Annotated in this window: 139 protein-coding genes, 4 tRNA genes and 1 other RNA gene (1 of these 144 only partly in view); 66 read left to right on the forward strand and 78 right to left on the reverse strand. The window is 70.2% G+C overall.

The features are described 5' to 3' along the window. The 3 genes from lptG to P1K89_RS28685 form a co-directional block, all read left to right on the forward strand. On the forward strand, positions 1-930 hold the 3' portion of the coding sequence (lptG, locus tag P1K89_RS28675) for an LPS export ABC transporter permease LptG (protein WP_284619967.1). 180 nt of this gene lie to the left of the window's left edge; the window shows 930 of its 1,110 coding nt (coding positions 181-1,110); its start codon lies beyond the left edge, outside the window; the stop codon is at positions 928-930. A 124-nt stretch (positions 931-1,054) separates the two neighbouring features. Beyond that, the gene (locus tag P1K89_RS28680) at positions 1,055-1,441 is read left to right on the forward strand and encodes a sirohydrochlorin chelatase (RefSeq protein ID WP_284619968.1); all 387 of its coding nucleotides are present in this window, start codon (positions 1,055-1,057) and stop codon (positions 1,439-1,441) included. Continuing rightward, positions 1,438-2,382 carry a CysB family HTH-type transcriptional regulator gene (locus tag P1K89_RS28685; RefSeq protein WP_284619969.1) on the forward strand — a complete coding sequence of 315 codons (945 nt, stop codon included), beginning with the start codon at positions 1,438-1,440 and terminating at the stop codon, positions 2,380-2,382. The genes P1K89_RS28680 and P1K89_RS28685 overlap by 4 nt, the downstream gene beginning before the upstream one ends. Positions 2,383-2,389: 7 nt before the next feature. On the opposite strand, the gene P1K89_RS28690 is transcribed toward P1K89_RS28685, so the two are convergent. Both P1K89_RS28690 and P1K89_RS28695 read right to left on the reverse strand, forming a co-directional pair. Further along, a complete protein-coding gene (locus P1K89_RS28690) occupies positions 2,390-3,430 on the reverse strand; it encodes a class I fructose-bisphosphate aldolase (protein ID WP_284619970.1) in 1,041 nt (346 codons plus the stop codon). 37 nt (positions 3,431-3,467) lie between these two features. Beyond that, entirely contained in the window at positions 3,468-4,067 is a 600-nt protein-coding gene (locus P1K89_RS28695; protein WP_284619971.1) for a hypothetical protein, read from the reverse strand. Positions 4,068-4,395: 328 nt separating this feature from the next. Here P1K89_RS28695 and P1K89_RS28700 point away from each other — a divergent pair, with 328 nt between their 5' ends. After that, positions 4,396-5,547 (forward strand): pyridoxal phosphate-dependent aminotransferase, encoded by a 1,152-nt coding sequence (locus tag P1K89_RS28700; RefSeq protein WP_439898047.1) that lies wholly within the window; start codon positions 4,396-4,398, stop codon positions 5,545-5,547. 35 nt (positions 5,548-5,582) lie between these two features. Here P1K89_RS28700 and P1K89_RS28705 read toward each other — a convergent pair whose 3' ends face one another. Then, on the reverse strand, positions 5,583-7,511 hold the full coding sequence (locus P1K89_RS28705; protein ID WP_284619973.1) for a type IV pilus assembly protein FimV: 1,929 nt from the start codon (positions 7,509-7,511) through the stop codon (positions 5,583-5,585). A gap of 142 nt (positions 7,512-7,653) precedes the next feature. Further along, the gene (locus P1K89_RS28710; RefSeq protein ID WP_284619974.1) at positions 7,654-8,430 is read right to left on the reverse strand and encodes a class II aldolase/adducin family protein; all 777 of its coding nucleotides are present in this window, start codon (positions 8,428-8,430) and stop codon (positions 7,654-7,656) included. A 90-nt stretch (positions 8,431-8,520) separates the two neighbouring features. Here P1K89_RS28710 and P1K89_RS28715 point away from each other — a divergent pair, with 90 nt between their 5' ends. Genes P1K89_RS28715 through P1K89_RS28725 form a run of 3 tightly spaced genes read left to right on the forward strand, consistent with a single transcriptional unit; the run spans position 8,521 to position 11,617 of the window. Then, positions 8,521-9,228 carry a Crp/Fnr family transcriptional regulator gene (locus tag P1K89_RS28715; protein WP_284620102.1) on the forward strand — a complete coding sequence of 236 codons (708 nt, stop codon included), beginning with the start codon at positions 8,521-8,523 and terminating at the stop codon, positions 9,226-9,228. Positions 9,229-9,273: 45 nt separating this feature from the next. Beyond that, the gene (locus P1K89_RS28720) at positions 9,274-10,350 is read left to right on the forward strand and encodes a phosphotransferase family protein (RefSeq protein ID WP_284619975.1); all 1,077 of its coding nucleotides are present in this window, start codon (positions 9,274-9,276) and stop codon (positions 10,348-10,350) included. A gap of 52 nt (positions 10,351-10,402) precedes the next feature. Next, entirely contained in the window at positions 10,403-11,617 is a 1,215-nt protein-coding gene (locus P1K89_RS28725) for an acyl-CoA dehydrogenase family protein (protein ID WP_284619976.1), read from the forward strand. Between the two features lie 25 nt (positions 11,618-11,642). Here the strand turns inward: P1K89_RS28725 and P1K89_RS28730 are convergent, their stop codons facing one another. After that, a complete protein-coding gene (locus P1K89_RS28730; RefSeq protein ID WP_284619977.1) occupies positions 11,643-12,383 on the reverse strand; it encodes a hypothetical protein in 741 nt (246 codons plus the stop codon). 42 nt (positions 12,384-12,425) lie between these two features. On the opposite strand from P1K89_RS28730, the gene P1K89_RS28735 reads away from it, so the two are divergent. Next, entirely contained in the window at positions 12,426-13,118 is a 693-nt protein-coding gene (locus P1K89_RS28735; RefSeq protein ID WP_284619978.1) for a glutathione S-transferase N-terminal domain-containing protein, read from the forward strand. 40 nt (positions 13,119-13,158) lie between these two features. Further along, complete coding sequence (locus P1K89_RS33315) at positions 13,159-13,407, forward strand: hypothetical protein (protein ID WP_350082345.1); 249 nt, start codon at positions 13,159-13,161, stop codon at positions 13,405-13,407. A gap of 94 nt (positions 13,408-13,501) precedes the next feature. Here P1K89_RS33315 and P1K89_RS28745 read toward each other — a convergent pair whose 3' ends face one another. Next, the gene (locus P1K89_RS28745) at positions 13,502-14,032 is read right to left on the reverse strand and encodes a hypothetical protein (RefSeq protein ID WP_284619979.1); all 531 of its coding nucleotides are present in this window, start codon (positions 14,030-14,032) and stop codon (positions 13,502-13,504) included. Between the two features lie 70 nt (positions 14,033-14,102). Here P1K89_RS28745 and P1K89_RS28750 point away from each other — a divergent pair. Further along, positions 14,103-14,179: transfer RNA gene (locus tag P1K89_RS28750), tRNA-Arg, on the forward strand. A 201-nt stretch (positions 14,180-14,380) separates the two neighbouring features. On the opposite strand, the gene P1K89_RS28755 is transcribed toward P1K89_RS28750, so the two are convergent. The 4 genes from P1K89_RS28755 to P1K89_RS28770 form a co-directional block, all read right to left on the reverse strand. After that, a complete protein-coding gene (locus P1K89_RS28755; protein WP_284619980.1) occupies positions 14,381-15,274 on the reverse strand; it encodes an NAD(P)/FAD-dependent oxidoreductase in 894 nt (297 codons plus the stop codon). Positions 15,275-15,409: 135 nt separating this feature from the next. Then, a tRNA-Pro gene (locus P1K89_RS28760) sits at positions 15,410-15,486 on the reverse strand. A 63-nt stretch (positions 15,487-15,549) separates the two neighbouring features. Continuing rightward, the gene (rraA, locus tag P1K89_RS28765) at positions 15,550-16,041 is read right to left on the reverse strand and encodes a ribonuclease E activity regulator RraA (protein WP_284619981.1); all 492 of its coding nucleotides are present in this window, start codon (positions 16,039-16,041) and stop codon (positions 15,550-15,552) included. A 73-nt stretch (positions 16,042-16,114) separates the two neighbouring features. After that, positions 16,115-16,606: an Lrp/AsnC family transcriptional regulator gene (locus P1K89_RS28770; RefSeq protein ID WP_284619982.1), complete on the reverse strand. Its 492-nt coding sequence runs from the start codon at positions 16,604-16,606 to the stop codon at positions 16,115-16,117. 107 nt (positions 16,607-16,713) lie between these two features. Between P1K89_RS28770 and yedA the strand changes: the two genes are divergently transcribed. Next, entirely contained in the window at positions 16,714-17,610 is an 897-nt protein-coding gene (yedA, locus tag P1K89_RS28775) for a drug/metabolite exporter YedA (RefSeq protein WP_284619983.1), read from the forward strand. 67 nt (positions 17,611-17,677) lie between these two features. Here yedA and P1K89_RS28780 read toward each other — a convergent pair whose 3' ends face one another. Genes P1K89_RS28780 through P1K89_RS28790 form a run of 3 tightly spaced genes read right to left on the reverse strand, consistent with a single transcriptional unit; the run spans position 17,678 to position 21,362 of the window. Next, positions 17,678-18,586, reverse strand: a complete 909-nt coding sequence (locus P1K89_RS28780) for an MBL fold metallo-hydrolase (protein WP_284619984.1) — start codon at positions 18,584-18,586, stop codon at positions 17,678-17,680. Between the two features lie 35 nt (positions 18,587-18,621). Beyond that, positions 18,622-20,334, reverse strand: coding sequence for a thiamine pyrophosphate-binding protein (locus P1K89_RS28785; protein WP_284619985.1), 1,713 nt, complete (start codon positions 20,332-20,334; stop codon positions 18,622-18,624). A 59-nt stretch (positions 20,335-20,393) separates the two neighbouring features. After that, a complete protein-coding gene (locus P1K89_RS28790; protein WP_284619986.1) occupies positions 20,394-21,362 on the reverse strand; it encodes a threo-3-hydroxy-L-aspartate ammonia-lyase in 969 nt (322 codons plus the stop codon). A 125-nt stretch (positions 21,363-21,487) separates the two neighbouring features. On the opposite strand from P1K89_RS28790, the gene P1K89_RS28795 reads away from it, so the two are divergent. From P1K89_RS28795 to P1K89_RS28845, 11 genes are read left to right on the forward strand one after another with little or no spacing between them, the layout of a single operon-like run. After that, positions 21,488-22,072: a LysE family translocator gene (locus tag P1K89_RS28795; protein ID WP_284619987.1), complete on the forward strand. Its 585-nt coding sequence runs from the start codon at positions 21,488-21,490 to the stop codon at positions 22,070-22,072. An 8-nt stretch (positions 22,073-22,080) separates the two neighbouring features. Next, entirely contained in the window at positions 22,081-23,532 is a 1,452-nt protein-coding gene (locus tag P1K89_RS28800; protein WP_284619988.1) for an aminotransferase-like domain-containing protein, read from the forward strand. A 39-nt stretch (positions 23,533-23,571) separates the two neighbouring features. After that, positions 23,572-24,240 carry a TetR/AcrR family transcriptional regulator gene (locus P1K89_RS28805; RefSeq protein ID WP_439898048.1) on the forward strand — a complete coding sequence of 223 codons (669 nt, stop codon included), beginning with the start codon at positions 23,572-23,574 and terminating at the stop codon, positions 24,238-24,240. A gap of 52 nt (positions 24,241-24,292) precedes the next feature. Beyond that, entirely contained in the window at positions 24,293-25,288 is a 996-nt protein-coding gene (locus P1K89_RS28810) for a Bug family tripartite tricarboxylate transporter substrate binding protein (RefSeq protein ID WP_284619990.1), read from the forward strand. 7 nt (positions 25,289-25,295) lie between these two features. Next, positions 25,296-25,787, forward strand: a complete 492-nt coding sequence (locus P1K89_RS28815; RefSeq protein ID WP_284619991.1) for a tripartite tricarboxylate transporter TctB family protein — start codon at positions 25,296-25,298, stop codon at positions 25,785-25,787. Continuing rightward, positions 25,788-27,305 carry a tripartite tricarboxylate transporter permease gene (locus tag P1K89_RS28820; RefSeq protein WP_284619992.1) on the forward strand — a complete coding sequence of 506 codons (1,518 nt, stop codon included), beginning with the start codon at positions 25,788-25,790 and terminating at the stop codon, positions 27,303-27,305. Next, complete coding sequence (locus P1K89_RS28825) at positions 27,302-28,141, forward strand: sugar phosphate isomerase/epimerase family protein (RefSeq protein WP_284619993.1); 840 nt, start codon at positions 27,302-27,304, stop codon at positions 28,139-28,141. Before P1K89_RS28820 ends, P1K89_RS28825 begins: the two co-directional genes overlap by 4 nt. A gap of 58 nt (positions 28,142-28,199) precedes the next feature. After that, the gene (locus P1K89_RS28830) at positions 28,200-29,564 is read left to right on the forward strand and encodes a hypothetical protein (RefSeq protein WP_284619994.1); all 1,365 of its coding nucleotides are present in this window, start codon (positions 28,200-28,202) and stop codon (positions 29,562-29,564) included. Between the two features lie 34 nt (positions 29,565-29,598). Beyond that, on the forward strand, positions 29,599-30,762 hold the full coding sequence (locus P1K89_RS28835; RefSeq protein WP_284619995.1) for a Gfo/Idh/MocA family protein: 1,164 nt from the start codon (positions 29,599-29,601) through the stop codon (positions 30,760-30,762). A 10-nt stretch (positions 30,763-30,772) separates the two neighbouring features. Beyond that, entirely contained in the window at positions 30,773-31,942 is a 1,170-nt protein-coding gene (locus P1K89_RS28840) for a dihydrodipicolinate synthase family protein (protein ID WP_284619996.1), read from the forward strand. Between the two features lie 4 nt (positions 31,943-31,946). Continuing rightward, a complete protein-coding gene (locus tag P1K89_RS28845; protein WP_284619997.1) occupies positions 31,947-32,831 on the forward strand; it encodes a sugar phosphate isomerase/epimerase family protein in 885 nt (294 codons plus the stop codon). 4 nt (positions 32,832-32,835) lie between these two features. Here P1K89_RS28845 and P1K89_RS28850 read toward each other — a convergent pair whose 3' ends face one another. Continuing rightward, a complete protein-coding gene (locus tag P1K89_RS28850) occupies positions 32,836-34,065 on the reverse strand; it encodes an MFS transporter (RefSeq protein ID WP_284619998.1) in 1,230 nt (409 codons plus the stop codon). A 112-nt stretch (positions 34,066-34,177) separates the two neighbouring features. Between P1K89_RS28850 and P1K89_RS28855 the strand changes: the two genes are divergently transcribed. The 7 genes from P1K89_RS28855 (at position 34,178) to P1K89_RS28885 (ending at position 41,201) form a co-directional block, all read left to right on the forward strand. Beyond that, positions 34,178-35,044, forward strand: coding sequence for an AraC family transcriptional regulator (locus tag P1K89_RS28855; protein ID WP_284619999.1), 867 nt, complete (start codon positions 34,178-34,180; stop codon positions 35,042-35,044). Positions 35,045-35,147: 103 nt separating this feature from the next. After that, complete coding sequence (locus P1K89_RS28860; protein ID WP_284620000.1) at positions 35,148-36,308, forward strand: hypothetical protein; 1,161 nt, start codon at positions 35,148-35,150, stop codon at positions 36,306-36,308. Positions 36,309-36,429: 121 nt separating this feature from the next. Next, a complete protein-coding gene (locus P1K89_RS28865; protein ID WP_284620001.1) occupies positions 36,430-36,714 on the forward strand; it encodes a late competence development ComFB family protein in 285 nt (94 codons plus the stop codon). 35 nt (positions 36,715-36,749) lie between these two features. After that, positions 36,750-37,991: a hypothetical protein gene (locus tag P1K89_RS28870; RefSeq protein WP_284620002.1), complete on the forward strand. Its 1,242-nt coding sequence runs from the start codon at positions 36,750-36,752 to the stop codon at positions 37,989-37,991. An 87-nt stretch (positions 37,992-38,078) separates the two neighbouring features. Then, positions 38,079-39,182, forward strand: coding sequence for a quinolinate synthase NadA (gene nadA, locus P1K89_RS28875; RefSeq protein ID WP_284620003.1), 1,104 nt, complete (start codon positions 38,079-38,081; stop codon positions 39,180-39,182). 94 nt (positions 39,183-39,276) lie between these two features. Beyond that, positions 39,277-40,161, forward strand: a complete 885-nt coding sequence (gene nadC / locus P1K89_RS28880) for a carboxylating nicotinate-nucleotide diphosphorylase (protein ID WP_284620004.1) — start codon at positions 39,277-39,279, stop codon at positions 40,159-40,161. 17 nt (positions 40,162-40,178) lie between these two features. After that, positions 40,179-41,201: a methionine synthase gene (locus P1K89_RS28885; RefSeq protein ID WP_284620005.1), complete on the forward strand. Its 1,023-nt coding sequence runs from the start codon at positions 40,179-40,181 to the stop codon at positions 41,199-41,201. Here the strand turns inward: P1K89_RS28885 and nadB are convergent. Next, positions 41,189-42,838 (reverse strand): L-aspartate oxidase, encoded by a 1,650-nt coding sequence (gene nadB / locus P1K89_RS28890; RefSeq protein WP_284620006.1) that lies wholly within the window; start codon positions 42,836-42,838, stop codon positions 41,189-41,191. The genes P1K89_RS28885 and nadB overlap by 13 nt on opposite strands. A gap of 122 nt (positions 42,839-42,960) precedes the next feature. Between nadB and P1K89_RS28895 the strand changes: the two genes are divergently transcribed. After that, on the forward strand, positions 42,961-45,048 hold the full coding sequence (locus P1K89_RS28895; protein WP_284620007.1) for a TonB-dependent receptor plug domain-containing protein: 2,088 nt from the start codon (positions 42,961-42,963) through the stop codon (positions 45,046-45,048). 102 nt (positions 45,049-45,150) lie between these two features. Here the strand turns inward: P1K89_RS28895 and clpB are convergent, their stop codons facing one another. The 10 genes from clpB to P1K89_RS28945 all read right to left on the reverse strand — a co-directional run bounded on the left by clpB (position 45,151) and on the right by P1K89_RS28945 (position 60,372). Beyond that, positions 45,151-47,739, reverse strand: a complete 2,589-nt coding sequence (gene clpB, locus P1K89_RS28900) for an ATP-dependent chaperone ClpB (RefSeq protein ID WP_284620008.1) — start codon at positions 47,737-47,739, stop codon at positions 45,151-45,153. Positions 47,740-47,854: 115 nt separating this feature from the next. Further along, the gene (locus tag P1K89_RS28905; protein WP_284620009.1) at positions 47,855-49,057 is read right to left on the reverse strand and encodes an acyltransferase family protein; all 1,203 of its coding nucleotides are present in this window, start codon (positions 49,055-49,057) and stop codon (positions 47,855-47,857) included. A gap of 19 nt (positions 49,058-49,076) precedes the next feature. Beyond that, entirely contained in the window at positions 49,077-50,396 is a 1,320-nt protein-coding gene (locus P1K89_RS28910) for an MFS transporter (protein ID WP_284620010.1), read from the reverse strand. A gap of 23 nt (positions 50,397-50,419) precedes the next feature. After that, a complete protein-coding gene (locus P1K89_RS28915) occupies positions 50,420-51,460 on the reverse strand; it encodes a MerR family transcriptional regulator (protein WP_284620011.1) in 1,041 nt (346 codons plus the stop codon). A 64-nt stretch (positions 51,461-51,524) separates the two neighbouring features. Continuing rightward, positions 51,525-53,489, reverse strand: coding sequence for a hypothetical protein (locus P1K89_RS28920; RefSeq protein WP_284620012.1), 1,965 nt, complete (start codon positions 53,487-53,489; stop codon positions 51,525-51,527). Continuing rightward, positions 53,486-54,673 (reverse strand): hypothetical protein, encoded by a 1,188-nt coding sequence (locus P1K89_RS28925; RefSeq protein WP_284620013.1) that lies wholly within the window; start codon positions 54,671-54,673, stop codon positions 53,486-53,488. Before P1K89_RS28925 ends, P1K89_RS28920 begins: the two co-directional genes overlap by 4 nt. 73 nt (positions 54,674-54,746) lie before the next feature. Next, positions 54,747-58,073 (reverse strand): ATP-binding protein, encoded by a 3,327-nt coding sequence (locus tag P1K89_RS28930; protein WP_284620014.1) that lies wholly within the window; start codon positions 58,071-58,073, stop codon positions 54,747-54,749. A gap of 10 nt (positions 58,074-58,083) precedes the next feature. Further along, positions 58,084-59,355 (reverse strand): acyl-CoA dehydrogenase family protein, encoded by a 1,272-nt coding sequence (locus tag P1K89_RS28935; RefSeq protein ID WP_284620015.1) that lies wholly within the window; start codon positions 59,353-59,355, stop codon positions 58,084-58,086. A gap of 2 nt (positions 59,356-59,357) precedes the next feature. Then, positions 59,358-59,879 carry a flavin reductase family protein gene (locus tag P1K89_RS28940; RefSeq protein WP_284620016.1) on the reverse strand — a complete coding sequence of 174 codons (522 nt, stop codon included), beginning with the start codon at positions 59,877-59,879 and terminating at the stop codon, positions 59,358-59,360. A gap of 7 nt (positions 59,880-59,886) precedes the next feature. Further along, positions 59,887-60,372: a molybdenum cofactor biosynthesis protein MoaE gene (locus P1K89_RS28945; RefSeq protein ID WP_439898049.1), complete on the reverse strand. Its 486-nt coding sequence runs from the start codon at positions 60,370-60,372 to the stop codon at positions 59,887-59,889. Positions 60,373-60,650: 278 nt separating this feature from the next. On the opposite strand from P1K89_RS28945, the gene P1K89_RS28950 reads away from it, so the two are divergent. Together P1K89_RS28950 and P1K89_RS28955 are read left to right on the forward strand one after the other, a co-directional pair. Further along, positions 60,651-61,532, forward strand: coding sequence for a 4-hydroxy-tetrahydrodipicolinate synthase family protein (locus P1K89_RS28950; RefSeq protein WP_284620018.1), 882 nt, complete (start codon positions 60,651-60,653; stop codon positions 61,530-61,532). 86 nt (positions 61,533-61,618) lie between these two features. Next, positions 61,619-62,692 carry a S41 family peptidase gene (locus P1K89_RS28955; RefSeq protein ID WP_284620019.1) on the forward strand — a complete coding sequence of 358 codons (1,074 nt, stop codon included), beginning with the start codon at positions 61,619-61,621 and terminating at the stop codon, positions 62,690-62,692. Between the two features lie 13 nt (positions 62,693-62,705). Here P1K89_RS28955 and P1K89_RS28960 read toward each other — a convergent pair whose 3' ends face one another. The 6 genes from P1K89_RS28960 to P1K89_RS28985 are packed head-to-tail and all read right to left on the reverse strand — an operon-like array spanning position 62,706 to position 68,773. Continuing rightward, positions 62,706-62,960, reverse strand: a complete 255-nt coding sequence (locus tag P1K89_RS28960) for a MoaD/ThiS family protein (RefSeq protein WP_284620020.1) — start codon at positions 62,958-62,960, stop codon at positions 62,706-62,708. Positions 62,961-62,962: 2 nt separating this feature from the next. Next, a complete protein-coding gene (locus tag P1K89_RS28965; RefSeq protein ID WP_284620021.1) occupies positions 62,963-64,228 on the reverse strand; it encodes a molybdopterin molybdotransferase MoeA in 1,266 nt (421 codons plus the stop codon). Continuing rightward, positions 64,221-64,751, reverse strand: a complete 531-nt coding sequence (mobB, locus tag P1K89_RS28970) for a molybdopterin-guanine dinucleotide biosynthesis protein B (protein ID WP_284620022.1) — start codon at positions 64,749-64,751, stop codon at positions 64,221-64,223. The genes P1K89_RS28965 and mobB overlap by 8 nt, the downstream gene beginning before the upstream one ends. Next, on the reverse strand, positions 64,748-66,169 hold the full coding sequence (gene thrC / locus P1K89_RS28975; protein WP_284620023.1) for a threonine synthase: 1,422 nt from the start codon (positions 66,167-66,169) through the stop codon (positions 64,748-64,750). Before thrC ends, mobB begins: the two co-directional genes overlap by 4 nt. Before the next feature lie 10 nt (positions 66,170-66,179). Continuing rightward, positions 66,180-67,496 carry a homoserine dehydrogenase gene (locus tag P1K89_RS28980; RefSeq protein WP_284620024.1) on the reverse strand — a complete coding sequence of 439 codons (1,317 nt, stop codon included), beginning with the start codon at positions 67,494-67,496 and terminating at the stop codon, positions 66,180-66,182. A 50-nt stretch (positions 67,497-67,546) separates the two neighbouring features. Next, positions 67,547-68,773: a pyridoxal phosphate-dependent aminotransferase gene (locus tag P1K89_RS28985; RefSeq protein WP_284620025.1), complete on the reverse strand. Its 1,227-nt coding sequence runs from the start codon at positions 68,771-68,773 to the stop codon at positions 67,547-67,549. Between the two features lie 95 nt (positions 68,774-68,868). Between P1K89_RS28985 and P1K89_RS28990 the strand changes: the two genes are divergently transcribed. The 3 genes from P1K89_RS28990 to P1K89_RS29000 all read left to right on the forward strand — a co-directional run bounded on the left by P1K89_RS28990 (position 68,869) and on the right by P1K89_RS29000 (position 71,737). Next, positions 68,869-69,267 (forward strand): Mth938-like domain-containing protein, encoded by a 399-nt coding sequence (locus P1K89_RS28990; protein WP_284620026.1) that lies wholly within the window; start codon positions 68,869-68,871, stop codon positions 69,265-69,267. Between the two features lie 147 nt (positions 69,268-69,414). Continuing rightward, entirely contained in the window at positions 69,415-69,891 is a 477-nt protein-coding gene (locus P1K89_RS28995) for a peroxiredoxin (protein ID WP_284620027.1), read from the forward strand. A gap of 175 nt (positions 69,892-70,066) precedes the next feature. After that, the gene (locus P1K89_RS29000; RefSeq protein ID WP_284620028.1) at positions 70,067-71,737 is read left to right on the forward strand and encodes a PhoH family protein; all 1,671 of its coding nucleotides are present in this window, start codon (positions 70,067-70,069) and stop codon (positions 71,735-71,737) included. A gap of 57 nt (positions 71,738-71,794) precedes the next feature. Here P1K89_RS29000 and P1K89_RS29005 read toward each other — a convergent pair whose 3' ends face one another. The 3 genes from P1K89_RS29005 to P1K89_RS29015 all read right to left on the reverse strand — a co-directional run bounded on the left by P1K89_RS29005 (position 71,795) and on the right by P1K89_RS29015 (position 77,668). Continuing rightward, positions 71,795-73,795 (reverse strand): M3 family metallopeptidase, encoded by a 2,001-nt coding sequence (locus P1K89_RS29005; protein WP_284620029.1) that lies wholly within the window; start codon positions 73,793-73,795, stop codon positions 71,795-71,797. A 31-nt stretch (positions 73,796-73,826) separates the two neighbouring features. Then, positions 73,827-75,680 carry a S8 family serine peptidase gene (locus P1K89_RS29010; RefSeq protein WP_284620030.1) on the reverse strand — a complete coding sequence of 618 codons (1,854 nt, stop codon included), beginning with the start codon at positions 75,678-75,680 and terminating at the stop codon, positions 73,827-73,829. An 89-nt stretch (positions 75,681-75,769) separates the two neighbouring features. Continuing rightward, positions 75,770-77,668, reverse strand: coding sequence for a propionate--CoA ligase (locus P1K89_RS29015; RefSeq protein WP_284620031.1), 1,899 nt, complete (start codon positions 77,666-77,668; stop codon positions 75,770-75,772). Between the two features lie 173 nt (positions 77,669-77,841). Between P1K89_RS29015 and P1K89_RS29020 the strand changes: the two genes are divergently transcribed. The 3 genes from P1K89_RS29020 to moeA all read left to right on the forward strand — a co-directional run bounded on the left by P1K89_RS29020 (position 77,842) and on the right by moeA (position 81,043). Beyond that, positions 77,842-78,429 carry a C40 family peptidase gene (locus tag P1K89_RS29020; RefSeq protein ID WP_350082365.1) on the forward strand — a complete coding sequence of 196 codons (588 nt, stop codon included), beginning with the start codon at positions 77,842-77,844 and terminating at the stop codon, positions 78,427-78,429. A gap of 113 nt (positions 78,430-78,542) precedes the next feature. After that, positions 78,543-79,652 (forward strand): GTP 3',8-cyclase MoaA, encoded by a 1,110-nt coding sequence (gene moaA / locus P1K89_RS29025; protein ID WP_284620032.1) that lies wholly within the window; start codon positions 78,543-78,545, stop codon positions 79,650-79,652. Positions 79,653-79,750: 98 nt separating this feature from the next. Next, positions 79,751-81,043: a molybdopterin molybdotransferase MoeA gene (gene moeA / locus P1K89_RS29030; protein ID WP_284620033.1), complete on the forward strand. Its 1,293-nt coding sequence runs from the start codon at positions 79,751-79,753 to the stop codon at positions 81,041-81,043. 40 nt (positions 81,044-81,083) lie between these two features. Here moeA and P1K89_RS29035 read toward each other — a convergent pair whose 3' ends face one another. From P1K89_RS29035 to P1K89_RS29060, 6 genes are all read right to left on the reverse strand, one after another. Then, positions 81,084-83,144: an ATP-binding protein gene (locus tag P1K89_RS29035; RefSeq protein WP_284620034.1), complete on the reverse strand. Its 2,061-nt coding sequence runs from the start codon at positions 83,142-83,144 to the stop codon at positions 81,084-81,086. Position 83,145: 1 nt separating this feature from the next. After that, positions 83,146-84,099, reverse strand: a complete 954-nt coding sequence (locus P1K89_RS29040; RefSeq protein WP_284620035.1) for an ABC transporter substrate binding protein — start codon at positions 84,097-84,099, stop codon at positions 83,146-83,148. Positions 84,100-84,109: 10 nt separating this feature from the next. Then, positions 84,110-87,199, reverse strand: coding sequence for an efflux RND transporter permease subunit (locus P1K89_RS29045; RefSeq protein WP_284620036.1), 3,090 nt, complete (start codon positions 87,197-87,199; stop codon positions 84,110-84,112). 15 nt (positions 87,200-87,214) lie between these two features. After that, positions 87,215-88,441, reverse strand: a complete 1,227-nt coding sequence (locus P1K89_RS29050) for an efflux RND transporter periplasmic adaptor subunit (RefSeq protein WP_284620037.1) — start codon at positions 88,439-88,441, stop codon at positions 87,215-87,217. 124 nt (positions 88,442-88,565) lie between these two features. Next, positions 88,566-89,009: a ribonuclease HI gene (gene rnhA, locus P1K89_RS29055; RefSeq protein ID WP_284620038.1), complete on the reverse strand. Its 444-nt coding sequence runs from the start codon at positions 89,007-89,009 to the stop codon at positions 88,566-88,568. 37 nt (positions 89,010-89,046) lie between these two features. After that, positions 89,047-89,859: a class I SAM-dependent methyltransferase gene (locus tag P1K89_RS29060; protein WP_439898050.1), complete on the reverse strand. Its 813-nt coding sequence runs from the start codon at positions 89,857-89,859 to the stop codon at positions 89,047-89,049. A 25-nt stretch (positions 89,860-89,884) separates the two neighbouring features. Between P1K89_RS29060 and gloB the strand changes: the two genes are divergently transcribed. Genes gloB through P1K89_RS29075 form a run of 3 tightly spaced genes read left to right on the forward strand, consistent with a single transcriptional unit; the run spans position 89,885 to position 93,686 of the window. After that, positions 89,885-90,676: a hydroxyacylglutathione hydrolase gene (gene gloB / locus P1K89_RS29065; protein WP_284620040.1), complete on the forward strand. Its 792-nt coding sequence runs from the start codon at positions 89,885-89,887 to the stop codon at positions 90,674-90,676. Beyond that, positions 90,673-92,292: a transglycosylase SLT domain-containing protein gene (locus tag P1K89_RS29070; protein ID WP_284620041.1), complete on the forward strand. Its 1,620-nt coding sequence runs from the start codon at positions 90,673-90,675 to the stop codon at positions 92,290-92,292. Before gloB ends, P1K89_RS29070 begins: the two co-directional genes overlap by 4 nt. Positions 92,293-92,351: 59 nt before the next feature. Continuing rightward, on the forward strand, positions 92,352-93,686 hold the full coding sequence (locus P1K89_RS29075; protein ID WP_284620042.1) for a phenylacetate--CoA ligase family protein: 1,335 nt from the start codon (positions 92,352-92,354) through the stop codon (positions 93,684-93,686). Here the strand turns inward: P1K89_RS29075 and P1K89_RS29080 are convergent. After that, a complete protein-coding gene (locus P1K89_RS29080; RefSeq protein ID WP_284620043.1) occupies positions 93,646-94,344 on the reverse strand; it encodes a cupin domain-containing protein in 699 nt (232 codons plus the stop codon). The two genes, P1K89_RS29075 and P1K89_RS29080, sit on opposite strands and share 41 nt — an antisense overlap. Before the next feature lie 101 nt (positions 94,345-94,445). On the opposite strand from P1K89_RS29080, the gene P1K89_RS29085 reads away from it, so the two are divergent. Further along, the gene (locus tag P1K89_RS29085; RefSeq protein WP_284620044.1) at positions 94,446-95,201 is read left to right on the forward strand and encodes a hypothetical protein; all 756 of its coding nucleotides are present in this window, start codon (positions 94,446-94,448) and stop codon (positions 95,199-95,201) included. On the opposite strand, the gene recR is transcribed toward P1K89_RS29085, so the two are convergent. The 3 genes from recR to dnaX form a co-directional block, all read right to left on the reverse strand. Then, on the reverse strand, positions 95,198-95,794 hold the full coding sequence (gene recR, locus P1K89_RS29090; protein WP_284620045.1) for a recombination mediator RecR: 597 nt from the start codon (positions 95,792-95,794) through the stop codon (positions 95,198-95,200). The two genes, P1K89_RS29085 and recR, sit on opposite strands and share 4 nt — an antisense overlap. Before the next feature lie 232 nt (positions 95,795-96,026). Then, a complete protein-coding gene (locus P1K89_RS29095) occupies positions 96,027-96,353 on the reverse strand; it encodes a YbaB/EbfC family nucleoid-associated protein (RefSeq protein WP_284620046.1) in 327 nt (108 codons plus the stop codon). 53 nt (positions 96,354-96,406) lie between these two features. Further along, positions 96,407-98,251, reverse strand: a complete 1,845-nt coding sequence (dnaX, locus tag P1K89_RS29100; RefSeq protein WP_284620047.1) for a DNA polymerase III subunit gamma/tau — start codon at positions 98,249-98,251, stop codon at positions 96,407-96,409. 70 nt (positions 98,252-98,321) lie between these two features. Between dnaX and P1K89_RS29105 the strand changes: the two genes are divergently transcribed. From P1K89_RS29105 to P1K89_RS29115, 3 genes are all read left to right on the forward strand, one after another. Then, positions 98,322-99,449 (forward strand): AIR synthase-related protein, encoded by a 1,128-nt coding sequence (locus P1K89_RS29105; protein WP_284620048.1) that lies wholly within the window; start codon positions 98,322-98,324, stop codon positions 99,447-99,449. 67 nt (positions 99,450-99,516) lie between these two features. Then, positions 99,517-99,614, forward strand: an RNA gene (gene ffs / locus P1K89_RS29110) — signal recognition particle sRNA small type. Between the two features lie 204 nt (positions 99,615-99,818). After that, positions 99,819-100,214, forward strand: coding sequence for a DUF4148 domain-containing protein (locus P1K89_RS29115; RefSeq protein ID WP_284620049.1), 396 nt, complete (start codon positions 99,819-99,821; stop codon positions 100,212-100,214). Positions 100,215-100,290: 76 nt separating this feature from the next. On the opposite strand, the gene P1K89_RS29120 is transcribed toward P1K89_RS29115, so the two are convergent. After that, positions 100,291-102,729: a serine/threonine protein kinase gene (locus P1K89_RS29120; protein ID WP_284620050.1), complete on the reverse strand. Its 2,439-nt coding sequence runs from the start codon at positions 102,727-102,729 to the stop codon at positions 100,291-100,293. Further along, complete coding sequence (locus tag P1K89_RS29125; protein WP_284620051.1) at positions 102,726-104,483, reverse strand: serine/threonine protein kinase; 1,758 nt, start codon at positions 104,481-104,483, stop codon at positions 102,726-102,728. The genes P1K89_RS29120 and P1K89_RS29125 overlap by 4 nt, the downstream gene beginning before the upstream one ends. Before the next feature lie 277 nt (positions 104,484-104,760). Between P1K89_RS29125 and trxA the strand changes: the two genes are divergently transcribed. The 4 genes from trxA to P1K89_RS29145 all read left to right on the forward strand — a co-directional run bounded on the left by trxA (position 104,761) and on the right by P1K89_RS29145 (position 108,721). Next, positions 104,761-105,090: a thioredoxin TrxA gene (gene trxA, locus P1K89_RS29130; protein ID WP_284620052.1), complete on the forward strand. Its 330-nt coding sequence runs from the start codon at positions 104,761-104,763 to the stop codon at positions 105,088-105,090. A gap of 239 nt (positions 105,091-105,329) precedes the next feature. Continuing rightward, on the forward strand, positions 105,330-106,592 hold the full coding sequence (gene rho, locus P1K89_RS29135) for a transcription termination factor Rho (protein ID WP_284620053.1): 1,263 nt from the start codon (positions 105,330-105,332) through the stop codon (positions 106,590-106,592). 124 nt (positions 106,593-106,716) lie between these two features. After that, a complete protein-coding gene (locus P1K89_RS29140) occupies positions 106,717-106,986 on the forward strand; it encodes a type B 50S ribosomal protein L31 (RefSeq protein ID WP_284620054.1) in 270 nt (89 codons plus the stop codon). Positions 106,987-107,062: 76 nt separating this feature from the next. Further along, the gene (locus tag P1K89_RS29145) at positions 107,063-108,721 is read left to right on the forward strand and encodes a hypothetical protein (protein WP_284620055.1); all 1,659 of its coding nucleotides are present in this window, start codon (positions 107,063-107,065) and stop codon (positions 108,719-108,721) included. A 16-nt stretch (positions 108,722-108,737) separates the two neighbouring features. Here the strand turns inward: P1K89_RS29145 and glmM are convergent, their stop codons facing one another. From glmM to P1K89_RS29165, 4 genes are all read right to left on the reverse strand, one after another. Next, positions 108,738-110,072 (reverse strand): phosphoglucosamine mutase, encoded by a 1,335-nt coding sequence (gene glmM, locus P1K89_RS29150; protein ID WP_284620056.1) that lies wholly within the window; start codon positions 110,070-110,072, stop codon positions 108,738-108,740. Positions 110,073-110,091: 19 nt separating this feature from the next. Then, positions 110,092-110,925, reverse strand: a complete 834-nt coding sequence (folP, locus tag P1K89_RS29155; RefSeq protein ID WP_284620057.1) for a dihydropteroate synthase — start codon at positions 110,923-110,925, stop codon at positions 110,092-110,094. Between the two features lie 58 nt (positions 110,926-110,983). Beyond that, positions 110,984-112,888, reverse strand: a complete 1,905-nt coding sequence (ftsH, locus tag P1K89_RS29160; protein WP_284620058.1) for an ATP-dependent zinc metalloprotease FtsH — start codon at positions 112,886-112,888, stop codon at positions 110,984-110,986. Positions 112,889-113,043: 155 nt separating this feature from the next. Continuing rightward, positions 113,044-113,766 carry an RlmE family RNA methyltransferase gene (locus tag P1K89_RS29165; RefSeq protein ID WP_284620059.1) on the reverse strand — a complete coding sequence of 241 codons (723 nt, stop codon included), beginning with the start codon at positions 113,764-113,766 and terminating at the stop codon, positions 113,044-113,046. A gap of 21 nt (positions 113,767-113,787) precedes the next feature. On the opposite strand from P1K89_RS29165, the gene P1K89_RS29170 reads away from it, so the two are divergent. Next, positions 113,788-114,264 (forward strand): YhbY family RNA-binding protein, encoded by a 477-nt coding sequence (locus P1K89_RS29170; protein WP_284620060.1) that lies wholly within the window; start codon positions 113,788-113,790, stop codon positions 114,262-114,264. Here the strand turns inward: P1K89_RS29170 and P1K89_RS29175 are convergent. From P1K89_RS29175 to P1K89_RS29195, 5 genes are all read right to left on the reverse strand, one after another. Beyond that, positions 114,239-114,688 carry a DUF4149 domain-containing protein gene (locus tag P1K89_RS29175; protein WP_284620061.1) on the reverse strand — a complete coding sequence of 150 codons (450 nt, stop codon included), beginning with the start codon at positions 114,686-114,688 and terminating at the stop codon, positions 114,239-114,241. The genes P1K89_RS29170 and P1K89_RS29175 overlap by 26 nt on opposite strands. Beyond that, positions 114,688-115,164, reverse strand: a complete 477-nt coding sequence (greA, locus tag P1K89_RS29180) for a transcription elongation factor GreA (RefSeq protein ID WP_284620062.1) — start codon at positions 115,162-115,164, stop codon at positions 114,688-114,690. The genes P1K89_RS29175 and greA overlap by 1 nt, the downstream gene beginning before the upstream one ends. An 83-nt stretch (positions 115,165-115,247) precedes the next feature. After that, positions 115,248-118,544, reverse strand: coding sequence for a carbamoyl-phosphate synthase large subunit (gene carB, locus P1K89_RS29185; protein ID WP_284620063.1), 3,297 nt, complete (start codon positions 118,542-118,544; stop codon positions 115,248-115,250). Further along, positions 118,537-119,694, reverse strand: coding sequence for a glutamine-hydrolyzing carbamoyl-phosphate synthase small subunit (carA, locus tag P1K89_RS29190; RefSeq protein ID WP_284620064.1), 1,158 nt, complete (start codon positions 119,692-119,694; stop codon positions 118,537-118,539). The genes carB and carA overlap by 8 nt, the downstream gene beginning before the upstream one ends. 179 nt (positions 119,695-119,873) lie before the next feature. Then, positions 119,874-120,281 carry a GlcG/HbpS family heme-binding protein gene (locus P1K89_RS29195; protein WP_284620065.1) on the reverse strand — a complete coding sequence of 136 codons (408 nt, stop codon included), beginning with the start codon at positions 120,279-120,281 and terminating at the stop codon, positions 119,874-119,876. A 163-nt stretch (positions 120,282-120,444) separates the two neighbouring features. On the opposite strand from P1K89_RS29195, the gene P1K89_RS29200 reads away from it, so the two are divergent. Next, positions 120,445-121,140: a Bax inhibitor-1/YccA family protein gene (locus P1K89_RS29200; RefSeq protein ID WP_284620066.1), complete on the forward strand. Its 696-nt coding sequence runs from the start codon at positions 120,445-120,447 to the stop codon at positions 121,138-121,140. Positions 121,141-121,189: 49 nt separating this feature from the next. Here the strand turns inward: P1K89_RS29200 and rlmD are convergent, their stop codons facing one another. The 6 genes from rlmD to surE form a co-directional block, all read right to left on the reverse strand. Beyond that, positions 121,190-122,551 carry a 23S rRNA (uracil(1939)-C(5))-methyltransferase RlmD gene (gene rlmD / locus P1K89_RS29205; protein ID WP_284620067.1) on the reverse strand — a complete coding sequence of 454 codons (1,362 nt, stop codon included), beginning with the start codon at positions 122,549-122,551 and terminating at the stop codon, positions 121,190-121,192. 34 nt (positions 122,552-122,585) lie between these two features. Then, positions 122,586-123,749 (reverse strand): ABC transporter substrate-binding protein, encoded by a 1,164-nt coding sequence (locus P1K89_RS29210; protein WP_284620068.1) that lies wholly within the window; start codon positions 123,747-123,749, stop codon positions 122,586-122,588. Between the two features lie 111 nt (positions 123,750-123,860). Further along, positions 123,861-124,850 (reverse strand): RNA polymerase sigma factor RpoS, encoded by a 990-nt coding sequence (gene rpoS / locus P1K89_RS29215; protein WP_284620069.1) that lies wholly within the window; start codon positions 124,848-124,850, stop codon positions 123,861-123,863. Positions 124,851-124,879: 29 nt separating this feature from the next. Beyond that, positions 124,880-125,779 (reverse strand): peptidoglycan DD-metalloendopeptidase family protein, encoded by a 900-nt coding sequence (locus tag P1K89_RS29220; protein WP_284620070.1) that lies wholly within the window; start codon positions 125,777-125,779, stop codon positions 124,880-124,882. 35 nt (positions 125,780-125,814) lie between these two features. After that, positions 125,815-126,630: a protein-L-isoaspartate(D-aspartate) O-methyltransferase gene (locus tag P1K89_RS29225; protein WP_284620071.1), complete on the reverse strand. Its 816-nt coding sequence runs from the start codon at positions 126,628-126,630 to the stop codon at positions 125,815-125,817. Positions 126,631-126,703: 73 nt separating this feature from the next. Then, on the reverse strand, positions 126,704-127,465 hold the full coding sequence (gene surE / locus P1K89_RS29230; protein ID WP_284620072.1) for a 5'/3'-nucleotidase SurE: 762 nt from the start codon (positions 127,463-127,465) through the stop codon (positions 126,704-126,706). A gap of 183 nt (positions 127,466-127,648) precedes the next feature. On the opposite strand from surE, the gene P1K89_RS29235 reads away from it, so the two are divergent. From P1K89_RS29235 to P1K89_RS29245, 3 genes are all read left to right on the forward strand, one after another. Beyond that, positions 127,649-128,626: an NADPH:quinone oxidoreductase family protein gene (locus P1K89_RS29235; RefSeq protein ID WP_284620104.1), complete on the forward strand. Its 978-nt coding sequence runs from the start codon at positions 127,649-127,651 to the stop codon at positions 128,624-128,626. Positions 128,627-128,717: 91 nt separating this feature from the next. Then, the gene (locus tag P1K89_RS29240) at positions 128,718-129,461 is read left to right on the forward strand and encodes a LuxR C-terminal-related transcriptional regulator (protein WP_284620073.1); all 744 of its coding nucleotides are present in this window, start codon (positions 128,718-128,720) and stop codon (positions 129,459-129,461) included. A 40-nt stretch (positions 129,462-129,501) separates the two neighbouring features. After that, positions 129,502-131,814 (forward strand): sensor histidine kinase, encoded by a 2,313-nt coding sequence (locus P1K89_RS29245; RefSeq protein WP_284620074.1) that lies wholly within the window; start codon positions 129,502-129,504, stop codon positions 131,812-131,814. Positions 131,815-131,868: 54 nt separating this feature from the next. Here P1K89_RS29245 and P1K89_RS29250 read toward each other — a convergent pair. The 7 genes from P1K89_RS29250 to uvrC form a co-directional block, all read right to left on the reverse strand. Further along, positions 131,869-131,944: transfer RNA gene (locus P1K89_RS29250), tRNA-His, on the reverse strand. Positions 131,945-132,011: 67 nt separating this feature from the next. Beyond that, positions 132,012-133,943: a SurA N-terminal domain-containing protein gene (locus P1K89_RS29255; protein WP_284620075.1), complete on the reverse strand. Its 1,932-nt coding sequence runs from the start codon at positions 133,941-133,943 to the stop codon at positions 132,012-132,014. A 122-nt stretch (positions 133,944-134,065) separates the two neighbouring features. Next, positions 134,066-134,141: transfer RNA gene (locus P1K89_RS29260), tRNA-Val, on the reverse strand. Positions 134,142-134,161: 20 nt separating this feature from the next. Further along, the gene (locus P1K89_RS29265) at positions 134,162-134,434 is read right to left on the reverse strand and encodes an HU family DNA-binding protein (RefSeq protein ID WP_173127931.1); all 273 of its coding nucleotides are present in this window, start codon (positions 134,432-134,434) and stop codon (positions 134,162-134,164) included. 251 nt (positions 134,435-134,685) lie between these two features. Further along, a complete protein-coding gene (gene pgsA, locus P1K89_RS29270; RefSeq protein ID WP_284620076.1) occupies positions 134,686-135,252 on the reverse strand; it encodes a CDP-diacylglycerol--glycerol-3-phosphate 3-phosphatidyltransferase in 567 nt (188 codons plus the stop codon). Positions 135,253-135,280: 28 nt separating this feature from the next. Then, on the reverse strand, positions 135,281-135,622 hold the full coding sequence (locus P1K89_RS29275) for a hypothetical protein (protein ID WP_284620077.1): 342 nt from the start codon (positions 135,620-135,622) through the stop codon (positions 135,281-135,283). 166 nt (positions 135,623-135,788) lie between these two features. Then, a complete protein-coding gene (uvrC, locus tag P1K89_RS29280) occupies positions 135,789-137,780 on the reverse strand; it encodes an excinuclease ABC subunit UvrC (RefSeq protein ID WP_284620078.1) in 1,992 nt (663 codons plus the stop codon). Positions 137,781-137,823: 43 nt separating this feature from the next. Here uvrC and earP point away from each other — a divergent pair, with 43 nt between their 5' ends. The 3 genes from earP to mnmC all read left to right on the forward strand — a co-directional run bounded on the left by earP (position 137,824) and on the right by mnmC (position 141,473). Beyond that, positions 137,824-138,885: an elongation factor P maturation arginine rhamnosyltransferase EarP gene (earP, locus tag P1K89_RS29285; RefSeq protein WP_284620079.1), complete on the forward strand. Its 1,062-nt coding sequence runs from the start codon at positions 137,824-137,826 to the stop codon at positions 138,883-138,885. Between the two features lie 44 nt (positions 138,886-138,929). After that, positions 138,930-139,484, forward strand: a complete 555-nt coding sequence (efp, locus tag P1K89_RS29290; RefSeq protein WP_284620080.1) for an elongation factor P — start codon at positions 138,930-138,932, stop codon at positions 139,482-139,484. Positions 139,485-139,589: 105 nt separating this feature from the next. Further along, on the forward strand, positions 139,590-141,473 hold the full coding sequence (gene mnmC, locus P1K89_RS29295; protein ID WP_284620081.1) for a bifunctional tRNA (5-methylaminomethyl-2-thiouridine)(34)-methyltransferase MnmC2/FAD-dependent 5-carboxymethylaminomethyl-2-thiouridine(34) oxidoreductase MnmC1: 1,884 nt from the start codon (positions 139,590-139,592) through the stop codon (positions 141,471-141,473). On the opposite strand, the gene rpiA is transcribed toward mnmC, so the two are convergent. Next, the gene (gene rpiA / locus P1K89_RS29300) at positions 141,451-142,116 is read right to left on the reverse strand and encodes a ribose-5-phosphate isomerase RpiA (RefSeq protein ID WP_284620082.1); all 666 of its coding nucleotides are present in this window, start codon (positions 142,114-142,116) and stop codon (positions 141,451-141,453) included. The two genes, mnmC and rpiA, sit on opposite strands and share 23 nt — an antisense overlap. A 60-nt stretch (positions 142,117-142,176) precedes the next feature. On the opposite strand from rpiA, the gene P1K89_RS29305 reads away from it, so the two are divergent. Both P1K89_RS29305 and P1K89_RS29310 read left to right on the forward strand, forming a co-directional pair. Next, complete coding sequence (locus P1K89_RS29305) at positions 142,177-143,235, forward strand: quinone-dependent dihydroorotate dehydrogenase (protein WP_284620083.1); 1,059 nt, start codon at positions 142,177-142,179, stop codon at positions 143,233-143,235. A 145-nt stretch (positions 143,236-143,380) separates the two neighbouring features. Then, entirely contained in the window at positions 143,381-144,652 is a 1,272-nt protein-coding gene (locus tag P1K89_RS29310; protein WP_284620084.1) for an HD-GYP domain-containing protein, read from the forward strand. Between the two features lie 22 nt (positions 144,653-144,674). Here the strand turns inward: P1K89_RS29310 and P1K89_RS29315 are convergent, their stop codons facing one another. From P1K89_RS29315 to P1K89_RS29325, 3 genes are read right to left on the reverse strand one after another with little or no spacing between them, the layout of a single operon-like run. Further along, the gene (locus P1K89_RS29315; protein ID WP_284620085.1) at positions 144,675-145,835 is read right to left on the reverse strand and encodes a VanZ family protein; all 1,161 of its coding nucleotides are present in this window, start codon (positions 145,833-145,835) and stop codon (positions 144,675-144,677) included. Between the two features lie 38 nt (positions 145,836-145,873). Next, the gene (locus P1K89_RS29320) at positions 145,874-146,515 is read right to left on the reverse strand and encodes a 3-oxoacid CoA-transferase subunit B (RefSeq protein ID WP_284620086.1); all 642 of its coding nucleotides are present in this window, start codon (positions 146,513-146,515) and stop codon (positions 145,874-145,876) included. A gap of 1 nt (position 146,516) precedes the next feature. Next, positions 146,517-147,227: a CoA transferase subunit A gene (locus P1K89_RS29325; protein WP_284620087.1), complete on the reverse strand. Its 711-nt coding sequence runs from the start codon at positions 147,225-147,227 to the stop codon at positions 146,517-146,519. A 118-nt stretch (positions 147,228-147,345) separates the two neighbouring features. Here P1K89_RS29325 and P1K89_RS29330 point away from each other — a divergent pair, with 118 nt between their 5' ends. Together P1K89_RS29330 and P1K89_RS29335 are read left to right on the forward strand one after the other, a co-directional pair. Next, a complete protein-coding gene (locus P1K89_RS29330) occupies positions 147,346-147,906 on the forward strand; it encodes a PAS and helix-turn-helix domain-containing protein (protein WP_284620105.1) in 561 nt (186 codons plus the stop codon). A gap of 50 nt (positions 147,907-147,956) precedes the next feature. Further along, on the forward strand, positions 147,957-148,784 hold the full coding sequence (locus P1K89_RS29335; RefSeq protein WP_284620088.1) for a DUF3667 domain-containing protein: 828 nt from the start codon (positions 147,957-147,959) through the stop codon (positions 148,782-148,784). A 10-nt stretch (positions 148,785-148,794) separates the two neighbouring features. On the opposite strand, the gene P1K89_RS29340 is transcribed toward P1K89_RS29335, so the two are convergent. The 3 genes from P1K89_RS29340 to P1K89_RS29350 form a co-directional block, all read right to left on the reverse strand. Continuing rightward, entirely contained in the window at positions 148,795-149,214 is a 420-nt protein-coding gene (locus P1K89_RS29340) for an acyl-CoA thioesterase (protein WP_284620089.1), read from the reverse strand. Positions 149,215-149,236: 22 nt separating this feature from the next. Continuing rightward, a complete protein-coding gene (locus P1K89_RS29345) occupies positions 149,237-149,896 on the reverse strand; it encodes a YceH family protein (RefSeq protein ID WP_284620090.1) in 660 nt (219 codons plus the stop codon). A gap of 84 nt (positions 149,897-149,980) precedes the next feature. Next, positions 149,981-150,763, reverse strand: coding sequence for an SDR family oxidoreductase (locus tag P1K89_RS29350; protein WP_284620091.1), 783 nt, complete (start codon positions 150,761-150,763; stop codon positions 149,981-149,983). 240 nt (positions 150,764-151,003) lie between these two features. On the opposite strand from P1K89_RS29350, the gene P1K89_RS29355 reads away from it, so the two are divergent. From P1K89_RS29355 to murQ, 4 genes are all read left to right on the forward strand, one after another. After that, positions 151,004-152,692: an electron transfer flavoprotein-ubiquinone oxidoreductase gene (locus tag P1K89_RS29355; RefSeq protein ID WP_284620092.1), complete on the forward strand. Its 1,689-nt coding sequence runs from the start codon at positions 151,004-151,006 to the stop codon at positions 152,690-152,692. Between the two features lie 170 nt (positions 152,693-152,862). Beyond that, positions 152,863-154,800 (forward strand): DUF1800 domain-containing protein, encoded by a 1,938-nt coding sequence (locus P1K89_RS29360; RefSeq protein WP_284620093.1) that lies wholly within the window; start codon positions 152,863-152,865, stop codon positions 154,798-154,800. Positions 154,801-154,812: 12 nt separating this feature from the next. Next, a complete protein-coding gene (locus P1K89_RS29365) occupies positions 154,813-156,195 on the forward strand; it encodes a DUF1501 domain-containing protein (RefSeq protein ID WP_284620094.1) in 1,383 nt (460 codons plus the stop codon). Between the two features lie 53 nt (positions 156,196-156,248). Continuing rightward, positions 156,249-157,133, forward strand: a complete 885-nt coding sequence (gene murQ, locus P1K89_RS29370; protein ID WP_284620095.1) for an N-acetylmuramic acid 6-phosphate etherase — start codon at positions 156,249-156,251, stop codon at positions 157,131-157,133. A gap of 264 nt (positions 157,134-157,397) precedes the next feature. On the opposite strand, the gene P1K89_RS29375 is transcribed toward murQ, so the two are convergent. Beyond that, entirely contained in the window at positions 157,398-157,877 is a 480-nt protein-coding gene (locus P1K89_RS29375) for a hypothetical protein (protein ID WP_284620096.1), read from the reverse strand. A 456-nt stretch (positions 157,878-158,333) separates the two neighbouring features. On the opposite strand from P1K89_RS29375, the gene P1K89_RS29380 reads away from it, so the two are divergent. Then, entirely contained in the window at positions 158,334-160,349 is a 2,016-nt protein-coding gene (locus tag P1K89_RS29380; RefSeq protein ID WP_284620097.1) for a hypothetical protein, read from the forward strand. 145 nt (positions 160,350-160,494) lie between these two features. On the opposite strand, the gene P1K89_RS29385 is transcribed toward P1K89_RS29380, so the two are convergent. Both P1K89_RS29385 and P1K89_RS29390 read right to left on the reverse strand, forming a co-directional pair. Then, entirely contained in the window at positions 160,495-161,493 is a 999-nt protein-coding gene (locus tag P1K89_RS29385; protein ID WP_284620098.1) for a hypothetical protein, read from the reverse strand. A 15-nt stretch (positions 161,494-161,508) separates the two neighbouring features. Then, positions 161,509-162,405 carry a hypothetical protein gene (locus P1K89_RS29390; RefSeq protein WP_284620099.1) on the reverse strand — a complete coding sequence of 299 codons (897 nt, stop codon included), beginning with the start codon at positions 162,403-162,405 and terminating at the stop codon, positions 161,509-161,511. Positions 162,406-162,809: the final 404 nt, after the last annotated feature.

Raw genomic sequence — 162,809 nt, forward strand, 5'->3', positions numbered from 1 at the left:
TTCTACGAGCTGTTCCCGATCGCGGTGCTGATCGGCACGATCTACGCGATGGCGCGGCTCGCGCAGTCGTCGGAGTTCACGATCCTGCGCACCGGCGGCCTGGGGCCGGGCCGGGCGCTCGCGCTGCTGGCAGTGCCCGGCATCGTGTTCGCTGCGCTGACCTTTCTGATCGGGGACTACGCCGCGCCATACACCGAACGCGAGGCCGTGCTGCTGAAGCACCGCGGCGGCGTCGCGCCCGGCCGCGGCGGCGCCTGGCTGAAGGAGCGCCGCACCGACGCGCAGGGCCAGCGCAACGTGTCGGTGAATGTCGCCAGCATCGACGCCGCCGGCGAGCTGCACGGCATCCGCATCTTCGAGTTCGATCCCGAGGGCCGGCTGCGCACGCAGATCGGCGCACGCGTGGGTTCGGTCGCGAAGGACGGCACCTGGCGGCTGCGCGAGGTGCAGCGCACCGACTGGCCGGTGCCCGACGAAGCCGGCGACAACGCGCGCATGGCGATGCAGTCGCTGGCCGAGCTGGCCTGGCGCTCGACGCTCGATGCCAACGTCGTCGCCGCCGCGCTGCTGCCGGTGCAGACCATGTCCACCGTCGAGCTCTGGCGCTACAGCGCGCACCTGACCGACCAGGACCAGGCGACGCAGCGCCACGAGATCCAGTTCTGGAAGAAGGCCTTCTATCCGCTGGCCTGCATCGTGATGGTGGCGCTGGCGCTGCCTTTCGCCTACCTGCATGCGCGCTCGGGCGCGGTCAGCTACAAGGTCTTCGGCGGCATCATGCTGGGCATCGCCTTCGTGCTGCTGAACAACGTGTCCGGCCACCTCGGCGTGCTGAAGGGCTGGACGCCGTGGCTGGTGGCGGCGACACCGAGCCTGCTGTTCCTGCTGATGTCGATGGCCGCGTTCGCGTGGCTGGTGAGGTATAGATGACTCCCCCCCGAAGCGCCTTCGGCGCCTCCCCCCCAGGGGGGCGACCCCAGCGGCCCGGCAGAGCCGGTTCCGCGGCGTCCGCTTGGAAATGCCCGGCCAACGCCCTGTCGATATGGAGAGCGACTTGAATGGCTTGCTGCTGTTCGCGCACGGCGCGCGGGACCCCGCGTGGGCGCGACCGTTCGAGGCCGTCGCGCGCCGCTGCCGAGATGAGCGGCCCGCCGCATCCGTCGAGCTCGCCTTCCTCGAGTTCATGAGCCCGGGCCTCGTCGAGGCCGGCCGGCGCCTGGCCGCGGCCGGCTGCACCGAGGTCGACGTGCTGCCGCTGTTCCTCGGCGCCGGCGGCCATGTGCGCAAGGACGTGCCGGTGCTGCTGGCCCAGCTCGAAGCCGAGCAGCCGCAGGTGCGCTGGGTGCTGCATCCGGCGATCGGCGAAGCCGCCGCGCTGGTCGACGCGATGGCCACGATCGCCCTCGACGCCGCCGCCCTGCCCGTGCTGCCCACCCGATGAACCTGCACCAGTTCCGCTTCGTCCAGGAGGCCGTGCGCCGCAACCTGAACCTCACCGAGACGGCGAAGGCGCTGCACACCTCGCAGCCGGGCATCAGCAAGGCCATCCTCGAGCTCGAGGAAGAGCTCGGTGTCGACATCTTCGCGCGCCACGGCAAGCGCATCCGCCGCGTCACCGAGCCGGGGCAGCTGGTGCTGAAGTCGATCGAGGTCATCATGCGCGAGGTGGCCAACTTGAAGCGAATCGGCGACGAATTCTCGAAGCAGGATGCCGGCACGCTGTCGATCGCCACGACGCACTCGCAAGCCCGCTACTACATGCCCGAGCCGGTGGCGCAGCTGCGGCGCCGGCTGCCGAAGGTGCAGGTGGTGCTGCACCAGGGCACGCCGGCCGACGTCGCGCGCATGCTGATCGACGACGTCGCCGAGATCGGCCTGGCGACCGAGTCGCTGGTGGATGTCGACGGCCTCGTGACCCTGCCCTGCTACCAGTGGCAGCACGTGCTCGTCGTGCCGTCGGGCCATCCGCTGGCGCAGGTCGAGCGGCCGACGCTGGAACAACTGGCGGCCGAGCCGCTGGTCACCTACCACCCGACCTTCAGCGGCCGCTCGCGCATCGACGCGGCCTTCGCGCGCGCACGGCTCAAGCCGAACATCGCGCTCGAGGCGATCGATGCCGACGTCATCAAGACCTACGTGCGCCTGGGCATGGGCGTGGGCATCGTCTCGGAGATGGCGGTGCGCGACGACCCGCCCGGCGGCGACCTCGCCTGGCGCCCGACCGGCCACCTGTTCGGCGACAACACCTCGCGCGTCGCGTTCAAGCGCGGCGCCTACCTGCGCCACTTCGTCTTCGCCTTCGCCGAGCTGCTGTCCAACCGCCTGACGCGGCCGCTGATCGAGCGCGCCATGGGCGGCGATGCCGACACCTACGACCTTTAGCGCACCTTTAACGCGAGGCGCCGGTGGGGCCAGCCTTCTCCATCCCCGCGTCGTATCGCCCATCCCGCGCCGCGCCGTTCAGCCGCGCGCGATGAAGCAGCGCCGCCTGCGCCGCGCGCAGGTTCCCGGCCGAGCCCTTCCACGCCTGCAGCACCGGCTCCTGGAGCGCGCGGCCATACGAGAAACTCAGGCCCCAGGGCTGGGGCCCCTGGCGGTTGATGGCGTCCAGGTGCACCGTGGCCTCGGCCGGCGTCTGTCCGCCCGACAGGAAGAAGACGCCCGGCAGCGCTGCCGGCAGGGTTCGCCGCAGCACCTGCACGGTCTGGGCGGCCACTTCGGCCGGCGGCGCCTGGCGGGCCTGCTCCTGGCCGGCGACGACCATGCTCGGTTTCAGCAGCGTGTGCTCCAGCACCACGCGGTGCCGATGCAGGGCGTGGAAGAGCTCGTGCAGCACGTCCTGCGTCACCTCGGCACAGCGCTCGATGCTGTGGTCGCCGTCGATGAGCACCTCGGGTTCGACGATGGGCACCACGCCGGCTTCCTGGCAGATGGCCGCGTAGCAGGCCAGCGCATCGGCATTGGCTTCGATGGCCAGCCGGCTGGGCAGCGTGTCGGAGACGTTGTAGACGGCGCGCCATTTCGCGAAACGCGCCCCCTGTTCCTTGTAGCCGGCCAGGCGCTTGGCCAGGCCGTCGAGTCCCTGCGTGATCTCGTCGCCCGGCGCATGGGCGAGCGGGATCTTGCCGGCATCGACCTTGATGCCCGGCACGATGCCCTGGCGCGCAGCCAGCGCAGGCAGCGGCGTGCCGTCGTCGGCGCGCTGGCCCAGCGTCTCCTCGTAGAGGATGACGCCGCTGATGTGCGCACCGAGCCCCGGTGTCGCCAGCAGCAGGCTGCGGTAGGCACGGCGGTTCTCCTCGGTCGATTCGACGCCCACGGCCTTGAAGCGTTTGGCGATCGTCGGCCCGCTCTCGTCGGCCGCCAGGATGCCCTTGCCCGGTTGGACCAGCGCGTCTACCGTGGCCTGCAATTCATCGCGAATGTCCATGCGCAACCTTCGATCAAGTGTGGGGGAGCGCGCGAGTTCAGCCGGCGCGCGCGGCCCTGACCCGCACTGGCGCGGCGGGCCGCTTGCCTGCGACGGGTCTGGCCGCCGGGGTTGCTTTCGTGGCTCTGGCCGTGCCGGCCTGGCGCACCTTGGCGATCTCGTCCAGGCCCTCGGCGGCGCCTGCCAGGATTTGCTTGACGGCATGCATGGCGAGCTTGCCGATGTCGCTGGCCGTGAGCAGCGCCACCTGCACCGTGGCCTTGGCGATCTCGGCGACGTTGCCGCCGCTTTCCCTCACGCCGGCGGCGATGCCTTCGATCGCGCGCCGCGCCACCAGCGCGACGTCGGCGCCCACCTTGTGTGCCTGCTTCATCGCTGTCTTGACGATCTCGGCACCGGCCTTGCCGATGTCTCCCTGCGCGTCGTGCACGCCCACCACGGCCCCGCGCGACACGCCCTTGATGCTGACGGCCAGTTCGGTGCCGGCCTGGCCCGTGGCCTGGATGGCGCCGGTGACCACGTCGCGCACGACGGAGCCGAGGTTGTGGCCCACCGCGCCGCCCGCGTGCAGCGCATCTGCCACCGTGCGGCGCACCAGCCGTGCGATCTCGCGTTCGATCTTCTCCAGGCCCTTCATGCTGGTGGAGATGCCCTGCTTGACGGCACTGCCGGCCGCGCCCAGCGGCGGGACCGCGCGCTGGCGTGGCCGGGCCGTGCGCTTGGGCGCCGCGCTGCGCTCGGCGGCAGCGCGGCGATTGCCTGGGGCTTGTCTGGTCGCCATCTTGGCTTCTCCTGTAGATGAAGCGGCTCGGAGTGAGCCATGCACGGTAGCGACCGGCGCAGGGCGAACGATTGATGAAGCGCAATCGGACTTGCGCTCAGGCGTGGTCCATAGTTCGGTCTGGCGGCGAAATCGCCGACCGCCCCGGACCTTCCGCGTGACCCCGATGACCTCCCCGACCGCTATGAAAACGCCCCACCCACCGAGCCGCCTGCCGAACGTCGGCACGACGATCTTCACCGTGATGTCCGCGCTGGCCGCCGAACATGGCGCGGTCAACCTGGGCCAGGGCTTCCCGGACTTCGACTGCGATCCCCGCCTGGTGGAGGCGGTGTCGCAGGCGATGCGCGAAGGCCTCAATCAGTACCCGCCGATGACCGGCGTGCCGGCGCTGCGCGAGGGCATCGCCGCGAAGATCGCCGCGCTCTACCACCACCGCTACGACGCAGGCACCGAGATCACGGTCACCGCCGGCGCGACGCAGGCCATCCTGACCACGGTGCTGGCGATCGTCGGCCCGGGCGACGAGGTCATCGTGCTCGACCCGTGCTACGACAGCTACGTGCCGAGCATCGAGCTGGCCGGTGGCGTGGCGGTGCGCGTGCCGCTGACCTCGGGCAGCTTCCGCCCCGACTTCACGGCCATCGGCGCGGCGATCACGCCGCGCACGCGTGCGCTGATCGTCAATACGCCGCACAACCCGAGCGGCACCGTGTGGCACGCATCCGACCTGCGCGCGCTGGCCGAGCTGCTGGCGCCGACCGAGATCGTGCTCATCGCCGACGAGGTCTACGAGCACATGGTCTATGACGGCGTCGCGCATGCGAGCATGTCGACGGTGCCCGAGCTCGCGGCGCGCAGCTTCGTGATCTCGAGCTTCGGCAAGACCTACCACGTGACCGGCTGGAAGGTGGGCTACGTCGCCGCGCCGGCGCCGCTGATGGCCGAGTTCCGCAAGGTGCACCAGTTCAACGTGTTCACCGTCAACACGCCGATGCAGCACGGCCTCGCGCGCTACCTCGCCGACCCCGCACCCTACCGGGAGCTGCCGGCCTTCTACCAGGCCAAGCGCGACCTGTTCCGCGCCGGCCTGGCCGGCACGCGCTTCAAGCTGCTGCCCAGCGAAGGCAGCTACTTCCAGGTCGTCGACTACAGCGCGATCAGCGCGCTGTCCGAAGCCGACTTCTGCCGCTGGCTGACCACCGAGATCGGCGTCGCGGCGATCCCGCTGTCGGCCTTCTACGGCGATGGCCGCGACCAGGGCCTGGTGCGCTTCTGCTACGCCAAGCGCGACGAGACGCTGCGCAGCGCGCTCGATCGGCTGTCGCGGCTGTAGAGGCCGGATTCAGCGGCTGCGCCGCGGGGGCCGCGTCAGCGGCTGCGCCGCAGGTGCCCCGACGCCGGCGGCGCCGCGTCGCCGTCGTCGGCCGCGCTGATGTCCAGGTCGAGGGCCGAGTGCGTCGTCGGCCGCTCGGGCACCGAGCCCGACGCCAGCACCATCGTCTTCTCGCCGATCAGCGACAGCCGCGGCAGCACCTCGGTGCGGTCGAACAGCGTGCCGACATCGTCGGGGCGCTGCAGCGCGGCCTCCAGCGGCAGCAGCAGGTCGACGTCGATGCGCGAGGGCTGCGCATCGTCGGCCAAGTCGCGTGCGATGCCGTAGACGAGCAGCAGTTCGCGGTAAGCGGACAGGTCGAAAAGCTCGCCGTCGTCCTTGCGGAACAGCAGCGCCTCGAGCTCGGCCATCGCGTCGATCGGCCGACCCCACGCGCGCTGCAACCGGGCGATCACCTGCGGATAGTCCTCCAGCAGGCGGCCCTGCAGCAGGTCGCTGTCCCAGGCCGGGGCATAGGCGTTGAAGCGTTGGTTGAAGCGCGAGCGGGTGCGTTCGTAGGCCTCGCGCTCGCCACGCCGGCGCTGGATCTCCAGCAGCTTCAGGTACGGCAGCGGGCTGATGCCGCCGCTGTCGCGCAGGTGCGCCATCAGGAGGTCGATCGCCGCTTCGTCCTGGCCCAGCACGATGAAGAACTCGGCCTGCTGCTCGAGGTCGATCAGTTCCTCGGCCGACATCGGGCGCGGCGGCGGGCTGGTCTGGCTCCAGGTCGCGGGCTCCGCGGCCACCGGCGCCTGCAGCGTCGGCGCGACGCTCGGCGGCGTGTCGTCGAAGAGCCGCAGCGACGGCTCGGAATCGTGCTCCAGCGCGAGGTCGAGGTCCAGCGGCGCCGAGGCGTGGCTCAGCGGCGAACCGCCGGCCTGGCCGGTCGGCTTCCCGGCCGCTGCATCGTCGGGATCCGGCTGGGCGTCGGCGAGCACCGCCGCGGCATCGGCGTACCACTTGTCCTCGGCTTCGCGACGCACCCGGCGCACCCGCAGCGCGAGCCAGGCGGCGAGCAGCGCCAACGCGACGACGGCGATCACCAGGGGCGCGGTCCAGCGGGTCGCCGCCTCGCGCATCGACGCGCGGGCCTGCAGCTTCTGCACCTCGTCGCGCTGCTGGCGACTGTCGGCCAGCAGGCGCTCGACCTGGTCCTCCAGGCCCTTGATGCGCGCGGCCGCCGCCGACGCCGCCTGGGCGGTCGCAGCGGCCGATTCGGCCGCGCTGGCGCGCTGCTCGGCCACCGCCGCGGCGACGGCCTTGGCCAGCAGGTCGGGATCGGGGGCCTCCAGCGACAGGCGCGGAACCGGCGCGGCGGCCGTCAGGCGCGAGGCCGCCGGCGCCGTCGACCCCTTCCGCGCCGCACGGGCCGCCGCCTTGCGCGACGGCGAGGCCACGGGGGCGGTGCGCGGCGCAGTGTTGTCGCTGGCCCGCGACGTGGCCCGCGGCACGGTCGGCTGGGCGGACCGTGGCAGCGGCGCGCGCAGCACCGGCGCAGGCCGGGCGGTCGCCACGTCGGCCATCGGCGGCTCGGCCGCGAGATTCGGCGGGTCGGCGAAGGCGGTGAAGCGGCGCGTCAGGCGGGTGCCGCAGGTGTTGGTCACCTGCACCGTCACGACCGGTTCGTCGACCGCCACCAGCGAGATCACGCGCAGCACGCGCTCATGCGCATCGGCACCGGGCTCGACGCGCCAGCGCAGGCGGTCGGCGCCGATGCGCTGCTCGCCGAAATGCGCTTCGGCCTGCACGCAGGACGGATCGAAGGACTCGTCGGGCTCGACGCGCAGCGGCAGCGCGAAATTCAGCGGGCTGCCGAGCGCGACCTGCGCCGGCGGGCGCCCGAAGCCGATGGCCTGCGCTGTCGTGGCGGCCACCAGCAGTGAGAGGGCGGACAGCACGAGCCCCAGCGGGGGAAGCGGATGCATGCGCAGGGGGGTCGCGGGGCGGGCGGGCGGTGCCGGGAGGATCGTTTCGACTCTAGCACGAAGAGTTACAAATCACGGTCCGGCGCCCCGCTCGCACCAGCGTCGGCGCGGCGTTGTTCACGCCGCGCCGCGCGACGACGGGTCAGCGGTCGTAGCCCGGCGACTGGCGGTCGAGCCGCCGCAGCAGCCCGGGCCACGACAGCGCGCCGGCACCCTGCCCGCGTGTCACCGTCGCGGCCTGCTGCATCGCGGTCGAGATGATCTCCGGATGCACCTTGACCAGCGGCCCGCCGCCGGCCTGTGCGCGGACCTGGATCATGCAGACGGTCTCGAAGAAGTACATCGCCAGGAACGCGTCGGCGACCGTCGGGCCCACCGTCAGCAGCCCGTGGTTGCGCAGCATCAGGTAGTGCTTGTCGCCGAGATCCTGCACCAGCCGCGGCTTCTCGTCGTCGCGCAACGCCACGCCTTCGTAGTCGTGGTACGCGAGGCTCGCGAGCACGAAGATCGAGTGCTGCGACAGCGGCAGCACGCCGTCCTTCTGCGCCGACACGGCGATGCCGTTGATCGAGTGCGTGTGCAGCACGCAGTGCGCGTCATGGCGCGCCGAATGCACCGCGCTGTGGATCGTGAAGCCCGCGGGGTTCACCGGGAACGGCGAGTCCTCGAGCTTGTTGCCCTGCTGGTCGACCTTGATCAGGCTCGACGCGGTGATCTCCTCGAACATCAGTCCGTACGGATTGATGAGGAACTGGTCCTCGGTGCCCGGCACGCGCACGCTGATGTGGGTGAAGACGAGGTCGTCCCACTTGAACAGCGCGACCAGCCGGTACGCGGCGGCGAGGTCGACGCGCGTGCGCCATTCGGCCTCGGTGTACTGGTCGCGGCGGGAGGGCAGATCGAGCGGGGCTGCGGGCATGGTGTTGTCTCCTGGATGAACGACGATCAGAGGTCGCTCATGGACAATAGGCAGTCGATGTTCGCGCTGCTGTCGCGCCTGGGACAAGCCATGAATACCCCGGTACTTACACTTGAAGAGCGTCACAACATCGAGTCCGCCTCGTGGTTCTCCAAGCTCTCCCAACCGCTGCGCAATGCGATCCTGTCGCGGGCGTACGTGCGGAGATTGTCGGACGGCGCACCGATGGCCTCGCGCGGCACGCCGGCCGAGGAATGGTGCGGTGTCGCGAAGGGCGCGGTGCGCGTGTCGCTGGTGTCGCTGTCGGGCAAGCAGGTCACGCTGACCTACGTCGAGCCGGGCACCTGGTTCGGCGACATCGCGCTGTTCGACGGCCTGCCGCGCACGCACGATGCCGATGCGCATGGCGAGACCACGCTGCTGTGCGTGCGCAAGCCCGACTTCAAGGAACTGCTCGCGCAGCACACCGAGCTGTACGAGGCGCTGCTGCGCCTGAACTGCCGCCGCCTGCGGCTGCTGTTCAACCAGTTCGAGGACCTCAATACCAAGCCGCTCGCCGCGCGCCTGGCCAAGCAGATCCTGCTATTGGCCAAAAGCTACGGCATCGAGCAGGGCCAGGAGATCCGCATCGGCCTGCAGCTGGCGCAGGAAGACCTGGCGCAGCTGCTGGGCGCGTCGCGCCAGCGCGTGAACCAGGAGCTCAAGGGCTTCGAGCGCGACGGTGCGGTGCGCGTCGAGCCGACGCGCCTGGTCGTGCTGTCGCGCGAGAAGCTGCTGGCGATCTCGGAAGACCGCTAGCCACCACAACAGAGGTCGATCACGACCTCCACGGAGACTGAAGCGATGGAACAGTTCACCGGCACGCGCACGGTGTCGTCGCAGCATGCCTTCGACGTCGAGCGCCTGGAGACCTGGCTGCGCGCGCAGCTGCCCGGCTTCGAGGGCCCGCTGTCCGTCGAGCAGTTCAAGGGCGGCCAGTCGAATCCCACCTACAAGCTGATCACGCCGGCCAAGAGCTACGTGATGCGCAGCAAACCCGGGCCGGTGGCCAAGCTGCTGCCGTCGGCGCATGCGATCGAGCGCGAGTTCCGGGTGATGAGCGCGCTGGCGCTCACCGGCGTGCCGGTGGCGCGCATGCACGTGCTGTGCGAGGACGAGGCCATCATCGGCCGCGCCTTTTACGTGATGGAGTTCGTCTCCGGCCGCGTGCTGTGGGACCAGTCGCTGCCGGGCATGAGCAACGAGCAGCGCGGCGCGATCTACGACGAGATGAACCGCGTCATCTCGACGCTGCACTCGGTCGACGTCAAGGCGGTGGGCCTGGCCGACTACGGCAAGCCCGGCAACTACTTCGCGCGCCAGATCGGCCGCTGGAGCAAGCAGTACCAGGCCTCGGTGACGCAGGACATCCCGGAGATGACCCGCCTGATCGACTGGCTGCCCGCGAACATGCCGGCCAGCGCGATGGACGAGACCCAGGTGGCGATCGTGCACGGCGACTACCGCCTCGACAACCTGATCTTCGACCCCGAGCAGCCGCGCATCACCGCCGTGCTCGACTGGGAGCTGTCGACGCTGGGCCACCCGCTGGCCGACTTCAGCTACCACTGCATGGCCTGGCACATCCCGCCGGGCACCTTCCGCGGCATCGGCGGGCTGGACTACGCGTCGCTCGGCATCCCGTCCGAACGCGAGTACATCCGGCGTTATTGCGAGCGCACGCGCCGCGGCACGCCGGAGGAGCTGCTGGCCGACTGGAACTTCTACCTGGCCTACAACCTGTTCCGCCTCGCGGCGATCACCCAGGGCATCGCCAAGCGCGTCGTCGACGGCATCGCCGCCAGCGCGCAGGCCCGCGCCACCGGCGACGCGACGCCCAAGCTCGCGCAGATGGCCTGGACCTTCGCGCAGCAGGCCTGAGCCCCCTGACACATTCACGTCCGATCCACCGACCGACATCGAAAGGTTGTCCATGGACTTCAGCTACACCCCCAAGACGCAGGCCTTGCGTGAACGCGTCATGGCGTTCATGGACGAGCATGTCTTCCCCAACGAGCAGCGCTACCACGACGAGCAGGCCGCCAACACCGCCGCCGGCACGCGCTGGAAGCCGCTGCCGGTGATCGAGGAGCTCAAGCCCAAGGCCCGTGCCGCCGGCCTGTGGAACCTGTTCCTGCCGGAAAGTGAATACGGCGCCGGCCTGTCGAACCAGGAGTACGCGCCGCTGGCCGAGCTGATGGGCCGCGTGCTGTGGTCGCCCGAGGTCTTCAACTGCTCGGCACCCGACACCGGCAACATGGAAGTGCTGGTGCGCTATGGCACCCCGGAGCAGAAGAAGCGCTGGCTCGAGCCGCTGCTGGCCGGCGAGATCCGTTCCGGCTTCGCGATGACCGAGCCGGCGGTGGCGTCGTCCGACGCGACGAACATCGAGTCGTCGATCCGCCGCGACGGCGACTCGTACGTCATCAACGGCCGCAAGTGGTGGACGTCCGGCGCCGGCGACCCGCGCTGCAAGATCCTGATCTTCATGGGCAAGACCGATCCGGAGGCGCCCCGGCATTCGCAGCAGTCGATGATCCTGGTGCCGATGGACACCCCGGGCGTGAAGATCGTGCGCCACCTGCCGGTCTTCGGCTGGGACGACGCGCCGCACGGCCACATGGAGATCGACTTCAAGGACGTGCGCGTGCCGGCGAGCAACATGCTGCTCGGCGAAGGGCGCGGCTTCGAGATCGCGCAGGGCCGCCTCGGCCCCGGCCGCATCCACCACTGCATGCGCACCATCGGCGTCGCCGAGCGCGCGCTGGCGTACATGTGCAAGCGTGCGACCCAGCGCGTGGCCTTCGGCAAGACGATCGCGCAGCAGACGGTGACGCAGGAACGCATCGCCGAAGCCCGCTGCATGATCGAGCAGGCGCGCCTGCTGACGCTGAAGGCGGCGTGGATGATGGACGTGGCCGGCAACAAGGCGGCGAAGGCCGAGATCGCGATGATCAAGGTCGTGGCGCCCAACATGGCGCTGCAGGTCATCGACTGGGCGATGCAGGTGCATGGCGCCGCGGGTGTCTGCGAGGACTTCCCGCTGGCCCACAACTACGCGCAGGTGCGCACGCTGCGCTTCGCCGACGGCCCGGACGAAGTGCACCGCAACGCGATCGCGAAGATGGAGCTCGGCAAGTTCTCCTGATCGGCCCGGCCCGCCGCCGGGCGGGTCACTCGTCGTCGGTCGGTCGCGACGGTGGCCAGACCGACGGCCGCAGCGTGCCGGTCGCGCCGCCGGCCGACGCATCGGTCCAGTCGCGCGCCAGTTGCCGCGCCACGGGCACGATGCGCTGGAACACCTCGTGCCAGCGCGTCAGCGCCTCCGGGTCCGGCGCCGCCATCGCGGTGCGCATCGTCAGCCGCCCGCGCATGATGGCCGCCACCACCGGCTGGTGCGAGGGCACGCCCTCCATCGTGCCGGCCAGGGCGTCCTCGAGCCCGCTGCTGAGCCACAGCTGCAGCCACGGCTTCACGCTGGCGACGGCCGCGTAGCGGTCCTTCAGCTTGCCGAGCTCGCTGCCGGTGAGCTTGGGGAACATCACCAGCCAGCGCATCTCGGGCGGCGTCTCGGTGTCGATGCGGGTCTGCACGTCCTCGACGTACTGGTCGAAGACGGCCTTCTCCATCACCTCCATCAGCTCGCGGTTCAGCACCAGCACGAGCATCTCGCGCGGCGTGCCGATATCGGCCGACAGCCGCAGCTCGCGGCCCTCGATGTAGCTGCGCTGGGAATCGCCCCATTCCATGCGCCACGTGGTCTCGGGCGTCGCGTTCGTCGGCTCGATGGTGCAGCCATCGGCATCGCGCACGCGCTTGAGCTGCAGTCCGCGCTTGTCTGCCCACTCCTGGAAGGACGACACATCGGTCGACTTGGGGCCTTTGCTCCACAGACGCCGCAGCGATTCCAGCATGGTTTAGAGTCAGCCTCGCATGCGGCCGATGAGGGGACAAGAATGATCGAAGTGTATTCCTGGGCCACGCCCAACGGTCACAAGGTTCACGTCATGCTCGAGGAATGCGGCCTGTCCTACCGCGTTCATGCGGTCGACATCGGCGCCGGCGAGCAGTTCGATCCGGCCTTCCTCGCGATCAGTCCCAACAACAAGATCCCGGCGATCGTCGATCCCGACGGCCCCGACGGCAAGCCGATCCACCTGTTCGAATCCGGCGCGATCCTGCTGTACCTGGCCGCCAAGACCGGCAAGTTCCTGCCCGACAGCGTCGCCGGCAAGTACGAGGTGCTGCAGTGGCTGATGTTCCAGATGGGCAGCATCGGGCCGATGCTGGGCCAGGCGCATCACTTCCGCATCTACGCGCCCGAAAAGCTGCCCTATGCCGTCGAGCGCTATACCAACGAAGCGAAGCGGCTCTACGGCGTGATGGACAAGCGGCTGGCGAAGTCGAAGTACCTCGGCTGCGCCGAGTACTCGATCGCCGACATCGCGGTCTTCCCGTGGCTGCGTTCGTGGAAGAACCAGGGCATCGACTGGAAGGACTTCCCGTACCTCAAGGGCTGGTTCGACGAGATCGGCAACCGCCCGGCGGTCAAGCGCGGCGTCGAGGTGCTGGCCGAGCGCCGCCGCCCGCTGACCGACGACCGTTCACGCAGCATCCTGTTCGGCGACGAGCAGTACAAGCGCCACTGAGCGGCGCTCCCGCGCGCGGGCGTGCGCACGCCGCGCAACAATGCACCAGCGCCGACTGCACCGCGGGCACCGCGAACTCGCGGCCGATCAGCGCACGGGCGAACAGGTAGTTGTTGCGCGCGCGCTCGCTCAGCGCGTTGAGGTCCACCGCACCGCCCGCATCGCACGGGAAGGCCAGCCCGCGGCCGACGTGGAACAGCGACTCGAAGCGCAGTTCGTAGCGCGGAGCCTGATCGATGCGATGCGCAGCCATGCGGACCTCCTGTCGACCTCGACCGCTCCTGATTGACCGGTCGATGGCCACAGCATCGGCCGCCCGCGTTTCGACCGGATGTCGTCTGCGAACTGCTTCGCTACGTTTGTAGCGCGCTTCGTTTCAAGGACTACGGGCAGCTCAGCAACGAGCCCTGCACGCTGCAGATGCCGCGCGGCCCGACCAGGCTGCCACCGAGGCGGTTCAGCCGCGAGCCGTCGCTGGCCCAGCAGCCGCTGGTGTCGCAGCTGGTGATGACCACCGGCGCGGCAGGGCGCGGGATCGTCACGGCCGGCACCGGCACCACCAGCGGCCGGGCCGGGCGCGTGGCATCGTCCGGCCGTGGCGGGGCGAGCGCCGCCGGCGGCTGCATCGAGGCCGTCGGTGGCGGCGGATCGCCACTGCCGCCCAGACAGGCCGTCGCGGCATCGCGCCGCAGCGCCCTCACCTGCTCCAGCGTGCGCTGGGCGATCGCCGCGCCACCCGCGGAAGCCGCCTCGCGGGCCGCGATCGCCTCCGCCTCGATGCGTTGCAGGGCCTCGAGCGCGGTACGGCAGGCTGCGGTGCCGGGACCGGCGTCGCGCGGCGCGGCCAGCGCGACGCCGCCGGCCAGGGCCAGCCAAGAGGCGGCCACCCGGGCCCAGGCGCTGCACGAAATCATCCCGCTTCGAGCCGTGCGCCCCGGCTTCGTTCCGGCCGATCGCCTGCGCGCTCCTAGAATCCGCGTCCGGCTGCCCGTAGCTCAACTGGATAGAGCAGCTGCCTTCTAAGCAGCAGGTCGGGGGTTCGAGTCCCTCCGGGCAGGCCAGCGACGCGCGACCGCTGCGCCGCATCGTTCGTCAGCAACGCTCGTTGGTGCAGGGTGCGGCGGCGAATTCGCAGGCCACGGCCGGCGCCTCCGCGCCCTAGACTGCCCGCCGCCGGCCCGTCCTGTTCCTCCCTCCCTTTGGGGTCGGCCTTCCAGCCGCCAGGCGCCCCGTGCGCCTGGCGGCATTTTTCCGCCCGCGGCTCAGGACGGCAGCGTGTTGTGCATGCTGGTCGCGGCGATCGCCCCGTGCCCCACCGCCACGGCCAACTGGTCGAGCGCGCTGACGACGTCGCCGGCGGCCCACAGCCCCGGCACGCTGCTGCGGCACTGCGCATCGGCGACCACGTTGCCCATCGCATCGAGCGTCGCGCCCAGCTGCTGCGCCAGCCGCGCGCGGGGCCGGGTGCCCAGCGCCGCGTAGACCACGTCGGCCTCGACCGGTTCATGGCCTTCGCGATGCAGGCGCACGCCCCCGCCGGCGGCGCACTCGATGCGCTGCAACGTCGCTTCTTCGCTGGCCACGCCGGCCTCCTGCAGCGCGACGCGCAGCCGCGCGTCCGCCGCCCCTTCCCCGGGACCGGACATCAGCCGCAGGTGCTCGCTGAACCGGTGCAGGAAACGCGCAACACGGGCGCCGTGATCGCCGCGGCCGATCACCACCATGCGCCGGCCGCGGAACTCGTGCGCATCGCAGACCGGGCACTGGCGCAGCAGACCGCGCTGCCGCAGGTCATCGACACCGTCGACCGCCGGCTCGCCATCGACCACGCCGGTGGCCAACAGCACCGTGCGCGCCCGGATCTCGCCGCCGCGACTGCACTGCGCGGAGAAGTGGCCATCGTCGTGGCGGGCGAGCAGCGTCACCTCGTCGGCGGTCAGCTCGCCGTCGGCCTCGCCCAGCTGCTCGCGCATGCGCTCGAGCAGCCGCTCGCCCGACACGCCGTGCGGGAAGCCAGGGTAGTTGTACGTTCGCGGAATGCGCATCGCCCGGCTGGCGCCGGCATCGATCAGCGCGATGTCGCGGTGCAGGCGCTTGAGGTAGATCGCCGCCGTCAGGCCCGCCGGTCCAGCGCCGATCACCAGGCAGTCGAGCATGCGACCGTCCTAACGTGCTGTCGACGTGGAAGCTGCCGGGGTGGCATTGAGCGCTGAAGGGCGCGTCTGGTGGCATCCATGGACCGCGCTCGGCAAACGAAGTGCCCGCGGACGGTGGCGGCACGGTCGTGAAGATGGTCGGGGTGACATGATTCGAACATGCGACCCACTGCTCCCAAAGCAGTTGCGCTACCAGGCTGCGCTACACCCCGAAGCTGCGGATTCTAGGCCCTGGCCCGGGTGGCGGTCCGCCCGGTGGCGGGAAACGCGCGCCGTCAGGCCGGTTCGGCCATCACGACGATGCCGTCGGCGTCGGCGTAGAGCCAGTCGCCGGGGCGCACCCACTGGCCCTGGATCTGCACCGGCACGTCGGCCTGGCCGGGCGCCTTGCGCTCGGTGGGCAGCGGCATCAGCGCGAGCGCGCGGATGCCGAGCTCGGTCTGGCGCAGCTCGGCGACGTCGCGCACGCAGCCGTCGACGACGATGCCGGCCCAGCCGTTGCGGGCGGCGGTAGCCGCGAGGTTGCCGCCGACCAGCGCCCGGCGCAGCGAGCCGCCACCGTCGACCACCAGCACGCGCCCGTTGCCGGGACTTTCCACCGCCGCCTTGACCGAGGTGTTGTCCTCGAAGCACTTGACGGTGGCCACCGCACCGCTGAAAACGGCGCGGCCGCCGTAGTCGTTGAACACCGGCGGCAGCACGCGGAAGCTGCCGTCGCTGTCGTTCTTGTGCAGGTCGCACAGGTCGCAGGTGGCGAGCAGAGGCATGTGATTCTCTCTCCGAGGCGAAGGGTCAGCGCCGGATCATAGGGTGGCGCCGGGGCGCCGCCGGCGGCTGCGCTCAGGCGTTGGTGATCTTGCGGATCGGCGGCTTCACGTCCTCGGCCCGCGGCGGCAGCATCACCTGGTGCTCGCGCGGGGCGTTGAGGATGATCGAGGTCGAGGTCTCGGCCAGCAGGCAGAAGCGGGTGACCACCGCGTCCAGGTGCGGCACGTCGATCACCGCGATCTCCAGGATCCAGCTGTCCTCGCCGGTGACGTTGAAGGCATTGATGACCTCCGGCGTCTCCTTGATCAGCTTGACGATGCGCGCGTACTCGGCGCGGGCGACGCGCACGATGGCGCGGATGCCGTAGCCGAGCGCCGTGAGGTTCACCGTCGCGCGGTAGCCGCCGATCACGCCGGCGGCTTCGAGCTTGCGCACGCGCTCGGTGGCCGCCGGCTGCGACAGGTGCACGCGGCGCCCGAGCTCGGCCATCGAGATGCGGGCATCGGCCTGCAGCTCGGCGAGGATGCGGGTGTCGTAGGCGTCGAGGGCGATGGCTTCTGGCATGTTCAAAGCGTAGCCAATCTTCCGGCTTGAAATCAACGGTGAAAGCGCCAGCAAATCTGCAGAATCCGCTGGAGCGGCGGCAGGACCGCTTTTACGATTCAAGGCCTATGATCTCCGCCCTCGCCGCCTCCGCCCGCTCCGGCCTGTCCCCGCTGATCCTCGCCTGCCTCGCCGCCACCTGGCTGGTCTGGGGTTCGACCTACCTGGCCATCAAGGTCGCGCTGGTCAGCCTGCCGCCCTTCCTCCAGATGGGCTCGCGCTTCGTCGTCGCCGGCGCGCTGCTGTTCGGCTGGATGGTGTTCCGCGGCGCGCCGCTGCCGAGCGCGAAGCAATGGCGCAACGCGCTGATCGTCGGCAGCCTGATGCTCGGCGGCGGCATGGGCGGCACCGCGCTGGCCGAGGTCAGCGTCGGCTCGGGGCTGGTGGTGGCCTTCATCGCGGTGGTGCCGCTGATGATCGCGCTGGCGAACCGCGTCTACGGGGTGAAGCCGGCGCGCGGGGAGCTGGCGGGCATCGTCGTCGGTCTCGCCGGCGTGCTGCTGCTGACGCAGGGCGCGGGCTTCCAGGCCTCGCCCGCCGGGCTGGCGGCGATCTGCATCGCCTGCCTGACGTGGTCGATCGGCAGCGTGCTCAGCCAGCAGAGCCTGCCGCTGGCGCCCGGCGCGATGGGCTTCGCCAGCGAGATGCTGTGCGGCGGGCTCGTGCTGCTGGGGCTGGCCTTCGCCACCGGCGAGTCGCTGCCGGCACAGATCGAGCCGCGTGCGATCGCCGCCTGGGTCTACCTGGTGGTGGCCGGCTCGCTGATCGCCTTCAACGCCTACATGTACTTGCTCGCCAACACCTCGCCGGGCCTGGCGTCGAGCTACACCTTCGTGAACCCGGTGATCGCGATGCTGCTCGGCGTCGCGCTGGCCGGCGAGCGCATCACGCCGGCCGAATGGCTGGCGGCCGGCGTGATCCTGGCGGGCGTGGTGCTGCTGCTGCGGGCGAAGCAGCGGGCCTGAGGGCACGGGTGCGGCGGTCGGTGACTGCGGACGCTGGCCGCGTCCTTCGGTCGTCAGGCGGCGCGGCTCAGCGCTTGGGCATCATGCCCCACAGCATCGTGACGAAGCGATCCGGCGGCAGGAAGCCGCCGCCCCAGACCGCATCGAACTCGGCGGTCGGCTTCGACGCGATGACCTCCTCCAGCTTGCGGCCGGCCTGCGCCTTCAGGCGGTCGCCGATCGTCGCCAGCATGTCGCGATAGGCCTTCAGGTCGGCCTTGCTCGCGAGCGGACCGTGGCCGGGGATGATCTTCGTCTCGTCGTCGACCAGCGCCAGCACGCGGTCGCAGGCGGCGATCACGCCGTCCAGCGTGCCGCCGCTGCTGGCGTCGATGAACGGATAGAGCCGGTTGAAGTAGACGTCGCCCATGTGCACGACCTTGCTCTGCCGGAAGTGCACGATCGCGTCGCCGTCGGTGTGCGCGGCCGGCACGTGGAACACCTGCACGTCCTCGCCGTTGACGTGGAAGGCGACGTCGCTGGTGAAGGTGACGACCGGCAGCGCGGCTTTCGGCGAGGCCTTCACCGCGGTGGAGCTGCCGACGAACTGGATCACCTGGTCGGCGGACATGCGCCGGCGCACGTTGGCATGCGCGACGATCGCCGCGCCGCCCTTGCCCAGCGCCTCGTTGCCGCCGGTGTGGTCGTAGTGCCAGTGGGTGTTCAGCACGAAGCGCACCGGCTGCTTCGACAGCGTGGCGATGGCGGCCTGGATCCTCGGCGCCAGCGGTGCGAACTGGTCGTCGACGATCAGCACCGCATCGTCGCCCACCGACACGCCGAGGTTGCCGCCGGCGCCGGTCAGCATGTAGGTCGAGCCGGCGAGCTTCTCGATCTTGATCTCGACCTTCGCCCAGTCCTGCTGCGCGAGCGCCGGCGCCGGCATCAGCGTCGCGAAGGCGATGGCGGCCGCGGCGGCCCAGGTGCGTGCGTTCATCGGCGTCTCCCCGTGGGTCGTTGTGCGGAAGGCGTTCAGTGGCCCGTGCGCTGGCGCGCGGCGTCGCGGATGGCGCTCAGCGTCGTGCGCGAGGTGCTGACGTCGGCATCGAGCTTCAGGTGAATCAGCATCGGCGCGCCGGGCCGCAGCGCCTCGGCGAACGCGGCTTCGAAGTCCTCGGTGCGGTTCACGCGCGCCGAACGCCAGCCGTAGGCGGTGGCGAGCGCCGCGAAGTCCGGGTTGAACAGATCGCTGCCGCTGACGCGGCCCGGGTACTCGCGCTCCTGGTGCATGCGGATCGTGCCGTAGGTGCCGTTGTCGACCACCAGACTGACCAGCCGGCCCGCGCCGCGGTTCGCACCGTAGCCGGTGGCGGTGGCGAGCTCCTGGCCGGTCATCAGGAAGTCGCCGTCGCCGGCGACGTTGACCACCGTGCGCTCGGGATGCAGCAGCGCCGCGGCCACCGCGGCCGGCACGCCGTAGCCCATCGCGCCCGAGGTCGGCGCCAGCTGCGTGCGGCCATGGTGCTGCAGGCCGTGGTAGCGCACGTAGCGGTGCAGCCAGCCGCTGTAGTTGCCGGCGCCGTTGGTGTAGACGGTGTCGGCCGGCGCCAGGCGCTGCACGGTCTTCATCACCACCGCCATGTCCAGCGGCTCGACGGGCTGCGCCGCGTGGTTGGCCTCGTAGTCGGCATGCGCGGCCTCGGTCCACGCGGTCCACGGCAGCGACGGGGGCGCGGTCAGCGATTCCAGCGCCTTCGCGGCGGCCGGCATCGCGGCCTGCAGCAGCAGGTCGGCGGCGTAGACGCGGCCGAGCTCCTCGGGGCCAGCGTGGATGTGCACCAGCTTTTGCTTGGGCCTCGGCGGTGTCAGCAGCGTGTAGCCGCTGGTCGTCATCTCGCCCAGGCGCACGCCGAGCGCGATGACCAGGTCCGCGTCCTTCACGCGTTGGGCCAGCTTCGGATTGATGCCGATGCCGACGTCGCCGGCGTAGAGCGGATGGCGGTTGTCGAACGTGTCCTGGAAACGGAAGCCGCAGCCGACGGGCAGCTGCCAGTTCTCGGCGAAGCGCTCGAGCGCCTTCGCGCCCTCGGCATCCCAGCCGCTGCCGCCGGCGATGACGAAGGGCCGCTGAGCCTGCAGCAGCATCTCGCGCAGGGTGCGCAGGCCGCCGGGCGCGGGCCAGGCCTGCGCGGCCTCGGCGCGCGGCAGCACCGCGGCGGCGGTCGGCTGCGTCAGCATGTCCTCGGGCAGCACCAGCACCACCGGGCCGGGGCGGCCCTGCAGCGCGGTGTGGAAGGCGCGGGCCACGTACTCGGGCAGGCGGTGCGGGTCGTGCACCTCGCCGACCCACTTGGCCATGCCCAGGGTGCCCGGGCCGAACATCTGGCGGTAGTCGACCTCCTGGAAGGCCTCGCGATCGCGCTGGTCGCTGGCGACCTGGCCGATGAACAGGACCATCGGCGTCGAGTCCTGGAACGCAGTGTGCAGGCCGATGCTGGCATTGGTCGCGCCCGGGCCGCGGGTGACGAAGCAGATGCCGGGGCGGCCGCTGAGCTTGCCCTGCGCCTCGGCCATGAAGGCCGCGCCGCCCTCCTGGCGGCAGGCGATGAAGCGGATGCGGTCGCGGTGCTGGTGGAAACCGTCCAGCACGGCCAGGTAACTTTCACCGGGGACGCCGAACGCGGTGTCGATGCCTTGTTCGATCAGGCATTCCACCAGCGCGTGGCCGGCGAGGCGCGAGGTCATGGGGCTGTTCTCTCGTGAAGAAGAGGCGCGATTATCGGCGCGCCCCGCCCCTCGAAAGTTCAACCGCCGACCAGCGACGCGTAGCGCGCGAGATCGACGTTGCCGCCCGACAGCACGATGCCCACGCGCAGCCCGCGGATGTCGCCCAGCGCACCGCTGAACGCCGCCGCGGCGCCGAGGCATCCCGTCGGCTCGAGCACCAGTTTCATGCGCGATCCGAAGAACTTCATCGCGTCGATCAGCTGCGGGTCGGTGGCCGTGACGATGCGCGTGCCCAGGTGCTGCAGCACCGGGAACACATGCCGGCCGAGGTTGCGGCTCTGCGCCGCATCGGCGATGGTCTTCGGCGTCTCGATGCGCACGATCTCGCCGCGTTCGAGACTCTGCTGCCCGTCGTTGCCGGCCTCCGGCTCCACGCCGATCGCCTTCGCCAGCGGCGCGGCACCGCTCAGCGCGGTGGCACAGCCCGACAACAGGCCGCCGCCGCCCACCGGTGTCACCAGCAGGTCGAGCCCGCCGCTCTGCTCGATCAGCTCGAGCGCGGCGGTGCCCTGCCCCGCCATCACGTGCGGGTGGTCGAAGGGCGGCACCGGCGTCGCGCCGGTCTGCTCGACCACGCGCTGCAGCACCTGCTCCGGGTCCTCGGCATAGCGGTCGTAGCCCAGCACCTCGGCGCCGTAGCCCTGCGTCGCGGCGCGCTTCATCGCCGCGGCGTCGTGCGGCATCACGACGGTGGACTTCACGCCCAGCAGCTGCGCCGCCAGCGCGATGGCCTGGCCGTGGTTGCCCGACGAAAAGGTCACGACGCCGCGCCGGCGCTGCTCGGGCGTGAACTGCGCGATCGCGTTGTAGGCGCCGCGCAGCTTGAACGCGCCGATGCGCTGCAGGTTCTCGGGCTTGAAGAAGAGCTGCGCGCCGGTTTTCGCGTCGGCCGTGCGCGAGGTCATCACCGGCGTGCGGTGCACGATACCGGCCAGGCGCCGCTGGGCCGCGGCGACGTCGTCGAAGGAGATGGCAAGGGTGGTCATGGGACGTGACCCTAGCCGCGCTCGGCGCGCTTGAAACTGTGTGGTCCGCGTGGACCACACAGTGCGTCGCGGCAGCGGGCCGCTTGTACCTTCACGTGAAGCGCTGCTGCACGCACGATGCACCCATGACCGAACTGCTGCCCCTCGTGACCTACTCGATCGTGATGTCGAGCACCCCTGGCCCGAACAACCTGATGTTGACGACCTCGGGCGCCAACTTCGGCTTCCGCCGCTCGCTGCCGCACATCCTGGGCATCAGCACCGGCATGCTGGTGCAGACCATGGTGACCTGCCTCGGCCTCGGCTCGCTGTTCACCGCGTTCCCGGTGCTGCACACGGTGCTGCGGATCGCCGGCGCCGCCTACCTGCTGGTGCTGGCCTGGAAGCTCGCCGGCAGCGCGATCGGCGACGTCGCGCTCGCCAGGCCGCTGACCTTCTGGCAGGCCGCGGCCTTCCAGGCGGTGAACCCGAAGAGCTGGGTCAAGTCGGTGACCATCGCGTCGGTCTTCATGCCGGCCACGCTCGGCGTGCTGCCGGGCGCGCTGCTGGTGACGGCGATCACCGTGGCGATCGGCATGCCCTGCGTCTCGGTGTGGACGCTGTTCGGCGTCGCGATCCGCCGCGTGCTGACCGACGTGCGCCGGCGCCGGGTGTTCAATGTCATCATGGCCGGCAGCCTGATCGTGCTCGCCTTCAGCTTCCTCCGCTAGACGCCTCGATGTTCCCCCTCGATCGTGACTCGCCCGTGCCGCTCGCCGACCAGGTCGAGCAGCAGCTGCGCGGCCTGATCGAGGCCGGGCGCTGGCCCGCGGGTTCACGCCTGCCGTCGATCCGGCAGCTGGCCTCGCAGCTGGGCGTCAGCCCGAACACGGTGGTCACGGCGTATGACCGGCTGGTTGCCACGGCGCTGATCGACTCGCGGGCGACCGCCGGCTTCTTCGTCGCCGAGGGCGCCCGCACATCGAGCGACGATGCGCTGCTCGATGCCGGCGACGAGCAGGAGCCGGTGTGGCTGGCCCAGCAGGCCAACGACCAGCGCGCCGGCGTGCTGCTGGCGAGCTCCGGTGCGCTGCCCGGGCCGTGGCTGGAGGATGCGATCCCCGCGTCGCTGGTCGCGCGCGCGCTCGGCCGCGCCTCGGCCGGAATGGCCACCCGCTGCCCGCCGCAAGGCCTGCCCGAGCTGCGCGAGCGCATCGCGACGATGCTGCGGGCGCAGGGTCTCGCCGTCGATGCCGGCCGCGTGATGACCACCGCCGGCGCCACGCACGCGATCGACCTGATCTGCCGCGCCTTCATCCAGCCTGGCGACACCGTGCTGGTGGAAGACCCCGGCTACTTCCTGCTGCTGGGCCGGCTGCGCGACACCGGCGCGCGCATCGTGCCGATCACGCGGCGCCACGACGGCATCGACCTCGGCCAGCTCGAAGCGGCCTGCCGCACGCACCGGCCGCGCCTGCTGTTCATCCAGAGCGTGTTGCACAACCCCACCGGCTGGGGCAGCACGCCGGCCAACCTGCATCGCGTGCTGATGCTCGCGCAGGCGCACGACCTCCTGATCGCCGAGGACGACGTGCACGGCCATTTCCACCCCGGCAATCCGATGCGGCTGGCGCAGCTGTCGGGGCTGGAGCGGGTGATCTACTTCTCCACCTTCTGCAAGGCGCTGAGCCCGGCGCTGCGTCTGGGCTACCTGGCGGCCGACCCCGCGCTGCTGAAGCCGCTGCTGCGGCAGAAGATCTATTCGCTGCTGACGACGCCTTCGCTGAACGAGTTCGTGCTGCTGGAGCTGCTGGCCTCGGGCCGCTGGCGCAAGCACCTCGACCGGCTGCAGCGCAAGCTGGCGGCGGCGCGCACAGCCGCCTCGCGCCAGCTGCGCGCGGCCGGCGTGCTGCTGGAACATCCCGGCGAAGGCGGCCTGTTCCTGTGGGGCAGCCTGCCGCACGGCATCGACATCGACGGCCTCGTGAAGGATGCCTGGCACAACCGCATCCTGCTCGCGCGCGGTGCGACCTTCCGGGCCGACGGGACCCACGGCGGCCCCGACCCGCACCTGCGCTTCAACGCCGTCTTCGCGCAGCAGCCGCGCCTGGCCGACTACCTGTGCGAACGCCTCGCCGCGCTGGCCGGCGCCCGCGCCACCCTGGCGCGCGCCGCGAAGTCGCCGTCCTGAGCTTGCCTCTCAATTCACCAGCCGGTTAACATGCCGGCCGTGAGCAAGGCCCCGCCGAAGACCCTCCTGCTGCCGCCGCCCGCGGCTCCCCGCGCGCGCAACGCGGACCTCTCGCAGATCGCGATCCTGGAAGCCGCTCGCGACGAGTTCGCGCAGCACGGGCTCGGCGGCGCCCGGGTCGACCGCATCGCCGAACGGGCGGCGGTCAACAAGCGGCTGATCTACTACTACTTCGGCAACAAGGACGCGCTCTTCCTCGCGGTGCTGGAAGACACCTACCTGCACATCCGCGAGGCGGAACGGGCGCTGCACCTGACCGACCTGCCGCCGGTCGACGCGATCCGCCGGCTCGCCGAGTTCACCTGGAACTACTACCTCGAGCATCCCGAATTCATCACGCTGCTCAACAGCGAGAACCTGCACGGCGCCGCGCACCTCGCGCAGTCGCAGCGGATCCGCGAGATGAATTCGCCACTGATCGAGACGCTGGCGCAGATCCTCGAGCGCGGCCGCGCCGACGGGCATTTCCGCGGCGGCGTCGACCCGGTGCAGCTGTACATCTCCATCGCCGCGCTGGCCTATTTCTACCTGTCGAACCGTCACACGCTGTCGGCCATCTTCGGCCGCGACCTGACGGCGCCGAAGGCGCGTGCCGAGCGGCTGTCGCACATCACCGAGGTGGTCCTCGGGTATGTCCTGAGGTCCTGAGCCCCGATCTGCTCGATATTCACCAATTGGTGAATTAATCAGGAGACGGACAATGACCCGACTTCCGACCGTGCTCGCCGGCGCCACGCTGGCCCTGCTCGCCACCTCGGCCGCGGCGCAATGGCAGCCGAGCAAGCCGATCACCATCATCGTGCCCTGGGCCGCGGGCGGTTCGACCGACCAGGTCACCCGCGTCACCGCCGCCGAGATCGAGAAGGCGCTGAACCAGAAGGTCGTGATCCTCAACCAGCCGGGCGCCTCCGGGTCGGTCGGCACGAAGAACGCGCTGGAAGCCCCGAAGGACGGCTACACCTGGACCGCCGGCGCCGCCAAGGACCTCGGCACCTACAAGGTGCTGGGCATGCTGGACACGGCCGCCAAGGACTGGCACCTGTACCTGAACGTCGCGCACATCGCGGTCGTCGGCGTCAATACCGATGCGCCGTACAAGACGATGAAGGATCTGCTGGATGCGATGAAGGCCAAGCCGGGTTCGGTGGCCGTCGCAACCGCCGGCGTGAATTCCAGCGGCCACTCGGCGATCGAGGCCATCGCGCGCGCCACTGGCGTCAGCTACAAGCACGTCACCTACGACGGCGGCAACCCGGCCGTGGTGGCCACCGTCGCCGGCGAAACCCCGGTGACGACGCAGCTCGCCGCCGAGCAGACGGACATGATCCGCGCGAAGAAGATCCGCCCGCTGGCGGTCGTCGGCGACAAGCCGCTGGAGATCGAGGGCTTCGGCACCGTGCCGCCGCTGTCGCAGTTCATCCCCGGCTTCAAGGACCCGATCAACTACTTCGGCATCTTCGTGCCGAAAGGGGTGCCGGCCGAGGTGACCGCGACGCTCGACAAGCTGTGGGCCGGCCTGGCGAACAACGAGCCGCTGCGCAAGTACGCGCAGGGCCGCGGCGCGATGTTCGCGCCGATGGCCGGCGATGCCGCGCAGGCCGCCGTCTTCCCGGCGATCCAGTCGTACGCGTGGACGCAGGCCGCCGCGGGCAAGGCCAAGGTGTCGCCGGATACCGTCGGCATCCCCAAGCCCTGAGCGCACGATGAAGCTGCACGGCAGGCCGCGCGCCGACATGCTGGGCGGCGCGGGCTGGATCGCGGCCGGCGCGGCCATCGTGATCGCCAGCTGGCGCATGGACCGCTTCGAGCAGATGGGCGCCACCGTCTACACGATGCCCGGGCTGGTGCCCGGCATCGTCGGCGTGGTGCTGGCGCTGCTCGGCACGGCGCTGATGCTGCGCGCCTGGCGTTCGGCAGCGCGCGAGGCGGATGCCGGCGCCGCGCCGCCGGAGCCGCTGTGGAATGCCCGCGTGCTGCAGATGCTGGTGCTGTGCATGGCGTATGCCGGCGGCCTGGTCGGCCGGGTGCCGTTCACGCTGGCGACCGCGCTGTTCACGGGCGCGGCCGTCGCCTGGTTTGCCCCGCGCGATGCCGCGCCCATCCGGCGTTATGGCATGGCGCTGGCCGCCGGCCTCGGCACCGCGCTGGTCATCGTGCTCGTCTTCGAGCGCCTCTTCCTCGTGCGGCTGCCCTGAATGTTCGACGGCCTGCTCGCCTTCGCCCACTCGCTCGCGCACTTCGCGACGCCGACGGTCATCGCCTACGCGCTGGCGTCGTCGCTGGTCGGCGTGATCATCGGCGCGCTGCCGGGGCTGACCGCGACGATGGGCCTGGCGCTGATGACGACGCTGACGCTGAAGCTGCCGCCGGACCAGGCGCTGCTGATCCTGATCTGCACCTACGTCGGCGCGATCTACGGCGGCTCGCGCTCGGCGATCCTGCTGAACATCCCGGGCACGCCGGCCTCGGCCGCCTCCTGCCTCGACGGGCATGCGCTCGCGCGCCAGGGGCTGGCTGGCCGGGCGATGGGCATCGCGACCACCGGCTCGGTGCTGGGCACGCTGATCGGCATGGTGGCGCTGGCCGGTTTCACGCCGATCCTGGGTGGGCTGGCGCTGAAGTTCGGCGCCTACGAGTTCTTCTGGCTCGCGCTCTTCGGCGTGATCATCGCCGGCACGCTGACCGGCGACGATCCGCTCAAGGGCTGGATCGCCGGCATCGCCGGCCTCTTCATCCCGATGATCGGCCAGGAAAGCCAGTACGCCTACGAGCGCTTCTCGTTCGGCGTGCGCGACCTCGCCGGCGGCATCCAGCTGGTGCCGGCGCTGGTCGGCGCCTTCGGCTTCGCCGAGCTGCTGACGGCGATGCGCACGCCCCAGGCGCCGGTGCGCATCAACCCCTTCGACACGGTGATCCCCAGGCTGCGCGACATCACGCAGTACTGGCGCACCATCCTGCGCTCGGGCCTCATCGGCACCGGCGTCGGCATCGTGCCGGGGGTCGGCGAGGACGTGGCCGCGTGGTCCTCGTATGCCGCAGCCAAGCGCGCCAGCAAGGAGCGCCACCTCTTCGGCAAGGGCTCGATCGAAGGCCTGATGGCGGCGGAGACCGGCGACAACGCCTGCGTGCCCGGCGCGGTGATCCCGGTGCTGACGCTGGCCATCCCCGGCTCGGCGCCGGCCGCGGTGCTGATGGCCGCGATGATCATCCACGGCGTCAAGCCCGGGCCGATGATCATGATCGAGAGCCCGCAGTTCGTGTACGACGTCGTCGCGATGATGCTCTTCGCGACCCTCGGCATCCTGCTCTACGGCATCGTGCTGACCAAGCTGCTGGTGCAGGTGCTGCGCGTGCCGCAGCACCTGATCGTGCCGATCGTCTTCGTGCTGTGCACCATCGGCAGCTTCGCGATCGCCGGGCGGCTCTTCGACGTCTGGGTGATGCTGTCCTTCGGCATCGCCGGCTACGTGCTGCGGCACCACGGCTATCCGATGGCGCCGCTCGTGCTGGGCATCGTGCTCGGCGACCTGCTGGAGAAGAACCTGCGCCGCGCGCTGCTGCTGTCCGACGGGGACCTGGCGCCCTTCTTCACGCGGCCGATCTCCGGCGCGCTGGCGCTGCTGATCGCCGCCAGCATCGGCTGGCGCCTGCTCAGCCTGCGCCGGCGGCCGCCCGCCGGACCCGAAGGCGCCACCGCAGGCAGCCCGCCATGAAGCTCGCGCTGTGCAACGAGGTGCTGCGGCACCTGGCCTTCGAGCAGCAATGCGCGCGCGCCGCCGCGCTGGGCTGCGACGGGCTGGAGATCGCGCCGTTCACGCTGGCCGACGACCCGCGCACGCTGAACCGCGAGGCCGCGCGCCGCGTGCGCGACACCGCGGCCGCGCACGGCCTGGCGATCGCCAGCCTGCACTGGCTGCTGGTGAAGCCGGCGGGCCTGTCGCTGTCGACACCGGACACCGCGCTGCAGTCGCGCACCGTCGACTTCCTGCGCCGGCTGATCGACTTCGCCGCCGCCTGCGGCGCGCAGGTGCTGGTGCACGGCTCGCCGCTGCAACGCTCGCCGGTCGCGGGCCAGAGCGTGGCCGATGCGCTGTCGCGCTGCGAAGCCGGCTGGGCGGCGCTGGCACCGCATGCGGAAGGCGCCGGCATCACCTACTGCATCGAGGCGCTGTCGCCCGCCGAGACACCGGTGCTCAATACGATCGGCGAGGTGCTCCGGCTGCTCGGCCGCATCGGCTCGCCGGCGCTGAAGACGATGCTGGACCTGAGCGCGGCCGCGCAGTCCGAGCCCGACGACGCGGTGACGCTGCTCGAGCGCCACCTGGGCGCCGGCGACATCGCGCACGTGCAGCTCAACGACCGCAACCGCCGCGGGCCCGGCCAGGGCGACACGCCGGTCGCACCGGTGATCGCCGCGCTGCGCCGGCTGGGTTACGCCGGCTGGCTGGCGATCGAGCCCTTCGACTACCAGCCCGATGCCGAGTCGTGCGCAGCGTACAGCTGCGGTTATGTGCGCGCCCTGCTCGACGCCGGGGAACAGCCGGCATGAACCCACACGGCCGTTCCGAAGGGCGCATGCCGGAGCAGGCAGGGCGGAGGCTGCTCCGGTGAGGGCGCTGCCGCTGCGCATCGCGCGCATCGACCTGTTCGAGCGGCCGGTCGTGCTGCGCCTGCCGTTCCGCTTCGGCGCCGCGACGCTGGAGCGCTGCGAGCAGGCCTTCGTGCGCGTCGCGCTCGACGCCGGCGGGCGCCGCGCGGTCGGCGCCGCGGCCGAGCTGATGGTGCCGAAGTGGTTCGACAAGTCGCCCGCGCGCAGCAATGAGCAGAACATCGCCGACCTGCGCACGGCCCTGGTCCTGACCCGCGATGCCTACCGCGCTGCCGGCGCCGTCGCGTCGGCGTGGCAGCTGCACCGCGGCGCCGGCGCGGCGGCGATCGACGAGGGCGTGGCGCGCGGCCTGCCACGCCTGGTCGCGCAGTTCGGCGTCGCGCAGATCGACAAGGCGGTGGCCGACGCCGTGCTGAAGGCGGCCGAGCTGGACTTCGGCAGCGGCCTGGCCCGTGGCGTGCTCGGCGATCCGTGGTCCGGCGGCCTCGCGCTGCAACGGCCCGGGCGGCTGACGCTGCGCCACACCGTCGGCCTGCTCGACCGCCTGCGCGCGGACGACCCCGGCCCCGATCCGGCCGATGGCCTGCCGGCGACGCTGCAGGACGCGATCCGCGCCTTCGGCCTGACGCACTTCAAGCTCAAGCTCAGCGGCCAGCGCGAGGCCGACGTCGACCGGCTGGTCCGCATCGCCGCGGTCCTGGATTCCGAAGTACGCGGCCATTGGCGGGTCACGCTCGACGGCAACGAGAACTTCGCCTCGACCGACGCGCTCGCCGAGACCTGGGCCGCGCTGCAGGCAACACCGGCGCTGCAGCGCCTGCTCGAACGCACGCTGCTGCTGGAGCAGCCGCTGCCGCGCGCGGTCGCGCTGCAGCAGCGGGTGGACGGGCTCGCCATCGCCGTGCCGCTGATCCTCGACGAGTCCGACGATGCCGACGACGTGTTCGAGCGCGGCCTCGCGCTCGGCTACCGCGGCATCTCGAGCAAGGCCTGCAAGGGCCCGTACCGCTCGCTGCACAGCGCCGCGCTGGTGGCTGCCGATCCGGCACGGCGCCTGCTGTCGGGCGAGGACCTGACCTGCCAGGCCGGCCTCGCGGTGCAGCAGGACACGCTGCTCGCCGCGACCCTGGGCGTCACGCACATCGAGCGCAACGGCCACCACTACGTCGACGGTTTCGGCAACGCGCCGGCGCACGAAGCCGACGCCTTTGCCGACGCCCACCCCGACCTCTACCGACGCGACGCCCACGGCCGCCCCCACCTGCGCATCGACGACGGCGCGATCGGGATCGGCTCCCTGCACGGCCCGGGCTTCGGCACGGCAGCGCAACCCGACTGGTCCTCGCTCACGGCCCTCGCCTGAACGCCCTGCCCGAACCACCCGACGAAAGGCCACCATGCCCACCCGACGCCTCGGCCTGATCATGCACGGCATCACCGGCCGCATGGGCCTGAACCAGCACCTCGTGCGCTCGATCGTCGCCATTCGCGAACAGGGCGGCGTGGTCCTTGCCAACGGCGACCGCGCCCTGCCCGACCCGATCCTGATCGGCCGCGATGGCGAGAAGGTCGCGGCGATCGCGCGCGCCCATGGCATCGCCCGCCACGGCACCGACCTGGCGGCGGCGCTCGCGAACCCCGACGACATCCTCTTCTTCGACGCCGGCACCACGCAGATGCGGCCGCAGTTGCTTGCGCAGGCCATCGCCGCGGGCAAGCATGTCTATTGCGAGAAGCCGATCGCCACCTCGCTCGGCGAGGCGCTGGAGATCTGCCGCATCGCGCGCGCCGCCGGCGTCAAGCACGGGGCGGTGCAGGACAAGCTCTTCCTGCCCGGCCTGCGCAAGCTCGACCTGCTGCGCCGCGCCGGCTTCTTCGGCCGCATGCTCGCCGTGCGCATCGAGTTCGGCTACTGGGTCTTCGAGGGCGACCTGCAGCCGATCCAGCGCCCGAGCTGGAACTACCGCGCGGAAGACGGCGGCGGCATCGTGCTCGACATGCTGTGCCACTGGCGCTACGTGCTTGACAACCTGTTCGGCGACGTGCAGTCGGTATCTTGCCTCGGCGCCACGCACATCCCCGAGCGCTGGGACGAGGCCGGCAAGCCCTACGCCGCCACCGCCGACGATGCGTGTTATGCCACCTTCCAGCTCAAGGGCCACGGCGGCGAGCCGGTGATCGCTCAGGTCAACAGCTCGTGGGCCACGCGGGTGCGGCGCGACGACCTCGTCACCTTCCATGTCGACGGCACGCACGGCTCGGCGGTGGCCGGCCTCACCGACTGCCACGTGCAGCCGCGCGTCGCGACGCCGCGCCCGGTGTGGAACCCCGACGTGCGCCAGGCGATGGCTTTCCGCGACCAGTGGCAGCCGGTGCCGGAGAGCCAGCCCTACGACAACGGCTTCAAGCTGCAGTGGGAAGCCTTCATCCGCCACGTGCTCGACGACGCGCCCTACCGCTGGGACCTGGTCGAGGGTGCGAAGGGCGTGCAGCTGGTCGAATCCGCGCTGCAGAGCTGGCGCGAGCGGCGCTGGGTCGACGTGCCGGCGTTGAACGTCTAGGAGCCCTTCCATGGTCTTGCGTCTCACGCTGCCGGCGGCCGACGGGTCGCTGCAGTCCTATGCGATGAAAGACGCGTCCACGGTGATGGTGCCGCCGCCGCGCGCGTTCAACCGCATCGCCTACTCGGCCGCGCACGTCGTCGCCGATCCGCGCGCCGCGGTCGACCCCTGGCTGGGCTGCGCGCTCGACTGGGACGCGACGATCGCCTACCGCCGCCACCTGTGGTCGCTGGGCCTGGGCGTGGCGGAAGCCATGGACACCGCGCAGCGCGGCATGGGCCTGGACTGGCCGACCTCGCTCGAGCTGATCCGGCGCTCGGTGGCAGCCGCGCGCGAGTGGCCCGGCGCGCTGCTGGCCTGCGGCTGCGGCACCGACCAGCTCGCGCCGCAGGACGCGCGTTCGCTCGACGACGTGGTGCGCGCCTACGAGGAGCAGATGGCGGCGATCGAGGCCGCCGGCGGGCGGCTGATCCTGATGTGCAGCCGCGCGCTCGCACGCATCGCGCGCGGCCCGGACGACTACGTGGCGGTCTACGACCGGCTGCTGCGCCAGGCGCGCGAGCCGGTCATCCTGCACTGGCTGGGCGAGATGTTCGACCCGGCGCTGGCCGGCTACTGGGGTTCGCGCGAGGTCGCACCGGCGATGGACACCGCGCTGGCGGTGATCCGCGACCACGCGGCCAAGGTGGACGGGATCAAGATCTCGCTGCTCGATGCCGGCCACGAGATCACGATGCGCCGCCGGCTGCCGTCAGGCGTTCGCATGTACACCGGCGACGACTTCAACTACCCCTCGCTGATCGCCGGCGATGAACACGGCCACAGCGATGCGCTGCTCGGCATCTTCGACGCGATCGCGCCGGCCGCGAGCGCCGCATTGGGCGCACTGGCGGCCGGCGACCGCGCGCGGTTCGACGCGATCCTGGCGCCGACGCTGCCGCTGTCGCGCCACATCTTCCAGGCGCCCACCCGCTTCTACAAGACCGGCGTCGTCTTCATGGCCTGGCTCAACGGTCACCAGGCGCACTTCACGATGGTCGGCGGGCAGCAGAGCGCCCGCTCGCTGCTGCACTTCGCCGAGCTGTTCCGGCTGGCCGATGCCGCCGCGCTGCTGGACGACCCCGACCTGGCGTGGCGCCGCATGCGCACGCTGCTGGCGCTGCACGGCGTCGACGGCTGAAGCGATGCGCGACTTCTCGACCGATCACCGCTGGCTGTCGATCAACACCGCGACGGTGCGGCGCCAGCGCGGCGCGGACTGGCCGCTGCTGGACATCCTCGATGCGTGCGCGGCGCGCGGCATCCGCGCGGTCTCGCCGTGGCGCGACCAGGTGGCCGCCGCCGGGCTCGATGCGACCGCGCACGCGCTGAAATCGCACGGCATCGAGCTCTCGGGTTACTGCCGCGGCGGCATGTTCACCTACACCGATGCCGCGTCGAGACAGGCGGTGCGCGACGACAACCGGCGTGCGCTCGACGAAGCCTGCACCTTGCAGGCGCCGTGCCTCGTGCTCGTCGTCGGCGGGCTGCCCGGCGCGCTGGCCGGCCAGCCGGCGCATCGGGACATCGCTTCGGCGCGCGAGCAGGTCGCCGAAGGCATCGCCGCGCTGCTGGACGATGCGCGCGAGCGCCGCATGCCGCTCGCGATCGAGCCCTTGCATCCGATGTACGCGGCCGACCGCGCCTGCGTCAATACGCTGCGGCAGGCGCTGGACCTGTGCGAGCGGCTCGATCCACCGATGGCGGGGCCGCCATGCCTCGGCGTCGCGATCGACGCCTACCACGTCTGGTGGGACCCCGAGCTCGACAGCCAGATCGCGCGCGCCGGCGCACAGCGCCGCGTGCTCGCCTTGCACGTCTGCGACTGGCTGGTGCCGACAATCGACCTGCTGACCGACCGCGGCATGATGGGCGACGGCATCATCGACCTGCCGCGGCTGCGCGGACAGGTCGAGGCCGCCGGCTTTGCAGGTTATGCGGAGGTCGAGATCTTCTCGACCCGCTGGTGGGCGCACGACGGTGGCGAGGTGCTCGACACCTGCATCGCGCGCCACCGCAGCGTAGTGTGATCGCTCAGGCGGATGCAGGCCGCACGGCCGGCCGCGCGACGCGCCGCACGTTGAACGCGCTGGCGATCAGCACGAGCTGCAGTGCCGCCAGGCCGACCAGCACGCCCTGGTAGACATGGCCGTCCATCATCGCGCCGAACACCAGCGGCGTGATCGCCTGGCCGATGTCCAGGCCCGAATAGACGACGCCGTAGACCCGGCCGGTCGCGCCGTCGGGCGTCGAGCGCTTGACCAGCAGGTCGCGCGAGGGCCCGGCGATGCCGGCCGCACCGCCCATCACGCCGAACAGCACCGGCACCGCGAAGGCCGGCACCCGGCTGAAGGCCAGCAGCAGCGCGACGCAGGCGGCGATGCCGAAGCCGATGCCGACGATGCGCTCGCAGCGCGCCGGGTCGGTCGCCAGGAAGCCGCCGGCCACCATGCCGGCGGCGCTGCAGACCATGTAGACCGACAGGCACATCGCCGCCAGGTGCACCGGCACGCCGTGCAGCTGTCGCGCGGCTTCCGGCGCGTAGGTCTGCACCACGCTGAGCGCGCCGGCGTAGAAGAAGAAGAAGCCGAAACACATCCAGACCGCCGGCAGCTTCAGGAAGTCGAAGCTGCCCGCGGCCTCGTGGTGCGCCGCCGGCGCAGCCGGCACGTGCAGCAGTCGCTCGCGCTGCCACCACAGCACCGCCAGCACGACGAAGGCCACCGCGGCGCCGCAGAACAAGGCCGTGCGCCAGCCCGCGGTCATCGCCACCGGCACCATCAGCGCCGGTGCCAGCGCCCAGCCCAGGCTGCCGGTGATGCCGTGCACTGAATAGGCATGGCCGAGGCGCGACTTGTGCACCTTGGCGTTCAGCAGCGTGTAGTCCACCGGGTGGAACACGCCGTTGCCGATGCCGGCGATCACCGCGCACAGCGCCAGCACCGCATAGCTCGGCGCCAGCGCGTAGCCGGTCGCGGCCAGCCCGATCAGCGCCAGGCCGGCCATCAGCACCGGCCGCGGGCCGAAGCGGTCGACGATGAAGCCCGACAGCGTCTGCACCGCGCAGGACACGACGAAGAAGATCGTCAGCAGCAGGCCGAGCTGCGTGTAGCTGGCGCCGAACGCCTCCTTCAACCACGGGAACAGCGGCGGCAGCAGCAGCTGGCTGAAATGGCTCACGCCGTGCGCGAGGCCGACGAGGCCGATGACGGCGGCATCCTGGCGCAGCGGAGGAATGGACGAAGGAGCGGCGAGCGTGCTCATGCGGTGGCGTGAAGGGGGCGGTGTGCGACGGATCCGGAGAAACCCGATCGTAGGCAAGCCCGCCGCGGCGTGATTACGATATGCGGTCAACTTCTGTCGAGATCCGGCCAACATGGACACCGCCCCGAACGCTGCCGCCGGCACCATGGCGATCGGTCCGCTGACGCCGCACCTGTACGTGCCCTCGCCGCAGCGCCCGGTGCGCACGAAGGTCCACCGGCTGACGACCGACCAGCGGGTCGTGCCGCACCGGCACCCGTGGGCGCAGCTCGGCTTCTCGACCACCGGCGTCATCCGGCTGACGGTGGACCACGGCACCTACCTGGTGCCGCCTTCGCGCGCGCTGTGGGTGCCGGCCGGCGTCGAGCACGCCATCACCGTCGTCGAGGACGCGACCTTGATGACCCTGTACCTGCACCAGCCGCGTGGCCGCAGCGGCCCGGCCGGCGTGCCGCGCGCCGAGCAGCCCGCCTGGCAGGCGTGCCGGGTGCTGGAGGTGTCGGACCTGCTGCGGTCGCTCGCGCTGGCGATGGACACCACGCCCGACGGCAGCGCACCCGGCCCCGACGCCGACGGGCTGCGCCGCGAGCGCCTGCTGGCGACGCTGGTGCAGGACGAACTGCGGCGCGCGCGGGCCGTGAAGCTGGGCATCGCGCTGCCGCAGGACAAGCGCCTGCGGGCGCTGTGCGAGGCGGTGCTCGACGACCCCGCACGCCATCGCACGCTCGACGACTGGGCGCGCGACAGCGGCGCCAGCGCGCGCACGGTGGCGCGGCTCTTCCGCGAGCAGTTGGGCGTCAGCTTCGGCCAATGGCGTCAGCAAGTGTTTCTGGCCCGCGCGATGAGCCTGGCCACGCAGGGCACGCCCATGGCGCAGATCGCCGGCACGCTGGGCTACGCCAGCCCGAGCGCCTTCACCGCAATGGTCCGCCGCACCGTGGGCGAGCCACCCCGGCGCTTCTTCGCTGCGGCCGGCTGACCCTGTCATAGGGGGGCCGTCGGGCCCGGCGCTTGCTCTACATTGAGAAACCAGCGCTTTCCGGGGGCCGCCTACAGTCGGCGGACCCTCCGGAGAACTCCCGATGTTGCGCACGCTGTTCGGCGAACTGGCCCCTCGCCGCATGCACACCTCTTCGATCGGCGCGCTGCGCCAGCCCGACGACCACGAGGCCGGGGTCGACCCGCGCCATCCCGCGACCCGGCTCGACCGCGCGGTCAGCGATGTCGTCGTCGATGCGTCGCCGGCGACGGCGATGCGCGCGCACTTCGCGTCCAGCCGCGCCAATCTCGACCAGGCGGGCGCGATGATCACGCTGCTCGACCCCTCCGGGCTGTGGGCCTCGCAGGTGATCCGTGCGCTGTCCGATGCCGCCGCCCAGCATGTCGAACGCCTGGCACTGCGCGAGCGCGGCACGCTGCGCACGCTGGCGGTGATCGAGCGCACCGTGGTGCCGCGCCATGGACAGACGCCGCTGAAGGTCTACCACGCCGACATCCGCGCGACCGGGCTGGAGCAGGAGGAGATCTCCAACGCGCTCGCCGAAGGCAGCCACCTCACCGCGGTGATCATCGGCGCGATGCAGCCGCATGCCGTCGAGACGCTGCTGCGATCGCTGCTGAGCGCGACGCGCCAGGCCGAATGGCGCTGCCCGTGGCTGGTGTTCCTGCTGCCGCCGGGCTCCAGCGCGCTGCGCCAGCGCATCCTCGACCAGGACTGGCCGGCGCATGTGCGCACCGCGGCGATGGCCGAGTCGCTGACCAGCGCCGCCGGCGTCTGGAACACCGTGCTGACCGCCTGGGAAGCCGCCGCCGCGGGTCCGCAGCCGGGCGAGGAGCACACCACGGCCGCCGCCCCGCTGACCGATGCCGATCCCAGCTTGCAGGCGCAGGCGGTGGAACGGGCGCTCAGCCTCGTCGCGCGCACCGACGGCGTGCTGGCCTGCGGCCTGGTGAACCTGGGCTGCGGTGATCTGCTGGCCAACGACAGCCGCGCCGACACGCAGCAGGTGCTCGCCCGCACGGCCGCCGCGCTGAGCGCCGCGCGCGAGGCCCACATCGCCGCGGTCGGCAGCGCCGAGGCCGCGCCCGAGGAACTGATGGTCACGACCGGCGCCCACCAGGCGCTGCTGCGCGCGATGCCGCAAAGCGCCGCGCTCGGCATCGTCGTGCTGGTGGACCGGCAGCGCGCCAATCTGGCGCTGCTGCGCTTCCGGCTGGCCGAGGCGGAAAAGCACCTGACCTGATCCCGGGCGTCACGCCTCGTCCGAATTGGCGATTGCGGCACGGTCTGCCGCCCCGACACTCAAGCCGACCACCGGGTCGGCCGATAGCATCGGAATCCGCAGACCGTCGCGAGGATCGCCCATGGACTTTTCGTCCGTCCACAACATCCACGAATCCGCCGTCTTCGAGGCCGTCGCCAACGCGGCGCCGCGCTACCCCGGCCTCGCCGAGAGCGCCGACCTGCTTGCCGATGTGGCGTGCGTGGCACTCAACCGTGTCGCGCCGCGTTATATCCGGCATGATGTGGACCTCGCATTCTTTCTGACCGAGCGCGAGCGCGCCGACAACGAGCGGGCGATCCGTGATGCGGTCGAACATGCGTTCGGCTTCGTTCAGGCCCGGCACGCGATGGCGGCGAGGCGCTGAAACGACAGCCTTCGAAGGGAGGCAGGATGGGTTCGATGTCGAATGACCGGCCCGATGACGAACACTGGGCCAAGACCCGTGTGACCGGCGCAGCCACGCGCCTCGTCGGCGACGAAGAAGCGTACCTCGGCGACAAGCAGCACTCGATCGGCCGCCGCATCGATGCGGAACAGCACGAGCTGTTCGTCGTCTGCGCGCCGTCCGAGGCGTTGTTGCAGCAGTTCGAGCACCATCCGTCCGACTTCATCGTGCTGCACGACGTCGGCCTGGACGGATCGCTGCGCCTGCTGCAGGGCGTGGCCGCGGCCATCCAGCGGCCGGTGCAGCAGCTGGTCGTGCGCCGCCAGGGCTTCGGCAACGCGCTGGCGACGCTGCGCTTCGTCGAACTGCCCGGGCCGGCGGGCACACCGCAGGTGCGCATCTACAGCACGCGCGTCGAACACGCGGCCAATGGCGAGGCCGATGCGCTGGCGCGCACGCTGCTCGGCCACAGCCGCCTCGGCGTGCTGCTGGTCGGCCGCCAGACGCCCACCGACGCCGCAGTGCGCCTGGCGCCCATCGGCGACTCGATCGGCCAGACCGCCTGGCGCAACCACCAGCTGCTGTGGCTGCCGATCGGCGCCGATGCCGATACCCGTCCCCCCGCGGTCCTGCTGCATCGCCACGGCAGCATGCAGCTGCACACGGCGCCGCCGCAAGCCGACCTCGCCCAGGCCTGGCCGGTGATCGGCGCGTTGTGGGACCAGCTGCGCGGCAGCGCGGGCGCCACGCACGCACCGGCCCCGGCGCCGGCCGCGGTGCGCGCGCCGGCCCCAGCACAGCCGTCCTACGAGCAGACCACCCAGGCCATGCCCTGGCAGAGCCCCGAAGCGCCCGTCGCCGAGCCGGTCGCCGCTCCGGCGCCAGCCTCGGCCCCGGTCGACTGGCAGCAATACGTGCGCGAGTGCGCGACGCTGCCCGGCATGATCAGCTGCTGCGTCTTCGACCGCGTCAGCCAGCGGCCGCTGGCCCATGCGGGCGGCAAGCCCGGCCCCGCGGTGCTGGCGGCGCAGGGCGCCGCGCTGTACGACACGCTGTGCCAGCGCGCGCTCAAGCTGGGCCTGCCGGCTGGGGACCCCGACCTCGCGCTGACGCTCGCCGAGCACCATCTGATCCTGCATCCGCTGGGTCCGCATCCCGGGCCGCTGCTGCATGCGGTGCTCGACGCCAGCGTCGCGAACCTGACGCTGGTGCGCATGAAGCTGCACCGGATGGATCCGCAGCACGCCGCACGCTGACAGCCCGCCCCGCCCGAAACCCCCGCGCGCGGGCGCCCCGCCCCGCTGGGCTACGATGACGCCCCCTCGAGTCCTGGGCGGCCTGACGTGACCCGCGTTTCCTTCGACTACCTCCGCCAGCGCGCCGAAGGCGCCAGCTGCGTCGCACAGGCCTGGGCCGAGCTGCCCGAGCCGCTGGCACCGGCGCGCCGCGCCGCGCTGCTCGATCAGCTGACCCGCCGCCTGCGCTCCGGCGAAGCGGTGCTGATCGCCCACTACTACACCGACGGCGACCTGCAGGACCTGGCGCTCGCCACCGGCGGCTGCGTGTCCGATTCGCTGGAGATGGCGCGCTTCGGCCGCGACCATGCGGCACAGACGCTGATCGTCGCCGGCGTGCGCTTCATGGGCGAGACGGCGAAGATCCTGTCGCCGCACAAACGCGTGCTGATGCCCGAGCTCGAGGCCACCTGCTCGCTCGACCTCGGCTGCCCCGCCGACGAGTTCGCGCGCTTCTGCGACGAGCATCCGGACCGCCAGGTCGTCGTCTACGCCAATACCAGCGCCGCGGTGAAGGCCCGAGCCGACTGGATGGTGACGAGCTCCTGCGCGCTGCCGATCGTGCGCCACCTGAAAGAGGCCGGCCACAAGATCCTGTGGGCACCGGACAAGCACCTGGGCCGCTACATCGCCGACCAGACCGGCGCCGACATGCTGCTGTGGCAAGGCGCCTGCATCGTGCACGACGAGTTCAAGGGCCTCGAGCTGGAGCTGCTCAAGCGCGAGCATCCCGAAGCGAAGGTGCTGGTGCATCCCGAATCGCCGGCGTCGGTGGTCGCGCTGGCCGACGTGGTCGGCTCGACCAGCCAGCTGCTGAAGGCGGCGGTCGACGGCACGGCGCCCGCCTACATCGTCGCCACCGACAACGGCCTGATGCACCGCATGCGCCAGCTGGCGCCGGGCAAGCTGTTGATCGAGGCGCCGACCGCCGGTTCGAGCGCCACGTGCAAGAGCTGCGCGCACTGCCCGTGGATGGCGATGAACAGCCTGCAGGGCGTGCAGCGCTGCCTGGACGAGGGCCGCGGCGAGATCCTGCTCGACGAGACGGTGCGCGCGAAGGCGCTAGGCTGCATCGAGCGCATGCTCGACTTCACCGCCCGCAGCGGGGTGGCGACCAGCAGCGGCTTCGTGCCGAAGATCGGGGCCGCATGAACCCGCACGGCCGCCCGAGCGGCGAATTCCCCAGGGTCGCGAAGCGGCCCCTTACGGGTCCTGGGGGGACGGCGCGCAGCGCCAAGGGGGCAACATGAAATCCTTCGCCGACACCAACGAAGACCTCGCGTCGGCGCGCGCGCGCAACATCCGCGACGCGCTCGCCGAGGACATCGGCACCGGCGACTGGACGGCCGAGCTGGTGCCCGCCGGCCGCCGGGTGCGGGCCCGCGTGATCTGCCGCGACGCGGCGGTGCTGTGCGGCCGCGACTGGTTCGACGGCTGCGTGAAGGCGCTCGATGCCAACGCGCAAATGACGTGGCAATTCGACGAAGGCGCCGAGATGACGCCGGGCGCGGCGGTGGTCGAGATGATCGGCGACGCGCGCGCGCTGCTGTCGGCCGAACGCTGCGCGCTGAACTTCCTGCAGCTGCTGTCGGCCACCGCGACGCGCACCCGCGCGCACGCGAGGGCCATCGAAGGTGCATCGCCGAACCCGCGCGGCTGCGTGGTGCTGGACACGCGCAAGACGCTGCCCGGCCTGCGCCAGGCCCAGAAGTACGCGGTGCGCATCGGCGGCGGCGCGAACCAGCGGCTCGCGCTGTGGCACGGCATGCTGATCAAGGAGAACCACATCGCCGCGGCCGGCGGCATCGGCGCGGCGCTGTCGGCCGCGATCCACATGAATGCCGGCGTCGAGATCCAGATCGAGGTCGAATCGCTCGCGCAGCTGGCCGAGGCCCTCGCCGGCGGCGCGACCAGCGTGCTGCTCGACAACTTCACCTTGCCGCAGATGCGCGAGGCGGTGGCGCTGGCGGGCGATCGTGCGCTGCTGGAAGTCTCGGGCGGCGTCGCGCTGGAACAGCTGCGCGACATCGCCGCCACCGGCGTCGACCGCATCTCGGTCGGTGCGCTGACCAAGGACGTCAAGGCCGTCGACTACTCGATGCGCATCCTCGCCGAAGCGCCCGCCCCCTGATTCCCGGAGAAGTCACGATGTTCGACAGCACCATCGCCGGCAGCCTGCCCAAGCCCGCGTGGCTCGCGGAGACCGACAAGCTCTGGCCGCGCTGGCGTGCCACCGGCGACGACCTGCAGCAGGCCAAGCTCGACGCGACGCTGCTGTGCATCAAGGCCCAGGAGGACGCCGGGCTGACGGTGATCGGCGACGGCGAGATGTCGCGCCAGCACTTCGTGCACGGCTTCCTCGAGCAGGTCGAGGGCATCGACTTCGAGCACAAGGTCGAGATGGGCATCCGCGCCGACCGCTACAAGGCGATGGTGCCGCAGGTGGTCGGCCCGCTGGCGCTGCGCGGCCGCGTGCACGAGGCCGAGGCGCGGCTGCTGCGCGCGCACACCACGCGCCGCACCAAGTTCACGCTGCCCGGTCCGATGACCATCGTCGACACCGTGGCCGACCGCCATTACGGCGACCGCATCGCGCTGGCGATGGCCTTCGCCGAGCTGCTGAACCAGGAAGCGCTGGCGCTGCAGGCCGACGGCATCGACGTGATCCAGTTCGACGAGCCGGCCTTCAACGTCTACATGGACGACGCCGCGCGCTGGGGCGTGCAGGCGCTCGAACGCGCGGCGCAGGGCTTGACCTGCACGACCGCGGTGCACATCTGCTACGGCTACGGCATCCAGGCCAACATCGACTGGAAGAAGACGCTCGGCGAGCAGTGGCGCCAGTACGAGCAGGTCTTCCCGGCGCTGGCCGCGAGCCGCATCGACCAGGTCAGCCTGGAGTGCATCCACTCGCACGTGCCGCCCGAGCTGATGGCGCTGCTGAAGGGCAAGGACGTGATGGTCGGCGTGATCGACGTCGCCAGCGACGTGGTCGAGACGCCCGAGGAAGTGGCCGAGACCATCGGTCGCGCGCTGCAGTTCGTGCCGAAGCAGCGCCTGATCGCCTGCACCAACTGCGGCCTGGCGCCGATGCGCCGCGACATCGCCGCGGCGAAGCTGGCGGCCCTGGGTGCCGGCGCGAACCTCGCGCGGCAGCGCTACGGCGCCTGACGCGCCTCGGGCGCAGCCGTGCGGCCGGCCAGCACCGTCGGGAAGGTGGCCGGCAGCGGGCCGGGGAAGTCCAGGCTGAAGTGCAGCCCGCGGCTCTCCGGCCGCGCCAGCGCCGAGCGCACGATCAGCTCAGCGCAGTCGGCCAGGTTGCGCAGCTCCAGCAGGTCGGGCGTGATGCGGAAGCTCGCGTAGTAGTCGTGGATCTCGCCCTGCAGCAGCTGGATGCGGCGCAGCGCGCGCTCCAGGCGCTTCTTGCTGCGCACGATGCCGACGTAGTTCCACATCAAGAGGCGCAGCTCGTCCCAGTTGTGCGAGATCACCACCTGCTCGTCGGCATCCTCGACGCGGCTCTCGTCCCAGGCCGGCACGGTGGGCAGCGCATCGGCCGGCCGCGACAGGATGTCGCGCGCGCAGGCCTGGCCGAGCACGATGCATTCGAGCAGCGAGTTCGATGCCAGCCGGTTCGCGCCGTGCAGGCCCGTGTAGGCCGCCTCGCCGACCACGTACAGGCCCGGCAGGTCGCTGCGGCCGTGCAGGTCGCTGACGGCGCCGCCGCAGCTGTAGTGCGCCGCCGGCACCACCGGGATCGGCTGGCGCGCGATGTCGATGCCAAGCGCGAGGCAGCGCGCGTGGATGGTCGGGAAGTGCTCGCGCAGCGCGAGCTCGCCCAGGGCCGTCGCGTCGAGCCACACATGGTCGACGCCATGCTTCTTCATCTCGAAGTCGATCGCGCGGGCGACGATGTCGCGCGGCGCCAGCTCGGCGCGCTCGTCGTGCGCCGGCATGAAGCGCGGGCCCCAGGGCTCGTCGGCCGACGGCAGCGGCAGCCGCAGCACCGCGCCCTCGCCGCGCAGCGCCTCGGTCAGCAGGAAGCTGCGGTCCTGCGGGTGGTACAGGCAGGTCGGGTGGAACTGGATGAACTCCATGTTCGCAACCCGGCAGCCCGCTCGCCAGGCCATCGCGACACCGTCGCCGGTGGCGGTGTCGGGGTTCGAGGTGTAGCGGTAGACGCGGCCCAGCCCGCCGGTGGCCAGCACCACCGCATCGGCCGGCAGCGCCAGCACGCGCCGCGCGGCGACGTCGAGCGCATAGACGCCGTGGCAGGCGATGCGCGAACCCGCGCCGGCGCCGACGTGGCGCGAGGTGATCAGGTCGACCGCGAAGCAGTGCTCGCGCAGCGTGATGTTGGGATGGGCGCGGGCGCGCGCCAGCAGCGCCTCGTGGATCGCGGCGCCGGTGGCATCGGCCGCATGCGCGATGCGGCGCACGCCGTGCCCGCCCTCGCGCGTCAGGTGCAGGCCGAGCGGGCCGTGCGCATCGGGCGTCAGCGTGACGCCCTGCTCGATCAGCCAGGCGATGGCGTCGGCGCTGTGCTCGGAGACGAAGCGCGCAGCGGCCTCGTCGACCAGCCCCGCTCCCGCCTGCTGGGTGTCGCGCACGTGGGCTTCGATGCTGTCGTCGTGGCCCAGCACGCCGACGATGCCGCCCTGCGCCCACGGCGTCGCCGCATCCCGCGTGCCGCGCTTGGCGATCAGCAGCACCGACCGCTGATCAGCAAGCTTCAGCGCGGCACTGAGGCCGGCCAGGCCCATGCCGACGATGACGACAGAAGCGACGGAGGCGTGATCGGCTTTCATCGAGGCGGCGGATTCTACGGGCCACCCCTCGGTACCGCGGCCGGGTGCATCCGCCTTGTCCGGCCCGAGGCAGCGGCCTATGCTGGCCCCTTCCGTGCATCGGGCGCTGCGCGCCGCCGTTCATGAAGTTGCCGCCAACGCTGATCGTTCACGCCGCGCTCGTGGCGATGACGCTGCCCGCGGCCCATGCAATCACCGAGGACGACGAGCTCGCGCAGGCCTATGGCGACCAGGCGACGATCAGCCTGGCCACCGGGGCGCGCCAGCCTTTGCGACGCGCGCCGGCCGTGGCCACCGTGATCACCGCCGAGGACCTGCGGGCGATGGGCGTGACCGAGCTCGACCAGGTGCTCGAGGCCGTGCCCGGGCTGCACGTCAATGTCGCGCCGAGCATGGGCAACCGGCTCTACGTCATCCGGGGCGTCTTCAGCCTGCAGACGCCGCAGGTGCTGGTGCTGCAGAACGGCATCCCGATCACCGTGCTGCTGACCAGCAGCCGCGGCAACCTGTCGGGGCTGGCGGCCGTCGAGAACGTGGCACGCATCGAGATCATCCGCGGCCCGGGCTCGGCGCTGTACGGCGCGGACGCTTTCTCGGGCGTCATCAACATCATCACGCACGGCGCGGGCGACGACCCGGGCACGCGCCTGGCCGCGCGCATCGGCTCGTTCGACAGTGCCGACGCGTGGCTGCGGCACGCCGGACGGTCCGGCGGTCTCGAATGGGCGCTGTTCGCGAAGGTCGCGCGCACGGATGGCTTCGACGCGACCATCGAATCGGATGCGCAGAGCCGCAACGACCGGCTCTTCGGCACCCGAGCGAGCCTGGCACCGGGCCCGGTCAACGCGCAAGGAGATACGGTGGACGCCGGGATCGAGCTCGCGCACGGCGCGTGGCGGTGGCGTACGCTGTACAAGCGTCGTGACGACCTCGGGACCTATGCCGGTCTCGGCTCCGCGCTCGACCCGGTCGGTCGCGGCCGCAGCGACCGGCTGATCAGCGACCTCGCCTGGAGCGCCCCGGCCGATGCCGGCGGCTGGGGCTTCAGTGCCGGCCTCTCGCACATGCTGTACGCGCAGCGCTACCCGGTGCCGGCGCGCATCTTCCCGCCGGGCGCGCGCCTGCCGACCGGCGTGTTCCCGAACGGCATGATCGGCTCGCCGGAGTTCGACGACCGCAGCACGCGGCTGTGGGTGCATGCGGCCTACGGCGGGATCGCCGGCCATGCGCTGCGCCTGGGTGCGGGCCATGACGACCTGCACATGGCGATGGCGCGCGACACCAACAACTTCCGCTACACCGCCACCGGCATCCCGATCCCCAGCGACCCGGTGCGGCTGTCCGACCTGCCGTTCATCTATCCGCACCGTCGCCGCGTCGACCATGTCTTCGTGCAGGACGAATGGCGGCTGCACCCGGACTGGACGCTGACCGCCGGCCTGCGCCACGACCGCTACTCCGACGCCGGCGGCACGACGAACCCGCGGCTGGCGCTGGTGTGGGACGCGGCGGTCGACTGGACGGTGAAGCTGCTCTACGGCCGGGCCTTCCGCGCACCGTCGTTCTCGGAGCAGTACGCCACCAACAACCCGATCGCGAGCGGCAATCCGTCGGTGCAGCCGGAGACCACGCGCACCATCGAGGCGGTATCGACCTGGGCGGCGACGCCCGCGCTGCAGCTGAACCTGAGCCTGTACAGCTACCGCTTGCGCGACATCCTCCGCGCGGTACCGAATCCGCCGCCGGTGCCGGGCACGACCTACGCCAACGTCGGCCGCCAGCAGGGCAAGGGCCTGGAGGCCGAGCTCGTGTGGGACGCAACGCGGCTGCTGCGCGTGACCGGCCACCTGTCGCTGGTGCGGGCGACCGATGCGGCCACCGGCCTGGATGTCGGCAACGTGCCGCGCCGCGATGCCTTCGTGCGCATCGACTGGCGCCTGGCCTCGGGCTGGCGGATGGATGCGATGCTGAACCACGTCGCCGATCGCCGCCGGGCGCCCGGCGATTCGCGGCCGCCGGTGCGCGACTACACGACCCTCGACCTCGCGCTGACGACCGAGCGCAGCGGGCGCGGCTGGTTCGCCGGCGCCACGCTGCGCAACGTCTTCGACGAGGACGTTCGCGAGCCCAACCTCGCGCCCGGGCTGATCCCGAACGACCTGCCGCAGGCCGGCCGCTCGTTCACGCTGCAGGCAGGCTACACGTTCTAACGCCGGACCGGTGCGGCTGCACCGGTCCGGGCGTCATGAGACCCCCACGTCGCTTCGCTCCTGCCCCGGGGCCGAGCCGCCTTGGGGCGGCCCCGCGGCGGCTCAGTGCACCGTGCGCCCGAAACTGAACGCGCCGTCCTTGACGTCGACCGGGATCACGTCCTTCGGGCCGAAGCGGCCTTCGAGGATCAGCTTGGCCACCGGGTTCTCGATGCGCTGCTGGATCGCGCGCTTCAGCGGCCGCGCGCCGAACACCGGATCGAAGCCGACCTTGGCGATCTCGGCCAGCGCCTCGGGCGCCACCACCAGCTTCATGTCCATCTTCTCGAGGCGCTGCTCCAGTGTGCGCAGCTGGATCCGGGCGATCGACTCGATGTGCTTCTGGTCGAGCGCATGGAACACCACGGTCTCGTCGATGCGATTCAGGAACTCGGGCCGGAAATGCTGCTTGACCTCGGCCCAGACCGCATCGCGGATCACCTCCGACGGCTGGCCGGTGAGCTGCATGATCTGGTGCGAACCCAGGTTGCTGGTCATCACGATCACCGTGTTCTTGAAGTCCACGGTGCGGCCCTGGCCGTCGGTGAGGCGGCCGTCGTCGAGCACCTGCAGCAGCACGTTGAACACGTCCGGATGCGCCTTCTCGACCTCGTCGAGCAGCAGCACGCTGTAGGGCTTGCGGCGCACCGCCTCGGTCAGGTAGCCGCCTTCGTCGTAGCCGACGTAGCCCGGGGGCGCGCCGATCAGCCGGCTCACTGAGTGCTTCTCCATGAACTCGCTCATGTCGATGCGCACCATGTGGTCCTCGGCATCGAACAGGAACGCGGCCAGCGCCTTGCACAGCTCGGTCTTGCCGACGCCCGTCGGGCCGAGGAACAGGAAGGAGCCCAGCGGCCGGTTCGGGTCGGACAGGCCCGCGCGCGAGCGGCGGATCGCATCGGCGACCGCGACGATCGCCTCGTCCTGGCCGACCACGCGCTCGTGCAGCTTCTTCTCCATCTGCAGCAGCTTGTCGCGCTCGCCCTGCATCAGCTTGCTCACCGGGATGCCGGTGGCGCGCGAGACGACCTCGGCGATCTCCTCGGCGCCGACCAGCGTGCGCAGCAGCTGCGCGCGGCCCTCGCCCTTCTTGCCGGCTTCCTTGGCCTGCGCTTCCTTCAGCGTCTTCTCCAGCTCCGGCAGCTTGCCGTACTGCAGCTCGGCCACCTTGTTGAAGTCGCCCTTGCGCTTGAGCTCCTCGATCTGGAACTTGATGCGGTCGATCTCTTCCTTGACGTGGGCCGAGCCCTGCGCGGTGGCCTTCTCGGCCTTCCAGATCTCTTCCAGGTCCGCGTACTCGCGCTCGAGCTTGCCGATCTCGACCTCGATCAGGCCGAGGCGCTTCTGCGAGGCCTCGTCCTTCTCCTTCTTGACCGCCTCGCGCTCGATCTTCAGCTGGATCAGCCGGCGGTCGAGCTTGTCCATCGCCTCGGGCTTGGAGTCGATCTCGATCTTGATCTTCGCGGCCGCCTCGTCGATCAGGTCGATCGCCTTGTCCGGCAGGAAGCGGTCGGTGATGTAGCGGTTCGACAGCTCGGCCGCGGCGACGATCGCCGGGTCGGTGATCTCGACGCCGTGGTGGACCTCGTACTTCTCCTGCAGGCCACGCAGGATCGCGATGGTGGCCTCGACGCTGGGCTCGTCGACCAGCACCTTCTGGAAGCGGCGCTCCAGCGCCGCGTCCTTCTCGACATACTTGCGGTACTCGTTCAGCGTGGTCGCGCCGATGCAATGCAGCTCGCCACGCGCCAGCGCGGGCTTGAGCATGTTGCCGGCGTCGATCGCGCCTTCGGCCTTGCCGGCGCCGACCATCGTGTGCAGCTCGTCGATGAACAGGATGATGCGGCCCTCGTCGGCGGCGACTTCCTTGAGCACCGCCTTCAGGCGTTCCTCGAACTCGCCGCGGTACTTGGCGCCCGCGAGCAGGCCGGCCATGTCGAGCGACAGGACCTTCTTGTCCTTCAGCGAATCGGGCACCTCGCCGGTGACGATGCGCTGCGCCAGGCCCTCGACGATCGCCGTCTTGCCGACGCCCGGCTCGCCGATCAGCACCGGGTTGTTCTTCGAACGGCGCTGCAGCACCTGGATCGAGCGGCGGATCTCGTCGTCGCGGCCGATCACCGGGTCGAGCTTGCCCTGGCGGGCGCGCTCGGTGAGGTCCAGCGTGTACTTCTTCAGCGCCTCGCGCTGGCCTTCGGCCTCGGCCGAATCGACCTTCGCGCCGCCGCGCACCGCCTCGATCGCGGCTTCCAGCGCCTTGCGCGTCAGCCCGTGGCCGCGCACCACGCCGCCGACGTCGCCTTTGGAGTCGGCCAGCGCCAGCAGGAACATCTCGCTGGCGATGAAGTTGTCGCCGCGCTTGGTGGCTTCCTTGTCGGCCGCCTGCAGCAGCTGCACGAGGTCGCGGCCGGCCTGCACCGGGCCCCCGCCCTGCACGCTGGGCAGGCCGTTGATGGCCGTGTCCATCGCCTTGGCCAGCGCCGCGGTGTTGGCGCCGGCGCGGTCGAGCAGCGCCTTCGGCCCGTCGGGCTGGGTCAGCATCGCGGCCAGCAGGTGGCTGGGCTCAATGTAGGGGTTGTCGCGGGCGACGGCCAGGCTCTGGGCTTCGGCCAGGGCCTGCTGGAACGCGGTGGTCAGTTTGTCGAGGCGCATCGGTGAATCCTTCTGTCGACGTTGTTGTGTCGTCGAATGGCTGAGGATTTTGGGGACTCGCCGGTGAAATCAAGAGACCCCGGTGTCGCCGAGGTCGCCCGATGTTTGCGCAGGCTCAAGCGCGCTGCGTCAGCGCCGGGTGCGCCCCGGCCGCCGCGGCGGCCACCGGTCTCGGCGCGCCGTTGAGCAGCCGGCCGATCCAGCGCCCGCGCACCAGCGCCTGGTAGGCCAGCAGGCAGGTGGTGGTGGTCAGCGCGATGTTCAGGCCGATCTTGGCCAGCGCCGGCAGCGGCGCGTGCCACAGCAGCGCGCCGAAGGCCACCGTCAGCGGGAAGTGCACGAGGTAGACCCAGTAGGCGCTGTCGGCCAGGTAGGCCAGCAGCGGCCGGCGCCGCGGCAGGTAGCGCAGGAAAAGGCCGATCGCCGCACCCGACCAGCACCAGGTCGCGAGGTTGTAGGCCGCGGCAGTCCAGGCCGTGGCGTTGGCCGGCGCGCGACCCTGCTGCACCGCTTCGACCAGCCCGCCCGCCGCCAGGAAGAACGGCACGCCGGCCAGCGCCAGCGGCCAGGCATGGCGCGCGTACAGCGGCAGCAGCGTGTCGCGGGCGCCGTACAGCGCGAGGCCGGCGGCGAAGAACAGGCCGTTATGCAGCCATTCGCTCCAGTGCGGCAGCAGCGAGCCGTGCGGCGCGACGATGCCGTGCGGATGGCCGAGGCCGGCGAGCACCAGCGGCACGGTCAGCACCAGCGGCCCCCACCAGCGCGAGATCAGCAGGCGCAGCCCCTGCGGCAGCACGCGTGCCCAGGCGGCCGGCAGTCGCCGCCCGAGCGCGAACGCACCGGCAGCCAGCAGCGCCAGCCACCACAGCAGGTAGAGGAACCACAGGTGCATCGTATTGACCACCGGCCGGCCCGGCGGCGGCGTGAACAGCGTCGCATCGATGCCGAAGCGGCCATGCCGGGCATTGAACACGTACAGCAGCACCGCCAGGATCGTCGCCACCACCACCGGCACCCAGAACACCAGGAAGGGCAGCGCGATGCGCCGGAAGCGGTGCCGCACCATGCCGCCGATGCCACGCTGCTGCACCAGCATCGCGACGAAGAAGCCGGCGACGATGAAGAACACCGGCATGCGGAAGGCATGGATGAAGGCCATGCCCAGGTCGGCGAAGCGGGTGCTGGCACTGTCGTGCCATGGCAGCGGCGAGCGGCCGACGGTGAACATCGCGATCACGTGGATCACGATGCCCAGCCACATCATCACGGCGCGCAGGTTGTCCAGCGCGTGCAGTCGGGCGGTTGGGGTCGGGTTCATGGAAGTCATCGAGTGTGTCTCAGGCCGCCGGCGCCAGTTCGCTGACGTGCCGCAGGCGCGTGCCGGCTAGCGCGATCACCACCACCGCCAGCAGCGCGACGCCGCAGCCGAGGAACAGCATGTCCAGACGCAGCCCGCGCATCAGCCAGCCGGTCAGGGCCGACGACAGCGGCGCCAGGCCGACGAAGATGAACATGAACAGGCTCATCGCGCGGCCCAGCATCGCCGGGGCGACGCGCTGCTGGATCCACGTGAAGATTGCTACCTGCATGAAGCCGCCGAGCACGCCGATCGCCAGCAGCAGCGCCCCGCCCTGCCAGGTGGCGCCGATGCGGCCCATCGGCATGAACAGCAGCGCGACCAGCGCATCGACCGCCAGCATCGTCAGCCCCAGGCTGCCGAGCCGCCAGTGCGGCCGCGCGCCGGCGATGGCCATGCCCACCAACGTGCCGGCGCCATGCGCGGCCAGCAGCACGCCGAAACCGGCGCCGCCGATCGCCGGCACCGCATCGGCCAGCAGCGGCAGCGCGATGTGGATCGGCCCGGTGATCAGCAGCGCCACCGCGGCCCAGTAGAGCAGGCAGCTGCGCAGCGGCACGTCGCGCCAGACAGTGCGCAGGCCTTCGGCGACGGCGGCCAGCACCGCCTGCGGGACGGCGGGCGTGGCGTGGCGCATGCGCACCTTCGGCAGCGTCCAGGCGGACACTGCGAAGGTCAGCGCGTCGAAGGCGAATGCGAGGGTGAGACCACGGGCATCGGCGATGCGCCCGGGGCCGGTGGCCGCCGCGGGCTCGGCCGACAACCAGATCAGCAGCGCCGCGAGCACCGGCCCGAGGAACATCGTCAGCTGGCGCAGCCCGAGCATCAGCCCGTTCGCGGCCGCCAGCTGCGTGCGTTCGACGACCTGCGGCAGCATCGCGGTGCCGGCCGGGATGCTGAACGCGGTGGCCAGCCCGATGCCCAGGGCCAGCACGTAGAGCAGCGGCAGGGTCAGCGTGCCGGTCCACACCAGCACCGCCAGCGCGGCCAGCAGCACCGTGTTGACGTGCTTGGTGACCATCATCACGCGCTTGGGGGAATGCCGGTCGACCAGCGCACCGCCGATCAGCAGGAAGGCCGCGCGCGGCACGCCCATCATCGCGATCACGGTGCCCAGCACCAGCGGATCGCGGCTGAGCTGCAGCACCAGCCACGGCAGCGCGACCAGCGTGAACTGGTCGCCCAGCATCGACAGCAGGCCGCCGCCGACCAGCCAGGCGACGTTGCGGTCGCGCAGCAGAGCGCCGCGCGGCGGTGGCGTGCGGGAGGAAGCTTGGGGAGAAGGGGTCGCTCGTGTCATGGCCGCCACTGTGCGGCCTGACGTCACGTGAGGGTCAAGTCCGTCGAGCCGGTGATCGCGGCGCTGGCCTGCACCAGGAACTGCCGCACCTCGAAGGGCATCACCGCGCCGGCGCGCAGCAGCGGCTCGGCGTCGTAGGCCCGCTGCAGCTTCTGGCGCAGCCCCTCGTCGCCGCCGGTCAGGCGATGCACCAGCTGGCGCCACTGCGCCACCAGCGGCCGCGCCGCAGGGTCGTCGGGTGCGATGCCGGCGTCGAGCAGCGCCTGCACCGGCGCCACCAGCGCCTGCCAGTCCGCCGCCGGCACCACGCCGATGCGGCGCAGCTCGTCGACGCTGATGTAGCGGAAATAGATCGACAGCCGCAGCTTCGCCGCCGCGTCGATGTAGTCGGCCAGCGCCGGGTCGATGCGCTGCGGGCTGTGCATGCTGGTCTCGGCGCGGAACATCTCGCCCCAGCGGTCCATCAGGCCGAAGTCGCCCTGCATCCAGCAGTGCATCAGGTTCATCCAGCGCTGCGCCAGCGCCTGCACCGCCGGATGATCGGCCGGCAGGTCGCGCGCCATGGCGGCGCGGATCTCGACCGCCGCGTCCTGGAGCTGGGCATCGACCTCGCGCCAGTTGGCGAAGATGCGGCGGATCTCGTCGGTGTCGAACCAGCGGCTGCAAGTGGTCATCAGCTGCAGCGTCTCGAGCCAGTCGTCGAGCTCGGGCTGCTCGCCGTGGTCGAACTTGTCCTGCACCAGCAGCAGCCGATCGCGCAGCGCGGTGGCCTCGGCGATCTGCTGCTCCAGCACGCCGAGCTGGCGGCCGAGGATGCGCATCAGGTGGTTGGCGCCGCCGTTGCCCGACCCCTCGTTCAGCAGGCGGCCGATGTCCTCCAGCGGCAGCCCCAGCGCGCGCAGCGCCTGGATGCCGTGCAGCCGCGCGACGTCGTCGCGGTTGTAGAGCCGGTAGCCGCCGTCGGAGCGGCCCGACGGCCGCAGCAGGCCGATCGCGTCGTAGTGGTGCAGTGTGCGCACGGTGAGCCCGGTGCGCCGGGCGAGCTCGCCGACCTTCAGGTGCATCGTCGATCCTTGGGTTCGATGCACCGGATTGTCGACCGGCCGGCGGCCGCCGGGGTCGGCGCCGTCAGTACTGCGCCGGCTCCTTGAAGGTGGCGCGCCGCAACCAGCCGCCGCTGTCGACGACGAACAGGTCGCCGGCCTCGCGTTGCAGCAGGCCGAACCCGTCGGCCTGGTAGGCGGCGATGTTGCGTCCGCCCAGGCCGAAGTCCCACTCGGGCCGCACGCTGAACGGCTCCGGCCCGCCGGCCGGCCGGGCCAGTTCGTTGGCCAGCTTGGGCAGCCGGCCGAGGACCCGCCGCACGCGGCCGGGGTCGAAGCGCACGATGTCGACGCCGGACATCGATCCGCCGTAGCCCCCTTCGATCACCAGCACCGCGCCGGTGGTCTCGCCGCCCTGCACCGCGCGCCCCTCGCGGTGGTCGACCGTGCCGGCCGCCGCATCGAGCGGCCATTCCGACGGCCGCAGCTGCGCCGCGATGTAGCCGGTGGCCAGGCGCTGGTGGGCCGCGCCGTCGCTGCGCACGACATGCAGGCCGCCGTAGTAGGTGTCGATGCCGTCCTGCACGTAGACGTCCTCGCCGATCGTCGCGAGCGTGAGGTCCAGGCCGCGGCCCGACAGCGTGGCCAGCACGTCCGGGTCACCCCCGGCCTTGGGCACCGAGATCAGCGCGGTCGATCGGAGGTTGCCGGCGACCATCACCACCCGCGTCGGCGTCAGGAAGAGGCGGCCGTCGGTCAGCGGCACGGCCGCGCTGACGATGCGCGTGCTCAGGTCGTAGCCCACGTGCAGCAGCGCGCGCCCGTCCTGGCCCAGCAGGTACAGGCCGCTCGCATCGGACGCTATCACCGTGCCCTGGATCTGGATGCCCGCCCCCTTGAACAGCGTCACCGGCGCGCCGCCGGACAGGCGCTGCGCGCGCAGTTCCTGCTCGGCCGGATGGAAGCCGCTGCCCTGCGTGTAGAGCAGGAAGCGGCCGGCGCCCTGGCCGTGCACGCCGTGCGCACGCACCTCGGCATCGGCGTTGCCGGCATCGACCAGCGTGCGCTGCACCGCCAGCGTGGCATCGGTCAGCAGGATGCGCTGGTCCGCCTGCAGCAGCAGGCCCTCGATCGCGCCCTGCGGATCGCGCACCGCATCCACCGGCTCGGCGTCCAGCGTCACCGGCGCATCGTCGGGCCCCATGCCGGCGCGCACCGCGCGCCACGACCACGTGCTGTAGCAGTTGGCCACGCCCACCGCCGGCGCCCGGAATATGAGCCAGGCGTTCTGCGGCGCCGGCAGGTTCTGGAAGACACGCGGCCCGGTCTCGCAAGCCCCAAGCGTCGAGAGCGTGGACAGCCGCGACGACGCCGGCAGCGCGCCCGGCGCCGGATGCAGGTCGAGCCGGTAGAGCCGACCGTTGCGGAAGTAGGTGCGCCAACGTTCGCGCAGCCCGGTCGACATGCGCCGCGGGGCATCGATGTCGGCCGCGAAGAGGCGCGCATGCGGCATCCACTCGCCGGCCTTCTCCAGCGTCTGCACGCGGCCGGGGTCGCTCGCATCCACCGCCACGAGGTCGCCGACCGGCCGCGACTTGGCGAAGTCGAAGAACTGCACCTGAGCGTCGCGCGGGCGGCCCGACAGGGGCGCCTCGCCGGCCAGCCAGAGCGGCGCCACCGGCTGCGCGACGAAGACCGACAGCGGCCCGGCATACACCGGCGCGCTGCCGAACGGCCCGCCCATCACGTAGACGCCCAGGAATTCGTAGCCCAGCCCGGCGCTCACGACGACGCCGACGTAGGTGCCGGTGGCCGGATAGTGGCGGTAGAGGAACGGCGGCAGCGCCTGCGTCGGCTGGCGCGACGGGAAGTACGCGGGGTAGGCCTGCTCGACGAAGTCGAGCAGCCGGCGCGCGGCCTGGTCGGGCGTCAGGTGTGCCTGGGCCGTGGCGGTCGCCGGCAGCACCAGGGCCTGCACGACCAGGCCGAGCACGATGCTGGCGGCGGCGCGCTGCAGCCGTCGGAGCAGGCCGTGCAGCAGCGGCGTCACGGCGTCACCGCCTGGCCATTCAGCCGGATCGACAGCGTCTGCATCGTGGTCGTCACGCCGCCCGCGACGATGACCTGCTTCAGATCGAAGCCCTTGCCATCGGCCACCCAGGTCGTGCTCACCACGCCCGGCTCCTCCACGGTGGTCGACTCGAACACGCAGGCATCGAAGCGGCCTGCAGGCACGGTCACCTTCTCCCGCCGCAGGAAGCGCAGCGTCTCGGTGACCGCGTACTGCGAGCTGGTCTCGCGTGTCACCGGCGCCTGATTGCCGATCGTGGTCGTGCTGACCGACTGTTCGTGGTACGTGGTGGCCATCGTCGCGCTGCCACCGAGCGGGATCGCGTACTCCCTTCGAACCAGCGGCGGCACGGTGACGCTGCGGCCGCTGCCGGTGCCGGTCACCGTGATGCCGCCGACGCTCTGGGTCGTCGTGAACGGCAGCGCCACGGTGCCGTAGAAGGTGACCTCGGCCGGTCCGGTCTTGCGCGAGTAGACGAGGATGTCCGACGCACCCGGGGTGCCGTCCGGAATGCCGCCGGCGAATCCGCTGTCGACCATGCGCTGCAGCGCCTCGACCGCGTCGTGGCCTTCGTAGGCCTTGGGCCCACGCACCGTGAGGTCGATGGTCTGCGTCACGCCGTGCATGCCCATGCCGTTGCTGCTCTCGAAGCGGCGCACCATCACCAGGCGCGTGCCGGCGACGCCCTCGGTGGACAGCAGCAGGTCGTGGCAGCCGTTGCTGCTGCCGCTGGGGCCGGGGCCTCCGCCCGGGTCCACCGGCGTGATGAAGGCCGAGAGCGGCCCGACCAGCGTGGGCGCATCACCGAAAGGCCCGCCCATCACGTAGACGCCCAGGTGCTCGAAGCCCATGCCGGCGGTGATCACGACGCCGAGGTAGACGCCGGTCTGCGGGTAGTGGCGGTAGACGAACGGCGCCAGCGACTGCGTCGGCTGCGCGCTCGGGAAGTACTGCGGGTACTGCGCCTGCGCGAAATCCATCAGCTGCCGCGCGGCCTCGGCCGGCGCCACCGAAGCGGCGCTCAGTGCCCGCGCACGCAGGCGCAGCTGCTCGGCGGCCCGTTGGGCGCCGGTCGCCTGCGAAGGCGGGTCGCCACCGCCGCAGGCGGCCAGAAGGACCGCCAGCAGCCAGGGGGCGCAGCGTCGAGGCCAGGGTCGCGTCATCGGTGGGCTCCACGTTCGGCAATCGAACGCAGCTTGCGCACGGCGCGTTACCCACGGGTTACCCGGGGACCGGTCAACGCTCCGTCAGCAGGGCCCGGTTCACCGGCTGGCGATGGTCGTGGCTGTCGTGGAAGGCCGGTGGCAGGCTGGCCCGCAGGCGCATCAGATCGGCACGCGCGCGTTCGCCGAAGCGCGCCGCCTCGTCGGCGCGGCCGCCCGCGCGCAGCGCGCGCAGCAGGGCCAGCCACAGCGTGGGCCGATAGAACCCGGACGGCACCAGCGGCGACGCGGCAGCGGCCAGCGCGCTCGTCCGTTCCGCGGCCTCCGCGGTGCGGCCCGCCCGGCGCAGCGCATCGACGGTCAGCACCTCGGCGCCGTGCGCATGGCCCATCAGTTCGGCCTGCCGCGCCTCGCAGGCGACCTGCTCGGACAGCACCAGCGCTTCGGCCGGCGGCAGCAGGCGCAGGCGCTCCAGCTGGATGCCGAGCCGGACGTCGACCCGGTCGGCTGCGGCCAGCCGGGCCAGCGCGCGGTCCAGGCCCGGCAGTGCGCTGCGGCCCTGGCCCTCGTCCAGCAGCGCACGCGCCGCTTCGAGGCGCGCGGCGATGAAGGCCGGCAGGCCCTCGCCATGGCCCTGCAGCACCCGGGCGGCGCGCGCCCACTGGCCGAGCTGCAACCACAGCAGCGCGAGGTGCGACGCGGTGTTGGCGGTCCACAGCGCATTGCCATCGGCGACGAACGCGGCATGCGAACGCTCCAGCCGCTCGATCGCCTCGCCGAGCCGTCCGGCATCACGGCACATCGCGCCCAGCGTCATGTCCATGCCGCTGGCCAGGCCGGCCAGCCCGTCGTGCTGCTGCCGCAGCGCCAGCCCCTGCTCCGTCGCGGCGATGGCCGCGGTGGGATCGCCCCAGTACACCCGGTTGACGCCGAGGTTCGCGTACATCGTGGCCGCGGTGCCGACATCGCGCGCGTCGATGGCCAGCGCGATGCCGCGCTGCAGGTGCTCGAAGCCCTCGCGCCGGCGGTTGCAGCGTTCGAGCACGGTGCCGAACTCGCCCAGGAATTCGTAGCGCGCCCGTGGGTCGTCCAGCGCCTGCAGCCGCGACAGGCACGATTCCAGCGCCCGGGCGGCATCGGCCGCGCGGCCCAGGTTCAGCAGCGCCACCGCGAGCCGCCGGGTGCCGAGCACGGCGGCCTCCGGATCGGCGGCCAGCTGCACGATGGCCGCCGGCATCGCCGCGACCACCGGCTCGAACTCGCCGAAGACGATCTGCGCCTCGGCCGCGGCCAGCGCGCAGCGGGCCCGCCCCGGCTCGTCGACGGGCCGGGCTTGCAGCGCCTGCAGCGCAGCGCGCAGCTCATCGCCACCGGCGCACTGCACCAGCGCGCCGATGCGGTCGCACTCGGCCGCGAACGCCGCCTCGTCGAGCCCGGCAGCGCGGAAATCCTGCGCGGCGGCCTGCAGCAGTTCGGCTTCCTCGCGCCGGCGGCCGGCCGCCAGTGCACCGGCCGCGGCGCGCCGCCATTGCGCGGCCGCGTCGGCGGGCCGGCCGGCACGGCGCAGGTGCTCGGCCACCCGGGCCGGGGCGTCGGTGGCCGCGATGTACGCCGCGATCTGCCCGTGCAGCGGGCGGGCGATGGCCTCGGGCACGCTGCGCAGCGCCGCCTCGCGCACGAGGTCGTGCGCGAAGCCGTCGCCGGACAGCAGGCCGGCGGCCTCGAGCTCGCGCCACGGCGCGGCCAGGTCCAGCGCATGCACCTGCAGCACGTGGGCGGCCAGCGGCACCGAGAAGTCGACGTCGGCCAGCGCCGCCAGCTGCAGCAGCCGGCGCGCGCCGGGCTCCAGCGGCTGCAGGCGCTGCTCGATCAGCCTGGCCAGGCTGTGCGGCTGCGGCAGCGGGCCCGGCCGGGGTGGCAGCGCGGCGTCCGCCGACCACGCCGCGCGCAGCGTCTCCAGCAGCAGCATCGGATGACCGCCGGTGCGGGCCTGCAGCGCCTGCGCCCAGGCGTCGGTCTCCAGGCCCGGCAGCGCCAGCGAGCAAAGCAGCTCGTGCACGGCCTCTGCGGACAAGGGCTCGAGCGCCAGCACGATCGGCCCGCTGCCCGGATCCGATTCGTCCTGCCAGCGCTGCAGCAGCGCGGGTCGTTCGGCGCTGCGCACCGCCAGCAGCCAGCGCGGACCGCTGACGTCCAAGGTGAGCGGCAGCAGGATCTCGAGCGACGCGTCGTCGGCGTAGTGCAGGTCGTCGAGCCCGAAAAGGCGCAGGCCGCCCGCGGCCGCGCGCACCAGCTCGCGCGCCAGCGCCGCCTGCAGGCGGGCCGGCGACGGCGCGCTTGCGGAGCGCCCCACCCCGCCCGGCTGCAGCGCGGCCAGCTCGCCGCGCACGCCCTCGTCCGGCGGCGGGCCCTGGTGATCGGCCAGCGCCTGCAGCAGCCGCACCAGCACGGCATGCGGCACGCGCCGGTCACCCGGCCTCGCGTCCACCAGCAGGCCGGGACCGGCCGCCTGCAGGCGATCGACGAGCAGGCGCGTCTTGCCGATGCCGGGCTCGCCGCTGAGCAAGGCCGGCCGCCCGAGCGCGGCGGCGTCGTCGAGGCGCCGCCAGGTCGCATCGCGGCCGACCAGCCGCGGCGGGCGCAGCAGGGCCAGCGGCGGCGCCGCCGGCGACGCGGGACCGGGCAGGCCGCTGCCGACGATGCGCTCGGCCAGCGCGCGGGTTTCCGCGCCGGGCGGTTCGCCCATCTGCTGCTGCAGCGCACGGCGGCAGGCCTCGTAGGCCACCAGCGCGGCGGTGCGGTCGCCACGCAGGTAGTGCAGGCGCATCAGCCGGCGATGGGCATGTTCGCTGTGCGGTTCATGCTCCAGCAGCCGTTCGGCGTACTGCAGCGCCAGCGCCAGCCGTCCAGCTGCTTCCAGGCGCTCGGCCTGGCCGCTCAGCGCCTCGCGGCGGGCGCCGCGCCAGCGCTCGCGCGCCGCGGCCACCCAGTCGGCGAGCTCACCGCTGTCCGTGTAGTCCAGCCCACCGAGCAGCTCGCCGCGCGGCGGCCCGGCATCGTCCGTGCCGGCGGCGGTGATCAGCAGACCGAGGTCGTGGGCGATCGCCGCCGCCAGCACTAGCCGGCGCGCACCGGTGACCACCTCGGTGCCGGCGCCGCGGTTCAGCCGGAAGATGCGCTGGCGCAGGCTGAGGCCCGCGCGCCGGGCGTCGGCATCCGGCCACAGCAGCGCCGCTGCACGCGTGCGGTCGACGCCGCCCTCGAACACCAGCAGCGCCAGCAGCGCGGCGTCGAGCCGGTTCAGTTCGATCGCCGGCAAGCCTGCCGGGACCAGCCGCGGCGGTCCCAGCAGGTCCAGGCGCACGGCAACCTGGGCGGCGGCGGACGCGCGGTCGTTCATCGTCCGCCGTTCAGGACTCGATCGCCTCGTCGCCTTCGCCGTCGTCGTACAGGCAGTCGCGACCGAGGCGGTCGATGCACAGCTCGGCGGTCCACGGCAGCATCAGCGAGCCACAGCGCGAGTCGCGGTACAGGCGCTCCAGCGGCCAGCTCTTCAGCACCGACTGCCCGCCGCAGGTGCGGATCGCGAGCCGGCAGAGCTCGTTCGAGCCTTCCATCACCGTGTAGTGCGCCGCAAAGAGGCGCTGGCGGGCGTCGCGGTCGGGATCGAAGCGCGCCTCGCGCGCGGTCTGCAGGAACAGCGCACGCATGGTCTCCAGGCGGATGCGCATCTCGGCGACGTCGGCCTGCTTGGTCGGGTACATGCGGCGCTTGACCGGCGGCATGCCGGGCAGCTCGGCGCGCAGGTAGCGGGTGGTGAAGTCGTAGGCCGCCTGCGCGATGCCGAGGTAGGTGGCGGTCAGCGTCGCCACCATGTACGGGAAGCGGGCGACGGCGTCGAAGTACAGGCCTTCGGGCAGCAGGCGCGCGTCGTCCGGCACGAAGACGTCGTCGAAGCAGAGGTCGCGGCTGACGGTGGCGCGCATGCCCAGCGCATCCCAGTCGCCGACCACGCGCACGCCGGGCGCATCGGCCGGCACCGCGATGTACAGCGCATCGCGCCGCGTGCCGCCGGTCGCGGCGCCGGGCGGCTCCAGCGTGCACAGCATCGCGTAGCGGTCGGCCGCGCCCGCCAGCGACGCGAAGATCTTCTTGCCATGGATGCGATAGCCGCCGTCGACACGCCGCGCGACCGTGCCCCAGGGCGCGCTGCCCGCCGAGGCCGGGCCGCCTTCGGAGAACGGCTGGGCATAGAGCAGCCCGTCGTCGACGATGCGCCGCTGGTGCAGCGCCCGGATGCGCTGGTGCTCGGCGCGCTGCGCATCGTCCATCGACAGCTGGTCGGCCGCCAGGCCGGCCCACAGCATCGGGCAGCAGTGCATGTTGAAGGCCAGCGCGGTCGAGCCGCACCAGCGGCCGAGCTCGGCGGCGACCAGCATGTAGGTCGGGAAGTCGGCCCCGAGTCCGCCGGCGGCTTCGGGCACGCACAGAGCGAGCAGGCCGGCGGCGCGCAGCTCGGCGAAGTTCTCGGCCGGGAAGCTGGCGTCGCGGTCGTGGCCGGCCGCGCGCGCGGCGAAACGCGGGCCGAGCGCGGCGATGCGCGCGATCAGCTCGCGCTGGCGCGGCGTCAGCGCCTGCGCATCGCCGGCGATGCACGACAGCCGGTCGGGATCGCACGCCATCGTCACAGCACCTCCCCCAGCATGCGGTAGTGCCCGCCCTGGAACACCAGCGGCGCCACGCCGCCATCTGCCGCGCCGGACACCCGCAGCACCCGGCCGATGAACAGCACGTGGTCGCCGGCGTCCTGCTGCTGCGCCGCCTGGCATTCGAAGACCGCGGCGCAGCCGGCCAGCACCGGCGCCCCGCCCAGGCCGGGCGACCAGTGGCCGGCGCCGAACTTGTCGCCCACCTGGGATGCGAAGCGGCGCGACAGCTCGACCTGGCCCTCGGCCAGCACATTGACCGCAAAGTGAGCGGCCGCGCGAAAGGCCGGCACGCTGGGGCTGGCCAGGCGCAGCGACCACAGCACCAGCGGCGGATCGAGCGACAGCGCGTTGAACGAGTTGGCGGTCAGGCCGACCGGCTGGCCCGATGCCGGATCGATGCAGCTCACGATGGTCACGCCGGTGGCGAAGCGGCCCAGCGCGCTGCGCAGCACGCGCGGCTCGATCAGTCCGTGCGGTTCGCCGCCGGGCGCGTTCATGCGGCACTCATCCGGCGTTGCCCGAGCGCAGGCCCCAGCGCGCGAGGGCCTCGTCGTCGGCCACGCGCGCGTCGACCCAGCGCGCGCCGTCGGGCGTGGTTTCCTTCTTCCAGAACGGCGCCTGCGTCTTCAGGTAGTCCATCAGGAACTCGCAGCCCTGGAAGGCGGCGCCGCGGTGCGCCGACGTGGTGACCACCAGCACGATCTGGTCGCCCGGCCGCAGCAGGCCGACACGATGGATCACGCGCACGCCACGCAGCGGGAAGCGGCGCATCGCCTCGTCGATCATCGCCTCGATCGCCGCCTCGGTCATGCCGGGGTAGTGCTCGAGCTCCATCGCGCTGACGCCGGCCTGCTCGCCGTGGCGGTCGCGCACGGTGCCGACGAAGCTGGCCACCGCGCCGACACCGGCGTCGTCCGCCCGCAGCGCGGCGACCTCGGTCGACAGGTCGAAGTCGGCGGTCTGGATGCTCACGCGCGGCGAATGCGGCATGCCCGTCATTGTGCCCCGCGGCGCATGGCTAGAATCCGCACCCATGTGCTCGACCCTGCTGCCCCCCGTCCCGGCGTTCGCCGCGGCCGCGTGCATGGTCGAGAAACAGAAACAACGGCCGCTCGCCTGACCGGAGCCTGGCTGTTCCGGCGCGGTCGAGCGACGGAACGACAAGCAGGCAGCCCGACCCGGTTCATTCGCAGTACCCCCCGCGGCCCGCACCCCCTCCATCGCTGGATCGACCGGTTCCTCCTCGGTCGCTTGATGGAGTCTTTCCGATGATTCAGTTCTCCGGTGTCTGGGTGCCGCTGGTCACCCCCTTGCGCCACGGCGCGCTCGACTTGCCCGCGCTGTCGGGCCTCGTCGAACACCTCTCGGCCCACGGCGTGCACGGCTTCGTCGCCTGCGGCAGCACCGGCGAGGCCGCGCTGCTGGACGACGACGAACAGCAGGCGGTGCTGCGCACCATCGTCGAAGCCGCCGGCGACCGGCCGGTGCTGATGGGCCTGTCCGGCCCGCGGCCGGCGCAGGTGGCCGAGCGCGCGAAGCGCCTCGCCGAACACCATCGCATCGCCGGCTACCTGGTGACCGCACCGGCCTACCTGAAGCCCGCGCAGGCCGGCATCCTCGACTTCTTCACCGCGGTGGCCGATGCCTCGCCGCTGCCGATCGTCGCCTACGACATCCCGGCCCGCACCGGCGTGCGCATCGAGCCGTCGACGCTGCTCGCGCTGGCCGCGCACCCGCGCATCCGCGCGGTGAAGGACTGCAGCGCCGACGTCGGCGCCGCGACCGCGCTGCTGGACGATGGCCGGCTCGCGCTGCTGGCCGGCAACGACGACGAGCTGTTCGCGCAACTCGCGCTCGGCGCCAGCGGCTCGATCACCGCGTCGGCACACCTGCGGCCGGACCTCTTCGTGCGCCTGCACCGGCTGTTCGCGGAGCAGCGCCTGGCCGAGGCCCGCACGCTCTGGTACCGGCTGCGGCCGCTGATCACGGCGCTGTTCGCCGAGCCCAACCCGGCGCCGCTGAAGGCGATGCTGGCGAGCGAGGGCCGCCTCGCCGACGAGCTGCGCGCGCCGATGACGGCGGCCTCGGCCGGCTGCGTCGAACGGGCGCGGCAGGCGCTGGCGGCGCTGGACGCGCAGTTCCCGCGCTGATCCGCGCCGCTCCGGCGTGACGTGGCGGCGGGGGCGGCGGGCGGACGCACAATGCGCGTCCTCTTCGACGCCCCTGTTGCCCCCGCATGTCGCTCCGCCTACGCTCCCTGGCCCTGCTGGCCACGATGCTGATCACCGCCGCCCACGCGCAGACGGCCCCCAACGACCCGGTCGATGCCGGGCTGCGCCGCGCGGTGGTCGAATCGACGATCCGCGAGATGAACGCGCTGTATGTCTTCCCGGATGCCGCGAAGCAGGTCGAGGCCGCGCTGCGTGCGCAGCTGAATGCCGGCGCCTTCGATGGCGCCGCGACCGCCGACGCCTTCGCCGAGCGGCTGACCGAGGCGCTGCAGGCCGTCACGCGCGACAAGCACATCCGCGTGCGCCACAGCCCGACCCCGCTGGAAGACCGCCAGGCCGACCGCGCGCCCACCGCCAGCGAGCGCGAGGAGTACCTGAAGAGCGAGCAGGCGCGCAACTTCGGCGTCGAGAGGGTCGAGCGCCTGCCGGGCAACATCGGCTACATCGACCTGCGCGGCTTCGCGCCGGCCGAGTGGGCCGGCGACGCGATCGCCGCGGCGATGAACCTCGTCGCACACAGCCGCGCACTGATCGTCGACCTGCGGCGCAACGGCGGCGGCGACCCGGCGACGGTCGCGCTGATGACGAGTTATGTCTTCGCCGAGCGCACGCACCTGAACGACATGTTCTGGCGCGAGAACAACCGCATCGAGCAGTTCTGGACCCAGGACTGGGTGCCCGGAAAGCGCTTCGATGCGAAGAAGCCGGTCTACGTGCTGACGTCCAGGCGCACCTTCTCCGGCGGCGAGGAGTTCAGCTACAACCTGAAGAACCTCAAGCGTGCGACGCTGATCGGCGAGACCACCGGCGGCGGTGCGCACCCGGGCGACATCGTCAAGGTGGCGACGCACTTCCATGTCTTCATCCCGACCGGCCGCGCGATCAACCCGATCAGCAAGACCAACTGGGAGGGCACCGGTGTCGAGCCCGACGTGAAGGTGCCCGCCGACGACGCCTTGCGCACCGCGCAGTTGCTGGCGCTGCCGGCGATCGTCGCGGCCGCCGACGATCCGGCCGTCCGCACTGCGCTGCAGGCGCGCATCGCCGAGCTGGAAAAGGCGGCGCCCGCCGCGAAGTGAAGCCGCTGCGGCGTCAGCCGCCAGTGACCGGCGGGAAGAACGCGACCTCGGCGCCGTCAGGCAGCGGCGCCGCTTCGTCGGCCATCACCTGGTTCAGCGCGCAACGCAGTGCCTTGCCGCGCGCCAGCGCGGCGGCGTGTTTGCCGCCGCGCGCGATCAGGGCATCGCGCAGGCCGCCGAGCGTGAGGCCCGGCTCGAAGGGCACCGCTTCGCCGGCGCCGAGGGCTTCGCGCAGCGACGCGAAATAACGGACATTGACGCTGGCCATCTTCAGTTTCCGATCAAGGCGCCCATCGGCAGGAAGCGCACGAGCTCGCCGCTTCGGATCGCCTGCCCCGGCGGGTTGTCGACCAGGCCGTCGGCCCACACCGCCGAGGTCAGCACGCCCGAGCTCTGGTTCGGAAACAGCTCGAGGCCGCCGGCGGCATTGATCCGCACGCGCAGGAACTCGCGCCGCCGGTCGGGCTTCGGCCAGTCGAAGTCGGCGCGCAGCATCAGCGCCGGCGGCAGCCCGGCCGGCGCGCCCTGCAGCGCGCGCAGCACCGGCGCGACCGTCAGCAGGAAGGTCACGAAGCTCGACACCGGATTGCCCGGCAGGCCCATGAACAAGGTCTCGCCGCCGCCGTCGCTGTCGCGCCGCACCGCGCCGAATGCCAAGGGCTTGCCGGGCTTGATCGCCAGCCCCCAGGTGTGCAACCAGCCTTCGGCCTCGACCGCGGGCTTCAGGTGGTCTTCCTCGCCGACCGAGACGCCACCCGAGGTCAGGATCAGGTCATGACCGATCGCGGCGCGGCGCAGCGCGGCGCGGGTCGCCTCGCGATCGTCCGGCACGATGCCGAGGTCGGTGACCTCGCAGCCGGCGGCTTGCAGCAGGCCGCGCAGCGTGAAGCGGTTCGAGTTGTAGATTGCGCCCGGCTTCAGCGGCTCGCCCGGCATCACCAGCTCGTCGCCGGTGGAGAACAGCGCGACGCGCGGACGTCGCCGCACGGCCAGCGCCGCCGCGCCGACCGAGGCGGCGAGGCCCAGCGCCTGCGGCGTCAGCCGCGTGCCGGCGGCCAGCACCTCGGCGCCCCGGATCACGTCCTCGCCGCGGCGGCGAACCCACTGGCCGGCCTGCGGCACGACGTCGATGCGCACGCTGCCCAGGCCCTCACCGGCCAGCGCCGCGGTCTGCTCCTGCATCACCACCGCATCGGCCCCCGCCGGCACCTGCGCGCCGGTGAAGATGCGTGCCGCGCTGCCGGGAACCAGCGCGCTGCCGACGACGCCGGCCGGAATGCGCTGCGAGACCGGCAGCACCGTGCCGGCGGCGGGCACGTCGGCCGCGCGCAATGCGTAGCCGTCCATCGAGGTGTTGTCCGCGGGCGGCACGTCCAGCGCCGAGCGCACGGGGTCGGCGAGCACGCGGCCCAGCGCGTCGAAGGTGCTCACCGTCTGCGCGTCGGCGATCACGCGTTCGCGCGCGACGGCCAGCAGGCGTTCGAGCGCCTCGTCCAGCGGCAGCAGCGCGGGCGCCGCACGCGTCGGTTCAGCCATGGATCTCGGGCCGGTAGTGGAAGCGCTCGGCAGTGTCCACCAGGAACGAAGCCAGCGCGTCGGGGCGGGCCATGTCGAACACCGGCCGCGCCGTCGGCACCGGCAGCGCCGCGGTTGCATCGGTGGCGATGGCGACGACGTAGGGCTCGTCCGGGTAAAGCGGCGCATCGCCCAGGGCCGCGCGCCAGACCTCGACCTTCGGGATGTCGGCGTGCTTGTAGCCCTCGACCAGCACCCAGTCGCAGTCGATCAACTCGGCCAGCAGCTGGTGCACGCTGGGATGGCCCTCGACCTCGTACTCGCGCATCTTCGCCAGCCGCTGGCCCGACGCGATCAGCACCTCGAAGGCGCCGGCCGCGCGGTGGCGCCAGGTGTCCTTGCCGGGGGTGTCGATGTCGAAGGCGTGGTGCGCATGCTTGATCACCGACACGCGCAGGCCGCGCGCCTTCAGCAGCGGGATCAGCTGCTCGAGCAGCGTGGTCTTGCCGACGCCCGACGGGCCGCAGATGCCGACGACATTCATGCGCCAGCGGGGTCGGTGTGGGCGGCGATGTAGTCCTTGACCTGCGCGGCGTCGGCGGGCATCACGGTGAAGCGCTTGGGCAGCGCCTCGATGCCCTCCAGGGCCGCCGGGCGCGTCGGCTGGCGGCCCAGCGCCTCTTCGATGGTCGCGGCGAACTTCGCCGGCAGCGCCGTCTCGAGCACGATCATCGGCACGTCCCGCTCGCGCAGCTCGCGCCCGACCTTCAGGCCGTCCGCCGTGTGCGGGTCGATCATGTCCTGCCTCTCTTCCCACAGGGCGCGGATCGTCTCGACGCGGTCGGCGTGCGTGCTCTTGCCCGAGACGAAGCCGAACAGGCGGATGCGCTCGGCTTCCTCCGCGGTCAGGGTGAAGCCGCCCTGCTTCGCCAGCCCCGGGCCGAACAGCTCGGCGATGCGGGCGGAGTCCCGGCCCAGCAGGTCGAAGACGAAGCGCTCGAAGTTCGAGGCCTTGCTGATGTCCATCGACGGGCTCGAGGTCTCGTAGGTTTCGGCACCGCCGCGCACGCGGTAGGTGCCGGTGCGGAAGAACTCGTCGAGCACGTCGTTCTCGTTGGTCGCGACGACCAGCTGCCGGATCGGCAGCCCCATCATGCGCGCGACATGGCCGGCGCAGACGTTGCCGAAGTTGCCCGACGGAACGGCGAACGAGACCTTCTCGGCATTGGAATCGGTGGCCTGGAAATAACCGGCGAAGTAGTACACCACCTGCGCGAGCAGGCGAGCCCAGTTGATCGAGTTGACGGTGCCGAGCTTGTGGCGCCGCTTGAACTCCAGGTCGTTGCTCGCGGCCTTGACGATGTCCTGGCAGTCGTCGAAGACGCCTTCGATCGCGATGTTGTGGATGTTGGGGTCCTGCAGGCTGAACATCTGGGCCTGCTGGAACGGGCTCATGCGGCCGTGCGGCGACAGCATGAACACGCGCACGCCCTGCTTGCCGCGCATCGCGTACTCGGCGGCGCTGCCGGTGTCGCCCGAGGTCGCGCCGAGGATGTTCAGCTGCTCGCCGCGGCGGCCCAGCTCGTACTCGAACAGGTTGCCGAGCAGCTGCATCGCCATGTCCTTGAAGGCGAGCGTCGGGCCGTTCGACAGCGCTTCGATGTACAGGTCCTCGCCGATCTCGCGCAGCGGCACGATCGCATCGCTGCCGAAGGTCTGGCGGGTGTAGGTCTTGTCGACCAGCGCGCGCAGGTCATCGGCGGGGATGTCGTCGATGAACATGCGCAGGATCTCGAACGCCAGCTCGTTGTACGGCAGCGTGCGCCAGCGCGCGATCGTGAAGCCGCTGACGCGCGGGTAGTGGTCCGGCATGTAGAGGCCGCCGTCCGGCGCCAGGCCCTCGAGCAGGATCTCGCTGAAGCTGCGCTCGGTCTTGTCGCCGCGGGTGCTGATGTATTTCATCGTCGCTCGATCAGTTCAGTTCTTCTTTTCGCAGGTTCACGATCGGCGCCAGCACGGTCGGCAGCGCCTGCATCTTCGCCAGCGCCTCGCGCATGCGGCCCTCGACGGTGTCGTGCGTCAGGATGATCAGGTCGGTCTGCTTCTCGCCTTCCGCGCTTTCGCGCTGCAGCACCGCGTCGATCGAGATGTCGTGCTCGGCCAGGATGGTCGTGATGCGCGACAGCACGCCGGTCTGGTCGGCGACCTGCAGGCGCAGGTAGAACGACGTGATCACCTGCGCGATGGGCAGGATCGGCGTGTCGTGCAACTCGTCGGGCTGGAAGGCCAGGTGCGGCACGCGGTGGTCGGGGTCGGCGGTGTGCAGGCGGGTGATGTCGACCAGGTCGGCGACGACGGCCGACGCGGTCGGCTCGGCGCCGGCGCCCTTGCCGTAGTACAGCGTCGTGCCTACGGCATCGCCCTGCACCACCACCGCGTTCATCGCACCCTCGACGTTGGCGATCAGGCGCTTGGCCGGCACCAGCGTCGGGTGAACGCGCAGCTCGATGCCACCGACATCGTCTCGGCGCTTCGTGATGCCCAGCAGCTTGATGCGGTAGCCCAACTGCTCGGCATAACGGATGTCCGCGGCCTGCAGCTTCGTGATGCCCTCGACGTGGGCCTTGTCGAACTGCACCGGCACGCCGAAGGCGATGGCGCTCATGATCGTCGCCTTGTGCGCGGCGTCGACGCCTTCGATGTCGAAGGTCGGGTCGGCCTCGGCGTAGCCCAGGCGCTGCGCCTCCTTCAGCACGACGCCGAAGTCCAGGCCCTTGTCGCGCATCTCGGACAGGATGAAGTTCGTCGTGCCGTTGATGATGCCGGCGATCCACTCGATGCGGTTCGCCGTCAGGCCCTCGCGCAGCGCCTTGATGATCGGGATGCCGCCGGCCACCGCGGCCTCGAAGGCCACCATCACGCCCTTGTCGCGCGCGGCGGCGAAGATCTCGGTGCCGTGCACCGCCAGCAGCGCCTTGTTGGCGGTGACGACATGCTTGCCGGCGGCGATGGCTTCCATCACCAGCGTCTTCGCGATGCCGTAGCCGCCGATCAGCTCGATCACGATGTCGATCGCCGGGTTGGCGATCACCGCGCGGGCATCGGACACCACCTCGACGCCGTCGCCGACGATGGACTTCGCGCGCGCGGTGTCGAGGTCGGCCACCATCGTGATCTCGATGCCCCGGCCGGCGCGCCGGCGAATCTCCGCCTGGTTGCGCGTGAGCACCTTGAAGGTGCCGGAGCCGACGGTACCGATGCCGAGCAGGCCGACCTGGATGGGTTTCATTGCGTTCTCTCTCACTCTCGCTGCGAAGGGCGCGCTGGTTCCGAACGCCGTCAGACGGCGTGGCGTTTGCGGTAGTGCGCCAGGAAACGGTCGATGCGGCCGATCGCCTCGGCCAGATCATCGGAATTGGGCAGGAACACCAGGCGGAAGTGGTCCGGGTGGATCCAGTTGAAGCCGGTGCCCTGCACGATCAGCACCTTCTCCTCGTCGAGCAGCTCGTAGGCGAACTGCTGGTCGTCGGTGATCGGGTACAGCTTCGGGTCGAGCCGGGGGAACATGTACAGCGCGGCCTTGGGCTTGACGACGCTGACGCCCGGGATCTGCGTCAGCAGGTTGTAGGCGAGGTCGCGCTGGCGGCAGAGCCGGCCGCTGGGCGCGACGAGGTCCTTGATGCTCTGGTAGCCGCCGAGCGCCGTCTGGATCGCCAGCTGCCCCGGCGTGTTCGAGCACAGGCGCATCGAGGACAGCATGTTCAGCCCCTCGATGTAGTCGCGGGCGTGGCGCTTGTCGCCGGAGACGATCATCCAGCCGGCGCGGTAGCCGCAGGAGCGGTAGTTCTTCGACAGCCCGTTGAAGGTGATGAACAGCACGTCGTCCGCGAGCGACGCGATGCTGGTGTGCGTTTCGCCGTCGTACAGCGTCTTGTCGTAGATCTCGTCGGCAAAGACGATCAGCTGGTGCTGGCGGGCGATCTCGACGATCTGCTGCAGCAGCTCGGTCGGGTACAGCGCGCCGGTCGGGTTGTTCGGGTTGATGACCACGATGCCCTTCGTATTGGGCGTGATCTTCTTGCGGATGTCGTCGAGGTCGGGCAGCCAGCCGGCGCCTTCGTCGCACAGGTAGTGCACCGGCCGGCCGCCGGACAGCGACACCGACGCCGTCCACAGCGGGTAGTCGGGCGCCGGCACCAGGATCTCGTCGCCGTTGTCGAGCAGCGCGTTCAGGCTCATCGTGATGAGCTCGGAGGCGCCGTTGCCGAGGTAGACGTCGTCGACGGTGACGCCGGCGATGTGCTTTTCCTGCGAGTAGTGCACCACCGACTTGCGCGGCGCGAAGAGGCCCTTGCTATCGGTGTAGCCGGCCGCATGTGGCAGGTTCCGGATCATGTCCTGCACGATCTCGTCCGGCGGCTCCAGGCCGAACGCGGCGATGTTGCCGATGTTCAGCTTGATGATCTTCTGGCCCTCTTCTTCCATCTCGCGGGCCTTGTCGAGCACGGGCCCGCGGATGTCGTAGCAGACGCTGGCGAGCTTGCTGGACTTGGTGATCGGCTTCAACGTCGGCACTCCTGCGGGCGCTTGCTGCGCTGCAAAAACTACAATTTTATCCGTGCGAACCCGGCCTCCCGGCCACCGACCTTCACCATCCGTCGATGAAATTCCAGCCCGACAGCCTGGCCGGCACCAACACCATCACCCGCCACGCCCCCGGCGAGCTGTGGGTCGGCAACAACCGCTTCGACCGCAGCATGCTGGTGCCCTGGGTCGGCACGGTGCAGCCCTGGGAGCCGTCGAGCATCGAGGAGCTCGAGCCGCGGCACTTCGAGGCGCTGCTGGACCTGAAGCCGGAGCTGGTGATCTTCGGCTCGGGCCCGCGCATCCGCTTCGTGTCCCCGGCGCTGCACCGGGCACTGATCGACCGGCGCATCGGCGTCGAGACCATGGACACCGCCGCCGCCTGCCGTACCTACAACGTGCTGGTCGCGGAGGGCCGATCGGCCGTCGCGGCGCTGCTTCTGCCGCCTGTTCCGGCGACGGTGCGCGGGGCCTGAGGGATTCCCTAGCCCATCCGCGGCAAGAGCTTCATTGCCGAACTTTATAATCACGGGCTAAGCCCCCACCTACCCGATGCCGCCTGGTGGCCCGGGTTTATTCCGTGCCGTGACGGGGGCGCAACGACAGAACTCCCCTCATCGCACATGACGCCTGTCCTCAACAAAGCCCTGCCCGATTTCGAGGCGCAAGCCACCAGCAGCGTGAAATTCACGCCGCAGGCCTTCGCCGGCCAAGCGATCGTGCTGTACTTCTACCCGAAGGACCACACGCCCGGCTGCACGACCGAGGCGATGCAGTTCCGCGACAAGCACAAGGACTTCCAGAAGGCGGGTGCGGTCGTCTTCGGCGTCTCGCGCGACAACATGGCCTCGCACGAGAAGTTCCGCCAGAACCTGGAACTGCCGTTCGAGCTGATCGCCGACACCGAAGAGAAGCTTTGCCACATGTTCGGCGTGGTCAAGAACAAGATCATGTACGGCAAGAAGGTCAAGGGCATCGAGCGCAGCACCTTCCTGATCGACGGCACCGGCGTGCTGCGGGCCGAATGGCGCGGCATCAAGGTCGCGGGCCACGTCGACGAGGTGCTCAAGGCCGTCAAGGACCTCAAGAAGGCCGCCTGAGCCCGGGGCGGCCCCTGCACGAGCGATCTGTCACAGCCCCGTACCGGAGCCGCGCGACCGCTTGTGCATAATCGATCCATGCCCGTGAGTCGCCCATCGCGTTTCACCGCTTCAGCGAAAGCCGCACAGTCGACTGTGCGGCTTTTTTGTTTGTCCAGCCGCCCCTGAAAGCTCCATGCCGCTACCCAAGCCGCCTGCCACCAAAGCCGCGTTGCTGACCCCCGCCGACTTCGAATCCCAGGCCGCGCCCCGGACCGACAAGAAAAGCCTGAAACCCACCGCCGCCGCGGCCGAGCCCGCGGCGGCGTCGCTGGACCTGTACGACGGTGCGGCACCGGTAGCCGCACCGACGGCCAAGTCGAGCAAGCCCGCGCCCGCCGCCGGCAACATGCCGGTCAAGGCGCCGACCCTGGCGGCCGCGACCAAGCCGCGCCCGCGCCGGGTGCACCGTGAAGGCCCGCCGAAGCTCTTCGTGCTCGACACCAACGTGCTGATGCACGACCCGATGAGCCTGTTTCGCTTCGAGGAGCACGACGTCTTCCTGCCGATGATCACGCTGGAGGAGCTCGACGGCCACAAGAAGGGCATGAGCGAAGTCGCGCGCAATGCGCGCCAGGTCAGCCGCGAGCTCGACGGGCTGGCCGGCGGCGAAGGCAAGCTCGATCCGAAGGAAGGCATCGCGCTGGCCAAGACCGGCCACAAGGATGCCGGCGGCAGGCTCTTCTTCCAGACCCAGCTGCTGGAGATCAAGCTGCCGGCCGGCCTGCCGCAGGGCAAGGCGGACAACCAGATCCTCGGCGTCGTGCAGTCGCTGCGCGACCAGCACCCGGGGCGCGACGTGGTGCTGGTGTCCAAGGACATCAACATGCGCGTGAAGGCGCGCGCACTCGGGCTGCCAGCCGAGGACTATTTCAACGACAAGGTCCTCGAGGACGGCGACCTGCTCTACACCGGCGTGATGCCGCTGCCCGGCGACTTCTGGGAGCGCCACGGCAAGACGATGGAGAGCTGGCAGCAAGGCGGCCAGACCTTCTACCGCATCAGCGGCCCGCTGGTGCCGGCGCTGATGGTCAACCAGTTCGTCTACCTCGAGTCGCCCGGCGCCTCGGCGCTGTACGCGCGGGTCACCGAGATCACCGGCAAGACCGCGGTGCTGAAGACGCTGAAGGACTACACCCACGCGAAGAACTCGGTGTGGGGCGTGACCGCGCGCAACCGCGAGCAGAACTTCGCCCTGAACCTGCTGATGGACGCCGAATGCGACTTCGTGTCGCTGACCGGCACCGCCGGCACCGGCAAGACGCTGATGACACTGGCCGCCGGCCTGTCGCAGGTGCTCGACGAGCGCCGCTACACCGAGATCATCGTCACCCGGGTCACCGTGCCGGTGGGTGAAGACATCGGCTTCCTGCCCGGCACCGAGGAAGAGAAGATGGGCCCGTGGATGGGCGCGCTCGACGACAACCTCGAGGTGCTGGCCCGCGGCGACGGCTCCGCCGGCGAATGGGGCCGCGCGGCGACGCAGGACCTGGTGCGCTCGAAGATCAAGATCAAGAGCCTGAACTTCATGCGCGGGCGCACCTTCCTGAACAAGTTCGTGATCATCGACGAGGCGCAGAACCTGACGCCCAAGCAGATGAAGACGCTGATCACCCGCGCCGGCCCGGGCACCAAGATCGTCTGCCTGGGCAACCTGGCGCAGATCGACACGCCCTACCTCACCGAAGGCAGCTCGGGCCTGACATTCGCGGTCGACCGCTTCAAGGGCTGGCCGCATTCCGGCCACATCATGCTGGCGCGCGGCGAACGCTCGCGGCTGGCGGACTTCGCCTCCGAAGTCCTGTAAGCCCGCCGGAAAGACGAACGGCCGCGGGCACCCCGCGGCCGTTTCGCTTTCAGCGTGTCACTTCTTCAGGTCTTCGAAGAAGGCCTTCGAGTTGAACTCGCGTCCGAGGAAGTCCTTGACGATCGCCGCCGGCGGCCGCTGGCTGCCATTGGCCAGCACGATGTCGCGGTAGCGGCGACCGACCGTCGGATCGAGACGCTTGCCGCCATCGAACGCGGTGCGCATGTCCATCGCGACGACCAGGCTCCACAGGTAGCCGTAGTAGCCGGCCGAGTAGTTGGTGGCGATGTGGCTGAAGCCGGCCGGGAACATCGTGCCGCGCACATGGCCCAGCGGCGTCGCGCCTTCCATCTGCGCCCACAGCGCCATCGGATCGCGCGGCTCGCCGCTGTACAGCGCCAGGTCGTAGCTGGCGTACAGGTGCTGGCGGCTCTGCTGCACGCCCTTGCCGTACTCGCGCGCGGCCTTGGCCTGCTCGATCATCCTGTCCGGCACCGGCTTGCAGCTCGGGCAGACCTGGCCGAAGAGCTTCAGCACCTGCTTGTCGTAGACCCAGTCCTCCAGCATCTGCGACGGCGCCTCGACGAAGTCGCGCTTGGTGCTGGTGCCCGCCTGCTGGGCCCAGCGCGTCGCCGACAGGTTGTTGTGCACCGAGTGGCCGAGCTCGTGCAGCAGCGTCTCGAGCTCGTCCAGTGTCAGGCCCTGCCGGTCGAAGTTGACGACCAGCGCCGCCTGCGGGGTGCGCTGTGTCGCGGTCGAGCCGTTGCGCACGCTCCAGACCGCGGCATGGTTGTACTTGCCCTCGCGTGGGTAGAGGTCGATCCACAGCGTGGCCAGCGGCTTGTTCGTCTTCGCGTCGACGACGCGCCAGGTCTGCGCCTCCGGGTGCCACAGGGTCACGCCCGGCACGCGCTCGTAGCGCACGCCCATCAGCGTCTCGATCAGGCGGAAGCAGAACAGCAGGCTTTCCTGCGGCGGGAAGTACTGCCGGAAGGCTTCCTGGTCGACCTGGAAGCGCGCCTTGCGCTGGCGCTCGGTGTAGAACGGAATGTCCCAGCGCTCGACCTTCACGCTGTCGAGCGGCTGCCCGAGGTGCTCGGCCTTGGCCTTGCGCAGCTCGTCGATCTCGCGGCGCTCGCGCTCCTCGACCGCCGCCTTGACGTCGGCCAGGAAGGCCTGCGCCTTCGTCACGCTCTCGGCCATGCGCCGGCGCACGACGAAGTCCGCCCAGCTCGCGGCACCGAACAGCGAGGCGTACTCCTTGCGCAGCTTCGTGATCTCGGCCAGCACCTTCAGGTTCGCTTCGCCGCCTTCGTTGGTCTTCGCGCGCCACATGCGCTCGCGCGTCGCACCGCTGTCGGCCAGCTGCAGCACCGGACCGTAGGTCGGGTAGTCGACACCCAGCAGCAGGCGGCCTTCGGCGTCCCGCTTGGCGTTCTTCCACACCGACTCCGGCACGCCCTTCAGCTCGGCTTCGGTCAGAGGCACCTGCACGCCCGCGTCGCGCACGTTGCGGTCGAATTCGATGCCGAGCGCCGCGATGCGGTCGTTCAGCGCCTTCGCGCGTTCGCGCTGCTGCGGCGGCAGCGCGACGCCGGCGTCCTCGAAACCTTCGAGTGTGGTCTTCAGCAGCTCGCGGTCGATCGCATCGCGCGGCTTGGCTTTCTTCGCTGCCTTGAACAGCTGCTCGTTCTGGCCCAGCGAGGACTGGAACTCGGTCCAGCGCTGCTCGCAGGCCTCCGACGCGTCGCGCACCGACTTGTCCGGATGCACCGCGGACAGGAACTGCAGCGGGTAGCCCAGGTCCTCGAGCTGCGCATTGAAGCGGTCGTAGGCGGCCAGCCAGCGGGCGTCGACCGGACGGGCTTCGAGCTGCTTCAGCGCGGCGGTCGCGGTGTCGAGCCCGCGGTCGCAGGCGGCCTTGAGGTCGGCGGCCGCCGCGAAGCTGGGGAAGGCCGGGCCGGGCGCCTGGACATCGGCGGCACCGGCGGTGGCGGCGCCAGCCAGCAGCGCGGCGGCCAGCGCCAGCGCGTGGCGAGCGGAATGGGAGGGATGCATCAAGACTCCTCTTCGTTGTCGTCGGCCGCGGTCAGGAGACCGCGGCCTGGGCGGCGGCAAGCGCCTTCTTCGGATGGACCAGGTTGCGGCGGCCATCGGCGCTGCGCTCGGCGGTGTCGACGATCAGCGTGATCAGCTCGGCCGGCTTCAGCTTCGGATTGACCACCAGCAGCTTGGTCGCCAGGTTCGCCACCTGCGGGGAGGCCATCGAGGTGCCCGACAGCGCGACGCGCTGGCCGCCCGGGAGATAGCTGTCGACCTGGTAGCCGTTGGCATGCACCTTCACCGTCGGGCCATAGCTGGTGAACGGCGCCTCGTCGCCGGCACGGTCCACGGCCCCCACGGTCAGCAGGTTCGGCGCGACGATGTCGGCCGGCATGCTCTCGGCGAAGCTGGCGTCCTCGTTGTTGTTGCCGGCGGCGGTGACGAACAGGATCTCCGGTGCGCTGGCGAAGGCCTTGACCAGCGCCGACTTGCCGATGTCGAAGTACTCGCGGGCGAGCGCCTTGCGCTCGTCCGGCGTCTTGCCGGTGCCGCAGCGCTCGAGGTCGCCGGCGATGTCGCCCACGCTGCCGCCCCAGCTGAGGTTGGCCACCCTCACGCCGCGCTGCCTGAACGCATCGACCGCCGCCTGCAGCGCCTTCGCGTCGCGTTCGGCCAGCTCACGCGTCGGGCACGGCTCGGGCTTCAGTGTGTGGCTGAACTCCAGCCGCCCGACCATCAGCCGCGCCTGCGGAATGCCTGCCAGCGCAATGCCGGCGACGTGCGTGCCGTGCTGGTAGTTGCCGGCGAGGCCGAGCTCCTCGATCGTCGCCTTGTACTGGTCGGCCGGCATCGTCGACAGCAGCTGCTTGACCTGGCTCGCCTCGGCGCTGTCGATGTTCGAGCGCAGGTCGGACAGGCCCTTGCTGCGCGCCGTCATCTGCGGCAGCTTGGCCACCAGCGCCGGCGGGATCGGCATCAGTTCACCCTGCGCCGGCCGGGCGTACTTGTCGAACGCGATCAGCGCCGGCTTGCCGTCGGTGCCCAGCAGCAGCTGGCCGGGGAAGAGCCTGGTGTCGACGCCGGAATCCCACACCGCGACCGTCACGGTCTGCGTGGCGCCGGCCGGCAGCACGGCTTCGCGCGCGGCCCAGATGTCCGGCTTCTCGACCTTGTTCGCCGCCAGGTAGCGGCCGTAGGTGTCGATCAGCACCGTCTTCAGCGGCAGCAGGGTCAGCAGGTTCAGCCGCGACGCGACGACGCCGGGCGCGAAGTCGCTGGACAGCGCGCCGTTCTGGTCGACGATCGGCTGCCAGACCTCGCGCGCGCGGCCCAGCATCAGCGCTTCCCCGACCAGCTCGGCACTGGCCTTCGCGCCCTTGATGTCGTTCTCGATCACCGCATAGGGCATCGGCGTGATCTCGCGCCGGATCGCCTCGGCCACCGCCTGGCGCCACGGCTCGCTGCCGACCGGGTGCTGGCGTGCCGCCTGCGCCATGGCCTTCAGCCGCAGGCCTGACAGCAGCTTGTCGGCGGGCTTGTCCTGCAGCGCGCGCACCTCGTCGGCGCGCGCGATCGCGCGCTCGTACTGGCCGTCGAGGAAGTCCAGCGCGGCAAGCGTGGCGATCAGGTCGCGGCGCGTGCCCTTGTCGGCGATGTCGTAGTTCGCCAGCAGCGATTCGGTGTCGCGGCGCACCGCCGCCCCGAAGGGCGCGAAACGCTCGGCCGAACGCAGCAGGTCCTCGACCTTGCCGTCGATCCTGTAGGTGAAGCGCGGAACATCGGCCGCTTTCTCGATGCGCGGCTTCGTGCTCGTCGGTTGCGCCCAGCCGGTGACGGGCGAAACGGCGGCGAACGCCAGCACCAGCGCAGCAGCGGCGGGCGCGATGACTTGTCTATGCATGGGGGGGCCCTGTGGGATTCCAGGGGCCCGATGCTAGCGGGCCGCCGGAGCCCTCCAGCGGCCATGCGACGAACGGCAGAACCGGTGGATCAGACTGCGCCCACCAGCTCGCGGATCTGCTGTAGCGCCGTCGGATCCTCGATGGTCGTCAGGTCGCCCGGGTCGCGCTGTTCGCAGACGGCCTGGATCGCGCGCCGCAGCAGCTTGCCCGAGCGTGTCTTCGGCAGCACCGTCACGAAGCGCACCCGCGCCGGCCGCGCGACGGCGCCCAGCGTCTCGTCGACGCGCTTCATGATCTCGCCCTCGAGCTTCAGCGCGCCGGCGGCATCGGCCGCGGCCGAGGCATCCTTCAGCACCGCGAAGGCCATCGCCACCTGGCCCTTGAGCTGGTCGGCGACGCCGACCACCGCCACTTCGGCGACGTTGGGATGGCTGGAGATGCTCTCCTCGATCTCGCGCGTGCCGAGGCGGTGGCCCGCGACGTTGATGACGTCGTCGGTGCGGCCGAGGATGAAGAAGTAGCCGTCCTCGTCGCGGATGCCCCAGTCGAAGGTGCTGTAGACCTGCCGGCCCGGAATGCTGGTCCAGTAGGTCTTCACGAAGCGCTCGTCGTCGCGCCAGACGGTGGACATGCAGCCCGGTGGCAGCGGCCCGGCGATGGCGACGACGCCCTTCTGGTTGGCGCCTGTCAGCTCGGCGCCGGTGGCTTCGTCGATCAGCTTGACGTCGTAGCCGTACATCGGAACGCCGGGCGAGCCGAATTTCGACGGCGCCGGCTCGACGCCGTTGGCGATGGTCAGGATCGGCCAGCCGGTCTCGGTCTGCCAGTAGTTGTCGACGATCGGCTTGCCCAGACCCTGCGCGATCCACTGCGCGGTCGGCTCGTCGAGCGGCTCGCCGGCAAGGAAGAGGCGCTTCAGCGAGCTGAGGTCGTACTTCGACAGGAAGGCCGGGTCCTGCTTCTTCAGCACGCGCACGGCGGTCGGCGCGCTGAACATCACGCTGACCTTATATTGCTCGACCAGCTTCCACCAGATGCCGCCATCGGGGCGGATCGGCAGGCCCTCGTACATGATGGTCGCCATGCCGGCGATCAACGGGCCGTAGATGATGTAGCTGTGACCGACGACCCAGCCGATGTCGCTGGTCGAGAAGTAGGTCTCGCCAGGCCGTCCGTCGAAGATGTGTTTCATCGAGGCGGCCAGTGCGACCGCGTAGCCGCCGGTGTCGCGCTGCACGCCCTTCGGCCTGCCGGTGGTGCCCGAGGTGTACAGCGTGTAGCTCGGCTGCGTCGACTCGATCCAGGTGCAGGGCACCTGGGCGTCGAGGTGCTGCTCGCGCAGCGTCGCGTAGTCGAGGTCGCGGCCGGCGACACGCTCGAACGGGCTCAACCCGCGGTCGACCATCAGCACCTTCGAGGGTTTGTGCTGGGCGAGGCGGATGGCCTCGTCGAGCAGCGGCTTGTAGGCAACCACCTTGCCACCCCGGCTCCCGGCATCGGCGCTGACCACCACGCTCGGCTCGGCATCGTCGATGCGGCTGGCGAGGCTGACGCTGGCGAAGCCGCCGAAGACCACCGAATGGATCGCGCCGATGCGTGCGCAGGCCAGCATCGCGAATGCGGCTTCGGGGATCATCGGCATGTACAGCAGCACCCGGTCGCCCTGCTTCACGCCGGCCGCCTGCAGCACCGCGGCCATGCGCTGCACCTCGGCATGCAGCGCGGCGTAGCTGTAGATGCGCTCCTGCTCGACCTCGGTCGAAACCCAGATCAGCGCGTTCTGCTGCCCGCGTTCGGCCAGATGCCGGTCGACCGCGTTGTGGCACAGGTTCGTGGTGCCGCCGACGAACCACTTCGCGAACGGCGGGTTGTCATAGTCGCAGACGCGGTCGAAGGGCCGCTGCCAGTCGATCAGCGCGGCCTGCTCGCGCCAGAAGCCGTCGCGGTCGTCGATGGAACGGCGGTAGAACTCGCGGTAGCTGGTCATGGCGGTGGGTCTCCTGCAAGCCTGGCGCGGTGCAAAGTTGCCGCGCATTGCACGGCCTGCCACTGACGTCACTCTGACGCCACGCCCGGCGCTCGGCAATCGCTTGACGCTACACAAACCCCAGGAAATCACCGGGCAAACCCCCTGTCCGGGGGGTGGTATCCTCGCGCGCTGTGCCGACGCCCACCCTGCCCTCGAAGCGCCTGCTCGCCGCCGCCCTGATCGCGCTGGCGGCATTCGGTGCCCAGGCCACGCCCGCGAACGCCCCCGCCACGCCGGCGGACGAGGCGGTGATGAGCCTGCTGGCCGAGCACAAGGCCGCGAAGGACCGCGCAGGGCTCGTTCAGAGCGTGCGCGACACCGCCTCGGACCTCGTGATGTCGGCGATGGACTTCCTCGGCGTGCCCTACCGCCGCGGCGGCAACACCGAGTCCACCGGTTTCGACTGCTCCGGTTTCACGCGCCACATCTTCGAGAAGAGCATCGGCCTCGTGCTGCCGCGCCGCGCCGACGAGCAGGCCTCGCTGGCCTCGCTGCTGCAGATCAAGCGCGACGAGCTGAAGCCCGGCGACCTGGTGTTCTTCAACACGATGCGCCGCACCTTCTCGCACGTCGGCATCTATGTCGGCGACGACAAGTTCATCCATTCGCCGCGCGCCGGCGGTGCCGTGCGCATCGAGGACATGTCGGATTCGTACTGGGCCCGCCGCTTCACCGGCGCGCGCCGCGCCGAGCTGGCCGCGCCGGCAAGCCCCCGCTAGCGCGCGCCCGCGCCCCGCGCGCGCACAATCGGCCGGATGGTCCGCCCCCTGCTCACTTCGTTCGCTCCCCCCAAGGGGGGCTCAGCGCCCTACGGGCGGCCGGGCGGGCGCTGATGGGCGAAACGATCATCCCCCTGGCCGACCTGCGCTATAGCGCGCTGGTGCCGCCCATCCCCGAGCAGCTGACGCCGCCCACCGGCCTGCTGGCCGACCGCCTCGGCCGGCCGCTTCACGACCTGCGCATCTCGGTCACCGACCGCTGCAACTTCCGCTGCAGCTACTGCATGCCGAAGGAGGTCTTCGACCGCGACCATGCCTTCTTGCCGCAGGCTTCGCTGCTGAGCTTCGAGGAGATCACCCGGCTGGCACGCGTCTTCGTCGCGCACGGCGTGCGCAAGCTGCGCCTGACCGGCGGCGAGCCCCTGCTGCGCAAGGGCCTGGAGACGCTGATCGCCATGCTGGCCGAGCTGCGCACCCCCGACGGCCAGCCGCTGGACCTGACGCTGACGACCAACGGCTCGCTGCTCGCGCGCAAGGCGCGGGCGCTGGCCGATGCCGGCCTGAAGCGCGTGACGGTGAGCCTCGACGCGCTCGACGACACCATCTTCCGGCGCATGAACGACGTCGACTTCCCGGTCGCCGACGTGCTGCGCGGCATCGACGCGGCGCAGGCCGCGGGCCTCGGGCCGATCAAGCTGAACATGGTCGTCAAGCGCGGCACCAACGATCACCAGATCGTGCCGATGGCGCGCCACTTCCGCGGCTCGGGCCTCGTGCTGCGCTTCATCGAGTACATGGACGTCGGCGCCAGCAACGGCTGGCGCATGGACGAGGTGCTGCCGTCCGCCGACGTGCTCCAGCTGCTGCAGGCCGAATGGCCGCTGGTGCCGCTCGACCCGACGGTCGAAGGCGAGACCGCCGAGCGCTGGGCCTATGCCGACGGCGGCGGCGAGATCGGCGTGATCTCCAGCGTCACGCAGGCCTTCTGCCGCGACTGCAACCGCGCGCGGCTGTCCACCGAGGGCAAGCTGTTCCTGTGCCTGTTCGCCAGCCGCGGCCACGACCTGCGCGCGCTGCTGCGCGGCGGGCGCAGCGACGAGGAGATCAGCGCCGCGATCGGCCCGGTGTGGGCCGCTCGGGATGACCGTTACTCCGAGCTGCGCGGCGCGGCGCAGGTGCCGGCGGCTGAACGACGCATCGAGATGCACTACATCGGCGGATAGATGAGGCCCCCACGCTCCCTGCCGGTCGCTGCCCCCCGAGGGGTCCCTTGCAGCGGACCGGCAGAGCCGGATCCGCGCAAGACCCTCGGATATAACCCATGACCCAGCCCACGCTCGAGCAGATCGCGTCGTGCATCGCCGGCTACGACCCGAACGCGATGCCCGTCGCCCAGGCGCAGGAGTTCATCGCGCGGCTGGTGCCGCGGGTGCAGGCGGTCGAACGGCTGCCGATCCGCAGCGCGCTGGGCCGGGTGCTGGCGCACGACGTGGTGTCGCCGATCGACGTGCCCTCGCACGACAACGCGGCGATGGACGGATACGCGATGCGCGGCATGGACCTGGCCGACGACGGCCCGACGCTGTTGCCGGTGGCCGGCACCAGCTTCGCAGGGCAGCCGGTGGTCAGCGTGGTGCCGCCGGCGTTCTGCGCCCGCATCATGACCGGCGCGGTGATGCCCGACGGGCTGGACACCGTCGTGCCGCAGGAATTCACGACGCTGCTGCCCGATGGCCGGATCAGCATCCCGGCCGGCATCGTGCGCACCGGCGACAACCGCCGCCTGCGCGGCGAGGACCTGGCACGCGGCGAGGCCGCGCTGAAGGCCGGCCGCGTGCTGCGCCCCGCCGACCTCGGGCTGCTGGCCTCGCTGGGCCAGGCCGAGGTGCCGGTGCTGCGCCGCCTGCGCGTGGCCTTCTTCTCGACCGGCGACGAGCTGCGCTCGGTCGGCGAGCCGCTGGACGAGGGCTGCGTCTACGACAGCAACCGCTACACGCTGTGGGGCATGCTGACGCGCCTGGGGGTCGAGCTGATCGACCTCGGCGTCGTGCGCGACGAGCCCGACGCGCTGCGCGCGGCCTTCGAGCAGGCGGCCGCGGCCGCCGACGCGGTGATCACCTCCGGCGGCGTCAGCGTCGGCGAGGCCGACCACACGAAGCGCATCATGGCCGAGCTCGGCGAGGTGCTGTTCTGGCGCATCGCGATGCGTCCGGGGCGGCCGCTGGCGATCGGCCGCATCGGCGACGGTGCCGGCGGCCGCGGCGCGATCCTCTTCGGCCTGCCCGGCAACCCGGTGGCCGTGATGGTCACCTTCTACGCCTTCGTGCGCGACGCGTTGCTGGCGATGGCCGGCGCCAACGCCGAGCCGCTGCCGGTGATGCAGGCGATCAGCGCCGGCGCGCTGCGCAAGAAGCCGGGGCGCACCGAGTACCAGCGCGGCACGCTGCGGCCGACCGCCGACGGCCGCTGGCAGGTGGAGATCACCGGCAGCCAGGGCTCGGGCATCCTGCGCAGCATGAGCCAGGCCAACGGCCTCGTCGTGCTGCACCACGGCCAGGGCAACGTGGCCGCCGGCGACCTGGTGGACGTGCTGCCCTTCGACGGCCTGGTCTGAGCCTGGCGGCCCGGCGTCAGGAGGCGCCGCCTCGCGCCGATCAGGAGGCGCCGCTTCTCGCCGTGGCGCCGTCGGCCCACTGCAGGTCGAGGTGGCGCGACAGCAGCTCCAGCAGCAGCCGCCGCTCGATCGGCTTCGGCAGGAAGTCGTCGGCACCGGCGTCGAGGCAGCGGGCGCGGTCCTGCTCGGACGCATTGGCTGACACCGCGATGATCGGCAGGCGCCGCGTCGCCGGATCTTCGCGCAGCCGGCGCGTGGCGGCATGCCCGTCCATCAGCGGCATCACGGTGTCCATCAGCACCAGGTCCGGCGCGGCCTGCCGGACCTGGGCGATCGCCGCCAGGCCGTCGCAGGCCTCGATCACCTCGAAGCCGTGTGCGCCCAGGATCTCGGCCAGCACGCGCCGGTTGCCGACGACGTCGTCGACGACGAGGATGCGCCGCCGCGGCCCCTGGTAGCCGCTGCCCGCCGCCTGCGCCGCCCGCTCGTGCGCCGCGGGCAGTACCGGCTGCGCCGGGCGCAGCACCGCGATCTCGAACCAGAACCGGCTGCCCTGCTGCGGCCGGCTTTCGACGCGGATCTCGCCGCCCATCAGCCGCACCAGCTGGCGGCTGATCGCCAGGCCCAGGCCGGTACCACCGGAGCGGCGCTGCAGGTCGCCGGCCTGCTCGAACGGCTCGAAGATGCGCTCGAGGTGCAGCGCGTCGATGCCGATGCCCTGGTCGTGGACCTCGAAGTGCAGCATCGGCTGGGCCTCGTTGCCTGTCAGCGTGACGGCCAGCCGGACCAGGCCGCGATCGGTGAACTTCACCGCATTGCCCAGCAGGTTCAGCAAAACCTGGCGCAGTCGCTGGCCGTCGGCCTCGATCATCGTCGGCAGGTCCGGCGCGGCGGTCACGACGAAGTCCAGGCGCTTCTCCAGCGCCTTGATGCGCACGATGTCGCCGACGCCGGCGACCAGCGCCGGCAGGTCGACCGGCCCCGGATTGAGCTCGGTCTTGCCGGCTTCGATGCGGGCCAGGTCCAGGATGTCGACGATCAGCGTCAGCAGGTGTTCGCCGCTGGTCTGGATGGTCGACAGGCCGTTGCGCTGGCGATCGCTGAGCTGCGTGTCCATCTGCAGCAGCTGCGCGTAGCCGAGCACGGCGTTCAGCGGCGTGCGCAGCTCGTGGCTCATGCGCGCGAGAAACTCGCTCTTCGCAAGGTTGGCGACCTCGGCCCGCTCCTTCGCGACGATGAGCTCGTGCGTGCGCTCCTCGACCAGTTCCTCGAGGTGCTCGCGGTGCATCTTCAGCTCGCTCTCGCGCTGGCCGAGCGCGGCGATCATGCTGTTGAAGGCCTGGGCCATCGCGCCGATGTCGCGCGGGCCGCTGACGTCCGCCCGCACGTCCTCCTCGCCGCGCTCGGCGCGCGCCATCGCCAGCGACAGCGCCTGCAGCGGTTTCGTCAGCCGCAGCGCGAACCAGCGCAGCACGACGAGGAACAGCAGCGCGAACAGCAGCGACACCGCCATGTTGGTGAAGAAGACGTTGGCGACCATGCGCTTGAGCGTCGCCTTGGTCAGCGTGACGCGGGCATGGCCGAGCAGTTCCTCGGGCTGGGCCTCGACGACGAAGGGCGAGTCGGCGCGCTTGGTGCGCACCGGCGCGACGAAGTGCCACGCGTCGTCGGACTCGGCCTCCAGGTAGGCCTGCGCCGGCGCCGCCGCGGCGCTGCGCGGCGCCGGCAACGCCGCGGCGGCATCGTTGCGCGGCGCGCCGCGGGACAGCAGCACCGCGCCCCCGGCAAAGCGCAGCTCGACCGCGGTGACGTCCGGGAAGCTCAGCGTCATGCTGACCGCCTCGGCGGCGTTGTCGGCCGCGCCGTAGAGCATCGCCAGCGTGCTCTGCGTGGCCAGGCTCTGCGCGATGCGCTCGCCCTGTTCGACCAGCGCATTGCGGATCTGCTGGCTCGCCTGCCACGAGCTCACCAGCGAAGCCACCAGCGCGATGCACAGCACGCCGATCGCCACCACCACCGACAGCTGGCGCCGGAAGGTTGCGCCGCGGGCGGCCGTTGTTCGGGCGGGGCGTACTGCCATGCCGATCGTCCGGTCATTCATCTCATTGCTCCGGGAACACCATGTCGAAGGCCTGCTGGGCATTCGACAGGTTCAAGCCGAGGTGACTTGCTGCGCGTACGTTGACGGCAATGCGCACATCCTTCAGCGGCAGCACGCCCGGGGAGCGGTGGCCGCCGGCGGCGGCCATCGCGGCGCCGCCGAGGCGGCGACCGAGGGCGAGGTTGTCGGGGTACAGGGAGAACAGCGCACCGCGCCGCACATGCGCGACGCTCGACGACAGAACCGCGAAATTGCGGTCCCAGGCCTCCTGCAGCACCAGCGGCAGCACGGCGGCATCGTCGACCGTCGCTGAGTCGTGCGGCAGCCACAGCACGTCGCGCTTGGCATCGAAGGACGCCACCAGCGTCTGGTAGATGCGCAACGCGGCCTTCAGGTCGTCGGCCTCGTGGGCCATCAGTTCCAGGCCATGAGCCTTCGCGGCGTCGCGCGCCATGCGGATCAGCCAGGCGTTCTGCCTCGGGTCGTAGACCACCGCCACCCGGCGCGCCGAGGGCACCAGGCTGCGCAGCCGCGCGAACAGCAGCGAAGGGTCGGGCGTGAGGCTGTGCACGGCGAAGTCCCTGGCCTCCGACTCCGGCACGGCCAGCACGCCGCCGGCGATCACCGAGACGCTGCGGTCCAGCGCGCCGACGGCCTTCAGGCCGTTGCGGCCGAGCGCGATCACCGCCCGCACCTCGCGCTTGCGCAGCTCGGACTGCGCATCGGCCGGCAGGCCCGCCGGCCCGACCGCGAAGCTGGCGACACGGCCGCGCGCCTGCTGCTCGATGCCCTCGAGGATCTTCGTGAAGACGCTGCGGTACGGTTCGCCGATATCGGGGTAGACCACCGCCAGCGACTGCGCGTCGGCGCCCTGCGCCAACGCCGCAGCCGCCGGCGCCGCGAGCAGCGTGGCGATCAGCAGGCGCCGCTGGCGGATCGGCGCCTTCATCGTCATGCGTGCCGGCTCAATGCGCCGGCGCGGTGGCTTCCGCGAGCTCGGGCGTGGTGTTCTCGCCCGGCACCGCGCCGCGGGCCAGGAGCGTGTAGACGGTGGGCACGACGAAGATCGTCAGCAGCGTGCCCAGCGACATGCCGCCGACGATCACCCAGCCGATCTGCTGCCGGCTCTCGGCACCGGCGCCGCTGGCCAGCGCCAGCGGCAGCGCCCCCAGCACCATCGCCCCGGTGGTCATCAGGATCGGCCGCAGGCGCAGGCTGGCGGCCTCGATCGTCGCCTCTCTCACCGACCGTCCCTGCTGTCGCAGCTGGTTGCTGAACTCGACGATCAGGATGCCGTGCTTGGTGATCAACCCGACCAGCGTGATCAGCCCGATCTGCGAGTAGACGTTCAGCGTGCCCCCGGTCAGCGTGATCGCCCCGAGCGCACCGACCATCGACAAGGGCACCGACAGCATGATCACGAAGGGGTCGATGAAGCTTTCGAACTGCGCCGACAGTACCAGGAAGATGAACACCAGCGCGAGCACGAAGACCAGCGCGAGCGCGCCGCTGGACGAGCGGAATTCACGCGAAACGCCGTTCAGTTCGGTGGCATAACCCGGCTGCAGCACGGCACGCGCGGTGTCGTCCATGAACTTCAGCGCGTCGCCGAGCGCGTAGTTCGGCGCCAGGTTCGCGGTGATCGACACCGAGCGCCGCTGGTTGAAGTGGTTCAGCTCGCGCGGGCTCACCGACTCGCGCACCTTGACCAGCGACGACAGCGGCAGCATTGCGTCGCCGCGGCCGCGCACGAAGAGCTTCTCGATGTCCTCGGGCGTCGTGCGGCCCGTGGTCTGCGTCTGCACGATCACGTCGTACTGGTCGGCCCCGCGCTTGTAGCGCGTGACGGCGCGGCCGCCGAGCATGGTCTCGACCGTGCGCGCGACCTGGTCGACGCTAACGCCGGCATCGGCGGCGCGGTCGCGATCCACCTCCATGAAGAGTTCCGGCTTGTTCAGCCGCAGGTCGCTGTCCGGCGCGACGAAGCCGGGGTTCTTGGCCATCTCGGCCAGGATCTTCTGCGTCGTGGCGGCCAGGTTTTGGTAGCTGTCGCTGGTGACGATGACGAAGTTCACCGGCCGGTCGCGGAACCCCTGACCGAGGCTCGGCGGCGTCGACGCGAAGGCCAGCACGCCCGGCAGGCCGGCGAACTGCTGCTGCAGCTCGCGCGCGATCTGCTGCGTGCTCTTCTCGCGCAAGGACCAGTCCTTCGCGCCCATGAAGGACATCGCCTGGGCCACCGTCGGATTGCCCGACGACACGAAGACGCGGTCGAGCTCCGGATGTTTCGCGGCGATCTTCTCGAGCTCGCGACCATAGCGCGCGGTGTATTCCAGCGTCGCCCCGTCGGGCGCGTTGATCGAGCCGAGCACGACGCCGCGGTCCTCCATCGGCGCGAGCTCGCTGCGCAGCCCGTTGAACAGCACCCAGCTGCCGGCGCCGCTGGCCAGCATCATCACCAGCACGACCCAGCGGTGCGCGAGCACCCAGGTGAGCGCGCCCGCATAGCGCTCGGTCAGCCAGACCAGGAAGCGCTCCATGCCGCGGTCGAAGAAGTTGGGCTTCGGGTTGTGCCTCAGCAGCAGGCTGCACATCATCGGCGTCAGCGTCAGCGCGACGAAGCCCGAAACGATCACCGCGCCGGCCAGCGCCAGCGCGAACTCGACGAACAGCCGACCGGTGCGCCCCGGCGTGAAGGCCAGCGGCGCGAACACCGCGGCCAGCGTCATGGTCATCGCCAGCACCGCGAAGCCGATCTCGCGCGCGCCCTTCAGCGCCGCCTGGAACGGCGTCATCAGGTGGCCGCCACCCTCCTCGATGTGGCGGAAGATGTTCTCCAGCACGACGATCGAATCGTCCACCACGAGGCCGATCGCCAGCACCAGCGACAGCAGGGTCAGCGTGTTGATCGTGAAGCCGGCGGCGGCCATCAGCGCGAAGGTGCCGATCAGGCTGACGGGGATCGTCACCAGCGGGATCACCGACGCGCGCAGCGTGCGCAGGAATACGAACACCACCAGCGCGACCAGGCCGACCGCCTCGGCGATCGTCGTGTACACCGACTTCACCGAGCGGTCGATGAACACCGAGTTGTCGTTGGCGATGCGCACCGTCATGCCCGGCGGCAGGTCCTGCTGCACCTTCGGCAAGGCCTCGCGCACGCCGGCCGAGATCTCCAGCGGGTTGGCCGTGGCGTTGCGGATGATGCCGGCGGAGATCGCCGGCGAGCCGTTCAGCCGCACCGACTGGCGCTCGCTGGCCGGTGCCTGCTCGATGCGCGCCACGTCCTTCAGCCGCACCGTGAAGCCGTTGACCGCCTTCAGCGCCACCTCGCCGAACTGGCGCTCGGTGTTGAGGTCGGTTCGTGCGGTGACGTTGAACTCGCGCTGCCGGCTCTCGATGCGGCCGGCGGGCACTTCGAGGTTCTGGCGCCGCAACGCGTCCTCGACGTCCTGCGTCGTCAGCCGGTACGAGGCGAGCTTGTCGGCATCGAGCCAGATGCGCATCGCGTAGCGCCGCTCGCCGAAGATCGGCACGTCGGCGACCCCGGGAATGGTCTGCAGCCGCGGCTTGACGATGCGGTTGACGACGTCGGTGATTTCCAGCGGCGACATGGTGTCGCTGGTGAAGGCGATCCACACGACGGGGAAGGCATCGGCCTCGACCTTCGCGACGATCGACTCGTCGGTGGCCTCGGGCAGGCGGCCACGCACGCGGGCCACGCGGTCGCGCACGTCGGCCGCCGCGGAGTCCGGATCCTTGCTGAGCTTGAAGCGCGCGGTGATGAAGCTCTGCTCGGCGCGCGAGATCGAGGTCAGGATGTCGACACCGTCGATGCCGGCGATCGAGTCCTCGAGCGGCTTGGTGACCTGCGACTCGATGACCTCCGACGACGCGCCGATCAGGCGCGTGCTGACGGTGACCACCGGCTCGTCGATGCGCGGGTACTCGCGCACGCTGAGCTTGGTGTACGACACCGCGCCGACGAGGATCAGCAGCAGCGACATCACCGTGGCGAACACCGGTCGCCGGATCGAGATCTCTGAGAGCTTCATGCCGCGCTCCTCGGATCAGGGTGTCGTGAAGGCGACGCGCGGCGCCGACGCGCCATTGGCCGTTGCGCGCGCGCCGGCCGGTGCACTCGCCGCACCCGGCGCGGGCCCGCCGCCGCCGGCGCCGCTCGCACCACCCAGCTGCACGATGCGCAGCGGCTGCGGTTCGCCGCGCATCAGCCGCGCCTGGCCGGCGACCACGACGGCATCGCCGGCGCGCACGCCTTCGAGCACCTCGACGCGGCCCGCGGTTCGCGCGCCGATGCGCGCCTGCATGCGCTGGCCAAGCTTGGCGCCGTTCGGACCGTCGACCACCTTGATCAGGAACTGCTGCTCGCCCATCGGCACCAGCGCTTCCTCGGGCACGGTGACCGCCTGCTCTCGCACGGCGAAGACGATGCGCGTGCGCGCAAACATGCCCGAACGCAGATCGCCGCCGGTATTGGCCAGCTTCGCGCGCACCAGCAGCGAACGGCCGCTGGCGTCGAGTTGCGAATCCACCGCCTCGACCCTCGCCGCGTAACGCTTGCCCGGCAGCGCATCGAGGTTCACCGCGACCGCCTGGCCGGGCTTGAGCTGCGAGAGATAGCGCTCGGGCAGCCGGAAGTCGACCCACACCGACGACACGTCCTCGACCTGCACCAGGTCGGCGCCGTCCTTCACGTAGTCGCCGATGTTGACGCTGCGGATGCCCACGATGCCGTCGAACGGCGCCACCACCTTCATGCGCTGCAGCTGGGCGCGGGCGAGCGCCACCTGGGCTTCGGCCACCTCGAGGTTCGCCTGCGCCTGGTCCACCACGCTCTGGCTGACGAAGTTCTGCGCCACCAGCTCGCGGTTGCGCTGCAGGTTCGTGCGCGCGATGTTGGCTTGCGCGTTCGCCTGCTGGGCCTGGGCCTGCTGCAGCGCATCGTCCAGCTGCACCAGCAGCTGGCCGCGGCGCACGCGCTGCCCGTCGGCAAAGCCCAGCTTCGCGATGCGGCCGCCGACCTCGGGACGCAGCATCACGCCCTGGTTCGAGCGCAGCGTGCCGACCGCCTGAGCGTCCTCCTCCAGGCGCGTCACCTCAGCCCGGCCGATCTCCACCGCCACCGGCCCCGCCGCCGCGCCCGGGCCGCCGGGCGCCCGCGCCCCGCCGGTGGCGGCCTGCGCGGCCGGTGTCGCGGGGCGGTTCTGCAGCCACCAGGCGCCGAAGGCGGCGCCCGCCAGCGCGAGCGCGACAACGGTGGTATGGACCTTGTTCATCGAATCGCCATTCGCATCGAATTGCACACTGTAACGTTGCACGACAAGCCCGCACCGGCAGTTTGCGACGACCGGCCGCCGGATCGCCCCGGATGACGAACCGCGACGCGACCCACGTGTGCAGTCAGCGCCGCACGGTCTCGACGCCGCGATTGGCGAGCTGGTCGGCGCGCTCGTTGCCCGGGTCGCCCGCATGACCGCGCACCCAGTGCCACTGCACCTGGTGCTGCGCGACCAGCGCGTCGAGCCGCTGCCAGAGCTCCTGGTTCTTCACCGGCTTGTTGTCCGCGGTGCGCCAGCCGCGGTTCTTCCAGCCCTTGATCCAGCTGGTGATGCCGTTCTTCACGTACTCGCTGTCGGTGTAGATCGCCACCGGCGTCGGCCGCTTGAGCGCAGACAGTGCCTCGATCACCGCGGTCAGTTCCATGCGGTTGTTGGTCGTCGTGGCCTCGCCGCCGAACAGTTCCTTCTCGTGCTCGCCCCAGCGCATCCAGGCGCCCCAGCCGCCCGGACCCGGGTTGCCCTTGCAGGCCCCGTCCGTGTAGATCACCACCAACGCTTCGCTCATCTGTTCGTTCTGCCTTGCGGTCGCTCGCTGCGACACGTCAGCCATTGTCGGTGGGCCGGCCCCGCGTGTGCATGCGCGGTTGCGCGACCACGGCCGGCGCCTTGGCCGGCACCTTCTGCATGCGCGCCAGGCCGACCAGCCGCATGCCGCGCACGCGCTTGACCGCGACGACGCAGTACAGCGCGCCGAGCACCGGCCACCAGCGCTCGCCGGCGCGCTCCATCCAGCCGCCGCGATCGAGCCAGCGCTGCGAGCCGAAGGGCGGGCGCCAGCAGCCGAATCGGCCGCGCTCGACCTCGAAGCCGAGCAGCCGCAGCCAGTCGCGCAGGCGCCAGTAGCCGATGAAGTCGCCGGCGCGCGGCAGGAAGAGCTTGCCGCCCAGGCCCATGCCGCGTCGCAGGTGACCGTAGCGCTGGCGCGCACCCCACAGGCTCGCCGGGTTGAAGCCCGTGACCACGACGCGGCCTTCCGGCACCAGCACGCGCTCCACTTCACGCAGCGTGTCGTGCGCATCGCGTGCGAGCTCCAGCGCATGCGGCAGCACGACGAGGTCCAGGCTCTGGCTCGGGAACGGCAGCGCGTCGTAGTCGCAGTGCAGCGCGAGGCCGGCGTGCGGCGCCAGCGTCGAGATCGATTCGTCGACCGGCGGCAGCTCGTACGGCTCGGGCATGTACAGCGAGTCGCTCGCCACCCAGCGGTGCGGCATGCGGTTCGCGCGCAGGCCGTCGAGCTGCGGCAGCCCCAGCTGCAGCGCATGGAACCCGAACAGGTCGCTGACGTGGCGGTCCAGCTGCACCTGCTCCCAGCCCAGCAGATAGCGCCCTGGCGGGCTCTTCAGCCACTGAGCCAACTCTATAATCGATGATTCGCGCGTCATGAATCTGATCGCCCTGCCCGCCTTCTCGGACAACTACATCTGGATGCTGCACGACGGCCGCCAGGCGATCGTCGTCGATCCGGGAGACGCGGCGCCGGTGCAGTCCGCACTCGATGCCAACGGGCTCGCGCTGGCGGCCATTCTAGTGACGCACCATCATCCCGATCACGTCGGCGGCGTGGACGCGCTGCGGCCGCGGCTGCAGGGCCCGGTCCATGCGCCGGCGCACGAGGTCATCCCGCAACCGAACGTTCCCCTGCACGACGGCGACCGCATCCAGGTGCTCGGCATCGAGTTCGAGGTCTTCGACGTGCCGGGCCATACCGCCGGTCATATCGCCTATGTGGAGCGGCCACGGGCGGGGCAGCCGCCGGCGACCGGCGCGGCGCCGATCCTGTTCTGCGGCGACACGCTGTTCTCGGCCGGCTGCGGCCGCCTGTTCGAAGGCACCCCTGCCCAGATGCACGCATCGCTGACACGCCTGGCTGCGCTGCCGGGCCAGACGCAAGTCTGCTGCACGCACGAATACACCGAGGCCAACCTGCGCTTCGCCGCCGCGGTCGAACCGGCGAACACCGCCGTCGCCGATCATGTCCGGGCCTGCGGCGCGCTGCGCGCCCAGGGCCTGCCCACCCTGCCTTCCACCGTCGCCCGCGAGCGGGCCATCAACCCTTTCCTGCGCTGCGCCGAGCCGGACGTGATCCGTGCCGCCCGCGCGCAGGGCGCCGCCAACGACAGCGCCGTGGAAGTCTTCGCGGCGCTGCGCGAATGGAAGAACCGATTCCGATGACTCGCCGCCTCGCCCTGTCCCTGCTCGCCGCGCTGCTGGTCAGCGCCTGCGCCACGCCACCCGCGCCGGCCCCGGAGGCGCCTCCGGTCGCACCCGCACCGGCCGAGCCTGCGCCGCCGCCGGCCGCACCCGCGCCGGTGGCGCCGCCGCCGGAACCCGTCGAACCCGTGCCGCCGCCGGTGGCGATCGACCCGCTGCGTCCCGACGTGCGCATCGATCCCGAGGACCAGCGCACGCGCATCGACCTGTGGATGCGGCTGCGCGCCGGCTTCGCGATGGCCGAGCTCGATGGCGAGCTCGTGCGCAAGTGGGAGCAGTGGTATTCGTCGCGGCCCGACTACGTGCAGCGCATGACCGAGCGCGGCGGGCGCTACCTGTTCCACATCCTCGAGGAGCTCGACAAGCGCGGCATGCCCAGCGATCTCGCGCTGCTGCCGTTCATCGAAAGCGCCTACAACCCCGAGGCGATGTCGCACGCGAAGGCCTCCGGCATGTGGCAGTTCGTGCCCGCGACCGGGCGCGATTTCGACCTGCGCCAGAACGTCTTCCGCGACGACCGCCGCGACGTGCTGGCCTCGACGCGCGCCGCGCTGGATTACCTGCAGGCGCTGTACGGCATGTTCGGCGACTGGCAGCTGGCGCTGGCCGCGTACAACTGGGGCCAGGGCAACGTGCAGCGCGCGCAGGCGCGCAACCTGCGCGCCGGCCTGCCGACCGACTACGCGAGCCTGCGCATGCCAGACGAGACGCGCAACTACCTGCCCAAGCTGCAGGCGGTGAAGAACATCGTGCTGAAGCCGGAGCGCTTCGCGCTGACGCTGCCGCCGCTGCAGAACCACCCGTATTTCCTGTCGGTGCCGATCGAGCGCGACATCGACGTCGAGCTCGCCGTGCGCTTCGCCGGCCTGTCGCTGGAGGAGTTCCGCCAACTCAATCCGCAGATGAACAAGCCGGTGATCCTGGCCGCCGGCACGCCCCAGGTGCTGCTGCCGTACGACGCCGCGAACACCTTCGTTCGCGCGCTGTCGGCACACCGCGGCAAGCTCGCCAGCTGGACCGCCTGGGTCGCGCCGAAGACGCTGAAGCCGGCCGAAGCGGCGCGCCAGGTCGGCATGGACGAAGCCCAGCTGCGCGAGGTGAACCGCATCCCCGCCGGCATGCTCGTGAAGGCGGGATCGACGCTGCTGGTGCCGCGCGACGCGAAGCGCGGCGCCGACGTCGCCGAGGAGATCGCGCACAACGCGATGCTCGCGCTGGCGCCCGATCGGCCGCCGCTGCGCCGCGTCAGCTTCCGCGCCGGCAAGAAGGGCGACAGCGTGGCCGCTGTCGCCAGGCGTTACCGTGTCGCGCCGGCGCAGGTCGCGGCCTGGAACAAGGTCGGCGCGCAGGCGAGCTTCAAGCCGGGCGAGGCGATCGTCGTGATGCTGGCGTCGCAGCCGGCGCGCACCGCGGAAGCCCGGCCGGTCCGCGAGGACGCGCGGCCCGCACGCGCCACGGCCACGAAGGTCCGCTCCGTCGCCAAGCCGGTGCGCACGGCCGCCCGTCCCGCCAGCAGCACCGGACGCCGCCTGTCGAAGCCGGCCCCGACGGCGCGCAGCCGCGCGACCCAGCCCTGAACGCCCCCGCGGTCGCGGCGGCTGCCGCGGACCGCCTGCACTCGATCGCCTGGCCGACCGTGGCCGCGGCGCCGGCCACGCGTCTGGCCGCGCTGGTCGAGATGCTGCGCGACACCCAGTGGCTGCCGGCGCAGCGGCTGCGCGCGGGCCAGATGCAGCAGCTCGCGGCGCTGCTGCAGCATGCCTTCGAGGCGAGTGAATTCCATCGCGAGCGCCTGAGCTCGGTCGGCTACCGCCGCGGCTCGCCGGTCACGCCCGCGCTGCTGGCCGCACTGCCGGTGCTGACGCGCTCGGAGGTGCAGGACCACCGCGCCGCGATCGAATGCCGACGGCTGCCCGCAGGCCACGGCGAGCCGATCCCGATCGAGTCGTCCGGTTCCACCGGCGCGCCGGTGCGCGTGCTCGGCAGCGGCCTCACGAAGTTGTTCTGGAACGCGCTGACGGTCCGCTCCCACGAGTGGAACCGCAGCGACCTGAAGGCGCTGGCGGCGGTCATCAACTTCTTCCCGAAGCTGCCGCCGGGCGGGGCCCGACGGCCGGACTGGGGTCCGCCGATGAACCGGCTGTTCCAGACCGGGCCCTGCGTCGGCATGCACATCGTCACGCCGGTCGACGTGCAGGCGCGCTGGCTGATCGCCCAGCAGCCGACCTACCTCGTCACGCATCCGACCAACGCGATGGCCCTGGCCGAATGGTTCCTGGCGCACGGCGAGCGCCTGAGCCACCTGCGCGAGGTCCGCACGATGAGCGAGGCCCATCCTGCCGATCTGCGGCAAGCCTGCCAGTCCGCCTGGGGCGCGCGCGTCGCCGACCTCTACAGCTCGCGCGAAGCCGGGATCATGGCGATCGAGTGCCCGCACAGCGGCCTGTACCACGTGCAGTCCGAGCACCTGATCGTCGAGGTACTGCGTGACGACGGCAGCCCGTGCGAACCAGGCGAGCTGGGTCGCGTCGTCGTGACCAACCTGCACAACTACGCGTTCCCGCTGCTGCGCTACGACGTCGGCGACCTCGCGGAACCGGGGCCGCCCTGCGGCTGCGGCCGGCACCTGCCGACGCTGCGACGCATTGCCGGGCGCATCCGCAACATGCTGGTGCTGCCGAACGGCCAGACCCTGTGGCCGTCGATCGCCGGCCTGAAGATGGGGCGCGCCGCACCGATCCGCCAGTTCCAGGTGGTGCAGACCAGCCTGCGCGAGGTCCAGGTGCTGCTGGTCGCCGACGCCCCGCTGGATGCAGCACAGGCGCAGACCGTGCGCGACATCGTCGCCGAGGCGCTGGTGCACCCCTTCGAGATCACGCTGTCCTATCGGGACGCGATCCCCCGCGCCGCCAGCGGCAAGTTCGAGGAGTTCAAGTCGCTGGTGCCAGCGCCGGGTCGCGGCACGACGTGAGGTGCTCGGCGTAGCTCATGCGCGGCAGGACGTCCGGGTCGCCATGATCGTGGTGATCGATCGGCAGCACGAATCCATCGGCGGCCGGCGACACGTAGCGGGCCATCGCCGAGACGAGCCAGAACCCGTGGCCGGCATCGAAGGTGTGCGCGGTCCAGGCCGGCCAGTAGATCAGGTCGCCCTCCTGCACCGGACACACCAGCATCCGGGGACGCCCATCCACCTGGCGCGCGACGTAGAGCGTGGCGCGCCCCCGCGTGATCAGCGAGATGCGCCCGGAGTCGTGCAGGTGGGGCGCGCGGTTGCGGCTGCTCAGCGAGCCCTCCTGGACCTGCTCCGCCGGCGCCTGGATGTGGATGGCGCCCGGCAGTCCGGGACGGCCGACCAGCCATTGGCTGCGAAAATCCAGGTCCGGCGCATCCTTGGCGTAACCCGCGTCGATCGATTGCTGCAGGGCACGCTCGCGCAGCCAGGCCGCCGTTTGGGGCGCTGACTCGATGAAGCGGCCGCTCGCCCAGCGCTGCGCGACCATGGCCTCGAATTCATCGGCCGCCAGTGTCTGGCCGAGCATGCGAGAAAAGAAGTCGGCAGCCCATCGATCCGCGGGAGGTGAAGGGACCGGCGCGGGTGCGTCGAGCGGCACGGAGTTCGAACTCATAGGACAGGAGTGAGATGGCAACCCAATGGCAGGTCGAATCGGCAGCGCGCCGCCTCGGCGGGACCGCATTGTCGCCGGACCGCGGTGGTTACACCCTGACCATGCGCGAATGCGCCGGTGCCGACGAGTGCATCGCCGCCGTTCGCGACGCCGCCCCGATGGCGCCGGCGCGTGCGCTGCATGTCGGCTGGGGCAGCTTCAGGAACCTGGACCTCGCCGCCGCCGCGCGCGTGGCAGCGCTGCTGCTGCTCGACGTCAACGAACACCAGTTCCGCGTGTGGCGTGCCGTCGCCCAGGTGCTGCCGGACAGCCGCAGCGCCGCGGACTTCATCGATCGCGTCGCGGTGGCGCTGCCGAACGAGCCGCGCCTGCGCCAGTTCGGCACCGATACGCGCCGCTGGCTTCGCGGCGACCTCGAGCGTCCCGGCAGCTGGCTCTTCGAAGGCGACCCCGATGGCTTCCGGCGCGTGCGCGAGCTGTTCATGTCCGGCCAGGTCGCCACCGCGGCGCTGGACCTGCGCGACGGCGCCGGCATGGCCCGCCTCGAGGCCGAGCTCGGCCTGGCCGCTCACGATGGATGGCAGCTGGAAACCACCTACGTCTCGAACATCCCGTGGATGCTCGCCCAGCCGGTCGGATTCTTCGGCGAGCAACATGGCACGCTGGGCGGCGAACGATCGGTGCTGGAAGCGGCACGCGAACACCTCGCGCCCGTCGCCATGCGCAGTCGCCGCGTGGTGTCGGCGATGCACCTTCGCGCGGACGCGAGTGCGGACAACCTGCAATGGCAGACCGAACTGCTGAACCCCGCGGACTTCCTCGAGCCCGCGCGCTGGCGCGTCCTGACGACGCCTTAGGGCAGCCCGTGCCGGTCGTGCAGCGCGTGGGCCAGCGTCGACAGGTCGACGTATTCCAGGTCGCTGCCGGCCGGCACGCCGCGGGCGAGCCGCGTCACCGACAGGCCGCGCGCCTTCAGCGCCTGCGACAGCACATGCGCGGTGGCCTCGCCCTCGGCGCTGAAGCCGGTGGCCAGGATCACCTCCTGCACCACGCCGTCACCCACGCGCTCCAGCAGCGGATGCGCGCCGATGTCGCGCAGTCCCACGCCGTCCAGCGGCTTCAGCCGCCCCATCAGCACGAAGTACAGGCCGCGGTAACTGCCGGTGCGCTCGAGGGCGGCCAGGTCGGCCGGTGTCTCGACGACCATCAGCTGGCGCACGTCACGCGCCGGATCGAGGCAGGTGCGGCACACCGGCGCCTCGGTGAAGGTGTGGCAGCGCTGGCAGTGGCCGATGCCCTCGGCCGCGGCGCGCAACGCGCCGGCCAGGCGCAGGGCCCCTTCGCGGTCGTGCTGCAGCAGGTGGAATGCCATGCGCTGAGCCGACTTCACGCCCACGCCGGGCAGGCGGCGCAGCGCGTCGATCAGCGCCTCGAGGCTGGCTTCGCCCACCGGCTCAGCCGCCGCCGGGCCGCCCCAGGGCGGCTGACGCCCCCTCGGGGGGCAGGAGCGAAGCGACGTGGGGGTCCCAGCCGCCGCCGGGCCGCCCCAAGGCGGCTGAGCCTCGCAGGCCGCGCCGGTCCTTGCGGACCAGCCGTTCGCCAGGCGAGGACAGTCCGCTGGACTGTCCTCGTCCGGGCTCACCCCCCTCGGGGGGCAGGAGCGAAGCGACGTGGGGGTCCATTCAGAACGGGAACTTCATGCCGGGAATCTGCGGCATGCCCGCGGTCAGGCGACCCATCTTCTCCTGCGTCGTCGTCTCGACGCGGCGCACCGCGTCGTTGAACGCCGCGGCGACGAGGTCTTCCAGCATGTCCTTGTCGTCGGCCAGCAGGCTCGGATCGATGGTCACGCGCTTGACGTCGTGCTTGCAGGTCATCTGGACCTTCACCAGTCCCGCGCCGGACTGGCCTTCGACCTCGATCGTCGCCAGCTCTTCCTGCGCCTTGCGCAGGTTGTCCTGCATCGCCTGGGCCTGCTTCATCAGCCCGGCGAGTTGGTTCTTCATCATGGTCGGTGCTTCCTGCGTTCGGTGAAGGGTCGCCGCGTCGCCGGCGCCACGGCTCAGGCCGTGGGCGGCTGCTGCGGCTTGATCGTGCCCGGCACGATGCGGGCGGTACGGAACTGTGCCATCAAGGCGCGCACGGCCGGGTCGTCGCGGATCAGGCGCTCGGCGTCCCGCTGCGCAGCTTCGCGCTCGGCGATGTCGCGTCGGGCGATCGAATCCACGGCGACGCCGGCCTCGACCTGCAGGCGCAGCGCATGGCCCAGCGCCGGCTCGAGCGCCGCCTGCAGCTTGTCGCGCAGCGCCGGCGTGCGCAGCGTCTCGCGCTCCACGCGCAGGCGCCAGGTCGCGATGCCGTCGATGATCTCGGTGCCGATCAATTCGGCCTGGAGGGCGAGCTCCCGCACCAGCGCCGTGATCGCCCCGGCGGCGATCAGCGGCCGCAGCGCGGCGACCCAGCGGTCGCCGAGCGCGGTGGTGCGCACGACCGTCGGTGCCGGAGGCGAAGGCGCGCGGTGATCCTCGGCCTCGTCCATCGCGGGCTCCGGGACCGCGCCCGCCGCCGCGGAATAGTCCGGCAGGGGTTCGTCGACCCACGGGGGCGGCTCCGGAGGGGCGACCGGCTTCGAAGCGGCGGGCGCCACCGGCGCGGGCGCGGGCGCGGGCGTGGCCGGAACCGGTGCGGCGACCGGCGACTTCGGCAGCGGCCTCGCCACCACGGGGCGCGGCGGCGTCGACAGCCGGGCCTCGCGGGGCGTGGCCTGCAGCGGCACGGCGCGCATCGGCGTGGGTGCCGGGGCAGGACCGGACGGCGGGAATGCGAGCAGCCGAAGCAGCACCATCGTCAGTGCCGCGTAGTCGTCGGACAGCAGGCTCAGCTCGGCCCGGCCATGCACGACGATGCTGTACAGCAGCTGCGTCTCGTCGGCCGGCATCTGCGCCGCGAGGGCACGTGCGCCGGCGACGTCGGGATCGTTGTCGTCGAGCGCCCCGGGCACCGCCTGCTCGACGGCCATCTGCTGCAGCAGCGCGGCCATCTCCTCGAGCGTGCCGGCGGCCGACAAGCCGTGCTGGCGCAGCGCATCGACGGTCGCCAGCACCGACGCCCCGTCGCGCGTGGCCAGCGCCTCGACCAGCCGGGCGGCATGGCGGCGGTCGACGCTGCCGAGCATCGTGCGCACGCCGGCCTCCTCGAGTCGGCCACCGCCATAGGCGATCGCCTGGTCGGTCAGCGACAGCGCGTCGCGCATCGAGCCGCGCGCGGCCCGCGACAGCAGGCGCAGCGCGCCGGCATCGGCCGGCACGCCCTCGGCCTCGAGCACGGCCTGCAGGTGGCCATGCACGACCTCGGGCGCCATCGGCCGCAGGTTGAACTGCAGGCAGCGCGACAGCACCGTCGGCAGCATCTTCTCCGGGTCGGTCGTCGCCAGCACGAACTTCAGGTACTCCGGCGGCTCCTCCAGCGTCTTCAGCAGCGCGTTGAACGCGTCCTTGGTCAGCTGGTGCGCCTCGTCGATCATGAAGACCTTGAAACGGCCGACGCTGGGCTTGTAGGCCGCGCGTTCGATCAGGTCGCGGATCTCGTCGATGCTGCGGTTCGACGCCGCGTCGAGCTCGATGTAGTCGATGTAGCGGTCGGCATCGATCTCGGTGCAGGCCTGGCACTGGCCGCAGGGCTGCGCGGTGACGCCGCCCTGCCCGTCGGGGCCGGTGCAGTTCAGGCTCTTCGCGAGGATGCGGCTGACGGTCGTCTTGCCAATGCCGCGGGTGCCGGTGAACAGGTAGGCATGGTGCAGCCGGCCGGTGGCGAGTGCATTGCCCAGGGCCTGCACGACATGCTCCTGGCCGACCATCTGTTCGAAGCAGCGGGGTCGGTACTTGCGGGCCAGGACGACGTGGGACATGCGCTTCATTCTACGGGCCGGGTCCGCGGCGGCCGGCGGGCGCGCAGGAGGCGTCGCCGATAATCGCGCGATGAATGCGACCCCTTCCGAGACCGGCCAAGGCACGCTCAGCTACGAGCAGGCCGGCGTCAACTACGATCTGATCGACCCGCTGAAGGTCAGCGCCCAGCGGGCCGCGGCCGCCACCGCGACGCTGCTGTCGCGACACGGCTTCTCCGAAGTCGCCGCGTCGCGCGGCGAATCGGCCTACGTCGTCGACGTCGGCCCGTTCTACATCGCGTCGATCGTCGAGTGCCTCGGCTCGAAGGCCCTGGTGGCCGACGAGATGGCCGCGCTCACCGGCCGCAGCTGGTACGACGGCATCGCGCAGGACACCATCGCGATGGCGGTCAACGACCTGATCACCGTCGGCGCGACGCCGCTGGTCGTGCAGGCCTACTGGGCGGCAGGCGGCTCGGACTGGTTCGGCGATGCCGAGCGCGCACAGGCGCTGGTCGCGGGCTGGAAACGCGCCTGCGAGGTCTGCGGCGTGGCCTGGGGCGGCGGCGAGACGCCCGCACTGGCCGGCATCGTCGAAGGGGGCCGCATCGATCTGGCGGCCTCCTGCACCGGGCTGATCAATCCGAAGCAGCGGCTGTCGGTCGGCGAGCGGCTGGCACCCGGCGATGCCATCGTGCTGCTCGATTCGAGCGGCATCCATGCCAACGGCCTGAGCCTCGCGCGCAAGCTGGTCGAGCGGCTGCCGAACGGCTGGCTGACCGAAGTGGCGCCGGGCCTCGGCTACGGCGCGGCGCTGCTGGCGCCGACGACGCTGTATTCGCCGGTCACCGAAGCGCTGTGGCAGGCCGGCATCGTTCCGCACTACTGCGCCAACATCACCGGCCACGGCTGGCGCAAGCTGCTGCGGCATCCCGGCGCGTTCACCTACCGCATCGACACGCTGCCGCCGGTGCCGCCGGTGCTGTCGTTCATCCAGCGCGAGGCGAAGCAGGACGACCGCGAGGCCTACAGCACGCTGAACATGGGCGCCGGCTTCGCGCTCTTCGTCGCGGCGGACGACGCGGCACGCTGCGTCGAGATCGCGCAGGCGCAAGGCATCGACGCACGCGTCGCGGGCCGGATCGAAGCGGGTCCGAAGCGCCTGCTGATCGAGCCGCTGGGCATCACCTTCGGCGACGAAGACCTGCAGCTGCGCTAGCCCGGCGCCGCGCCACGAGAGGCCTGTCCCGCCGGGTGGTCGGGCCGCCTCGCCTACAATCGTTCGTGACGGGCCTCCTCGCATGGAAGCGCGGCCAACCGGGTCAGGTCGGGAACGAAGCAGCCCTAACCGTTGCGACCAGTGCCGAGGGCAAGGCTCGTCACCCTCACCAGCGTCAGCGCACCGTGCCATCCGAGTGCAGCATCGGCGCAACGCTTTGAGCGCGTGGTAACGCGCGGCGACCTCGCGACGTCAACCCGCCCCCACCTGCGACGTTAAGATCATGGAGGTAGTGCTGCGCCCCTTCCGTGCATCGAGTTTCGAGCGGGCGTCTTGGCTCTTTCCCTCGAATCCAACCAGGAGTTGCTGATGAAGATGAAGACTGCTCTCTCGCTGATCGCCACCGTGGCCGCCGCGATGGTCGCCCAAGCCGCCTACGCGCAAGCCGCCTCGTCGCCGAGCCGTGCCGAAGTGAAGGCCGAGGCCAAGAAGGCCGTCAAGGAAGGCAAGACCGCCGCTGGCGAAGCCACGCCGGGCGCCGCGCCGGCCGCGACCGGCAAGAGCGACAAGGCCCGTGCCGACGTGAAGGCCGAGACCAAGGCCGCCGTCAAGGAAGGCAAGACCCCGAAGGCTGGCGAAGCCACCCCGGCCGCTGCCACGGCCACGGGCACGTCCGACAAGGCCCGCGCCGACGTGAAGGCCGAGACCAAGAAGGCCGTCAAGGAAGGCACCACTCTGCCGGCCGGCGAAGCCACCAAGAAGTGATTCCGGGTCGGGCATCGCCCGACATGCGAAACGGCCGCCCTCGGGCGGCCGTTTGCTCTTGGCGGCCAGCAGGCCGTCAGCCGGCCTGCCGGAAGGCCATCACGGCCTGATTGCGCAGCGTGCGCAGCAGCGCCAGCTCGCGCTCGCCGAGCTCCAGCGCGCCAGGCGCCGCCTTGTCGCCGTAGATCAGTGCGAACGGCGCGTTCTTCATCGACATCGGCAGCAGCACGAAGGATGCGGCATGGACCTGTGTCGGATACCAGGCCGGCAGCCGCTGCGCGATGTGCGGCGCCAGCGCATCGGTGATCAGCGTGTCGACGTTCTTCAGGCACACCGCTGCGAAGAGATCCGGCGCGACGCTGCGCTTCAGGTCGACGCGGAAGACCTTGGCCACCGCCTCCACCTGGTGGCCGAGGCCGAAACGGCCGACCATCGTGTCGGTCTTCGGGTCGCGCAGACAGAAGACGACGCGCTGGAACCCCAGGCCGCGGTACATCGTCTCGAGGATCATGCGCAGCACCTCGTTGAGCTTGAACTGCTCCGAGGCCATGGAGTTCGTGATGTCCTGGATGCCCGCGGCCAGCATCTCGACGACGCGTTCGGGCGCCACGCTGGCACCCGCCCCCGTGCTCACGACGGCCGCGGCGGCTTTCGCCGGGTCCAGCGGCTGTGTGGCCTGCAACTCGTAGGGTGACAGCGAATCGCCGGCGTCCTTCGGCGCGCGTTCGGCCGCTGCGGCGGCCGCCGCGGCCACCTTCGACGTGACGGCTTTCGGCAGCTGCAGACCCATCGCCGGCGCCAGCTGCGCCAGGCGCTGCTGCGCGGCGGTGACCGCTGCCTGCAGTTCCTTCGCACCGATCGCCAGCACCTTGCCGAAACGCTCGCTGATCGCTGCCAGCTTGCCGGCCACCTGGTCCGGCTCGGCGTTCAGCAACACGTCGGCCGTCTCGTTGGCCGCCGCAGCCAGCCAGCGCAGGCGCTCGGGGCCACGTTCGGCGGCACGGCTCGGCGGGTCTCCACCGGGGCGATGCATGCAGCGTTGCAGATTGTCCGGCAGGCCCCAGGCGCGCGCGACGCCCAGGCCGAGCTGCTCGAAGCCGATGCCGAGTACACGCTCGGAGACGCTTTCCGCGGAAGGCCCGGGTCCGTCGGCGCGCCCCGCAGTCGTCTGCAGTTGCTCCCGGATGGTCTGTGCTTCCTCGGGGAAGTAGTACTCGGTCAGCAGGCGACCGAGGTTGTGGAACATCGCGCCGAGGAAGGCCTCCTCCGCGTCACGGGCCATCGGCGTCAGCTCGGTGGCCAGCTGTCCGGCCATCAGCGAACGCAGGAACTCGCCGCGCAGGCGCTGCGCATGGCCCTTGTCCTTCATGTGCTCCAGCAGCACCAGCGACAGCGCCATGTTGCGGATGCCGGCGAAGCCGACCAGCGCAACCGCGCGCGACACCGTGCTGATCGTGCCGCCGCCCGCGCTGCTGAAGTGCACGGTGTTGACCATGCGCAGCAGCTTGTTGGTCAACGCGACGTCCTTCAGGATCTCGTTGGCCAGGCTGTTCAGGTTCTCCTTTTCGGAGGTCGCGATGCGCTGAATGCGCACCACCGAATCGGACAGGGTCGGGAAGTCGCTTTTGTGGCGCATGCGCCGCAGCAGGAAGTCGAGCGTGCCGCTGGCGTTGGCAGCGGCGGCGGCCGCATCGGCCTGCGGCTGCAGCCAGGCTTGAAGCGCATCGCGCATCGCGCCCGCGCCGTCGTAGCGCAAGGCCGCATCGCGTGCGAGGGCCCGTTGCACGATCGCCCGCAGACCGTCATCGACCTGCACGCTGTCGGGCAGCCGCATGTCTTCGTTGACGATGCGATGGAGCGCGCGGTACGGGTCGCGCTCGCGCAGCATCGGCGTGCCGGTCAGCAGTTCGGCGAACAGCATGCCGGATGCGAAGACATCCATCACCGGCGACGGCGGCAGGCCGCGCGCGGCCTCCGGCGACATGTAGCCCGGCGTGCCGACGATGCGGCCGTCGCCGCTGTCGGCCACCCGCGCCGCGATGCCGAAGTCCATCACCCGCGCGCGCCCCTCGCCGTCGAGCAGGATGTTCGATGGCTTCAGGTCCCGGTGCACGATGCCCTGCTCGTGGGCCGTGCGCAGCGCGTCCAGCACGCCGACCATCAATGTCGCGGCTTCGCGCGGCGGCAGCGCACCGTTGCGCTTCAGGCGATCGGCCAGCGTGCGGCCGCGCACCAGTTCGAATACGAGGTAGGGCTGGCCGGCGTGTTCATCGGCCTCGAAGACCGGCACGATGTTCGGATGCGACAGGCGGCTGACCGCACGCGCTTCGTGCAGCCACTGACTGACCGCCAGCGTATCGGCGTCCGGACTCAGCAGCTTCAGCGCGACGTCGCGGTCGAGCCGCTCGTCGTGGGCAAGCCAGACCGTCGCCTGCGCGCCGCGGCCGAGCTCCTCGCCCAGGCGGAAGCGGCCGATTCGCCGTCCGTCGCGGGCCACCACGGCCGTGCTGTTCAATTCAGGCTCCCGAGCTGCGACGCACGGGCGCCAGGATCGTCGTCGCTGCCTGGCCGGATGCCTTGCGCGGCCAGCTGGATCTCGCGCAGCGTGATGCCGAGCGCACGGGCGTAACGCTGCGCAATGCGCTGCAGGCCGCTGACCTGCTGGGCTGGCGGCAGTCCACCGAGGTCGACCACCTCGTTGGCACAACAGGCGGCCAGGCGCAGCACTTCGTCGTCGGTGTCCGCGGAGCGGATCGGGCTGTTCGGCGCCACGCGGCGGATCATGTGCATCACGGCGTCGTCCAGGCCCCATTGGCGGGCCACGGCCGCGCCCAGGCTTTCGACGTCGGTGCCGAGCACGGCGAAGGCGGCGCCCTCTTCGCTCATGCCAGGTTCGTCGGGCTCGCCGGCCTTTGCCGCCGGCGCCGGCTGCATCAGGCGGCGGATCTGCTGTGCCTCGTCCGGGAAGTGGTACTGCACGACCAGGCGCCCCAGGTTCTGCATCAGCGACAGCAGGAACACCACTTCGGCGTCGTAGCCGGGTGGCCGCAGCCACTGGGCGATGCGCCCGGCACGGCGCACGCGTTCGAGCAGCCGATCGAGCTCGTCGGCCTGCTGCTCGCTCAGGGCGCCGGGCCAGGGCCGCAGCGACAGCGCCGCGCGGCGCACGCCGTCGAGCCCCATCATGGCGATCGAGCGTCGCACCGTCAGCACCGGTCCGCTGCCCGCGGCCATTGCCGCGCGGACCTGCGCGCTGTTGACCATGCGGATCATCTCGAAGGCCAGCGCGGTGTCCTGCAGCACGATTTCGGCAAGCTCGTTGGTGCGCTCGCGTTCCATCAGCGCCAGCCGGGCCGCCCGCGCGGCTCCCCCGGGCACCGCCGGCAAGACGCCGTTGGCACGGATCCGGTCCGCCAGTTGCGCGAGCGGTCCGCCACCCTGTCCGCCCTGGGTCGACAGCCAGCCCTCGAGCGCATGCGCGAAGGTCCGCGCATTGCGGTAGCGCTGCCGTTCCTGGCGATCGGTCGATCGGTTGACGATCGCGCGCAAGGCTTCGGGAATCTGATGCACCGTGCTCCACGGCAGACGCACCATGTCGCGCCCCTGCGGTGGCAGGCGTTCGATCACGGCCGCGACATCCGGCTGGTCGAGCGCCGCTGCGCCCGACAGCGCCTGGTGCAGCACGATGCCGAAGGCGAGCACGTCGCGCTCGGCCGCGAGCCGGTGCGCCTGGAGGCTGCCGGGAATCGCCACGCCGTCGGTCGGCGCGAGCGCGACGCCCAAGCCCATCACGCGGCAATGTCCGGTTTCGCCGATCAGCAGCATGCACGGCTGCAGGTCCTGGTGCGAGGCACCCGCCTCATGCGCGAACGCCAGCCCCTGCAAGGCCTGCAATGCGCGCGGAACGATCTCCAGCGCCGGCAGGCCCTTGCCGGTCAGCGTCTCGGACAGCGTGGCGCTGTTGCCACGGTCGTAAGTGATGTAAGGCCACTGCTCGACCTCGCCGATCTCGACGACATGCGCCAGCGACGGATGGTCGACGCGCGCGGCCTTGCGGGCGGCCTCCCGCCAGCGATCCAGCCCCTCGGCATCCGCGGGACGGTTGCGCGGCATCGCGAGCACGAGGTCCTGTCCGTTGCGCGGGTCGGCCACCTGCCAGAGCATCGTGCGTACGCTCTTGCCGATCAGCTGCAGGAGCTGAAAGCGGCCGAAGTGACGCACCGCCTGAGGGCGGGACGCTGGAGGCTGAACGGTGGTGGGCGAAGGCATCGCAAGTATGGACAGCGGTGCCCCGATTGGATCAAAGGGCCGAGGCGCCCGATGACCGGAACAGGCCCGGGATAGCGCACCAGATCACGGGGCGGGCACGTTCATACCCACGCCGGCCGACGGCATCGGCGTGCGGGCGAGGCCGCTACCCAGGCCGGGCGCGAACGTCTATCGCAGCGATAGCGTTACAGCCACGGGCCGTGGCCGGTGGGGCCAAGCCCTTTATGTCAGAATTCTCGAAGGCCCTCTTTCGGGGCCTCTCCCCCGAGGAACCGCGATGAGCAGTGAACTGATCAAGGAAGTCACCGACCAATCGTTCGACGCCGAGGTCCTGAAGTCCGAGACCCCCGTGCTGGTGGACTACTGGGCCGAATGGTGCGGCCCGTGCAAGATGATTGCGCCGATCCTGGACGAGACGGCCAAGGAGTTCAACGGCCGCCTGCAGATCGCGAAGCTCAACGTCGATGACAACCGCGACGTGCCCGCGAAGTACGGCATCCGCGGCATCCCGACACTGATGCTCTTCAAAGGCGGCCAGCTCGCGGCAACGAAGGTGGGCGCCCTGTCGAAAGCCCAGTTGACGGCCTTCCTGCAGCCGCACCTATAATTCGCCCCATTGCAGCGGGTGGTGACGCCACAAGCGCGCCCCCGCCGCCGCAGGATCTGCCACCACGCTGCCGGCACAGCCGGCTCTCGACAGAACGCGTGGTTCCGGCCCCAACCCCAGCGCATCGTCTTTTCTCCGCCGCGCGCGGAGCTGTTGCTGCAGCGGTTCGTGCCTCGACATCCGGCCCCAAGCGACCCTGGCAAGGCGCCCGGCTCACCACCCCAGGGTGATTCCCCCTTATGCATCTTTCCGAACTGAAGGCGCAACACGTCTCCGAGCTCATCAAGATGGGCGAAGCGCTGGAGATCGACAACGTCGCTCGCATGCGCAAGCAGGAGCTGATGTTCGCCATCATGAAAAAGCGCGCCAAGGGCGGCGAACAGGTGTTCGGCGACGGCGTGCTCGAGGTGCTGCCGGATGGCTTCGGCTTCCTGCGCTCGATCGACACCAGCTACATGGCGTCGACCGACGACATCTACCTGTCGCCGAGCCAGATCCGCCGCTTCAACCTACACACCGGCGACATGATCGAAGGCGAGGTGCGGGTCCCCAAGGACGGCGAGCGCTACTTCGCGCTCGTGAAGGTCGACCGCGTGAACGGCCTGACGCCCGAGGAGAGCAAGCACAAGATCATGTTCGAGAACTTGACGCCGCTCTTCCCGAAGGAGCCGTTCAAGCTCGAGCGCGACATCAAGAACGAAGAGAACATCACCAGCCGCATCATCGACCTGATCGCGCCGATCGGCAAAGGCCAGCGCGCGCTGCTGGTCGCGCAGCCGAAGACCGGCAAGACGGTGATGATGCAGCACATCGCGCATGCGCTCGTCGCCAACCATCCCGAGATCCACCTGATCGTGCTGCTCGTCGACGAGCGGCCCGAGGAAGTGACCGAGATGCAGCGCACGGTGCGCGGCGAGGTCATCAGCTCGACCTTCGACGAGCCGGCCGCGCGCCACGTGCAGGTGGCCGAGATGGTCATCGAGCGCGCGAAGCGCCTGGTCGAGCTGAAGAAGGACGTCGTGATCCTGCTCGACTCGATCACCCGCCTCGCCCGCGCCTACAACAACGTGCTGCCGTCCTCCGGCAAGGTGCTCACCGGTGGTGTCGACGCCAACGCGCTGCAGCGCCCGAAACGCTTCTTCGGCGCCGCGCGCAACGTCGAGGAAGGCGGCTCGCTGACCATCATCGGCACCGCGCTGATCGACACCGGCAGCCGCATGGACGAGGTGATCTACGAAGAGTTCAAGGGCACCGGCAACTGCGAGATCCACCTCGATCGCCGCATGGCCGAGAAGCGCGTCTACCCGTCGATCCTGATCAACAAGTCAGGCACGCGGCGCGAGGAGATGCTGCTGAAGCCGGAGATCCTCCAGAAGACCTGGATCCTGCGCAAGCTGCTCTATCCGATGGACGAGATCGAGGCGATGGAGTTCATCCTCGACAAGATGAAGTCGAGCAAGAACAACCTGGACTTCTTCGACATGATGCGGCGCGGCGGGTGATTCCGCCGTCAGGCTATAATTTCGGGTTTTCCGCTTCTGGCGGTTCCGCTTATCGTGGTTCCGCTCCTGGTAAGTGCGCACGCATGGTGCGGCGTGGCTGCCAACACACCCGGCGAGGTTTCGTATGAAAGAAGGCATCCACCCCAACTACCGCGAAGTCTGCTTCGTGGACCTGTCCAACGGTTTCAAGTTCGTCACCCGCTCGACGGTGCAGACCAAGGAAACCGTCAAGATGGACGACGGCCGCGAGCTGCCGCTGGTGAAGCTGGAAACGACCAGCGAAACCCACCCGTTCTACACGGGCACGCAGAAGAGCATCGACAACCTCGGCGGCCGCGTCGAGAAGTTCCGCAACAAGTTCGCGCGCGTCGGTCTGGCCAAGAAGTCGGCCTGATCCAGACTTCCGTGCACACGGACAACAGGGCAGCCTCGGCTGCCCTTTTTGCTGCCCGCTCGGGCATCATCGACCGGTGACGACCCCGCTGCCCAACCCCGCGCTGGTCACGCGCGAGGCCGCACGCCGCCTGCCGCGACTGGCGCTGCTGCTGTTCTGCGCGTCGTACGTGCTGCCGGGCCTCTTCGGCCGCGATCCTTGGCGCGGCGCCGACCTCAACGCGTTCGGTCAGATGCTGGCGCTGGCCGAAGGCCGCGCGTCCTGGCTGGCGCCGGCGCTGGGCGGCGTGCCGACCGGTGCCTCGCTGCTGCCGCACTGGATCGGCGGATCGGCCATCGCGTTGAGCTCCCCCTGGCTCGACCCGGCGCTGGCCGCGCGGCTGCCTTTCGCGCTGCTGCTGGCGCTGACACTGGTGGCCGCCTGGTACGCCGCGTTCCACCTGGCCCGCACCGAATCGGCGCAGCCGCTGCCGTTCGCGTTCGGCGGCGAGGCTGATCCGGCGGACTACGCACGGGCCATCGCCGATGGCGCGCTGCTCGCGCTGATCGCTTCGCTCGGACTGCTGCAGTTGGGTCATGAAACCACCCCGGAGCTGGCCCAGCTCGCGGCACTGGCCTGCTTCCAGTGGGGGCTGTCGGCCGCCCTGCATCGACCGCCGGGTTGGCAGATCGGCGTCGGCGTCCTGCTGTCGCTGCCCGCGTTGGCGGCGAGCGACGCGCCGGCCATGGCACTGGCCATCGGCATCGGCAGTCTCGTGCTGAGCTGGCGATCGTCGCTGCCGACCTTGCGCGCGATGCTGCCCTGGCTCGGCGCGGCCACCCTGCTGGCCGCGCTCGTCGCCTGGCCGGTCCATGCCTGGCGCTGGCGCGCCACACCGTTGATCGATCCGGTGCAACTGGTTCGCCTGGTGGCATGGTTCCTCTGGCCGGCCTGGGCACTGACACTGTGGACGCTGTGGCGCTGGCGTCGCCATCTCCTGCAACTGCACCTGGCCATCCCGCTGCTGTCGGTGACCGTCTCGCTGGCCACCTGTGTCCTGATGGGGGGATCCGACCGCGCCCTGATGCTGGGCCTGCCGGGGCTCGCGATCCTGGCGGCCTTCGCACTGCCGACGCTGCACCGGAGCACCGCGGCCGGCATCGACTGGTTTTCGGTCTTCTTCTTCTCGCTCTGCGCCCTGACCATCTGGGTGATCTACATCGCGATGCAGACCGGCTTCCCGGAGAAACCGGCCGCCAACGTGCAGCGTCTCGCGCCCGGTTTCCACGCCCCGCGCTCGGTCCTCGCCATCGCAGTCGCGCTGCTCGGCACGGCCGCATGGGTCTGGCTCGTGCGCTGGCGAACCGGCCGGCACCGTGCGGCGCTGTGGAAGAGCCTGGTGCTGCCGGCAGGTGGTGTCGCGCTGTGCTGGCTGCTGCTGATGACGCTGTGGCTGCCGCTGCTGGACTACGGCCGCAGCTACCGCCCCGCGATGGAGCGGCTTCAGCGCTGGTTGCCTGCCGGAGCTTGCGTCGCGGCTCCCGGTGCCACGGCATCGGTGGTCGCTGCCCTGGAGTACCACGCCCGCCGCAGCGTCGACGCATCGCCGGACGCCGCGCGAGGTCGCTGCAGCACTCTGGTGATCGTGCACCGGGGGCCGATGCAGCCGGTGGTGCCCGCCGGCTGGCGGGAGATCGCCAGGGAGCGCCGGCCGACCGATCGCAACGAGTGGCTGCTGGTCTATCGCCGCATCTGAGCGGCCAGGTCGTTCGTCAAGCCGCCTTTGCGGCGTCGGCCAGGCGTTGCGCCCACTGGGAAGCCTGCGCGCCGTCGCTCGCCTCGACCATCACCCGCAGCACCGGCTCGGTGCCCGATGCGCGAATCAGCACCCGGCCTTCACCACCGAGCGCGACCTCGGCCGCCTTCGCCTCCCCCACCAGGCGCTGGTTCTGCTTCCAGTCGGACATGCCTGCGAGTCGCACATTGATCAGCGTCTGCGGGAACAGCGCGACGCCGGCCAGCAAGTCGGCCAGCGAGGCCTGCGCGCGCTGCGTCGCCTGCAGCACCTGCAGCGCGCTGACGATGCCATCGCCGGTGGTGTGCTTGTCCAGCGCCAGCAGATGGCCCGAGCTCTCGCCGCCGAGCAGCCAGCCGCGCGCCACCAGTTCCTCGAGCACATAGCGGTCGCCGACCTTGGCGCGCACAAGCTCGACGCCGCGGCGCTTCAGCGCGACCTCGATGCCCATGTTGCTCATCAGCGTGCCGACCGCGCCGGGCACGGCCTGGCCCTGCGCCAGCCGGTCGGCGACCATCGCGTACAACAATTCGTCGCCGTTGAAGAGCCGGCCGGACCGATCGACCAGCTGCAGGCGGTCGGCATCGCCGTCGAGCGCGATGCCGTAGTCGGCGCCGTGCTGCTGTACGGCGGCGACCAGCGCCTGCGGTGCAGTCGCGCCCACGCCGTCGTTGATGTTGACGCCGTCGGGGCTGCAGCCGATGCAGATCACCTCGGCGCCGAGCTCGTGGAAGACGTCCGGCGCCACGTGGTAGGCGGCGCCATGCGCCGCATCAATGACCACCTTCAACCCACGCAGCGACATGTCGTTGCCGACGGTGCTCTTGCAGAACTCGATGTAGCGGCCTTGCGCATCGTCGACGCGGCGGGCCTTGCCGAGCGTCGCCGCATCGGCCCATTGCGGAGCCTCCTCGAGCGCGGCCTCGACCGCCAGTTCCCACTCGTCGGGCAGCTTCTCGCCCTTGGCGGAGAAGAACTTGATGCCATTGTCCTGGTAGGGGTTGTGCGACGCGCTGATCACCACGCCGAGGTCCAGGCGCAGCGCACGGGTCAGGTAGGCGACGCCCGGCGTCGGCAGCGGACCGGTCAGCAGCGTGTCGACGCCCGCCGAGGCCAGGCCAGCCTCGAGCGACGACTCGATCATGTAGCCCGAGATCCGCGTGTCCTTGCCGATCAGCACGGTCGGCCGCTGCGTCGAGCGGCGAAGCACCCGCCCGACGGCGTGCCCCAGCTTCAACATGAAGTCGGGCGTGATCGGGTCCTTGCCGACCTCGCCGCGGATGCCATCGGTGCCGAAATAGCGTCGAGCCATGCTGTTTTCCTGTTCTGTCCTAACGCGACAGGCCAGCGGCCTGCCAGACCTTCAATGCATCGACGGTCGCGGCAACGTCGTGCACCCGCACGATGCGTGCGCCGCGCTGCACGGCGGCAAGCGCGGCGGCCACGCTCGCCGCCAAGCGGTCGTCGACCGTGCGTCCGGTGAGCGCGCCCAGCGTCGACTTGCGCGACCATCCCACCAGCAGCGGCCGGCCGATGGCGAGCAACTCGGCCTGCCGTTCCAGCAGCAGCCAATTGTGCTCGGGCGACTTGCCGAATCCGATGCCCGGATCCAGCACGATGCGTTCCAATGCCACACCGGCGGCGAAAACCGTATCCAGGCGTTGCCGAAGGAAGGTCGTGACCTCGTCGATGACGTCGGCGTAGCGCGTGTCGGCCTGCATCGTGCCGGGCTCGCCGCGCATGTGCATCAGGCAAACGCCGGCACCCGACCCGGCGACGGTTTCCAGCGCGCCGGGCCGCTGCAGCGCCCGCACGTCGTTGACGATGTCAACGCCGAAGTCCAGCGCGGCACGCATCACCTCGGGCCGGCTCGTATCGACCGACACCGGCCGGCCGAGCGTGACCGCATGCCGCAGCACCGGCAGCACGCGCGCGAGTTCCTCGTCGACCGTCGGCTGCCCGGCACCGGGACGGGTCGACTCGCCGCCGATGTCCAGGATGTCCGCGCCCTCGTCCACCAGCTGCTCGCAATGCCTCATCGCCCGCGATGCATCGAGGTAGCGGCCGCCGTCGGAGAACGAATCGGGCGTCGCATTGATGATGCCCATCACCAGCGGCCGCGAAAGCTCGAGCGTGAAGCGGGTGGTCTGCCAACGGTCTTGCATCACCAATGAAGACGGGGCCTTGCGGCCCCGTCGTGTCTTGTCGTCGTTCGCTGCGTGCTCAGGCGGCGGTCGCCGGTGCACCGTCGGTGCTGACCGGCGGGGTCGGGCCGCTCGGGCGGGCCGACGGCGGCGTCCAGTCCTTCGGCGGCCGCGGCGGCTTGCCGTTCATGATGTCGTCGAGCTGCTCGCCGTCGATGGTTTCCCACTCCAGCAGCGCACCGGCCATCGCGTGCATCTTGTCCTGGTTGTCCTCGATCAGCTTGCGCGCGATCGCGTACTGCTCATCGATGATGCGGCGGACCTCGATGTCCACCTTCTGCATCGTGTCCTCGGACATGTTGGTCGTCTTGGTCACCGAGCGGCCGAGGAAGACCTCGCCCTCGTTCTCGGCATAGACCATCGGACCGAGCTTCTCGCTCATGCCGTAGCGCATCACCATGTCACGCGCCATCTGCGTCGCGCGCTCGAAGTCGTTCGACGCACCGGTGGTCATCTGATGCATGAACACCTCTTCGGCGATCCGGCCGCCGAACAGCATGCTGATCTGGTTCAGCATGAAGTCGCGGTCGTAGCTGTAGCGGTCCTTCTCGGGCAGCGACAGCGTGACGCCGAGCGCCCGGCCGCGCGGGATGATGGTCACCTTGTGCACCGGGTCGAGCTTGGGCAGCAGGCGGCCGATCAGCGCATGGCCGGCCTCGTGGTAGGCGGTGTTGCGGCGCTCGTTCTCGTCCATCACCATGGACTTGCGCTCGGTGCCCATCATGATCTTGTCCTTGGCGCGCTCGAAGTCGATCATCTCGACGACGCGGGCGTTGCGGCGGGCGGCGAACAAGGCCGCCTCGTTGACCAGGTTGGCGAGGTCGGCGCCGGAGAAGCCCGGCGTGCCGCGCGCGAGGATGTCGGCCCGGATGTCCTGGCCGATCGGCACCTTGCGCATGTGCACGTTCAGGATCTGCTCGCGGCCGCGGATGTCCGGCAGCGTGACGTAGACCTGGCGGTCGAAGCGGCCCGGACGCAGCAGCGCGGGGTCGAGGATGTCCGGACGGTTGGTCGCGGCCATCACGATGACGCCGAGGTTGGTCTCGAAGCCGTCCATCTCGACGAGCATCTGGTTCAGCGTCTGCTCGCGCTCGTCATTGCCGCCGCCGAGGCCTGCACCGCGATGGCGGCCGACCGCATCGATCTCGTCGACGAAGATGATGCAGGGTGCGCTCTTCTTCGCCTGCTCGAACATGTCGCGCACGCGGGCCGCGCCGACGCCGACGAACATCTCGACGAAGTCGGAACCGGAGATCGAGAAGAACGGCACCTTGGCCTCGCCGGCAATGGCCTTGGCCAGCAGCGTCTTGCCGGTGCCCGGAGGGCCGACCATCAGCACGCCGCGCGGGATGCGGCCGCCGAGCTTCTGGAACTTCTGCGGGTCCTTCAGGAAGTCGACGAGCTCCTTGACCTCTTCCTTGGCCTCGTCGCAACCGGCGACGTCGGCGAAGGTGATCGAGTTGTTGCTCTCGTCGAGCATGCGCGCGCGCGACTTGCCGAAGCTGAAGGCGCCGCCCTTGCCGCCGCCCTGCATCTGACGCATGAAGTAGACCCACACGCCGATCAGCAGCAGCATCGGGCCCCAGCTGATCAGCAGGCTCATCAGCAGCGACGGCTCTTCGCGCGGCTTGACGTCGAACTTGACGTCGTTCTTGATCAGGTCGCCGACGAGGCCGCGATCGAGCGCGGTGGCGGTCGAGCGGATCTTCTTGTCATCGGTGGTCGTCGCGATGATCTCCGAGCTGCCGTAGCCCTCCTGCAGGGTCACGGACTTGACCCGACGGGCGCGCACCTCTTCGAGGAAGTCGGAGTACCCGATCTGCTGGCCTTGCGACACCCCGCGGTCGAACTGCTTGAACACGGTGAACAGCACGAGGGCGATCACCAGCCAAACAGCGACCTTCGAGAACCATTGATTGTTCACCGCGGCTCCTTTAGCCAATCCCTGACGTCGACGACACGCCCACCATGCACACCATGCACGCGCCGCCCGATGCGTGGGCAGATGGGGCCGATTCTATTCGAGTCAAGCCCGCACGAAGCTGACGCAAGACCGTGCAGAAACGAGGCAAATCAAGGTCAATTCGATCCAGTTTGACCGTTGCTCGCAGCGTCCGCACCACCCGGCGACGGGAACTTCAGACCGATGCCCACGAGAAAGGTTTCGGCCGATTTGTCACGCGATGCTTTGGGCTTGACGGGCTTCACGACGCGGAACGTCTTCTTGAAACGCTCGACCAGCTGGCTGTAGCCGCTGCCATGGAAGACCTTGGCGACCAGCGCACCGCCGGGCTTCAGGTGGGTCTGGCTGAATTCCAGCGCCAGCTCGATCAGATGCTCGATGCGCGCGGCATCCGACGACTCGATGCCGGAGAGGTTGGGCGCCATGTCCGACACGACCACGTCGACCGGGCGGCCGCCGACGGCCTCGTGCAGTGTCTGCAGCACCTCGTCCTCGCGGAAGTCGCCCTGGATGAAGTGCACCCCCTCGATCGGCTCCATCGGCAGGATGTCCAGCGCGATGATCGTGCCGTCGAGCTCCCCGACCGCCGCACCGCCGGCGCCCGCGTTCTTCGGCGCGAAGCGCCGCCGCAGGTACTGGCTCCAGGCCCCCGGCACGGATCCCAGGTCCACCACCACCTGGCCGGGCTTGATCAGCTGGAACGCCTCGTCGATCTCCTTCAGCTTGTACGCCGCGCGGGCCCGGTAGCCCTCCCTCTGCGCCATCTTGACGTAGGGGTCCGACAGGTGATCCTGCAGCCACGCCTTGTTGAGCTTCTTGCTCTTGGTCTTGATCTTCATTCGACTGGGGATAATACGAGGATGCCTGCACTCAAACTGACGCCCGCCGACCGCAAGGACAAGCGGGGCGAAGCCCATCACCTGGATCCGGTGGTGCTCATCGGCGCCGAGGGCCTGACGGCCGCGGTGCTGAAGGAAACCGACGCCGCGTTGAAGGCGCACGGCCTGATCAAGGTCCGCATGTTCTCCGACGACCGCGAGGAGCGCGAAGCCGCGCTGGTGAGGCTCGCCGACGCGCTGGGGGCAGCGCCGGTGCAGCACATCGGCAAGCTGCTGGTGCTGTGGCGGCCGCTGCCGGCAAAGGAAAAGGTCGAGCGCGAGGACCGCATGGCCGGTCCCCGCACCGTCAAGATCGTCAAGTTCTCGAAGAGCCCGAACCACCGCCCGCAGGTCAAGAAGGTCAAGGTCTTCGGCAACCAGCGCGTCACTGCCGGCGGCTCGATCAAGCGCGCCAAGGTCCGGACGACCAGCGTCAAGAAGAAGGCGCAGTCGGACTGACGCGCCAGGCCAGTACCAGCACGAGCAAGGTCTTCACGCCGAAGAAGGCCACGCTCACCGCGTGCAACTGGCCGAAGCTCAACGGGCCCTGCCCGGCCCGTGCGCCCGGCAGCAGCGGCTGCAGCCCGAAGTGACCGGCGATGGTGCAGAACAGCGTGCCGAAGAGCAGCAGCATCTCGGTGCTCACCACCGATCCCCGGCCGGCTTCGGCCACGTCACGCGCCCGGCGGCGTTCGACGATCAGGAGCAGCAGGCCCACGATCAGGCTGAGCCAGGCTTCCTGCACGAAGATGCGGCCGACCACCCGCCCGGCGTCGGCCGGCAGCAGGGTGGCGAACGGCGCCGGCGTCGCGATCAGCGCGACACACAGCAGCACGCCGGCCCACAGGCCCGGCAGCAGCCGCCGCAGCCGCTCGACGAGCATCAGATGTAGCGGACTTCGACGATCTCGTAGCGCTTGACGCCGCCCGGCGCCTGGACCTCCGCCACGTCCCCGGCTTCCTTGCCGATCATCGCGCGCGCGATCGGCGAGCTGATGGAGATCAGGCCCTTCTTCAGGTCGGCCTCGTCGTCGCCGACGATCTGGTAGGTCACTTCCTGGCCCGAGGCTTCCTCCTCCAGGTCGACCGTCGCGCCGAACACCACGCGCCCGCCGGCGTCGAGCGAGGTCGGATCGATGACCTGCGCGGCCGCCAGCTTGCTTTCGATCTCGAGGATGCGGCCCTCGATGAAGCCCTGCTTGTCCTTGGCCGCGTCGTACTCGGCGTTTTCGGACAGGTCCCCCTGCGCGCGGGCCTCGGCGATTGCCTGGATCACCGCGTGGCGCTCGACGGTCTTGAGCCGCTGCAGCTCTTCCTTGAGTTTTTCCGCGCCGCGCCTGGTCAGGGGAATGGTGGTCATGATCGAAATCGGGTCAGCCAAAAGAAACAAGCCGCCGGGGCCCGGAAGGGGCAACGCCAGCGGCGGGTCGATGGAGCGCGAGTTTAGTGCAGTTCGGCGTGCAGTTCCTGCAGCGACAGCACGGTCAGGTCATCGCGGTGCTTCAGCGCTTCGGTGGCCGCTTCGCAGCCGGCCATCGTCGTGTAGTACGTCACCCGGTTCGCCAGCGCGGCGGTGCGGATGTAGCGGGAGTCCGCGATCGCAGTGCGGGTTTCGTCGACCGTCGTGAAGACCAGCTGGATCTCGCCGGCCTTGATCATGTCGGCGATGTGCGGCCGGCCGTCCTTGACCTTGTTGACCACGCGCACCGGAATGCCGGCGGCGCTGATCGCCGCAGCCGTGCCCTTGGTCGCGACGACGCTGAAGCCCAGCGCCACCAGGTCGGCGGCCACCTTCACCGCCCGCGCCTTGTCGCCGTTCTTCACCGTGATCACCACCGTGCCCTTGGCCGGCAGGCGCGAGCCCGCGCCGAGCTGGCTCTTCAGCATCGCCTCGCCGAAGCTGCGGCTCGCGCCCATCACTTCGCCGGTCGAGCGCATCTCGGGCCCGAGGATCGGATCGACACCCGGGAACTTGTTGAAGGGGAAGACCGCTTCCTTGATGCTGAAGTACGGCGGGATCACCTCGTGCGGCGGCTTGCCACCCATGCCCTTCTGGTCCGCGAGCTTCTGGCCGGCCATGCAGCGCGCGGCGATCTTGGCCAGCGGCTGGCCGGTGGCCTTCGAGACGTAGGGCACCGTGCGCGAGGCGCGCGGGTTGACTTCCAGCACATAGACCGTGGCGCGCTCGCCGTCGCCGTCGATCGGGCCCTGGATGGCGAACTGCACGTTCATCAGGCCGATCACCTTCAGCGCCTTGGCCATCAACGTGGTCTGGCGGCGCAACTCGTCCTGCAGCTTGGCCGGCAGCGAATACGGCGGCAGCGAGCACGCCGAATCGCCGGAATGCACCCCGGCCTGCTCGATGTGCTCCATGATGCCGCCGATCATCACCGCGCTGCCGTCGCTGATGCAGTCGACGTCGACCTCGATCGCGTCGTCGAGGAAACGATCGAGCAGCACCGGCGACTTCTCGCTGACCTTGACCGCCTCGCGCATGTAGCGCTCGAGGTCCTTGTCGCCGTGCACGATCTCCATCGCGCGGCCGCCCAGCACGTAGCTCGGGCGCACGACCAGCGGATAGCCGATCTCGTGTGCCAGCACCAGCGCCTGCTCTTCGGTGCGCGCGGTGCGGTTCGGCGGCTGCTTCAGGCCCAGCTCGTGCAGCAGCTTCTGGAAGCGCTCGCGGTCCTCGGCGATGTCGATCGAGTCCGGCGAGGTGCCGATGATCGGCACGCCGGCCGCCTCGAGGTCCAGCGCCAGCTTCAACGGCGTCTGGCCGCCGTACTGCACGATCACGCCGACCGGTTTCTCCTTGTCGACGATCTCCAGCACGTCTTCGAGCGTCACGGGCTCGAAGTACAGCCGGTCGGACGTGTCGTAGTCGGTCGACACGGTCTCGGGGTTGCAGTTGACCATGATGGTCTCGTAGCCGTCCTCGCGCATCGCGAGCGCGGCATGCACGCAGCAGTAGTCGAACTCGATGCCCTGGCCGATGCGGTTCGGCCCGCCGCCCAGCACCATGATCTTGCGGCGGTCGCTCGGCGCGGCCTCGCACTCCTCGTCGTAGGTCGAGTACATGTAGGCGGTCTGCGTCGCGAACTCCGCGGCACAGGTATCGACCCGCTTGTAGACCGGACGGATGCCGAAGGCGTGGCGCGCACGGCGCACGTCATGCTGGTTGCTCGACAGCAGCTTCGCGAGACGCTTGTCCGAGAAGCCCTTCTGCTTCAGGAAGCGCATCTCGGCCGCCGACAGGCTGGCCAGCGTGCGGCCCTGCAGCTGCTTCTCGATGGCGATCAGTTCCTCGATCTGCGCGAGGAACCACGGGTCGATGCGGGTTTCGTCGAAGACCTCGTCGAGCGTCATGCCGACACGGAAGGCATCGCCGACGTACAGGATGCGCTCGGGGCCGGCGTTGCCGATCGCCTCGAGGATCTCCTCGCGGTCGGTCTCGCGCTCGGTCAGGCCGTCGATGCCGGTCTCGAGGCCGCGCAGCGCCTTCTGGAAGCTCTCCTGGAAGGTGCGGCCGATGGCCATCACCTCCCCGACCGACTTCATCTGCGTCGTCAGGCGCGCATCGGCCTCGCGGAACTTCTCGAACGCGAAACGCGGGATCTTGGTGACGACATAGTCGATGCTCGGCTCGAAGCTCGCCGGCGTCGCGCCGCCGGTGATGTCGTTGCGAAGCTCGTCGAGCGTGTAGCCCACCGCCAGCTTCGCGGCGATCTTGGCGATCGGGAAGCCCGTGGCCTTCGACGCCAAGGCGGACGACCGCGACACGCGCGGGTTCATCTCGATGACGATCATCCGGCCGTTGTCCGGATTGATCGAGAACTGCACGTTCGAGCCGCCGGTGTCGACGCCGATCTCGCGCAGGATCGCGATCGACGCGTTGCGCAGCAGCTGGTATTCCTTGTCGGTGAGCGTCTGGGCCGGCGCGACGGTGATCGAGTCACCGGTGTGGATGCCCATCGGATCGAGGTTCTCGATCGAGCAGACGATGATGCAGTTGTCCGCCTTGTCGCGGACCACTTCCATCTCGTATTCCTTCCAGCCGATCAGCGACTCCTCGATCAGCAGCTCGTTGGTCGGCGACAGGTCGAGGCCGCGCTTGCAGATCTCCTCGAACTCCTCCGGGTTGTAGGCGATGCCGCCGCCGGTGCCGCCGAGCGTGAAGCTGGGGCGGATGACCATCGGGAAGCCCGAGTGCTGCGCGGGGCCGCCGAGATCCGCCTGGATGCGCTTCTGCACGGCCCAGGCCTCTTCCATCGAGTGCGCGATGCCGCTCTTGGCCGAGTCGAGGCCGATCGAGGTCATCGCGTCCTTGAACTTCAGCCTGTCCTCGGCCTTCTCGATGGCCTTCTCGTTGGCGCCGATCATCTCGACGCCGTACTTCGCCAGCACGCCGTGCTTGTGCAGGTCGAGCGCGCAGTTCAGCGCCGTCTGGCCGCCCATCGTCGGCAGCACGGCCATCTTCTCGTGCGGACGCGCGGCACGCTCCTTGGCGATGATCTTCTCGACCACCTGCCACGAGATCGGCTCGATGTAGGTGACATCGGCCATCTCCGGGTCCGTCATGATCGTCGCCGGGTTGCTGTTGACGAGGATGACGCGGTAGCCCTCCTGGCGCAGCGCCTTGCAGGCCTGCGCGCCGGAGTAATCGAATTCGCAGGCCTGGCCGATGATGATCGGGCCGGCCCCGATGATCAGGATGCTCTGCAGGTCTTGGCGCTTAGGCATGCTTGGTCTCCATCAGCGCCACGAATCGATCGAACAGGTAGGCGATGTCATGCGGTCCGGGGGAAGCCTCCGGGTGGCCCTGGAAGCAGAAGGCGGGACGGTCGGTGCGGGCCAGGCCCTGCAGCGTGCCGTCGAAGAGGCTGACGTGCGTCGGCCGCAGCGTCGACGGCAGCGACTTCTCGTCGACCGCGAAGCCGTGGTTCTGGCTGGTGATCGAGACGCGGCCGGAGTCGAGGTCCTTCACCGGGTGGTTCGCGCCATGGTGGCCGAACTTCATCTTGAAGGTCTTCGCGCCCGAGGCCAGCGCCATGATCTGGTGGCCGAGGCAGATGCCGAAGGTCGGGATGCCGGCGTCGATCAACGTGCGGGTGGCTTCGATCGCGTAGTCGCAGGGCTCGGGGTCACCGGGGCCGTTGCTGAGGAAGATGCCGTCCGGGCTCAGCTTCATCGCGTCGGCGGCCGAGGCCTGCGCCGGCAGCACCGTGACGCGGCAGCCGCGGCTGGCCAGCATGCGCAGGATGTTGCGCTTGACGCCGTAGTCGAACGCGACGACATGGAAGCGCGGATTCTCGATGCGGCCATACCCTTGGCCGAGCGTCCATTCGGTCTCGGTCCAGGCGTAGGGCTCGCTGACCGACACGACCTTCGCGAGGTCGAGGCCGCTCATGCTCGGGGCGGCCTTCGCGGCGGCGATCGCCTCGGCGACCTCGGCCTCGCTGACGACATGGCCCGCCTCGAAGGTCGCGATGCAGCCGTTCTGGGCACCGCCGGTGCGCAGCACCCGCGTCAGGCGGCGCGTGTCGATGTTGCCGATGGCCACCGTGTTCTCACGGCGCAGGTAGTCCGGCAGGCTCATCGCCTGGCGGAAATTCGACAGGCGCGGCGGCAGGTCCTTGATGATCAGGCCGGCGGCATGGACCTTCGTGGCTTCGACATCCTCATCGTTGACGCCATAGCTGCCGATGTGCGGATACGTCAGCGTGACGATCTGCCTGCAGTAGCTGGGGTCGGTGAGGATCTCTTGATAGCCGGTGAGCGCGGTGTTGAACACCACCTCGCCGACCGTGCGACCGGGCGCGCCGATCGATGTGCCATGAAAGACCGTGCCGTCTGCGAGTGCGAGGAGTGCGGGGGGCAGCTGGGGCAGCAACACAAGAGCTCCGGAAGTCGCGCGCACCCAGCTTCAATCCCCGACTACGAGCGGTCGGGCCCGTCGCCGAGGTCCTCCGGAGGGGAAACTTCAGTGGAGTTTCGCTGGGGCTGCGGTGGTGGCGGGTAAACCTTCGAAGTATACCCTGCTGCGGGTTTGTCCCGACGGCGTGACAAGGATCAAAGGCCGAGCGCGGTGATGCCGGCGCGCGCAATCTGCGCGTCCTCGTTCGACTTGACGCCGCTGACCCCCACGGCGCCGACGCACTGCCCCTCGGCGAGGATCGGGACGCCGCCTTCGAGCATGCCCTCGAGCGTCGGCGCGCTCAGGAAGGACACGCGACCCTGGTTGATCATGTCCTCGTAGACCTTGCTCTCGCGGCGGCCGATGGCCGCGGTGCGGGCCTTGGCAGGCGCGATCTGCGCCGAGATCGGTGCGGCGCCGTCCAGGCGCTGCAGCCAGAGGAGGTGGCCGCCATCGTCGACGATCGCGATGCTCACTGCCCACTGGTGGCTGCGCGCCTCGGCTTCGGCCGCCTGGGCGATGGCGCGGACATCGTCGAGGGTCAGCTGCGGCTTGGTCTTCATCGGGAAACTCCGGAAATTCGCGAGGGGCGCAGTGTGCCCCAATGCTCGGCACCCCACCGCCGGGCAGGCTGCACCGCGGCAGCGCGGCCACGGCCGGGCGGAACTTAGAATCCCCTCGCGGTGTCCATAACCGCGTCACTGTCATTCATTGACTGGAGGTTCCATGAACGATCAAGGCCTGCAACCCTTCGGCTTCGCCGGTTCGGGCACGCTGGCGGCGGAGCGCAATCGCGTACTGCGCAACACCTACTGGCTGCTCGCCGTCTCGATGGTGCCGACGGTGCTGGGCGCATGGATCGGGGTCACCACCGGCTTCGCCACCGCGATGAGCCCGATGATCGGCCTGGTGGTGTTCCTGGTCGGCGCCTTCGGCTTCATGTTCGCGATCGAGAAGACCAAGCATTCGTCGACCGGCGTCTTCGTGCTGCTCGGCTTCACGTTCTTCATGGGCCTGATGCTCGCGCGGCTGCTGGCCGCGGTGCTGGGATTCCGGAACGGCGGCTCGCTGATCATGATGGCCTTCGGCGGCACCGCCGCGATCTTCTTCGCGATGGCGACGATGGCGACGATGATCAAGCGCGACCTGTCGACGATGGGCAAGTTCCTGACCGTCGGCGCGTGGATCCTGTTCTTCGCGTTCATCGCCAACGCCTTCCTGCAGTCGTCGGCCTTCATGCTCACGCTGCTGGTGCTGTGCCTGGGCATCTTCTCGGCGTTCATCCTGTACGACGTGAAGCGGGTGATCGACGGCGGCGAGGACAACTACATCAGCGCGACGCTGGCGATCTACCTGGACATCTACAACGTGTTCCAGAGCCTGCTGTCCATCCTCGGCATCTTCGGCGGCGAGCGCGACTGACACCCCTCGCCTCGCATCGAAACACAAAGGGCCCCGCGGGGCCCTTTGTTCATGCGCGGTCGAACACCGCGATGCTCTCGACGTGCGCCGTGTGCGGGAACATGTTGACCACGCCCGCGGCGCTGCAGCGGTAGCCCGCCTGGTGCACCAGCAGCCCGGCATCGCGAGCCAGCGTGGCGGGATTGCAGCTGACGTAGACGATGCGGCGCGGCGGCTGCCAGCCCTCGCGCGGGGCCTGGTGGATGTCCGCGAGCGCCTTGGCCAGCGCGAAGGCGCCCTCCCGGGGCGGGTCGACCAGCCACTTGTCGGCGACGCCGTAGCCGACCAGATCGTCGGCCGACAGCTCGAACAGATTGCGTGCCTCGAATCGCGTGCGTGACGCGAGGCCGTTGCGATCGGCGTTCTCGCGCGAGCGCTGCACCAGCGTCTCGCTGCCCTCGATGCCCAGCACCTCGCGCGCATGGCGCGCCAGCGGCAGCGTGAAGTTGCCGAGGCCGCAGAACCAGTCGATCACCCGCTCGTCGCGCTGCACCGCCAGCAGGCCCAGCGCGCGGTGCACCAGCACGCGGTTGATGTGGTGATTGACCTGGGTGAAGTCGGTCGGCTTGAACGGCATCAGCACGCCGTACTCGGGCAGCGAATAAGCCAGCTCCGGCCCGGTGTCGTCGAGCCGGTGCACGGTCTCGGGGCCCTTGGGCTGAAGCCACCACTGCACGCCGTGCGTCTGGCCGAACGCGGCCAGGCGCCGGCGATCGGCATCGGTCAGCGGCTCGAGGTGCCGCAGCACCAGCGCGATCACCGTGCCCTCGTCGCGCTCGCCCACCGCGAGTTCGATCTGCGGCAGCCGGTCACGCTGGTCCATCGCGCCGATGAGCGCCCGCAGCGGGAGCAGCAGGCCGCTCACTTTGGGTGGCAGCACGGGGCACACCGACATGTCGGCCACGTAGCGCGACTTGCGCTCGTGGAAGCCGATCAGCACCGTGCCCTTCTTCGCGACATGGCGCACCGACAGCCGCGCGCGGTAGCGGTAGCCCCAGCTCGGGCCCTCGATCGGCCGCAGCATGCGCTCGGGCCGCAGCTTGGACAGGTGCTGCAGGCCGTCCTCGAGCGCCCGTTGCTTGACCGCGACCTGCGCCGCCGCATCGAGGTGCTGCATCTTGCAGCCGCCGCAGGCGCCGGCATGCAGGCCGAAGTGCGGGCAGCCCGGCCGCACGCGCAGCGGGCTCTCGCGCCGCAGCGACACCAGCGAGCCCTGCTCCCACTGGTTCTTGCGCCGGCCGACCTCGACCTGCACTTCTTCACCAGGCAATGCGCCGTCGATGAAGACGACCTTGCCTTCGCTGTTGCGGGCGACGCCCTGGCCTTCGAGGTCGATCGAATCGACCTTCAGCCACTCTTCCTTTGCTGTCATGGGGCCGGATTATCCCGGCCCGCGAACGACCGCCTCAGGGCTTGACGTAGTCCGAGACGACCTTCCAGCGGCCGTCCTGGATCTGCGACAGCCGCGACACGTCGCTGCCCAGCCGCTTCGTCGCGGTGAAGGTGGACTCGGGGCTGCCGAAGATGTCAGGCGGGATGACCATCGTGTCCATGGACTTGATGAACGATTCGACTGTCAAGTTAGGCCCCGCCTTCTGGGCCGCCCGGATGAAGGCCTCGACGATGTTGTAGCCGTAGACCGAGAAGACGGTCGGATCCTCGTTGAACTTGGTCTTGTACTTCGTCGCCCAGAAGCGGATCGGCTGCGAGGCTTCGTCGAGGTAAGGATGCTGGGCCGTGTGGGTGGCGTACAGCCCGTCCATCGCCTTGCCGCCGAGCTTGTGGATCAGGTCGGTGTAGGCTGCGCTGGAGCCGAGGAAGGTCGGACTGAAGCCGGTCTTGCGTGCTTCCGCGATGGTGCCGATGGTTTCGCGGATGATGGTGCCGAGCACGACGAGGTCGCAGCCGGCGGACTTCATGCGCGCCACCTGCGACGAGAAATCGGTGGCGCCGCGCTTGTAGGTGGTGCGCTCGGCCAGTTCGCCGCCCATGGCCTTCATGCCGGCTTCGGCGCCGCGCACCACTTCCAGGCCGAACTCGTCGTCCTGGTAGATGGTGCAGACCTTCTTCGCGCCCTTCTCCTTCGCCAGCTTGGGCAGCGCCGTGCGCACCTGGTCGTAGTAGGTCACCGCGAACGAGTACTTGAGCTTGTGGAAGGGCTCGTACATCTCGCGCGCCGCGGTGATCGGCATGAAGTTGATGACGTTCTTCTCGAACTGCACCGGCATCGCGGCATTGTTCTGCGCCGTGCCGATGTGGCCGGCCATCACGAAGATCTTGTCCTGGTTGACGAGCTTCTGCGCCGCCAGCACCGCGCGCTTCGGGTCGTAGCCGGAGTCCTCGACCAGCAGCTTCAGCTTGCGGCCGTGGATGCCGCCCTGCTCGTTGAGCTCGTCCACGCGCAGCATCATGCCCAGGCGCGCCTGCTTGCCGAACGCGGCGATCGGACCGGACAGGTCCTGGATCGATCCGATCACGATCTCGTTCTTCGACACACCTTGCGTCTGCGCCGCCAGCGGCAGCACGAGCATCGACAGCGACACAGCAGCCCACACGCGAGCGAGTCTCATGGCGGTTCGTCTCCTGGGAAGGGTGCGGGCCATGCTAGCGCCGGCCCTGCCGCGTCACATCCCGGGACAAACGCTGACCGCCGGCTACAGCGGCCGCGCGTTGCGCGTGCCTCAGAACAGCGAGTCGCGATCGACGCCCTGGCGCACCATGCGCCGCTTCAGCTTCAGCAAGGCTTCCTGCTGGATCTGGCGGATGCGCTCGCGTGTCAGGCTCAGGCGCGCAGCCAGCATCTCCAGCGTCTCGGGCTCGCGGTCGTGCAGGCCGTAGCGGCCGGCGAGCACCTCGCGCTCGCGATCGTTCAGCTCCGCGAGGCCATGCGCCAGCAACTGCTCGACCTCGCGGCTGAGCATGAGGCCGACCGGGTCGATGGCCTGGTCGTCGACGACGCTGTCCAGCAGCGACTCCGCGGCGTCGGCCTCGAGCGGCGCGTCGAGCGATGCCGGGTGTTCGGCCATCTTCAGCAGCGCATCGACCTCCGCCACCGGGCGACCGAGGCGCAACGCGATGTCCTCGGTGCGCACCGAACGGGCGGCGTCGGCCTGCAGCGAGGATTGCGCCTCGAGCGCGCGACGGGCCTTGATCACCTGGTTCAGCTCGCGCACCACGTGCACCGGCAGCCGCACCAGCCGGGCCTGGTGCATGATGGCCCGTTCGATGCTCTGGCGCACCCACCACGACGCATAGGTCGAGAAGCGGAAGCCGCGCTCGGGTTCGAACTTGGCGATGGCGTGCATCAGGCCCAGGTTGCCTTCCTCGATGAGATCCGGCATCGGCAGGCCACGGCCGAGGTAGTTCTTCGCGATGCTGACGACGAGCCGCAGGTTGCGCTCGATCATCGCCTGGCGCGCATCGAAGTCGCCCTGGCGGGCGCGCGTCGCGGTCAGGAACTCTTCTTCGGGCGTGAAGAGCGGCGCGCGGCGGATCTCGCGCAGGTACAGCTGGAGCGTATTGCCGACATCGGCATCGCCGGCCGGCAGCTCGATGCCGTTGCTGCCCGGCGGCTCGTTGTCCTCAGCTCCGTTGGAGCGGCCGGAGTGGCGCGCGTCCGGTTCGTCGGCACCGTTCGGGCCTGTTGCCTGCGCGTCGCGCCGCTTGCCCATGGTGCTGCATCCGTCGGACCGGCCGGGCCCTACCTGGGCGGCAGCAGCCGCGCCGGATCGATCGGCTTGCCCTGCTTGCGGATCTCGAAGTGCAGCTGCACGCGCTCGGCGTCGCTCGACCCCATCTCCGCGATTCGCTGGCCTCGGCGCACCACCTGATCCTCCTTCACGAGCAGGGTCTGATTGTGCGCGTAGGCCGTGAGGTACGTGTTGTTGTGCTTGACGATCACGAGGTTTCCATAACCGCGCAGGCCGGATCCGGCGTAGACCACGCGGCCATCGGCCGCGGCCAGCACCGGATCGCCGGCCTTGCCGGAGATCGCGAGGCCCTTGCTGCGGCCTTCCTCGAACGGCGCCGCGACAGGGCCGGTGGCGGGCCACAGCCAGTTCAGATCGTCGTCCGGTTCCTTGGCCGCAGCGGGCGCCGCGGGCGCGGGCGGCGCCGTCGCGGCCGAGGCCGCCGGCGCCGAGCCCGCAGCGGCCACGGGCGCCGATGCGGCGGCGGCCGGCGGCTTGGCGTCTAGCGGACGGCCTTCGACACGCGGGCTGCCGACACCGCGTGTAGCGACCGCGTTCGGATCGACGTTCGGCGGCAGGACGCGCAGCACCTGGCCGACCTCGATCAGGTTCGGGTTCTCGATGCCGTTCCAGCGGGCGACGTCGCGCCAGTTCTGCCCGTTCTCGAGCCCGATGCGGATCAGCGTGTCGCCCTGCTTGACGGTGTAGTAGCCCGGCTTGCCGGCATGTTCGGCATTCGGCAGCGGCTTCACGTCGGCGCTCGGCGCGGAAGCGGCTGCCGCGGCGGGCACGGCGGCCACCGGACGGGGGGCACTCGCGCGGTCCTCGACGGGCGCCTTGTTCCGTGGCGATGCACAGCCCGCCATGAGCAGCACCAGCACCACGGACAACAACGACAGGCGATCGAGCATGGGCAGCAGGGCCGCGCGGGCGGCGTGTGGAGGGGTCAGAGGACGCCCGATTTTAGAGGGACGAAATGAACGCCCTCGTGATGCGAACGTGACCAGCCGGTCGCCGTGCGATCGACGACCACGAGCACCTGTCCGCCGCCGGTCGATTGCATCGGGGCGACGAGGCGTCCGCCGATCGCGAGTTGCTCCAGCCACGCCGGCGGCAGGTCCTCGCCGCCGGCGGCCGCGACGATGCTGTCGTAGGGCGCTCGCGGCGCATGGCCCAGCATGCCGTCACCGTACACGAGACGCACCTGGTCGAGGCGCCATGGCGCGAGGTTGGCACGCGCCTTGTCGAACAGCGGCCGCAGTCGTTCGATCGAGACCACGTGCCGCGCGATGCAGGCGAGCAGCGCGGCCTGGTAGCCGCAACCGGTGCCGATCTCCAGCGCCCGTCCGAGGTGGCCCTCCCGCCGCGCGTTCGCTCCTTCGAGCAGCAAGCCGAGCATGCGCGCGATCACCGACGGCTTCGAGATCGTCTGCCCCAGCCCGATCGGCAGGCTCGTGTCCTCGTAGGCCTGGTTGGCGAGGGCGGTGTCGACGAACTGGTGACGTGGCACGCGGCCCATCGCCTCGAAGATCGGTTCGCCGCGCAAGCCTTCGGCGCGCAGACGGTCGACCATGCGGGCGCGTACATGCGCCGAATCGAGGCCCAGGCCGCTGGGCGCAGCCGAACGTGCCGCATCCTGCGCGGCCTGGTGCAGCAGACGCTGAGGCCGCAGCGGTTCGCGTGCGCTCGCCGGCGCCCGCGCCGTGGTCGGCTGCGCCAGCTTGTCGAGTCCCAGCGGAAAGCCGCGGCGCTTGTCGCTCATCGACGCCCCCTGCAGCGCTGCGCGCCGGTCCCCCCGAGAGGGAGCGAGCGCCTTCGGAACGGCCGAATGGCGCTCATGCGCGCTCCAGGCGCACCCGCCAGTCGCCGAGCGCCTGATGCTCGGTCAGGTCGACCTGCAGCGGCGTGATCGACACGCAACCCGTCGCGGTGGCGTGGAAGTCGGTGCCCTCGCCTGCTTCGCGTGCGTCGCCGGCGGGCCCGATCCAATAGATGGCCTCGCCGCGCGGATTGGTCTGCTTCACCACCGGTTCGCTCGCATGGCGACGGCCCAGGCGCGTGACGCGGCGCGGCAGCGAGGCCGCGTCGGGCCGGTTCGGAATGTTGACGTTCAACAGCCAGGGCCGCGACGACGGCGGCGCCTCGAGCACCTGCTCGACCACGGCACGCGCGACGCGCGCGGCTTCGTCCAGGTGCGTCCAGCCGCGCTCGACCTGCGAGAAGGCGATCGCCGGTATGCCGAACAGGTAGCCTTCCATGGCCGCGGCGACGGTGCCCGAGTACAGCGTGTCGTCTCCCATGTTGGCGCCCTGGTTGATGCCCGACAGCACGAGGTCGGGCCGCTGCGGCAGCAGACCGGTCAGCGCGACGTGCACGCAGTCCGACGGTGTGCCGTTGACGACCAGGAAACCGCGCTGCGATTCCCCGCGCGCCTCGAAGACCGACAGCGGCCGGTTCAAGGTCAAGGCGTTCGAGGTGCCGCTGGCGTTCTGCTCCGGCGCGATCACGGTGATCTCGCCGAGACCCTGCATCGCGCCGACCAGCGCCGCCAAGCCGGGCGCGAGGTAGCCGTCGTCGTTGGCGATCAGTATCCGCATCAGTGCCCGCCCGGCCGCCCGAAGGGCACTGTGCGCCCCTCGGGGGCCGCGAACGAAGTGAGCTGGGGGCTGACCATCTCGCGGATTGTAGGGAGTCGTCACCCTTGCGACGCGATGCAACCGCCTTGCTGCCTATCATGCCGAGCCTTGATCCGGGCCGAGCGCCCGCGGGAGACACGGACGATGCACGCCTGGATTTGCGACAACCCGATCGGCGTCGAAGCGCTGCAATGGAAAGAGGTTCCCACGCCGGAGCCGGGGCCGAATGAAGTCCGCGTCGCGGTGCGCGCCGCGAGCCTGAACTTCCCCGACATCCTCATCGTGCAGGCCAAGTACCAGGTCAAGCCGCCGCTGCCTTTCGTGCCGGGGTCGGAGTACGCCGGCGTGATCGATGCGGTCGGCGAAGGCGTCACGCAGTTCAAGCCCGGCGACCGCGTCGCGGCGCTGGGCAGCACCGGCGGCTTCGGCACGCACGCGATCGTCGGCACGGACCGCTTGATGCCGTTGCCGCCCGGTTTCGAGTTCGAGCACGCGGCGGCCTTCGCCTTCACCTACGGCACCTCGTACCACGCCCTGATCGACCGCGGCCAGTTGAAGGCGGGCGAGACGGTTCTCGTGCTCGGTGCGGCCGGCGGCGTCGGCACCGCGGCGCTGCAGATCGCCAAGGCCGCCGGCGCGCGCGTGATCGCGGGCGCATCGACCGACGAGAAGTGCGCGCTGTGCAAGGACCTCGGCGCCGACGCGACGCTGAACTACAGCCGCGAGAACGTGCGCGACGCCTTGAAGGCCCTGACCGACGGCAAGGGCCCCGACGTGGTCTACGACCCGGTCGGCGGCGACCTCGCCGAGCCGGTGTTCCGTTCGATCGCCTGGCGCGGCCGCTATCTCGTCATCGGCTTCGCGGGCGGCGGCATTCCGGCACTGCCCTTCAACCTCCCGCTGTTGAAGGGCGCGTCCGTCGTCGGCGTGTTCTGGGGCGACTACGTCCGCCGCGAACCCCGCGCCAACCTGGCGGCGATGAACCAGTTGGCGACCTGGTACGCGCAAGGCAAGGTCCGTCCGGTGATCGACGAGCGCCTGCCGATGAGCGAACTTCATCGCGCATACGCCCGCATGACCGGACGCGAGGTCAAGGGCAAGGTGGTGCTCGTCAATGCGTAAGCGTTGGTGACATCGGCGCCGAACCTCCCCCCATGGAGGGGTACGGTGCCAAACCTTCTGCGCTAGCATTTCGGCCGGGAGAACAAACCTCATGGCCGTCAAGGTCCTCATCCTCGAAGACAACCCCGTCGCGCGAAGCTTCCTCTGCCGCGTCGTGCGCGAGAGCTTCAGCGACACCATCGCGATCACCGAAGCCGGCGACCTCGAAAGCGCGCGTGCGCAGATCAGCCTCACCGGCGGCCCGAGCGGCCTGCACGGCGTCGATCCGTTCAAGCTCATCCTCGTCGACCTCGAGCTGCCCGATGGCAACGGCATGGAGTTGCTCGCCGAGCTCACTCAGTACCCGGCGACGAAGGTCGTCACTACGCTGTACTCCGACGACGAGCACCTGTTCCCCGCGCTGCAGTGCGGCGCCGATGGTTACCTTCTGAAGGAAGACCGCTTCGAGGTGCTTGTCGAGGAACTTCAGAAGATCGTTCGCGGCCAGCCACCGCTGTCGCCGGCGATCGCGCGGCGCCTGTTGACGCACTTCCGAAGCGGCTTGCGCGTGGGCGGCGATGGTCCGGCGCCCGATTCCGGCTTCGCACCGCTCGACTACGCCGCCGTCAGCCGTCCGGTGCCGCTGGAGAAGCCGCCCGAGCACGACCGCCTGACCCCACGCGAGAGCGAGGTGCTGACCTACCTCAGCAAGGGCTTCACGATCAAGGAGATCGCGAGCCTGATGGGCATCAAGTGGTTCACCGTCAACGACCACATCAAGTCGATCTACAAGAAGCTCAACGTCTCCAGCCGCGCCGAAGCGGCCGTGCTGGCCACCAAGCAAGGCCTGGTGTGACGGAGCCGGGCCTGCCCCGGCTCCACGTCCTTCGAACGCCATGAGCGCCGACGCCACGCGCCCGCTGGCCGAGGCCGCCGGCGAAGCATCCGGCGACGCCCGACACGACTCCCGCAACGATTCACGCGCCGACTCGCAGCTCGACTCGCGCTGGATCGACCAGGCGTTCCTGACCCGCAGTTCCGCGATGGCGCGCTGGATGGGCTGGCGGCTGCGCATGCTGGTCGTGCTCGCGCTGCTCGGCAGCGTGGGGGTCTTCGCGCTGCTGCGCGTGCTGGCCGGGCTGCCCTACATCGATGCCCAGTGGCGCAGCATCGGCGCCAGCGGCATCGAACTCGTGTCCAGCAGCGACCCCGCGCTGCGCACCAAGGTCGGCCAGCGCCTCGTGGCGATCGAACGCGCCGACGGCCGCCGTACCGAGGTCGACGCCCGGCTCCTTCAGCGCTCGCCGCGCTGGACCGTCGGCGACGGCGATCGCCAGCGCCAGCTGGCCCTGCAGGAGGACATCGGCCGTGCCCTGCGCGACACCTCCCTGCGCCTCGTCTTCGACGATCGCAGCGCGGTCGACGTCAAACCGGTGCCACGCGGCTTCGCGGGACTCGGCAGCCTGTTCTGGCTGCTGTGCGCGCTGGCGCTGGTGCTCTACCTGATCGCCGCCGTCGTCGCGCTGGCCGCACCGGGCATCGCCAACCTGCTTTATGCGATGGTGGCGACCAGCCAGAGCGTGAACCTGGTGCTGATCGCGGTGGAGTCGATGCCGGGCCTCGGCATCTCGTCGGGCTTCGGCCAGCTGTCCCTGGACCTGCGCACGTTGTGCGACCTGGTGTCCGCCGCGGCGATCCTGCATGCCTGCCTGGTGCACCCGGCGCGGCTGCCGCGCGCCGGCTGGCTGGCGCTGGCCGGGTGGGTGCTGGCGCTGCTGCCGGCGGTGCTCGCAACCCGCCAGGCGCTGCCCGCGCAGTGGTGGGCCACGCAGGGCCTGCTGATCGCATTCGGCCTCGCGTCGGTGGCCGTGCTGAGCTGGTCCTACCGTCATGAGCCGCATCCGTTCTCGATCGTCGTGCGCCGGCTCGGGCTGGCCGCCAGCGGCATCCTGATCCTGCTGACCTTCGCGGTCGCGCTGGTCAGCGCGCAGTCGCAGGCGCCGCACACCGTGGCCATCTTCGGCTCGATGGCCTGGTACGTCTTCATCGCCTCGCTGCTGCTGCTGGTGCCCTTCATGTCGCGCTCCCAGCACGTGATGCGCGAGTTCGCGATGCTGGCCGGCATCAGCACCGTCGCGACCTCGCTTGACCTGCTGTTCGTCGCGGTGTTCGCGCTGGGCCAGTTCGCGTCGGTGACGCTGTCGCTGTTCGTTGCGGTCGGCCTCTATGTCGGTGCCCGCCAGTGGCTGGTGAACCAGTTCATGGGCACCGGCGTGCTGACGGCCGAGCGCATGTTCGAGAGCCTGTACCGGGTTGCCCGGGAGATCGAAGCCACGCCCCGCAAGGCCGAGGACCAGCTGACGCGGCTGCTGCGCGAGCTGTTCGAGCCGCTCGAGGTCGCGCGCGTGGCGCGGCCGGTGTCGCGCACGCGTGTCGCCTCGGACGGCTCGACGATGGTCGTCCCGGTGCCCCGGCTGCCGGGGGCGGATGCCGACGAGCAGGCCGCCAGCGGCGCCATCCTGCTGCGTTATGCGCGGCGCGGCCGGCGCCTTTTCAGCAGCGAGGACGCTCGCCTCACCGACCGCGTGCTCGAGCAGTTGCGTCGCGCGGTGGCCTACGACCGCGCCGTCGAGCAGGGTCGCAGCGAAGAACGCACGCGCATCGCGCAGGACCTGCACGACGACATCGGCGCACGCCTGCTGACGCTGATGTACAAGGCCCAGAACCCGGAGATGGAGGAGTACATCCGCCATACCCTGCAGGACCTGAAGACCTTGACGCGCGGGCTCGCCGCCGCGAACCACAAGCTGTCGCATGCCGCGGCCGAATGGAAGGCCGACCTGGGGCAGCGCCTGAACCTGACGCACTGCGAGCTCGTCTGGTCCTTCAGCGCCGACCGCGACATCCCGCTCACCGTCGTGCAATGGTCCGGGCTCACGCGCGTGCTGCGCGAGCTGGTCAACAACATCATCGCTCACGCGCAGGCCAGCTCCGTCGAGATCTCCGGCCAGTACGACCGCGGCCGCCTCGTGCTCACGGTCAGCGACGACGGCATCGGCCGTGAACCCGAGCGCTGGTCACACGGCCTCGGACTCGGTGGCGTGCGCAAGCGGGTGAAGCTGCTCGGCGGCGAGGTGCGCTGGAGGGAGCGCAGCAGCCGGGGCATCGTCTGCGAGGTGCGCGTGCCCCTGCTCGGGACTCGCGTCTGACGCACGGCGCAGAAACGACGAAGCCGGGGCGGGCCCGGCTTCATCTTCATTCGGTGGGGTGGCTGATGGGACTCGAACCCACGACGACCAGAATCACAATCTGGGACTCTACCAACTGAGCTACAGCCACCGCTGCTGCAAGCCGCGAATTATAGCCTGCGCCAATGCCGCGCCAATGGGTGGCGCGGCGCCCGGGTTCATCGGCTGGCCGACGATGCGGCCGCTTCCGCTGCGTGCGCGGCGGCGCTGGGCTTGATCTCGACCTTCAGGCGCGACTTCAGCGCGCGGTAATAGGCCTGGGTCTCTGCCTGGGCCCACACCTGCGCGTACTGCTGCTGCAGGCGGTTGCCTTCTTCCGGCAGCTTCTCCCGCTCCAGCACTTTCTCGATGCGCGCGACGACATAACCTTCACCCGGCACCTCGATGCCGGTGAACGCCGGCAGCTTCGATGCATCGGCACGCAGCACCGCGTCGAGCGCCGGACCGGCAAGACCGTCGGGCCGCGCGCGCGACACCGTTCCGGTCAGCGGCAGCTCGCCTTCGCCGTCCTTGCGCAGCTGTGCGAGCCGCGCCTCGCCGTCCTTGCGCGCGAGTGCCATGGCCTGCTCGGCCTGCAGCTGCGTGCGCACGCGGTCCTTGACCTCGGCCAGCGGCTGCGTATGCGCCGGGCGGTGCTCGACGATGCGCGCCGAGGCCAGCTGGTTGGGCCCGACCTCGACCGCGTCGGTATTGCGCTTGTTGCGCACCGCGTCGTTGCCGAACACCGCTTCGAGCAGCTTGGCGGACGCGAGCGCACCCGTCGCGCCGGGCGCCGGCGTGCGCGTGACCTGCGCGCTGCGCTTCTCGAGCTTGAGCTTGTCGATCACCGGCTGCAGGCTGTCCGCCTGTTCGTAGACGGTGTTGGTGAACTGCTCGGCCGCTTCGACCCACTTCTTCTGCGCCGCCTGCTTGCGTGCCTCGTCCTCGATCGCCGAGCGCACCTGCTCGAACGGCTTCTTCTCGCCGCCGCGCGTCGCGTCCAGCTTGATGATGTGGAAGCCGAAGTCGCTCTCGACGACGTTGCTGATCTCGCCGACCTTCATCGCATAGACCGCGTCCTCGAAAGGTTTGGTCATCGCGCCGCGACCGAAGAAGTCGAGATCACCGCCCTGGGTCGCCGAGCCCGGATCCTCCGACTGCTTGCGGGCGACGTCGGCGAAGCTGTCCGGGTTCTTCCGCAGCTCGGCGAGCAGCGCCTCGGCACGCGCCTTGGCCTTCTGCTTGACGTCGGCGGCCGCATCCTTGTCGGCCTTGATCAGGATGTGGCGCGCACGACGCTCCTCTGCCGCCATGTAGCGCGACGCGTTCTGGTCGTAGTACTTGCGCAGATCGTCCTCGGAGACGGTGACGCCCTTCTTCAGCTGCTCGATGTCGAGCACCACGTAGTCGATCGTCGCGCTCTCTGCGGCGCGGAACTGCGCCTCGTTGCGCTTGTAGTAGGCCTCGATGTCCGCGTCGCTCGGAGTGACCTTCGCGATGTAGTCCTTCAGGTCGAAGCGCGCATAGCGGATCTCGCGCCGCTGCAGCAGCGGCTCGAGCGCACTGGCGACGACGGCCGGCGATGCGGTCACCGAATCGGCGATGCCGCGCATCACCTGGCGTGCGCGCAGGTCCTGCGCGAGACGCGCCTCGAAGGATTGCGGCGTCATGCCCTGCGCCTCGAGGATGGACTTGTACATCGCGACGTCGAAGCTGCCGTCGGGCCGCCTGAACTGCGCAAGCTCGGGCATGGCCTGCAGCTCGCGGCCGACCTTCTCGTCCGAGACGTCGAGGTGCAGGCGCTGCGCAGCGCCCAGCATCACGCGCTCGCGCACCAGTTGCTCCAGCGTCTCCGAGCGCATCGCCGCCGTGTCGAGCATCTTCGGATCGACGTTGGGCATCTGGCGACGCAGGCGCTCGGCCTGCTGCTGGTGCGCGGCATCCCACTCCTGCTGCGTGATGCCGTGGCCATCGACCTTGGCCACGGTCTGCCCGCGCCCTTCGCTGAAGCTCGAATACCCCTGGATGCCGAAGACGACGAAGGACGGCAGGATGAGGATCAACAGCAGCAGTTGCAGCAGCTTGGTGTGCGTACGGACGAATTCGAACATGTCGGCCTCGGGAACGTTCGTCGCGGCTGGCAGCCGCCGAACGCGAAAAAGGCGAACCGCGGTTCGCCTTCCAGGTTGCTCGCCGGTCTCTCGGGACGAGAGCGGAGCGCGGATTCTAGCGGTGGTGGGTGCTGACGGGCTCGAACCGCCGACCTACGCCTTGTAAGGGCGCCGCTCTACCAACTGAGCTAAGCACCCAACGCTCGAAGACCGTGCCGTCAGTTGACGGCATCCTTCAACGCCTTGCCGGCGCGGAACTTCGGCACCTTCGCGGCCTTGATCTTGATGGCCGCGCCGGTGCGCGGATTGCGGCCGCTGCGTGCGGCCCGCTTGCTGACGGCGAAGGTACCGAAGCCGACGATCGACACGCTGCCATTCTTCTTCAGGGTCGTCTTGACGCCCCCGATCAGGGCCTCCAGGGCGCGCGTGGCCGCCGCCTTGGAAATATCGGCCTGAGTGGCAATGTGCTCGATCAGCTCGGACTTGTTCACGAAGGTACCCCCTCTCAAGGTGTCTCGACGAGTTCGGTTGGCTCGGTTTGCGGTCTCGGCGTGTTGGCCGGCCGCAGGGTCTGGCGACTCTCGCGCGGGTGCACCGCGTCGCGTCGATTACAGCGGCGCCCTCTGGCAGTGTCAAGCGCGGAGGCCGGATTCTATGCGCAGCCTCAGCAGCCATTCACAAAGCGTTGCGCCGATCGGCGCGGGGCTGGACCGCGCACGCATCACGCGTGCGCATCAGGCCTTCAGCGCGCGCGCGCGCGGATCTCCGGCAGCGCCTTGCGCAGGTAGTACACCATCGACCAGATCGTCAGCACCGTCGCGACGAGGATCAGCACCGTGCCCCACCAGCGCGTATCGATCACGGTGAACAGGAAGCCGTCGTACAGCAGGAACGGGATGGCCACCATCTGCGTCACCGTCTTGAGCTTGCCGAGCATGTGCACCGCGACACTGCGAGAGGCGCCGATCTGCGCCATCCACTCGCGCAGCGCCGAGATCGCGATCTCCCGGCCGATGATCACCAGCGCGACGAACACGTCCACGCGCGTCAGGTGCACCAGCACCAGCAGCGAGGCGCAGACCAGGAACTTGTCGGCCACCGGGTCGAGGAAGGCGCCGAAGGATGATGTCTGGTTCAGCTTGCGGGCGAGCCAGCCATCGGCCCAGTCGGTCAGCGCGAACAGCACGAACATCACGGTGGCCGCGAGGTTCTGCGTCGGCCGGTCGATCGGCAAGGCGTAGACGCCGACGATCAGCGGGATCGCCACGATGCGGGCCCAGGTCAGCAAGGTCGGCAGCGTGAGGAACATGCCGAGCATTGTGCCGGACGAGATCGCGCTAGAAGTCGAGCGTGCGCAACTTGAAGCGACGATCGTCGGCGAAGAGAAACACCTCGGTGAACTTCCAGGGCCTCGGCAGGTGCGAGACCTCGCCGAAGGGTCCCGCGCGGTGCACCGCGTCGATCGCCAGCTGGACCGTGTCCCGCGCCTGGCTCGGCTGGCGCATCACGCTGACGCGACGCACGCTGCCGTCGCCGTTGAGCTCGATCTCGAGCACCGGGATGGCCAGCAGCGGCTCGGGCGGCTTGCCGTCGTAGGTCGCGTTGCGCGACGCCGCGGTGATGCGCTGCGCGGCGCTCACGCGGAACTCGTCCCAGTTGCGTGCGCGTTTCTGCGGCATCGGCCTGGCGGCGACCGGCGGCGGGGCCGGTGTCGGCGTCGCCCGCGTGCTCGGTGCCTGAGCCGGCGGCGCGGGCGGTGGCGGCGAAGGAGGCGGCGACGACGAGCAGCCGCCAAGAAGGGCCAGGGTGGACAGGCGGGCCGTCCAGCGAAGCAGTTCGGGTCGTTCAGTGAAGCGCACGGTAGATGGTCTCCGCCAGGTCATGCGAGATGCCGTCGACACCCGCGAGGTCTTCAACGCTCGCCGCCGTCACGCCGCGGACACCGCCGAAGCGCTGCAGCAACCTAGCACGCTTCTTGGGTCCGACACCGGGAATTTCTTCCAGCCGGCTGCCGCCGGTGCGCACGCTGGCACGCCGTGCGCGCATGCCGGTGATCGCGAAGCGGTGCGCCTCGTCGCGAATCTGCGCGACCAGCATCAGCGCCGCCGAATCATGGCCGAGGTAGACCTTCTCGCGGCCGTCGGCGAACACCAGTTCCTCGAGGCCGACCTTGCGGCCCTCGCCCTTCTCGACACCGACGATCAGCGACAGATCGAGGCCGAGCTCGGCGAACACCTCGCGCGCCATCGCCACCTGGCCGCGTCCGCCATCGACGAGCACGAGGTCCGGCATGCGCATGCCCTTGACGTTGCCGCTGCCCGAGGCATCGGGGGCGTTGAGGGCCTCGGCCAGCTTCGCGTAGCGCCGCATCAGCACCTGGCGCATCGCCGCGTAGTCGTCGCCGCCGGTGATGCCTTCGATGTTGTAGCGGCGGTACTCGCTGTTGCGCATGCCGTGCTGCTGGTACACGACGCAGGAGGCCTGCGTCGACTCGCCGGCGGTGTGGCTGACGTCGAAGCACTCGATGCGAAAGCCCTCGAGGTCCTCGACGGCGAGGTCGAGCGCATCGACCAGCGCGCGCGTGCGCTCGCGCTGCGAACCCTCTTCGGCGAGCAGCCGCGCCAGCGCGATCTGCGCGCCCTTTTCCGCCATCTCGAGCCAGACGCGGCGTTGCTCGCGAGGCTGGTGCTGCGCATGCAGGCGCGTGCCGGTCTGCTCGGACAGCGCTTCCAGCAGCGCGGCATCGACCGCGTGGCTGACCACCAGCGACGGCGGCGGCGCGATGCCAAGGTAGTGCTGCGCGATGAAGGCCTCCAGCACCTGCTGCTCGACCGACGGGCGCTCGGCGCGCTCGTCGGCTTCGTCGGCAGACAGCGCGGCCGCTTCCTCGACATGCGTGGGGAAATACGCGCGATCTCCGAGGTGCCGGCCACCGCGCACCATCGCCAGGTTCACGCAGGCGCGGCCGCCCTGCACACGCACGGCGAGCACGTCGACGTCGCGGTCGCGCGCCGACAGGCTGCTCTGCTCGACCGACTGCTGGTGCAGCACGCGCGACAGCGCAGTGATCTGGTTGCGCACGTCGGCCGCGCGCTCGAATTCCAGCGCGTCGGAGTACGCCATCATCTGCGTCTGCAAGGTCTGGATCACCTGTTCGGCGTCGCCGCGCAGGAAGCGCTCGGCATGCGCGACGTCCTGCGCGTAGTCGGCGGGCGAGATCAGGCCGACGCACGGCCCCGAGCAACGGCGGATCTGGTACAGCAGGCAGGGCCGCGAGCGGTTCGCGAACACCGTGTCCTCGCAGGTGCGCAGGCGGAAGGCCTTCTGCAGCAGCAGGATGGTTTCCTTCACCGCCCAGGCGCCCGGGTACGGACCGAAATAGGTGTGCTTGCGGTCGACCGCGCCGCGGTAGTAGGCCACGCGCGGGAACGCGTGCGTCACCAGCTTCAGGTACGGGTAGCTCTTGTCGTCGCGGAACAGGATGTTGAACTTCGGGTTCAACGTCTTGATCAGGTTGTTCTCGAGCAGCAGCGCCTCGGCCTCGGTGCGCACGACCGTGGTTTCCATGCGCGCGATGCGGCCGATCATGTGGCCGATGCGCGTGCCGCCGTGGTCCTTCTGGAAATAGCTCGAGACCCGCTTCTTCAGGTTGCGCGCCTTGCCCACATAGAGCACCTGGCCGCCGCTGTCGAAGTAGCGGTAGACGCCGGGCAGGCTCGGCAGCGCGGCGACCTCGGCGAGCAGCGCATCGCGCGGGGCTTCACCCTCGCCGGTGGCAGGCGCGGTCGTCGAGTCGGCGCGGTCGGCGCTGTCGGGGCTTTGGGCCTTCGTGGTCATCGGTTTCGATTCTGCCGCGCGGCACGCTCCGGATAATCCGGTGATGCTGTGGGACCTGTTCTGCCGCGTGATCGACAACTACGGCGACGCGGGCGTGTGCTGGCGGCTCGCGCGTGGCCTGGCGGCGCGCGGCGAGCAGGTGCGCCTGTGGCTGGACGACGCGTCGCCGCTGCGCTGGATGGCACCGGAGGGCGCCGCCGGCGTGCAGGTGCATGCCTGGAGCGATGCCGAGCGCGACGCCATCGGCCACATCGGCGGCATCGGCCGCGTCAGCCATGTCGGCGACGTCGTCGTCGAGGCCTTCGGATGCGACCTGCCGCCTGCCTTCGTGACTCGCATGGCGCAGCGTGTCCCGCGGCCGGTGTGGATCAACCTGGAGTACCTCAGCGCCGAGGACTACGTCGAACGCTCGCACGGGCTGCGCTCGCCGCAGTTCAGCGGACCGGGCGCCGGGCTCGACAAGTGGTTCTTCTATCCCGGCTTCACGCAGCGCACCGGCGGCCTGCTGCACGGCGCGGCCCCTCGCGCCGATCGCCGGGCCTGGCTGGCGGCGCAGGGCTGGGCACCGCGCGACGGCGAGCGCGTCGTGCTGCTGTTCTGCTACGACAACCCGGCGCTGCCGCGGCTGCTGCAGGACCTGGCGACCGTGCCGACGCTGCTGCTCGCGGCGCCCGGACCTGCGCAACAGTCCCTGGCGTGGACCGGCCCTCCGACGCTTCGCACCATCGCCCTGCCCTGGCTGCCACAGGTCCGCTTCGACGAACTGCTGGTCAGCACCGACCTCAACATCGTGCGCGGCGAGGACTCCTTCGCGCAGGCCAACCTCGCCGGCAGCCCTTGCATCTGGCAGCTCTACCCCCAGCATGATGGAGCGCATGGGCCCAAGCTCGATGCCTGGGTCGACCGCTTCAGCGACGCCACCGGCTTCGACGACGGCGCGGCGCTGCGTGCCTTGACCCGGGCGTGGAACGGCCTGGGCGCCTGGCCCGCACGCTGGCCGCGGCCGGATCACTGGGCCCTGGCCTGCGCCGAGTGGCGTGATGACCTGCTCGGGCAGGGTGATTTGCTGACCCAGCTTATCCGTTTCGTCGACGCGAGACGCTAGAATTCAAGGCTTTGCTTCATTCCGACTGATTCGGGGACTGACCCATGAAGATTGCTCAAGAAATCCGTGCCGGCAACGTGATCATGCAGGGCAAGGACCCGTGGGTCGTGCTCAAGACCGAGTACTCGCGCGGCGGCCGCAATGCCGCGACGGTGCGCATGAAGCTCAAGAGCCTGCTGAACAACCAGGGCACCGAAGTCGTCTTCAAGGCCGACGACAAGATGGACCAGATCGTGCTGGACAAGAAGGACTGCACGTACACGTACTTCGCCGATCCGATGTACGTCTTCATGGACAGCGAGTACAACCAGTTCGAGGTCGAGGCCGAGAACATGGGCGACGCGATCAGCTACCTCGAGGACAACATGCCGGTCGAGGTCGTGTTCTACGACGGCAAGGCGATCTCGGTCGAACTGCCGACCTCGCTGGTGCGTGAGATCACCTGGACCGAGCCGGCCGTCAAGGGCGACACCTCGGGCAAGGTGCTGAAGCCGGCGAAGATCTCCACCGGCTTCGAGATCCAGGTGCCGATCTTCGTCGCGCAGGGCGACAAGATCGAGATCGACACCCGCACGCACGAGTACCGCAAGCGCGTCTGATCGCCGGAAGGGCCTGTCGCCAAGTTCGGCAGCGACCAGCACAGGGGCACTTCGGTGCCCCTTGTCGTTTCCGTCGGGCCCGCCGCACCGCTTCGACCACGCGCCATGGCCTTCGGCCCGCTGCAACCGGCCCGCATCGTCTTCGCCGACGACGGTGCGCCGCCGAGCGCGCCGGACTTCGGCGATGTCTACCACGCCCGCGCCGGGGCCCTGGCGCAGGCGGCGCATGTCTTCCTTCGCGGCAACGGCCTGCCGCAGCGCTGGCAGCGCCAGCCGCGCTTCACTATCCTCGAGACCGGCTTCGGCCTGGGCAACAATTTCCTCGCCGCCTGGCAGGCCTGGCGCGACGCCCCGGCGCGCAGCGAGCGGCTGGAGTTCGTCTCGATCGACAAGCATCCGCCGCGGCGCGACGACCTCGCGCGCGCGCACGCCACGACGCCCGAAGCCCTCCGGCCCCTCGTCGACCAGCTGCTCGCGGCGTGGCCGCCCCTGACGCCCGACCTGCACACGTTGGTGCTCGACGGCGGCCGCGTGCGCCTTCGGTTGGTCTTCGCCGACATCGACGACGCGCTGCCGGAGCTGGTCGTGCATGCCGATGCCTTCTTCCTCGACGGCTTTGCGCCGGCGAAGAACCCGGCGATGTGGGCGGCGCGGCCGCTCGCCCGGCTGGCGCGGCTGGCCGCACCGGGCGCCACCGCGGCGACCTGGAGCGCGGCGCGCGAGGTGCGCGATGGCCTGGCCGCCGCGGGCTTCGCCGTCGAACGCGTGGCCGGCTTCGGCGGCAAGCGCGACATGACCGTCGCACGCTTCGAACCGCGCCACGTGCCGCCGCTGCCGCCGGGACGCCGATCGTGGCCCGCGCGGCAGGTCGCGGTGATCGGCGCCGGGCTGGCGGGCGCTGGCGTCGCGCGTGCGCTGGCGGCCGAAGGGCTCGAGGTGCACGTGTTCGAAGCCGATGCGGCGCCGGCGCAGCGCACCTCCGGCAACCCGGCCGGCCTCTTCCACGGCATCCTGCACCGCGAAGACGGCCCGCACGCGCGCTGGCTGCGCGCCGGCGCGCTGCGCATGCAGCAGGTGCTGGCGCCGCTGATCGAATCGGGTCGCGCCAGCGGCGGCTTCGGCCTGCTGCGGGGTGAACGCGGCGGCGATGCAGGGGCGATGCAGGCGCTGCTCGACGAGCAGGCCTGGCCCGCCGACTGGGTGCACCTGTCCCGGCTGCGCGACCAGCCGGCGTGGTCTTATCCGGGCGGTGGCTGGGCGGTGCCGGCCGAGTTGGTCGCGGCCTGGCTGCAATCGCCCGGCATCACGCTGCACCTCGGCCAGCGCATCGAAGGCCTTGAATCGAGTGACCGCGGCTGGCAACTGCGCGCGGCCGATGGCCGTGTGCTCGTATCGGCCGACGCCGTCGTGCTGGCCAATGCCGGCGATGCGGCGCGGCTGGTCGGCGAGCCCGGCTGGCCGCTGCAATCGGTGCGCGGCCAGCTGAGCGTCGTGCACGGCGCGCCGGCGGGCCTGCTGCCGGTGCCCGTGGCCGACGCCGGTTATGCACTGCAGCTGCCGGACGGCCGCGTGCTGTGCGGCGCAACCTCGCAGGTCGACGACCCCGACCCCACGCTTCGCGAGGCCGACCGCGCCGAGAACCTCGCGACGCTGCTGCGCCTGAGCGGCTGGACGCCGCCCGCCGATGCGCGCATCGAGGGCCGTGTCGGCTGGCGGTTGCAGGCGCAGGACAAGCTGCCGCTGCTCGGCCCGCTGCCCGCCGTCGGCGACACCCCGTCGCACGCCCACCAGCCGCGCCACGTCCCGCGGCGGCCCGGCCTCTATGTGGCCACCGCCTACGGCTCGCGCGGCCTCACGCAGGCCGCGCTGGCCGGCGAGGTGGTGGCCGCATGGCTCAGCGGCGCACCGATGCCGGTGCCCGCGCGCCTGCTGGATGCGGTCGACTGCGCGCGCTACGCCGCGCGCCTCAATCGAAAGTCAGCGTGCTGACGCCCTGCTCGGTGCCGAGCAGGCAGATGCGCGCGCGGTGACGCGCGAAGATCCCCACGGTCACGACGCCCGGCCACTGGCTCACTTCGGTTTCCATGCCGAACGGATCGGTGATCCGCAGGCCGTGCACGTCGAGCAGGTGGTTGCCGTTGTCGGTCACGACGCCCGCGCGCAGCACGGCGCGTCCGCCGTACATCGCCGCGAAGTGGCGCGAGATCTGCGCCGCGGCCATCGGGATCACCTCGACCGGCAGCGGGAAGCGGCCCAGCACCTCGACGCGCTTGGACGCGTCGACGATGCAGACGAAGCGCTCGGCGAGGTCGGCGACGATCTTCTCGCGCGTCAGCGCCGCGCCGCCGCCCTTGATCATGCAGCCGCGGCCGTCGATCTCGTCGGCGCCGTCGATGTAGACCGGGATGCGCTCGATCGTCGCCGCATCGAGCACCGGGATGCCATGGGCCTGCAGGCGTTCGGTGCTCTTCACCGAGCTGGAGACCGCGCCGGCAATGCGGTCCTTGATCGTCGCCAGCGCGTCGATGAAGTGGTTGACCGTCGAGCCGGTGCCGACACCCACCACCGAGCCGGGCACCACGTGATCCAGGGCGGCGCGGCCGACCAGCGCCTTGAGTTCGTCTTGCGTCATGAGGGCATGCGGGGCCCGCGCACCGGGCCGGCCGCAGGCGTTTGGGACAATCGCGGGATTATGGCCGTCGTCCCCTACGCCCTCACCCGCCCTTTCCTGTTCGGCCTGGATCCCGAGCGTGCCCATGAGCTGACGCTGGACGCGCTGGCCGCGCTGCAGAACACGCCGGCGCAATGCCTGTGGTCGCAGGCGCGCATCGACGATCCGGTGACGATCGCCGGCCTGCGCTTTCCGAACCGCATCGGCCTGGCCGCGGGCCTCGACAAGAACGGCCGCTGCATCGACGGCCTCGGCGCGATGGGCTTCGGCTTCATCGAGGTCGGCACCGTCACGCCGAAGGCCCAGCCCGGCAATGCGAAGCCGCGCCTGTTCCGGCTGCGTTCGGCCGATGCGCTGATCAACCGCCTCGGCTTCAACAACGACGGCCTCGAAGCCTTCATCGCCAACGTCCAGCGCGCGCACAGTTTCCGCGCAGCCGGTGGCGTGCTCGGCCTGAACATCGGCAAGAACGCCGCGACGCCGATCGAGCGCGCGGTCGACGACTACCTGCTCGGCCTCGAAGGCGTGTTCCCGCACGCCGACTACGTGACGGTCAACATCTCGAGCCCGAACACCAAGAACCTGCGGGCGCTGCAGAGCGACGAGGCGCTCGATGCGCTGCTCGGTCCGCTGCAGGCGCGCAAGGCCGCGCTGAGCGCGGCGCTGAACCGCCGCGTGCCGATGTTCGTGAAGATCGCCCCCGACCTCGACGACGCGCAGGTCGCGCTGATCGCCGCGACGCTGCGACGCCACGCGCTCGACGGCGTGATCGCCACCAACACGACGATCGCCCGCGATGCGGTGCAGGGCCTGCCGCATGCCGAGGAACAGGGCGGATTGTCCGGGGCGCCGGTGCGGGACGCGAGCAACCGCGTGATCGCCGGCCTGCGCGCGGCGCTCGGCCCCGACTTCCCGATCATCGGCGTCGGCGGCGTGATGAGCGCGGCCGACGCCCAGGCCAAACGCGCCGCGGGCGCGGACCTGGTGCAGGTCTACACCGGCCTGATCTACCGGGGGCCGGCCCTGGTGCCGGCCTGCGCGCGTGCGCTCGCGCGCAGCGCGGCCGCCAAGGCGGCATGAGCGAAGGGCGCGGCGCCTGAGGGCGACATCGGCCCGGCGTGACATCCTGCCGCCGCGCCGCGGAGCGCGCCTGGCGCGCTGCCCTCACGAAATCCGCGCGACGGCCGAAAACCCGTCGGAGAACCTCGCACCCAGGGCCTTCGAATTGGACGCTCACGCCAGCGCTTTCCTGCAGACCAACCCCTTCAAGCAGCTGACGATCGCCAATGCCTGCGGCGACATCGCGGCGCCGGCGCCTGCCCGGGCCGCCGGTGCCAGCGTGCCCGCGACGGCCTTGCGCCAGCCGGACCGGCCGCACCAGCAGCAGGTGCGCCGCCAGCTGCTGAACCCGCGTGCGCCGTGGCCCGCGCTCGACGGCGGCGTCGACGGCACCGCGGTACAACTCGAGCTCAGCCGGCTGCTCGACAGCGGCGATCCGCTGGTCCCTCTGATGCAGCCCGGCGCGCGCGTGCTGCGCGCCGCGGTGAGCACGCTGCGCCTGCATCCGCTGGCGCAATGGCTGCTGACCGCCGCGGCCGAGCGGCGCCCGTCCGCCTGGCAGCATGCCGTGCGCGCGATGGCACTGGCCGGCGCGCTGGCCTGGCACCAGCATGCGAGCGGCGAGTTCCTGCAGCGCGCGATGCTCGCCGGCCTGCTGCACGACCTGGGCGAGATCTACGTCGAACCCGCCTACCTCGGCAGCGGCCGCCAGCTCGACCTCGGTGAGTACCGCCAGCTGGCCTCGCATCCGCACATCGGCGCGATGCTGCTCGGCGAGCTCACCGACCTGCCCGCGGACGTGTCGCGCGCCGTCGCCGAACACCACGAGCGCCTCGACGGCACCGGCTACCCGTTCCAGCTGCTCGGCCCCGCGCTGTCGCCGATGGGCCAGCTGATGCAGGTGGTCGAGTTGGTGCTCGGCATCGTCGACCTGCAGCGCCCGGCGCCTGCGGCGCGCGCGAGCTTCGCGCTGCGCTTCGTGCCGGGTGAACTGTCGGGCCCGTGGGCCGGCCCGATCACCCGCTGGGCCGAAGGCGAATCGATCGTGCTGCCGATGCCGCAGCAGGGCCCGGAACCGCATGCCGAGATGGCCGAGCTCGATGCCGGGCTGCAGCGCGTGCAGGACCTGGCCGAGGCGATCAGCGCGCAGCTGGACGGCTCGTCGCAGCGTGTCGCGCAACGCGCCGCGCACCGCCTGAACCGTCTGCGCAGCGCGTGGAACGCGATGGGGCTGTGGTCGCTGCCGCCGGGCCAGATCGAGCCGCGCGAGCGTTTCGACATCGGGCTCGCGCTGCGCGAGCTGCGCTGGCGCATCAGCACCATCGGCCGCGACAGCCTGTGGCCGGAGACCGAGCTGAAGGTGCTGGCCGACGCGCGGCTGGTGCCGCTGTGGACGACGCTGGAATCGCTCGGCCGGCGCGGCGGCGGGACGGCCTAGACGCCGCAGAGGCGCCAGCCGCCTAACGCATCAAAGGCGCGTGGCGGCTGGCTGCCCGGTGCGCGAGCCACCAGAACACCGGCAGCAGTGCCGGGGTGACATCGGGCGTGCGGCCCGGCAGGTGCGTCTGCAGGCCTTCCAGCATCAGCACCCAGGCCACCAATGCACAGGTGGCGGCACCGGCATGCCGCGTCAGGCCGGTCGCGAGCAGCAGCACCGCACCCAGCCAGTACAGGTTCCAGCACAAGCTCAGCAGGTTGCTCAGCATCGAGCCCTGCAGCGACGCGACGAACGGCAGCCACTGGAAGGGGCGCCCAAGTTCGGTCCAGCGGAAGGGCCGCAGTTCGTCGAAGGTGTACCAGGCCAGCGCCGCGGCCACTGTCAGCCAGCGCACCGGCCGGTCGCCCGCGCGCCATCCGGCCGCGCAACAGGCCAGGCCCATCAGGCAACCGCCGACGAACTGCGGCGTCAGCGCCTGGTAGACGATCAGCAGCTTGCCGAGCGCCGCCAGGCCGCACAGCGCCACCAGGCCCGGCCCGCGCGCCGGATTGGCACGCAGCAGCGGGCCGAGCACCGCCAGCGCCAGCGCGGTGTCGACAAAACCGGGCCAGGACCAGCGCGCCGTCGACGGGGCCAGCGGCTTCAGCGCCTCCTTGACGTGTTGCCAGTCCAGCGTCGGCACGAAGGGCCACCACTGCAGCGCCAGCCACAGCAGCGCCAGGGCGAGCGCCAGCGACTCGGTACGCGCCGGCCCGCGGCCCGCCGGATGCCAGCGTGCACCGACGCGCCGCAGCGGCTCGATCGACGCGGCGATGGCGAGGCCGAGGGCCAGGCCGACGGCATTCCACAGCACGTCGGACAGCGCGGCATTGCGCGCCGGCACTGCGATCTGCAGCACCTGCAGCGCAAACGCGAGCACCGTGCCGCCGGACAGCACCACCACCGCACCCAGCCCCGGCGTCCAGCGCGACTCGCGCAGCGCCAGTTGCCCGATGGCCGCCAGCGGCACGAACAGCACGATGTTGCCGATGACGTCGCCGCGGCCGGTCCACCAGTGGCGGTCGGCCAGCATCGCGGCCAGCGCGCCGCCGAACGATGGCGGCGAAGCGAAGCGCCACGGGTAGAGCGAACCGTGCACGACGAGCGCGACGCACAGCAGCGCCAGCGCCCGCAATGCCGTCATCCGGCCTCGCTCGAACCGCTCACTTCAGGCGCCAGCGCTCACTGGATCAGCGGCACGCCGGTCTTTGCCTGCAGTTCCTCGTGCGTCACGCCCGGGGCGATCTCGACGACCTTCAGGCCCTGCGGCGTCACGTCCATCACCGCCAGGTCGGTGATGATGCGGTTGACGACGCCAATGCCGGTCAGCGGCAGCGTGCACTTGGGCAGGATCTTCAGGTCGATCGAGCCGTCCTTCTTCTTCGCGACATGCTCCATCAGCACCAGCACGCGCGCGACGCCGGCCACCAGGTCCATCGCGCCGCCCATGCCCTTGACCATCTTGCCGGGGATCATCCAGTTCGCGAGGTCGCCGGTGTCGGTGACCTGCATCGCGCCGAGGATCGACAGGTTGATCTTGCCGCCGCGGATCATCGCGAAGCTGTCGTGCGAGCCGAAGATCGACGAGCCCGGCAGCGTGGTGACGGTCTGCTTGCCGGCGTTGATCAGGTCGGCATCGACCTCGGCCTCGCTCGGGAACGGGCCGATGCCCAGCATGCCGTTCTCGCTCTGCAGCACGACGGTCTTGTCGGGCGGCACGTAGTTGGCCACCTGCGTCGGCAGGCCGATGCCCAGGTTGACGTAGAAGCCGTCCTGCAGCTCTTGCGCGGCGCGTTGCGCCATTTCAGCGTGGGTCCAGGGCATGTCAGGCTCCAGTCGGGTTCTCTTTGGTCGTGCGCTTCTCGATGCGCTTTTCCGGGTTCGCATTGAGCACCAGGCGGTGCACGTAGATGCCGGGCAGGTGCACCGAGTCCGGATCGATGCTGCCGGTCTCGACGATCTCCTCGACTTCGACGACGCTGATCTTGCCGGCCATGATGACCGCCGGATTGAAGTTGCGCGCGGTGCGGCGGAAGATCAGGTTGCCCGACTTGTCGGCCTTCCAGGCCTTGCCGAGCGACACATCGGGCACCAGCGAACGCTCCATCACGTAGGGGTGGCCGTCGAACTCGCGGATCTCCTTGCCCTCGGCCACCAGCGTGCCGACGCCGGTGCGGGTGAAGAAGGCCGGGATGCCGGCACCACCGGCGCGCAGCTTCTCGGCCAGCGTGCCCTGCGGCGTGAACTCCAGCTGCAGCTCGCCGGCGAGGTACTGGCGCTCGAACTCCTTGTTCTCGCCGACGTAGCTCGAAATCATCTTCTTGATCTGGCGCGTCAGCAGCAGCTTGCCGAGGCCGAAGCCGTCGACGCCGGCGTTGTTCGAGATGACGGTCAGGTCCCGCTTGCCGCTGTCCTTGAGCGCGTCGATCAGCGCCTCGGGGATGCCGCACAGGCCGAAGCCGCCGACGGCGAGCAGTTGCCCGTCGCGGACGATGCCGTCCAGCGCGGCGGCTGCACTCGGGTAGATCTTGTTCATGCCTCGATCACTTCCAGGGTAGATTCGCGAGCCGGCAAGCGTACTACTTACTCGAATAAGTAGGGGTTACGTAGCATCACCTAAGACGCCGCCCGATCCATCCGCAACGAGGCCCGACCTGGAACTCGCACTCGACTACCGCACCGCCTTCGACCTCGCCCCGATCGGGCTCGTGCTGTCGCGCCAGCGCCAGATCGTCGACTGCAACCGGCAGGTGCTGGCGATGTTCGGCGCCGCGCGCGAGCAGCTGATCGGCCGCTCGTTCGAGGTGCTTTACCCGACCACCGACGAGTTCGAGCGCGCCGGCGACCGCATCGTCGCGAGCCTGGACGCGCACGGCCGCTATGCCGACGAGCGGGTGATGAAGCGCTTCGACGGCGAGGCCCGTGGCGAGCTGTTCTGGTGCCACGTCAGCGGCCGCGCGCTGGACCCGGCCGATCCGCACGCCGCCGGCATCTGGGCCTTCGAGGACCTGTCGTCGAGACGCAAGCTGAAGGTGGAGTTCACCGCCCGCGAACGCGAGATCGCTGCGCTGCTGATCGAGGGCCTCACCAGCAAGCAGATCGGCAAGCGGCTGGTGATCAGCCCGCGCACCGTCGACGTCTACCGCGCGCGGCTGATGCGCAAGGTGGGTGCCGCCACGACGCCCGAACTGGTGAACAAGCTGCTGTCCGGTTGATGAGCACGCATGCCTCGAGCCGCTGCGCCAACTGCGGCGCGGACCTGCCCTTGACCCAGTCCCTGCGCTTCTGTCCGCGTTGCGGCCAGGAGACGACCCTGCACCCGCCGAGCTTCTGGGAGTTCGTGCACGAGTTCGTCGGCCACTACGTCGCGCTGGAAGGTGCGCTGTGGCGCACGCTGGCGCTGCTGCTGCTCAAGCCCGGCCGGCTGACGCGCGAGTACTTCGCCGGCCGCCGGCGCCGCTATGTGCTGCCGCTGCGGCTGTACCTGAGCGCGAGCTTCGTATTCTTCGTGCTCGTCAAGCTGCTCGGCGTCGGCGAGCTGAGCCTGGACTTCGCGGGCCCCCGCGACAGGCAGGGGAGGCCGGTGCAGGTGACGACATCGTCCGACCACGCCGCCGAACTGCAGCGCGCACGCGACTGCCTGGCGCCCGGGAGCCCTTGCGCCTGGAACGACCGCCTCGGCGCGCGCCTGCAACTGCGACTGGCGAAGTCCGCCGATGCGCCGCAGGCCGCGCAGCAGCGGCTGGCCTCGATGGCGCCCTACACCGTGTTCCTGATGCTGCCGGTGTTCGCGGCGATCGTGCAGCTGGCCTACCGCTCGCGGCGCATGAACTACGGCGCGCATTTCGTCTTCAGCCTGCACATGCACAGCTTCTGGTTCGTCGCGCTGCTGGCGATGTCCTTGCTGCCCGAAGCGATGACCTGGCCGCTGGCCGCGCTGGTCGTCGGCTATGGACTGTGGGCGATGCAGCAGGTCTATGGTGGCCGCTGGTGGACGACCGGGCTGCGCGCGTTCGTGATCTCGGTGCTCTACACCGTCGCGTTCGTGCTCGGACTGATCGGCGTGATGGCGTTGGCGGTGCTGCGCAACTGACGGCACCGCGTCAGGCCAGCAGCGCGCGGATCGAGTCCGGCAGCGGCACCGACTTCTGCGCCTTGAAGTCGGTCCACACGACCGTCGCGCCGCCGCTGGCGTAGACCTCGCCCGGGCGATCGGTGCGCTCCAGCGTCGCGTAGGTGTCGATCGTGCTGCGGCCCATCGCGCCGGCGTAGTGGCGCGCGAGCACCTCGCCCGGGTATTCGAGCTGGCGGATAAAGCTGCAGAAGGCGTTGATGATCACCGGGCCGACGCCGCCGGGATCGGGCAGGCAGTCGATGCTGCGGAACCACTCGATGCGCAGGCTCTCGAGGTAGCGGAAGTAGATGGTGTTGTTGACATGGCCCATCGCGTCCATGTCGCCCCAGCGGATCGGGATCACCATCTCGAAGGTCAGCTTCTTCTGCTCGGGGATGTCGAAGCGCATCGTCGGTTCGGTCGAGAGACGTTCAGGCCGTCGGGTCGATGCCCAGTTCGCCGGCCATGCGGTGCACCAGTGCGCGCAAGGCGGCGAGCTCCTCGGACTGGCGCCCGAGCTCGGCCTTCAGTGCAACGAGCTCGCCGACGCTGATGCGGTCGTCGTCCGAGCCGGACGGCGCGACACGTTCGGCGGTCATCTGCACCTCGCCGCAGAGCATGTGGGCCCAGCGCGCCTCGCGCGCACCGGGCGCACGCGGCAGCAGCACCGCGCGTGGCGGGAAGCGCTCGGCCATCTCGTTGAGGAAACCCTCGACCGACGAGATGTCGGCGAAGCGGTGCAGCCGCTCGCAGTTCGCGCGCAGTTCGGCCGCCGTCTGCGGGCCGCGCAGGATCAGCACCGCCAGCAACGCGGCGGCCGCGCCGGGCACCGCGATGCCGCGCGCCATGTTGTGCTCGTAGCGCGAGACGCGGCTGCCGCTGGTCTCGAACACCAGGCTCAGGCTCTTCAGGCCGTCGACCGCCGCGATGACGTCGGACTCGCTGAGGTTCATCACCGGGTCGCGCGCCGTCTTCTGGTTGCAGCCGGCGACGAGGCTGTTCAGCGACAGCGGGTAGGTGTCCGGCACCGTCGCCTGCTTCTCGACGAGCACGGCGAGCACGCGGGCTTCGACGGGGGTCAACGCTCTCATGCGGACTCTCGCCGGGCCGCCCCAAGGGAGGCCGGCGCCCCCTCGGGGGGCAGCGAGCGAACGCGAGCTCGGGGGCTCATTCCATCACGCTCCGAAGCCGTCGTCGGCCGACAGCACCGCGCCGTTGATGAAGTGGCTTTCGTTCGCGCACAACATCATCAGCGCCGCATCCAGGTCCTTGGGCTCGCCGACGCGCTTGCGCGGCAGCAGGCTGATCAGCTTCTGGCCGGCCTCGGTCTGCCAGTGGTGGTGGTTGATCTCGGTGTCGATGTAGCCCGGGCACAGCGCGTTGACGTTGATGCCGAACTTGCCCCACTCCAGCGCCATCGCCTTGGTCATGTGCACGACCGCGGCCTTGCTCATGCAGTAGACGCCGATCTGGCTCAGCACCCGCAGGCCGGCCATCGACGCGACGTTGACGATGCGCCCGCCGGTGAAGGTGCCGGGCGCCGCGCCGCGCGAGCGCGCGATCATGCGCTTGGCCACTTCCTGCGCGACGAAGAACGCGCCGCGGGTATTGGTGTCCATCACGTAGTCGAAGTCGTCGGGCGTGACGTCGACCAGCTTCTGCGTCGTGCTGACGCCGGAGTTGTTGACCAGGATGTCGATCGTGCCCATCTCGGTCTCGGCATGCGCGACCGCGGCCTTGATGCTCTCGGGGTCGGTGACGTCGAGACCGACGACATGCGCGTCGCCGCCCAGCGACTCCAGCTCCGCGCGCAGCGTCTTCAACCGTTCGACGCGCCGTGCGGCCAGCACGACCCCCGCGCCCGCGGCACTCAGCGTGCGCGCGAACTGCGCGCCCAGTCCGCTGGAAGCGCCGGTGACGAAGGCGACGCGGCCCGACAGATCGATGCGATAGCTCATGGTGAAAATCGGTGTGTCGGCCCCTGGTTGGAGCGGGCTTGCACGATAGCACGCAGCCCCCGCGCGACGGCTGACGTCGCCGTGACAGCGCCGGCGCCGGCGATGCGGCACGATGCGCGGCGCGACCGTCGTCCGACGGTCCGCGTCGACTGGCCTCTCCAAAAAAGCACGATCGTTCGTTTTTGGGGGCCTGCCGCGTAGAATCCCCGACGTTTTTGCTCATCACCCGGACCCCACGCCATGACGCCCCAGGAGATCCTCGACCAATACGGCCCCCGCGAATCGATGGAGTACGACGTCGTGGTCGTCGGCGGCGGCCCGGGCGGCATGGCCACCGCGATCCGGCTCAAGCAGCTGGCCGCGGCGCAGAACAAGGAGATCTCGGTCGTCGTGCTCGAGAAGGGCTCGGAGCCCGGCGCGCACATCCTGTCCGGCGCGGTGATGGACCCGATCGCGATCAACGAGCTCTTCCCCGACTGGAAGGAGCGCGGCGCCCCGCTGAACCAGCCGGTCACCGGCGACCAGATCCTCTTCCTCGGCGAGAACGGCGGCACCGCGACGACACCGTCGTGGCTGGTGCCCGAGTGCATGGAGAACCACGGCAACTACGTCGTCGCGCTCGGCTCGCTGGTCAAGTGGCTCGGCGAGCAGGCCGAGGCGCTGGGCGTCGAGGTCTTCCCCGGCTTCACGGCGGCCGAAGTGCTGTACGACGACAAGGGCGCGGTGCGCGGCGTGGCCACCGGCCACATGGGGCTGGGCAAGGACGGTCAGCCGACCGACAGCTTCCAGCTCGGCATGGAGCTGCTGGGCAAGTACACGGTCTTCGCCGAAGGCGCGCGCGGCCACCTCGGCAAGCAGGTGATCGCCAAGTACAAGCTCGATGCCGGCCGCGACGCGCAGAGCTTCGCGATCGGCGTCAAGGAACTGTGGGAAGTGCCGGCCGACAAGGCGCAGCCCGGCCTCGTGGTGCACACCGCCGGCTGGCCGATGGTGGACGACACCTTCGGCGGCGGCTTCCTCTACCACCTCGAGGGCAACAAGGTCACGCTCGGCTTCGTCATCGGCCTGGACTACCAGAACCCGTGGATGAGCCCGTTCGAGGAGATGCAGCGCTGGAAGACGCACCCGGCGATCCGCCAGCACATCGAGGGCGGCAAGCGCATCGGCTACGGCGCCCGCGCGATCAACAACGGCGGCGTGCACTCGCTGCCGAAGACGGTGTTCCCCGGCGGCGCGCTGATCGGCTGCGACGCCGGCTACCTGAATGCCTCGCGCATCAAGGGCAGCCACGCCGCCATCAAGACCGGCATGCTGGCGGCCGAGGCAGCCTTCGAGGCGATCGTCGCCGGCCGCTCACATGACGAGTTGGCGGCCTACCCCGCCGCGTTCGAGCGCAGCTGGCTGCGAGAGGAGCTCGAGCGCACGAAGAACTTCAAGCTCTGGTTCAAGAAGGGCAAGCTGATCGGCAACGTGATGACCGGCATCGAGCAGTGGCTGCTGCCGAAGATCGGCGTCAAGGCGCCGCCGTGGACGCTGCACGCGACCAAGCCCGACCATCTGGCGCTGAAGCCGGCGGACCAGTGCGAGAAGATCGAGTACCCGAAGCCGGACGGCAAGCTGACCTTCGACCGCCTGTCGTCGGTGTTCATCAGCAATACCAATCACGAAGAGAACCAGCCCGCGCACCTGACGCTGAAGGACGACCGCGTGCCGGTGCAGGTCAACCTGGCCCGGTACGCCGGCCCCGAGAGCCGCTACTGCCCGGCCGGCGTGTACGAGTTCGTCGAGAGCGAGTCCGGCGGCCAGCGCCTGCAGATCAACGCGCAGAACTGCGTGCACTGCAAGACCTGCGACATCAAGGACCCGACGCAGAACATCGTCTGGGTCACGCCCGAAGGCGGCGGCGGACCGAACTACGCGGGGATGTAACCGCTGCGGCGCGTCGCCGCAACGATTCTTGCTGGATGTGAAGCGCGCGTCCGCCGAGGTAAATGCGCTCGCGTCCGCCCGGCCGCGGATGCACGATGTGTCCCGTCGAAACGACGGGGGAACACGAGATGGAAGCGCACGCCAGGGCCGATGTCGCCCTGCCTGAACCCATGCCCGGCTGGGCCGCGGTGCTCGCGGCACCGGCCCTGCTCGCCGCCTGCGGCAGCGGTGACGCCGATGCACCGCCGGCCGCGTTCATGGCCATCGAATCGGCTCGCACCGATCGATCGATCCTGTCCGCAGGCCAGGCCGACCAAGCAGGCACCGCGGCGGACGGCCCGGTGCCCACCGCCACCGAACTGATGGACTGGGCGGAGGTGCACTACGCGCAGCACTTCCCGCCGCACCAGGCCAACCTCACGTCCGAGCCCTACGTCTACCGCTACTACCCGTCGACGCAGAACTACCTCGGCGTCGCCGGCAGCGAGATCTACATCCTCGGCCCGGTTTCCGGGGGCGGCCTGGTGCGCGTCGGCACGCTGGCCGAGTTCGCGCCGCTGGTCTTCGCCTCGCGCTATCCCTACAGCGACGCCCAGGCCGCCCGCTTCCTGCAGCACGCCACGCTGGCACCCAGCGACGCGGACATCGCCGCGGTGCGCAGTCTGGGCTACGCGGCCTGGCTCGACCAGGCCTTCGCGACACCGGTGTCCACCAGCAACTGGGACTGGCTGGTGTCCAAGGGCATCGATGCCGACCCGGACGCCGCGTCGGTGGCCATCGGCGTCGACTCGCAGATCTGGCAGCGCCTGCTGACGGCGCAGGACAGCCTGCGGCAACGGGTGGCGCTGGCGCTGTCGGAGATCTTCGTCGTCGGCTTCGACGGCGTGACCGGCACCTACAAGCAGTTCAAGCTGGCCGCCTACTGGGATCTTCTCGCATCCAATGCTTTTGGCAGTTATCGAACACTGCTCGAGCAGGTGACGCTGAACGTCGCGATGGGCCTGTACCTGAACACGGCCGGCAACGAGAAGGAAGATGCCGCGACCGGCCGCCTGCCCGACGAGAACTACGCGCGGGAAGTGATGCAGCTGTTCACGATCGGCCTGTGGTCACTGAACCCCGACGGCACGCCGAAGACCGGCCCGGCGGACGCGCCGATCGAGAGCTACGACCAGGACACGGTGACGAACCTCGCGCGGATCTTCACCGGCTGGGGTCCGCAGCGCTTGAACAACGGCACCAGCCCGGAGTACGCCCGCAGGCCGATGGTGCTGAACGACAAGAAGCACTCGACGCTCGCGGCGAGCTTCCTCGGCACGACGGTGCCGGCGAACACCAGCGGCACGACGGCGTTGAAGACCGCGCTGGACACGCTCGCCAACCACCCGAACGTCGGGCCGTTCATCGGCCGCCAGCTGATCCAGCGCCTCGTCACCAGCAACCCGAGCGGGCCTTACGTGGCCCGTGTCGCCGCTGCCTTCGACAACAACGGCCAGGGCCAGCGCGGCGACCTGAAGGCGGTCATCAAGGCGGTACTGCTCGACGATGAGGCACGCAGCGACGACGGGCTGTCGAGCCCCGGCTTCGGCAAGCTGCGCGAGCCGGTGCTGCGCTTCGTGCAGTGGGCGCGCATCTTCAAGGCCCGCTCGCTGTCGACCGACTGGAACGTCGGCAATACCAGCGACCCGGCGAACCGGCTGGGCCAGAGCCCGCAACGCTCGGCCTCGGTCTTCAACTTCTTCCGGCCCGGCTACGTGCCGCCGAATACCGCCATCGCCAACGCGCTGATGGTGGCACCGGAGTTCCAGATCACCAACGAATCGAGCGTCGCCGGCTACCTGAACTACATGATGACGGCCATCGGCGGCGGCCACAACGACATCCAGCCCGACTACACCGCGGAGATCGCGCTGGCCGCCAACGCGTCGGCGCTGGTCGACCGCCTGAACCTGCTGCTGTGCGCCGGCCAGCTGAGCGCCGCCAATCGCACGCTGATCGTCGATGCCATCGGCACCATGCCCTCGTCGAAGACCAGCGAGCTGACGAACCGCGTCCAGGCGGCCGTGCTGCTGGTGATGGCCTGTCCCGACTACCTCGTTCAACGCTGAAGGGAGCGCGCGATGAAGCCCTCGATGTCGATCGACCTCGCCCGCCGTGCCTTCCTGCGCCGCGGCGCGATCCTCGGCGCCAGCGGCGCCGCCGCGCCGCTGGCGCTGAACCTGTCGCTGCTGGCCGATGCGGCGGCGGCCACCAGCCCGTCGGACTACCGTGCGCTGGTCTGCGTCTTCCTCTATGGCGGCAACGACTATGCCAACACGCTGCCGCCGGTCGACAATACCCATCACGCGATGTACGCGGCCATCCGCGGCAGCCTGGCGACGGCGCAATCGGCGCTCGGCGCGACCGCGCTGACGCCGGCGCATGCGCTGCCAGACGGCCTGCAGTACGCGCTCGCGCCGCAGCTGTCGCCCATCAAGTCGCTGTGGGATGCCGGCAAGCTCGCGGTGCAGCTCAACGTCGGCCCGCTGCTGGTGCCGACGACGGTGGCGCAGTACAAGGCGAAATCGGTGCCGCTGCCCGACAAGCTGCTGTCGCACAACGACCAGCAGTCCACCTGGCAATCGAACCTCACCGAAGGCGCCCGATCCGGCTGGGGCGGGCGCATGGGCGACCTGATGCTGTCGGGCAACGGCGGCAGCGTGTTCACCTGCACCTCGGTCACCGGCAACGCGGTGTTCCTGTCCGGCGACAGCGCCGTGCAGTACCAGCTCAGCAGCAGCGGCGCGGTGGCGATCAAGGCGCTGCAGAAGCCGCCCTTCAACGCCGCCGCGGCGCAGGCGGCGCTGCGCACGATGATCACCTCGACCGGCACGCACCTGTTCGCCGACGAATACACGCGCATCACGCGGCGCTCGATCGACGCCGAGGCGCAGGTCACCGCCGCGCTGGCCGGCGTGCCGGAGCTGTCGACGCCCTTCCCCGGCAGCGGCCTCGGGTCGCAGCTGAAGATGGTCGCCCGCATGATCGCCGCGCGCGCCGCCTTCGGCCTGAACCGCCAGGTCTTCTTCGTCTCGCTCGGCGGCTTCGACACGCACGACCAGCTGATCGAGGAACACCCCGGCCTGCTGACGCAGGTCGCCGACGCGCTGAAAGCCTTCTACGACGCCACCGCCGAGCTCGGCGTCGCCAATCAGGTGACCGCCTTCACCGCGTCCGACTTCGGCCGCACGCTGTCGATCAATGGCGACGGCTCCGACCACGGCTGGGGCAGCCACCACTTCGTGCTGGGCGGCGCGGTCAAGGGCCGGGACTTCTACGGCACCGCCCCGGCCATCGCCGTCGACGGCCCCGACGACATCGGCCAGGGCCGGCTGCTGCCGACGACCTCGGTCGACCAGTTCGGCGCGACGCTCGCGAGCTGGTTCGGCGTCTCGGACACCGATCTGGCCCACGTGATGCCCGGCCTCGGCAACTTCGCCACGAAGAAGCTGGGTTTCCTGTAGGGCGGCCGGCGGGTGCACAGTCGAAGGCACGGCAAATGCTGCTGTGACCTTCGATGCTGAAGACAGAAGCCCCCAGCACGCACCACCGCCAGCTCGACCGCTACGACGACGAACTGCTGGTTGCCGCCTTCGTGGACGACCAGCACGCGGCGGTCGCGGCGGTCGCGGCCGCGAAACCGGACCTCGCGCGGGCCGTCGCTGCAGCCCTGCCGCGGCTGCAGCGCGGCGGGCGGCTGGTGTACATCGGCGCCGGCACCTCCGGACGCCTGGGCGTGCTCGACGCCGTCGAGCTGACGCCGACCTTTTCCTGGCCGCCGCAGCGCTCGCGCGCACTGATCGCCGGCGGCCGGCAGGCGATGTTCGAAGCGATCGAGGGCGCGGAGGACGATGCTGCGCAGGGCGCAGCAGACGTCGACCAGCTGCCGGTCGGCGCCGACGATGTCGTGCTGCTCATCGCCGCATCGGGCACCACGCCCTACGTCATCGGGGCGCTGCAGGCCGCGCGCCGGCTGGGCGCCCTGACGATCGCCCTGGCGAACAACCCCGGCACGCCGCTCGTGCAGCAGGCCGACATCGGCATCGTGCTCGACACCGGCAGCGAGGTGATCTCGGGCAGCACGCGGCTGAAGGCCGGCACCGCACAGAAGATCGCGCTGAACACGCTGTCCAGCGCGATGATGGTGCGGCTGCACAAGGTCTTCGGCAACCTGATGGTCGACCTCGCGCCGAGCAATGCCAAGCTCTACCGGCGCGCGATCGAGCTGACCGTCATGGCCGCCGGCTGCACGGCGGAAGAAGCGCAGCTGACATTGCAGGCCTGCGGCTGGCGGGTGAAGGTGGCGATCGTCGCGATCCTCGGCGACCTGGGCATCGCGGAGGCGGCGGCGCGGTTGGACGCGGTGGACGGCAGCGTGCGGGCCGCGCTCCATCGGCGTTAGAACCCCGCCAGACCAGGCCGCCAAACCCAGGGGCGGAAAAGAAAAACGGCGCCCGCAAGTTCATGGGGCGCCGTTGGTCTTGGTGGGCGGTGCAGGGTTCGAACCTGCGACCCCTGCCGTGTGAAGGTCGTGCGTGCTGCAGCGATGCCGCAAGCATCCTACAACACGGCCACAACCGGCCCGCTCTTCGCTGGACACCCGGCTTCCCGCAAGTTTGCGGGCCCTCGCCTGGCGCCGGCGAGGCTCGTCGGCCGGTTCTCGCGCTCAGTCCTTCTTGCGTCCGTCCTTGTCATCGAACCGAGCGGCACGCTTCATCCAAGCGATGGCCTTGCCGAAGACGTGGCGTTGAGCAAGGTAGCCTATCAGGCTGCCTCCTTCGGCGTCAGGAGTCGCCGCGGCACGTTCCTGAGGCATCTCTACCGCAACGGCTGAGGATGGCGTGGGAGCACTATCGTCATCGAAGGGCAAGAGGAACGCTGACATCAGAAGCAGCCCCAGGCCGAAGCCGCCTATGACGAGTACACGCCTTGAAGCCGGCCAGTATCGCCACAAGCAACAGATGCACACCAGCACGGCAAGCGCTACCAGCCCGTCGAACCCAGCGACGGCGAGCCAAATCACCAACAGCAGGAGGCTAGCAAGAACCGGGATGTTCCGCCTCAGCAACCGCAACAGCCACGAACCGACGGCCATGAGCATCCCGACCCCAATCAGGAAAGCGATGATCAAGAGGAAGGCTCGCATGGAGTAGCCGCAGTGCTGCAGTGATCCTACAAGCTGCAGGCGGCTTCCGATCGCGCCGATGGCGTCATCAAGCCGAGTCGAGGTCAGACGAGTTGGTGAACTGCTCCCTGCTGTATCTGGTGGCCCGCTTCACGAGCGTCTCGTTCTGCAGCAGCTTGACCTTCAGAACGCCGTTGCTCGCCAGCGTCCGGACAGGCAGTCGCGCTGCTCAATGAGTCTCGGGCGTCAACTGGTAGGGCTCGGGTCTGGGGCGAAGGGCAGGCGAGATATCGGCAGTCATGCCGGTTCCTGCGCGGATGGAAGTGCACAGCAGGTGCCCTTGACCGCACTTAAGGTCGCCAAGGCAATTCGATCCACAAGACGAGGGTGTCCGCGCATACAAGCCCGGTGTAGGCTTCGGATGCGCTCGGCGGGGGCCGGCGCCGCTGCATCGCCTTAGGGGCGGGAGGACTGAGCATGGCTGCGTACCCGTCGACTTCGCCGCTGCCGATCACGTCGAACGTCGACGTCGAGGCCACCATCAACGGCTACCGCTGGATCTTCGTTCCAGGCACGTCGCGGGTACTTAACTGGTCGGTGTCCGGGTCGGCGTGGAGCCATCCGTCTTTGCAGTCGGCAGAGACCCAGGAAGACTTCAAGACACTGTTCGACTTCATCTCGTACTACATCAACGCCAGTTTCAATTTCCTAGGGCACTTCTCATCCACGCAGGCAACGCCGGGATACAGGGCCGCATACGCGGCTGGCTCCAATCTGAACATCACGTTCGGGTACGGAGGCTTCAACTCGGCTGGCCAGTTCATCAATGACAACCAGTTCGTCAACGTTGACCAAACCGCACACTGCTTCTTCCCGGCCACATCATTCGATGCAAGCCAGTACGCCGGGGCTGCGGGAGACACGTGGCTAAACTGGAACAACCCGTTCATCCGCTCGTTGGACTTTGAGGTTGGATCTAACGGCTTCGCTCTCTTGCTTCACGAGGTTCTGCACGGCCTCGGCCTCAAACATCCTCATGACGACGGGGGTACGGGTCGACCTACCTACACCGATCTTCAGATTCCGTACGCGGACCGGCAGTGGATTTCGGTGATGTCCTACGACAAGTTCGAGAACGGAGGCGACGGCGCATACGACGGTTCGATGCCGATCGCTCCGATGATCATGGACGTCATCGCGCTTCAATATCTGTATGGTGAATCTGCGGGAAGTGCTGGCAATACCACTGTCGACATATCGAAGTACCTAGGCCTCTACTACAACACTCTTTGGGACGCCTCGGGCCTCGATACGCTTGATGCCAGCAATCAGGCGTACGGGTTGGCTGTCGACATGGGCACTGTCACGGCGTTCAACGGCACCAACGTTCATCACGCCGGCTTCATTACAACCGCCGTGGATGCCTTGTCTCTCGCGGTATTCGGCTTCAACCCATCTCGCTGGACCTGGCTGTGGGGTGAGTACGAGAACTTCATCGGCTCGGCCTACGCAGACACCGTCGAAGGCAACGACTTGGACAACGAGCTGAACGGCGGTCCGGGTGATGATGTGCTCGAAGGCGGAGCCGGGAACGATACGTTCGACTGGAACCCGTCAAAGCGTGCAGGCGCGGACCTGTTCAGAGGTGGGCTCGGCAATGATCGCTATGTCATTGACTCCCCTCTCGATCGTATTGAAGAGTTCGACTATGAGGGCGTCGACACGGTATTTGTAGGCTTCGACTACTCGCTGCAGGGAACTGCGCTTGAGAATCTCTCCGCGTTCAACGACATGCTGGTCGGGGTTCGCTTCACAGGAAACACCTGGGGCAACGAACTCACTGGCGGCGCTCGGGCGGACACCCTCCTCGGGCTGGAGGGGAACGACCGGCTTACCGGTCTCGGCGGAAACGACACAATCGACGGCGGGATTGGCATCGATACCGCCGTCTTCAGTGGCGTTCGGTCTGGCTATGCTGTTACCCGCGACGGCAGTGCATGGCGCGCTCGGGCCCTGACCGGCGCAGACGGGTCGGACTTGCTCTACGGCATTGAACGTCTGAGCTTCACCAACACCAGCCTCGCCCTCGACACGCAAGCTGGCGGCAACGGCTACCTAGCTGCGATAGTGATCCGCGCCCTGGAAGGGCCGGAACACCTGCGCGATGGCGCGGAAGTCGGCGCCGCGCTGTCGCTGCTGGACTCTGGAACGTCTCTCGCAAATCTGGTCGCACTGACCGTCGGAAGCTCAAACTTTGCGCAGATGGCCGGTTCTCGGTCTAACACTGACTTCGTGAAGTTCGTGTACGAGAACGTCGTCGGCTTCGCGCCGGGGCCTGGCGATCTGAGCTACTACGTCGGCCTGCTGGATAGCCGACAGTTCACGCAGGCGTCGCTCGGTCTCCTGGCGGTTACGGTAGACGTCAACACACAGAGCCTTGACATCGTCGGCCTTGCGCAGACGGGCATTGCGTTTGACCTCTTCACCGGATAGCCTGGTCCTACGGCTCAGCAATCACCGAGATGAGCGCGCGACGCGCCACACGTTTTGGCGCCTCCTTCGATGGACGTGGCTGTACCTAAGTACCCGTCATTCTCAGTCGCGACTAGCGTGTCATAGAGCAACCTGAAGCCTCTGGCTAGGGCGGATTTCGGTAGCGGACGTTCACGCGGTCGCCATCAACGTTGACTGTCAAGTGCCCCACGCCTCCAAGTGCCCTCAGGTCACCCGACTGGAAGGCTTCGTGAAAGCGTCGCCGCTGGCCGTCTTCACCAGGTAGTAAGCCGGGCACAGGGAGGCCCACCACGGGCCAAGTGCAGGCAAAGATGGAGAGGCCCGCGACGGATGGATCGCTGAATGCCTCTGGGGGCGAGACATCTGCACTAGCGATCCCACACACGCCGAGTTCGCCTGAGTCATGAAGACTTTGACGAATGAAAGCAAGGCCGCCACTCATACCGGGTTCGACCGGAATGGTCGTCGTAAAGCAGGGGTGTCTGTGCTGGCGGTACCCATTTGGGTATACGCCGACCACGCGACCCACCCTAATCCTAACGGCATTAGTGATCAGCAGTTGCTGGCCGATCCCTGTTCTGTCCGCTGGCGCTTGCTGTTCGACGACAGCTGTGCCAGTGTCCATGCCAAGGGAAACCATTTGGACCAAGTCGCCCACCCTCGGGATGGTGCAGTGTACTGGCCAGCCCGGTGCATGGAAGGGCGCATCGTTCAGCGTGTGGCCAGCACTGACAGCACATGCGGCGATGTCTGTGTAGCTCACCGCTGCAATCTCGTCGATCGAAAGCGTTCCGGCGGTCTCAAGGGCGAACCAGTGCGCAATCAAGTCGCTCGGCAACGTCGATGGTAGCGACGGTGTTTCGTCGAACAGCCCCGGCGCCAGTGGGCGCTTAAGAGTCGGTCGTTGGTGCTTGGCAGCGTCATCAAAGACGTGGCGCGCGGTAAGGACGACGGCGCGTCCGCCAGCGGCAGCCAAGACGAACCCGGTGCCGCACACCTTTGGCACGCTGGCCCGGTTGAGCGCCATGAAGGCGACGAGCGTTGGCCGATAGAGTTCCACCAGCGCCTGATTGGTCCCTGACACATCAAGCCACGCAGATCCGCCCTCTTCCAGGCCCGTCATGATTCCTCCGAGAACTTAGTCCGCGCGATCCTTGTACCGGTCTCCAGCCTGGTCGATCAGCTTCTGGGCCGCTAAGCGAGCCTTCTCGCGTCGCGCGGCATTAGCCTTCTCGGTAAAGATCAGCTCGATCGCTTGCCTCAGGAGCGGGAACTCTCGCGCGCACTCCTCGTCGCTCAGTTCGTGAACGCCGAGGCTCAGAAGTCCATAGAGCTGTGGGTGCTCGCTGAGAAAGGCGGGAAGGCGGTCCCTCACCAGCTTGATCCGCTCATCGGTCTTGGCCGCGCGGAACTCCGGCCAGTCCTTCAGCCCGTGTTCTGCAATGTGAGCGTCCCTAGCTTCCTTCAGGAGCTGCTCGAACACGCGGCGAAGGTAGGTGCAGGCAGCCACCGAATACCCATGAGCAGCTGAGTTGATGGCCTGGACGAACTCCCTGCGTTGCGTCTTCGTCATCGCCGACTCGAACTCCCCAAGGTCTCCGAGTTGGAAGTCGGTCAACGACGGATGTTGTCCGATCTTCGAAAGGGAGCGATCGTAGAGCGTGTCACCTTCGAAGTTCTTGCCGGCGGTCTTGCTCGAGAGCCTCACCCACTGCTCGACGCTGTGGCTCGCGTTCCGCGTGCAGCGAGCGGTGATGCGAAACGGAAACGTGGCAAACAGGCCTACATCACCGTCCCCGCCCATCCCTTTGCGCAAACGTGCGTCCGCCTGCAAAACATCGGAGTCCGGGGCATACCGATACGTCGCATGCTTGCCACAGCCAGGACAGTACACATCAAACACGCCGGAATGGGTCCGCAGTGGCCGCGCCCAAGTCCCGACTTGGGGACTCGTCGACTGAAACGTGACCGCCGGCGTGTACAGAGCCGCGGCGAAGATATCAGCCAGCGTCGTCGCAGGATCGAGTTCCGACATGACGGCAAGTCTCCGTACTTTTTCCGTACTCGGATACGAAAGCGGCGCCAGAGGCGCCGTAAGTCGTTGATTTTTTTATATTTCTGATGGGCGGTGCAGGGTTCGAACCTGCGACCCCTGCCGTGCTTGCAGCGAACGAGCCGCAAACTTACCACAACGATGCAGCAAGCCACCCCTACGCTTGCGGCAAGTACCTCAGGTTCCAGGCCACTGTGGCCCTGCCGCCGAGGGCTTCCTTGATGGCCGCGTCAGGTACACCAACCAGGCGCAGGTAGCTCGTAAGCGATCGAGCAACCACGTCCTTGATTCCCGCGAAGGCAACTGAGAGCCTACGAACCCATGTACCTTACGTGGGATCGTTATGTCAGAGGCTTTCGATACTGAGGACCTGGCCAAGCGACTGG

Source organism: Aquabacterium humicola (genome assembly GCF_030167915.1).
Taxonomy (GTDB): Bacteria; Pseudomonadota; Gammaproteobacteria; order Burkholderiales; family Burkholderiaceae_C; genus Pseudaquabacterium; species Pseudaquabacterium humicola.

Excerpts from the sequence above, each read along its gene's own strand:
- P1K89_RS28995 (WP_284620027.1), top strand. The coding sequence starts at position 69,415 with ATGACGCCTGTCCTCAACAAAGCCCTGCCCGATTTCGAGGCGCAAGCC.
- P1K89_RS29045 (WP_284620036.1), bottom strand. The coding sequence starts at position 87,199 with ATGAAGCTCTCAGAGATCTCGATCCGGCGACCGGTGTTCGCCACGGTG.
- P1K89_RS29350 (WP_284620091.1), bottom strand. The coding sequence starts at position 150,763 with ATGAGCTATCGCATCGATCTGTCGGGCCGCGTCGCCTTCGTCACCGGC.
- P1K89_RS29140 (WP_284620054.1), top strand. The coding sequence starts at position 106,717 with ATGAAAGAAGGCATCCACCCCAACTACCGCGAAGTCTGCTTCGTGGAC.
- P1K89_RS28925 (WP_284620013.1), bottom strand. The coding sequence starts at position 54,673 with ATGACGCGACCCTGGCCTCGACGCTGCGCCCCCTGGCTGCTGGCGGTC.
- pgsA (WP_284620076.1), bottom strand. The coding sequence starts at position 135,252 with ATGTTCCTCACGCTGCCGACCTTGCTGACCTGGGCCCGCATCGTGGCG.
- nadB (WP_284620006.1), bottom strand. The coding sequence starts at position 42,838 with ATGAAAGCCGATCACGCCTCCGTCGCTTCTGTCGTCATCGTCGGCATG.
- P1K89_RS28855 (WP_284619999.1), top strand. The coding sequence starts at position 34,178 with ATGGACACCGCCCCGAACGCTGCCGCCGGCACCATGGCGATCGGTCCG.
- P1K89_RS28815 (WP_284619991.1), top strand. The coding sequence starts at position 25,296 with ATGAAGCTGCACGGCAGGCCGCGCGCCGACATGCTGGGCGGCGCGGGC.
- P1K89_RS28860 (WP_284620000.1), top strand. The coding sequence starts at position 35,148 with ATGTTGCGCACGCTGTTCGGCGAACTGGCCCCTCGCCGCATGCACACC.
- P1K89_RS28955 (WP_284620019.1), top strand. The coding sequence starts at position 61,619 with ATGTCGCTCCGCCTACGCTCCCTGGCCCTGCTGGCCACGATGCTGATC.
- P1K89_RS29325 (WP_284620087.1), bottom strand. The coding sequence starts at position 147,227 with ATGAACAAGATCTACCCGAGTGCAGCCGCCGCGCTGGACGGCATCGTC.
- carB (WP_284620063.1), bottom strand. The coding sequence starts at position 118,544 with ATGCCTAAGCGCCAAGACCTGCAGAGCATCCTGATCATCGGGGCCGGC.
- P1K89_RS29305 (WP_284620083.1), top strand. The coding sequence starts at position 142,177 with ATGGCCGTCGTCCCCTACGCCCTCACCCGCCCTTTCCTGTTCGGCCTG.
- P1K89_RS29195 (WP_284620065.1), bottom strand. The coding sequence starts at position 120,281 with ATGAAGACCAAGCCGCAGCTGACCCTCGACGATGTCCGCGCCATCGCC.
- P1K89_RS29050 (WP_284620037.1), bottom strand. The coding sequence starts at position 88,441 with ATGAACAAGGTCCATACCACCGTTGTCGCGCTCGCGCTGGCGGGCGCC.
- P1K89_RS28770 (WP_284619982.1), bottom strand. The coding sequence starts at position 16,606 with ATGCCAGAAGCCATCGCCCTCGACGCCTACGACACCCGCATCCTCGCC.
- efp (WP_284620080.1), top strand. The coding sequence starts at position 138,930 with ATGAAGATTGCTCAAGAAATCCGTGCCGGCAACGTGATCATGCAGGGC.
- P1K89_RS29005 (WP_284620029.1), bottom strand. The coding sequence starts at position 73,795 with ATGCATCCCTCCCATTCCGCTCGCCACGCGCTGGCGCTGGCCGCCGCG.
- surE (WP_284620072.1), bottom strand. The coding sequence starts at position 127,465 with ATGCGGATACTGATCGCCAACGACGACGGCTACCTCGCGCCCGGCTTG.
- P1K89_RS28950 (WP_284620018.1), top strand. The coding sequence starts at position 60,651 with ATGATTCAGTTCTCCGGTGTCTGGGTGCCGCTGGTCACCCCCTTGCGC.
- P1K89_RS28835 (WP_284619995.1), top strand. The coding sequence starts at position 29,599 with ATGCCCACCCGACGCCTCGGCCTGATCATGCACGGCATCACCGGCCGC.
- P1K89_RS29375 (WP_284620096.1), bottom strand. The coding sequence starts at position 157,877 with ATGCGAGCCTTCCTCTTGATCATCGCTTTCCTGATTGGGGTCGGGATG.
- P1K89_RS28695 (WP_284619971.1), bottom strand. The coding sequence starts at position 4,067 with ATGAAGGGCCTGGAGAAGATCGAACGCGAGATCGCACGGCTGGTGCGC.
- P1K89_RS29165 (WP_284620059.1), bottom strand. The coding sequence starts at position 113,766 with ATGAAGATCAAGACCAAGAGCAAGAAGCTCAACAAGGCGTGGCTGCAG.
- P1K89_RS28895 (WP_284620007.1), top strand. The coding sequence starts at position 42,961 with ATGAAGTTGCCGCCAACGCTGATCGTTCACGCCGCGCTCGTGGCGATG.
- rho (WP_284620053.1), top strand. The coding sequence starts at position 105,330 with ATGCATCTTTCCGAACTGAAGGCGCAACACGTCTCCGAGCTCATCAAG.
- P1K89_RS29355 (WP_284620092.1), top strand. The coding sequence starts at position 151,004 with ATGACGCCCCAGGAGATCCTCGACCAATACGGCCCCCGCGAATCGATG.
- P1K89_RS29115 (WP_284620049.1), top strand. The coding sequence starts at position 99,819 with ATGAAGATGAAGACTGCTCTCTCGCTGATCGCCACCGTGGCCGCCGCG.
- P1K89_RS29170 (WP_284620060.1), top strand. The coding sequence starts at position 113,788 with ATGCCTGCACTCAAACTGACGCCCGCCGACCGCAAGGACAAGCGGGGC.
- P1K89_RS28825 (WP_284619993.1), top strand. The coding sequence starts at position 27,302 with ATGAAGCTCGCGCTGTGCAACGAGGTGCTGCGGCACCTGGCCTTCGAG.
- P1K89_RS28720 (WP_284619975.1), top strand. The coding sequence starts at position 9,274 with ATGGAACAGTTCACCGGCACGCGCACGGTGTCGTCGCAGCATGCCTTC.
- P1K89_RS28945 (WP_439898049.1), bottom strand. The coding sequence starts at position 60,372 with ATGCCGCATTCGCCGCGCGTGAGCATCCAGACCGCCGACTTCGACCTG.
- P1K89_RS29255 (WP_284620075.1), bottom strand. The coding sequence starts at position 133,943 with ATGTTCGAATTCGTCCGTACGCACACCAAGCTGCTGCAACTGCTGCTG.
- P1K89_RS29220 (WP_284620070.1), bottom strand. The coding sequence starts at position 125,779 with ATGCTCGATCGCCTGTCGTTGTTGTCCGTGGTGCTGGTGCTGCTCATG.
- P1K89_RS29035 (WP_284620034.1), bottom strand. The coding sequence starts at position 83,144 with ATGAATGACCGGACGATCGGCATGGCAGTACGCCCCGCCCGAACAACG.
- P1K89_RS29175 (WP_284620061.1), bottom strand. The coding sequence starts at position 114,688 with ATGCTCGTCGAGCGGCTGCGGCGGCTGCTGCCGGGCCTGTGGGCCGGC.
- P1K89_RS28915 (WP_284620011.1), bottom strand. The coding sequence starts at position 51,460 with ATGCACCTGAAGGTCGGCGAGCTCGCCCGGCGCACCGGGCTCACCGTG.
- P1K89_RS29320 (WP_284620086.1), bottom strand. The coding sequence starts at position 146,515 with ATGCCCTGGACCCACGCTGAAATGGCGCAACGCGCCGCGCAAGAGCTG.
- P1K89_RS29010 (WP_284620030.1), bottom strand. The coding sequence starts at position 75,680 with ATGCATAGACAAGTCATCGCGCCCGCCGCTGCTGCGCTGGTGCTGGCG.
- rraA (WP_284619981.1), bottom strand. The coding sequence starts at position 16,041 with ATGCCTCTGCTCGCCACCTGCGACCTGTGCGACCTGCACAAGAACGAC.
- P1K89_RS29095 (WP_284620046.1), bottom strand. The coding sequence starts at position 96,353 with ATGATGAAGAACCAACTCGCCGGGCTGATGAAGCAGGCCCAGGCGATG.
- P1K89_RS29240 (WP_284620073.1), top strand. The coding sequence starts at position 128,718 with ATGGCCGTCAAGGTCCTCATCCTCGAAGACAACCCCGTCGCGCGAAGC.
- P1K89_RS28980 (WP_284620024.1), bottom strand. The coding sequence starts at position 67,496 with ATGAAACCCATCCAGGTCGGCCTGCTCGGCATCGGTACCGTCGGCTCC.
- folP (WP_284620057.1), bottom strand. The coding sequence starts at position 110,925 with ATGCAAGACCGTTGGCAGACCACCCGCTTCACGCTCGAGCTTTCGCGG.
- P1K89_RS28820 (WP_284619992.1), top strand. The coding sequence starts at position 25,788 with ATGTTCGACGGCCTGCTCGCCTTCGCCCACTCGCTCGCGCACTTCGCG.
- P1K89_RS28885 (WP_284620005.1), top strand. The coding sequence starts at position 40,179 with ATGTTCGACAGCACCATCGCCGGCAGCCTGCCCAAGCCCGCGTGGCTC.
- P1K89_RS28850 (WP_284619998.1), bottom strand. The coding sequence starts at position 34,065 with ATGAGCACGCTCGCCGCTCCTTCGTCCATTCCTCCGCTGCGCCAGGAT.
- nadC (WP_284620004.1), top strand. The coding sequence starts at position 39,277 with ATGAAATCCTTCGCCGACACCAACGAAGACCTCGCGTCGGCGCGCGCG.
- mobB (WP_284620022.1), bottom strand. The coding sequence starts at position 64,751 with ATGAATGTCGTCGGCATCTGCGGCCCGTCGGGCGTCGGCAAGACCACG.
- P1K89_RS29380 (WP_284620097.1), top strand. The coding sequence starts at position 158,334 with ATGGCTGCGTACCCGTCGACTTCGCCGCTGCCGATCACGTCGAACGTC.
- P1K89_RS28785 (WP_284619985.1), bottom strand. The coding sequence starts at position 20,334 with ATGACCTCGCGCCTCGCCGGCCACGCGCTGGTGGAATGCCTGATCGAA.
- P1K89_RS28790 (WP_284619986.1), bottom strand. The coding sequence starts at position 21,362 with ATGACCACCCTTGCCATCTCCTTCGACGACGTCGCCGCGGCCCAGCGG.
- P1K89_RS29070 (WP_284620041.1), top strand. The coding sequence starts at position 90,673 with ATGACTCGCCGCCTCGCCCTGTCCCTGCTCGCCGCGCTGCTGGTCAGC.
- P1K89_RS29245 (WP_284620074.1), top strand. The coding sequence starts at position 129,502 with ATGAGCGCCGACGCCACGCGCCCGCTGGCCGAGGCCGCCGGCGAAGCA.
- trxA (WP_284620052.1), top strand. The coding sequence starts at position 104,761 with ATGAGCAGTGAACTGATCAAGGAAGTCACCGACCAATCGTTCGACGCC.
- greA (WP_284620062.1), bottom strand. The coding sequence starts at position 115,164 with ATGACCACCATTCCCCTGACCAGGCGCGGCGCGGAAAAACTCAAGGAA.
- earP (WP_284620079.1), top strand. The coding sequence starts at position 137,824 with ATGCTGTGGGACCTGTTCTGCCGCGTGATCGACAACTACGGCGACGCG.
- P1K89_RS28870 (WP_284620002.1), top strand. The coding sequence starts at position 36,750 with ATGTCGAATGACCGGCCCGATGACGAACACTGGGCCAAGACCCGTGTG.
- dnaX (WP_284620047.1), bottom strand. The coding sequence starts at position 98,251 with ATGTCCCACGTCGTCCTGGCCCGCAAGTACCGACCCCGCTGCTTCGAA.
- P1K89_RS28780 (WP_284619984.1), bottom strand. The coding sequence starts at position 18,586 with ATGAACGCACGCACCTGGGCCGCCGCGGCCGCCATCGCCTTCGCGACG.
- rnhA (WP_284620038.1), bottom strand. The coding sequence starts at position 89,009 with ATGAGCGAAGCGTTGGTGGTGATCTACACGGACGGGGCCTGCAAGGGC.
- P1K89_RS28745 (WP_284619979.1), bottom strand. The coding sequence starts at position 14,032 with ATGATTTCGTGCAGCGCCTGGGCCCGGGTGGCCGCCTCTTGGCTGGCC.
- P1K89_RS28685 (WP_284619969.1), top strand. The coding sequence starts at position 1,438 with ATGAACCTGCACCAGTTCCGCTTCGTCCAGGAGGCCGTGCGCCGCAAC.
- uvrC (WP_284620078.1), bottom strand. The coding sequence starts at position 137,780 with ATGACCACGAAGGCCCAAAGCCCCGACAGCGCCGACCGCGCCGACTCG.
- P1K89_RS28755 (WP_284619980.1), bottom strand. The coding sequence starts at position 15,274 with ATGCTCGACTGCCTGGTGATCGGCGCTGGACCGGCGGGCCTGACGGCG.
- P1K89_RS28810 (WP_284619990.1), top strand. The coding sequence starts at position 24,293 with ATGACCCGACTTCCGACCGTGCTCGCCGGCGCCACGCTGGCCCTGCTC.
- P1K89_RS29390 (WP_284620099.1), bottom strand. The coding sequence starts at position 162,405 with ATGTCGGAACTCGATCCTGCGACGACGCTGGCTGATATCTTCGCCGCG.
- P1K89_RS28865 (WP_284620001.1), top strand. The coding sequence starts at position 36,430 with ATGGACTTTTCGTCCGTCCACAACATCCACGAATCCGCCGTCTTCGAG.
- P1K89_RS29365 (WP_284620094.1), top strand. The coding sequence starts at position 154,813 with ATGAAGCCCTCGATGTCGATCGACCTCGCCCGCCGTGCCTTCCTGCGC.
- mnmC (WP_284620081.1), top strand. The coding sequence starts at position 139,590 with ATGGCCTTCGGCCCGCTGCAACCGGCCCGCATCGTCTTCGCCGACGAC.
- glmM (WP_284620056.1), bottom strand. The coding sequence starts at position 110,072 with ATGGCTCGACGCTATTTCGGCACCGATGGCATCCGCGGCGAGGTCGGC.
- yedA (WP_284619983.1), top strand. The coding sequence starts at position 16,714 with ATGATCTCCGCCCTCGCCGCCTCCGCCCGCTCCGGCCTGTCCCCGCTG.
- P1K89_RS28845 (WP_284619997.1), top strand. The coding sequence starts at position 31,947 with ATGCGCGACTTCTCGACCGATCACCGCTGGCTGTCGATCAACACCGCG.
- P1K89_RS29080 (WP_284620043.1), bottom strand. The coding sequence starts at position 94,344 with ATGAGTTCGAACTCCGTGCCGCTCGACGCACCCGCGCCGGTCCCTTCA.
- P1K89_RS29340 (WP_284620089.1), bottom strand. The coding sequence starts at position 149,214 with ATGCGCTTCGACATCCCCGAGCAGAAGAAGCTGACCTTCGAGATGGTG.
- P1K89_RS28730 (WP_284619977.1), bottom strand. The coding sequence starts at position 12,383 with ATGCTGGAATCGCTGCGGCGTCTGTGGAGCAAAGGCCCCAAGTCGACC.
- gloB (WP_284620040.1), top strand. The coding sequence starts at position 89,885 with ATGAATCTGATCGCCCTGCCCGCCTTCTCGGACAACTACATCTGGATG.
- P1K89_RS29225 (WP_284620071.1), bottom strand. The coding sequence starts at position 126,630 with ATGAGCGACAAGCGCCGCGGCTTTCCGCTGGGACTCGACAAGCTGGCG.
- P1K89_RS28930 (WP_284620014.1), bottom strand. The coding sequence starts at position 58,073 with ATGAACGACCGCGCGTCCGCCGCCGCCCAGGTTGCCGTGCGCCTGGAC.
- P1K89_RS28795 (WP_284619987.1), top strand. The coding sequence starts at position 21,488 with ATGACCGAACTGCTGCCCCTCGTGACCTACTCGATCGTGATGTCGAGC.
- P1K89_RS29235 (WP_284620104.1), top strand. The coding sequence starts at position 127,649 with ATGCACGCCTGGATTTGCGACAACCCGATCGGCGTCGAAGCGCTGCAA.
- murQ (WP_284620095.1), top strand. The coding sequence starts at position 156,249 with ATGCTGAAGACAGAAGCCCCCAGCACGCACCACCGCCAGCTCGACCGC.
- moeA (WP_284620033.1), top strand. The coding sequence starts at position 79,751 with ATGACCCAGCCCACGCTCGAGCAGATCGCGTCGTGCATCGCCGGCTAC.
- P1K89_RS28715 (WP_284620102.1), top strand. The coding sequence starts at position 8,521 with ATGAATACCCCGGTACTTACACTTGAAGAGCGTCACAACATCGAGTCC.
- P1K89_RS29360 (WP_284620093.1), top strand. The coding sequence starts at position 152,863 with ATGCCCGGCTGGGCCGCGGTGCTCGCGGCACCGGCCCTGCTCGCCGCC.
- P1K89_RS29000 (WP_284620028.1), top strand. The coding sequence starts at position 70,067 with ATGCCGCTACCCAAGCCGCCTGCCACCAAAGCCGCGTTGCTGACCCCC.
- rpoS (WP_284620069.1), bottom strand. The coding sequence starts at position 124,850 with ATGGGCAAGCGGCGCGACGCGCAGGCAACAGGCCCGAACGGTGCCGAC.
- P1K89_RS28700 (WP_439898047.1), top strand. The coding sequence starts at position 4,396 with ATGAAAACGCCCCACCCACCGAGCCGCCTGCCGAACGTCGGCACGACG.
- P1K89_RS28965 (WP_284620021.1), bottom strand. The coding sequence starts at position 64,228 with ATGGCTGAACCGACGCGTGCGGCGCCCGCGCTGCTGCCGCTGGACGAG.
- P1K89_RS28735 (WP_284619978.1), top strand. The coding sequence starts at position 12,426 with ATGATCGAAGTGTATTCCTGGGCCACGCCCAACGGTCACAAGGTTCAC.
- P1K89_RS28960 (WP_284620020.1), bottom strand. The coding sequence starts at position 62,960 with ATGGCCAGCGTCAATGTCCGTTATTTCGCGTCGCTGCGCGAAGCCCTC.
- P1K89_RS29210 (WP_284620068.1), bottom strand. The coding sequence starts at position 123,749 with ATGAGACTCGCTCGCGTGTGGGCTGCTGTGTCGCTGTCGATGCTCGTG.
- rlmD (WP_284620067.1), bottom strand. The coding sequence starts at position 122,551 with ATGACAGCAAAGGAAGAGTGGCTGAAGGTCGATTCGATCGACCTCGAA.
- P1K89_RS28990 (WP_284620026.1), top strand. The coding sequence starts at position 68,869 with ATGAAATTCCAGCCCGACAGCCTGGCCGGCACCAACACCATCACCCGC.
- clpB (WP_284620008.1), bottom strand. The coding sequence starts at position 47,739 with ATGCGCCTCGACAAACTGACCACCGCGTTCCAGCAGGCCCTGGCCGAA.
- P1K89_RS29275 (WP_284620077.1), bottom strand. The coding sequence starts at position 135,622 with ATGCCGCAGAAACGCGCACGCAACTGGGACGAGTTCCGCGTGAGCGCC.
- P1K89_RS28690 (WP_284619970.1), bottom strand. The coding sequence starts at position 3,430 with ATGGACATTCGCGATGAATTGCAGGCCACGGTAGACGCGCTGGTCCAA.
- P1K89_RS28905 (WP_284620009.1), bottom strand. The coding sequence starts at position 49,057 with ATGAACCCGACCCCAACCGCCCGACTGCACGCGCTGGACAACCTGCGC.
- P1K89_RS29040 (WP_284620035.1), bottom strand. The coding sequence starts at position 84,099 with ATGACGATGAAGGCGCCGATCCGCCAGCGGCGCCTGCTGATCGCCACG.
- thrC (WP_284620023.1), bottom strand. The coding sequence starts at position 66,169 with ATGAAATACATCAGCACCCGCGGCGACAAGACCGAGCGCAGCTTCAGC.
- P1K89_RS29015 (WP_284620031.1), bottom strand. The coding sequence starts at position 77,668 with ATGACCAGCTACCGCGAGTTCTACCGCCGTTCCATCGACGACCGCGAC.
- P1K89_RS28800 (WP_284619988.1), top strand. The coding sequence starts at position 22,081 with ATGTTCCCCCTCGATCGTGACTCGCCCGTGCCGCTCGCCGACCAGGTC.
- P1K89_RS28725 (WP_284619976.1), top strand. The coding sequence starts at position 10,403 with ATGGACTTCAGCTACACCCCCAAGACGCAGGCCTTGCGTGAACGCGTC.
- P1K89_RS29345 (WP_284620090.1), bottom strand. The coding sequence starts at position 149,896 with ATGAGAGCGTTGACCCCCGTCGAAGCCCGCGTGCTCGCCGTGCTCGTC.
- P1K89_RS28910 (WP_284620010.1), bottom strand. The coding sequence starts at position 50,396 with ATGACACGAGCGACCCCTTCTCCCCAAGCTTCCTCCCGCACGCCACCG.
- P1K89_RS29105 (WP_284620048.1), top strand. The coding sequence starts at position 98,322 with ATGAATGCGACCCCTTCCGAGACCGGCCAAGGCACGCTCAGCTACGAG.
- P1K89_RS29085 (WP_284620044.1), top strand. The coding sequence starts at position 94,446 with ATGCGCGAATGCGCCGGTGCCGACGAGTGCATCGCCGCCGTTCGCGAC.
- moaA (WP_284620032.1), top strand. The coding sequence starts at position 78,543 with ATGGGCGAAACGATCATCCCCCTGGCCGACCTGCGCTATAGCGCGCTG.
- P1K89_RS28940 (WP_284620016.1), bottom strand. The coding sequence starts at position 59,879 with ATGAACGCGCCCGGCGGCGAACCGCACGGACTGATCGAGCCGCGCGTG.
- P1K89_RS29200 (WP_284620066.1), top strand. The coding sequence starts at position 120,445 with ATGAACGATCAAGGCCTGCAACCCTTCGGCTTCGCCGGTTCGGGCACG.
- P1K89_RS28705 (WP_284619973.1), bottom strand. The coding sequence starts at position 7,511 with ATGCATCCGCTTCCCCCGCTGGGGCTCGTGCTGTCCGCCCTCTCACTG.
- P1K89_RS28935 (WP_284620015.1), bottom strand. The coding sequence starts at position 59,355 with ATGGCGTGCGATCCCGACCGGCTGTCGTGCATCGCCGGCGATGCGCAG.
- P1K89_RS29315 (WP_284620085.1), bottom strand. The coding sequence starts at position 145,835 with ATGACGGCATTGCGGGCGCTGGCGCTGCTGTGCGTCGCGCTCGTCGTG.
- P1K89_RS28710 (WP_284619974.1), bottom strand. The coding sequence starts at position 8,430 with ATGCCCGCAGCCCCGCTCGATCTGCCCTCCCGCCGCGACCAGTACACC.
- P1K89_RS28840 (WP_284619996.1), top strand. The coding sequence starts at position 30,773 with ATGGTCTTGCGTCTCACGCTGCCGGCGGCCGACGGGTCGCTGCAGTCC.
- rpiA (WP_284620082.1), bottom strand. The coding sequence starts at position 142,116 with ATGACGCAAGACGAACTCAAGGCGCTGGTCGGCCGCGCCGCCCTGGAT.
- P1K89_RS33315 (WP_350082345.1), top strand. The coding sequence starts at position 13,159 with ATGCACCAGCGCCGACTGCACCGCGGGCACCGCGAACTCGCGGCCGAT.
- P1K89_RS29385 (WP_284620098.1), bottom strand. The coding sequence starts at position 161,493 with ATGACGGGCCTGGAAGAGGGCGGATCTGCGTGGCTTGATGTGTCAGGG.
- P1K89_RS29125 (WP_284620051.1), bottom strand. The coding sequence starts at position 104,483 with ATGCCTTCGCCCACCACCGTTCAGCCTCCAGCGTCCCGCCCTCAGGCG.